Origin of the sequence: Modestobacter sp. VKM Ac-2978, assembly GCF_026968025.1 — a bacterium.
GTDB lineage: Bacteria > Actinomycetota > Actinomycetes > Mycobacteriales > Geodermatophilaceae > Modestobacter.
This window is the reverse complement of record NZ_JAPVBP010000001.1, coordinates 285,239-513,391: the sequence shown is the minus strand read 5'-3', so window position 1 is coordinate 513,391 and position 228,153 is coordinate 285,239. Positions and strand designations below refer to the sequence as shown.

At 74.8% G+C, this 228,153-nt stretch carries 212 protein-coding genes, 4 tRNA genes, 1 other RNA gene, 3 pseudogenes and 2 riboswitches (2 of these 222 only partly in view); of the genes and pseudogenes, 99 read left to right on the top strand and 121 right to left on the bottom strand.

Annotated features, from left to right (window positions below):
* A protein-coding gene (locus O2W53_RS02400) for a Rossmann-like and DUF2520 domain-containing protein (protein ID WP_269161444.1) crosses the window boundary here: on the bottom strand, nt 1-933 show its 5' portion. It extends 24 nt beyond the left edge of the window; the window shows 933 of its 957 coding nt (coding positions 1-933); its start codon is at nt 931-933; the stop codon falls past the left edge of the window.
* 325 nt (nt 934-1,258) lie between these two features.
* Here O2W53_RS02400 and O2W53_RS02395 point away from each other — a divergent pair, with 325 nt between their 5' ends.
* Nucleotides 1,259-2,011, top strand: a complete 753-nt coding sequence (locus O2W53_RS02395; RefSeq protein ID WP_036334588.1) for an SDR family oxidoreductase — start codon at nt 1,259-1,261, stop codon at nt 2,009-2,011.
* Here O2W53_RS02395 and O2W53_RS02390 read toward each other — a convergent pair.
* A complete protein-coding gene (locus O2W53_RS02390) occupies nt 2,008-3,552 on the bottom strand; it encodes a DUF6779 domain-containing protein (RefSeq protein ID WP_269161443.1) in 1,545 nt (514 codons plus the stop codon). The two genes, O2W53_RS02395 and O2W53_RS02390, sit on opposite strands and share 4 nt — an antisense overlap.
* Nucleotides 3,553-3,888: 336 nt before the next feature.
* Here O2W53_RS02390 and O2W53_RS02385 point away from each other — a divergent pair, with 336 nt between their 5' ends.
* The 4 genes from O2W53_RS02385 to O2W53_RS02370 all read left to right on the top strand — a co-directional run bounded on the left by O2W53_RS02385 (nt 3,889) and on the right by O2W53_RS02370 (nt 7,599).
* Nucleotides 3,889-5,025: an ABC transporter ATP-binding protein gene (locus tag O2W53_RS02385; protein ID WP_269161442.1), complete on the top strand. Its 1,137-nt coding sequence runs from the start codon at nt 3,889-3,891 to the stop codon at nt 5,023-5,025.
* Nucleotides 5,022-5,714 carry an ABC transporter permease gene (locus tag O2W53_RS02380; RefSeq protein WP_269161441.1) on the top strand — a complete coding sequence of 231 codons (693 nt, stop codon included), beginning with the start codon at nt 5,022-5,024 and terminating at the stop codon, nt 5,712-5,714. Before O2W53_RS02385 ends, O2W53_RS02380 begins: the two co-directional genes overlap by 4 nt.
* The gene (locus O2W53_RS02375) at nt 5,711-6,553 is read left to right on the top strand and encodes an ABC transporter permease (protein WP_269161440.1); all 843 of its coding nucleotides are present in this window, start codon (nt 5,711-5,713) and stop codon (nt 6,551-6,553) included. The genes O2W53_RS02380 and O2W53_RS02375 overlap by 4 nt, the downstream gene beginning before the upstream one ends.
* Before the next feature lie 86 nt (nt 6,554-6,639).
* Nucleotides 6,640-7,599, top strand: coding sequence for a glycine betaine ABC transporter substrate-binding protein (locus tag O2W53_RS02370; RefSeq protein WP_269161439.1), 960 nt, complete (start codon nt 6,640-6,642; stop codon nt 7,597-7,599).
* A 48-nt stretch (nt 7,600-7,647) separates the two neighbouring features.
* On the opposite strand, the gene O2W53_RS02365 is transcribed toward O2W53_RS02370, so the two are convergent.
* The 10 genes from O2W53_RS02365 to dacB form a co-directional block, all read right to left on the bottom strand.
* A complete protein-coding gene (locus tag O2W53_RS02365) occupies nt 7,648-8,151 on the bottom strand; it encodes a DUF3180 domain-containing protein (protein ID WP_269161438.1) in 504 nt (167 codons plus the stop codon).
* Nucleotides 8,148-8,651 carry a 2-amino-4-hydroxy-6-hydroxymethyldihydropteridine diphosphokinase gene (folK, locus tag O2W53_RS02360; protein ID WP_269161437.1) on the bottom strand — a complete coding sequence of 168 codons (504 nt, stop codon included), beginning with the start codon at nt 8,649-8,651 and terminating at the stop codon, nt 8,148-8,150. Before folK ends, O2W53_RS02365 begins: the two co-directional genes overlap by 4 nt.
* The gene (folB, locus tag O2W53_RS02355; RefSeq protein ID WP_036334581.1) at nt 8,648-9,010 is read right to left on the bottom strand and encodes a dihydroneopterin aldolase; all 363 of its coding nucleotides are present in this window, start codon (nt 9,008-9,010) and stop codon (nt 8,648-8,650) included. The genes folK and folB overlap by 4 nt, the downstream gene beginning before the upstream one ends.
* Nucleotides 9,003-9,860, bottom strand: coding sequence for a dihydropteroate synthase (gene folP, locus O2W53_RS02350; RefSeq protein WP_269161436.1), 858 nt, complete (start codon nt 9,858-9,860; stop codon nt 9,003-9,005). Before folP ends, folB begins: the two co-directional genes overlap by 8 nt.
* Entirely contained in the window at nt 9,857-10,444 is a 588-nt protein-coding gene (gene folE / locus O2W53_RS02345) for a GTP cyclohydrolase I FolE (protein ID WP_269161435.1), read from the bottom strand. Before folE ends, folP begins: the two co-directional genes overlap by 4 nt.
* A 107-nt stretch (nt 10,445-10,551) precedes the next feature.
* On the bottom strand, nt 10,552-12,552 hold the full coding sequence (gene ftsH / locus O2W53_RS02340; protein WP_269161434.1) for an ATP-dependent zinc metalloprotease FtsH: 2,001 nt from the start codon (nt 12,550-12,552) through the stop codon (nt 10,552-10,554).
* 181 nt (nt 12,553-12,733) lie between these two features.
* A complete protein-coding gene (hpt, locus tag O2W53_RS02335; protein ID WP_331253759.1) occupies nt 12,734-13,324 on the bottom strand; it encodes a hypoxanthine phosphoribosyltransferase in 591 nt (196 codons plus the stop codon).
* 5 nt (nt 13,325-13,329) lie between these two features.
* Nucleotides 13,330-14,355, bottom strand: coding sequence for a tRNA lysidine(34) synthetase TilS (tilS, locus tag O2W53_RS02330; RefSeq protein WP_269161433.1), 1,026 nt, complete (start codon nt 14,353-14,355; stop codon nt 13,330-13,332).
* 16 nt (nt 14,356-14,371) lie between these two features.
* Complete coding sequence (locus O2W53_RS02325) at nt 14,372-15,466, bottom strand: zinc-dependent metalloprotease (RefSeq protein WP_269161432.1); 1,095 nt, start codon at nt 15,464-15,466, stop codon at nt 14,372-14,374.
* Between the two features lie 39 nt (nt 15,467-15,505).
* Nucleotides 15,506-18,037, bottom strand: coding sequence for a D-alanyl-D-alanine carboxypeptidase/D-alanyl-D-alanine endopeptidase (gene dacB, locus O2W53_RS02320; protein WP_269161431.1), 2,532 nt, complete (start codon nt 18,035-18,037; stop codon nt 15,506-15,508).
* Nucleotides 18,038-18,091: 54 nt separating this feature from the next.
* Here dacB and O2W53_RS02315 point away from each other — a divergent pair, with 54 nt between their 5' ends.
* Nucleotides 18,092-18,586 carry an inorganic diphosphatase gene (locus tag O2W53_RS02315; RefSeq protein ID WP_036334013.1) on the top strand — a complete coding sequence of 165 codons (495 nt, stop codon included), beginning with the start codon at nt 18,092-18,094 and terminating at the stop codon, nt 18,584-18,586.
* 158 nt (nt 18,587-18,744) lie between these two features.
* Here the strand turns inward: O2W53_RS02315 and O2W53_RS02310 are convergent.
* The 3 genes from O2W53_RS02310 to tmk all read right to left on the bottom strand — a co-directional run bounded on the left by O2W53_RS02310 (nt 18,745) and on the right by tmk (nt 22,345).
* Nucleotides 18,745-18,817, bottom strand: a tRNA-Thr gene (locus O2W53_RS02310).
* Nucleotides 18,818-18,888: 71 nt separating this feature from the next.
* The gene (locus O2W53_RS02305; RefSeq protein WP_269161430.1) at nt 18,889-20,067 is read right to left on the bottom strand and encodes a DNA polymerase III subunit delta'; all 1,179 of its coding nucleotides are present in this window, start codon (nt 20,065-20,067) and stop codon (nt 18,889-18,891) included.
* 55 nt (nt 20,068-20,122) lie between these two features.
* Nucleotides 20,123-22,345: a dTMP kinase gene (tmk, locus tag O2W53_RS02300; RefSeq protein ID WP_269161429.1), complete on the bottom strand. Its 2,223-nt coding sequence runs from the start codon at nt 22,343-22,345 to the stop codon at nt 20,123-20,125.
* 292 nt (nt 22,346-22,637) lie between these two features.
* Between tmk and O2W53_RS02295 the strand changes: the two genes are divergently transcribed.
* Complete coding sequence (locus O2W53_RS02295) at nt 22,638-23,456, top strand: trans-aconitate 2-methyltransferase (RefSeq protein WP_269161428.1); 819 nt, start codon at nt 22,638-22,640, stop codon at nt 23,454-23,456.
* On the opposite strand, the gene O2W53_RS02290 is transcribed toward O2W53_RS02295, so the two are convergent.
* The 5 genes from O2W53_RS02290 to O2W53_RS02270 all read right to left on the bottom strand — a co-directional run bounded on the left by O2W53_RS02290 (nt 23,443) and on the right by O2W53_RS02270 (nt 31,498).
* A complete protein-coding gene (locus O2W53_RS02290) occupies nt 23,443-24,186 on the bottom strand; it encodes a class I SAM-dependent methyltransferase (protein WP_269161427.1) in 744 nt (247 codons plus the stop codon). The genes O2W53_RS02295 and O2W53_RS02290 overlap by 14 nt on opposite strands.
* A gap of 27 nt (nt 24,187-24,213) precedes the next feature.
* Nucleotides 24,214-27,168, bottom strand: a complete 2,955-nt coding sequence (topA, locus tag O2W53_RS02285) for a type I DNA topoisomerase (protein WP_269161426.1) — start codon at nt 27,166-27,168, stop codon at nt 24,214-24,216.
* A gap of 106 nt (nt 27,169-27,274) precedes the next feature.
* On the bottom strand, nt 27,275-28,804 hold the full coding sequence (locus O2W53_RS02280) for an alpha/beta hydrolase (RefSeq protein WP_269161425.1): 1,530 nt from the start codon (nt 28,802-28,804) through the stop codon (nt 27,275-27,277).
* Nucleotides 28,801-29,115, bottom strand: coding sequence for a hypothetical protein (locus O2W53_RS02275; RefSeq protein ID WP_269161424.1), 315 nt, complete (start codon nt 29,113-29,115; stop codon nt 28,801-28,803). Before O2W53_RS02275 ends, O2W53_RS02280 begins: the two co-directional genes overlap by 4 nt.
* 121 nt (nt 29,116-29,236) lie before the next feature.
* Nucleotides 29,237-31,498 (bottom strand): sodium-translocating pyrophosphatase, encoded by a 2,262-nt coding sequence (locus O2W53_RS02270; protein ID WP_269161423.1) that lies wholly within the window; start codon nt 31,496-31,498, stop codon nt 29,237-29,239.
* A gap of 196 nt (nt 31,499-31,694) precedes the next feature.
* On the opposite strand from O2W53_RS02270, the gene O2W53_RS02265 reads away from it, so the two are divergent.
* Complete coding sequence (locus O2W53_RS02265; protein ID WP_269161422.1) at nt 31,695-34,208, top strand: DEAD/DEAH box helicase; 2,514 nt, start codon at nt 31,695-31,697, stop codon at nt 34,206-34,208.
* A 30-nt stretch (nt 34,209-34,238) separates the two neighbouring features.
* On the opposite strand, the pseudogene O2W53_RS23860 reads toward O2W53_RS02265, so the two are convergent.
* The 7 genes and pseudogenes from O2W53_RS23860 to ssd form a co-directional block, all read right to left on the bottom strand.
* Nucleotides 34,239-34,574: pseudogene (locus tag O2W53_RS23860) on the bottom strand (Rv3654c family TadE-like protein); the annotation flags it as partial.
* A gap of 8 nt (nt 34,575-34,582) precedes the next feature.
* Nucleotides 34,583-34,969: a TadE family type IV pilus minor pilin gene (locus O2W53_RS02260; protein ID WP_269161421.1), complete on the bottom strand. Its 387-nt coding sequence runs from the start codon at nt 34,967-34,969 to the stop codon at nt 34,583-34,585.
* 6 nt (nt 34,970-34,975) lie between these two features.
* Nucleotides 34,976-35,212, bottom strand: coding sequence for a DUF4244 domain-containing protein (locus O2W53_RS02255; protein WP_269161420.1), 237 nt, complete (start codon nt 35,210-35,212; stop codon nt 34,976-34,978).
* Nucleotides 35,213-35,353: 141 nt separating this feature from the next.
* Nucleotides 35,354-36,088 (bottom strand): type II secretion system F family protein, encoded by a 735-nt coding sequence (locus O2W53_RS02250; RefSeq protein ID WP_269161419.1) that lies wholly within the window; start codon nt 36,086-36,088, stop codon nt 35,354-35,356.
* Complete coding sequence (locus O2W53_RS02245; RefSeq protein WP_269161418.1) at nt 36,085-36,882, bottom strand: type II secretion system F family protein; 798 nt, start codon at nt 36,880-36,882, stop codon at nt 36,085-36,087. The genes O2W53_RS02250 and O2W53_RS02245 overlap by 4 nt, the downstream gene beginning before the upstream one ends.
* Nucleotides 36,879-38,033: a TadA family conjugal transfer-associated ATPase gene (locus tag O2W53_RS02240; RefSeq protein ID WP_269161417.1), complete on the bottom strand. Its 1,155-nt coding sequence runs from the start codon at nt 38,031-38,033 to the stop codon at nt 36,879-36,881. The genes O2W53_RS02245 and O2W53_RS02240 overlap by 4 nt, the downstream gene beginning before the upstream one ends.
* A complete protein-coding gene (gene ssd, locus O2W53_RS02235) occupies nt 38,030-39,124 on the bottom strand; it encodes a septum site-determining protein Ssd (protein ID WP_269161416.1) in 1,095 nt (364 codons plus the stop codon). Before ssd ends, O2W53_RS02240 begins: the two co-directional genes overlap by 4 nt.
* Before the next feature lie 125 nt (nt 39,125-39,249).
* Here ssd and O2W53_RS02230 point away from each other — a divergent pair, with 125 nt between their 5' ends.
* A complete protein-coding gene (locus O2W53_RS02230) occupies nt 39,250-40,107 on the top strand; it encodes an HAD family hydrolase (protein ID WP_269161415.1) in 858 nt (285 codons plus the stop codon).
* Between the two features lie 20 nt (nt 40,108-40,127).
* On the opposite strand, the gene O2W53_RS02225 is transcribed toward O2W53_RS02230, so the two are convergent.
* The gene (locus O2W53_RS02225; protein WP_269161414.1) at nt 40,128-41,117 is read right to left on the bottom strand and encodes an aldo/keto reductase; all 990 of its coding nucleotides are present in this window, start codon (nt 41,115-41,117) and stop codon (nt 40,128-40,130) included.
* A 51-nt stretch (nt 41,118-41,168) separates the two neighbouring features.
* Nucleotides 41,169-41,966, bottom strand: coding sequence for an oxidoreductase (locus O2W53_RS02220; protein ID WP_269161413.1), 798 nt, complete (start codon nt 41,964-41,966; stop codon nt 41,169-41,171).
* A gap of 76 nt (nt 41,967-42,042) precedes the next feature.
* On the opposite strand from O2W53_RS02220, the gene O2W53_RS02215 reads away from it, so the two are divergent.
* From O2W53_RS02215 to O2W53_RS02205, 3 genes are read left to right on the top strand one after another with little or no spacing between them, the layout of a single operon-like run.
* Entirely contained in the window at nt 42,043-42,606 is a 564-nt protein-coding gene (locus tag O2W53_RS02215) for a histidine phosphatase family protein (RefSeq protein ID WP_269161412.1), read from the top strand.
* A complete protein-coding gene (cobU, locus tag O2W53_RS02210) occupies nt 42,603-43,166 on the top strand; it encodes a bifunctional adenosylcobinamide kinase/adenosylcobinamide-phosphate guanylyltransferase (RefSeq protein WP_269161411.1) in 564 nt (187 codons plus the stop codon). The genes O2W53_RS02215 and cobU overlap by 4 nt, the downstream gene beginning before the upstream one ends.
* Nucleotides 43,163-43,957, top strand: coding sequence for an adenosylcobinamide-GDP ribazoletransferase (locus O2W53_RS02205; RefSeq protein WP_269161410.1), 795 nt, complete (start codon nt 43,163-43,165; stop codon nt 43,955-43,957). Before cobU ends, O2W53_RS02205 begins: the two co-directional genes overlap by 4 nt.
* A gap of 273 nt (nt 43,958-44,230) precedes the next feature.
* Here O2W53_RS02205 and O2W53_RS02200 read toward each other — a convergent pair whose 3' ends face one another.
* The 7 genes from O2W53_RS02200 to O2W53_RS02170 form a co-directional block, all read right to left on the bottom strand.
* Nucleotides 44,231-44,515, bottom strand: a complete 285-nt coding sequence (locus O2W53_RS02200) for a MoaD/ThiS family protein (RefSeq protein ID WP_269161409.1) — start codon at nt 44,513-44,515, stop codon at nt 44,231-44,233.
* Nucleotides 44,512-45,591: a WD40/YVTN/BNR-like repeat-containing protein gene (locus tag O2W53_RS02195; RefSeq protein WP_269161408.1), complete on the bottom strand. Its 1,080-nt coding sequence runs from the start codon at nt 45,589-45,591 to the stop codon at nt 44,512-44,514. Before O2W53_RS02195 ends, O2W53_RS02200 begins: the two co-directional genes overlap by 4 nt.
* Before the next feature lie 146 nt (nt 45,592-45,737).
* Nucleotides 45,738-46,493, bottom strand: coding sequence for a 3-hydroxybutyrate dehydrogenase (locus O2W53_RS02190; protein ID WP_269161407.1), 756 nt, complete (start codon nt 46,491-46,493; stop codon nt 45,738-45,740).
* Nucleotides 46,494-46,527: 34 nt separating this feature from the next.
* Complete coding sequence (cobN, locus tag O2W53_RS02185) at nt 46,528-50,145, bottom strand: cobaltochelatase subunit CobN (RefSeq protein WP_269161406.1); 3,618 nt, start codon at nt 50,143-50,145, stop codon at nt 46,528-46,530.
* A gap of 51 nt (nt 50,146-50,196) precedes the next feature.
* A riboswitch (cobalamin riboswitch) is annotated at nt 50,197-50,277 on the bottom strand.
* 27 nt (nt 50,278-50,304) lie between these two features.
* Nucleotides 50,305-51,669: an MFS transporter gene (locus O2W53_RS02180; RefSeq protein ID WP_269161405.1), complete on the bottom strand. Its 1,365-nt coding sequence runs from the start codon at nt 51,667-51,669 to the stop codon at nt 50,305-50,307.
* On the bottom strand, nt 51,642-52,886 hold the full coding sequence (locus O2W53_RS02175; protein WP_269161404.1) for an MFS transporter: 1,245 nt from the start codon (nt 52,884-52,886) through the stop codon (nt 51,642-51,644). Before O2W53_RS02175 ends, O2W53_RS02180 begins: the two co-directional genes overlap by 28 nt.
* Nucleotides 52,883-53,614: a siderophore-interacting protein gene (locus O2W53_RS02170; RefSeq protein WP_269161403.1), complete on the bottom strand. Its 732-nt coding sequence runs from the start codon at nt 53,612-53,614 to the stop codon at nt 52,883-52,885. Before O2W53_RS02170 ends, O2W53_RS02175 begins: the two co-directional genes overlap by 4 nt.
* Before the next feature lie 108 nt (nt 53,615-53,722).
* Here O2W53_RS02170 and O2W53_RS02165 point away from each other — a divergent pair, with 108 nt between their 5' ends.
* Genes O2W53_RS02165 through O2W53_RS02140 form a run of 6 tightly spaced genes read left to right on the top strand, consistent with a single transcriptional unit; the run spans nt 53,723 to nt 61,745 of the window.
* Complete coding sequence (locus O2W53_RS02165) at nt 53,723-55,234, top strand: pyridoxal phosphate-dependent decarboxylase family protein (RefSeq protein WP_269161402.1); 1,512 nt, start codon at nt 53,723-53,725, stop codon at nt 55,232-55,234.
* Nucleotides 55,231-56,592, top strand: a complete 1,362-nt coding sequence (locus tag O2W53_RS02160) for a lysine N(6)-hydroxylase/L-ornithine N(5)-oxygenase family protein (RefSeq protein WP_269161401.1) — start codon at nt 55,231-55,233, stop codon at nt 56,590-56,592. Before O2W53_RS02165 ends, O2W53_RS02160 begins: the two co-directional genes overlap by 4 nt.
* Complete coding sequence (locus tag O2W53_RS02155) at nt 56,589-57,182, top strand: GNAT family N-acetyltransferase (RefSeq protein WP_269161400.1); 594 nt, start codon at nt 56,589-56,591, stop codon at nt 57,180-57,182. The genes O2W53_RS02160 and O2W53_RS02155 overlap by 4 nt, the downstream gene beginning before the upstream one ends.
* Entirely contained in the window at nt 57,179-59,029 is a 1,851-nt protein-coding gene (locus tag O2W53_RS02150) for an IucA/IucC family protein (protein WP_269161399.1), read from the top strand. Before O2W53_RS02155 ends, O2W53_RS02150 begins: the two co-directional genes overlap by 4 nt.
* On the top strand, nt 59,026-61,149 hold the full coding sequence (locus tag O2W53_RS02145) for a penicillin acylase family protein (protein ID WP_269161398.1): 2,124 nt from the start codon (nt 59,026-59,028) through the stop codon (nt 61,147-61,149). The genes O2W53_RS02150 and O2W53_RS02145 overlap by 4 nt, the downstream gene beginning before the upstream one ends.
* A complete protein-coding gene (locus O2W53_RS02140; protein ID WP_269161397.1) occupies nt 61,146-61,745 on the top strand; it encodes a GNAT family N-acetyltransferase in 600 nt (199 codons plus the stop codon). Before O2W53_RS02145 ends, O2W53_RS02140 begins: the two co-directional genes overlap by 4 nt.
* 10 nt (nt 61,746-61,755) lie before the next feature.
* Here the strand turns inward: O2W53_RS02140 and O2W53_RS02135 are convergent, their stop codons facing one another.
* Together O2W53_RS02135 and O2W53_RS02130 are read right to left on the bottom strand one after the other, a co-directional pair.
* The gene (locus O2W53_RS02135) at nt 61,756-62,181 is read right to left on the bottom strand and encodes a VanZ family protein (RefSeq protein ID WP_269161396.1); all 426 of its coding nucleotides are present in this window, start codon (nt 62,179-62,181) and stop codon (nt 61,756-61,758) included.
* Nucleotides 62,182-62,192: 11 nt separating this feature from the next.
* On the bottom strand, nt 62,193-62,714 hold the full coding sequence (locus tag O2W53_RS02130; RefSeq protein WP_269161395.1) for an FKBP-type peptidyl-prolyl cis-trans isomerase: 522 nt from the start codon (nt 62,712-62,714) through the stop codon (nt 62,193-62,195).
* A 188-nt stretch (nt 62,715-62,902) separates the two neighbouring features.
* Between O2W53_RS02130 and O2W53_RS02125 the strand changes: the two genes are divergently transcribed.
* Entirely contained in the window at nt 62,903-63,340 is a 438-nt protein-coding gene (locus O2W53_RS02125; protein ID WP_269161394.1) for a universal stress protein, read from the top strand.
* Nucleotides 63,340-64,950 (top strand): alanine/glycine:cation symporter family protein, encoded by a 1,611-nt coding sequence (locus tag O2W53_RS02120; RefSeq protein WP_269161393.1) that lies wholly within the window; start codon nt 63,340-63,342, stop codon nt 64,948-64,950. Before O2W53_RS02125 ends, O2W53_RS02120 begins: the two co-directional genes overlap by 1 nt.
* Here the strand turns inward: O2W53_RS02120 and O2W53_RS02115 are convergent, their stop codons facing one another.
* Together O2W53_RS02115 and O2W53_RS23855 are read right to left on the bottom strand one after the other, a co-directional pair.
* Nucleotides 64,951-65,151 (bottom strand): alpha/beta fold hydrolase, encoded by a 201-nt coding sequence (locus tag O2W53_RS02115; RefSeq protein ID WP_269161392.1) that lies wholly within the window; start codon nt 65,149-65,151, stop codon nt 64,951-64,953.
* A 226-nt stretch (nt 65,152-65,377) separates the two neighbouring features.
* Nucleotides 65,378-65,836 (bottom strand): annotated as a pseudogene (locus tag O2W53_RS23855) (alpha/beta fold hydrolase); the annotation flags it as partial.
* Nucleotides 65,837-65,928: 92 nt separating this feature from the next.
* Between O2W53_RS23855 and O2W53_RS02110 the strand changes: the two are divergent.
* The 3 genes from O2W53_RS02110 to O2W53_RS02100 all read left to right on the top strand — a co-directional run bounded on the left by O2W53_RS02110 (nt 65,929) and on the right by O2W53_RS02100 (nt 69,666).
* Complete coding sequence (locus tag O2W53_RS02110) at nt 65,929-66,534, top strand: TetR/AcrR family transcriptional regulator (protein WP_269161391.1); 606 nt, start codon at nt 65,929-65,931, stop codon at nt 66,532-66,534.
* Nucleotides 66,531-67,892 (top strand): MFS transporter, encoded by a 1,362-nt coding sequence (locus O2W53_RS02105; RefSeq protein WP_269161390.1) that lies wholly within the window; start codon nt 66,531-66,533, stop codon nt 67,890-67,892. The genes O2W53_RS02110 and O2W53_RS02105 overlap by 4 nt, the downstream gene beginning before the upstream one ends.
* A gap of 250 nt (nt 67,893-68,142) precedes the next feature.
* The gene (locus tag O2W53_RS02100; protein WP_269161389.1) at nt 68,143-69,666 is read left to right on the top strand and encodes an alkaline phosphatase D family protein; all 1,524 of its coding nucleotides are present in this window, start codon (nt 68,143-68,145) and stop codon (nt 69,664-69,666) included.
* Nucleotides 69,667-69,729: 63 nt separating this feature from the next.
* Here O2W53_RS02100 and O2W53_RS02095 read toward each other — a convergent pair whose 3' ends face one another.
* Complete coding sequence (locus O2W53_RS02095; protein WP_269161388.1) at nt 69,730-70,059, bottom strand: tetratricopeptide repeat protein; 330 nt, start codon at nt 70,057-70,059, stop codon at nt 69,730-69,732.
* Between the two features lie 133 nt (nt 70,060-70,192).
* On the opposite strand from O2W53_RS02095, the gene O2W53_RS02090 reads away from it, so the two are divergent.
* The 6 genes from O2W53_RS02090 to O2W53_RS02065 all read left to right on the top strand — a co-directional run bounded on the left by O2W53_RS02090 (nt 70,193) and on the right by O2W53_RS02065 (nt 76,145).
* The gene (locus O2W53_RS02090; RefSeq protein WP_269161387.1) at nt 70,193-70,906 is read left to right on the top strand and encodes a DUF4383 domain-containing protein; all 714 of its coding nucleotides are present in this window, start codon (nt 70,193-70,195) and stop codon (nt 70,904-70,906) included.
* 65 nt (nt 70,907-70,971) lie between these two features.
* Nucleotides 70,972-72,192 (top strand): precorrin-3B synthase, encoded by a 1,221-nt coding sequence (gene cobG / locus O2W53_RS02085; RefSeq protein WP_269161386.1) that lies wholly within the window; start codon nt 70,972-70,974, stop codon nt 72,190-72,192.
* Nucleotides 72,192-72,812, top strand: coding sequence for a precorrin-8X methylmutase (locus O2W53_RS02080; protein ID WP_036333987.1), 621 nt, complete (start codon nt 72,192-72,194; stop codon nt 72,810-72,812). The genes cobG and O2W53_RS02080 overlap by 1 nt, the downstream gene beginning before the upstream one ends.
* A gap of 37 nt (nt 72,813-72,849) precedes the next feature.
* A complete protein-coding gene (locus O2W53_RS02075) occupies nt 72,850-74,343 on the top strand; it encodes a precorrin-2 C(20)-methyltransferase (protein ID WP_269161385.1) in 1,494 nt (497 codons plus the stop codon).
* Nucleotides 74,344-74,386: 43 nt separating this feature from the next.
* Nucleotides 74,387-74,791 (top strand): VOC family protein, encoded by a 405-nt coding sequence (locus tag O2W53_RS02070; RefSeq protein ID WP_269161384.1) that lies wholly within the window; start codon nt 74,387-74,389, stop codon nt 74,789-74,791.
* Nucleotides 74,792-74,906: 115 nt separating this feature from the next.
* Entirely contained in the window at nt 74,907-76,145 is a 1,239-nt protein-coding gene (locus O2W53_RS02065) for an MFS transporter (protein ID WP_269161383.1), read from the top strand.
* Here O2W53_RS02065 and O2W53_RS02060 read toward each other — a convergent pair.
* From O2W53_RS02060 to O2W53_RS02020, 9 genes are all read right to left on the bottom strand, one after another.
* Nucleotides 76,142-77,734, bottom strand: a complete 1,593-nt coding sequence (locus tag O2W53_RS02060; protein WP_269161382.1) for a YfjP family GTPase — start codon at nt 77,732-77,734, stop codon at nt 76,142-76,144. The genes O2W53_RS02065 and O2W53_RS02060 overlap by 4 nt on opposite strands.
* Nucleotides 77,731-79,431 (bottom strand): ABC transporter, encoded by a 1,701-nt coding sequence (locus O2W53_RS02055; protein ID WP_269161381.1) that lies wholly within the window; start codon nt 79,429-79,431, stop codon nt 77,731-77,733. The genes O2W53_RS02060 and O2W53_RS02055 overlap by 4 nt, the downstream gene beginning before the upstream one ends.
* Before the next feature lie 57 nt (nt 79,432-79,488).
* A complete protein-coding gene (locus tag O2W53_RS02050) occupies nt 79,489-80,979 on the bottom strand; it encodes an FtsX-like permease family protein (protein ID WP_269161380.1) in 1,491 nt (496 codons plus the stop codon).
* Nucleotides 80,976-81,722: an ABC transporter ATP-binding protein gene (locus tag O2W53_RS02045; RefSeq protein ID WP_269161379.1), complete on the bottom strand. Its 747-nt coding sequence runs from the start codon at nt 81,720-81,722 to the stop codon at nt 80,976-80,978. The genes O2W53_RS02050 and O2W53_RS02045 overlap by 4 nt, the downstream gene beginning before the upstream one ends.
* Nucleotides 81,719-82,255, bottom strand: coding sequence for a PadR family transcriptional regulator (locus tag O2W53_RS02040; protein ID WP_269161378.1), 537 nt, complete (start codon nt 82,253-82,255; stop codon nt 81,719-81,721). Before O2W53_RS02040 ends, O2W53_RS02045 begins: the two co-directional genes overlap by 4 nt.
* 59 nt (nt 82,256-82,314) lie before the next feature.
* Nucleotides 82,315-82,776, bottom strand: coding sequence for a hypothetical protein (locus O2W53_RS02035; protein WP_269161377.1), 462 nt, complete (start codon nt 82,774-82,776; stop codon nt 82,315-82,317).
* A gap of 80 nt (nt 82,777-82,856) precedes the next feature.
* Nucleotides 82,857-83,177, bottom strand: coding sequence for a hypothetical protein (locus O2W53_RS02030; protein ID WP_269161376.1), 321 nt, complete (start codon nt 83,175-83,177; stop codon nt 82,857-82,859).
* 250 nt (nt 83,178-83,427) lie between these two features.
* Nucleotides 83,428-85,380 carry a family 43 glycosylhydrolase gene (locus O2W53_RS02025; RefSeq protein ID WP_269161375.1) on the bottom strand — a complete coding sequence of 651 codons (1,953 nt, stop codon included), beginning with the start codon at nt 85,378-85,380 and terminating at the stop codon, nt 83,428-83,430.
* Nucleotides 85,381-85,563: 183 nt separating this feature from the next.
* Nucleotides 85,564-86,301 (bottom strand): cobalt-precorrin-6A reductase, encoded by a 738-nt coding sequence (locus O2W53_RS02020; protein ID WP_269161374.1) that lies wholly within the window; start codon nt 86,299-86,301, stop codon nt 85,564-85,566.
* 128 nt (nt 86,302-86,429) lie between these two features.
* Between O2W53_RS02020 and O2W53_RS02015 the strand changes: the two genes are divergently transcribed.
* On the top strand, nt 86,430-87,512 hold the full coding sequence (locus O2W53_RS02015; RefSeq protein ID WP_269161373.1) for a cobalt-precorrin-5B (C(1))-methyltransferase: 1,083 nt from the start codon (nt 86,430-86,432) through the stop codon (nt 87,510-87,512).
* On the opposite strand, the gene cobM is transcribed toward O2W53_RS02015, so the two are convergent.
* The 3 genes from cobM to def are packed head-to-tail and all read right to left on the bottom strand — an operon-like array spanning nt 87,509 to nt 90,011.
* Nucleotides 87,509-88,249 carry a precorrin-4 C(11)-methyltransferase gene (gene cobM / locus O2W53_RS02010; RefSeq protein ID WP_269161372.1) on the bottom strand — a complete coding sequence of 247 codons (741 nt, stop codon included), beginning with the start codon at nt 88,247-88,249 and terminating at the stop codon, nt 87,509-87,511. The two genes, O2W53_RS02015 and cobM, sit on opposite strands and share 4 nt — an antisense overlap.
* A complete protein-coding gene (cbiE, locus tag O2W53_RS02005; protein ID WP_269161371.1) occupies nt 88,246-89,457 on the bottom strand; it encodes a precorrin-6y C5,15-methyltransferase (decarboxylating) subunit CbiE in 1,212 nt (403 codons plus the stop codon). Before cbiE ends, cobM begins: the two co-directional genes overlap by 4 nt.
* Nucleotides 89,454-90,011 carry a peptide deformylase gene (gene def / locus O2W53_RS02000; protein WP_269161370.1) on the bottom strand — a complete coding sequence of 186 codons (558 nt, stop codon included), beginning with the start codon at nt 90,009-90,011 and terminating at the stop codon, nt 89,454-89,456. Before def ends, cbiE begins: the two co-directional genes overlap by 4 nt.
* 45 nt (nt 90,012-90,056) lie before the next feature.
* On the opposite strand from def, the gene O2W53_RS01995 reads away from it, so the two are divergent.
* The 5 genes from O2W53_RS01995 to O2W53_RS01975 all read left to right on the top strand — a co-directional run bounded on the left by O2W53_RS01995 (nt 90,057) and on the right by O2W53_RS01975 (nt 96,036).
* Nucleotides 90,057-91,010 carry a cobalamin biosynthesis protein gene (locus tag O2W53_RS01995; RefSeq protein WP_269161369.1) on the top strand — a complete coding sequence of 318 codons (954 nt, stop codon included), beginning with the start codon at nt 90,057-90,059 and terminating at the stop codon, nt 91,008-91,010.
* 263 nt (nt 91,011-91,273) lie between these two features.
* Entirely contained in the window at nt 91,274-92,737 is a 1,464-nt protein-coding gene (yczR, locus tag O2W53_RS01990) for a MocR-like transcription factor YczR (protein ID WP_269161368.1), read from the top strand.
* Nucleotides 92,738-92,943: 206 nt separating this feature from the next.
* Entirely contained in the window at nt 92,944-93,666 is a 723-nt protein-coding gene (locus tag O2W53_RS01985) for a PAS and ANTAR domain-containing protein (RefSeq protein WP_269161367.1), read from the top strand.
* A gap of 89 nt (nt 93,667-93,755) precedes the next feature.
* A complete protein-coding gene (locus O2W53_RS01980; RefSeq protein ID WP_269161366.1) occupies nt 93,756-94,400 on the top strand; it encodes a lysophospholipid acyltransferase family protein in 645 nt (214 codons plus the stop codon).
* 136 nt (nt 94,401-94,536) lie between these two features.
* On the top strand, nt 94,537-96,036 hold the full coding sequence (locus O2W53_RS01975; RefSeq protein ID WP_269161365.1) for a cobyric acid synthase: 1,500 nt from the start codon (nt 94,537-94,539) through the stop codon (nt 96,034-96,036).
* Here the strand turns inward: O2W53_RS01975 and O2W53_RS01970 are convergent.
* Nucleotides 96,023-96,412, bottom strand: coding sequence for an acyl-CoA thioesterase (locus O2W53_RS01970; protein WP_269161364.1), 390 nt, complete (start codon nt 96,410-96,412; stop codon nt 96,023-96,025). The two genes, O2W53_RS01975 and O2W53_RS01970, sit on opposite strands and share 14 nt — an antisense overlap.
* 53 nt (nt 96,413-96,465) lie before the next feature.
* Here O2W53_RS01970 and O2W53_RS01965 point away from each other — a divergent pair, with 53 nt between their 5' ends.
* Together O2W53_RS01965 and O2W53_RS01960 are read left to right on the top strand one after the other, a co-directional pair.
* Nucleotides 96,466-97,086: an MSMEG_1061 family FMN-dependent PPOX-type flavoprotein gene (locus tag O2W53_RS01965; protein ID WP_269161363.1), complete on the top strand. Its 621-nt coding sequence runs from the start codon at nt 96,466-96,468 to the stop codon at nt 97,084-97,086.
* 33 nt (nt 97,087-97,119) lie between these two features.
* Nucleotides 97,120-97,545, top strand: a complete 426-nt coding sequence (locus O2W53_RS01960; RefSeq protein WP_269161362.1) for a VOC family protein — start codon at nt 97,120-97,122, stop codon at nt 97,543-97,545.
* Nucleotides 97,546-97,593: 48 nt separating this feature from the next.
* On the opposite strand, the gene O2W53_RS01955 is transcribed toward O2W53_RS01960, so the two are convergent.
* Nucleotides 97,594-97,794 carry a hypothetical protein gene (locus tag O2W53_RS01955; protein WP_052090506.1) on the bottom strand — a complete coding sequence of 67 codons (201 nt, stop codon included), beginning with the start codon at nt 97,792-97,794 and terminating at the stop codon, nt 97,594-97,596.
* Nucleotides 97,795-98,024: 230 nt separating this feature from the next.
* Here O2W53_RS01955 and O2W53_RS01950 point away from each other — a divergent pair, with 230 nt between their 5' ends.
* The gene (locus tag O2W53_RS01950; protein ID WP_269161361.1) at nt 98,025-98,630 is read left to right on the top strand and encodes a type II toxin-antitoxin system PemK/MazF family toxin; all 606 of its coding nucleotides are present in this window, start codon (nt 98,025-98,027) and stop codon (nt 98,628-98,630) included.
* A gap of 12 nt (nt 98,631-98,642) precedes the next feature.
* On the opposite strand, the gene O2W53_RS01945 is transcribed toward O2W53_RS01950, so the two are convergent.
* The 7 genes from O2W53_RS01945 to O2W53_RS01915 form a co-directional block, all read right to left on the bottom strand.
* The gene (locus O2W53_RS01945; protein WP_269161360.1) at nt 98,643-98,846 is read right to left on the bottom strand and encodes a hypothetical protein; all 204 of its coding nucleotides are present in this window, start codon (nt 98,844-98,846) and stop codon (nt 98,643-98,645) included.
* Nucleotides 98,847-98,990: 144 nt separating this feature from the next.
* Nucleotides 98,991-100,055, bottom strand: a complete 1,065-nt coding sequence (locus O2W53_RS01940) for an AI-2E family transporter (RefSeq protein WP_269161359.1) — start codon at nt 100,053-100,055, stop codon at nt 98,991-98,993.
* A gap of 66 nt (nt 100,056-100,121) precedes the next feature.
* The gene (locus O2W53_RS01935; RefSeq protein ID WP_269161358.1) at nt 100,122-101,183 is read right to left on the bottom strand and encodes an AbrB family transcriptional regulator; all 1,062 of its coding nucleotides are present in this window, start codon (nt 101,181-101,183) and stop codon (nt 100,122-100,124) included.
* Nucleotides 101,184-101,267: 84 nt separating this feature from the next.
* Nucleotides 101,268-101,561 (bottom strand): transcriptional regulator, encoded by a 294-nt coding sequence (locus tag O2W53_RS01930; protein WP_269161357.1) that lies wholly within the window; start codon nt 101,559-101,561, stop codon nt 101,268-101,270.
* Nucleotides 101,558-102,058: a hypothetical protein gene (locus O2W53_RS01925; RefSeq protein WP_269161356.1), complete on the bottom strand. Its 501-nt coding sequence runs from the start codon at nt 102,056-102,058 to the stop codon at nt 101,558-101,560. The genes O2W53_RS01930 and O2W53_RS01925 overlap by 4 nt, the downstream gene beginning before the upstream one ends.
* Entirely contained in the window at nt 102,058-102,507 is a 450-nt protein-coding gene (locus O2W53_RS01920; RefSeq protein WP_269161355.1) for a hypothetical protein, read from the bottom strand. The genes O2W53_RS01925 and O2W53_RS01920 overlap by 1 nt, the downstream gene beginning before the upstream one ends.
* A 29-nt stretch (nt 102,508-102,536) precedes the next feature.
* Nucleotides 102,537-102,983, bottom strand: coding sequence for a hypothetical protein (locus O2W53_RS01915; RefSeq protein ID WP_269161354.1), 447 nt, complete (start codon nt 102,981-102,983; stop codon nt 102,537-102,539).
* Between the two features lie 78 nt (nt 102,984-103,061).
* A riboswitch (adenosylcobalamin (AdoCbl) riboswitch) is annotated at nt 103,062-103,173 on the top strand.
* 46 nt (nt 103,174-103,219) lie between these two features.
* Here O2W53_RS01915 and O2W53_RS01910 point away from each other — a divergent pair.
* The 14 genes from O2W53_RS01910 to O2W53_RS01845 all read left to right on the top strand — a co-directional run bounded on the left by O2W53_RS01910 (nt 103,220) and on the right by O2W53_RS01845 (nt 116,864).
* On the top strand, nt 103,220-105,289 hold the full coding sequence (locus O2W53_RS01910) for a putative cobaltochelatase (RefSeq protein ID WP_269161353.1): 2,070 nt from the start codon (nt 103,220-103,222) through the stop codon (nt 105,287-105,289).
* Nucleotides 105,290-105,362: 73 nt separating this feature from the next.
* Nucleotides 105,363-105,977 (top strand): cob(I)yrinic acid a,c-diamide adenosyltransferase, encoded by a 615-nt coding sequence (cobO, locus tag O2W53_RS01905; protein WP_269161352.1) that lies wholly within the window; start codon nt 105,363-105,365, stop codon nt 105,975-105,977.
* Between the two features lie 109 nt (nt 105,978-106,086).
* Complete coding sequence (locus O2W53_RS01900; RefSeq protein WP_269161351.1) at nt 106,087-107,469, top strand: cobyrinate a,c-diamide synthase; 1,383 nt, start codon at nt 106,087-106,089, stop codon at nt 107,467-107,469.
* A complete protein-coding gene (locus tag O2W53_RS01895) occupies nt 107,456-108,172 on the top strand; it encodes an energy-coupling factor ABC transporter permease (protein ID WP_269161350.1) in 717 nt (238 codons plus the stop codon). The genes O2W53_RS01900 and O2W53_RS01895 overlap by 14 nt, the downstream gene beginning before the upstream one ends.
* Nucleotides 108,169-108,498, top strand: coding sequence for an energy-coupling factor ABC transporter substrate-binding protein (locus O2W53_RS01890; RefSeq protein WP_269161349.1), 330 nt, complete (start codon nt 108,169-108,171; stop codon nt 108,496-108,498). Before O2W53_RS01895 ends, O2W53_RS01890 begins: the two co-directional genes overlap by 4 nt.
* Complete coding sequence (gene cbiQ / locus O2W53_RS01885) at nt 108,495-109,229, top strand: cobalt ECF transporter T component CbiQ (protein ID WP_269161348.1); 735 nt, start codon at nt 108,495-108,497, stop codon at nt 109,227-109,229. The genes O2W53_RS01890 and cbiQ overlap by 4 nt, the downstream gene beginning before the upstream one ends.
* Nucleotides 109,226-110,071 carry an energy-coupling factor ABC transporter ATP-binding protein gene (locus O2W53_RS01880; RefSeq protein WP_269161347.1) on the top strand — a complete coding sequence of 282 codons (846 nt, stop codon included), beginning with the start codon at nt 109,226-109,228 and terminating at the stop codon, nt 110,069-110,071. Before cbiQ ends, O2W53_RS01880 begins: the two co-directional genes overlap by 4 nt.
* Nucleotides 110,068-111,471 (top strand): Rv2231c family pyridoxal phosphate-dependent protein CobC, encoded by a 1,404-nt coding sequence (gene cobC, locus O2W53_RS01875; RefSeq protein ID WP_269161346.1) that lies wholly within the window; start codon nt 110,068-110,070, stop codon nt 111,469-111,471. Before O2W53_RS01880 ends, cobC begins: the two co-directional genes overlap by 4 nt.
* Nucleotides 111,468-112,556, top strand: a complete 1,089-nt coding sequence (gene cobT / locus O2W53_RS01870) for a nicotinate-nucleotide--dimethylbenzimidazole phosphoribosyltransferase (RefSeq protein WP_269161698.1) — start codon at nt 111,468-111,470, stop codon at nt 112,554-112,556. Before cobC ends, cobT begins: the two co-directional genes overlap by 4 nt.
* Entirely contained in the window at nt 112,553-113,785 is a 1,233-nt protein-coding gene (cobA, locus tag O2W53_RS01865; RefSeq protein WP_269161345.1) for a uroporphyrinogen-III C-methyltransferase, read from the top strand. The genes cobT and cobA overlap by 4 nt, the downstream gene beginning before the upstream one ends.
* A gap of 40 nt (nt 113,786-113,825) precedes the next feature.
* Nucleotides 113,826-114,695 carry an alpha/beta fold hydrolase gene (locus O2W53_RS01860; protein ID WP_269161344.1) on the top strand — a complete coding sequence of 290 codons (870 nt, stop codon included), beginning with the start codon at nt 113,826-113,828 and terminating at the stop codon, nt 114,693-114,695.
* Nucleotides 114,696-114,791: 96 nt separating this feature from the next.
* Nucleotides 114,792-115,757 (top strand): ABC transporter ATP-binding protein, encoded by a 966-nt coding sequence (locus O2W53_RS01855; RefSeq protein WP_269161343.1) that lies wholly within the window; start codon nt 114,792-114,794, stop codon nt 115,755-115,757.
* A complete protein-coding gene (locus tag O2W53_RS01850; RefSeq protein WP_269161342.1) occupies nt 115,754-116,608 on the top strand; it encodes an ABC transporter permease in 855 nt (284 codons plus the stop codon). Before O2W53_RS01855 ends, O2W53_RS01850 begins: the two co-directional genes overlap by 4 nt.
* A 4-nt stretch (nt 116,609-116,612) precedes the next feature.
* Entirely contained in the window at nt 116,613-116,864 is a 252-nt protein-coding gene (locus O2W53_RS01845; RefSeq protein ID WP_036335176.1) for a helix-turn-helix transcriptional regulator, read from the top strand.
* Between the two features lie 19 nt (nt 116,865-116,883).
* Here O2W53_RS01845 and O2W53_RS01840 read toward each other — a convergent pair whose 3' ends face one another.
* Nucleotides 116,884-117,891 (bottom strand): EamA family transporter, encoded by a 1,008-nt coding sequence (locus tag O2W53_RS01840; protein ID WP_269161341.1) that lies wholly within the window; start codon nt 117,889-117,891, stop codon nt 116,884-116,886.
* Between the two features lie 78 nt (nt 117,892-117,969).
* Between O2W53_RS01840 and O2W53_RS01835 the strand changes: the two genes are divergently transcribed.
* Both O2W53_RS01835 and O2W53_RS01830 read left to right on the top strand, forming a co-directional pair.
* Nucleotides 117,970-118,518 (top strand): CGNR zinc finger domain-containing protein, encoded by a 549-nt coding sequence (locus O2W53_RS01835; protein WP_269161340.1) that lies wholly within the window; start codon nt 117,970-117,972, stop codon nt 118,516-118,518.
* Between the two features lie 60 nt (nt 118,519-118,578).
* Nucleotides 118,579-119,910 (top strand): esterase, encoded by a 1,332-nt coding sequence (locus O2W53_RS01830; protein ID WP_269161339.1) that lies wholly within the window; start codon nt 118,579-118,581, stop codon nt 119,908-119,910.
* A 39-nt stretch (nt 119,911-119,949) separates the two neighbouring features.
* Here the strand turns inward: O2W53_RS01830 and O2W53_RS01825 are convergent, their stop codons facing one another.
* Entirely contained in the window at nt 119,950-120,675 is a 726-nt protein-coding gene (locus O2W53_RS01825; RefSeq protein WP_269161338.1) for a (2Fe-2S)-binding protein, read from the bottom strand.
* 128 nt (nt 120,676-120,803) lie between these two features.
* On the opposite strand from O2W53_RS01825, the gene acs reads away from it, so the two are divergent.
* The 3 genes from acs (at nt 120,804) to O2W53_RS01810 (ending at nt 124,467) form a co-directional block, all read left to right on the top strand.
* On the top strand, nt 120,804-122,771 hold the full coding sequence (gene acs / locus O2W53_RS01820) for an acetate--CoA ligase (protein WP_269161336.1): 1,968 nt from the start codon (nt 120,804-120,806) through the stop codon (nt 122,769-122,771).
* 158 nt (nt 122,772-122,929) lie between these two features.
* The gene (locus O2W53_RS01815; RefSeq protein ID WP_269161335.1) at nt 122,930-123,460 is read left to right on the top strand and encodes a phage holin family protein; all 531 of its coding nucleotides are present in this window, start codon (nt 122,930-122,932) and stop codon (nt 123,458-123,460) included.
* 47 nt (nt 123,461-123,507) lie between these two features.
* Nucleotides 123,508-124,467: an alpha/beta fold hydrolase gene (locus O2W53_RS01810; RefSeq protein ID WP_269161334.1), complete on the top strand. Its 960-nt coding sequence runs from the start codon at nt 123,508-123,510 to the stop codon at nt 124,465-124,467.
* Nucleotides 124,468-124,581: 114 nt separating this feature from the next.
* Here O2W53_RS01810 and O2W53_RS01805 read toward each other — a convergent pair whose 3' ends face one another.
* Genes O2W53_RS01805 through nth form a run of 5 tightly spaced genes read right to left on the bottom strand, consistent with a single transcriptional unit; the run spans nt 124,582 to nt 128,465 of the window.
* Nucleotides 124,582-125,763: a MarP family serine protease gene (locus O2W53_RS01805; RefSeq protein ID WP_269161333.1), complete on the bottom strand. Its 1,182-nt coding sequence runs from the start codon at nt 125,761-125,763 to the stop codon at nt 124,582-124,584.
* Nucleotides 125,764-125,810: 47 nt separating this feature from the next.
* On the bottom strand, nt 125,811-126,302 hold the full coding sequence (locus tag O2W53_RS01800) for a plastocyanin/azurin family copper-binding protein (RefSeq protein WP_269161332.1): 492 nt from the start codon (nt 126,300-126,302) through the stop codon (nt 125,811-125,813).
* The gene (locus O2W53_RS01795) at nt 126,299-127,063 is read right to left on the bottom strand and encodes an NUDIX hydrolase (protein ID WP_269161331.1); all 765 of its coding nucleotides are present in this window, start codon (nt 127,061-127,063) and stop codon (nt 126,299-126,301) included. Before O2W53_RS01795 ends, O2W53_RS01800 begins: the two co-directional genes overlap by 4 nt.
* A complete protein-coding gene (locus O2W53_RS01790; protein WP_269161330.1) occupies nt 127,060-127,656 on the bottom strand; it encodes a TlpA family protein disulfide reductase in 597 nt (198 codons plus the stop codon). The genes O2W53_RS01795 and O2W53_RS01790 overlap by 4 nt, the downstream gene beginning before the upstream one ends.
* Complete coding sequence (gene nth / locus O2W53_RS01785; protein WP_269161329.1) at nt 127,653-128,465, bottom strand: endonuclease III; 813 nt, start codon at nt 128,463-128,465, stop codon at nt 127,653-127,655. The genes O2W53_RS01790 and nth overlap by 4 nt, the downstream gene beginning before the upstream one ends.
* Before the next feature lie 155 nt (nt 128,466-128,620).
* Here nth and O2W53_RS01780 point away from each other — a divergent pair, with 155 nt between their 5' ends.
* Together O2W53_RS01780 and O2W53_RS01775 are read left to right on the top strand one after the other, a co-directional pair.
* Complete coding sequence (locus O2W53_RS01780; protein ID WP_269161328.1) at nt 128,621-128,914, top strand: hypothetical protein; 294 nt, start codon at nt 128,621-128,623, stop codon at nt 128,912-128,914.
* A gap of 150 nt (nt 128,915-129,064) precedes the next feature.
* Complete coding sequence (locus O2W53_RS01775; protein ID WP_036335203.1) at nt 129,065-129,739, top strand: Crp/Fnr family transcriptional regulator; 675 nt, start codon at nt 129,065-129,067, stop codon at nt 129,737-129,739.
* A 327-nt stretch (nt 129,740-130,066) separates the two neighbouring features.
* Here O2W53_RS01775 and O2W53_RS01770 read toward each other — a convergent pair whose 3' ends face one another.
* The 3 genes from O2W53_RS01770 to O2W53_RS01760 are packed head-to-tail and all read right to left on the bottom strand — an operon-like array spanning nt 130,067 to nt 131,515.
* The gene (locus O2W53_RS01770) at nt 130,067-130,870 is read right to left on the bottom strand and encodes an NUDIX hydrolase (protein ID WP_269161327.1); all 804 of its coding nucleotides are present in this window, start codon (nt 130,868-130,870) and stop codon (nt 130,067-130,069) included.
* Nucleotides 130,867-131,334, bottom strand: a complete 468-nt coding sequence (locus O2W53_RS01765; protein ID WP_269161326.1) for a RidA family protein — start codon at nt 131,332-131,334, stop codon at nt 130,867-130,869. Before O2W53_RS01765 ends, O2W53_RS01770 begins: the two co-directional genes overlap by 4 nt.
* 7 nt (nt 131,335-131,341) lie before the next feature.
* Nucleotides 131,342-131,515, bottom strand: a complete 174-nt coding sequence (locus tag O2W53_RS01760; RefSeq protein WP_269159666.1) for a hypothetical protein — start codon at nt 131,513-131,515, stop codon at nt 131,342-131,344.
* Nucleotides 131,516-131,627: 112 nt separating this feature from the next.
* On the opposite strand from O2W53_RS01760, the gene O2W53_RS01755 reads away from it, so the two are divergent.
* From O2W53_RS01755 to O2W53_RS01740, 4 genes are all read left to right on the top strand, one after another.
* Nucleotides 131,628-132,599, top strand: a complete 972-nt coding sequence (locus O2W53_RS01755) for an ArsA-related P-loop ATPase (RefSeq protein ID WP_269161325.1) — start codon at nt 131,628-131,630, stop codon at nt 132,597-132,599.
* Nucleotides 132,596-133,819, top strand: a complete 1,224-nt coding sequence (locus O2W53_RS01750; protein WP_269161324.1) for an ArsA family ATPase — start codon at nt 132,596-132,598, stop codon at nt 133,817-133,819. The genes O2W53_RS01755 and O2W53_RS01750 overlap by 4 nt, the downstream gene beginning before the upstream one ends.
* A 143-nt stretch (nt 133,820-133,962) precedes the next feature.
* Nucleotides 133,963-135,081 (top strand): fatty acid desaturase, encoded by a 1,119-nt coding sequence (locus O2W53_RS01745; RefSeq protein ID WP_269161323.1) that lies wholly within the window; start codon nt 133,963-133,965, stop codon nt 135,079-135,081.
* A 100-nt stretch (nt 135,082-135,181) separates the two neighbouring features.
* Nucleotides 135,182-137,434, top strand: coding sequence for a transglycosylase domain-containing protein (locus O2W53_RS01740; protein ID WP_269161322.1), 2,253 nt, complete (start codon nt 135,182-135,184; stop codon nt 137,432-137,434).
* 128 nt (nt 137,435-137,562) lie between these two features.
* Here O2W53_RS01740 and O2W53_RS01735 read toward each other — a convergent pair whose 3' ends face one another.
* Nucleotides 137,563-138,015, bottom strand: a complete 453-nt coding sequence (locus O2W53_RS01735) for a GatB/YqeY domain-containing protein (RefSeq protein ID WP_269161321.1) — start codon at nt 138,013-138,015, stop codon at nt 137,563-137,565.
* A gap of 66 nt (nt 138,016-138,081) precedes the next feature.
* On the opposite strand from O2W53_RS01735, the gene O2W53_RS01730 reads away from it, so the two are divergent.
* Nucleotides 138,082-138,987 carry a metallophosphoesterase gene (locus O2W53_RS01730; RefSeq protein WP_269161320.1) on the top strand — a complete coding sequence of 302 codons (906 nt, stop codon included), beginning with the start codon at nt 138,082-138,084 and terminating at the stop codon, nt 138,985-138,987.
* Nucleotides 138,988-139,075: 88 nt separating this feature from the next.
* Nucleotides 139,076-139,152: transfer RNA gene (locus O2W53_RS01725), tRNA-Pro, on the top strand.
* 105 nt (nt 139,153-139,257) lie between these two features.
* Here the strand turns inward: O2W53_RS01725 and O2W53_RS01720 are convergent.
* Nucleotides 139,258-140,532: an MFS transporter gene (locus O2W53_RS01720; RefSeq protein ID WP_269161319.1), complete on the bottom strand. Its 1,275-nt coding sequence runs from the start codon at nt 140,530-140,532 to the stop codon at nt 139,258-139,260.
* A 168-nt stretch (nt 140,533-140,700) separates the two neighbouring features.
* On the opposite strand from O2W53_RS01720, the gene O2W53_RS01715 reads away from it, so the two are divergent.
* The gene (locus tag O2W53_RS01715) at nt 140,701-142,506 is read left to right on the top strand and encodes a S9 family peptidase (RefSeq protein WP_269161318.1); all 1,806 of its coding nucleotides are present in this window, start codon (nt 140,701-140,703) and stop codon (nt 142,504-142,506) included.
* 234 nt (nt 142,507-142,740) lie between these two features.
* On the opposite strand, the gene O2W53_RS01710 is transcribed toward O2W53_RS01715, so the two are convergent.
* Together O2W53_RS01710 and O2W53_RS01705 are read right to left on the bottom strand one after the other, a co-directional pair.
* The gene (locus tag O2W53_RS01710; protein ID WP_269161317.1) at nt 142,741-143,793 is read right to left on the bottom strand and encodes an aspartate-semialdehyde dehydrogenase; all 1,053 of its coding nucleotides are present in this window, start codon (nt 143,791-143,793) and stop codon (nt 142,741-142,743) included.
* Entirely contained in the window at nt 143,790-145,055 is a 1,266-nt protein-coding gene (locus O2W53_RS01705) for an aspartate kinase (protein WP_269161316.1), read from the bottom strand. Before O2W53_RS01705 ends, O2W53_RS01710 begins: the two co-directional genes overlap by 4 nt.
* A gap of 322 nt (nt 145,056-145,377) precedes the next feature.
* Between O2W53_RS01705 and O2W53_RS01700 the strand changes: the two genes are divergently transcribed.
* Complete coding sequence (locus O2W53_RS01700; RefSeq protein WP_269161315.1) at nt 145,378-146,106, top strand: helix-turn-helix domain-containing protein; 729 nt, start codon at nt 145,378-145,380, stop codon at nt 146,104-146,106.
* A 156-nt stretch (nt 146,107-146,262) separates the two neighbouring features.
* Nucleotides 146,263-147,996, top strand: a complete 1,734-nt coding sequence (gene leuA, locus O2W53_RS01695) for a 2-isopropylmalate synthase (protein WP_269161314.1) — start codon at nt 146,263-146,265, stop codon at nt 147,994-147,996.
* Nucleotides 147,997-148,040: 44 nt separating this feature from the next.
* Here the strand turns inward: leuA and mnhG are convergent, their stop codons facing one another.
* The 12 genes from mnhG to O2W53_RS01635 form a co-directional block, all read right to left on the bottom strand.
* The gene (mnhG, locus tag O2W53_RS01690) at nt 148,041-148,532 is read right to left on the bottom strand and encodes a monovalent cation/H(+) antiporter subunit G (RefSeq protein ID WP_269161313.1); all 492 of its coding nucleotides are present in this window, start codon (nt 148,530-148,532) and stop codon (nt 148,041-148,043) included.
* Nucleotides 148,529-148,870 carry a monovalent cation/H+ antiporter complex subunit F gene (locus tag O2W53_RS01685; RefSeq protein WP_269161312.1) on the bottom strand — a complete coding sequence of 114 codons (342 nt, stop codon included), beginning with the start codon at nt 148,868-148,870 and terminating at the stop codon, nt 148,529-148,531. The genes mnhG and O2W53_RS01685 overlap by 4 nt, the downstream gene beginning before the upstream one ends.
* Nucleotides 148,867-149,460: a Na+/H+ antiporter subunit E gene (locus O2W53_RS01680; RefSeq protein WP_269161311.1), complete on the bottom strand. Its 594-nt coding sequence runs from the start codon at nt 149,458-149,460 to the stop codon at nt 148,867-148,869. Before O2W53_RS01680 ends, O2W53_RS01685 begins: the two co-directional genes overlap by 4 nt.
* Nucleotides 149,457-151,208 carry a Na+/H+ antiporter subunit D gene (locus O2W53_RS01675; RefSeq protein WP_269161310.1) on the bottom strand — a complete coding sequence of 584 codons (1,752 nt, stop codon included), beginning with the start codon at nt 151,206-151,208 and terminating at the stop codon, nt 149,457-149,459. The genes O2W53_RS01680 and O2W53_RS01675 overlap by 4 nt, the downstream gene beginning before the upstream one ends.
* The gene (locus O2W53_RS01670) at nt 151,205-151,747 is read right to left on the bottom strand and encodes a Na(+)/H(+) antiporter subunit C (protein ID WP_269161309.1); all 543 of its coding nucleotides are present in this window, start codon (nt 151,745-151,747) and stop codon (nt 151,205-151,207) included. Before O2W53_RS01670 ends, O2W53_RS01675 begins: the two co-directional genes overlap by 4 nt.
* A complete protein-coding gene (locus O2W53_RS01665) occupies nt 151,744-154,632 on the bottom strand; it encodes a Na+/H+ antiporter subunit A (RefSeq protein ID WP_269161308.1) in 2,889 nt (962 codons plus the stop codon). The genes O2W53_RS01670 and O2W53_RS01665 overlap by 4 nt, the downstream gene beginning before the upstream one ends.
* A gap of 129 nt (nt 154,633-154,761) precedes the next feature.
* Complete coding sequence (locus tag O2W53_RS01660; protein ID WP_269161307.1) at nt 154,762-156,579, bottom strand: ABC-F family ATP-binding cassette domain-containing protein; 1,818 nt, start codon at nt 156,577-156,579, stop codon at nt 154,762-154,764.
* 60 nt (nt 156,580-156,639) lie between these two features.
* A complete protein-coding gene (locus tag O2W53_RS01655) occupies nt 156,640-157,284 on the bottom strand; it encodes a dihydrofolate reductase family protein (RefSeq protein ID WP_269161306.1) in 645 nt (214 codons plus the stop codon).
* Nucleotides 157,285-157,353: 69 nt separating this feature from the next.
* Nucleotides 157,354-158,268 carry a transglutaminase family protein gene (locus tag O2W53_RS01650; RefSeq protein WP_269161305.1) on the bottom strand — a complete coding sequence of 305 codons (915 nt, stop codon included), beginning with the start codon at nt 158,266-158,268 and terminating at the stop codon, nt 157,354-157,356.
* A 5-nt stretch (nt 158,269-158,273) separates the two neighbouring features.
* Complete coding sequence (locus tag O2W53_RS01645) at nt 158,274-159,224, bottom strand: alpha-E domain-containing protein (protein WP_269161304.1); 951 nt, start codon at nt 159,222-159,224, stop codon at nt 158,274-158,276.
* Complete coding sequence (locus tag O2W53_RS01640; protein WP_269161303.1) at nt 159,218-160,882, bottom strand: circularly permuted type 2 ATP-grasp protein; 1,665 nt, start codon at nt 160,880-160,882, stop codon at nt 159,218-159,220. Before O2W53_RS01640 ends, O2W53_RS01645 begins: the two co-directional genes overlap by 7 nt.
* 84 nt (nt 160,883-160,966) lie before the next feature.
* Nucleotides 160,967-161,995, bottom strand: coding sequence for a LacI family DNA-binding transcriptional regulator (locus tag O2W53_RS01635; protein WP_269161302.1), 1,029 nt, complete (start codon nt 161,993-161,995; stop codon nt 160,967-160,969).
* 199 nt (nt 161,996-162,194) lie between these two features.
* Between O2W53_RS01635 and O2W53_RS01630 the strand changes: the two genes are divergently transcribed.
* The 10 genes from O2W53_RS01630 (at nt 162,195) to O2W53_RS01585 (ending at nt 172,700) form a co-directional block, all read left to right on the top strand.
* On the top strand, nt 162,195-163,526 hold the full coding sequence (locus O2W53_RS01630) for an ABC transporter substrate-binding protein (protein ID WP_269161301.1): 1,332 nt from the start codon (nt 162,195-162,197) through the stop codon (nt 163,524-163,526).
* 156 nt (nt 163,527-163,682) lie between these two features.
* Nucleotides 163,683-164,669, top strand: coding sequence for a carbohydrate ABC transporter permease (locus tag O2W53_RS01625; protein WP_269161300.1), 987 nt, complete (start codon nt 163,683-163,685; stop codon nt 164,667-164,669).
* Nucleotides 164,670-164,678: 9 nt separating this feature from the next.
* Nucleotides 164,679-165,590 carry a carbohydrate ABC transporter permease gene (locus O2W53_RS01620; protein ID WP_269161299.1) on the top strand — a complete coding sequence of 304 codons (912 nt, stop codon included), beginning with the start codon at nt 164,679-164,681 and terminating at the stop codon, nt 165,588-165,590.
* Between the two features lie 52 nt (nt 165,591-165,642).
* A complete protein-coding gene (locus O2W53_RS01615; RefSeq protein ID WP_269161298.1) occupies nt 165,643-166,740 on the top strand; it encodes an ABC transporter ATP-binding protein in 1,098 nt (365 codons plus the stop codon).
* A 124-nt stretch (nt 166,741-166,864) separates the two neighbouring features.
* Nucleotides 166,865-168,262 (top strand): GH1 family beta-glucosidase, encoded by a 1,398-nt coding sequence (locus tag O2W53_RS01610; RefSeq protein WP_269161297.1) that lies wholly within the window; start codon nt 166,865-166,867, stop codon nt 168,260-168,262.
* Nucleotides 168,259-168,981, top strand: a complete 723-nt coding sequence (locus O2W53_RS01605) for an SDR family NAD(P)-dependent oxidoreductase (protein ID WP_269161296.1) — start codon at nt 168,259-168,261, stop codon at nt 168,979-168,981. The genes O2W53_RS01610 and O2W53_RS01605 overlap by 4 nt, the downstream gene beginning before the upstream one ends.
* 20 nt (nt 168,982-169,001) lie before the next feature.
* A complete protein-coding gene (locus O2W53_RS01600; RefSeq protein WP_269161295.1) occupies nt 169,002-169,952 on the top strand; it encodes a glycoside hydrolase family 88 protein in 951 nt (316 codons plus the stop codon).
* A gap of 73 nt (nt 169,953-170,025) precedes the next feature.
* On the top strand, nt 170,026-170,655 hold the full coding sequence (locus tag O2W53_RS01595) for a maleylpyruvate isomerase family mycothiol-dependent enzyme (RefSeq protein ID WP_269161294.1): 630 nt from the start codon (nt 170,026-170,028) through the stop codon (nt 170,653-170,655).
* A 70-nt stretch (nt 170,656-170,725) separates the two neighbouring features.
* Nucleotides 170,726-171,724, top strand: coding sequence for a pirin family protein (locus tag O2W53_RS01590; protein WP_269161293.1), 999 nt, complete (start codon nt 170,726-170,728; stop codon nt 171,722-171,724).
* Between the two features lie 10 nt (nt 171,725-171,734).
* Complete coding sequence (locus O2W53_RS01585; RefSeq protein ID WP_269161292.1) at nt 171,735-172,700, top strand: pirin family protein; 966 nt, start codon at nt 171,735-171,737, stop codon at nt 172,698-172,700.
* A 41-nt stretch (nt 172,701-172,741) separates the two neighbouring features.
* Here O2W53_RS01585 and O2W53_RS01580 read toward each other — a convergent pair whose 3' ends face one another.
* The 8 genes from O2W53_RS01580 to O2W53_RS01545 form a co-directional block, all read right to left on the bottom strand.
* Nucleotides 172,742-173,818, bottom strand: coding sequence for a calcium/sodium antiporter (locus O2W53_RS01580; RefSeq protein WP_269161291.1), 1,077 nt, complete (start codon nt 173,816-173,818; stop codon nt 172,742-172,744).
* 95 nt (nt 173,819-173,913) lie between these two features.
* Complete coding sequence (locus tag O2W53_RS01575) at nt 173,914-175,602, bottom strand: dipeptide ABC transporter ATP-binding protein (protein ID WP_269161290.1); 1,689 nt, start codon at nt 175,600-175,602, stop codon at nt 173,914-173,916.
* Nucleotides 175,599-176,795, bottom strand: a complete 1,197-nt coding sequence (locus O2W53_RS01570) for an ABC transporter permease (RefSeq protein ID WP_269161289.1) — start codon at nt 176,793-176,795, stop codon at nt 175,599-175,601. The genes O2W53_RS01575 and O2W53_RS01570 overlap by 4 nt, the downstream gene beginning before the upstream one ends.
* A 1-nt stretch (nt 176,796) precedes the next feature.
* The gene (locus tag O2W53_RS01565) at nt 176,797-177,906 is read right to left on the bottom strand and encodes an ABC transporter permease (RefSeq protein ID WP_269161288.1); all 1,110 of its coding nucleotides are present in this window, start codon (nt 177,904-177,906) and stop codon (nt 176,797-176,799) included.
* An 89-nt stretch (nt 177,907-177,995) separates the two neighbouring features.
* Nucleotides 177,996-179,633, bottom strand: coding sequence for an ABC transporter substrate-binding protein (locus tag O2W53_RS01560; RefSeq protein WP_269161287.1), 1,638 nt, complete (start codon nt 179,631-179,633; stop codon nt 177,996-177,998).
* 183 nt (nt 179,634-179,816) lie between these two features.
* The gene (locus O2W53_RS01555) at nt 179,817-181,901 is read right to left on the bottom strand and encodes a TPM domain-containing protein (protein ID WP_269161285.1); all 2,085 of its coding nucleotides are present in this window, start codon (nt 181,899-181,901) and stop codon (nt 179,817-179,819) included.
* A gap of 65 nt (nt 181,902-181,966) precedes the next feature.
* Nucleotides 181,967-182,416 (bottom strand): hypothetical protein, encoded by a 450-nt coding sequence (locus O2W53_RS01550; RefSeq protein WP_269161284.1) that lies wholly within the window; start codon nt 182,414-182,416, stop codon nt 181,967-181,969.
* A gap of 132 nt (nt 182,417-182,548) precedes the next feature.
* Nucleotides 182,549-183,307, bottom strand: coding sequence for a VOC family protein (locus O2W53_RS01545; protein ID WP_269161283.1), 759 nt, complete (start codon nt 183,305-183,307; stop codon nt 182,549-182,551).
* Nucleotides 183,308-183,450: 143 nt separating this feature from the next.
* Between O2W53_RS01545 and O2W53_RS01540 the strand changes: the two genes are divergently transcribed.
* Nucleotides 183,451-183,804, top strand: coding sequence for a Rieske (2Fe-2S) protein (locus O2W53_RS01540; RefSeq protein ID WP_269161282.1), 354 nt, complete (start codon nt 183,451-183,453; stop codon nt 183,802-183,804).
* A 30-nt stretch (nt 183,805-183,834) separates the two neighbouring features.
* Here the strand turns inward: O2W53_RS01540 and O2W53_RS01535 are convergent, their stop codons facing one another.
* The 5 genes from O2W53_RS01535 to O2W53_RS01515 form a co-directional block, all read right to left on the bottom strand.
* A complete protein-coding gene (locus tag O2W53_RS01535) occupies nt 183,835-184,656 on the bottom strand; it encodes a MetQ/NlpA family ABC transporter substrate-binding protein (RefSeq protein ID WP_269161281.1) in 822 nt (273 codons plus the stop codon).
* A 35-nt stretch (nt 184,657-184,691) separates the two neighbouring features.
* Nucleotides 184,692-185,351 (bottom strand): methionine ABC transporter permease, encoded by a 660-nt coding sequence (locus tag O2W53_RS01530; RefSeq protein WP_269161280.1) that lies wholly within the window; start codon nt 185,349-185,351, stop codon nt 184,692-184,694.
* Nucleotides 185,348-186,442, bottom strand: coding sequence for a methionine ABC transporter ATP-binding protein (locus O2W53_RS01525; RefSeq protein ID WP_269161279.1), 1,095 nt, complete (start codon nt 186,440-186,442; stop codon nt 185,348-185,350). The genes O2W53_RS01530 and O2W53_RS01525 overlap by 4 nt, the downstream gene beginning before the upstream one ends.
* A 315-nt stretch (nt 186,443-186,757) precedes the next feature.
* Nucleotides 186,758-187,357, bottom strand: coding sequence for a recombination mediator RecR (gene recR, locus O2W53_RS01520; RefSeq protein ID WP_269159620.1), 600 nt, complete (start codon nt 187,355-187,357; stop codon nt 186,758-186,760).
* A 43-nt stretch (nt 187,358-187,400) separates the two neighbouring features.
* Nucleotides 187,401-187,736 (bottom strand): YbaB/EbfC family nucleoid-associated protein, encoded by a 336-nt coding sequence (locus O2W53_RS01515; RefSeq protein WP_269161278.1) that lies wholly within the window; start codon nt 187,734-187,736, stop codon nt 187,401-187,403.
* A 96-nt stretch (nt 187,737-187,832) separates the two neighbouring features.
* Here O2W53_RS01515 and O2W53_RS01510 point away from each other — a divergent pair, with 96 nt between their 5' ends.
* From O2W53_RS01510 to O2W53_RS01500, 3 genes are all read left to right on the top strand, one after another.
* Nucleotides 187,833-189,083 carry an MFS transporter gene (locus O2W53_RS01510; protein WP_269161277.1) on the top strand — a complete coding sequence of 417 codons (1,251 nt, stop codon included), beginning with the start codon at nt 187,833-187,835 and terminating at the stop codon, nt 189,081-189,083.
* A gap of 65 nt (nt 189,084-189,148) precedes the next feature.
* Nucleotides 189,149-189,631 carry a cation:proton antiporter regulatory subunit gene (locus O2W53_RS01505; protein ID WP_269161276.1) on the top strand — a complete coding sequence of 161 codons (483 nt, stop codon included), beginning with the start codon at nt 189,149-189,151 and terminating at the stop codon, nt 189,629-189,631.
* Entirely contained in the window at nt 189,631-190,815 is a 1,185-nt protein-coding gene (locus O2W53_RS01500; RefSeq protein WP_269161275.1) for a cation:proton antiporter, read from the top strand. Before O2W53_RS01505 ends, O2W53_RS01500 begins: the two co-directional genes overlap by 1 nt.
* Nucleotides 190,816-190,830: 15 nt before the next feature.
* Here O2W53_RS01500 and O2W53_RS01495 read toward each other — a convergent pair whose 3' ends face one another.
* The 3 genes from O2W53_RS01495 to ffs form a co-directional block, all read right to left on the bottom strand.
* Entirely contained in the window at nt 190,831-193,086 is a 2,256-nt protein-coding gene (locus O2W53_RS01495) for a DNA polymerase III subunit gamma and tau (RefSeq protein WP_269161273.1), read from the bottom strand.
* Nucleotides 193,087-193,135: 49 nt separating this feature from the next.
* Complete coding sequence (locus O2W53_RS01490) at nt 193,136-193,804, bottom strand: YceI family protein (protein WP_269161272.1); 669 nt, start codon at nt 193,802-193,804, stop codon at nt 193,136-193,138.
* Between the two features lie 75 nt (nt 193,805-193,879).
* An RNA gene (gene ffs / locus O2W53_RS01485) (signal recognition particle sRNA small type) lies at nt 193,880-193,975 on the bottom strand.
* A gap of 72 nt (nt 193,976-194,047) precedes the next feature.
* Between ffs and O2W53_RS01480 the strand changes: the two are divergent.
* Nucleotides 194,048-194,893 (top strand): annotated as a pseudogene (locus O2W53_RS01480) (DMT family transporter); the annotation flags it as partial.
* A 66-nt stretch (nt 194,894-194,959) separates the two neighbouring features.
* Here O2W53_RS01480 and O2W53_RS01475 read toward each other — a convergent pair.
* Nucleotides 194,960-195,044, bottom strand: a tRNA-Ser gene (locus tag O2W53_RS01475).
* Between the two features lie 139 nt (nt 195,045-195,183).
* On the opposite strand from O2W53_RS01475, the gene O2W53_RS01470 reads away from it, so the two are divergent.
* Together O2W53_RS01470 and O2W53_RS01465 are read left to right on the top strand one after the other, a co-directional pair.
* Nucleotides 195,184-195,531 (top strand): hypothetical protein, encoded by a 348-nt coding sequence (locus O2W53_RS01470; protein ID WP_269161271.1) that lies wholly within the window; start codon nt 195,184-195,186, stop codon nt 195,529-195,531.
* A gap of 31 nt (nt 195,532-195,562) precedes the next feature.
* Nucleotides 195,563-197,434, top strand: coding sequence for a serine/threonine-protein kinase (locus O2W53_RS01465; RefSeq protein ID WP_269161270.1), 1,872 nt, complete (start codon nt 195,563-195,565; stop codon nt 197,432-197,434).
* Nucleotides 197,435-197,490: 56 nt separating this feature from the next.
* Here the strand turns inward: O2W53_RS01465 and O2W53_RS01460 are convergent.
* The 4 genes from O2W53_RS01460 to O2W53_RS01445 form a co-directional block, all read right to left on the bottom strand.
* Nucleotides 197,491-197,578 (bottom strand) — tRNA-Ser (locus O2W53_RS01460).
* 10 nt (nt 197,579-197,588) lie between these two features.
* Nucleotides 197,589-198,047 carry a nucleoside deaminase gene (locus tag O2W53_RS01455; protein ID WP_269161269.1) on the bottom strand — a complete coding sequence of 153 codons (459 nt, stop codon included), beginning with the start codon at nt 198,045-198,047 and terminating at the stop codon, nt 197,589-197,591.
* A 94-nt stretch (nt 198,048-198,141) separates the two neighbouring features.
* Nucleotides 198,142-198,792, bottom strand: a complete 651-nt coding sequence (locus O2W53_RS01450) for an HAD-IA family hydrolase (protein WP_269161268.1) — start codon at nt 198,790-198,792, stop codon at nt 198,142-198,144.
* Nucleotides 198,789-199,313 (bottom strand): tRNA adenosine deaminase-associated protein, encoded by a 525-nt coding sequence (locus O2W53_RS01445; RefSeq protein ID WP_269161267.1) that lies wholly within the window; start codon nt 199,311-199,313, stop codon nt 198,789-198,791. The genes O2W53_RS01450 and O2W53_RS01445 overlap by 4 nt, the downstream gene beginning before the upstream one ends.
* Before the next feature lie 12 nt (nt 199,314-199,325).
* Between O2W53_RS01445 and O2W53_RS01440 the strand changes: the two genes are divergently transcribed.
* From O2W53_RS01440 to O2W53_RS01430, 3 genes are read left to right on the top strand one after another with little or no spacing between them, the layout of a single operon-like run.
* On the top strand, nt 199,326-199,793 hold the full coding sequence (locus tag O2W53_RS01440; RefSeq protein WP_269161266.1) for a PaaI family thioesterase: 468 nt from the start codon (nt 199,326-199,328) through the stop codon (nt 199,791-199,793).
* A complete protein-coding gene (locus O2W53_RS01435) occupies nt 199,790-200,710 on the top strand; it encodes a prephenate dehydrogenase (protein ID WP_269161265.1) in 921 nt (306 codons plus the stop codon). Before O2W53_RS01440 ends, O2W53_RS01435 begins: the two co-directional genes overlap by 4 nt.
* A 43-nt stretch (nt 200,711-200,753) precedes the next feature.
* Nucleotides 200,754-200,987, top strand: coding sequence for a DUF2630 family protein (locus O2W53_RS01430; protein WP_269161264.1), 234 nt, complete (start codon nt 200,754-200,756; stop codon nt 200,985-200,987).
* 57 nt (nt 200,988-201,044) lie between these two features.
* Here the strand turns inward: O2W53_RS01430 and O2W53_RS01425 are convergent, their stop codons facing one another.
* The gene (locus tag O2W53_RS01425) at nt 201,045-202,250 is read right to left on the bottom strand and encodes a helix-turn-helix domain-containing protein (protein ID WP_269161262.1); all 1,206 of its coding nucleotides are present in this window, start codon (nt 202,248-202,250) and stop codon (nt 201,045-201,047) included.
* 171 nt (nt 202,251-202,421) lie between these two features.
* On the opposite strand from O2W53_RS01425, the gene O2W53_RS01420 reads away from it, so the two are divergent.
* From O2W53_RS01420 to O2W53_RS01395, 6 genes are all read left to right on the top strand, one after another.
* Nucleotides 202,422-203,321: an ABC transporter ATP-binding protein gene (locus tag O2W53_RS01420; protein WP_269161261.1), complete on the top strand. Its 900-nt coding sequence runs from the start codon at nt 202,422-202,424 to the stop codon at nt 203,319-203,321.
* Entirely contained in the window at nt 203,314-204,084 is a 771-nt protein-coding gene (locus tag O2W53_RS01415; protein WP_269161260.1) for an ABC transporter ATP-binding protein, read from the top strand. Before O2W53_RS01420 ends, O2W53_RS01415 begins: the two co-directional genes overlap by 8 nt.
* A 46-nt stretch (nt 204,085-204,130) precedes the next feature.
* Nucleotides 204,131-205,015, top strand: a complete 885-nt coding sequence (locus tag O2W53_RS01410; protein WP_269161259.1) for a branched-chain amino acid ABC transporter permease — start codon at nt 204,131-204,133, stop codon at nt 205,013-205,015.
* 1 nt (nt 205,016) lies between these two features.
* Nucleotides 205,017-206,195, top strand: coding sequence for a branched-chain amino acid ABC transporter permease (locus O2W53_RS01405; RefSeq protein WP_269161258.1), 1,179 nt, complete (start codon nt 205,017-205,019; stop codon nt 206,193-206,195).
* A gap of 113 nt (nt 206,196-206,308) precedes the next feature.
* Nucleotides 206,309-207,643, top strand: coding sequence for an ABC transporter substrate-binding protein (locus O2W53_RS01400; protein ID WP_269161257.1), 1,335 nt, complete (start codon nt 206,309-206,311; stop codon nt 207,641-207,643).
* Nucleotides 207,644-207,988: 345 nt separating this feature from the next.
* Entirely contained in the window at nt 207,989-209,650 is a 1,662-nt protein-coding gene (locus tag O2W53_RS01395; RefSeq protein ID WP_269161256.1) for a VWA domain-containing protein, read from the top strand.
* A gap of 42 nt (nt 209,651-209,692) precedes the next feature.
* On the opposite strand, the gene O2W53_RS01390 is transcribed toward O2W53_RS01395, so the two are convergent.
* From O2W53_RS01390 to O2W53_RS01350, 9 genes are all read right to left on the bottom strand, one after another.
* Entirely contained in the window at nt 209,693-210,637 is a 945-nt protein-coding gene (locus O2W53_RS01390; RefSeq protein WP_269161255.1) for a glycosyltransferase family 9 protein, read from the bottom strand.
* A 20-nt stretch (nt 210,638-210,657) separates the two neighbouring features.
* Entirely contained in the window at nt 210,658-212,064 is a 1,407-nt protein-coding gene (gene rfaE2 / locus O2W53_RS01385) for a D-glycero-beta-D-manno-heptose 1-phosphate adenylyltransferase (RefSeq protein ID WP_269161254.1), read from the bottom strand.
* The gene (locus O2W53_RS01380) at nt 212,061-212,729 is read right to left on the bottom strand and encodes a D-sedoheptulose-7-phosphate isomerase (RefSeq protein ID WP_269161253.1); all 669 of its coding nucleotides are present in this window, start codon (nt 212,727-212,729) and stop codon (nt 212,061-212,063) included. The genes rfaE2 and O2W53_RS01380 overlap by 4 nt, the downstream gene beginning before the upstream one ends.
* A gap of 23 nt (nt 212,730-212,752) precedes the next feature.
* Nucleotides 212,753-213,961: a glycosyltransferase gene (locus O2W53_RS01375; RefSeq protein WP_269161252.1), complete on the bottom strand. Its 1,209-nt coding sequence runs from the start codon at nt 213,959-213,961 to the stop codon at nt 212,753-212,755.
* Nucleotides 213,958-214,923, bottom strand: coding sequence for a glycosyltransferase (locus O2W53_RS01370; protein WP_269161251.1), 966 nt, complete (start codon nt 214,921-214,923; stop codon nt 213,958-213,960). The genes O2W53_RS01375 and O2W53_RS01370 overlap by 4 nt, the downstream gene beginning before the upstream one ends.
* Complete coding sequence (locus tag O2W53_RS01365; protein ID WP_269161249.1) at nt 214,920-215,921, bottom strand: glycosyltransferase family 9 protein; 1,002 nt, start codon at nt 215,919-215,921, stop codon at nt 214,920-214,922. Before O2W53_RS01365 ends, O2W53_RS01370 begins: the two co-directional genes overlap by 4 nt.
* Entirely contained in the window at nt 215,918-217,417 is a 1,500-nt protein-coding gene (locus O2W53_RS01360) for an HAD-IIIA family hydrolase (protein WP_269161248.1), read from the bottom strand. The genes O2W53_RS01365 and O2W53_RS01360 overlap by 4 nt, the downstream gene beginning before the upstream one ends.
* 131 nt (nt 217,418-217,548) lie before the next feature.
* On the bottom strand, nt 217,549-218,064 hold the full coding sequence (locus tag O2W53_RS01355) for a MarR family winged helix-turn-helix transcriptional regulator (RefSeq protein ID WP_164701407.1): 516 nt from the start codon (nt 218,062-218,064) through the stop codon (nt 217,549-217,551).
* 59 nt (nt 218,065-218,123) lie between these two features.
* Entirely contained in the window at nt 218,124-219,308 is a 1,185-nt protein-coding gene (locus O2W53_RS01350) for a hypothetical protein (RefSeq protein WP_269161247.1), read from the bottom strand.
* A gap of 278 nt (nt 219,309-219,586) precedes the next feature.
* Between O2W53_RS01350 and O2W53_RS01345 the strand changes: the two genes are divergently transcribed.
* On the top strand, nt 219,587-220,873 hold the full coding sequence (locus O2W53_RS01345) for an alpha-hydroxy-acid oxidizing protein (protein WP_269161246.1): 1,287 nt from the start codon (nt 219,587-219,589) through the stop codon (nt 220,871-220,873).
* A 39-nt stretch (nt 220,874-220,912) separates the two neighbouring features.
* Here O2W53_RS01345 and O2W53_RS01340 read toward each other — a convergent pair whose 3' ends face one another.
* The gene (locus O2W53_RS01340; RefSeq protein WP_269161245.1) at nt 220,913-221,554 is read right to left on the bottom strand and encodes a class I SAM-dependent methyltransferase; all 642 of its coding nucleotides are present in this window, start codon (nt 221,552-221,554) and stop codon (nt 220,913-220,915) included.
* A gap of 110 nt (nt 221,555-221,664) precedes the next feature.
* Here O2W53_RS01340 and O2W53_RS01335 point away from each other — a divergent pair, with 110 nt between their 5' ends.
* Both O2W53_RS01335 and O2W53_RS01330 read left to right on the top strand, forming a co-directional pair.
* Complete coding sequence (locus O2W53_RS01335; protein WP_269161244.1) at nt 221,665-223,116, top strand: dihydrolipoyl dehydrogenase family protein; 1,452 nt, start codon at nt 221,665-221,667, stop codon at nt 223,114-223,116.
* Nucleotides 223,113-224,024, top strand: coding sequence for a universal stress protein (locus tag O2W53_RS01330; protein ID WP_269161243.1), 912 nt, complete (start codon nt 223,113-223,115; stop codon nt 224,022-224,024). The genes O2W53_RS01335 and O2W53_RS01330 overlap by 4 nt, the downstream gene beginning before the upstream one ends.
* 350 nt (nt 224,025-224,374) lie before the next feature.
* Here the strand turns inward: O2W53_RS01330 and O2W53_RS01325 are convergent, their stop codons facing one another.
* A complete protein-coding gene (locus O2W53_RS01325) occupies nt 224,375-227,173 on the bottom strand; it encodes a penicillin-binding protein (RefSeq protein ID WP_269161242.1) in 2,799 nt (932 codons plus the stop codon).
* A gap of 175 nt (nt 227,174-227,348) precedes the next feature.
* Here O2W53_RS01325 and O2W53_RS01320 point away from each other — a divergent pair, with 175 nt between their 5' ends.
* Nucleotides 227,349-227,768: a PaaI family thioesterase gene (locus O2W53_RS01320; RefSeq protein ID WP_269161241.1), complete on the top strand. Its 420-nt coding sequence runs from the start codon at nt 227,349-227,351 to the stop codon at nt 227,766-227,768.
* Nucleotides 227,769-227,826: 58 nt separating this feature from the next.
* Nucleotides 227,827-228,153, top strand: the start of a protein-coding gene (locus tag O2W53_RS01315; protein WP_269161240.1) for a biliverdin-producing heme oxygenase. 345 nt of this gene lie beyond the right edge of the window; 327 of the gene's 672 nt are visible here — the first part of the coding sequence; it begins with the start codon at nt 227,827-227,829; the stop codon falls past the right edge of the window.

Here is a 228,153-nt window from a genome sequence, read left to right as displayed (position 1 = left end):
GTCGAGCAGCTCCAGCAGCGGCGCACCCTCGTGCCGCTTGAGCCGGCCGGCGGCCAGCGCGCGCTCGGTGGTGCGGCGGGCCAGGGCCACGTAGGCGTCGACCGCCGCGGGCGCCCGATCGGTCAGCGTGTCCAGGTGCCCGGCCACGGTGCCGACGTCGCCGCGGCTGACCGGGCCGGTGAGCCCGCGGTCGCCGTGGCGGAGCCCGTTGTCCAGCGCGGCGGTCAGCAGCGGGGTGAGCAGCCGGGCCGGCTGGTCGACGCCGGCCGCCCGGAGCAGGTCGGCGGCCTCGGCGACCAGCGTGACCAGGTGGTTCGCGCCGGTGACCAGGGCTGCGTGGTAGAGCCCGCGGTCGGCCTCGGCGATCCAGCAGGGCTCGCCGCCCATCTCCAGCACCAGGGTCTCGGCGACCGGGCGGTGCTCGGGGCGGCTGGTGACCCCGAACGGGGCGGCCACCAGCCGGGCGGCGTCCTCGGGGGCGCCGGAGAAGGTCATCGCCGGGTGCAGCGCCAGCGTCAGGACACCGCTGCGCTCGGCCGGCAGCAGGACGGCCAGGCCGTGCGCACCGGAGGTGTGGAAGAGCAGCTGGCCGCGCCGCCAGGCGCCGGTCTCCGCCAGGCCGGCGACCAGGCCGGCGAGGGTGTCGTCGGGCACGGCGAGCACCACCAGGTCACTGGCGGCGACGACCTCGTCGGCGGGCAGCAGCGGGACGCCGGGCAGCAGGCGGGCCGCCCGTTCGGCGGAAGCGGCGGACACCCCGGAGGCGGCGACCACCTCGTGGCCGCCGGCGGCGAGCGCAGCACCGAGCACGGCGCCGACCCGGCCGGCGCCGACGATCCCGACCCGCAGGCGGGCGGGCGCCTCGGTCGCGGCGGGCAGACCCGCAGGCAGGACAGCAGGGCGCGCAGACAGCGCGCGGGGACGGTTGGGCATCCCGGTGCACCTCTCGTTCCAGTCCCTCGCGGGTACCGGACTCAGGTCGCGTCGTCCCACGTCGTCGTGGGCCGTGTGGTGGTGCTGTGGTGCATGGAGCTGTGGTGCACGGAGCGGTGGATCGCGGCGGGCCGCCTGCTGCAACCACCCCGGAGGACGTGTCACGCAGGTGTACCGCCAGGAACGAGTCTGTCATCCACAGCATCCCGGGCAACGCCGGCGAGGTGTGTCCTGACTCACCCGGGCGACCTCCGGGGCCGGGTCTGCCCGTGATTGGGTGGGTCGGCCGGCAGCGGAGCCGGCACTGGTGAGCAGGAGGAGCACAGTGAGCAGCTTCGAAGGACGCACTGCCCTGGTGACGGGCGCGAGCCGGGGCATCGGCCTGGCGATCGCGCAGAGCCTGGTGGAGCGAGGCGCCCGGGTGGTGGTCACCGCGCGCAAGCCCGACGCGCTCGCCGAGGCGGTGGAGGCGCTCGGCGGCCCGGAGAAGGCGGTCGCCGTGGCGGGGAACGTCGGCGACCCGGAGCACCGCGCCGAGGCCGTCCGCACCGCGATCGACACGTTCGGCAGCCTGGACGTGCTGGTCGGCAACGTCGGCATCAACCCGGTGTTCGGCCCGTTGATGGACGCCCCGCTGGACGCCTTCCGCAAGATCCTGGACACCAACGTCGTCGCCAGCCTCGGCCTGGTCCAAGAGGCCTGGAAGGCGTGGATGTCCGAGCACGGCGGCTCGGTGCTGATCGTGGCGTCGGTCGCCGGGCTGAAGTCCAGCGAGGGGATCGCCGCCTACGGCGTCAGCAAGGCCGCGCTGATCAACCTGACCACGCAGCTGGCCGTGGAGATGGGGCCCAAGGTGCGGGTCAACGCCGTCGCCCCGGCCGTGGTGAAGACCCGGTTCGCCGAGGCACTGTTCACCGGGCGCGAGGACGAGCTGGGCGGCCAGTACCCGGTCGGCCGTCTCGGGGTGCCCGAGGACATCGGTGAGGCGGCCGCCTACCTGCTCAGCGACCAGGCCGGCTGGGTGACCGGTCAGACCCTGGTGCTCGACGGCGGCGCGCTGTCCCGCGGCCCGATCTAGCGGCCGAGAACCCGGGCGAGGACGTCGTCGCCGGCGTCCTCGCCCTCGTCGCGGTAGCGGCGCCGCTGGGACCGGCCACCACTGGGTGCGGAGACCCCGCTCTCGGCGAGGATCTGCTCCAGCCGGGCGTGCCCCTGCGCCGGGGGTGCCGCCCGGGGCGCGGGGTCCGGGGTCGGGGTGTCCGACCAGCTCCGGGGCACCGCGTCGTCCGTCGGGGCCGGCTCGGCCGGCGGCTCCCACGACGCCCACGGCGGGAGGTTCACGGCCGGCGTGTCCGGCACGGGGCCGACGGACGCGGACGCCTCGCCGGCGCTCGTGACCAGCTGCTCCTCCGGCACGGCGTGGCTGCGCCGGCGGCCGGCCGAGGGCGCGGCAGTCTCCTCGTCGGGCTCGGCGGCCCGGCGGTGACGATGCCGCGACGGCTCCACCGGCTCCGCCATCGCGGCCACCACGTCGGACACGCGGAGCGCCGGCCCGGGCAGCGGCGGCCGGGAGGGCATCGGCACCACCGGCGGCTCAGCGGGAGGCCTGTCGGCTGTACCGAGCAGCGCCTCGTCCTCCAGCCACGCCCGCGGCGACCTCGGGCTCGGCTCGACCCAGGGCTCGGGCACCGCTTCCTTGAGCACCCCCGTCGCCTGCACCGCCTCCTCGAGCACGGCCGGCTCGAGCACCGCCTCCCCGACCAGCCACTCCAGCGGCGAGGGCGGCCGGTCCCGGGAGGGCTCGTCCTCGGCGGGCGCGGACGGAGAGGTCTCGGTGGCCGACGGGCGTGCCGTGCTGGGCGACGACGCGGGCTCGTCGCGGGGTCCGGCGGCGGCCGTGGGGAGGGGCCGGCCGGCCTCACTGCGAGGATCCCGCCCGGCCGGGGACGACATCCACCCGGAGGACTCCCACACCGGCGCCGCGCCCTCCACCGTGCGGCCGGCGTCGGCGGGCTGCGCCGGACCGCGGACGGACTGCGCCCGCATCACCATGCGCTCGATCAGCAGCTCACCGGACAGCTGCTCGGTCAGCTCGCTGCGCATCCGGCCGAGGTCGCTGCGCAGCTCGGCCAACCCGGCCAGCTCGGCGCGCAGCTCGCTCAGCGCGGTCAGCTCACCGCGCAGCTCGGTCAGGGCAGTGAGCTCGGCGCGCAGCTGACCGAGCTGGTCACGCATGGCCTGCTCGGCCTCGCGCCGGAGTCGGTTCTCCAGGTCGGCCTCGTGCTCGTGCCGGGCGGCGACCTCCCGTGCCAGCTCCACGTCGTAGGCGTGCCGGAGCTCGGCCTCCCGGGCGGCTGCGGCCACCTGGTCGGCGCGCCGACTGCCGGCGAGGAAGGCGGCGATCACGAACGCCCAGCAGACCGCCAGCAGCGCCACCCGCAGGTACAGGGCGTTGTCGGTGAGCAGGGCCGCGGCCGTGGCCGGCACGGCCAGCGCCAGACCGGCCGCCAGCCAGACCCGCTGCGCCGTGAGCCCGGCCGACGGTGTCACCGGCACGGCGACCCGCTGGGGTGGGAGGGGACTCCGGGTGGGGACCCCGTCGTCGCGGCGACCTCCCATGTCCGCAGCGTACGGGCGGCCGCCGCCGGCACCGGTCAACTCCGCTGCGTACGCGCCGAGTGTCTCTCCGCACAGCCCGCGGGCTGGGGCCACTGACCCGAGACGCCCACGTCGCGCCGAGGGAATGATCGTGCACGACGCGATGTGTTTCGATGGTGCCCGCGCTGTGGCCCCCGGGGGGCAGCACCGGTCGAACGTGCCGCAACCGCCAGTCGATCGAGGAGAGCCGGTGGCCACACCCACCTCCGTGACGCCAGCGGAAACCGAGAGCAGCGCACCGCCCACCCACCACCGTCGACTCCGGCCCAGTGCACACCAGCCGCAGGGAGGACCCCGATGATCCGTTTCGACGCGGTGTCGAAGGCGTACCCCGACGGGACGGTCGCGGTCGACGAACTCAGCCTCACCGCCCCCTCGGGCCAGATCACCGTGCTGGTCGGTCCGTCCGGCTGCGGCAAGACCACCAGCCTGCGGATGGTCAACCGGATGATCGAGCCCACCTCCGGCACGATCACGATCGACGACCGCGACGTCACCTCCGTGTCCGCCACCGACCTGCGACGGGGCATCGGGTACGTCATCCAGCACGCCGGGCTGTTCCCGCACCGCACCGTCGTGGACAACGTGGCCACCGTGCCCATGCTCACCGGGACCGGCCGCCGGCAGGCACGCAGCCGGGCGATCGAGCTGATGGAGCTGGTCGGGCTGCCGGCGTCCTTCGCCGACCGCTATCCGGCCCAGCTCTCCGGTGGTCAGCAGCAGCGGGTGGGCGTGGCCCGGGCGTTGGCCGCCGACCCGCCGGTCATGCTGATGGACGAGCCGTTCAGCGCCGTCGACCCGGTGGTCCGTGACCAGCTGCAGCAGGAGTTCCTGCGGCTGCAGGGCGAGCTGGGCAAGACGATCCTGTTCGTCACCCACGACATCGACGAGGCGATCCGGCTCGGCGACCGGGTGGCCGTCCTGGCCGTGGGCGGGAGACTGGCCCAGCTGGCCACCCCTGCCGACCTGCTGGCCACCCCGGCGGACCCCTTCGTGGCCGGCTTCGTCGGTCGTGACCGCGGCTACCGGGCGCTGGGCTTCGTCTCCGCCGAGGTGGCCGTGGCAACCGAGCCGACCGTGACCCTCGGTTCGCCGGTGGCCCGGGCGCACGACGTCGCCGTCGACGACTGGGTGCTCGTGGTCGACGACGGCGATCAGCCGCAGGGCTGGCTGCACCTCCGGGCCCATCCCGACGGCGGGCCCGGACCCGCACCGGGCGACCCCGTCACCCCCGACCTGCTCAACCTGGGCGGCACCCTCTCCCCCCTCGGCGGCACCCTGCGCGAGGCACTGGACGCCGCGCTCTCCTCGCCCAGCGGTCGCGGTGTGGTGGTGGACGAGGACGGGCGGCTCATCGGCTCGGTCCGGGCCGGCACCGTGCTGGAACACCTGCACGCCGCGACCGCGGACCCCTCCGCCCGGGTCAGGCCATGAACTCGGCCGACGGCTCGGCGCCCTGGGACCTGTTCGGCTACTTCGCCGACCACCGGGCCGAGGTGCTGGACCTGCTGTGGGCGCACACCTGGCTGTCGGTCCTGCCCGTCGTCATCGGCCTGCTGGTGGCCTTCCCGATCGGTTGGCTGGCCCGCCGGTACCGGTGGGCCTACCCGCCGGTCGTCTCGGTGTCCGGCCTGCTCTACACGATCCCGTCGCTGGCGTTGTTCGTCGTCATGCCGACCCTGCTGGGCACGCAGATCCTCGACCCGCTCAACGTGGTCGTTGCGTTGACGATCTACACCGTGGCGCTGCTGGTGCGGGTGGTCGCCGACGGTCTGGCCGCCGTCCCCGAGGACGCTGTGCAGGCGGCCACCGCGATGGGCTTCACCCGCTTCCAGCGGCTGCGGACCGTGGAGCTCCCGCTGGCCGTCCCGGTCATCGCCGCGGGCCTGCGGGTGGCCATGGTGGCCAACGTCAGCCTGGTCGCCATCGCGGCGACCATCGGCATCCCCCAGCTCGGCCAGCTCTTCATCACCGGGTTCCAGCTGTCGGTGACCGGTCCCTACTACCCGCCGATCGTGCTGGGCATCGTGCTGTCCGTCGCGCTGGCGCTGCTGCTCGACCGGTTGATCGTCCTCGGGGCCCACCTGGTCACCCCGTGGCAGCGGGTGTCGGCAGCCCGATGAACGACATGCTCCTGTGGCTCAACGACCCGCAGAACTGGACCGGGACCCGGGTCAGGCCCGGCATCGTCGAGCAGGCCTCCGCCCACCTGGCGTACACCGCGATCGCCCTGTCGATCGCCGGGGTGATCGCCTTCCCGCTGGGGCTCGTCCTCGGCCACACCGGCCGGGCGTCCTGGCTGGTCTCGATGGCCAACGGGCTGCGGGCGCTGCCGACGGTCGGCCTGCTGATCCTCCTGTACGTCATGGTCTCGCCGTTGATCAGCGGCCGCGGGAACGCCGTCTACCTGGTGCCCACGGAGATCGCCCTGGTCCTGCTGGCCCTGCCGGCGATCCTGGCCAACACCTACGCCGGGGTGCGCAACGTGTCACCGGCCGTCCGCGACGCCGCCCGCGGCATGGGGATGACCGGCCGGCAGGTGCTGTTCCGGGTGGAGCTGCCCAACGCGCTGCCGTTGGTGTTCTCCGGCTTCCGGAGCGCAGCGTTGCAGGTCATCGCCACCGCGACGATCGCGGCCTACGTCGGCCTGGGGGGCCTGGGGCGCTACGTCTACGACGGGCTGGCCAGCCGGGACTTCGGCCAGATGGCCGGCGGCGCGGTCCTGGTCGCCGCGCTGGCCCTGCTTGTCGACCTGGCGCTCTCGCTGGCGCAGCGCGCCACCGTGTCCCGCGGCGTCTCCGGCCGGTTCTCCCGCCGGTCGACCCGGGACAGCCGCGCCGCAGCGGTCACCGTGGTCCGGCCCGAGCCACCGCGCGGCGGGCCCGACGGTGACCGGCGCGCCGGGCAACCGGCCACGCCGGCGGCTGCCCTGACGCCCTCCGGCGACCACCCCTCCGGGTGACCCGGTCCCCTTCCACGGGTGGCACCCGCCACCCGGCACCCAGCGACCCGGCGCGCCGCGCCGCGGCTGACCTCAGGAGAGACCACATGAACCGCAGGATCGCCACGACGCTGGCCGGCGGGACCGTCCTGCTCACGGCACTGACCGCGTGCGGGGAGTCGGGCAGCAGCAGCGCCGGCGGGAGCGGGAGCACCCCCGCCGGCGGCGGCGACACCATCGCCGCCGACCTGGTCCTCGGCGGGCCGCCGGAGTTCCAGACCCGGCCCGACGGCGTCCCCGGCCTGGAGGACGTCTACGGCGTCACCTTCGGTGAGTTCCGCAGCCTCGACGCCGGCGGCCCGCTGACCGTCAACGCGCTGGCCAACGGCCAGATCGACGCAGCGGACATCTTCACCACCGACCCGAACATCGCGGCCAACGACTGGGTGGTCCTCGAGGACCCGGAGAACCTGTTCGCCGCGCAGAACGTGGTCCCGCTGATCAGCACCGAGGAGGCCACCGACGGCGTCGCCGCCGTGTTGAACGCGGTGTCCGCGGAGCTCACCACCGAGGACCTGATCGCACTCAACGAGCAGGTGATCATCGACCGGCAGGACCCGGCCGCGGTCGCCGGGCAGTGGCTGGCGGAGCGCGGGCTGGACGCGACCGGCACCCAGGCCGCCGGGACGGACCTCACCATCGGTTCGGCCAACTTCCCGGAGAACATCACCCTGGCCAACATCTACGCGCAGGCACTGCAGGCCCAGGGTGCGACGGTGGAGACGCAGCTCAACATCGGCAGCCGGGAGGTCTACATGCCCGGGCTGCAGGACGGGTCGATCGACCTGATCCCGGAGTACACCGGCGTGCTGCTGGAGTACTTCGACGAGGAGGCGACCGCGGTGAGCTCCGAGGAGGTCTACGCCGCGCTCCCCGAGGCCCTGCCCGAGAACCTGACCGTGCTCGAGCAGTCCGAGGCCCAGGACAAGGACGCCATCGTCGTGACCAGGGAGACCGCGGAGGAGTACGGCCTCACCTCGATCGCCGACCTGGCCGAGCAGCCCTGACCCACCGCGGTCCGGCCGGGCGGGTTCCTCCCGCCCAGCCGGACCGCCTCAGGCCCGGGCGGTCGGCGCCGCGTCGTCGTCCTCGCCGGGCGGGATCTTGCAGACGTGCTCCAGCCACAGCGCCGCAACGGTGAGCCCGGCGGCGAACACGACACCGAGGACGCCGGTGACGGTGTCGGCGTTGGCCGCGGACAGCCGGCCCAGCTGCGGCACCGTGTGCAGCAGCAGCCCCGCCCAGCAGCCGGTGAGCACCGCGCCGACGTAGGCGCTGGCCTGGGCGAGCACCGCCACCCGGGCCACCAGCATCGGCTCGACCGGCCGGGTGGCGCCCGGGGTCCGGCCCGGCGACGGGCGGCGGTCGCGCTGCGCGGACAACCGGGCCGCCAGCGCCCGGGCGCCGAGCAGCTCGGCGACGGCCAGCACGCCGAGCGGCACCGGCAGCCACCACTGCAGCTGCGGCAGCGAGCCGTAGCCGGCCCGGACCAGCAGCCAGCTGGCCAGCGCCAGCCCGACCGCGAGGGCCAGCAGGTCCTGTCGGCGGACCGAGGTCATGCCAGCTGCTCCCAGCGGACGACCGCGGCCACCTCGTCGGCCGGGAGCGCCGCCACCAGGTCGGCGACCCGGCCGTGCCCCGGCAGGGTGGCCGTGGGGTCCAGCGCCAGCCACGGGACGAGCACGAAGGCCCGCTCGGCGGCCCGCGGGTGCGGCAGGGTCAGCGCTGGGTCGGCCGAGATCACCGGCGTCCCGTCGTCGGCGGCAACCGTGACGACGTCGACGTCCAACGTCCGGGCGCCCCAGCGGACCTCCCGGGTGCGCCCGGCGGCCTGCTCGAGCTCCTGCGCCAGGGCGAGCCAGCCGGCGGCGTCCCGCTCACCCCGGACGACGGCGACCGCGTTGAGGTAGGGCGGCTGCTCGACCGGCCCCCACGGCGGCGTCTCGTACAGCGTCGACCGGGCCACCAGCCCGTGCTCCGTGAGCGCCACCAGCGCGCGCCGCAGCGTGCCGGCCCGGTCGCCCAGGTTCCCGCCGAGGGAGAGCACCGCCCGGCTCATGAGCGGGTGCGGCGGATCGCAACGGTCACGTCGTCGGCCGGCACGCCCAGGTCGACCTCCGGCTTGTGCACGGTGATCTCCACCGCGTCCACCACCGGGTAGGCCAGGCACAGGTCGGCCAGCCGCTGGGCCAGCGTCTCCAGCAGGTCGACCGGCTCGCCGACGAGCACGGCGTGCAGCTGCTGGGCCAGCTCGCCGTAGTGGACGGTCTTGGTCAGGTCGTCGTCCGCGGCGGCCGGGGCGGTGTCCAGCTCGAGCACCGCGTCGACCCGGAAGGTCTGGCCGTGCTCGCGCTCGGGGGGGTACACGCCGTGGAAGCCGTGCCCGGTGAGGCCGTGCACGGTGATCCGGTCAGCCACGTGCTCCTCCTGTGCCGGCGGCCCCGCGCACGGCGGCCAGGGTGGCGATCGCGTCCAGCGACTGCACCGGGTCGTGCACCCGCACGCCCCAGGCGCCGGCCTGCGCAGCCAGCACCGAGATCGCCAGGGTCGCCGCCTCCCGGCCCTCGACCGGCCGCAGCTCCCCGCCTCGCCCGGCCAGCAGCCGGCCCAGGAAGGTCTTGCGCGAGGCGCCGACCAGCACCGGGAGCCCGAGGGCGACCAGCCGGTCCAGCCCGGCCAGCAGCGCCCAGTTGTGCTCGGCGTTCTTGGCGAACCCCAGCCCCGGGTCGAGCACCAGTTGGGCGGGGTCGACGCCGGCGGCCACGACGTCCTCGACCCGGGCGGTGAGCTCCGCGCCGACCTCGGTGACCACGTCGCCGTAGCGCGCGGCCGCGTACATCTCCCGGCTGTGCCCGCGCCAGTGCATCAGCACCCAGGGCACCCCGGTCTCGGCCACCAGCCGGGCCATGCCCTCGTCGGCCAGGCCGCCGCTGACGTCGTTGACCAGCACCGCCCCGGCCTCCAGGGCGGCGGCGGCGACCTCCGCGCGAGTGGTGTCCACGCTGACCCGCACGCCGGCGTCGGCCAGCTCCCGGACCACCGGCACCACCCGCCGGCACTCCTCGGCCGCGTCCACCCGGTCCGCGCCCGGCCGGGTCGACTCACCGCCGACGTCGACGTAGTCCGCGCCGGCGGCGTGCATCTGCAGCCCGTGGGTGATCGCGGCGCCCGCGTCGGCGTAGCAGCCGCCGTCGGAGAAGGAGTCCGGCGTGACGTTGAGGACGCCCATCACCAGGCACCGCCCCGGCCGCGGCAGGGAACTGCTCACCTGCCCAGGATGAGGCTCATCGCCTCGCTGCGGGTGGCCGGGCTCTCCCGGAAGATGCCCCGCACCGCCGAGGTGATCGTGGTGGCGCCGGGCTTGCGGACGCCCCGCATCGCCATGCACAGGTGCTCGGCCTCGACCACGACGATGACGCCCTGGGGCTTGAGCACCTCGAACAGCGAGTCGGCGATCTGCCGGGTCATCCGCTCCTGCACCTGCGGCCGCCGGGCGTAGACCTCCACCAGGCGGGCCAGCTTGGACAGCCCGGTGACCCGCCCATCGGCGCCGGGGATGTAGCCGACGTGCGCCCGACCGTGGAAGGGCACCAGGTGGTGCTCGCAGGTCGAGTACATCGGGATGTCCTTGACCAGGACCAGCTCGTCGTGGTCCTCGTCGAACGTCGTCGCCAGGACATCGTACGGGTCCTGGCTCAGGCCGGCGAAGGTCTCCCCGTAGGCCCGGGCGACCCGCGCCGGGGTGTCGACGAGGCCGGGCCGCTCCGGGTCCTCCCCGATCGCCAGCAAGATCTCCCGGACGGCGGCCTCGATCCGGGCTGCGTCGACCCGGCCCTCGGCCAGGTCGGCCACCGGGTCACCGGTCCGCGGGTCCTGACCGACGCCATCGACCGGCCCCCGACGGGTGTCGCCCCGACCGTCCGCGCCTCCCCCGAGTGCCGCTCCCCCAGGTGCGTTGGTCACCGGCCCTGGGCCGGTGCGCCGACGTCGCCGACCGGCGCCTGCGTGGCGCCGTTGGCCGAGCCGTGCACCGCACCGTTGGCAGCGGCGACCTCGGCCGGGGTCAGCACCGGCGGACGCTCCGAGGGGGTCCGCTTGCCGAAGCCGTTGTACGGCGCCATCGACGGGCGCTTGACCACCCCGGCACAGATGCGGTCCATGTCCTCGCGGGACAGGGTCTCCCGCTCGAGCAGCTCGAGCACCAGGCGGTCCAGGACGTCCCGGTACTCGACGAGGATCTCCCACGCCTCGTCGTGCGCGGCCTCGATCAGCGCGCGCACCTCGCCGTCGATGTCGGCGGCGACGGCGTCGGAGTAGTCCGGCCGCGAGCCCATGTCCCGGCCCAGGAACGGCTCGGAGTCGGTGCTGCCGTACTTGACGGCCCCGAGCTTCGCGCTCATCCCGTACTGGGTGACCATCGACTTGGCCAGCGAGGTGGCCTTCTCGATGTCGTTGCCGGCGCCGGTGGTGGGCTCGTGGAAGACCAGCTCCTCGGCCGCCCGGCCGCCCAGCGCGTAGGCCAGCGTGTCGATCATCTCCGAGCGGGTCTGGGTGTACCGGTCCTCGGTGGGCAGCACGAGGGTGTGGCCCAGCGAGCGGCCCCGCGGCAGGATCGTCACCTTGTGCACCGGGTCGGTGTTCGGCAGTGCGTGCGCCACCAGGGCGTGGCCGCCCTCGTGGTACGCGGTGACCTTCTTCTCCTTCTCGCTCATCGCCCGGGTCTTGCGCTCCGGACCGGCCAGCACGCGGTCGATCGCCTCCTCGAGGGTGGCGTCGGTGATGATCGTGCCGTCCTGGCGGGCGGTGAGCAGGGCGGCCTCGTTGAGCACGTTGGCCAGGTCGGCCCCGGTGAAGCCGGGCGTACGCCGGGCCACGGTCGCCAGGTCGACGTCGTCAGCCAGCGGCTTCCCGGTGGCGTGCACCTTGAGCACCGCCGTCCGGCCCTGCAGGTCGGGGCGGTCGACCGGGATCTGCCGGTCGAACCGGCCGGGGCGCAGCAGCGCGGGGTCCAGGACGTCCGGCCGGTTGGTGGCGGCGATCATGATGACCCCGCCCTTGACGTCGAAGCCGTCCATCTCGACGAGCATCTGGTTCAGCGTCTGCTCGCGCTCGTCGTGCCCGCCGCCCATACCGGCACCGCGCTGCCGGCCGACGGCGTCGATCTCGTCGATGAAGATGATCGCCGGGGCGTTCTCCTTGGCCTGGGTGAACAGGTCGCGGACCCGGCTGGCGCCGACGCCGACGAACATCTCCACGAAGTCCGACCCGGAGATCGAGTAGAACGGCACGCCGGCCTCACCGGCGACGGCGCGGGCCAGCAGCGTCTTGCCGGTGCCGGGCGGGCCGAACAGCAGCACGCCCTTGGGGATCTTCGCGCCGATCGCCTGGTACTTGACCGGGTTCTGCAGGAAGTCCTTGATCTCGTGCAGCTCCTGGATCGCCTCGTCGGCGCCGGCGACGTCGCCGAACGTCGTCTTCGGGCTGTCCTTGCTGACGATCTTGGCCTTGGACTTGCCGAAGGCCATCACGCCCCGGCCGCCGCCCTGCATGGAGCTGAACAGCCAGAAGAGCAGCAGCAGCAGGAGCACGAAGGGCAGGAAGCTGACCAGGATGCTGACCAGCAGGTTGTCCTGGGAGACGTTGGTGTCGAAGTCGACGCCCTCGCCCTCACCCAGGCCGCTGACCAGGTCGAAGACGTCCTCCTCGGCGCCGACCGGGTAGAAGGCGGTGACCTGGTCACTGCCCTCGACCGGGTCGATCAGATCGAGGTCGACCGTCTGCTCGCGGTCGTTGATGGTGGCGGCGTCGACGTTGCCCTCGGCGAACTGGGCGAGCGCCGTGGAGGTCGAGACCTCCTGGTACTCGGGGTCACCACGGAAGAAGCTGGAGCCGACGAAGGCCAGCAGGACGACGATGGCGATCCAGAACCAGACGCTCCGGAAGATCTTCTTACGTTCCATACACCGTGGCCGGGCGCCGGGGTGAGCCCGGCCTGCCCGTCGACCCTCCTGATCGTCGCTGGACGCCGCTCGCGACCCTGGGGGACGCCCCGCGCGGGGCGACGTCGTTGGTGCCGAAGGTACACCGCAGGACCTGTGTCCCTGCTGGGGAAGGAGGCGCTGGCCTCGCGGTTGTCCCCCGTCAGGAGGAGTAGACCTCGGGCTTGAGCGTGGCGATGTAGGGCAGGTCGCGGTACCGCTCGGCGTAGTCGAGCCCGTAGCCGACGACGAACTCGTTGGGGATGTCGAAGCCGATGTAGCGCACCGGGACGTCGACCTTCACCGCGTCCGGCTTGCGCAGCAGCGTGCACACCTCCAGGGACGCCGGCCGCCGGCTGCCCAGGTTCTTCAGCAGCCAGGAGAGCGTGAGCCCGGAGTCGATGATGTCCTCGAGCACCAGCACGTGCTTGTCGGCGATGTCGCGGTCCAGGTCCTTCAGGATCCGCACCACGCCGGAGGAGCTGGTGGCGCTGCCGTAGGAGGAGACCGCCATGAACTCCATCTGGGTCGGCAGCTGCAGCGCCCGGGCGAAGTCGGACATGAACAGCACCGCGCCCTTGAGGACGCCGACCAGCAGCACCTCGCGACCGGCGTAGTCGTGGGCGATCTGCGCGGCGAGCTCCGCGATCTTCCCCTGGATCTGCTCCTCGGACAGCAGCACGTGGTCGATGTCCGGGCCGTAGCCGTGGTCCGGGCCCAACGGGCCGGCTGCGGGGATGGCGGGCTCGCTCACGACTGTCAGGGCTCCTCTGGGGGGACGGCATCAGGTGCAGCGGGGCGCGGACCGGTCCCGCGACCGGGAGGAGCGCCGAGCTGCACGGTCAGCCTGCCAGACGCACGCCGCACCCCCGCACCGCCGGGGAGGTCCGCCCGTCCCTGTCCCCTCCACCGGGTGAGGAGGGCGTCCACCGCCGACAGGTGCACGCCCTGCAGGTCGGGCACCCCCGCCCGGCGGAGCCAGCCGCGCAGCACCCGGCGCCGCAGCGCCGGAGGCAGCTCGGCCAGCGGGGCGGCGGGCAGGTCGCCGTCCGGCCCGGTCAGCGCCGCCAGCTCGGTGTCGGCCAGTGCGTCGAGGGTGTCCAGGTCCTCCCGGGTCATCGCCGCGGTCCGACCGAGGGCCGCCGCCACCCCGCCGCCGAGCACCTCCTCCAGCAGCGGCAGCACCTCGGTGCGCAGCCGGACGCGGGTGTAGGCGGGGTCGCTGTTCCACGGGTCGTCCCACACCGTCAGCTGCTGCGCCGCGCAGGCGGCCCGGGTGGTCTCCCGCCGGACGCCGAGCAACGGGCGCCAGAACGGCGGGCGGTGCTCGACCATGCCGGCGACCGAGCGGGGGCCGGAACCGCGGGCCAGCCCCAGCAGGACGGTCTCGGCCTGGTCGTCCAGGGTGTGGCCCAGGGCGATCGTCGCCCCGTGCTCCGCCGCCGCCCCGGCCAGCGCCGCCGCGCGGGCCGCCCGGGCTGCCCCCTCCGGCCCGCCCGTGTCGCCGACGTCGACCGTGAGCACCAGCACCGGGGAGAGCCCGAGGGAACGGAGCAGGCCGGCGGTGCGCTCGGCCTGCTCGGCCGAGCCGGGCTGCAGTCCGTGGTCGACGGTGACCCCGCCGACCGGCCGGCCCGCGCGCGGCGCCTCGAAGGCCAGCGCGGCGGCCAGGGCCACGGAGTCCGCTCCCCCACTGCAGGCGGCCAGCACCGGTCCCGTGCCCGAAACGAGGCCCGGGCGCACCGCGGTGCGCAGCGCCGCGACGGCGGGGGCGGGTCCGGCCATCTGGAGGGAACCCCGGTCAGGCGGGGAAGGCCGGCCGCGTCTCCAGCACCCGCTGCACCCAGCGGGCGGGCTCGGTCAGCTCCTCCTTGTACGGCAGGTTCTCCGGCCCGGCCCACACCTGGTTGAACCCGTCCATGCCGGCCAGCTCGACCACCCCGGCGACGAAGACCCGGCCGTCGGCGTACTGCTGCATCTTCTGCTCCAGGCCGAGCAGCCGGCGCAGCACCCGGTCGATGGGTCCGCGGCCCTTGCGGCGCTGCGCGAAGCGCTTGCGCAGCGTGCGCACGGACGGGACGACGTCGGGGCCGACGCCGTCCATCACGAACTCGGCGTGCCCCTCGACCAGGCTCATCACCGCGGTGACCCGGTCGAGGACGGCGCGCTGCTCGGGGTCCCGGATCAGCGCCATCAGCCCCTGCGGGGCGTCGTCGTCGGCGCCGGTGCCGCGGACGACGTCGGTGAGGCTGCGCAGCACGTCGCTGAGCCGCTCGCGCAGCACGTCGGGGGTGAGGTCGGTCGCCTCGGCGAAGGCGGCGATCTGCTCCTCGAGGTAGCCGCGCAACCAGGGGACGGCGGTGAACTGCAGCTGGTGGGTGGCCTCGTGCAGGCAGACCCACAGCCGGAAGTCGCTGGGGTCGACGCCGAGCCGGCGTTCGGTCTCGACGATGTTGGGCGCCACCAGCAACAGCCGGCCACCGCTGCCGAAGACCTCGTACTGGCCCAGCACGCGGGTGCACAGGAAGGCCAGCACGCCACCGGCCTGCACGCCGGTCGCCCGGGAGCCGATCGCGGTGGCCAGCGGCCCCGGCGTCGTGCCCGACGCCGCCTGCAGCCCGTCGGCCAGCGGGTCCAGCAGGGCCGCCATGCCCGTGGTGTTCGAGTCGATCCAGCCCGGCCGGTCGACGACCGCCACGGTGGGCACCGGGCCGCCGGGGACGGGGCGCAGACGGGTCAGCTCCTCGACGTGCGCGACGGCGATCGCGGCCGCGCTGTGCAGCTCCGCGACGACGGCCGCCGCCTCCTCCCGGGTGGTCTCCGGACCGGCGCCGGTCAAGCGACGGGCGGTGCGGCCGGCGAGGTCCCAGTCGACCAGTGACGACGAGCGGCTCATCGCCTCACCGTACGCGGGGGCTCCTCTGGCCGGCCGCCGTCAGCGGCAGCCGCAGCCGGCCAGCGCGGCCGCCACGACGTCCAGTGCGGTCTCGGTGGCCGCGATGCTCCCGGTGGCCCCGTCGGCGAGCACCGCGAACGCGAGCAGCCGACCGTCGGCGGTCTGCACCGTGCCGGCCAGGTCGTTGACGCCCAGCAGCGTGCCGGTCTTGGCCCGCACCGACCCCGGGCTGCCCGGGCCGGCCGCAGCGCGGTCGGTCAGGGTGCCGTCGTACCCGGCGACCGGTAGTCCGGAGAGCAGCAGGTCGGCGTCGGGGATGCTGCCGTCGGCGGCGGCCTGGACGACGTCGACCAGCAGCCCGGCGGGCACCCGGTCGTCGCGGGAGAGGCCGCTGGCGTCGGAGAGGGCGAGCCCGGTCGTGTCCAGCCCGGCCTCCGCCAGCGCTGCGGCGATCGCCTGCCCGGCGCCGTCGAAGGTGGCCGGCAGTCCCCGGGCGATGGCGACGTGCCGGGCCAGCGACTCGGTCAGCAGGTTGTCCGAGGTGGTGAGCGCCTGCTCGACCAGACGGGCGACGGGCGCGGACTCGACGCTGCCCAGCGTGCGGGCACCTGCCGGTGCCGTACCGAGGCTGACCGCGGCGTCCGGGGCGCCCAGCGCCGCGGCCAGGGCCGCACCGGCGTCGGTGCCCGGCGACCCGCTGCGGGGGGTGTTGCCGGGGACCTGCCGGGCGCCGTCGACGGCGGTGGCGGTCACCGGGGCGGCGTAGGTCGACGGCGCGTCGCTCGCACCCCAGCCCTGGGCGGTGAGCGGGCCGCTGAACAACGAGTTGTCGACGACGACGCTGGTGACCGGCTGACCGCCGAGGGCCTGCTGGACCTGGGCGGCCAGGTCGGCGACGGTCGCCGCGCCCGGGTAGTCGACCGACGGGGCGGTCGTCGACAGGGTCGGGTCGCCGCCGCCGACCAGGACGACCTCGCCGGGGGCACTGCCGGCGACCACGGTCGTCGACAGGGTGGCGGTGGGCTCCAGGGTGGTGACCGCGGCGAGGGCGGTGAGCAGCTTGGTGGTGGAGGCCGGGGTGCTCGGGTCGGTCGCGTCGCGGTCGAAGAGCACCTGGCCGGTGGCCACGTCGACCACCTGGGCGGAGAGGTCGGTGCCGAACACCGGGTCCGCGAGCAGCGGGGTCAGCACGGCCGCGAGTGCTGTCGGGTCGGGCACCGGGGCCTCCGCGGACAGCGGGGCGAGCACCGGGCTCGGATCGGTGAGCTCGGGCAGGACGGCGTCCGGCACCTGCTCGGCGTCCTCGGCCACGGTGGAGTCGCCTCCTCCGGTCAGGTCGAGGGCCAACACCACGCCGGCCGCCACCAGCACGACGGCGAGGACGGCGGCGGCCAGGACCTTCACCAGCCGGCCGCCCCCGCGACCGGGCTCCGCCCGCCGCCGACCCGAGGCGGCAGCGGTGGCCCCCACCGCTCCGGGACCAGCCGCAGCGCGCTCGGGGACGCCGTGGCGACCTGCCGCGCGCCCGGCCTGCGCCCGTTCCCGTTCCTCGCGCTCGGCCCGCTCCCCGGCGGCACGGTCGGCCTCAGCACGGTCGGCCTCAGCACGGTCGGCCTCAGCACGGTCGGCCTCAGCACGGTCGGCCTCAGCACGGTCGGCCGCGGCCCTGCGCTCCGCCGCGGCTCGCTCAGCGGCCGCCCGGCGCTCGGCCGCCGCGCGGTCGGCTGCCGCGGCGCGGTCGGCCGCGGCTCGCTCGGCGGTCTCCTGCTCGATGGCGGCGCGCTCGGCGGCCATCGCCGCGGCCGCGGCGGCCCGCTGCCCCGCGGCCTCCTCCTCGGCCGCCCGCTCCGCCGCCACCCGGTCGGCCTCTGCCCGTTCGGCCGCCGCACGCTCGGCCTGCGCCTGCTCGACGGCCGCCCGCTCGGCCGCGACGCGCGCCGCCTCGGCCTCCTCGACCGCGGCTCGCTCGGCAGCGGCCTGCTCCTCGGCGGCTCGCTCCGCGGCGGCCTGCTGGGCCGCCCACTCCCGGACGGCCGCGAGGTCGGCGGCGGCCTGCTCGGCCCGGGCACGTTCGACGTCGGCCTCGTCGAGCTCGGCCTGGGCGGCGGCAGCACGCTCGGCGTCCTCGGCCGCCGCGCGCTCCGCGGCGGCCCGCTCGGCCGCCCATCGCTTCACCGCGGCCAGGTCGGCGGCCGCCTGCTCCGCGGCGGCGCGGCGCGCCTCGGCAGCCTCGTCGGTCACCTGCGGGGCCGGCTGCTCCGTGGACTGCGCGGGCGTCGACTGCTCAGACACCGGCTGCTCGGCTGCCTGCTCCGGCGTGGCCGCAGCCGTGATCTCCGGGTGTGCCGGCTCGGCGTCCGGCTCGACGGGCTCCGGCTCGGCCGTCGCCTCGTCCGCCTCCGCACCCGTAGGTGCAGCCGGACCCTCGACGTCGTCCGCGGTGCTCGCGGCCGGGACCGACGGATCGGACGTCGTCGCGTCGCCGTCGGCAGCCGCCGAGGACGGCACCGCCGGGCCGTCCGCCGGCTCCCCCGACTGCTCGTCACGCGGACTCGACGAGATCTCTCCCACCCCCTGGAGTGACCTCCGCCGACGGGGCGGACAGTCGTACGACACACTATCGGCGTGCAGTTCGACGTGACGGTAGAGATCCCCAAGGGCCAGCGGAACAAGTACGAGCTGGACCACGCCACCGGACGCATCCGCCTGGACCGGATGCTGTTCACCTCGACCCGGTACCCCGCCGACTACGGGTACATCGAGGAGACGCTCGGAATGGACGGTGACCCACTCGATGCCCTCGTGCTCCTGGAGGAACCGACCTTCCCCGGGTGCCTCATCACCTGCCGGGCCATCGGGATGTTCCGGATGACCGACGAGGCCGGCGGGGACGACAAGGTCCTCACCGTCCCGGCGACCGACCCCCGGATGGCCCACCTGCAGGACATCAACGACGTGTCGGAGTTCGACCGGCTGGAGATCCAGCACTTCTTCGAGACCTACAAGGACCTCGAGCCGGGCAAGTCGGTCGAGGGCGCCGAGTGGGTCGGGCGCGCCGAGGCCGAGGCCGAGATCGAGGCCTCCCGGCAGCGCGCCATCGACACCCCCCGACAGCACTGACCCCACCGGCGGACCTCGCCGGACACGCACCGACCAGACGGCGGCGCACCCACCCGGGTGCGCCGCCGTTCCGCATCCGGGGACCGCTGTCGACGCCGGTCTCCTGCGGCACACCGATGAGGCGCGCCCGCCTGGGTGGGAGACGGAGGGGGAAGGGGAGCCGCCTGTCGGAATCGAACCGACGACCTTCTCATTACGAGTGAGACGCTCTACCGACTGAGCTAAGGCGGCGGACTGCGCGAGTGAGCTTACGGCACCGCCACCCCCCTCCTGCGACACCCCCGCCGGGGTGGCGGGGCGGCTCAGGCGGGCAGGCGGAGGGCGACGGTCAGTGCCTCGACGGCAATCTGCGGCTTCACGTTCTGCTCCAGGGCGGTGCGCGCGGCCAGCACCGCGTCGATCCGGCGCAGCGCCCCCTCGGCGCCGATCCGGCGGGCCAGCTCCACCGCGTCGGCCCGGCGGTCCGGGTGGGCCAGCGGCAACGTCAGCTCCCCGGCCGCGCCACTCGTCGAGCTGATCACCAGCGCGTCCCGGTAGAGCGCCGCCAGGTCGACCAGCGCCCGGTCCAGGGAGTCCCGGCCGATCCGGGTGGCCCGCCGCTTCTGCCGTGTCTCCAGCTCCTTGAGCTGACCGGCCCCGCGACTGGCGGCAGCGACCCCCGGTCCGCGCGCGCCCACACCCAGGCTGGCCTTGACGGCGTCGGTCTCGACCGCGTCGACCTCGGCGACGGTCTTGTCCGACTCGTCCTTGGCCGTCCCGACCAGGTCGTCGGCGGCGTGCAGGCAGGCCGCGAGCGAGACCAGCGACAGTGGGATGTCCAGCACCGCCTTGCGCGCCAGCCGGGCCGACTCGTCCTGGGCGAGGTGCCGGGCCCGCCCGACGTGCCCGCCGGCGGCCGCCGCGGACCAGGCGGCCAGGGCGGGGTCGATGCCGTCCCGGCGGACCAGCACCTCGGTGACCGCGTCGATCCGCGGGGTGCGCAGCGCCACCACCCGGCAGCGGGAGCGGATGGTGACCGGCACGTCGTCGGGGTGCAGCGAGGGCGCGCACAGCAGGAAGACCGTCCGCGGCGGGGGCTCCTCCAGCATCTTCAGCACGGTGTTGGAGGCCTGCTCGGTCATCCGGTCGGCGTCCTCGACCACCACGATCTGCCAGCGGCCCTGGGACGGCGCCCGGCCTGCGGTCCGGACGATCTGCCGCACCTCGGCGACCCCGATGGACAGCCCCTCGGGGACGACGCGGTGCACGTCGGCATGGCTGCCGGCCAGCACGGTCCGGCAGGCGTGGCAGGTGCCGTCACCCCCGGCCGGGCACTGCAGGGCAGCGGCGAAGGCACGGGCGGCGACCGAGCGCCCGGAGCCGGGCGGCCCGGTGAAGAGCCAGGCGTGGGTCATCGCCCCCGGCTGGGCCACCGCGGCCTGCAGCTCGGCCACCACCGTCGGCTGGCCCACCACGTCGGCCCACACCCCAGCGACCGTCACGTGGTCATCCTCCCTCACTCACTCCCGGCCCTGCCCCGTGCGTCGGACGGGTCCTTCAGGGGTGCAGGTCCGGCGTCGACCCCGTCTGGACGACGTGGTCGCCGCCCCGGCGGCTGTGCGGCACCGCGACGTCGGCCGTGAGCTGCTGCAGCGGCAGGCCCTCCAGCAGCACGCTCACCCGGGTGCGGACGGCGGCGGCGATCTCCTCCGGTGGCCGGCGGGCGTCGAGCACCAGGTAGCGGTCGGGCTCGGCCTCGGCCAGGGCGAGGAAGGTGCGGCGGACCCGCTGGTGGAAGTCCAGCGACTCCGACTCCAGCCGGTCCGCTGCGGCCCGCCCCCGGGCCCGGGCCAGGCCGACCTCCGGTGGCAGGTCCAGGAGCAGGGTGAGTTCCGGCCGCAGCCCCTGGGTGGCCCAGCGGGAGATCGAGCGGACATCGTCCATCGGGATCGTGCGGCCGGCGCCCTGGTAGGCCAGCGAGCTGTCCACGAACCGGTCGGTGATCACCACCTCCCCGGCGTCCAGCGCCGGGCGGAGGACGTCGTGCACGTGCTGCGCGCGGTCGGCGGCGTACATCAGGGCCTCGGCCCGCGGCGACAGCCCGGCACTGGCCGGGTCCAGCAGGAGCGCCCGGACCTTCCCGCCCAGCGCCGTCCCGCCCGGTTCGCGGGTGGTCCGGGCGACCAGGCCCTCCCCGGTCAGCCACTCCTGCAGGCGGCGCACCTGCGTCGACTTGCCCGCCCCCTCGCCGCCCTCGAAGGCGATGAACACGCCGCCTCCGGCCAGCCGTCGCCGCGCGGTGGTGTCCCGGCGCAGCGCGGTGACGACGTCGGCCAGCAGCGGCACCGGCCGGCCGTCGTCCATCTGCCGGTAGGCGACCACGCCGACGCCGACGGCCAGCAGGCCGGCGACGAACAGCATGACCCGCTCCCCGGTGACCGCCAGCGTCAGGACGCCGACGTCGACCTGGTTCTGGCCGATCACGCCCACGCCGATCGGCACCGTCGCGAGGGAGAGGATCAGCGAGGCGCGGACGAGGGACTGGACGATGGCGAACGTGCGGCCGCGGATCGCGTCGTCGACCTCCGTGCCGAGCAGGGTGAAGCCGGCCAGGTAGGCGATGCCGGCGAAGAAGCCCATCAGCACGACCAGCAGCAGCGCCACCCACAACGTGGCGATCCACGACATGAACAGCACGGCGATCCCGGCGCCGACGATGGCCACCCCGAAGATCCGCTCCCGGGCGAGGTCGTGGGCGATGCTGGGGCCCAGGCCGATGCCCAGGCCGAGGCCGACGAAGACCGCCCCGAACAGCAGCCCGTAGGCCGCCTGCCCCCCACCGAGGTCGTTCACGTAGAACTGCCCGGTCGCGATGATCGCGCCGGCAGCGGCGAAGGCCCCGGTGATCCCGAGGATCAGCCCGCGGACCAGGCGGGTGTGGCCGGCGAAGGAGAAACCCGCCTTCAGCGAGCCGAGGAAGCTCTCCTGCGGCGCCTCGGGCCGGGCAGCCCGGCGACCGCTGATCGAGGGCAGGTTCCAGATGACGACGGCCGCGACCAGGAAGGTCAGCGCGTTCAGGTAGAGCGCGAGGGCGATCTGGTCGAGCCCGGGGAGCAGCTGGCTCAGGCGGCCCCCGGAGGTGTTGAGCACCGCGTAGACGCCACCGGCGAGCACCGGGGTGATGCCGTAGGTGGTGATCAGGGACAGCTGGTTGGCCGGCTCCAACTGGTCCTTGCGGAGCATGTTCGGGACGGCGGCGTCCTTGGCCGGGGTCCAGAAGAGGCTGACCACCTCGATGAGGAACTGCGCGATGAACAGCCAGATCAGGTTGTCGACCAGCGGGATGGAGGCGAAGAGGCCGAACCGGAAGAGGTCGGTGAGCACCATCGTCTTGCGTCGGTCGAACCGGTCGGCGAAGACCCCGGCCAGCGGCCCGAGCACGAGCGCCGGCAGCAGCCGGAAGAGCAGGACGCCGCTGAGGGCCAGGTTGCTGGCCATGTAGCCGTCGACCAGCGTGGTGGCGGTCGCGGTGATCGCCAGCAGCCCGAGCCAGTCGCCGAAGCTGGACAGCGACATGGACAGCCACAGCTTGCGGAAGTCGCGCACCCGCAGCACCGCGCGGATCTTCGCGACCTGACCGACCGCTCCGGCGCCGGGGTGCTCCTCGTCGTCCGCACCGGACCGGTCGTCACCCGGGGCGTCGTCCTGCGGCTCGAGCAGCGGCACGCCGGCGCTGTCCGGGGTGGGTGCGCCGGCCGCCGGGAGCCCGTCCGGGGGCACTGCAGCCGGTGCCCTCCCGGGACCGCCGTCCTCGACACCACCCGAGCCGGGCACGGCGCCGGACGGCGTGCGGCTCCCGTCGGCCGCCGGCGTCGCAGCGGACGAGCCGCCCGGGGACGGGCGGTCCGTCGGGTCGGAGCTGATCGAAGACCCCCGGGGTGTGGCGGCACCGGAGCGCCGCGGGACGTGGCCGTGTCGTGGCCTCGGCTCGGTCACCGTACCGGTCGGGACCGACGAGTCCGGTCGATTTCCACTCCTCCGGGCCAGGCGCCTCCGGCGCTAGCCTGCGGCCGTGGACGACCGCGGCAGCTGGGACCCGGATACCTACCTGCGCTTCGCCGGCGAGCGGGTCCGACCCTTCGCGGAGCTGCTGGCCCGGGTCGGTGCGGACGCCCCGGAGGTGGTGGTGGACCTCGGTTGCGGCGACGGTTCGGCCACCGCCACGCTGGCCCGGCGCTGGCCCGGCGCCCGGGTCGTCGGCGTGGACAGCTCACCGGCGATGCTCGCGGCCGCTGCGGACCACGCCGTCCCGGGCAGGCTGACGTTCCTCCAGCGCGACCTGCGGGACTGGCGGCCGGACGGGCCGGTCGACGTGCTGATCAGCAACGCCGCACTGCACTGGGTGCCCGGGCACGCCGACCTGCTCCCGGGCTGGGCGGACGCACTGGCCCCCGGCGGATGGCTCGCGGTGCAGGTGCCCGGCAACCAGCGGGCACCCACCCACGCACTGCTGGCCGAGCTGATCACCGGTCCGCGGTGGGCCGGTCGGCTCTCCCCCGGTGCGGACGTCACGCTGGACCCGCGTGCGGTGCTGGACCCGGCGGGCTACCTGGAGGTGCTCACCGCGGCGGGACTGGCCGTCGATGCCTGGGAGACCACCTACCTGCACGTGCTGACCGGGGAGGACCCGGTGCTGCACTGGGTGTCCGGCACCGTCCTCCGCCCGGTGCTGGCGCGCCTCGCCCCGGCCGACGCCGCCGAGTTCACCGCCGAGTACGCCGCCGCGCTGCGTCGGGCCCACCCACCACGCCCCGACGGGACGACGGTGCTCCCCTTCCGCCGGGTGTTCGTCGTCGGGCACCGACCGGCTGGTGGGCTCAGCGGGGCGTGAGCCGGTACGCCCGGGTGGTGTACGGCAGCTCGAGCTGCGCGGCTCCCCGGGTGTCGGGGTGGGTGGCCAGCAACTCCCGCACCTGGCCGAGGAACTCCGCCCGCCGGGCGTCGGCCATCATCGCCACGTAGCTGCGGGTGCCGATGCCGGCGACGACCTGCTCGGGGGTCACCCGCTGCGCGACGGCGGAGTCGGCCACCGCCACCTCGGCGGGCAGCTCGGCAGCGAACCGGTCCACCACCGTCTGGTCGGCCTCGTGGTCCCGGGCCTCGTCGGCGAGCAGCTCACCGAGGGCGCGCACCCACGGGACCCGCTCGTCCCGGGTGTTCCAGACCAGGCCGACCACCCCACCCGGCCGGAGCACCCGGCGCAGCTCGGCGGCCGCGGGGACGACGTCGAACCAGTGCGCGGCCTGCCCGGCGACGACGGCGTCCACGTCGGAGTCGGGCAGGGGGATCGACTCCGCTCCCCCGGTGGCCGCACGCACCTGGGGCAGTCGCTCCCGCAGCTGCGCCAGCATCTCCCCGGACAGGTCGACGGCGACCACCTCGTGCCCGGCGGCCACCAGGCGGTCGGTGAGCAGGCCGGTGCCCGCACCGAGGTCGAGCACCCGGCGCGGGGCGTCGCCGAGCAGGAACCCGACCACGTCGGCCGGGTAGGTCGGCCGGAGGGCGGCGTAGTCGGCCGCGACCGCGCCGAACGACGTCCGCCGCTGCTCCCAGCCGTCCACCCGCGCCCTCCGTCCGACCTCGGCCCCTCAGCTGCCGGCCGGCACCTTGTCCTCGACGTCGGCCGCAGCCGGTGCCGACTTCGCCGCCGTCGACTTCGCCGTCGTCTTCTTCGCCGTGGCCTTCTTGGCGGCCGCCTTCTTCGCCGGCGCCTTCTTGGCGGCGGTCTTCTTGGCCGCCTTCTTCTTCAACGGCGCGCGCTCACGGCGGTCGGCGAGCAGCTCGGCCGCCCGCTCCAGGGTGATCGTCTCGACCTCGTCGCCCTTGCGGAGGCTGGCGTTGTGCTCGCCGTCGGTGACGTAGGGGCCGAAGCGGCCCTCGCGCACCGTGACCTGGCCCTGGCTGACCGGGTCGGCGCCCAGCTCCTTGAGCGGTGCCTTGGCCGCGGCCCGGCCCCGCTGCTTGGGCTGGGCGAAGATCGCCAGCGCCTCGTCGAGGGTGATGGTGAACAGCGCGTCCTCGCTCTCCAGCGAGCGCGAGTCGGTGCCCTTCTTGATGTAGGGCCCGTACCGGCCGTTGAGCGCCTGGATCTCCTCGCCCTCGGCGTCCTTGCCGATCGAGCGCGGCAGGGTGAGCAGCTGCAGTGCCTGCTCCAGGGTCACCGTCTCCGGCGTCATGGTCTTGAACAGGCTGGCCGTCCGCGGGGTCTCCTTGCTGCCCTCGGGCACCAGCGTGGTGACGTAGGGGCCGTAGCGGCCGGCCTTCACCGCCACCGGGAAGCCGGTCTCCGGGTCGGTGCCCAGCTCACGGTCCGAACTCGGCGCGTTCAGCAGCTCCTCGACCCGCTCGGTCGTCAGCTCGTCCGGCGCGATGTCCTCGGGGATGCTCACCCGGGCGCCGTCCTCGCCGCCCGCCTGCAGGTAGGGGCCGTACCGGCCGACCCGCACGACGACCGGCTCACCGCTGGGCGACAGCGCCCGCAGCGGGATGGAGTTGACGCCGCGGGCGTCGATCTCCTCCAGCCGCTGGCCGATGACGGACTTCAGCCCACCGGAGGCGCCGATGCCGCCGGCGTGCCGGCCCTCACCCCCGAAGTAGAACTCGGTGAGCCAGTCGACCCGACCGAGCTGACCGGCGGCGATCTCGTCGAGCTCCTCCTCCAGCAGGGCGGTGAAGTCGTAGTCGACGAGCTGGCCGAAGTGCTGCTCGAGCAGGTTCACCACCGCGAAGGCGATGAAGGTCGGCACCAGCGCCGAGCCCTTCTTCCACACGTACCCGCGGTCCTGGATGGTCTGCATGATCGACGCGTAGGTCGACGGCCGGCCGATCCGCAGCTCCTGCAGGCGGGCGGTGAGACTGGGCTCGGTGTAGCGCGCCGGCGGGCTGGTGGTGTGCCCCTTGGGGTCCAGCTCGCGGGTGTCCAGCTGCTGACCGCGCTCCACCCGGGGCAGCCGGCGCTCGCTGTCGTCGGCCTCGTCGTCGTTGCCGGACCCCTCGTCCTTGCCCTCGACGTAGGCCCGCAGGAACCCCGGGAAGGTGATCGTGCGGCCCGACGCGGTGAACTCGACGGCCTCACCGGTGCTGGAGCTGCCGGCGAGCCGGATGCTCAGCGTCTTGCCCACGGCGTTGGCCATCTGGGAGGCGACGGTGCGCTGCCAGATGAGCTCGTAGAGCCGGAACTCGTCGCGGGCCAGCTGCCCGGCCAGCTGGCCGGGCGTGCGGAAGGAGTCACCGGCGGGGCGGATGGCCTCGTGCGCCTCCTGGGCGCCCTTGTCCTTCGTCGCATAGCGGCGCGGCTCGGCCGGCACGTAGGCGTCGCCGTACAGCTCAGCGGCCTGCCGGCGGGCGGCGCTGATCGCCTCGCCGGACAGGTTGGTCGAGTCGGTCCGCATGTAGGTGATGTGGCCGTTCTCGTACAGCCGCTGGGCCACCCGCATCACCTGGGCCGACGACCAGCCGAACTTGCGGCCGGCCTCCATCTGCAGGCTGGAGGTGATGAAGGGGGCGTAGGGCTTGCGGGTGTAGTCCCGCTCGTCGACCCGGCTGACCGTGACCGCGCGCCCCTCCAGCCGGGCTGCCAGGCCGCGGGCGCCGGCCTCGTCGAGGTGGACGACGTTGCTGGTGACCGAGCCGGTGTCGGCGTCGAAGTCCTTGCCGGTGGCCACCCGGCTGTCGTCCACGGTCACCAGCCGTGCCCGCAGGGTCGTCGGCTCACCGGCGTCGGCGCCGGCACGCTCCTGGGCGACCTCGAACAGGCCGTCGAGGCTCCAGTAGTCCGCCGCGGTGAACCGCATCCGGGCGCGCTCGCGCTCCACCACGATCCGGGTGGCGACCGACTGCACGCGGCCGGCCGACAGCTTCGGCAGCACCTTCTTCCACAGCACCGGCGAGACCTCGTAGCCGTAGAGCCGGTCGAGGATGCGACGGGTCTCCTGGGCGTCGACCAGCGCGGTGTCCAGCTCGCGCGGGTTCGCCACGGCGCGGGCGATCGCCTCGCGGGTGATCTCGTGGAACACCATCCGGCGGACGGGCACGGTGGGCTTGAGCGTGTCGATCAGGTGCCAGGCGATGGCCTCGCCCTCGCGGTCCTCATCGGTGGCGAGGTAGATCTCGCTCGCTTCCTTGACCAGCTGCTTCAGCCGGGTCACCTGCTGCCTGCGGTCGGGGCTGACCACGTAGAGCGGGGCGAAGCCGTTGTCGACGTCGACGCCCAGCCGGGCCCAGGACTCGCCCTTGTGCGCAGCCGGCACGTCGGCGGCGTTGCGCGGCAGGTCGCGGATGTGCCCGACGCTGGCCTCGACGACGTAGTCGCTGCCGAGGTAGCCCGCGATCTTGTTCGCCTTGGTCGGCGACTCCACGATGACCAGCGGCTTGCCTCCGGCCGCGGCGGCACGCTTGCGCGGCGCGCGGTCGCCGGTGCTGGGGGCTGACTTCGTGGTCTTGGTGGGCGGCACGGTGCTCCTGTCGGGGGTGCTGGTGCAGGCGCCGGGGAGGGCCCGGTCGCGCACGGGGCAGAACGGGCTGTACCCGCTCGGCGACGCCACGGTAGGCCACCGCGCGACCGGGAGGCCGATCGGTGAACCGGAACGCACCCGCCGTCCCCCCTCCAACGGATGACGGCGGTCACTGTTCCCGGCGCCGATCCGCAGGTCATCGCGGCTCCCGGGTACCGGCGACGACCTCGCCGATCGCGGCCAGCGTCGGGCGGTCGCGGTCGTAGTACTGCGTGTGCCACTGGGTCGGCTCGGTGGGCAGGGGGACGTCGCCGAACCCGATGTCGAACGGGCCGGCTCCGTACCAGCCGGACCAGGCGATCGGGTCGGCCGGCGACCAGGCCCCGTAGACCTCCGCCGCCTCCAGCCCCTCCGCCCTGCCCGTGCCGGTGCCGGGGCTGCCCAGCAGGACGACGGCGTCAGCGGCCAGCCGGCCCGGTGCGCGCGCGGCCTCGCCGGTGACGACGGTCCCGTAGCTGTGCGCCAGCACGGTCGTCCGCGGCGCCGGCCCGGCGCCCCGGGCACCACGACTGCCGGCCAGCCCGTCGAGCGCACGGTCCAGATCACGCCCCCCGCGCTGGGAGGCGTGCTCGGAGACCGAGGTGAACCACCGGGGTGTCCGGTAGCCCAGCCAGGCGACCGTCGCCACGGCCAGACCCGGGGCAGCCACCGCAGCGGCCGCCGCGACGTCCCGGGCGTCGCCGACCACCTCGGCCAGGTCGTCGACGACCGTGGTCTCGACCCCGGGGACCAGCACACCCACTGCGGCGGCCGTGTCCAGGTCGCCGACGGTCAGGGCCACCAGGCCGGCCGCCGGGTCGAACTGCAGCAGCTGGGCCACGGCGCCGGCGGCAACCAGCTCCGTCAGGGTGTGCTGCACGGCGCGGGCGGTGTCGTGACCGACCGAGCCCGGCGGGAGGTGCTGCAGGGCCGCGGTCAGGTTGGCCCGGTTCGCCCGGTCCCGCGCCCAGGCCGGCAGCCCGTCCAGGGCGCCGACGGCCCCCGGCTGCGCGTCGATCGCCAGCAGCTGCCCGGCCGCCGTCAGGCCCGCCCACCAGACCGCCGCGTCCTGGGGGCCGGCCGTGGCCGGCACCTGCGGCGTCCACACCGGCAGCAACCGGCCCGCCAGGTCGGCGAAGCGGTCCGGCACCGGGACGGCGACCGCACCGAGCCGCGTCAGGGGCTCCAGGGCGGCCCGGGCACACGCCGCCGCCCGGGCGGCGGCGAGCCCGGCCTCCTCGGCCCGGGCCTCGGCGAGCACCGCGGCGCTCCGGGCGGCCTCGACGTCGGCCAGCTGGTCCGGTGCCATCGCCGGGGCGGGTGGCGCGGGCACCCCGACCGCGCGGCCGGCACCGTCCAGGCCGACGCCACCGGCGGCCGCGACCGCCAGGGCCTCGGCGGCGAGCTCCTGCGCCTCGTCCGCGGCGGCGCTCAGCCCGGTCAGGTCGGTCAGCGAGGCCGCCAGCGCCCCACCGACGCCCGAGGCGACCGTGGACAGCTCGACGAGGGCGGCAGCGGCCACGTGCCCGGCCGGGCCGGACCAGGACCCCGCGGCCCCCAGCTCACGGCCCAGCTGGTCCAGCCGCCCCCGCCAGGGCGCCAACCGGTCGACCACGACGCCGAGGGTGACCACCGCTCCCCGCAGCTGCGGGACGTCCCAGCCGGCGAGGTCGACCGTCGTCGTCACTGCGGCACCGGGCCCCGGCCACCGCCGAGCTGCCCGGCGATGCTGCCGTCGACGGCCCGGTAGGACTCCAGCGCCGCCGCCAGGGTGGCGGCGACGGCCAGGGTGCGCGCCGCGAGCGTGGTGACCAGGTCGGTCCACGCCGCACCGGTCGCCGTCGCCGACTCCCCCACCGCGCCCTCCAGCGCGGTGCCCAGCGCCCGCCCCGCGGAGGCGCACAGCCGCTCTTCCTCCTCCAGCTCGGCGCCGAGCGCGGCGAGCTCGCCCAGCAGCTCCCCGAGCGCGTCGAGCTGGACGTCGATCAGATCGGACACACGTGCCTCCCGGCGGCGGACCACGGCCCCGGGCGGGACCGGCGCGAGGGACGCTAGGGAGCCCGGCGTCCCCTCCGGGGCCCGTCGTCCACACCCGGCACCGCTCTCCACAACCCGCCGGTCAGTACGCCTTCTCGGTGAGCGTCTCGGCCGGGGTGTCGGCCTCACCGCCCACGACGCTGGACCGCCGCTTGCTGACCACGACGGCCACCACGATCACCAGGGTCGCGCCGATGGCGATCGCCAGCCGCAGCACGGTGTTGGCGTCCTCGCCGACGGACAGACCGACGACGGCCGGGGCGATCAGCAGCGCGACCAGGTTCATCACCTTGATGAGCGGGTTGATGGCCGGACCGGCGGTGTCCTTGAACGGGTCGCCGACGGTGTCGCCGATGATGGTCGCCTCGTGGGCCTTGCTGCCCTTCCCGCCGTGGGCGCCGTCCTCGACCATCTTCTTGGCGTTGTCCCAGGCGCCTCCGGAGTTGGACAGGAAGACCGCCATGAGCGTGCCGGTCGCGATCGCGCCGACCAGGTAGGCGGCCAGCGGGCCGAAGCCGAGACCGAAGCCGACCGCCACCGGGGCCAGGACGGCCAGCAGACCCGGGGTGGCCAGTTCACGCAGCGAGTCGCGGGTGCAGATGTCGACCACGCGGCTGTAGTCGGGGCGCTCGGTGTAGTCCATGATCCCGGGGTGCATGCGGAACTGTTCGCGCACCTCGAACACCACCCGGCCGGCGGCCCGCGACACCGCGCTGATCGCCAACCCGGAGAAGAGGAACACGACGGCCGCGCCGATCACGGCGCCGACGACGTTGTTCGGTGAGACCAGGGTGAGCGCGTCGCCGAGCTCAGCCCCGGCGTCGTCCAGCGCGTCGATGAGGCTGGCGTTGTAGGAGCCGAACAGCGCCGTGGCCGCCAGCACGGCGGTGGCGATCGCGATGCCCTTGGTGATGGCCTTGGTGGTGTTGCCGACGGCGTCGAGGTCGGTGAGGACCTGGGCACCCTCCTCGTCGATGTCCCCGGACATCTCCGCGATGCCCTGCGCGTTGTCGCTCACCGGCCCGAAGGTGTCCATCGAGACGATGACCCCGGCGGTGGTGAGCAGCCCACAGCCGGCCAGGGCGACCGCGTACAGCGCCGCGGCGCCGCCGATGAGGAAGGCGCCGTAGACGGCGGTGCCGATGAGCAGCGCGGCGTAGACGGCCGACTCCAGGCCGAGGGAGATGCCGGAGAGGATCACCGTGGCCGGGCCGGTGAGCGAGCTGCGGCCGACGTCGCGGACGGGGCGGCGGGAGGTCTCGGTGAAGTAGCCGGTGAGCTGCTGGATCGCCGCGGCCAGCACGATGCCGATCAGGACGGAGAGGAAGCCGAGCACCTGCGGGCTGACCGCGATGTCCAGGCCGTCGGAGATCGTGGGCAGGACGGTGAAGGACGCGGCGGCGACCAGCACCAGGGAGACGGCGGCGGAGACGAAGAAGCCGCGGTTGATCGGGGACATCCAGTTCCGGTCGTTGCTGCCGGGGTTGCTGGCCAGGATGCCGACCACCGAGGCGATCACCCCGATCGCGGCGACCACCAGCGGGAAGACCATGCCCACCGGCCCGAAGAACACCTGGCCGAGGATGAGCGCGGCCACCAGCGTCACCGCATAGGACTCGAAGAGGTCGGCGGCCATTCCCGCGCAGTCGCCGACGTTGTCCCCGACGTTGTCCGCGATCGTCGCCGCGTTGCGTGGGTCGTCCTCCGGGATGCCGGCCTCGACCTTGCCGACCAGGTCCGCGCCGACGTCGGCGGCCTTGGTGAAGATGCCGCCGCCGACGCGCATGAACATCGCCAGCAGCGCACCGCCGAAGGCGAAGCCCTCCAGCACGATCGGTGCGGTCTCCCGGAAGAGCAGCAGCACCAACGAGGCCCCGAACAACCCCAGGCCCACGGTGATCATCCCGCAGACCCCGCCGGTGCGGAACGCGATGCGGAAGGCCGGCCGGTGCCCACCGGCGGCTGCCGCGGCCGCCACCCGGACGTTGCCGCGGGTCGCCAGGGTCATCCCGATGAAGCCGACCGCGGCGGAGAACGCAGCCCCGACCAGGAAGAAGGCCGCGCGGCCCAGCCGGGTGCCCAGGCCGCCGTCGGCCACCGGGAGCAGGAGCAGCAACCCGAAGACGATGGCGGCGAAGACGGCGAGCGTGCGGTACTGCCGTCTCAGGTAGGCCCCGGCGCCTTCTTGGATCGCCTTCGCGATCTCCTGCATCGACGCCGTGCCCTGGTCGGCGGCCAGGACGGCGCGGACCAGCCAGGCGGCGAAGCCGAGGGCGGCGAGGGAGATGAGGAGCGCGATCGCCACCAGGGCGAGGTCTCCTCCGGACAGATCGGCGTCGGGCATGGCTTCCTCCGAGGCGAGGCGGGGCGCGCACCGGCCAGCCGCCCCCGGGCTCTCGCTCGGGAGGGCCCGGCGTGGGACGCACTGTGCCGCAGGAGGCAGGCCCGCCGCCAGACCCTGGTGTGATCCCGTTCACACCGAACGTCATCTGAGCTGGTGGTCGGGGCAGTGGCTTGCGCACCGGTGTGACAGTGGGGTGGTGACGTCCCTGCGCTCCGTCCGGCCACCCGCGGACGCATCGCCGGAGTCGGTGCCCGACCCGGCCGGTGGCGCGCTGCCGGGCACCGAGCTGCTCGAGGCCCTGCTGTCCGGCACCGATGCCGACGACGACCCCGTGACCCACGTCCACCGACTCCCGGCCCGCCCCAGCCGGCTGGCGGAGTGGCCGGAGTGGGTCGGGACGCCGCTGCGGGACCGGCTGGCCGAGCGCGGCGTGCCGGCGCCCTTCAGCCACCAGGTCGAGGCGGCCGAGCTGGCGCGAGCCGGCAGCCACGTCGTCGTCGCCACCGGGACGGCGTCGGGCAAGTCCCTGGCCTACCAGCTGCCCGCGCTGACCGCGCTGGCCGAGGACCCGCGCGCCTGCGTGCTCTACCTCGCCCCCACCAAGGCCCTGGCCCGGGACCAGCTGGCCTCCGTCGCCGAGCTGGCCGACTCCTCGGTGCGGCCGGCGGCCTACGACGGCGACACCCCGATGGAGGAGCGCGAGTGGGTGCGGCGGCACTCGCGCTGGATCGTGACCAACCCCGACATGCTGCACCGGGGCGTGCTCCCGGCCCACCAGAAGTGGTCGAGCACGCTGCGTCGGGTCGCCTACGTGGTCGTGGACGAGTGCCACGCCTACCGGGGCGTGTTCGGCTCGCACGTCGGGCACGTGCTGCGCCGGTTGCGGCGGATCTGCCGCCGTTACGGCGCCGACCCGGTGTTCGTCCTGGCGTCGGCGACCGTGGCCGACCCCGCGCTGGCCGCCGGCCGGCTGGTCGGTGCCCCGGTCACGGCGGTCACCGAGGACGGCTCGCCTCGTCCGGGGGCGACCTTCGCGCTGTGGGAGCCGCCGCTGACGGAGCGGACCGGCGAGCACGGTGCACCGCTGCGCCGGTCGGCGGCCGCTGACGCGGCCGGGCTGCTGGCCGACCTGGTCGAGCAGAACGCCCGCACGCTGGCGTTCGTGCGGTCCCGCCGCGGCGCGGAGTCCGTCGCCGAGCAGGCGCGGGCGATCCTGCGCTCCCGCGGCCGGTCGGACCTGGTCTCCCGGGTCGACTCCTACCGCGGCGGCTACCTGCCCGAGGAGCGGCGGGAGCTGGAGCGGGCGCTGTCGACCGGGGTGCTGCTGGGGGTGGCGACCACCAACGCCCTGGAACTGGGGATCGACATCGCCGGGCTCGACGCCGTCGTGCTCGCCGGCTACCCGGGCACGCTGGCCTCGATGTGGCAGCAGGCCGGCCGCGCCGGGCGGGCCCAGCGCGAGTCGCTCGTCGTGTTCGTCGCCCGGGACGACCCGCTGGACCACTACCTGGCCCACCACCCGCGGGCGGTGTTCGGCCGGCCCGTCGAGGCGACCGTCACCGACCCGACCAACCCCTACGTGCTCGGTCCGCAGCTGTGCTGTGCCGCCGCAGAACTGCCGCTCACCCACGCCGACCTGGCGGACTTCGGCGGCGAGGTGGCCGAGGCGCAGGTGGCGGAGCTGGTCGCCGAGGGGCTGCTGCGCACCCGCCCCACCGGCTGGTACTGGGCCGGGCGGGGCCGACCCGACGTGGACATCCGCGGCAGCGGTGCCGCGCCGGTGTCGATCATCGAGGGCGCGACCGGCCGGCTGCTGGGCACGGTCGACGGCGACGCCTCGCACGCGACCGTGCACACCGGCGCGCTCTACGTGCACCGCGGCGAGACCTACGTGGTCGACGAGCTCGACGTGGAGGACGCCTGCGCGGTGGTGCACCCGGAGAGCCCGGAGTGGACGACGGTGGCCCGCGACACCGTCGACCTGTCGATCGTCGCCACCGACCGCACCCGCCGGCTGGGCACGGTCACCGCACACACCGGCGTCGTGGACGTGACCAACCAGGTCGTCGCGTACCAGCGGCGGCGGCTGGGCACCGGCGAGGTGCTCGCCGAGTTCCCGCTGGACCTGCCGCCCCGCCAGCTGCGCACCCGGGCGGTGTGGCTGACGCTGGACGAGCCGGCCATCGCCCGCGCCGACGTCGACGACGCGGCACTGCCCGGCTCGCTGCACGCGGCCGAGCACGCCGCGATCGGGCTGCTGCCGCTGCTGGCGACCTGCGACCGCTGGGACCTCGGCGGGGTCTCCACCGCCCTGCACCCGGACACGGGCGCGGCCACGATCGTGGTCTACGACGGCCACCCGGGCGGGGCCGGTTTCGCCGAACGCGGGTACGCGGTGCTGCGGGACTGGTTGCAGGCGACCCGGGCCACGGTGGCCAGCTGCGAGTGCGAGTCCGGCTGTCCCTCGTGCGTGCAGTCGCCCAAGTGCGGCAACGGCAACGACCCGCTGGACAAGGCCGGCGCGGTGCGGGTGCTCGACGTGGTGCTGGACGAGCTGGCCGGAGCGCCCGAGCTGACGGCAGAGGAGGCGGAGGTGACCCGCCGGCCGGCGCCGCGGTCGGGCCTGTTCGGCACCAGTGCCCCGGCCGTGACCGACCCCGCCGCCGACACCGGTGCGACCGGCTCCGACCCCGAGGACCTCGTCTTCTGAACCGGCTTCCGGCGGTGCCGGGCCGGCCCGGGCCCGGGCCGGGGCGTCGACGACGCCGAGCGGACCCAGCCGGACGGGGACGTGCACCCGCACCTCGACGACCGCGCCGGCGGTGACGGCGCACGAGTCCACGACGGCCTCGTTGGCCGCGGCGACCTCCTCGGCGACCGCGCAGGCGGCCGGGTCGCCCAGCACGGCCCGGCCGGCGGCGGCCAGAGCCGCGAGGTCGGCCGCCGAGGTGGCGCGGTGCCGGGCCACGACCGCGGCGCCGACGAGCACCGTGGCGACGCCGACCAGGGCGAGCAGCCCGGCCAGCGCGACCATCCACACGGTGGCCGAGCCGCGCTCCCCGTCGTCGGCCGGCACGCGCCCGGTCACGGCGAACCGCCTGCCGCCGGTTCGCGGACGCCTGTCGCCGTCGCCGTGACCTCCACCCGCCAGGGCAGCGGGCCGAGCGGGGCGACCGTGGCCGCGACGGTGACCCGCACCGTCTCCCCCACGCCCAGGTCCGTGGTCGCCCCGTCGGGGGCGGCCTGCGCCGCCAGCTCGTGCACCACGGCCGCCGGCTCCCCGCGCGCCGCCGCCCGGGCCCCCTCCCGGGCGGCGTCCACGCAGCGCAGCTGGGCACCGACCACGACGACCGCCGCCACCGCCCCGGCCAGCACCAACAGGAGCACGGGCAGCACCACGGCGGTCTCCGCGGTCACCATCCCGGCCTCCCGGGAGCCGCCGGGCCGGCCGGCGCGGTCGGGTGTCGACACGTCGACTCAGGCGAGCGTGGCGAGCGCGGTCTGCACGAGCTCGCCCAGCGCCGCGACCACCGATCCGCCGGTGACCACCTGGTAGAGCACGGCGGCGAAGGCGCAGGCGGCCACCGTGCCGACGGCGTACTCGGCGGTGCTCATCCCCTCCTCGCCGGCCACGCGGGCCTCCGACCAGCGCTGGGCGAGCGCCGAGCGCCGGCGTCCGGTGGGCCGTTCCTCGTTCTCCGGCTGGATCTCCATGTGTCCTCCTCCGCCGGACCGCCTGCCGGTCCGTCGACCCGAGCCTGGCGCCGGCGAGGGCGCGCCCCGGTGGCTGCGGCCGGGTTGTGGAGGGCGCCCGCGGTTGTGGACGCCGACCGGCACGCCGGCGGTGACCGTGACTCAGCCGAAGACGTCGCCGCCGATGCCCAGCACCATCGGGACGACGCCCAGGCACAGGAACGCGGGCAGGAAGCACAGCCCGAGCGGCGCCAGCACCCACACCCCCGCCCGCTGGACCGCGGCCTCGGTCTGACTGCGGCCGGCGCTGCGCAGGTCGGCGGCGAGCCGCTGCAGGGCCGGGACGACCGCCGAGCCCGACTCCCCGGCCCGCACCACCGTGCGGGCGAGCGCGTCGACCGGCGGTGGCGCTCCCGCCCAGGCCCGGCGTGGGGCGGCGCCCAACCGGTACAGCGCCCCCGCCTCGACCAATCGGTCGCCGAGCGGACCGGGCACCGCCTCCCCGACCGCCGCGACGGCCGACCCGACCGGGGTGCCGGCCGCCAGACAGACGGCGAGCAGGTCGCAGGCCACCGGCAGGTCCCGGGCGAGGGCTCCGGCGACGGCCGGTGGTGCACCGGACCGCCGGAGCAGCCGGTCCAGCCCCGCGGCCACGCCCAGCCCGACCAGAACGGCCGGCAGCCCGGCACCGAGCACCAGGAAGGCCGCCAGCCCGCCCAGGCCCGCCTCCACCCGGCGTCGAGCCGCCCCGGGTGGGCCGCTCGTCGACCGCCAGGGCCGACCGCCGTCTCCGGGGACGGCGAGCAGGAACCGCACCCGGTCCCGGCGGCCGGCCCCGGGGGGCACCCACAGCAGCACCGCGCCGGCCAGGACGAGGACGGCCCAGACACCGTTCACTGCGCCACCGCCCGCCGGACCAGCCGGGCCGACCAGGTCAGCCCGGCCAGTTCCAGGGCCACGCCGAGCACCAGCAGCGCCGTCCCCGCGCCTGTGGTGGTGAGCACCCGCCACGGGTCGGCGCCCACCCCGCTCCCCATCAGCAGGCCGAGCAGCGGGAGACCGGCGAGCACGGTGGCGCTGGCCCGCGGCCCGGCGACCGCAGAGCGCAGCTCCTCCCCGGCCCGCAGCCGGGCTCGCAGGTCGTCCTCGACGGCGGTGACCACCCCGGCCAGCGAGCAGCCGGTACGGGTGCTCAACCGCACCGCGGCCGCGATCCGCACGAGCGCCCGGGCCGACTCGTCCGTCGCCGGCCCCGTCGGCGGGTCGCCCAGTCGCAGGACCGGCTCGAGCGCCCGCGCCATGCCGGCGTCCGGGCAGCCGTCGACCGCGGTGGTGGCCGCCTCCGGGAGTGGTCGCCCGGCCCGCACCTCCGCGGCCAGCACGCCGAGCGCCTCCACCAGGGCCCGGGTGCGCCGCTCCCCGGCGGCTGCCCGGCCACGCGCCTGCAGGGCCCGGCCGGCGACGACACCGCAGCCGGCCGCCAGCCCGGCCACGACCGGGGTGGACAGCAACGCCCCGGCTCCCCCGCTCACCAGCGCGAACACCCACGGTCCCGCCGGGCCGCCGGCCAGGGCGCGGAGGTCCGGACGCACCCCGCCCCACCCCGGCTCGGTGAGCCGTCGCGGCCGGGCGCCGGCGCCCGACGGCCAGGCCAGCAGCGCGGCCCCGAGGACCAGCAGGGCCGGGCTCATCCGGGCACCCGGACACCGAGCAGGTCGGCGAGCTCGCCGCGCGCCGGGGTGGGGCTGCCGTCGGCCCGCCAGCCCGCGGCCACCTCGATCAGCTCCCCCTGCCGGCGGACCACCCCCAGCTCGGCCACGCCCCGTCCCGCCGGGCTTCGCCGCAGGTGCACGACGAGCGCGAGCGCGGCCGCCGCCTGGCTGTGCACCGCGGCCCGGCCCAGGCCGGCCGCACCGCCGAGGGCCTCGAGCCGGGCCGGCAGGTCCGCGGCCCGGTTGACGTGCACCGTGCCGCAGCCGCCGTCGTGCCCGGTGTTCAGGGCGGCGAGCAGGTCGACCACCTCGGCGCCGCGGACCTCGCCGACGACCAGCCGGTCCGGGCGCATCCGCAGGGCCTGCCGCACCAGGTCCCGCAGCGTGACCGCGCCGGCGGCCTCGACGTTGGCCGGCCGGGTGAGCAGCCGGACGACGTGCGGGTGCCGTGGGGTCAGCTCGGGTGCGTCCTCGCAGAGCACCAGCCGTTCCCCCGGATCGACCAGCCCGAGAAGTGCGGAGAGGACCGTCGTCTTCCCGGTGCCCGTGCCGCCGGTGACCAGGAACGCCAACCGCGCCCGGACGGCGGCCGCCAGCAGCTCGGCGCTGGCGCCGGGCAGGGCACCCCGGTCGGAGAGGTCGGCGAAGGAGAGCGCCGCCCGGCGCAGCACCCGCAGGGACAGGCAGGTGCCCGCCCCGGACACCGGCGGCAGCACGGCGTGCAGCCGGGTGCCGTCGGGCAGGCCGGCGTCGACCCACGGCGCCGCGTCGTCGAGCCGGCGGCCGGCAGCGGCGGCCAGCCGCACCGCCAGGCGGCGGACGGCGGCCTCGTCGGGGAACCGGACGTCGACCGGCTCCAGGCCCTCGCCCCGGTCGATCCAGACCTCGCCCGGCCCGTTGACCAGCACGTCGGTGACGCCGGGCGTGCGCAGCAGCGGCTCCAGGACGCCGGCCCCGGCGAGCTCGTCGGTGGCGGCCCGGACGGCGTCGAGCACCCCGCGGTCGCCCAGCAGGCCGCCGGACTCCTCCCGGACCAGGGCCGCCACGGCCACCGGGCTGGGGGCGCCCACACCGGTGGCGAGCCGGGCGCGCACCCGCTCCACCAGCGGTGGCGCCGACTCTCCGGTCACGCCGCGCGCCCGGCCAGCTCGGCGAGGAGCAGCCGGCTGAGCCCACCGAGCGGGGACCGGGCGGCAACGGACGGTGGTTCGCCCCGCTCGCTGCGCGGTGCCGCCGACCGGTCGGCGGCGAGCTCGGCGAAGACCGGCCGGCCGACCACGTCGGCCACCTCGGCGCGGCTCAGCCCCCCGGGGACCGGCCGGCTCACCACGAGCGCCGCCGACCAGGGCCGCTGGTCACCCTCCAGCAGGGCGCGGGCGGCGGCTCCGGCCCGCAGCCGGGCCGGGACGAGCAGGACGCTGAGATCGGCCTCGGCGAGGAGCGCCTCGGCGGCGGGGCTGCGGACGGGCAGGTCGAGCACGACACCGCACCCACTGGCCCGGGCACCTGCGCAGACGGCCAGCAGGGCCTCGGCCGGCAGCTCCTGGGGGTGTTCCCGGGAGGCGGAGAGCACCGCGACCCCGGCGACCTCGGGCAGGGCGGCGGCGAGCGCCGGGCCGGCCACCCGTCCACTCACCCCGGCCAGCTCCGGCCAGCGCAGCCCGGGCTCCCGCTCCGCCCCGAGCAGCAGGTCCAGGCCGGCGGCCCAGCCGTCGCCGTCGACCAGCAGCACGCCGCCGTCGCCCGCGCTGCCCGCGGCGACCGCGAGCGCCGTCGCCAGGGTGCTCGCGCCGGCGCCACCGCAGGCGCCGCCGACCACGGTCAGCCAGCCCGGCCGGGCGGGGACCTGCACCGCCGCGGCCACCCGCTCCACCAGCCACGCCTCGTCGCGGGGCAGCACCACCACCCGTTCGGCGCCGAGCTCGACGGCCGCCGGCCACACCTCGGCCGCGGGTTCACCGGCGGCGACCACCAGCACCCCGGGGCGCCGCGGCAGCGCCCGCACCGGCGCACTGCCCAGCACCTCGGCACCGAGCAGCACCAGCGGCGCGTCCCGGTGGGCGCGGCGGAGCGCACCGCCTCCCGTGGTCAGCTCAGCGGTGGCACCGGCGGCGGCGAGGAGCCGGAGCAGGTCGTCGAGCAGGCCGGAGTCGGTGCTCAGGACCAGCGGGTGGGCGGGGACGGCAGGCGCGGAGCCGGGGGCTCGCGAGGCAGCGGACACCCACCCAGCGCAGCGCGCCGGTCGGCGCCGGCCCAGCTCTGGACGGCATCTGTGGACAACCCCTCCGGGTGTGGACGACGGTGTGCCCGACCCCCTGGACTGCCGATCCCCTTACCGTGTGCGATGTGACCCGCGCTGCGGCGTTCTTCGACCTGGACAAGACGGTCATCGCGAAGTCCAGCACGTTGGCCTTCGGACGACCGTTCTTCCAGGGTGGGCTGATCAACCGGCGAGCCGTCCTCAAGGGCGCCTACGCGCAGTTCGTCTTCTCCCTGGCCGGCGCGGACGCCGACCAGATGGAGCGGATGCGGCGACAGATCACCGCGATGACCACGGGCTGGGACGTCGCCGTCGTGCACGAGATCGTGCGGGAGACGCTGCACGGCATCGTCGACCCGCTCGTCTACGCGGAGGCCGCCGACCTCATCGAGGAACACCAGGCGGCCGGCCGGGAGATCGTCATCGTCTCCAGCAGCGGGGCGGAGATGGTGGAGCCGATCGGCGAGATGCTCGGGGTCGACCGCGTCGTCGCCACCCGGATGGTCACCGTCGACGGGAAGTACACCGGCGAGATCGACTACTACGCCTACGGCGACAACAAGGCCGCCGCGATGCGCGAGGTGGCCGCCGAGAAGGGCTGGGACCTGGCCGACTGCTGGGCCTACAGCGACTCGATCACCGACCTGCCGATGCTCGAGGCGGTCGGCCACCCCACCGCCGTCAACCCCGACCGGGGGCTGCGCAAGGCCGCCGCGGAACGGGGCTGGCCGGTGCTCGAGTTCACCCGCCCGGTCACCCTGCGCTCCCGCTTCTCCGGCGCCCGGACGCCGGTCGTCACCAGTGCCGCGGTCGGCGTCGGGGCCGCCGTGGCCGGGCTGGCCTGGTTCGCCCGGCGGCGCACGCTGCGGGCGCTCCCGGCCGTCGCGCTCGCCGCCCCCGTCGTGGTGCCCCCGACCGGTCGTCGTCGGCGCCGCGGCGCCTGACCGGACCGACCGGCATCGACTCAGCCGCCGATGCGGCCGCGGACCTCCGCAACCTTCTCCCGCACCTGGTCCGAGACCGTGCGGGCGGTGGAGACCGGCTGGAAGTCCTGCGCCGCGGTGGTCAGCGCCTGCTGCTCCGCCGGCGTCAGCTCCAGCTCGGCGGCCGCCACGTTGGACTCCAGCTGCTCGACGCTGGACGCCCCCGGGATCACGACCACCTGCGGCAGGCCGAGGAGCCAGGCCAGGGCCACCTGGGCCGGCTTCGCCTGGTGCGCAGCGGCCACGTCCCGGAGCAGCTGGAGGAGCGGCTCGGCCCGGCTCAGGTTCTCGGTGCCGAACAGCGGGTTCATCGCCCGGACGCCCCCGGGGCGGTGGTCGGCGGAGTAGCGGCCTCCCAGCAGGCCCTGGGCGAGCGGGCTGTAGGCGATGACCACCCGGTTCTCGCGCTCGGCGAAGGGCACCAGGTCGGCCAGGGGGCCGGCGTGCGCCAGGGAGAACTGGACCTGGTTGCTCACCACCGGGCTGCCCAGGGCGCGGTCGGCCGCCTGCCAGCGCTCCAGCGAGTAGTTGGAGACCCCGACGGCACCGATCACGCCGTCGTCGAGGAGGGCGCGCATGCCCGGCATGATCACCGAGTCCGGGACCAGTGGGTTGGCCTGGTGCACCTGGTAGAGCGGGATCCGGTCGAGCTGCAGCCGGCGGGCGCTCCCGGCCGCGCGGTTGCGGACGACCGCCGGGAACGGCGCCACCGGGAAGACCTTGCTGGCGACGACCACCTCGGCCCGGTCGGCGCCGAGCGCCTCGGCCAGGATCTTCTCGCTGCGGCCGAAGCCGTACACCTCGGCGGTGTCGAACAGCGTGACGCCCAGTTCGCGGGCCCGCCGGACGATGTCGCGCGCCGCCCCCACGGCGTAGTCGTCGCCGTAACCCCATTCCCGGGAGCCGAACTGCCAGGTGCCCAGTCCGACCCGGCTGACCTGTCCCAGACCGTCGACCTCGAGGAAGCGCATCCGCCCAGTCTGGTCGCGCTGCAGCGGAGTCGCAGGACGGCGCTGTCGCGCTCAGCCGCGGAGCAGGCTCTCGCAGATCGCCAGGCCCTCGGTGGCGCCGTGCTCGGTGGCGCGGCAGCAGTGCACGAGCCAGCCGGCCACCCCGGCCGGGCCACCGGTCCGGTAGCCCGCCAGCGCGGCCTCGTAGGCGTCCCGGCCGAGCTCGGCGAACCCGACCTCCGGCACAGAGACCGCCTTGCGGTCCAGGCCCCGGCTGATGATGACCAGCCGGGCGGCGGCGCGGGCGACCACGCCGTCCTGCACCCCGAAGGGCGCCAGCGCGGCCAGCTCACCGTGCACCACCCCGGCCACCACCACGGCCGGGACCGTGGTCGCGCCGGTGATCAGGGAGAAGAGCCCACCCAACCGCGCACCGGCCGCGCCGCTGGGCCGACCCAGGTCGGCCGGCTCGGCGAGGTCGGTGGCGGCCAGGACGTGCAGCCGGGCGAGCACCTGACCGGGCGCCCGCTCCCAGGTCTCCACCATCGAGCCGAGGCCCACCGAGACCCGCAGTGCACCCTGGACGACCGGGTCGGTCACCTCACCGGCGCGCAGGTCCGCCAGCGGCCGGTCCACGCCCTGCAGCGCAGCCGACGCCCGGGCACCGCGCAGCGCCGACTCCGCGCTGACCCCGGCCGACTCGCGGCGGAGCACCTTGTGGCCGAGCAGCAGATCCACCGCGGCGCGTGCGTCCTCGGCCGCCGCGGCGACGCCGGGCAGCTCCAGCAGCGGGGCGAGCGGGTCGGGGCCGGTCGGGCGCGCGGCGGGCCGGGGGGCCCGGCCGGCGCCGGGGCGCAGCGGGATCGTCACGGCTGCGACGGTACGAGTCCGGGGCGGCAGGTCTCCCGCCGCCCTCCGCGACCCGGCGCCTACGCTCCCAACCACCATGGCCGCTCCCCTGACCCTGCTCCTCGTCCGGCACGGTCAGAGCGAGTGGAACGCCGCCGGGCTGATGCAGGGGCAGACCGCGCACGTGCCGCTGACCGAGCTCGGCCACCAGCAGGCGGCGCAGGCCGCCACCGAGCTCGCCGCGCTCACCCGGGACGGCGGTGGTCCCGGCGCCCTCGTCTCCAGCGACCTGCACCGCGCCGTACAGACCGCCGAGCACTGCGCCGCGGCCACCGGGCTCCCCCTCAGCACCACCCCGGCGCTGCGCGAGCAGGGCTACGGCGTGCTCGAGGGGCGACCCTCCCGCGAGCTGTGGGACGTCGTCGACTGGACCGATCCGCACTGGTCGGCCGAGGGCGGGGAGAGCCTCGCCCAACTGCACTCCCGGGTCGCCGGCTACCTCGACCGGCTGCGCACCGACCCGCCGGCCGCGGTCGTCGCCCTGGTCACCCACGGCGACACCATCCGGGCCGCCCAGGCGGTGGTCGCCGGGCTGGGGTCCGACCAGCTGCCGGGGATCACCCCGCACAACGGCACGGTCACGACGCTGGTGCTGACGTGACCAGGGTGCTCGTGCTCGGCGGCTCCCGGTCGGGCAAGTCCGCGCACGCCGAGCAGCTGCTGGCCGGCTGGGACGAGGTCACCTACCTCGCCACCTCCGTCGTCGACGAGGCCGACGCCGAGTGGTCGGCCCGGGTCGCCGCCCACCGCGCCCGCCGCCCGGCCGGGTGGACGACGGTGGAGACGACCGCGCCCTCGGAGCTGCTGCGCCAAGGTGCGGTGCTGGTCGACAGCGTCACCACCTGGGTGGCCGCGCTGATGGACGAGACCGGCATCTGGGACGCCGTCGACGCGACCGGGGCGCACGCCGCAGGCTCCCCCACGGACGCCGCCGCGGCCCGCGACCGGCTGGACCAGCGCTGCGATGCACTGGTCGACAACTGGGTGATGACGCCGGCGCACGTGGTGGCGGTCAGCGACGAGGTGGGGCTGGGCGTGGTGCCCGAGACCCGCGCCGGTCGGCTCTTCCGGGACACGCTGGGCACGGTCAACCAGCGGCTGGCCTCGACCGCCGACGAGGTGTGGTTCGTGGTCGCCGGGCTGCCCCAGCGGTTGCGATGAGCTCCCCGGACCAGCCGGCGACCCGCCGCCCCTGGACCGGGCCGGCGGAGTCGTTCGCGCTGCTGACCAGCCTGCGGGTGCCGGCCGCCGCCTCGGCCCGCGGGGTGCTGCCCTGGGCGCCGCTGGTCGGCCTGGTGCTGGGGGGCGTGGCGGCCGCGGTCGCCTGGGCCGCCGACCGCACGGTCAGCCCGCTGGTCGGTGCGGTGCTCGCGATCGCCTCGCTGGCCGCGCTCACCCGCGGGCTGCACCTGGACGGGCTGGCGGACACCGCCGACGGACTGGGTCCGCTGCGCGGCCGGGAGAAGGCGCTGGCGGTGATGCGCGCCGGGGACGTCGGCCCCTTCGGCGTCGTCACCCTGGTGCTCACCCTGCTCCTGCAGGTCGCCTGCCTGGCGCACCTGCTCACCGTGGACGGCGGCTGGCTCGCCCTGCCGGCCGCCACTGTCGCCGCCCGGGTGGCGATGGCCCGCACCGGCCTGCCGGGGGTGCCGATCGCCGCGGGCTCGTCCCTGGGCCAGGCGGTCGCGGGCACCGTCTCCCGGGGCTGGCTGGCCGGGGCCGCGCTGGCCACCGCTGCGGTGGCCGCCGGGGGTGCGCTGCTCGTCGGCGCCGACGGCCCGGTCGCCGCGCTCGGGCTGGTCGCTGCCGTCGCCGCCGGGCTGGGGTCCTCCGAGGCGCTCTTCACCCGGTCCCGTACCCGGCTCGGCGGGGTGAACGGCGACGTCATGGGCGCCATGGGCGAGGTGACGACGGCGGTCGTCCTGCTCGCCGCCGCCGTCCTGCTCAGCTGAGCGCCGTCACCGGCGACGGGTGAGCGACCCGATGACCCGGCTCAGACCTCCGGAGGAAGCCGGCGAGCCCGCCCGGCCGCTCCGCCCCCCGCCCCCGGCCCGGCGCCGGCCCGCGGTGCCCCGGGTGGTGGCCGAACGTCCACCACGCGCGCCCCGTCCAGCGGCGTTCCCTGCGGTTCCCATCAGCTTCCCGAGGATGCTCATGGAGGGGGTGTGACCGCCGTCATCGACTCGTAACCTGCCGGCCAGCCAGATCGCGGCGCGTCGTCGCGGTCAGCCACCAGCCACGGACTGGACGACCATCACCTCCGCGCCGGCCGGCACCGGGGTGACCAGACCGGCGAGCCGCCGGACCTCCTCTCCGTCGACGTAGACGTTGACGTGCCGGCGCAGCGCCCCGGTCTCGTCCCGCACCCGCCGGTCGAACACCGGGTGCTCGGTGGCCAGCGCATCGAGCAGGGCGCGGACGGTCGCGGGCTCGGGCAGGTCCAGCGACATCGACGTCCGGCCGCCGGTCGTGTCGGCCAGCAGCCGCGGCAGCAGCACCCGCACGGTCACGGCAGCACCGCCGCCCGCACGCACAGCACGTCGGGCAGGTGGGAGGTGACCGTGCTGAAGGACTCCCCCTCGTCGGCGCTGGCGTACACCTCGCCGCCGCGGGTGCCGACGTAGACGCCCACCGGGTCACCGGCGTCCACGCAGGCGGCGTCCCGCAGCACCGCGTTGTACTCGTGCGTGGGCAGCCCGGCGTCGAGCCGGCGCCAGGTGGAGCCGGCGTCGTCGCTGCGGTGCACGGCCAGCTCGCCGTCCGGCGGGATCCGCTCGCCGTCGGCGACCAACGGGACCACCCAGATGCGCTCGCCGCGGCGCGGGTCGGCCAGCATCACGAAGCCGAAGTCCGACGGCAGTCCGTCGGCGATCGACGTCCACGAGTCGCCGTCGTCGTCGGAGCGGTAGACGCCGTGGTGGTTCTGCGCGTACAGCCGCCGTGGGTCGGCCGCGTCCCGGGCGATCTTGTGCACGCACTGTCCGAACTCCGGCGCCGGACCGGGCATGAAGTACGCCGAGATGCCGGAGTTGCGCGGCTGCCAGGAGGCCCCGCCGTCCCGCGTCCGGTAGACGCCGCCGGTGCTCATCGCCACGTGCACCGTGCCGTCGGGCCCGGGGACGACGGAGTGCGCCGCCGCCCCGCCGTAGCCCGCGCCCCACTCGCTGCGGTGCGGGTGGTCCCAGAGCCCGCGGCACAGCTCGAAGTGCTCGCCACCGTCGTCCGAGCGCCAGACCGAGATCGGCTCGCAGCCGGCCCAGACCACGCCCGGCCGGTCGGCGGAGTCCGGGCGCAGCTGCCAGATCCGCTCGACGGCGGCCCCGGTGTCGGCCGGGAACCGGATCGCCCCACCGGCCGGTTCGTCCCAGGTCGCGCCCAGGTCGTCGGAGTGCAGGACCGTCGGGCCGAAGTGCTCCGACCGGACCCCGACCATCAGCCGGGTGCGCCCGGCGCGGGTGTCGATGCCGATGCTCGGCACCTCGGTCATCAGGAAGTGCGGCGCGGAGAGCGACCAGCTGCGCCGGTCCTCACTCGTCGCGAGCCAGAGCCCCTTGCGCGTGCCGATCGCCAGCAGAGTCGTCGCCATGCAGCAGAGGACTCCGCGACCCGGCGCAACTCATCGGTCACTCGCTCAGCGGGGAGCCCAGGTCGAACCCACCGTGTCCGGTTCGAGCCACCGCCGCAGCGGGGGCGGCCCTCCCCCGGCATCACCACCCCGGCGCCGCCTCCCGGTCAGCGGGCGCTCCACCCGCCGTCCAAGACCAGGGAGCTGCCGGTCACCGACATGGCCATCGGCGAGCACAGGTAGGCCACGGCCTCGGCCACCTCCTCCGGCTCGATCAGTCGCTTGATCGCCGCCGGGGCGAGCATCACCTGGGTGACGACGTCGTCCTCGGACATCCCGTGCGTCCGCGCCTGGTCGGCCAGCTGCCCGGTCACCAGCGGTGTGCGCACGTACGCCGGGTTGACGCAGTTCGAGGTGACCCCGTGCTCCGCCCCCTCCAGCGCGATCACCTTGGACAGCCCTTCCAGCCCGTGCTTGGCCGTCACGTAGGCGGACTTGTAGGGCGAGGCCCGCAGGCCGTGGACCGAACTGATGTTGACCACCCGCCCCCACCCCTGGGCGTACATGTGCGGCAGTGCACCCCGGACCAGGCGGAACGGCGACTCCAGCATCAGCCGGAGGATGAGGGAGAACCGGTCGACCGGGAACTCGTGCAGCGGAGCCACGTGCTGCAGCCCGGCGTTGTTGACCAGCACATCGACGGCCAAGTCGAGGTCGTCCACCGCTGACAGGTCTGCCAGGTCCACCACCACCGCCGTCCCTCCCACCATGTCGGCGACGCGTTCGGCCGACTCGGCGTCGCGGTCGACGACCACCACCTGCGCGCCGGCCTCGGCCAGTCGCAGCGCGCAGGCCCGGCCGATGCCGGAGCCTCCGCCGGTGACCAGCGCCCGCCGTCCGGCGAGGTGTGCATCTGAGGGCATGCCGGCACCCTAGGCCGTGCCGGGCCCAGCCAGCTCAGACCGGCTGCTGGGCCGGGGTCTCGCCCCCTTCGAGGTCGCCCTCGGTGTCCAGGTAGGCCTGCTGGAGTTCGGCCAGCAGCGCCGGGTCGGGCTCGGCCCACATCTTGCGGTCGACCGCCTCCAGCAGCCGCTCGGCGATGCCGTGCAGCGCCCAGGGGTTCGACTGCTCCATGAACTCCCGGTTCTCCGGGTCGAGCACGTAGCTCTGCGCGAGCTTCTCGTACATCCAGTCGGCGACGACGCCGGTGGTGGCGTCGTAGCCGAACAGGTAGTCGACCGTGGCCGCCATCTCGAACGCGCCCTTGTAGCCGTGCCGGCGCATCGCGGCCAGCCACTTCGGGTTGACCACCCGGGCCCGGAACACCCGCGAGGTCTCCTCGACCAGCGAGCGGGTGCGCACGTGCTCGGGGCGGGTCGAGTCGCCGATGTAGGCCTTCGGTGAGCTGCCGGTCAGCGCGCGCACCGTGGCGACCATCCCGCCGTGGTATTGGAAGTAGTCGTCGGAGTCGGCGATGTCGTGCTCGCGGGTGTCGATGTTCTTCGCCGCCACCGCGATCCGCCGGTAGGAGGTCTCCATGTCCGCCCGGGCCGCGACGCCGTCCAGGTCGCGGCCGTAGGCGTAGCCGCCCCACACCGCGTACACCTCGGCCAGGTCGGCGTCGGTGCGCCAGTCCCGGCTGTCGATCAGCGACAGCAGCCCGGCCCCGTAGGCACCGGGCTTGGAGCCGAACACCCGGGTGGTGGCCCGCCGGCGGTCGCCGTGCTCGGCGACGTCGGCGTCCACGTGCGCCTTCACGTAGTTCTGCTCCGGTGTCTCATCGAGCCCCGCGGCCAGGGTGACGGCGTCGTCGAGCATGGTCACCACGTGCGGGAAGGCGTCCCGGAAGAACCCGGAGATGCGCACCGTGACGTCGATCCGCGGCCGGCCCAGCTCCCCCAGCGGGATCGGCTCCAGCGTCGTCACCCGGCGGGACGCCTCGTCCCAGACCGGTCGGACGCCGAGCAGCGCCAGCACCTGCGCGACGTCGTCCCCGGAGGTGCGCATCGCGGAGGTGCCCCACACCGAGAGCCCCACCGAGCGCGGGTGCGCCCCGGTCTCGGCGACGTACCGCTCGACCAGCGACTCGGCCAGGCCCTGCCCGGTCTCCCAGGCCAGCCGGGAGGGCACCGCGCGCGGGTCGACGGAGTAGAAGTTGCGCCCGGTCGGCAGCACGTTGACCAGCCCGCGCAGCGGCGAGCCCGACGGGCCGGCCGGCACGTAGCCGCCGTCCAGGGCGTGCAGGGCCATGTCGATCTCGTCGGTCGTCTTCGCCAGCCGCGGCACGACCTCGGCGACCGCGAAGTCCAGCACCCGGCTGACCTCGGCGTGCGGCCCGCCCAGCACCTCGGCGACGGTGGGCTCGACGGCGTCGGCGGTCCAACCGGCCGCCTCCATCGCGGTGACCAGGGCGAGCGCCCGGGCCTCGACCTCGTCGGTCTCGTGCAGCCCGGCCGAGCCGTCCTCCACCAGGCCGAGCGCCTCGCGCAGGCCGGGCATGGCGACCGAGCCGCCCCAGATCTGCCGGGCCCGCAGGATCGCCAGCACCAGGCCCACGCGGGCGTCGCCCTCCGGCGGGGAGCCGAAGACGTGCAGCCCGTCGCGGATCTGGCTGTCCTTGATGGCACACAGCCAGCCGTCGACGTGCAGGATCATCTCGTCGAACTCGGCGTCGTGCGGCCGGTCGTCCAGGCCGAGGTCGTGGTCGAGCTTGGCGGCCTGGATGAGCGTCCAGATCTGCTGCCGGACGGCGGGCAGCTTGGGCGGGTCCATCGCGGCGATGTTGGCGTGCTCGTCGAGCAGCTGCTCCAGCCGGGCGATGTCGCCGTAGGTCTCGGCGCGGGCCATCGGCGGCACCATGTGGTCGACCAGCACCGCGTGCGCGCGCCGCTTGGCCTGCGAGCCCTCGCCCGGGTCGTTGACCAGGAACGGGTAGACCATCGGCAGGTCGCCCAGCGCGGCGTCCGGCGCGCAGGACGCCGACAGCCCGACGGTCTTGCCCGGCATCCACTCCAGGTTGCCGTGCTTGCCCACGTGCACGACCGCGTGCGCGCCGAACGACGAGCGCAGCCAGTGGTAGGCGGCCAGGTAGTGGTGCGACGGCGGCAGGTCGGGGTCGTGGTAGATCGCGATCGGGTTCTCCCCGAAGCCGCGCGGCGGCTGGACCATCACCACGACGTTGCCGGCGCGGAGCGCGGCGAACACGATGCAGTCGTCGGTCGGGTCCACGAACAGCTCACCGGGCGGCGGCCCCCAGTGCTCCACCATCCGGTCGGTCAGCTCGGCGGGGAGCGTGTCGAAGAACCGGCGGTACTCCGCGGCCGGGATGCGCACCGGGTTGCCGGACAGCTGCTCGGCGGTCAGCCAGTCCGGGTCCTGGCCGCCGGCCTCGATGAGGGCGTGCACCAGCCGGTCGCCGTCCAGGTCCGCGACGCCGGGCAGCGAGCCCGCGCCGTCGAACGGGCCGATGTCGTAGCCCTGCCCGGCCATCGCGGCCAGCAGCCGGACCACCGAGGCGGGGGTGTCCAGGCCGACCGCGTTGCCGATCCGGGCGTGCTTGGTCGGGTACGCCGACAGCATCACCACGACCTTGCGGTCGGCCGGGGCGGTGTGCCGCAGCCGGGCGTGCGCGACGGCGGTGCCGGCCACCCGGGCGGCCCGCTCCGGGTCGGGCACGTAGGAGGTCAGGCCCTCCTCGTCGACCTCCTTGAAGGAGAACGGCACGCTGATGATCCGGCCGTCGAACTCGGGGATGGCGACCTGGTTGCCCACGTCCAGCGGGGAGAGCCCGTCGTCGTTGGCCGCCCAGGTCGCCCGCGGGGTGCCGAGCACCAGGCCCTGGATCACCGGCACGTCGAGGCGGGCCAGCTCGCCGACGTCCCAGGCGCCGTCGTCCCCACCGGCGGAGGCGGTGGCGGGCTTGGAGCCGCCGGCCGCCAGCACCGTGACGACCATGGCGTCGACCGTGCGCAGCACGTCGAGCATCTCCGGCTCCACCGACCGCAGCGACGCGGTGTAGACCGGCACCGGCACCCCGCCGGCGTTCTCGATCGCCTCGCACAGCGTGTGCACGAACGCGGTGTTCCCGGCCAGGTGGTGCGCCCGGTAGTAGAGGACGGCGACCCGCGGACCGGTGGCGCTGGTCGGGCGGTCCAGCAGGCCCCAGTCCGGTGCGACGGCCGGGGCCTCGAAGCCCTCGCCGTCCAGCAGCACCGTGTCGGCCAGGAAGCGGTGCAGCTGCACCATGTTGTCCGGGCCGCCCTGGGCCAGGTAGGCGTGCGCCTCGGTGGCCACGCCCATCGGGACGGTGGAGAGCTCCATCAGCTCGGCGTCGGGCAGCTGCTCACCACCCAGCACGACCACCGGGACGCCCAGGCCCAACAGGGGCGCGACCATGTCCTCGTACTTCCGGCGGGACCCCAGGATGCGGACCACGACGAGATCGGTACCGGCGGCGAACTCGGCGAGGTCGCCGGCGCGGTAGGGGTTGCCCAGCCGCCACGACGAGTCGCTGGCTCGGGCGGAGAGCAGGTCGGTGTCGGAGGTGGAGAGCAGGGTGAAGGTGCGTGAGCTCACGTCGGTGCCTCCCTCGGGGTCCGCGCCCCGGGTCGTCGAGCACGGCAGCCGGAGTGTCTGGCTCGCCCCCGCATCTGGACGACGCCGGGGCTCACAGTGGCGGGACCGCGCCGGGTTCGCACCGGCTTCCTCGCGCACTGCCGTGATGTGCCGGAGACGCTACCGGGCTGCCGATGCCCGGGGCTCGGGCAGCACCGGCCCGGCCGCGGCCGGCGGACCCGGCGGAGCCCCCTCCCCGTCCGGCAGGTCGTCGAGCTCCCGGAGCGGGCGCATCACCAGCACGGAGAGGCCGGCGAGGACGACGGCGCCGACGAACACGGCGAAGGCCGCGCGCAGCCCGGTGGTGTCGACGAGCACGCCGGCCGCCAGGTAGCCGGCCGGCCCTGCGGCGTACGCGCCGGAGGCGACGATCCCGAGCACCCGCCCGCGCAGGTGCGTGGGCACCCGCCGCTGGAAGGCCAGGTTGACCAGCGGGTTGATCGGGCCGAACAGCAGGCCGGCGAGCGCACCGCAGCCGAGCAGGACGGGGTAGGGCGGCAGGGCCACGAACGGGACCAGCGCGACCGACGCCCCCACGGTGGCGACCCGGAGCACGAGGCTGCGGGGCAGCCGGTGGCCCAGCGCACCCTGCAGCAGGCTCCCGAGCACCCAGCCGCCGCTCATCACCAGGAGCAGCAGGCCGAGCCGGCCGGGGGCGCCCTGCTCCTCGAACAGCACCGGCAGCAGCACCGCCGAGATCGGCAGGTACGTCGCCGAGACGAGGACGGCGACCAGGGCGGCGCACCGCACGAGGCGGTCGCGGCGGAGCACGGCGATCCCCTCGGCGGTGTCGGCCAGGACGCGCCGGACCGCGCTGCCGGAGGACTCCGCGCGGGGCTCCGGCCGCCCGCCGCCGGGGATCCGGACGAGGGCCATGACGACGACCGACAGCGCGAAGGCGGCCGCCGTCGCCCACAGCGCCGGGACCGCGCCGACCAGCCCGATCAGCACGGCACCGACCGCCGGCCCGATGAAGAACGCCGATCCCCACACCGCCTCGTGGACGCCGTTGACCCGGGAGAGCGGGAGCCGGGCGGCCGCGGCGGCCTCGGGGAGCATCGCCTCGCGCGCGGTGACACCGGCCGGGTCGAGCAGGGCACCGAGGGCGGCCAGCGCGACCACCGCACCCAGCCCCAGCCCGCCCGTCGCGAGCTCCAGCAACGGGATCGCGGCGACCGCGGCCGCGGAGACGACGTCGGAGACGATCGAGACCCGCCGCCGGCCCACCCGGTCGACGACGACACCGGCGAGCACCGCGGTGAGCACCAGCGGCAGCGCCGTCCCCGCGGCGACGAGGCCGGCGCCGGCCGCGCCGCCGCCCCGCTCGAGGACGAGCCACGGCAGGACGACGGAGGTGACCCCGTTGGCCGTGCCGGAGAGCAGGGTCGCCGCCTCGACCGCGAGCAGCGGAAGCCGCCGGGGCGGGTCCACCGCCGTCCGGCCGGCCGGGACCGTGGTCACCGGAGCGGCGCGGCTCGCAGCCACCGCACGCCGAGCACCACCCCGACCAGGGTGACGCCGCACCACAGGGCCGCCGAGGCGACGTACCCGACGAGCGCCGCCGTGGCGAGCGCGGCGGAGGCGGTGAGGAAGGAGGCGAGCAGCGGGACCGTGGTGAGCGTCGTGAAGTCGGTGCCCGCCGTGGCCGGGCGGGAGAGGTCCATGCTCACCGTGTAGACCACCACGTTCAGCGCGGTGTAGGCGACGAGGAAGCCGCTGAGCGCGACCACCGTGCCGGTGAGCGGCGCCGACCCGAGGAGCAGCGGGACCAGCCCGGCCGTCGACAGCGCCAGGGCGACGCCGCCGCCCACGAGCACCGCGGCCCGGCCCCAGCGGCGGACCAGCCAGCCCGCGAGCGGGCCGGCCAGCGCCGCGGGCACGCTGACGACGACGCCGGTGACCACGCCGATCCGGGTCAGGGACCACCCGGCGTCCACGAGCGCCGCGCTGGGCAGGGCGTACACCCCGGCCGCTCCCCCGTAGACGAGCGGCACGACGCCCAGCGCCCAGACCGGCACGCCAGGACGGCGGAACACCCCGATCAGCGCACCCCAGGCGGCGCTCCCGGGCACCCGGGGGTCGCGCTCGGGCTCACGGAACCGGAGCACGACCACGAGCGCGACCAGGGTGAGGGCGGCGAGCAGCAGCACGGCCGCGGTCCACCCGGCGCGGTCGTACACCAGGACGCAGAGACCACCGCCGAGCACGGTGCCGACGTAGCTGGCCCCCACCTGGACCCCGTTGCCGAGGCCGCGGTCCTCCGGGCGCAGCAGCCGGACGGCGAGGGCGTCGGCGGCCACGTCCTGGGTCGCCGACAGCAGCACGTACACGGCGCAGACGACGACGAGCGGGCCGAGCGAGGCGGCCGGGTCGTCGAAGGGCAGCAGCGCCAGCAGCGCCAGGACCATCGCGCTCTGCAGGGCGAGCAGCCAGGAGCGGTGGTGGCCGAGCCGGCGGGACCCGTACCGGTCCAGCAACGGTGCCCAGAGCAGCTTGAGCGGCCAGGCGAGGCCCAGCAGCGAGACGAGCGAGAGGTCGGCGAGGGAGACGCCGTCGGCGCGCAGGATCGCCACCAGCCCCACGGTGAGGAAGCCGATGCCGACGTACTGGGTGACCCAGAGGGTGGTGAGCAGAGCCCACGGCGGCCGGCCCACCGCCACCGGGGACGTCTCGGCGACGGCGGGTGCGGACGGCGCGGTCACGTCGCGCGCCAGTAGGCGAGGGAGGACACGCGGTCCTTGCCCACGCCGAGCTCGCGACGCAGGTGCTTGGTCAGCGCCCGGGCGGCGGCGGCCTCGCAGGCCACCCAGAACCAGTCCTGCGCCGGGTCGGCTGCCGCGTCCCCCGCCCAGGCACCCGTCACCGCGGCCTGCAGCGCCTGCCCGGGGGCGGCGCCGTCGCGGTCGACCCACACCACCTCGTGCCCGGCCCGGGCGCGCACGGGGAGGTCGCGGTCGGCCGGGTGCCCGGCCTCCAGCCAGACCCGCGCGGGCGTCGTCGGGTGGGCGTCGAGCAGCGAGTTGACCGCGGGCAGGGACGCCGGGTCACCGACCAGGTGCACCGTCCGGGTCCCCGGCGGGAGCTGGTCCTCACGGGTGCCCTGCACCGTCGCCTCGATGGTGTCGCCGGGCTGCGCCGCGATGGACCAGTGCGCGGCCGGACCGTCGTGCAGGGCGAACTCCAGGTCGAAGGTGCCCGCGACCGGGTCCGGGTCGACGAGCGTGTAGGCCCGCTGGTGGGGGCGCCCGTCGTGTTCGAACCACAGCCGGACCCACATCGCCGGGTGCGGCGGGCACGCGGCGAGCAGCCCGCCGTCGGCGACCCGGACCCGTTGGTACTGCTCGCCGACCTGCTCGCTCCCGCGCACGGTGAGGACGAAGTCCCGACCGCGCAGCGCCTTGAGGACCACGCCTTCCCAGCCGTGCTGCACCCGTTCGCCCCTCTCGCCGTGACCTCGGCGGGACCCCGCGCACCGGGTGTCAGCCCCGTGTACCGTCCGCCGTGTTTAGGGGAGGCTAACCTACGGAAGGGCTCGTTCGTGACGGAGCACACGCCGACCGCACACCTGTTCTCGGGCGAGACGGTCGACCACTACGCCGCGGTCGTCACCGCGGCGCTCGGCGCGCTGACCGACCGCGTGCGGGTGGTCCGCCGCCCCCGCTCGGGCGTGCCGCAGCAGGACCTCGAGGAGCTCGTGGCCGGGGTCGACCTCGAGGCCCCGCTCGGCGACACGTTCTCCGCCCTCAAGGAGACCTCCCGGCTCTACCTCGAGCACGCGGTGTGGTTCCACGAGCCCGGCTACGTGGCCCACCTCAACTGCCCGGTCGCGATCCCGGCCCTGGCGGCGGACCTGCTCGCCTCCGCGGTCAACACCTCGGTCGACACCTACGACCAGTCGACGACGGCCACCCTGATGGAGCGCCGGCTCGTCGCCTGGGCCGCCGGCCGCGCCGGCCTGGGCCCCGCTGCGGACGGCGTGTTCACCAGCGGCGGCACCCAGTCCAACCTGCACGCCCTGCTGCTGGCCCGCGACGAGGCGCTCGCCGCGCTGCCGGGCGGCGTGCTGCCCCCGGGTGCGCGGCTGCGGGTGCTGGCCACCGACCAGGCCCACTTCAGCGTCGGCAAGGCCGCACGCCTGCTCGGGCTCGGCACCGACGCGGTGGTCACGGTGCCGACCGACGAGCGGCACCGGATGGACCCCGCCGCGCTGCGTCAGGTCGCCGCCCGGGTCCGCGACGCCGGTGACGTCGTCATGGCGGTGTCCGTCACCGCCGGCACCACCGACCTCGGCCGGATCGACCCGCTCCCCGCGGTGGCCGACGTCTGCGCGGAGGTCGGCGCGTGGCTGCACGTCGACGCCGCGTACGGCGGCGGGCTGCTGGTGTCCCGCCGCCGCCGGCACCTGCTCGACGGCATCGAACGCGCCGACTCGGTGACCGTGGACTTCCACAAGACCTTCTTCCAGCCGGTGGCGTCCTCAGCGGTGCTGGTCCGCGACGGCGCGACGCTGCGGCACGTCACCCACCACGCGGCCTACCTCAACCCGCGCGGTGAGCGGGCGCCGAACCAGGTCGACCGGAGCCTGCAGACCACCCGGCGCTTCGACGCGCTCAAGCTGTGGGTGACGCTGCGCGCCATGGGGGCCGACGCGATCGGCGAGGCCTTCGACACCTGCCTGGACCTCGCCGTGCAGGTCCACGAGGACCTCTGCGCCGCCCCGGACATCGAGGTGCACAGCGCACCGTCGCTGAGCACCGTCCTGTTCCGGCACCGGCCCATCGGCCCCGACGGCCCGCTCGACCCGGCCGCCGCCGACCTGCTCGTCGCCGGCATCCGCGAGCGGTTGTTCGCCGAGGGGGAGGCGGTCGTCGCCCGCACCGTCGTCGACGGGCGACCGTGGCTGAAGCTGACCCTGCTGAACCCGGCGACCACCCGGGCGGACGTCCGCGCGGTGGTCGACCTGGTCCGGGCGGCCGGTGAGGACCTGGTCGCGGAGTCCGCGGTGGCGCCTGCGGCGCTGGTGCTGGCCGGCGGGCAGGCCCCGGCATGAGCACCGACCGCGTGCACGACTTCGTCGCCGTCGGCATCGGGCCGTTCAACCTCGGCCTGGCCGCGCTCACCGCCCCGGTGCCCGACCTGTCCGGCGTCTTCCTCGACGAGCACGAGGAGTTCTCCTGGCACCCCGGGATGATGATCGAGGGCACCACCCTCCAGGTCCCGTTCCTCGCCGACCTGGTGACCATGGCCGACCCGACGTCGCCGTACTCGTTCCTGGCCCACCTCAAGGCGACCGGCCGGCTCTACCCCTTCTACATCCGCGAGGACTTCCACCCGCTGCGCGCGGAGTACGACGCCTACTGCCGCTGGGTCGCCGAGCGGGTGCCCGGGCTGCAGTGGGGCCGGCGCGTCGAGCGGGTCGAGCACGACGCCGCCGCGGGGGTCTACCGGGTGCACGCCCGCGACGTCCGCTCCGGGGAGCCGGAGGTGCACCTGGGCCGGCGGCTGGTCCTCGGGGTCGGGACGGCGCCGTGGGTCCCGGAGCCGGTGCGGGAGCTCCCCGGCCCGGCCTGGCACAGCTCGGCCTACCTGGAGCACAAGGAGGAACTGCAGACGCTCGGGCACGTGACCGTCGTGGGCAGCGGGCAGAGCGCCGCGGAGGTGTACCTCGACCTGCTCACCGACGCCGACCGGCTCGGGTACCGCGTCGACTGGCTCACCCGCTCGCCCCGGTTCTTCCCCATGGAGTACACGAAGCTGACCCTGGAGATGACCTCGCCGGAGTACGCCCGCTACCACCACGCCCTGCCGATGGGGCGCCGCGACGCCCTCGCCCGCGAGCAGCGCCACCTCTACAAGGGCATCAGCGGCACGCTCGTGGACGCCATCTACGACACCCTCTACCGCACCGGACGACGCGGCGCGGTGCCCTCGTCGCTGCACACCGGCGTCGAGGTGGTCGGCGCCCGCTGGGACGCCGAGCAGCGGCGCTACGAGCTGCGGCTGCACCACGCCGAGCAGGAGCGCACGGTCAGCCGGACGACGCAGGGGCTCGTCCTCGCCACCGGCTACCGGTCCCGGGTGCCGGCGTTCCTGGACCCGGTCCGCGACCGGATCCGGTGGGACGCGCGTGGCCGGTACGACGTGGCGCTGGACTACGCGGTGGACACGACCGGCCGGGAGGTCTTCGTGCAGAACGCCGAGGAGCACACCCACAGCCTCACCGCGCCGGACCTCGGCATGGGCCCCTACCGGAACTCGGTGATCCTCAACGCCATGTGCGGCCGGGAGGTCTACCCGGTCGAGCAGCACATCGCCTACCAGGAGTTCGGGGTCGAGCTCGAGGACGCCGAGGACGCCGACGCACTGCCCGACGAGGCGGGGCTGACGACGACGGGGGCCGCCCGGTGAGCACCGCCCCGGCCGCACCCCCCTGGTCGGTCCGCACGCCGATCGGGGTGCTGACGCTGGACCCGCTGGACCTCGACCGCGACCTGGACCTGCTGCACTCCTGGGTCACCCACCCGCGCTCGGTCTACTGGCTGATGCAGGACGCCGGACCGGCCGCGGTGCACACCGCCTACGCCGCGATCACCGCCGACCCGCACCACGACGCGTGGCTGGGCCGGGTCGACGGGACCCCGGCGTTCCTCGCCGAGACCTACGACCCCCGCCACCGGGAGCTCGTCGGCGTGTGGGCGGCCGAGCCCGGCGACGTCGGGATGCACGTCCTCGTCGCGCCGCTCGCCGAGGGCGCCCCACCCGTCCGCGGGCTGACCTCGGCGGTGATGGCGGCGGTCGTGCGCTTCGCCCTGGACCGCCCGGGCGCGCGCCGGGTGGTCGTGGAGCCGGACGCGCGCAACGCGGCGATCCGGGCGAAGAACCAGGCGGCGGGCTTCGTCGAGCACGGCCTGGTCGACCTGGGGCACAAGACGGCTGCCTTGAGCACGTGCACCCCGGCGTCCTTCGCGGCGAGCGAGCTGGGCCGGGTGCTGGCATGAGCGCGTCGACGACCGAGCGGACCGGGCCGGTGGCGGACGAGACCGACCCGGCCGCCCTGGGCGCCGCCCACCTCGAGCCGGTGGCGATGGCCCGGGCGCACCGGCACGTGGTCACCAAGGCGCTGTCGGAGTTCGGCCACGAGCGGCTCGTCACCCCCGAGGCGGACGGCGGGCCGGCCGACACCCTGGGGCGGACCTGGTGGTCGCTGCGCACCGCCGCGGGCGTCCGGTACCGGTTCGCCGCGCGGGTGCTGCCGCTGGAGCACTGGGACGTGGACCCGGCGTCGGTGTCCCGCACCGTGGACGGCGCCGACGCACCGCTGGACGCGCTGGCGCTGGTCGACGAGCTGCAGCACGACCTCGGCATCCCCGACCAGCTGCTGGGCACCTACCTGGAGGAGGTCAGCGCGACCCTCGCCGGTGCGGCGTGGAAGCTGCACCACCGCCGCACCGACGCCCGTGAGCTGGCCCGCGCCGACCTGCAGACCGTCGAGCGGTCGATGACCGAGGGTCACCCGGCGTTCGTGGCCAACAACGGGCGCATCGGCTTCGGGCTGGCCGACGCCGCCGCCTACGCCCCGGAGGCGGGGGCACCGGTCCGGCTGGTCTGGCTGGCGGCGCGCCGGGAGCACACCCACCTCGCCTGCGGCGAGGGCGTCGACGAGGAGCAGCTCTACGCCGGCCAGCTCGGCGAGGAGCTGCTCGCCCGCTTCGCCGGCCGGCTGCGGTCGCTGGGGCTGGACCCGGCCGACTACTCGTACCTGCCCGTGCACCCGTGGCAGTGGGACCACCGGCTGGCGGTCACCTTCGCCGCGGACGTCGGCCGGCGCGACCTCGTGCCGGTGGGGCACAGCGAGGACCGCTACCAGGCTCAGCAGTCGATCCGGACGTTCTTCGACCTCGACCGCCCCGACCGGCACTACGTCAAGACGGCGCTGGCGATCCAGAACATGGGCTTCCTGCGCGGGCTCTCGCCGGCCTACATGCGGGCGACCCCGGCGATCAACGACTGGGTCGCCGACGTCGTCACCGGTGACCCCGAGCTGGTGGCCAGCGGGTTCGGCGTGCTGCGGGAGCTGGCCTCGGTCGGCTACACCGGCGACGCCTACCACCGGATGGCCGCGCGGGGGCTGCGCTCGCCGTACCAGCGGATGGTCGCGGCGCTGTGGCGGGAGAGCCCGGTGCCGCGGCTGGCACCGGACGAGCGGGCGATGACCATGGCGGCGCTGCTGCACCGGGACGCCGAGGGCCGCTCGCTGGTGGGCGGTCTCGTCGCCGACTCGGGCCTGGACCCGCGCAGCTGGCTGCGGCGCTACCTCGACGCCTACCTCCGCCCCGTCGTGCACTGCCTGCTCGCCCAGGACCTCGCCTTCATGCCGCACGGGGAGAACGTCATCCTCGTGCTGCGCGACTCGGTGCCGACCGGGGTCCTGATGAAGGACGTCGGGGAGGAGGTCGCCGTCTTCGGTGACCGGCCGCTGCCCCCGGGCGTCGAGCGGGTGCGCGTCGCCTACGACGACGACGTCCGCCTGCTGTCGGTCTTCACCGACGTCTTCGACGGGTTCCTGCGCTACCTCGCCGGCGTGCTGGACGCCGACGGGCTGCTGCCCGCCGAGGAGGTCTGGCGCTGCGTCGCCGACTGCCTGCTGGCGCACCGGGACGCCCACCCCGACCTGCACCGGCGCTTCGACCTCTTCACCCCGGAGTTCCAGCACTCCTGCCTGAACCGGCTACAGCTGTGGAACACGCTCCAGATGGTCGACCTGGCCGATCAGGCGTCCTCCCTGCAGTACGCCGGCACGCTGGCCAACCCGGTGGCGCCGCACGCACCGGCCGCGCACCGGTGACCGCCCCGGCCGGGGTGACCCGCGGCCCGTGGGGCGTGCCGACGGTGCGGGCCGGGTCGCTCGACGACCTCGCCTGGGCGCAGGGGCGGGTCACCGCCGTCGACCGGGCGTGGCAGCTGGAGGTGGAGCGCTGGCGCAGCGAGGCGACGCTGGCCGCGCACGTCGGGGCGGCCGGGCTGTCCTGGGACACCTTCGCGGCCCGGGCCCGGCTGGACGACACCGCCCGCCGCTGCCACGACGCCCTCGACCCGGCGACCCGGCGCTGGGTCGCCGCCTACGTGGCGGGCGTGCGCGAGGGCCTGGCCGAGGGCGCCGCGCGGTCACCCGAGCTGCAGGCGCTCGGCCTGCCCCGGGGCGGGCACGGCGGCTGGCAGCCGTGGACCCCGCTGGGGGTCTTCCTGGTCCACCACGTCCTGTTCGGGTCCCTGGGGACGACGGTCTGGCGGGGCCACCTGCTGCGGTCGTTCGGGCCCCGGCTCGGGCCCGACCTCGCCACCGCGCTCGGCCTGGGCCCACCCGACGGCAGCAACGCGGTGGCGGTGACCGGGTCCCGGACGGCGTCCGGGCTGCCCCTGGTCGCCGGCGACCCGCACCGGGTGCTGGAGCGACCCGGCGTGTACCAGCAGGTGCACCTGGTGGTGGACGGGCCCGCGGCCCTCGACGTGGTCGGGCTCGCCTTCCCCGGTGTCCCGGGCGTCGCCCACTTCGGCCACACCGGCACGGTGGCCTGGGCGGTGACCAACGCGATGGCCGTCCACCAGGACCTCTACCGGGAGCGGCTGCGCCGGGACGGCGACCGGCTGCTGGCCCTCGGGCCGGACGGCTGGGAGCCGGCCGAGGCCGGGACCGTCCAGCTGGCCGTCCGGGACGGCGAGCCGGTGGCCGTGGAGGTCGTGGAGACCGCGCGGGGGCCGGTCGTCATCCCGTCCTGGGCTGCCGACGGCGCCGAGGAACCCGAGGCGCTGAGCCTGCGCGCACCCAGCCGGGTGGACGCCACGCTGGGGTTCGAGGCGCTGCCGCTGCTGCTGCGCGCCCGGACCGCCGGGGACGTCGAGGCCGCGCTCGCGTCGTGGGTCGAGCCGGTGAACAGCGTCCTGGTCGCCGACACCGCCGGTGACGTGCGCCAACTGGTCGCCGGCCGGGTTCCCGACCGGGCGGCCGCCAACCGCTGGCACCCCGTGCCGGCCTGGGACCGCGCGCACGCGTGGCGCGGGACCCACCCGTCCGCGCCCGCTCTCCGCGTCTCCGACGCCGCGCCCTGGGACGGCGTCGCGGTGACCGCCAACGACGCCCGCCCGGACGTCGCCCCGTACGGCACGGTCTTCGCTCCACCGCACCGCGCCGCCCGCCTCCGCGCGCTCATCGGCGACCGCACCGGCCTGCGCGCCGCCGACCTCGCCGAACTGCTCGTCGACACCGCCTCCTCCCCCGCCACCGGGCTGCTCGACGTCCTCCAGCTGGCGCCCGCCCCGGAGCCCGGCACCCCCGCCGCCCGGCTGCGCGCGGAACTGCTGTCCTGGGACCGCCGGATGGCCGCCGACAGTCACGGGGCCGGGGCCTTCGCCGCCTGGCGGAGCGCCCTGGTGCGGCGCGTCCTGGCCCTCCCGCTGCTCACGCCGTTGCACCGCCCGGCCGGTGTGCCCGAGGTGCTGGCCCCGTGGCTGTCCCCCGTGGAGCGGGTCGGGTCGGCGCTGGCGCGACTGCTCGACGTCCTCCCCCGCCACGGCGTCGACGTCGCCGCGCTCGTCCACGGCGCACTCGCCGACGCCGCGGCCGCGCCCGCGCCGGACTGGGGGGCGACGCACCGGCTGCGGACCGTGCACTCCCTCGACGGCACGCCCTGGGCGGAGGCCGTCGTCCGGCCCGCCGACGGGCTGCCGCTGGACGGCGACACCGACTGCGTCCTCGCGACCGCGAGCCTGCCCGGGCTCACCGACCTGTGCCTGCGTGGACCGGTGGCCCGCTACGTGTGGGACCTCGCCGACCGCGACGCCAGCCGCTGGGTGGTCCCGCTGGGCGCCGACGGTGTGCCCGGCCCGCACGCCGAGGACCAGACCCCGCTCTGGGCCCGCGGCTCCCTCGTCCCCGTCCCATCCGCCCGACCTGAGGAGATCCCGTGACCGATGCCCGCCTCGCCGAGGGCACCCACCCCTTCGAGGACGGCCGCACCCTCGAGGTGCGCCGGCTCGACCCCGACCGCGACGCCCCGCTCGTGCACTCGTGGGTGCGGCAGGAGCGCGCCCGGTTCTGGGGGATGACCGACCACACCGAGGAGCAGGTGCGCGACATCTACGCCTTCGTCGACTCGCTGGACACCCACCACGCCTGGCTGGTGTCGGTCGAGGGCCGCCCCGTCGGGCTGCTGCAGACCTACCAGCCGGCCGCCGACCCGGTGAGCGAGGTGTACACCGTGGAACCCGGCGACCTCGGGATCCACGTGCTGCTGGCCCCCGCGGAGTCCCCGGAGCCGGGCTTCACCCTCCGGCTCGCCGCCGCACTCGGTGCGATCGCGCTCGCCGACCCGACCGTGCGGCGCGTCGTCGTCGAGCCCGACGCGGCGAACGAGGGCGCCCTGGAACGGCTGCGCCGGACGGGCTTCGAGCTCGGCCCCGAGGTGGAGCTGCCGACCAAGCGCGCACGGCTGGCGTTCCTGCGCCGGGAGGTCCTCGAGGCGATGCTGGCCGCGGTCGCGCCCGGGCACCAGCCGACGTCCTGACGGCCAGGGGTCAGCGGCGGCGGGTGAGCAGCCAGTGCAGCCCGACGCCGATCGCGGCGCCGGTGCTGTTGGTGACGACGTCGACCAGGGACGGGTAGCGCGCCGGCAGGAACAGCGCCTGGACGAGCTCGACGCCCACCGAGCCGGCCACGCACGCCAGCCAGACCGCCCACCGCGGCCATCGAGGCAGCGACCAGCACAGCAAGAGCGCGAGCGGGACGAACAGCAGCACGTTGCTGCCCCGCTCGACCAGCGGGAAGACCACCGACCAGGAGAGGCCGGTGGCCTGCAGCACGGCGCGGGCGATCGGGCCGGAGAACCCGCCCACCGGGGTGGGCCACAACGTCACGACGGCACCGAGGGCCAGGTAGCCGGCGAGCAGCCCGCGGGCCCACCACCGCCCCGGGCCGGGACGGTGGTCGCGATCGGCGACCACCGGGGCTCGGGTCAGTCCACCGAGACGAGGTCGAGGACGAAGACCAGGGTGGAGCCGGCGGGGATCGGCCCTCGGGCCTGGTCGCCGTAGCCGAGCTCGCTGGGGATGGTGACGACCCGGCGGCCACCGACCTGCATGCCCTCGATGCCCTGCTCGAAGCCGGGGATGACCTGGCCGGCCCCGAGGGTGACCGGCAGGGTCTCCTCCTCGCCCCGGTCCCAGGAGGCGTCGAACTCCTCGCCGGACTCGTAGAAGCCGCCGACGTACTTGACCTCCGCGGTGGTGCCCCCGGTGGCCTCGGCGCCGTCCCCGACGACGACGTCCTCGACGACGAGCTCGGTGGGCGCCGGCGCGTCCGACGCCGGCACCTCGGGGCGCACGCCGAGGTCGGTGGAGACCTCGGCCGCCACCTCTTCGACCGCTGACCCGGCCGACCCGGCCGGCTCGTCGCTCCCGCAGGCGGCGAGCGGCAGTGACAGGGCGATCGACAGCGGGAGGGCGAGCAGCGTGCGGCGGACGGTGCGGCGGTTCATGACGGTTCTCCTGGCCGAGCGGTGCTCGAGTCGGGGCGGGCATTCGGTACGGCCGGCCGGTCGAGGACCCCGGCCGCACGGTCACCAGGACACCACAGCTCGGACGGCGAGGTCCCGGCCCGTCTGGCGCTGGGCCGTTGCTTGCCACTAGCTTTCCGGCAACGTCCGCGACGGCTGGGGGTCACCCAATGTCCGCATCGATCATCGTGGGGCTCGACGGGAGCGAGGCGAGCGGACGTGCAGCGGACGCTGCTGCCGACGCCGCGCGGAGACACGACCTGCGCCTGGTGCTGGCCTGCGTCGTCCCCTGGTCGCCCTACTCGTTCTCCACGGCGGAGGAGAACGAACGCCGCACGATCGACAAGGAACGCGAGGCGAAGTCGGCCCGCGAGCGGGTCCTCGACCCGGCGCTCGCGCGGCTGTCCGCCGCCGGTGACCTGCAGATCGACGGCGTCGTCCGGCACGGGCACCCCGCCGAGACGCTGGTCTCCCTGGCCCGGGAGCACGACGCCGCGTGGATCACCGTCGGTCGGATCGGGCAGAGCCGGGTCCGCACGCTGCTGTTCGGGTCCACCCCGAGCAGCCTCATCCAGCTCTCCCCCGTCCCCGTCCTGGTGGTGCCGTGATGACCCAGCTCGCCCTCTCCGACGTCCCTGCCCGCGAGGTGCTGGCCGCCACGTTCGACGAGCAGGTCAACGACGTCTTCGCACCGATCTCGGACGTCATCACCGGCATCGTCTTCGCCGCCGTCCCGCTGGACTTCATCGACGAGGGCGTCGAGCTGCCGCTCATCGTCGTCTGGCTGGTCGTCGCCGGGATCTTCTTCACCATCTACCTGAAGGGCTTCCAGTTCCGGGCCTTCGGCCATGCGATCCAGCTGATCAAGGGCAAGTACGACGACCCCGAGGACGCCGGTGAGGTGACCCACTTCCAGGCGCTGGCGACCGCCGTCTCCGGGACGGTGGGCCTCGGGAACATCGCCGGCGTCGCGGTGGCCATCTCCCTCGGGGGACCGGGGGCGACGTTCTGGATGATCATCGCCGGCCTGGTCGGCATGTGCACCAAGGGCGTGGAGTGCACCCTCGGCGTCAAGTACCGCAGGGTCTACGACGACGGCCGGGTCTCCGGTGGCCCCATGTACTACCTGAGCCAGGGGCTGAAGGAGAAGGGCAAGGGCACGCTGGGCAAGGTCCTGGCGGTCCTGTTCTGCATCTTCACCCTGGGTGGCGCCGTCGGTGGCGGGAACATGTTCCAGGCCAACCAGGCCTTCGCCCAGGCCCAGTCGGTGACCGGCGGCGCGGACGGCTGGCTCGGGTTCGGGGCTGCCGGCGCCGTCTTCGGCCTGGTGCTCGCGATCCTGGTCGGGGCGGTGATCATCGGCGGGATCCGGAGCATCGCCCGGGTCACCGACAAGCTCGTCCCGTTCATGGCCGTCTTCTACGTGCTGGCCTGCCTCGCCGTCCTGTTCTCGAACTTCACCGAGATCCCGAGCGCCCTGTGGGAGATCCTCCGGACGGCGTTCAGCCCCGAGGCCGGGTTCGGCGGCGTCGTCGGCGTGCTCATCCAGGGCTTCCGGCGGGCGGCGTTCAGCAACGAGGCCGGGCTGGGGTCGGCCGCGATCGCCCACTCCGCGGTGAAGACCAACGAGCCGGCGACCGAGGGGCACGTCGCCGTCCTCGAGCCCTTCGTCGACACCGTCGTCATCTGCACGATGACCGCGCTGGCCATCGTGATCACCGGCACCTGGGCGGACGAGACCAGCGCCCCGGGGGTGGAGACCACCTCGGCCGCCTTCGAGACGGTCGCGGGCTGGTTCCCGATCGTGCTGGCGGTCGCGGTCATCCTGTTCGCCTACTCCACGATGCTCGCCTGGAGCTACTACGGGCTGAAGGCGTCGACCTACCTGTTCGGCGAGTCGATGGTCGTGGACCGGACCTGGAAGCTGATCTTCTGCATCTTCGTCGTCATCGGGGCCTCCTCCACCCTCGACGCGGTGATCGGCTTCTCCGACAGCATGATCTTCCTGATGTCGCTGCCGAACATCATCGGGCTCTACATCCTGAGCCGGGTGGTGAAGCGGGAGCTGTTCGGCTACCGCGAGCGGCTGGCCCATGGGGCGCTCCTGCCGGTCGCCGAGCGGGGCATCACGCCCTCCCCGACGGGCGGCAGCACCGCCGCCACCACGGGCGTCGACGGCACCACCCCGAACCCGCCGCCCTCGGTCGAGGACCGCTGATCAGTCGCTCCGGCGGGTGCTCCCGAACTCGAGCACCCGCCGGACGACGAGCTCCGGCGCCTCGATCGACAGGGCATGACCGGTGCCGGGCACGAGCTCGACCCGCCACCCGGGGACGACGGTGCGCACCCGCTCGGCCACGGCCGCCGAGTCGTGCAGGGCACTGCGCTGGCCGAGCAGGAGCTGCACCGGTGCTGGCACGGCGGTGAACTCGGCGTCGGTCAGCGGAGGCGGGGGGGGGCAGCCGGCGGCGGAACGACGTGCTCGCGCGGACCAGCCGCATCAGCCCGTCCTCGGCCAGGGTGCCGTTGACCAGCCGGCGCGCTGCGGCCCGACGCAGCGGGGCGGGGAGCAGCCCGGCCAGGCCACCGAGGACCACCCAGCGGTAGAACCTCCCGGTCACGGTCCCGAACCCGGCCGGGTCGACCAGCGTCACGGCCGCCACCCGGCCGGGCTCGTGCACCTGCTGGGTCAGCGCTGTCCACCCGCCGAACGACGTCCCGACCAGGTGCGCACGCTCGGCGCCGACGCCGGCCAGGAACTCCCCGAGCCAGCGCGCGCCGTCGGCGAGCGGCGCAGTCTGAGCCGAACGGCCCGGCTCACCGGGCGGGTCGACCGCCAGCACCGGGCGGGTGCGACCGAGCTCGGCGACGTGGCGGTACCAACTGAGTGCGTTGCCGCCCGCGCCGGGCAGCAGCACGACCGGGTCGTCGCCCTCGGGGCCGTGCCGGAGGGCGTGCACCGTGCCAGCCGCCGTCTCCACCTCGACCCACCGCACCGGCACCGGCCAGAGCTCGGTGAGCGCGCGGTCGTAGGCGGTCAGGAACCGGTCCCGGGACCGCGGTGAGGTGAAGGAGCTGATCCGGGCGGGGGTGGTCGTGGTCATCGGCGTCCCGTCGCTGGCGTATCGTGATACGACCGTATCAAGACCGCCTGGTGCGCCACAATGCCCGGCAGCGCCAGTCGGAGGAGGAGCCCGTGCCCACCCGCGTCGACCACGAGCAGCGCCGTCGGCAGATCGCCGAGGCGCTGCTGCGGATCGCTGCCACCCGCGGCCTGCAGGCGGCCAGCATGCGGGAGGTGGCGGCCGAGGCCGGAGTGTCGCTGCGCCTGGTCCAGTACTACTTCTCCACCAAGGACGAACTGCTCCTCGGCTCGCTCCCCTACCTCGGCGAACGGCTGACGGCACGCGTGCAAGCGCGACTCGAGGGGCTGGGGAAGCCGCCGTCCCCGCGTCAGGTGATCGAGGCAGTCCTGTTCGGAGTGCTGCCGACCGACGAGGAGAGCCGGGCGATCCGGACGACCTACGACGCGTTCTACGCCCTCGTGCTCACCGATCCGGGCCTCGCCGCGCGGCACGAGGCGCACGACCCGGCTGCGCTGGAACGCCTGCTCGCCCGGCAGGTCGAGTTGTCGCAGCAGGCCGGGGAGATCGCCGCCGGCGAGGACGCCGGGTACGTGGCCGCTGTCCTGCTCGCGCTCACCAATGGTCTGGGCGCCAGCGTCATCGGCGGTCAGCGGGGTGGGGACGCCGCATCCGCCGTCCTCCGCCACCACCTCGACCAACTCTTCGACGGCCGATGACCGACGCCGAGACCCCGGTCGACACCTCGCTGCGGGCGGTCTTCGCCGGCCGCCGCGGGCGGCTGCTGTTCGCCCTGCTGCTGGCCGAGTTCGCCGCCGCCGTGCAGGGGATCGCCTACGCCACCGTGCTCCCGCTCGCCGCGCGGGAACTGGACGGCAGCCGGCTCTACGGCGCGACCCTCGCGGCCGGCACGCTGGTCTCCGTGCTGGTGCTCGCCACCGGCTCCGGGCTGACCGCCCGGCTCAGCCCACGGACCACGCTGCTGGTGGCGACCCTGCTCTACGTCGTCGGCGTCATCATGTCGGCCACCGCACCGGCGATGGGCTGGCTGCTGGCCGGCAGCGCCGTCCGCGGGCTGGCCGCCGGACTGCTGGCCGCGTTCGGGCTCAGCGCCCTCGGCGGCCTGTTCGACGACGCGCTGCGACCCCGGGTCATGGGGCTGTTCTCGCTGGTCTGGCTGCTGCCCTCGCTGGTGGGCCCACCGCTGAACGCGGCGATCGCCGTCTGGACCGACTGGCGCTGGGCGATGGCCTGGCCGGCGGCGGTCGTCATCGTCGCCCGCGCGCTGATGGGCCGGGACGTCGACCTCATCCCGTGGCGCACCGGACGCCGCACGGTCGCGGTCGGCGTCGGGCTGCTCGTCGTCGCCGGCCTGGTGCTGGCCACCCTGGCCAGCGGGAGCGGCCGCTGGGGCATCCCGCTGCTGGCCGGTGGCCTCCTGTTGGCCGCCGCCGGGAGCATCCGGGTGTTCGACCAGGCGACCGCTGGTGACCGCCCGCGCACCTGGGTGCTGATCTGCTTCACCGGCCTGGTGGTCGCCTTCTTCACCGCCGACGGGCTGGTACCGCTCGCGGTCGTCGAGGGGCTGGACCGGAGTGTGGTCGCGGGAGCCGTGGCGATCGCGGCCGGGCTGGTCACGTGGTCCGTGGCCGGTGCACGACCACCGCGCCCGGGACGCCGTCCGGACCCGGCCACCCTCGGGATCGCCGCCCTCTGCCCGGCACTGGCCGCCGTCGGCCTCACCCAGAGCGGACTGCTCTCCCCCGCCCCTGCGCTGGCCCTGCTCATCGCTGCCTGGGCAGTGGCGGGCCTCGGCATGGGGCTGGCCTACCCACGGTTGACCGCGCAGGCCTTCGACGACCTGGCGCCCGACCGGGTGGCCGCGGTCGCCACCGCAGTCGCCTTCGCCGAGACCACCGCCGTGGTGATGGGTTCGTTGCTCGGTGCGGGCACCTACTCGCTGGGCACCAGCCTGGGCGCGGGGGTGCGGCCGTCGATCGGGGCGGCGCTGGCGCTGGCGGTCGTCGTCGCGGTGCTCACCCTGGCCGCGTCCCGGCGGCGTTCCGCCCGGACCTGAGCCGCAGCGGGGCGCGTCCCCCGATCGGGAGAACACGGGCACGGGCGAGCACGACGCGCCGCCGTGTCGTGGCCCGCCACGGCCGGTTCACGCGGTCCTCGCCTGCCGGTCGCCGACCCGTGGTCCGGCCGCCTCCTCGACGGCCCACGGTTCCACCACCAGCGCGGAACCCAGGGGGCCACCGATGTCCGATCAGCCACGCACCTCGCCCGCTCCACCTCCGGCACGACCGCTCTCCCGACGGCAGCTCATGCAGGCCGCCGCCGTCGTCGGCGGTGCTGCCGGCGCCGGCGCACTGCTCGGTCCGGCACCGCGGGCGTTCGCCGCGCCGGCTCAGCGGTTCGACCGGCCCGCCACGTCGTGGGGTGTGCAGAGCGGCGACGTCACCGCGACGTCCGGGATCATCTGGTCGAAGACCGACCGGCCGGCCCGGATGCTCGTCGAGGTCGCCGGGACCGAGGACTTCCGCGGCCGGCGCGGCCGCTGGCGGGTCGACGTCGGCCCGGACACCGACTTCACCGGCAAGGTGGCGCTCAGTGGCCTGCCGGCCGGCACCGAGCTGTTCTACCGCGTCCGGTTCGTCGGGGAGCACGGCCCGGCCTGCGAGCCCCTGCTGGGCACGCTGCGCACCGCCCCGGCCGACCGCCGGGACGTCAGCTTCTCGTGGTCCGGCGACGTCGCCGGGCAGGGCTGGGGCATCAACCCCGACCTCGGGGGCATGACCGGCTTCGAGTCCGTCCGCCTCCTCGACCCGGACTTCTTCATCCACTCCGGCGACAGCGTCTACGCCGACGGGCCGCTGGAGGAGCGGGTCGAGCTCCCCGACGGCACGGTGTGGCGCAACGTGGTCACCCCGGCGAAGAGCAAGGTCGCCGAGACCCTGGACGAGTACCGCGGTCAGTACCGCTACAACCTGATCGACGACAACGTGCGCCGGTTCGCCGCCCAGGTGCCGCAGTTCGTCCAGTGGGACGACCACGAGGTGACCAACAACTGGTACCCCGGCGAGGTCCTCGGGACGACGGGCCCCGACGCGAGGTACACGGTCAAGGACGTCGACACCCTCGCCGCCCGCGCCCGCCAGGCGTTCGGCGAGTACATGCCGCTCTCCGGCAGCCGGATCGACCGGGTCCTCCCCTACGGCCCGCTGGTCGACGTCTTCGCGCTCGACCTGCGTTCGTTCCGCGGACCCAACTCCGCCAACCTGGCGACGGAGGGGCCGGAGACCCGGATCTTCGGCGCCGACCAGCTCACCCGGCTCGCCGACCAGCTGGCCGCCTCCTGCGCGTTGTGGAAGGTGGTGGCCTCCGACATGCCGCTGGGCGTGGTGGTGCCCGACGGCGAGGTCGCGCAGGAGGCCATCGCCAACCACGCTCCCGGCGGGCCGGCAGGACGGGAGCTCGAGGTGGCGTGGTTGCTGTCGGAGCTGAAGCGCCGCGGGGTCCGCAACGTGGTGTGGCTGACCGCCGACGTCCACTACACCGCGGCCCACTTCTACGACCCGGAGAAGGCCTCGTTCTCCGACTTCGACCCGTTCTGGGAGTTCGTCAGCGGCCCGCTGCACGCCGGCACGTTCGGACCCAACGACCTCGACGGCACCTTCGGCCCCCAGGTGGTCTGGTCCCGCGCCGCGGACACCCCGAACCAGCCGCCGAGCGCCGGCCTCCAGTTCCTCGGCCACGTACGGATCGACGGGCACAGCGGGGTCATGACGGTCCAGTTGCGCGACGTCGCCGGAGCGGTGCTGCACTCGACCGACCTGACGCCGGCCTGACGGAGGACCCCCGTCCCGAGGCTCACCCCGCGCGAGCTGGGGGCGAGCCTCGGGACGGGGCCGTCAGGCGGCGCCGAGCGCGTCGGCGACCCGGTGGTGGACGGCGGCGTCGGCACCGCGGCTCTGCCGCTCCAGGGTGCGGGCCAGCGCGCGGCGGGCCCACCCGTTGGCCGGGGCCAGTTCCACCAGCCGGGCCAGCGCGTCCTCGGCGCGGCCGAGCTGGGCGGAACCGAAGCAACTGCGGGCCAGCAGCTCCAGGGCGGCCTGGTTGTCCGGCTCGGCAGCGACCACCGCCTCCAGGACGCGGGCGGCCTCCGCGGGCTGCCCCATCGCGAGGAACAGGTCCGCGCGCAGGTACTCCGAGTGCAGGTCGATCTCGTACGGCTGGGTCATGACGCTCCTTCCACCGGCCCGTAACAGCGCCGTCCCCACGGCTCTTCCCGGCGTGTCGCGCACAGGGCGCATCCGTCCGAGCCGTCACCGACGAAGCCCCGGTGTCTGGTCATCCACACGACGGAGGCAACCCATGGGCGTGCGCGAGAACCTGCGAGACCGTCGGCCGAACCGGTCGGACGATGCGAACCAGACCGACGAGGGCGGCGGGTCGGTGGTCTACACCGTGCAGCGCGTCGGCGCGGTGGTCGTGGCCCTGGTCCTGCTCGCCTTCGGCATCCTCGGCTTCGCCGACGGGCTGGCCTACTTCTCCACCGACGGCGGCGAGGTGGCCGGCCTCTCCTCCAACGGCCTGCTCTCCACGATCTCTGTGGTCACCGCGCTGGTGCTGGTGGTCACCGCGTTCCTCGGGCCCCGCCCGGCCTCGAACACGATGCTGGTGATCGGCACGCTCTTCCTCGTCTCGGCGCTGGCCAACCTGGCCGTCCTGGAGAGCGACCTCAACCTGCTGGCGTTCTCGATGGCCAACGTCATCTTCTCCATCGGCGCCGGGCTGGTGCTGCTGATCCTGGGCGCCTACGGCCGGGTGAGCGGCAACCTGCCGGCCGACAGCCCCTACCGGGAGGACACCGGCCCAGAGGTGTCCTCCGAGGACACCGACCCGCAGCTGCCGCAGACCCCGGCGGAGGAGGCGGCCGAGCGGGACATGCGACAGGCCGAGCTCGCCGTCGTCGAGCACCGCGCCACCGCCGAGCAGCAGCAGCGGGTCGACGCCATGGCGAAGGTGCGCACCCGGGCCGACCGGCGGCGGGTCTGGATGTCCTTCGACCGGACGTCGCTGACCTGATCCAGCAGGACCGGTCCGATGGCCCCGGTGCACCGGGGCCATCGGGAAGTAGCCTCGCGAGCGCCATGTCCTCATCCGGTGCCTCCGTCTCCCCTCCGCGCGACCGCGCCGACGCCTGCCCCGGCGCCCTGCAGACCCATGCCGCCGCCGACGGCGGGTTGGCCCGGGTCCGGGTGCCGGGCGGGGCGATCAGCGCGGCGCAGCTGCGGGCGCTGGCGGCGGCTGCCCGGGAGCTCGGCGACGGGCACCTGGAGCTGACCAGCCGGGGCAACCTGCAGCTGCGCGGCCTCCCGTCCGGCGCGGAGGTCGAGCTGGGCGACCGGCTGGCCGCCGTGGGGCTGCTGCCCAGTGCCACGCACGAGCGGGTGCGCAACGTGCTGGCCAGCACGCTCTCCGGGCGCACCGAGGACGGGCACGTCGACGTCCGGCCGTGGATCGCCGCCTTCGACGCCGGCCTCTGCGCCGACCCGGCCCTGGCCGAACTGCCCGGCCGCTTCCTGCTCACCCTGGACGACGGCCGGGGCGACGTCGCCGGTCACGGTGGGGACGTCGGCCTGCTGGCCCTCTCCGCCGACTCGGTGGCCCTGCTCCTCGGCGGCGTCGACTCCGGCCTGCGCTGCTCCCCGGCCGACGCGGTGCCGCTCGCCCTCGACGCCGCCCGCGCCTTCCTCGCCGAGCGCACGGCCCAGGGCTCGACCGCCTGGCGCCTGACCGAGCTCGCCGACGGCCCCACCCGCGTCGCCACCCGCCTCGACCACCCCGACCACCCCGACCACCCCGACCACCAAAATGGCCATTTCGGTGGTCCGGTGGAGGTGCCGGGGGCGGCGGTGGTGGGGCCGGTCGGGGCCGCGACGCAGGTCGACGGCCGGACGGCGCTGATCGGCGTCGTCCCGCTGGGCCGGCTCAGCGCCGACCAGGCCGACCTGCTCGCCCGGCTGGCCGACGAGGTGCAGCTGACCCCCTGGCGCAGCGTCGTCGTGCCCGACCTGGCCGAGGACGCCGTGGATGACGCCGCCGTCGACCTGTTCCGCACCGGCATGGTGTTCGACGAGGCGAGTCCCTGGCTGCAGGTGACCACCTGCGCCGGCCGCCCGGGCTGCGCGAAGTCGTTGGCCGACGTCCGCGCCGACGCGGTCACCGCCGTCTCCACCCGGACGCTGCCCGCCGGCGGCGCCCGACAGCACTGGGCCGGCTGCGAGCGTCGCTGCGGCCGACCGCAGGGTGGGGTCGTCGACGTCGTCGCGACGCCGTCCGGCTACGAACTCTGGATCGATGAGGACTGATGTACTCCTACGAGCACGACGGCGCCGAGATCTACCGGCAGTCCTTCGCCACCATCCGCGCCGAGGCCGACCTGTCGGGCCTGCCCGAGGACGTCGCCCAGGTCGCCGTCCGGATGATCCACGCCTGCGGGCAGGTCGACCTGGTGGCCGACGTGGCCTTCTCCCCCGACGTCGTCCTGGCCGGCCGCAAGGCGCTGGAGTCCGGCGCCCCGGTGCTGTGCGACGCCCAGATGGTCGCCTCCGGCGTGACCCGCAAGCGGCTGCCGGCGTTCAACGAGGTCGTCTGCACCCTGAACGACCCGCGCACCCCCGACCTGGCCCGGGAGATGGGCACCACCCGCACCGCGGCGGCGATGCACCTGTGGGGCGACCGGCTGGACGGCGCCGTCGTCGCGATCGGCAACGCCCCCACCGCGCTGTTCCACCTGCTGGAGATGGTCCGCGACGGGGCCCCGCGCCCGGCCGCGGTCATCGGCATCCCGGTGGGCTTCATCGGTGCGGTCGAGTCCAAGGAGGCGCTGGCCGCCTCGGACCTGGAGTTCCTCGCCGTCCGCGGCCGGCGCGGCGGCAGCGCCATCACCGCCGCCGCCGTCAACGCGATCGCGAGCACCGCCGAATGACCACCAAAATGGCCATTGTGGTGGACGGGGGGCACCGGTGACGGGGCGGCTGTACGGGGTCGGGCTGGGGCCGGGCGACCCGGAGCTGGTGACCGTCAAGGCGGCCCGGCTGATCGGCGCGGCGGACGTCGTCGCCTTCCACGCCGCCCAGCACGGCCGCTCGGTCGCCCGGGCCCTGGCCGCGCCGTACCTGCGCGAGGGGCAGGTCGAGGAGCTGCTGGTCTACCCGGTGACCACCGAGACCACCGCCCACCCCGGCGGCTACCAGGGCGCGATCGACGAGTTCTACGAGGCCGCCGCCGCCCGGCTGGCCGCGCACCTGGACGCCGGCCGGGACGTCGTCGTCCTCGCCGAGGGCGACCCGTTCTTCTACGGCTCGTACATGCACATGCACAAGCGGCTGGCGCACCGCTACCCGACCGAGGTGGTCCCGGGGGTCACCAGTGTCAGCGGCGCGGCCGCGGTGCTCGGCCGGCCGCTGGTGGAGCGGGACGAGGTGCTCACCGTGCTGCCCGGCACGCTGCCGTCCGACGAGCTCGCCGAGTGGCTGTCGACCACCGACTCCGCCGCGGTGATGAAGCTCGGCCGCACGTTCCGCAACGTCCGAGACGCCTTCGAGGCCGCCGGGGTGCTCGACCGCGCCTACTACGTGGAGCGGGCGACGACCGCCCAGCAACGCACCATGCCGCTGGCCGAGGTGGACCCCGACACCGTCCCCTACTTCTCCCTCGCGCTGCTGCCCAGCGAGCTGACCGGGCCGGTCCCGGGCCCGGAACAGGCCAGTGAGACCGAGGTGCGCACCGGCGAGGTGGTGGTGGTCGGCCTCGGCCCCGGGCAGCGCAGCTGGACGACGCCCGAGGCCGCCGAGGCGCTGGCCCGCGCCGACGACCTGGTCGGCTACGGCCCCTACCTGGACCGGGTGCCGGCGAACCCGCGGCAGACCCGGCACCCCAGCGACAACCGGGTGGAGGCCGAGCGCGCCGCACACGCCCTCGAGCTGGCCCGGTCCGGACGGCGCGTGGCCGTCGTCTCCAGCGGCGACCCCGGCGTGTTCGCGATGGCCGCCGCGGTGCTCGAGGTGGCGGCGGAGGACTTCCCCGACGTGGAGGTCCGGGTGCTGCCCGGGCTCACCGCGGCGCAGGCGGTCGCGTCGCGGGTGGGGGCGCCGCTCGGGCACGACTTCGCGATCATCTCGCTGTCCGACGTCCTCAAGCCCTGGGACGTCGTGCTCGACCGGCTGCGCCACGCGGCCGCCGCCGACCTGGTGATCGCGCTGTACAACCCGCGCTCCAAGGCCCGGCCGCACCAGCTGGGCGAGGCACACCAGGCGCTGCTGGAGGTCAGGAAGCCGGAGACCGTGGTCGTCATCGGCCGGGACGTCGGCGGCGCGGCGGAGTCGGTCACCGTGACCACCCTCGGTGAGTTCGACCCCGAGTCCGTCGACATGCGCTGCCTGGTGATGATCGGCTCCACCCAGACCCGGGTGACGCCGTCCGGCCAGGTCTTCACCAGCCGCCGCTACCCGGGTTGACGGAGGACCGACGAGTTCCGCCCACTGGGGAGGTCCTCACGGCATGGACGATCAACGCGACGTGGGCGAGGTCCGGGACGACTCGATCCGGCTGAACTCGGTCACCCTCGACTGCCCGGACGCCGGCGCACTGGCCGCGTTCTACGCCGAGATCACCGGCGGTGCGGTGGTCGTGCGGCACGAGGGGTGGGCGCGGGTCGACGGTCCGGGCGGACGGATCGACTTCCAGACCGTGCCCGCGCACACCCCGCCGACCTGGCCGACCGGTCCGGTGCCGATGCAGTCGCACCTGGACCTCCTGGTCACGGACCGGGACGCGGCCGAGGTCCGGGTGCTGGCGGCCGGTGCGAAGAAGTACGAGTTCCAGCCCAACGACGACCACTGCTCCGTGTACGCCGACCCGGCCGGTCACCCGTTCTGCCTGACCACCTGGGACAGCCCGACGTGACGGGTCGGCCCGCCACCCCGGACGGCGAGCGCGTCGCGTGACGATGGAGGGGCCGAAGTCGCGACTCCGGCCCCTCCGTGGAACAGCAGGGCTTCGTTGGTGCTTGCATCGGTTCGTGCCCCGTCGTGAGCTCAGCCGGCCCGCCGCCTTCTGGTCGGTGGCGGTGCTGCTGACCCTGATGCTCGCCGCCTCCGGGGTGCCCTCGCCGCTGTACCGGGTCTACGCGGAGGAGTTCGGCTTCGGCTCCGGCCTGATCACCGTCGTCTTCGGCGTCTACGCCTTCGCGCTGCTGCTGTCGCTGCTGGTGGTCGGGGCGCTCTCGGACCACGTGGGACGCCGCCCGGTGCTCGCCGTCGCGCTGCTGCTCGAGGCCGTCTCGATGGTGCTGTTCCTGACCGCCGACGGGGTGGAGTGGCTGCTGCTGGCCCGCATCGTCCAGGGGCTGGCCACCGGGGCCCTGACCGGCGCGTTCGGTGCCGCGCTGCTGGACCTGCAGCGCCCGGACCGCCCGCTGGGCGCGCTGGTCAACTCGGCGTCCCCCGCGGTGGGGCTCTCGGTCGGTGCGGTGAGCGCCGGGCTGGCGGTCGAGTTCCTGCCCGCGCCGACCAGCTGGGTCTTCGGCGCCCTCACCGTGCTCTGCCTGGCCGCCGCCGCCGGGGTGTGGGTCTTCCTGCCCGAGTCCTCCCCCCGGCTGCCCGGCGCCGCGCGGTCGCTGCGGCCCAGCGTGCAGGTGCCCGCCTCGCAGCGCCGGGCGTTCGTCGTCGTCCTGCCCTGCCTGGTCGCCACCTGGGCGCTGGGCGGGCTCTACGCCTCGCTCGGCCCGTCGCTGGTGGCCGGCGTCTTCGAGGTGCAGGACCACGTCGTGGGCAGCCTGGTCATCCTCGCGCTCAACGGCACCGGCCTGGTCGGCTCGCTCTCCATGCGGACCGTGGCGCCGGCCCGGTCGATGGTCGTCGGTGCCCTGGTCTTCGCCGTCGGGGTGGCGGGCACCGTGGCCGCGCTGACCACCGGCTCGCTCCCGCTGTTCTTCGTCGCCGCGGTGGTCTCCGGCTTCGGCTTCGGGGCGGCGTTCCTCGGCGCGATGGCGACCGTCACCCAGGGCGTCGCCCCCGGGCAGCGGGCCGCCCTGCTGTCCGCGGTCTTCACCGCCAGCTACCTGGCCTTCAGCGTGCCGGCGATCGCCGCGGGGGTGGCGGCCGGGCGCATCGGCCTGGAGCGGACGGCGCAGGTGTACGGCGTCGTCGTCATCGTGCTGGCCCTGCTGGCGGTGGGCGGCCTGGCCCTGCACGCCCGGCGGCCGGCCACCCCGGTCGTGGAGCCCGCGCACCGGGCTCCCGCCGCCGCCCTCGACTAGCTGCCGGCGCGGGTCACCGCCGCGCAGAACCGGGTGTGGTCCTCGCGGGCCTCGGTGAGCGGCTCGACCACCTCCGTGTCGGCCACCTCACCGACCCGGTCCAGCAACCGCCGCCGCACCTGTCTGGCCCGTCTCCGGGCGCCGACGTGCACCAGTGGCCGGGTCAGCAGCGCCAGCAGCAACCCGGCGAGCAGCCCCCCGGCCAGCAGCAACGTCGGCAGCGGGATGCCCTCGACCCGGGGCAGCGGGACGACGTCGTCCAGCTGGAGCAACCCCAGGCCGACCAGCCCGAGCAGCCACAACGCGCCGACCAGCGCGGTCAGCACGAGCAGCCACTGCAGCCCGCCGACCGCCCGCTGCCACAGCGGCGTCCGGTCCGGGCCGAGGTCGGTGCCGGTGACCGCGCGGTCCAGCCGGTCGGCGAGGCGGTCCTCGGAGAACTCGGCGGTGCGGCGCAGCTCGTCCCGCCAGGCCTGCGGCAGCCCGTGGCCGGCGGAGTCCCGCGCCCGGCGCAGCGCCGCCCCCACGCCCGCCTGCTGCACGGCCCCGGCCTGGGGCAGTGAGCTGCGGGCCGCCTCGTTGCCCAGGTGCAGCCGGCCCAGCGGGTCGGCCCGGAGCTTGCCCGTCCAGCGCAGCAACGGCCACCCGGTGTGCGCGGCGCCGCGACGGCGGGCCGAGCGCTCCACCGCGGTGACCACGGCCGGCACCCCGGCGGCGTCGGCGAGCGCCTCGGTCAGCCCTGCCCACTCGTCGGAGTCACGGCTGCGGTCCGGGCCGGCGTCGGGTGCGCAGTGCTCGGCGAGCGCACCGGCAGCGGCCCGGGCGTCGGCGGCCAGCCGGTCGGTGGCCGCCCGGCGGGCGGCGACCCGGCGGGCCAGCTCGGTGCGCAGCTCCGGCAGCCCCGCGCCGGTGCGGGCCGCGGTGGGCAGCACCGGGGTCGCCCCGAGACCCTCCCGGTCCAGCAGCCCGCGCAGGTCGGCCAGGCAGGCGCGGGCGGCCGGCTCGTCCAGCCGGTCGACCTGGTTGAGGACGACGACCAGCACCCCCGCGTGCCCGGCCAGCGGCGCCAGGTACTGCGAGTGCACCGCGGCGTCGGCGTACTTCTGCGGGTCGAGCACCCACACCAGCACGTCCACCAGCTCCACCAGCCGGTCGACCTCCAGCCGGTTCTCCAGCCGGACGCTGTCGTGGTCGGGCAGGTCGAGCAGCACCAGCCCGTCCAGCGCCGGGTCACCCGACTCGACCCGGTGCCGGCGGGGCACCTGGAGCCAGTCCAGCAGCCGGTCGGACCCGTGCTCCCCCCACACGCTGGCGTGGGCGACGCCGGTGGTCGGCCGGCGCACGCCCGGCGTGCTCACCTCGCTGCCGCTGAGCGCGTTGAACAGGGTGGACTTCCCGCTCCCGGTCGCCCCGGCCAGCGCGACCACGGTGGCGTCGCCGAGCGCCTCCCGGGCACCGGCCTTGGCCAGCAGGGCACGGGCGCTGGCGACCTCCGGCACCTCCAGCCGCCCCTCGGCGACCTCCACCGCCTCGCGCAGGGCGGCCAGCCGGTCGGTCAGGGACAGCTCGCCACGCCTCCCGAGCCTCACGCGCGGGCCCCGTGGGCAGCAGCCAGCGCCTGCGCCGCCGACCGCAGCTCGACGTCCGCGCCCGGCGCCGGGGCGACGTCCTCCAGCAGCACGTCGAAGCGGTGCTGCTCGGCGCGCAGCAGCCGCGCGGCGCGGGCGTCCAGGTCGGCCCGCGCCCGGGCGGCCAGCTCGCGCACCGCGGCGTCCCCGAACACCGCCTCCAGCACCCGCTGACCGACCGCGGTGGTGCCGCCGGCGATGGCCACCTCGGCGCCGGACAGCCCGGCGGTGGAGGCGAAGACGGCGACCATCACCACCGCACCCGCGCCGTTGACCCCCCAGGACATCAGCCGGGCCCGCGACCGCTTGCCCGCGCCCTCGCTGCGCACCAGCTCCAGCACCGTGCCCTGCCAGTCCCGCACCTCGTCGGCGGAGGCGCCGGCGAACGACGGCGAGACGCCGTCCAGCTCGGTCTCCCGGCCGTCGAGCAGGGCGATCCCGCCGGGCAGGGTCCGCCAGCTGGTGACGGTCTTCTCCGCGGCCCGGTCGGCCTCGGCCCGCAGCAGCAGCTCGACCCCGGACTCCAGGGCACCGGCCAGGTCGTCGGCGGGGTTGCTGCGGCCGGTGAACGCGGCGGTGACCCGATCCCGCAACCGGCCGACATGGCCCTGCAGGCTGCGCATCCACTCGCCGGTGCCGACGAACTCCTGCCAGCGGGCGAGCACCTCCCCGCGCAGCAGGCTGCCGTTGCCGACGCCCTCGTCGATCGCCGCCCGTGCCCGGGCGTACGCGGCGTCCGCGGCGGTCTGCAGCGCCTCGGCGGCGGCCGCCTGCTCGGCGACGCCGGCGACGACGACGTCGACCCGGTCGTGCAGGCTGCCCAGCGCCCCGGCCAGGGTCTGCCGGACGACGGCGGCACGCTGCTCCTGGTCGGCGGCGAGCGCGTGCAGCCAGCCCCGCAGCGGGGCGACCTGCTCGTCGGGCAGGAAGCCGTCGACCAGCGGCCGCTCCTCGATCACGAACAGCCGGGCGCTGTCCAGCTGTGCTCGGCGCAGCATCCCGGCCAGGTCGTCGGCCACCTCCGCCACCGCCTCGGGCGGCACCCGGTCCAGCACGACGGCCAGCGCGGTCCCCCGTTCCTGGGCCGTGCGCAGCAGGTCCCACGGGACGGCGTCGGCGTAGCGGGCCGCCGTCGTCACGAACACCCACAGGTCGGCGGCGGCCAGCAGCTGACCGGCCAGGTCGCGGTTGGCCTCGACCACCGAGTCGACGTCCGGGGCGTCGATGAGCGCGAGCCCGGGCGGCAACGCATCGGTGGCCACGAGCTTGATGCCGCTGGTGGCGTCTCCCTCGCCGGTGGTGCGGGCGAGCCCGGGCAGCACCCGGTCGCCGGCGAACGCGGCCCGGTCGGCGGGAGCGCAGACCAGCACCGGGGCGCGGGTCGTCGGGCGGAGCACGCCCGGAGTGGTGACCCGGGCGCCCAGCACGCTGTTGACCAACGTGGACTTGCCGGCGCCGGTCGAGCCGCCGACCACGGTGAGCAGGGGTGCGTCCAGGTCGCGCAGCCGGGGCAGCAGGTAGTCGTCGACCTGGTCGACGACCGAGCGGGCGGTGCGGGCGGCGGTGTCCCGGCCGGGGGTGGCCAGGCCGAGCGGTGCCGAGGCGACCCGATCGCGCAGTTGCTGCAGGGCGTCGGGCAGCCCGGACGGGGTGGTCATGCCCGGATCTTGCCCGGGACGCCGACCGCGAACCCCTCACCTGTCCCCGGCCCCCGCTCAGGCGGTGCGCAGCTCCCCCGGGTCGGCGCTGCGGTGCAGGATCGGCAGGGCGATCAGCGTGAGGGCGGCCGTGGCCAGCGTCGTCCCGCCGACGATGACCGCCAGCGCCGTCCAGGGCACGGGCACGGCGGTCTCCACCACCCGGAGCACCCGCCCGGTGGCGGAGTACATGCTCTCCTGCACGGTGGTGCCCATCACGCCACGGGCGGCGAGGATGCCGGCGGCGGTGGCCAGCAACGTGGCCGGCACGACCGGCACCAGCACCTCCAGCAACAGCGCCCGCCCGAGGACGCCCCGCGGCACCCCGGCGGCGACGAGCGCGGCCGCCGCTCGCCGCCGGCTCAGCACGCCCTCGATGGTGCCGACCAGCAGGCCGGCCACGGCGATGGCGCCGGCGACGACCAGGGCCAGGTCCACCGTGTCCAGGGCCCGGGCGTAGAACTCGTTGCCGCTCTGCCGCTGGGACAGCAGGGTGTGCGACCGGAAGCCCTGGATGGCCGCGGCGAGCAGGACGACGACCAGCAGGGCCGCGTGGCTCCGGCTGGCGGCGAAGGGCGCGGCGACCAACCGCCGCCCGGCGATGAGCAGGGCGGGTCGCCCGGTGCGCCGGGCCAGGAACTCCCCCACCCGCGCGGAGACGGCCGCCGTCCCGAGCACGATGCCGATCGCGGTGCAGAGGAACAACAGCAGGAACACCAGGGCGGGTACCCGGCCCACACCCCCGTCGATGCCGGCCACCCGGACCAGCCCTGCGAACAGCGCCATGCCGCCGGCCCCGAGGACGAACAGGGCCGCCGGGACCACCTGGACCGGCCGCACCCGCTGGCTGCGCACCACCCCGAACGGCGTCGTGGTCACCCGGCGCAGCGCGGCCAGCGCGAAGACCGTGGCCGCGACCGGCACGGCGAGGACCAGGAGGGCGATCAGCCAGACCGGCGGGAGGACGTCGGTCGGCAGCCGCAGTGCCGGGCCGGTGACGTCCTCGATGAGGTAGCCGTTCGACGAGATCTCGGTGCTGCGCTCGTAGGTGGCCGTCACCGGGTTCCCCAGCAGCACCCGTCCGACCAGGTACACCCCCAGGCCGATCAGTGACCCCAGGGCCGCCGCCAACCCGGTCTCGACGGCGGCCACCCGGGCGACGTCCGAGGGGGTCGCGCCGGTGAGCCGGAGGGCGGCCAGCCGCCGGTCGCGCGCCGGCGCACCGATCCGGGCGCACTGGCCGGTGAACGCCAGCACCGGCACGCAGAGCAGCACCAGGGCGATCACGATGCCGATGTGCAGCCCGGTCTCGTTGAGCAGTTGGCTGGTGTAGGGCCCGTCGCCCTCGCCGGTGGCCGCGACCGTGGCGGCGGCGAGCAGCGCCAGCACCCCCGCGGCGGCGCCGACCGCGGTCAGCGCGATCCGGGTGCGGTCGGCCCGGCCACCGGCGGTGGCCAGCCACAGCAGGGTCGACCAGCGCATCGCCCCGGCGTCCTCCGAGCTGCTCATCGGGCGCCTGCCCGGCCCAGCGCGCCCCGCAGGGCCGAGGTCGGGGCGCCCTCGTCGGCCATGCCGTCCCGGATGACGATCTCCCGGTCGGCGTACGCGGCGACCTTCGCGTCATGGGTGACCATCAGCACGGTCGTGCCGGCCTGCCGGGTGACCCGGACCAGCTCGGTGAGCACCTGCTCCCCGGCCAGGGTGTCCAGCGCGCCGGTCGGCTCGTCGGCGAACAGCACCTCGGGCTCGGTCACCAGCGCACGGGCCATCGCCACCCGCTGGGCCTGGCCGCCGGACATCTCGGTCGACCGGTGCGTCGCCAGGTCGGCCACCCCGAAGCGCTCGAGCCAGGTGCCGGCGGCGGTCAGGGCGGGACGTCGCTTGACGCCGCCCAGCAGCAGCGGCATCGCCACGTTCTCCGCCGCCGTCAGCTCGGGCACCAGCTGGCCGAACTGGAAGAGCACGCCGAACCGGGTGCGCCGCAGCCGGGACCGCTCGGCCTCGCTGTCGGTGTCGATCCGGCGCCCGTCGAACCAGACCTCGCCGGCGTCCGGGCGCAGGATGCCCGCCAGGCACAGCAGCAGCGTCGACTTGCCCGACCCGGACGGGCCGGTGATCGCCAGGATCTCCCCGCGTGCGGTGCCCACGCTGATCCCGCGCAGCGCCGGGGAGTGGCCGTAGGAGCGCACCAGCGCACGGCCGGCGAGCAGCAGGCCCTCGTCGGTGCTGGTGTCCTCGGGTGTGGAGGTCATGGTCGGAGCTCCTCGGAGAGGGAGGCGACGCGGGCCAGGGCGGTGTCGATCCACCGCAGGTCGGCATCGAGGTGGTTGAGGGCGTAGTCGGCCGCGAGCACACCGGCCAGGGAGGTGTCGGGGTCGGTCTTGACGCGGGTGTACTCGCGCATCCGCTCCCGGTGGGCCGCGCGCTGCCGTTGCAGGTAGTCAGCCGCGGCGTCGTCCCCGGCGACCAGCAGCGCGAGGGTCACCTTCACCGCCAGCGGGTTGCTGACGAAGGGGGTCGGCGCCTCGACCTCGGCCAGCCAGGCGTCGAGCTCCTGCCGCCCGGCCGGGGTCATCTCGTACGACGTGCGGTCGGGCCCGCCGCCCCGGTCGGTGCTCCCGGGGGCGACCAGTCCGTCCCGCAGCAGCCGCTCCAACGTGGCGTACACCTGCGCGGGAGCGATCGGCTTGGCCATCGGGAACCGTGCGTCGTACTGCCGCTTGAGGTCGTACCCGTGCCGTCCGCCCCGCGCGAGGAGGCCGAGGAGGACGTGCCCGAGCGCCATGGGCAGACTATGCACTCAGTTACTAGTCGCTGTCCAGACGTCGGACGCGCGTGTCTGCCTCAGTCGCGCCGTGGCCAGGCCACGACCGGGCCGCCCGACGCCCCGGCGCCGTCGTCGTGCTCGTGACTGCCGGCCGCATGGGCCACCGCGGCCAGCAGCAGGACCAGCTCGTCGCGGTCCAGCCCCGCGGTCAGGTCGGCCAGGTCGACCGGCTGCCCCTCGGCCAGGCTCGCTGCCGCCCGCAACAGCCGCAGCTGCCCGCCGCTGCCGCCGATCACCCCGGTGCGGAGCGCGCCGTCCAGGTCGGCCCACTGGACCGCGGCCCACGGCCCGCCGTCGATCGCGTCGGCGTCGAGTGCGATGGCGATCAGCCCGGCGGCCTGCAGCCGGGGCAGCCAGTGGCCGGACTCGGCCAGCAGCAGCACCGCCGCCTCGGCCGCGTAGTCACCGACCGCCGCCCGCAGCAGGGCGCTCTCCAGGCTCAGTGGGTCGAGATCGACCGCCTGCGGTTCTCCCAGCACTGCGCACCACCTCCGTCGCTCCCACTGTGCACCGCGGGTACGACAGTCCGCGGCGGGCGACGCCCGGAGCGCACCACCCGTCAGCCCGGGGTGCCGCCGTGGCCACGGGCCGGGGCCACCAGCCGGAGGACCACTGCCTGCACGACCAGGGTGAGCACGGCGACCCCCACCACGACGACGTAGAAGACCCACCTCGGCTGCCCGTGCCCGAGCAGCAGGGTGCCGGAGACCAGCGCTGCCGCGATGGCGACGCTGGACCACCGGCGGTACCCCTCCGGCAGTGCCGCCGAGGCCTCGCCCAGCCGGAGCGGCCGCCCCGCCGCGCTCGTCGCCCGGTGCGCCTGGTGCACCGCGACCGCCATGCCGACCAGCACGAGCACACACCCGAGGAGGACCGCCATGCGCGGACCGTAGCCCCGCCACCGGGGCTCCGGTACCCCACCGGAAACGGGGTCGATCGCCCTTCGTGCTCACCCCGGGGACGAGCCGGCTCCTGGCGTTCCCTCGGCCCTCGGTCACCGGTGCAGGTCCGCCAGCCAGGCCAGCGTCCTCGACCGTCGGCACCAGCACGACGCCGTCCGGAGGCCGGGGACGACGACGGCCGGCGCCCCGCGAGGGGACGCCGGCCGCCGGACGGTGGTGCGGGATCGGTCAGGGGATGAGCAGCCGGACCTCCTGGGTGGTGCCGGCGGTGGCCAGCGACCACGTGCCGTCGTCGCCCGGGACGAGCGTCCAGGTGCTGCACTCGCCCGCCTTGCCCGCCTTGCCCGCCTTGCCCGCCTTGCCCGCCTTGCCCGCCGGGAGCAGGCGCAGCCGGGCCGGGGCACTGCCGGTGGTGCAGGACGTCGAGGCGAGCACCGAGCCGGTGGCGGCGTTGGTGACCGTGTAGCCGGCGCCGCCGGTGGAGGTCACCGTCCAGGTCTGGCAGGAGCCGGCGACCCGGGTCTCCATCCGCACCTTGTTGCCGTTGCCCTTGGCCGCCGTGCACCCGGCCACACCCAGGGTCCGGGTCTGGTCGGTGGCACTGCCCAGCAGGACGTCACCGACCGGCTGGAACCGGAACTGCTGGTCCGCCGCACCCGTCGGCGTCGCCACGCCGAGGTTGGCGCCCGGCGTCTGCCCCTCGGCCGTCCACACGAGGTTGCGCCCCGCGATGGAGGAGATCGTCGTGTAGCCGTCGGGCGCAGGCGAGAACAGCCAGCGCTGGCAGACGTTGTAGAAGAAGTTGCCCAGCCAGTCGAACTGGCCGACGTTGCCGCTGCTCTGCGCCTCCGCGCAGCCGGGGAAGTCGGCGGCCATGTTGCTCTTCCGATTCTGGAACCGCGAACCCGTCTCGCTGCCGTCGGTGACCTGCGCGGCGTCCCGGGCGTCGATCTGCCACTGCTGGCAGGGGTCGGTCGGCGAGGCGGCGGCCAGGGCCAGGTTGGCCCCGGCGTAGCCGCAGGTCGCGTTGGACACGACCGCGGCACCGTCCCGCGGGACCACCTGCACGTAGGCCGAGCCGTGACCGGCCGAGCGGCTGGGGTTGACCGGGTCACTGACCGTCGGCCAGCCGTCGGACCAGGACAACGTGCGCACGTTGAGCCGCGGCGTGCCGTCGGACAGGGCGTCGTAGTAGTGGTTGACGAAGTAGTCGACCCCGTCGGCGGAGTACACGTCCGGGTGTCCGGTGCCCTGGAACTCGTTGTAGCCGCGCAGCACCTCGGTACCGCCGCCCTCCAGCAGGGAGACACCGTCCCGGTCCAGGTACGGGCCGGTGATGGACGTCGACCGCCCGACGACCACCCGGTAGTCGCTCTCCTCGCCACGGCAGCAGTAGTCGAAGGCCGCGAACAGGTAGTAGTGGTCGCCGTTGCGGATGATCGAGGGCCCCTCGACGGGGTTGTACTGGATCTGCCGGTCGACCAGCGGCAACACCGGGGCGCCGGGGGCGAGCTTCCCGGTCGCCGGGTCCAGCGCGACGATCTTCAGGCCGCCGAAGAAGGAGCCGAAGGTCAGCCACTCCCCGCCCTCGGCGTCGGTGACCTGGTTGGCGTCGATCGCGTTGTAGTCGGTGCTGCCGGCCTCGCTCTCCAGCACCGGGCCGCGGTCGACCCAGCCGTAGTCGGGGTCGGCCGGGTCCAGCGACGCCGTCGTCGCCAGTGCCGTGACGGAGTTGGTCGTGCCGAAGCGGGAGGCCGAGTAGTAGAGCCGCCACTCGCTGCCGGTCCAGCTGAGGTCCGGGGCCCAGGCGTCCTGCGGGGCGTCGGCCGGGGTCGCGCCGATGGCGGCCAGGACATCGGCGGGCAGTTCGGTGAAGACCGGCGGCAGGTCCTCCCAGGTGATCAGGTCCTTCGACCGCTTCATCGGGATGTAGTCGCTGCCGGTGGCGGCGTCGCCGGTGATGGCGAGGTAGAACCAGTCCCCCTCCTTGACCAGCGTCGGGTCGTGCGCGACCGGGTCTGCGGGCCGGTCGGCTCCGGCGACGAGCGGTGGGGCGGCGGGTGCCGGTGCGGCGGCGGGTGCCGGTGCGGCGGCGGCCGGAGCGGTGAGCGCTGCTGAGCCGACCAGCAAGGCTGCCGTGAGCGCGGGCACCCACGCCCGGCGGAGGAGGGAACGGGTCATGGGGCGACTCTCTTCAGGCGGGCGTCCACCCCGTCGGGGACGCTGGGGCACCAGGGCTGCGCGGTGCGAGAGTGAGTCTGGTCACTCATTTACAACGATGCAAGTTGCTGTCCGTGTAACGCTCGATGGCCCTACGTGCTCATCGTGGGACGAACCGGCTCCTGGCGTTCCCACGGCTCTCGGTCACCGGCGCAGGTCCGCCAGCCAGGCCAGCGCGTCCTCGACCGTCGGCACCAGCGCGACGCCGTCCGGCAGCGGCGGCCGGCGGACGAGCACGACCGGCACCCCCAGTTCCCGGGCGGCGATCAGCTTCGCCTCGGTCATGTGCCCGCCGGAGTCCTTGGTGACCACGACGTCCACCGCGTGCTCACGGAGCAACGCCAGCTCGTCGGCGAGGCTGAACGGCCCGCGGTCCAGCAGCAGGGTCGCCCCGGCCGGCAGCGGCTCGTCGGGCGGGTCGACCGAACGCACCAGCACCCGCCCCGGCAACGACGCGAAGGCACCGACGCCCTGCCGGCCGGTGGTGAGGAAGACGCTGCGGTACCCGGCCACCACCTCGGCCGCCGCGGCCAGCGAGTCGACATGTCGCCAGGTGTCCCCCGGTTGCGGTGTCCAGCCGGGACGCTGCAACCGCAGCAGCGGCGTGCCCTGCGCGGCCGCGGCGGTGGCCGCCGCGGCGGTGATCTGCGCGGCGAAGGGATGGGTGGCGTCGACGACCGCCTGCGGCCGGTGCTCGGCCAGCCACGCGGCGAGCCCGTCCGCGCCGCCGAAGCCGCCGATCCGCACCTCCCCCGCGGGCAGCACCGGGTCGGCCACCCGCCCGGCCAGCGAGGAGAGGACGTCGACGCCCGCGGCGACCAGCTCGGCAGCCAGCCGCCGGGCCTCGCCGGTACCGCCGAGCACCAGCACCTGACCGGTCATCCCGCGCCTCCGTGACCCTCGAGTGCCGGGTCGTCCACGTCTCCCGGCCGGTGAGGCGTCGACAGCCCGCCACTCGATGTGATCGACGTCCGCACCGGCGTTCGGCCCGGGCCAGGCACGATGGTCCCGTGAGCAGGGACGGCAGCGGCGGGCTGCGACACGGCTGGACGACGGGCGCCTGCGCGACCGCGGCCACCACCGCCGCCTACACCGCGCTGCTGACCGGCGAGTTCCCCGACCCGGTCTCGATCGACCTGCCCAACGACAAGCACCCGTCCTTCGCCCTGGCGCGTGAGTCCCTGGACCGGGACGGCGCCTCGGCGGGCATCGTCAAGGACGCCGGCGACGACCCCGACGTCACCCACGGCGCGCTGGTCTCCGCCCGCGTGACCCGCGGCAACCCGGGCAGCGGTGTGGTCTTCCGCGCCGGCGAGGGCGTGGGCACGGTGACCAAGCCCGGCCTGCCGCTCGCGGTGGGCGAGCCGGCGATCAACCCGGTGCCGCGCCGGCTGATGACCGAGCACGTGACCGCCGTCGCCCAGCGGCACGGCGGCAGCGGGGACGTCGTCGTCGAGGTGTCCGTGGCCGGTGGCGCGGAGCTGGCCCGGAAGACCTGGAACCCGCGGCTGGGCATCCTCGGCGGCCTGTCGATCCTCGGGACGACGGGCGTCGTCGTCCCCTACTCGTGCTCCTCCTGGATCGACTCGATCCGCCGCGGCATCGACGTGGCCCGCGCCGCCGGGCGGGAGCACGTCGCCGGGTGCACCGGCTCGACCAGCGAGCGGGTGGCCCAGGAGCTGTACGGCCTGCCCGAGGACGCGCTGCTGGACATGGGCGACTTCGCCGGCGCGGTGCTCAAGTACCTGCGCCGGCACCCGGTGCCGCGACTGACGGTGGCCGGCGGCATCGGCAAGCTGGCCAAGCTCGCCGAGGGGCACCTGGACCTGCACTCGGCCCGCTCGCAGGTGTCGTTCGCCGCGCTCGCCCAGCTCGTGGCCGAGGCCGGCGGCGCCCCGGCACTGGTCGAGGGCGTGCGGCAGGCGAACACCGCGCTGGACGCCCTGCAGCAGTGCGCCGCCGCCGGCCTCCCGCTGGGCGACCTGGTCGCCGCCGGCGCCCGCCGCACCGCCGAGGGGGTGCTGCTCGGCGCCCCGGTCGAGGTCGACGTCGTGGTGATCGACCGCGCCGGCACCATCGTCGGCCGCAGCTAACGGCATCGCGTCGTCGAGTAGAGGTGGCTGTCCAGGAACTGCTCGGCGGCCAGCACCCGGCCGACGATCACCACCGCCGTCCGCCGCACCCCGGCGTCGCTGACCTGCTGGGCGATGTCGGCGAGCGTGCCGCGCAGCACGAGCTCGTCGTCCCGGCTGGCCTTGGCGACCACCGCCACCGGGCAGTCGGCGCCGTAGTGCGCGGCCAGCTCCGGGGCCAGGGCGTCCATCCGCTGCACGGCCAGGTGCAGCACCAGCGTCGCGCCGGTCGCCGCGTAGGCCGCGAGCGTCTCCCCCGGCGGCATCGGCGTCGACCGCGCCGACGTCCGGGTCAGGACGACGGTCTGCGCCACCCCCGGCACGGTCAGCTCACGCTTCAGCGACGCGGCCGCCGCGGCGAACGCCGGCACGCCGGGGACGACGTCGTAGGGCACGCCCGCCGCGTCCAGCCGGCGCATCTGCTCGGCCATCGCGCTGTAGACCGACGGGTCACCCGAGTGCAGCCGGGCAACGTCCAGCCCGGCCTCGTGCGCGGCGACCAACTCCGCGGTGATCAGGTCCAGATCGAGGTCGGCGGTGTCCACCAGCCGGGCGCCCGCCGGCGCGGTGTCCAGCAGCTCGCGGGGCACCAGCGCACCGGCGTAGAGGCAGACCGGGGACGACGCGATCAGCCGCGCGGCCCGCACGGTGACCAGGTCGGCGGCCCCCGGCCCTGCCCCGATGAAGTGGACGGTCATCGGGTCACGCTCCAGATCGTCACGGGCATGGCGGGCTTCCAGCCGGTGAAGCCGCCGACCGGCTGGGCCTGCGCGACCGACAGCCGGGTCAGCGAGCCGCCGCAGCGGCCGTGCCACTCGGCGAGCACCGCCTCGCTCTCCACCGTCACCGCGTTGACCACCAGCCGGCCGCCCGGGGCGAGCACCTCCCAGACGGTGTCCAGCAGCAGCGGCGTCGTCGCGCCGCCCCCGACGAAGACGGCGTCCGGCTGGGGCAGCCCGAGCAGCGCGGCTGGCGCCTCTCCCTCGACCACCTGCAGGTCGGGGACGCCGAGCCGCTCGGCGTTCCGGCCGATCCGCTGGGCGCGGACCGGGTCGGACTCCACCGCGACCGCCCGGCACGAGGGGTGCACCCGCATCCACTCGATGCCGATCGAGCCGGCCCCCGCCCCGACGTCCCAGAGCAGCTGGCCGGGCAGCGGGGCGAGCCGGGAGAGCGTCACCGCCCGGACGTCGCGCTTGGTCAGCTGCCCGTCGGAGGAGTAGGCGTCGTCGGGCAGGCCCGGGACGGTCGGCAGCGGCACGGCGCCCGGGTCGGCGACCACCTCGACGGCGGTGAGCACCAGCGGGTCGGTCTCCGGGTGCGGCCACCCGGCGGCGGTGCCGGTGAACCGGCGCTCGGCGGGGCCGCCGAGCTGGGCCAGCGCGGTGAGCCGGCTGGCGCCGGAGCCCGACCCGGCGAGCAGGGCGGCGAGCTCCGCCGGCGTCCGGGTGTCCGAACCCAGCACCAGCAGCCGCCGGCCAGGAGTGGCGTGCGGCAGGACCAGCGAGACCGGCCGGCCGACGACGGAGACCACCGTCGTCTCCTCCACCGCCCAGCCCAGCCGGGCGCAGGCCAGCGTCACCGACGACGGGTGCGGCACCACCTCGACGGCGTCGGCGCCGAACAGCCGGACCAGCGAGGTGCCGACGCCGGAGAGCATCGGGTCACCGCTGGCGAGCACGACGACGCGGCGCCCCGGGTGGGCCGCGGGCAGGTCGGCCAGGGCGGGACCCATCGGCGAGGGCCAGGGCACCCGCTCGGCGACGACGTCCGGAGGCACCAGCCCCAGCTGCCGGGCGCTCCCCCGCAGCACCGCCGCCCCCGAGATCGCCTGTCGGGCGGCCGGGGAGAGCCCGTCCCAGCCGTCTGCCCCCACGCCGACGACGGTGACGGAGAGACCGCTCATGCGGGCAGGTCACCCTCGGGGCCGGCGGCCTCGGCCAGCAGCCGCTCGCGCAGGTCGGCGGGCAGCCGGTCGACGTAGACGGTGCCGTCGAGGTGGTCGACCTCGTGCTGGAGGCAGCGCGCGGCCATGCCGGTCGCCTCGATCGCGGTCGGCTGACCGTGCACGTCGACACCGTCGACCCGGGCGCGGAAGGCACGCTCCAGTTCGGCGTACGGGCCCGGCACCGAGAGGCAGCCCTCCTCGGTCAGCTCGACCGGCGGCTCGTCCCCGACCGGGTCGAGCACGGTGAGCACCGGGTTGACGACGTAGCCGATGACGTCCTCGCCGTCGGCGTCCGGGCAGTCGATGACGAACACCCGCGCGTCGACGCCGATCTGGTTGGCCGCCAGCCCGACCCCGTCGGCGGCGGTCATGCTGGCGAACATGTCCAGGACCAGGTGCCGCAGCCCCCGGTCGAACTCGGTCACCGGGGCACACGGCCGGTGCAGCACCGGGTTGCTGCCGTAGGTGACGATCGGCCGGGCGACGCCGTCGTAACGGCCGGGCAGGCGCATGACCGTCGATCCTAGGGAGTGCCCCCGCTGCCTACAGTGACCGCGATGCGCACCCGGCCCGCTCCGACCGCCGCCGGGCTCGCCCTCGGCGCCCTCGCCGACCTGCTGCTCGCCGACCCGCGCCGCGGGCACCCGGTGGCCGGTTTCGGCCGGGCGGCCGCCGCGCTGGAGCGCCGGGTCTGGCGCGACTCGCGCGCCGCAGGGGCCGGCTACACCACCGTCTGCGTCGGGACGGCGACCGCGCTGGGCGCCGTGCTGCACCGGGCGACCGCCGACCGGCCGGTCGCCCGGACCCTGGTGACCGCCGGAGCCACCTGGGCCGTGCTCGGCGGCACCTCGCTGGGCCGGGCGGCGGACACCATGGCGGGGCACCTGGCCACCGGGGACCTGCCGGCCGCCCGGGCGCACCTGTCCACCCTGGCCGGCCGCGACCCCCGCGGTCTCGGTGAGGCGGAGCTGGTGCGGGCCACCGTGGAGTCGGTCGCGGAGAACACCTCGGACGCCGCCGTCGCCCCGCTCTTCTGGGGTGCGGTCGCCGGCCTGCCCGGGCTGCTCGGCTACCGCGCGGCCAACACCCTGGACGCGATGGTCGGGTACCGGTCGGCGCGGTACGCCCGCTTCGGCTGGGCCGCGGCGCACTTCGACGACGTCCTGAACTGGCTGCCGGCCCGGCTGACCGCCCTGCTGACCGTGGCCGTCGCGCCGCTGGCCGGGGGATCGCCCGCCGGCGCCTGGCGGGCCTGGCACCGGGACGGCGCCGCCCACCCGAGCCCGAACGCCGGCCGGTGCGAGGCCGCGCTGGCCGGCGCCCTGGGGTTGCGACTGGGCGGCCGCAACGTCTACGGCACCCGCGTGGAGGAGCGGCCCACACTGGGCGACGGTCAGCCCCCCGTGCGCGGGGACATCCGCCGGGCCGTCCGGCTCTCCCGAGCGGTGTGGACGGCGGCCGCCATCCTCGCGGGGCTGAGCCGAGCGCGCCGTCGGGGCCGCTCCGCCTGACGGGGCACCCCCGGGCGGCGACGCAGCGCACCCCGGGGCTCGGAGGGCGTGGGGAAGCCAGCCGGGTCGGTGCGCGCGTGACTGGCCGGCGGGTCGGCCGGGCCCAGGCCGCCGCGCAGGGTCACCAGCAGCGTGGCGCCGGCCAGGACACCCAGCGCCACGAGCAGGCCGATCAGGACGACGAGACCAGTTCCGGGGTTCATGCCGCGACACTGGCATCGGTCAAGGTCCCGTAAAGCGGGCCAATCCGGCACAGTGGTCCCATGCCAGTCGACGTCCAGCAGGCCAGTTCGACGCACGAGGTCGCGGCGCTCATCGGGCCGGTCGCGGCCCTGCCGGGTCCCCGGTACGCCGGGCTGGCCCGGCGGGTCCGCGAGCTGGTGCTGACCGGCCAGCTGCCCGCGGGCACCCGGCTGCCTGCCGAGCGCGACCTCGCCGCGGCCCTGGACACCAGCCGGGTCACCATCGCCTCGGCCTACCGGGTGCTGCGGGAGGACGGCTGGGCGCGCACCCGGCAGGGCTCGGGCACGGTCGTCGAGGTGCCCAGCGGCGCCTCCTCCTCGGCAGGCTGGCTGCCCCGGGACGTCCCCGGACTGGTCGACCTGGCGCACGCTGCACCATCGGCCGCACCCCAGCTGGAGCCGGCCTACCAGCAGGCGTTGCGCCGGCTCCCGACCTACACCGCCGGCCACGGGTACGCCCCCGGTGGCCTGCCGGAGCTGCGCGCCGCGATCGCCGACCGGTTCACCGCGCGCGGCCTGCCGACCGACCCCGACCAGGTCGTCGTCACCTCCGGCGTCGGCGACGCCTCCGCGGTGGTCGCCGAGGCCCTGCTCGAGCCGGGCGACCGGGTGCTGGTGGAACACCCCAGCTACCCCGGCGCCCTGCGTCTGGTGGAGAGCGTGGGCGCGCGGCTGGTGCCGGTACCGGTCGACGAGCGCCGTCCCGACGACCTCGTGGAGGCGGCGCACCTCGCCGCCCGGCAGAGCGGCCCACGGATGGCCGTGCTCATCCCCGACTTCACCAACCCGACCGGCGCCCGGCTGACCGCCGCCGGGCGCCGCCGGCTGGCCGCGACCCTCTGGCAGCAGGGCGTGCTGACGCTGGTGGACGAGTCGTGCGCCGAGCTGTACCTGGACGAGGGCCCGGACGGCGGCCCGCTGCCGCCGTACGCCGCCGGGCTGCCCGACACCGCGACGGTGACCGTCGGCGGGCTGGCCAAGCCGGTCTGGGGCGGGTTGCGGATCGGCTGGCTGCGCGCCGACGCCGCGCTGGCCGCTCGGCTGAGCGCGGTGCTGGGGCGGCGTCAGCTCTCCGTCGGCCTGCTGGACCAGCTCGCGGCGACGACCCTCGTGCAGGACCTGGACGCCGTGCTGACCTGGCGGCGCGACCAGCTGCGCACCCAGCGGGACGCCCTGCTGGCCGCGCTGGCCGCCCGGCTGCCCCAGTGGCGGGTGCACCCGCCGGCGGGCGGGCTCTCCCTGTGGTGCGCCCTGCCGCCGGGGCTGAGCTCCGCCGCGCTCACCGCGGGAGCGGCCCCGCGGGGCGTCCTGCTGGCCGAGGGGCGGGTCTTCGGCACCGGGCACGCCTTCGACGACCACCTACGGCTCCCGTTCACCCGACCGGCCGACGAGCTGTGCGCCGCGGTCGACGTGCTCGCGTCCCTCGCCGGGACCCTCAGCCTGGCAGGCCGTCACCCGACGACTCCGGCGCCCACCGTCATCTGAGTGATCGGGCCGTCACCCCAGGTCAGACCCGCCCGTGGCTCTTTCGATGGGCTGGGGCAGGAGTGCGCGGCGTGCACACGAGCGGTAACTTCTCGGGCACTGGAGCGGTCGGGCCTGCGGGCTCGATGGGTCGCCCGGGTCAAGCCAACGGCTCGACGACCTCCACCGGAGCAACCGGTGCGCCAGCAGAGAAACCGGCTGATGCCATGTCGCCCTCCGCCCTCCACCGCCACCCCGCAGCCCCGACCCCGAGCGGGGCGACCGGCCGGGTCCACCGCGCGCTCCACGCGGTCGACTCCGACGTCGCCCGACTGACCGGCCGCTTCCATGGTGACCTGGCCACCGAGCAGTGGTGGTGGTCCCCGGAGCTGCACGCCCTCTACGGCATGCCGGACGGCTCGACCCTGCCCGGTGCCCAGCTCCTCCTCGCCCACGTGCACCCGGCCGACCGCCCCGGCGTCCAGGAGGCCCTCGCCGTCGCCTGCACCACCGGCGCCGCCGTCACCCGCGAGCACCGCGTGGTGCGCGCCGACGGCGAGCAGCGGACGGTCGTGCTCGCCTGCGAGCCGGAGACCGACGCGTCCGGCGCGGTGGTCGCCCTGGCCGGCCTCGTCGTCGACATCACCGAGGGCCGCCCGCCCCAGCCCGCCGACGAGCACGTGCACCAACTGGAGACCGAGGTCGAGCAGCTGCGCAGCGCGATGGCCAGCCGAGCGGCCATCGAGCAGGCCAAGGGCGTCCTGATGCTGCTCATGAGCTGCGGTGACCAGGTCGCGTTCGACCTGCTGGCGCACATCTCCAGCCACACCCACCGCAAGGTGCGCGACGTGGCCGTCGCGATCGTCGACTCGGCCAGCGGCCGCCACCCGCTGCCCGACGACGTCCGCGAGATCCTGCACGACGCGTCCCCGCCCGGCCGCTCCGTCTGAGCGCACCCGCTCGTCCCCGGCCGGCGGTCGTCGGAGAAGATGCCGGGACCCGCGTCACGCAGGCCGGGACGAGGAAGGGGGACTGCGGCGTGTTCTACCTGCTCGTCCGGTTCGTGCTCCGGCCGCTGTTCGTCCTCGCCTTCCGGCCCAAGGTCACCGGCCGGGCCAACGTCCCCCTCACCGGCCCGGTCATCCTGGCCAGCAACCACCTCTCCTTCATCGACAGCTTCGCCATCCCGTTGATGGCGCCGCGCAAGGTCGGCTACCTGGCCAAGTCCGAGTACTGGCACGGCCCGGGCATCGGTGGCTGGCTCACGCGCACGCTGTTCACCGCACTGGGCGCGCTGCCGGTCGAGCGACAGGAGGCCCGGGCCGCCCAGGCGACGCTGGACACCGCGCTCGGGGTGCTGCAGGCCGGGGAGGGGTTCGGCGTCTACCCCGAGGGCACCCGGTCCCGCGACGGCCGGCTCGGCCGCGGCAAGACCGGCGTGGCCTGGCTGGCGCTGACCGCCGACTGCCCCGTGGTGCCGGTGGCGGTGCACGGCACCGACAAGGTCCAGCCGATCGGCGCGAAGTGGCCGCGCCCGCACCGGGTGCGGGTCACCTTCGGGGAGCCGCTGACCTTCCCCGAGCACCGGGGCCTGGCGGGCAAGGGCAGGGCGCGGCGCGAGGTCACCGACCGCGTGATGGAGGCGATCGCGGACCTCTCCGGCCAGGAGAAGGCCGGCTGGTGAGCCCCCACCGCACCACCCCCCGTGATGATCATCGGCATCCGGTGGCGCCCCACCGGCGTGTCGGCGACCGTTCGCCGATGATCGACGCGAGCCGTCCGTGACGGTCGGCCGGGACGGCTGGTCGCGGAGCGACCCCATGGGTGGTGCGCTGCTCGTCGCGGGCACGACCTCCGACGCCGGCAAGTCCGTGGTCACCGCCGGCATCTGCCGCTGGCTGGTGCGCCAGGGCGTGTCGGTCGCGCCGTTCAAGGCGCAGAACATGAGCAACAACTCGATGGTCACCGCCGACGGCTCCGAGATCGGCCGCGCCCAGGTGATGCAGGCCGCCGCCGCCCGGGTGGAACCCGAGGCCGCGATGAACCCGGTGCTGCTCAAGCCGGGCGGGGAGAACGCCAGCCAGGTCGTCGTCCTCGGCAAGCCCGTCGCCGACGTGACCGCGCTGTCCTACCGGCCGATGAAGGCAGCGTTGCTGGAGCAGGCGCTGGCCTGCCTGGCCGACCTGCGCTCCCGCTTCGACGTGGTGGTCTGCGAGGGCGCCGGCTCCCCCACCGAGATCAACCTGCGCGCCGACGACATCGCCAACATGGGCCTGGCCACCGCCGCCGGGCTGCCCGTGGTGGTGGTCGGCGACATCGACCGGGGCGGGGTGTTCGCCGCCCTCTACGGCACCGTGGCGCTGATGCCCCCGGCCGACCAGGCGCTGGTCGCCGGGTTCCTGGTCAACAAGTTCCGCGGCGACGTCCGACTGCTGGCCCCGGGTCTGGACCAGCTCGCCGCGCTCACCGGCCGGCCGACGCTGGGGGTGCTCCCCTGGCGCAGCGGCCTGGAGATGGACGTCGAGGACTCCCTGGGCGTCGACGCCGTCCGCGCCCCCGCCGGCCCGCCGCACGGGGAGGACGTGCTGCGGGTGTCGGTCGCCCGGCTGCCCCGGCTGTCCAACTTCACCGACCTGGACGCGCTGTCCACCGAACCCGGCGTGCTGCTGCGCTACGCCACCCGTCCCGAGGAGCTCGCCGACGCCGACCTGGTGGTGCTGCCCGGGACCCGGTCCACCGTCGCCGACCTGCAGTGGCTGCGGGAGACCGGGCTGGCCGACGCCGTCGCCCGGCGGGCCGCCGAGGGCCGCCCGGTGCTCGGCATCTGCGGCGGCCACCAGATGCTGGCCCGCACGATCAGCGACGACGTCGAGTCCCGGGCCGGCGTCGTCCCCGGGCTCGGGCTGCTGCCGGCCGACGTGACCTTCGCCCGGGAGAAGACCCTGGGCCGGCCGACCGGTTCCGCCCTGGGCCAGCCGGTCCGCGGGTACGAGATCCACCACGGCGTGGTGCGCCTGGACGACGGCGCCGAGCCGTTCCTGGACGGCGCCCGCGCCGGCTCGGTCTTCGGGACGACGTGGCACGGGGCCCTGGAGTCCGACGGCTTCCGCCGGGCCTTCCTCACCGAGGTCGCCCGGATCGCCGGCCGGCGGTTCACCGTGGCCCCCGACACGGACTTCGCGCACCAACGCGAGGCCCGGCTCGACGCACTCGGCGACCTGATCGCCGAGCACGCGGACACCGACGCGCTGTGGCGGCTGGTCGAGTCCGGGCCACCGGCGGGGCTCCCGGTGCTGGCCAGCGGGCTCAGCCCGCGCTGACCCGGGCCCGCACCTCGTCGGGCCACGGCACCGGCCGACCGTCGGTGGTCGCCACGTACGTGGTCTGCACGGTGCAGCAGACCCGCTCGCCCACCCGCACGGTGAGCAGGAGCGTCAGGCTGGTGCGGCCCAGCTTCGTCAGCTCGGCGTCGACCGCGACCGTGTCGCCGTACCGGGCCGAGGAGCTCCAGTCCAGCGCGGTGGCCTTGACGAGGTACTCGACGCCCCAGGCGTCCAGCGCCCCGTGCGGGACCCCGACCGTGCCCCACCAGGCGGTGACCGCCTCGTCGGCCCAGGTCAGGTAGTGGGCGTTGAAGACGACGCCCTGCTGGTCGCACTCGACGAACCGGACCGGAGCACTCCACACCGCAGGCACGAGGGGGCAGGTTACCGACCACCTCCGGCGGCCCGGCCGTTACCGTCGGGGCCGTGACTGCCGCCCCCGACACCACCGCTGCCGACCTCGAGGTGCTGGCCGGCTACCGGGCCCCGTCCCAGCTGGTGCTCGACAAGGTCATCGACCGGGTCGACGAGCACTGCCGGGCCTTCATCAGCCGGTCGCCGTTCGCCACGCTGGCGACCGCCGACGCCGAGGGGTGGCCGGACGTCTCCCCGCGCGGCGGTGAGCCTGGCTTCGTGCACGTGCTCGACGAGCACCGCCTGGCGCTGCCCGACCGGCAGGGCAACAACCGGGTCGACGGCCTGCGCAACCTGGCCGCCAACCCGCGGGCGGCGCTGCTGTTCTTCGTGCCCGGCTGCGAGGAGACGCTGAAGGTCTACGGGACGACGTCGCTGGCCGGCGCCGGCGACCTGGGCATCGACTTCACCGAGTTCGGCCGCGAGCCCCGCTCCGTGCTGGTCGTGCAGGTGGAGCGCGCCTACTTCCAGTGCGGCAAGGCCGTGATGCGCTCGCGGCTGTGGGACCCCTCGGCCCAGGTCGACCGCTCGACGATGACGCCGTTCGGCCAGGTGCTGAAGGACCACTGCGCGCTGGAGACCCCGCTGCCCGACGACGCGACGATCCGCGCGGACCTCGCCCGGGAGCTCTAGCTCCTGTCGGTGGCCGGGTGCAGCATGCCCGGCATGGCACACACCTTCCAGGTCACCGTCGACTCGGTCGCGCCCCACCCGCTCGCCGACTGGTGGGCCGAGGCCCTGGGCTGGGATCGAGAACCCACCGACGAGGCCTTCATCCGCCGCATGGTCGACGCCGGCCTCGCGACCGAGGCCGACACCATGCAGTACGACGGCCAGCTCGTCTGGACGGCCGGCGCGGCGATCAACCACCCCACGGGCGGGGCGCCGCGGGTGCTGTTCCAGCTGGTCCCCGAACCGAAGACGGTGAAGAACCGGGTGCACCTGGACGTGGCGGTGGGCGCGGAGGCCGTGGACGCCGAGGTGGCGCGACTGACCGCGCGTGGGGCCACCGTGCTGCACGAGGGGCAGCAGGGTCCGCACCGCTGGGTGACGATCGCCGACCCGGAGGGCAACGAGTTCTGCCTCACCTGACCGCGGGCCCCTGCTGAGCCCGCGGAACCAGGAGCACGGGGTCGTCCGTCAGTCGGTACGGTGTTCCCGCTCGGCCTTGCGGTCGGCCACGGCGCGCTGGGCCAGCAGGCGCCGCCGCTCGTTGCGGCGCTGTCGGTCCGGCGTCCGGTAACGGGCGTCCTCGACCAGCTGCCAGGCGGCGAGGGCGCTCGCGCGCACCGCCGGTGGCACGAGCATCTCCGCCGGGTGCACCGGCTCGACCATGGCCATCTCTCGACCCTCTTCCCCCATGGCGACCGGATCGTGTCGCCGTCAGGAGTGTGACCCGGCAGCCCGCGAGTGAAGCGTTGTCGTGACCACTTCGCAGCATTCTCGGCACCATCTGTCACAGAAGTCACACGCGTGTCGTCTGCACGGCGGTGCGCGCGGCCGAACCGCCGACGGGCTCCGGCGTGTCCTCGCCCGGCGCGTCGCGGTAGCCATCGCCTACCGTGCCGAGGGTGGCGGGCAGCAACTGGCGGAGAACACTCGAGCGACTGGTGGGCGTCGTCGTCCAGGAGGGTGCGCGGAGTCTCCGGCGGGGCGACCGGGCGCGCAGGCGTCCCGACGACCACTCCCCGGCTCGCCCCGAGTGGGCCACACCGGGCGCCGAGCTCCCCGCCCGGGCACCGCTCCCCCCGGCGGGGCCGCCCCGGCGCGTGCACCTGGCGACCGACTACACCGGACCGCTGGAACTGGACTACGCGCCGCGGGCCGACGGCCGTCCCGACCCGGGCGAGGTCATCTGGACCTGGGTGCCCTTCGACGAGGGCGACGGCCGCGGCAAGGACCGGCCGGTGCTGGTCGTCGGTCGCGACGGCGACGCGCTCCTGGGTCTCATGCTGACCAGCAAGGACCACGACCGGGACGCCGCCGACGAGGCCCGGCACGGCCGGCACTGGGTCGACGTGGGCAGCGGCGCGTGGGACCGGCAGGGCCGGCCCAGCGAGGCGCGGATCGACCGGGTCCTGCGGATCGACCCCAGCGACGTCCGGCGCGAGGGCGCGGCGCTGGGCCGTGCCCAGTTCGACCAGGTCGCCGTCGCGGTGCGCCGGCTGCGCGGCTGACGGCGGGACCCGTCAGCCGGCGTCGTCGTCCGGCTGGGTGCGGGACCGCAGGTGGTAGACCCCTGCGGAGTCGGTCAGCGACCGCAGGTCGTACCGGTGCACCACCTTCGGCCCGCCGTGCAGGTGGGTGTGGGTGATCGTCGGCAGCGGCTCACCGTGCCGGGCCTCGCGGACCTCGACCCGACCGTCGAGCGGGCCGCCGACGAACAACAGCACGGCGCCCTCGTCCTCGGGGGTGCCGGTCGCGGCCGTGTCGTTCTCGGACAGCGCGGTCCTCCTCGCTCGGTGCCAGTGCCCCGCCGGGTGGCGGCCCCGACCAGGGTAGGCACCGAGGAGCCGCTCGTCCCGTAGCGCTGGCGGTCAACCGCCGGCGATCGGGCGTGATCCGTGCCGCGTCCAGACCTCGTGACCGGCCGCCGACGCCGCCGCGACCAGGGGCACGAACAACAGCGCGCCCGCCAGTCCCCACAGCAGTCCACCGGCCGTCACCGCGATCAGGACCATGGCCGCGTTGATCGGCAGCCGGCTCTTCATCACGTAGGGCTCGACGACGTCGTTGCCGAGCTGCTGGACGAGCACGACCAGGCCCAGCACGAGCGCGGCGGTGCCGAGGCCCTCGGCGCCGTAGGCGACCAGGACGGCCACCGCCCCGGCGACGAAGGCGCCGATGGTGGGGATGTAGGAGGCGACGAACTGCAGCGCGGCCAGGGTGAGCGCCAGCGGGATGCCGAGCAGCAGCAGACCGAGCCCGATGCCGACCGCGTCGAACAGGGCCACGATGGTCAGCCCGCGCACGTAGGCACCCACCGTCCCCCACGCCGCCCGGCCGCCCGCGTCGACGTCCTCCCGGACCCGGCCGCCGAACTTGCCGAGCAGCCACTGCCACATGCCCGGGCCGCTGGTCAGGAACAGGAACGCCAGTGCCAGGGCGAGGAAGACGCCGAGGAGGGCCTCGAGGAGCGTCTGCGCCGGCCCGACCAGCGCGCCGACGGCGGAGCCGCCCTGCCCTCCGCCGCCCACCAGGTCACCGATCGAGGGCATCGACATGCCGAAGCGTTCCGAGAACTGGGTGGACACCCGGTCCAGGGCGTCGCGGAGCTGGGGCAGCTGCGAGGCGACCCGGGCGCTGAGGCCGAGCAGCGCGCCGACCAGCACCACCAGGAGCAGCAGCACGGCCGCACCGGCGGAGACCCACCGCGGCACGCCTCGCCTGCCGGCCCACTGCACCGCAGGTGCGGCCACCCCGGCGAGCAGCAGCGCGGTCAGCACGGCGACGAGCACCAGGGTGAGCTTCACGGCCAGCCCGGCGAGCAGCCAGACCAGGACCGCGAGCACGAGCAGCCGCCCGCCCACGGCGGCGGTGCGCACCAGCCAGGCGGGGGCGGCCCGGTCATCGAGGTGGGATCGGGGTTCCTCAGCTGCCATGCACCAGGACATGCCACGTCTGCGCCGCCTGACACATGGCGACCGCGGATCGTTGCCGAGCAGCGGCTACCCCGGTCGCTGTCCCCGACCCAGCCAGCGAGCGAGCAGCGGTGCGGAGAAGAGCATCACGAACAGCCGCAGCACCTGGACCGCGAGCACGAACGTCGCGTCGGCGCCGCTGCCGGTCGCCGTGGCGAGCACCGCGTAGAGCCCGCCCGGCGTGGTGGCCAAGTACCCGTCGAGCGCACTCACCCCGGCGGTGCGGGACAGCAGCACCCCCAGCCCGGCACAGGCGACGACCGCGCCGACGATGAGCACGATCGCCAGGGGCAGCGTCCGGCGGACCAGCCGCAGGCTCGCCCGGGTGAACCCCAGCCCCACCTGCAGTCCGATCGCCAGGAAGCCGGCCGCCTCCACCAGCGGCGGCACGGTGGCCCCCTGCGACAGCCCGGTCACGTCGAGGACGGCGGCCACCGTCAGCGGCCCCAGCAACGCGCCCACCGGCAACCGGCTCACCCGGCCCAGCAGCACCCCGACGACCACGCAGACCACGGTGAACAGCAGCCCGGCCGGCCAGCCGGGGCCCTCGTCGGCCCTCGTCGCCGCACCGCCCGAGGCACCGTAGACCGTGGTGGCCACGATCGGCATCGCGGTCACGATGAGCAGCACCCGCAGGTACTGCAGGACGGCGACCACCTGCGCGTCGGCGCCCAGGTCCCGGGCCATCGCGGTGATCCCGGAGGCGCCGCCGGCGATCATCGCGAACGCGCCGGTGACCGGGCTGATCCCGGGCTGCAGCCGCATCAGCTGCCCGGCGACCAGGCTGACGGCGAGCGTGGCGACGGTGATCAGCAGCACCGGCAGCCAGTGGTCGGCGACCGTGCGCAGCGTGTCGGCCTGGATCAGCGCGCCGATCGAGACCCCGATGACCGCCTGCGCGCCGGTGCCGGCCGGGCGCGGGAGCGCCAGCGGTGTCGAGCCGAGCAGCGCCCGCCCCAGCCCGGCCACCAGGCCGCCGAACAACGCGGCGGAGGGCACGGCGAGGAGGTCGAGTGCCAGGGTGGCGCCGATCCCGACGAGGAGGACCACGGTCCAGTCGAGCACCCGCCGCCATCGCCCCCGTGCCACGCCGGGCACTCTGCCCGACCCCCTCGGCTCCCTTTCCGGGACCCGCCCTGAGCTGGCGAAGGGCAGAGGGAAGGCGGTCTTTCTTCAGACGCCGGCGATGCGGCGGAGTTCGGCGACGTGGGCGTCGAACGCCGCCCGGCCCGCCTTGGTGAGCGCCAGGCTGGTGCGCTGGCGGGAGGCGATGGTCGCCTTGCGCACCTGCACGTAGCCCGCCTCCTCCAGCTGTTTGACGTGCTTGGAGAGCACCGAGTCGCTGACCTGCACCGCATCCCGGACGGCGGCGAACTCCATCGTGTCGACGGCGGCCAGCAGCCCGCAGATCTGCAGCCGGGGCGGTGCGTGGACGACGGCGTCGAACCGCGGCTCGACGGCGGTCACCGCCCGGCCCGCAGGCCTGCGACGTAGATCCGGGTCACCCAGCGCGAGCTCAGGGCGACCCCGATGCCGAGCGCCACGCCGGCGACGACCATCGCGCCGCGTACGTCGAGCAGGAACTCAGCAGCGGCGCCGATGGCCATGGCACCGAGGCAGCCGACCAGCCACCAGCGTGTCGCCCGGCGGACCCGGTCCTGGACCGGGCCGACCTCGCGCGCGTCCCACCAGACCCCGGTGATCCGCCGGTACGTGGCCTCTAGAGCGCGCACCCCGGCCAGGAAGACCAGCAGCGCCGCGCCGATCACCAAGCCGCTGTGGGTGGAGTAGCTGCTGATGAACCCCGCGAAGAGGAGTCCCAGTGCGCCGTCCCACCACCACGGCTGGACGATCCGCTCGGCGAGCGCCACCTGGTCGGCCTCGAGCGCGGCGAGCTGGGCCGTGGCGGCGTCCCGCTCGGTGGCCGACGGGATGGGGTCCGCCCGGGCGCCGTCCTCACCCATCACAGCTCGCCCCGGAGCTCGGCGATGTAGATCCGGGACCACCACCGGCTGATGAACGCGATGCCGACCCCGAGGACCACGCCGGCCACCGCCATCGCGCCGCGGACGTCCAGGAGCAGTTCCAGCACCATGGCCGGCGCCAGGACCGCCAGGCTGCAGACGATCCACACCCGCCACGCACGCCGGGTCGGACCGGGCCGGTCGCCGCTGACCCACGTGCCGGTGAGGCGCCGGTACACCGACATCAGCCAGCGCGTGCCCGCGCCGAAGAGGGGGATGGCCACCAGCGGACCCCAGGGGAACCACAGCGAGTAGGACGCGAAGAAGGCGAAGGTCATCAGCCCCAGCAGCGCGTCGTACCACCAGGGCTGCATCGCCCGGTCGGCCAGCGCAGCCCGGTCCGACTGCAGCGCCGCGAGCTGCGCGGCCGCCGCCTTTGGGCCGGTCACCGGCCCATCCGCCTGGGACTCGCCGCCGTTCACAGCTCGCCCCGGAGCTCGGCGATCCAGCGACGGGTCCACCAGCGGCTCAGCAGGGCGAGCGCGAGGCCGAGGACGGCGCCGGCGACGGGCATGGCCCACAGCTGGCCGTGGTCCTCCGCCAGCACCATCGCCGGTACCGACACGACCAGGGCCAGCGGCACCCAGGTGAGCCAGGCCTTGCTGTCCGGGTACACCCAGACGCCGGTGCGCCGCTGGTAGCTCCACGCCAACGCGCAGAGGCCCAGCGCGAAGACGAGCACCGCCATCGCGCGCACCCAGGAGGTCTCGATCACGTAGGAGGCGAGGAAGCCGAAGAGCAACAGCCCCGACGCCACGTCGTGCCACCAGGGCTGCATCACGCGATCAGCCAGCGCCGCCCGGTCGGCCTGCAGGGCGACCAGCTGGGCGGCGGCGTCCCCCCGGTCGATCCCGTCTCTTTCCATGCCGGAAAGACTGCCGCATCACTTTCCACTTCGTCAAGAGACACGCCCCTGTCCTCACCCGGGGTGCGCGTGGTCGAATGACGCTCCAACTGCGACGGCAGTGGAGGAAGCCCGGTGCAACTCCGGCGCGGTCCCGCCACTGTGACCCGGTCCCGACCGGGGAGTCAGGAACTCCCGCCGTCGCTTCCTGCCACCTCCGGGCGTGGACACCCGGGGAGAGGACCTGTGGTCTGCTGATGACCTATCCCTTCGGCGCCGTCGTCGGCATGGACGACATGCGACTGGCGCTGCTGCTCAACGCCGTCTCCCCCGCCGTGGGTGGAGTGCTGGTGCGCGGCGAGAAGGGCACGGCGAAGTCCACGACGGTGCGCGCCCTGGCCGCCGTCCTGCCCCCGGTCGACGTCGTCGCCGGCTGCCGCTTCGCCTGCGACCCCGCCGCCCCCGACCCGGAGTGCCCGGACGGCCCGCACTCCGCCGACGACCGCCCCGTCACCCGCCCCGCCCGCCTCGTCGAGCTGCCGGTCGGCGCCTCGGAGGACCGGCTGGTCGGCTCGCTGGACCTGGAGCGTGCGCTCACCGAGGGCGTGAAGTCCTTCGAGCCCGGGCTGCTGGCCGGTGCGCACCGCGGCGTCCTGTACGTCGACGAGGTCAACCTGCTGCACGACCACCTGGTCGACCTGCTGCTGGACGCCGCCGCCCTGGGCCGGGCCTACGTCGAGCGCGAGGGCGTCTCGGTGCGGCACGCCGCCCGCTTCCTGCTGGTCGGGACCATGAACCCGGAGGAGGGCGAGCTCCGCCCCCAGCTGCTGGACCGGTTCGGGCTCACCGTCGAGGTGGCCGCCCCCCGGGACGCCGACCTGCGCGCCGAGGTGGTCCGCCGCCGGTTCGGCTACGACGCCGACCCGGCCGCCTTCGCCGCCGCCTGGGCCGTCTCCGAGCGTGAGCTGGCGGACCAGATCGCCGCGGCCCGCGCCCTGCTGCCCAGCGTGGTGCTGAGCGACGCCGCGCTCCGCCAGGTCACCAGCGTCTGCGCCGCCTTCGACGTCGACGGCCTGCGCGCCGACCTGGTCACCGCCCGCGCCGCGATCGCGCACGCCGCCTGGTGCGGCCGCACCGACGTCACCGAGGACGACGTCCGGGTCGCCGCCCGGCTCGCCCTCCCGCACCGCCGCCGGCGCAACCCCTTCGACGCCCCCGGCCTCGACGACGACACCCTGGACCAGGCCCTCACCGACTCCCGCCCCGACGACGACCCGGACGACGACCCCACCCCACCCGAGGGCACCGACCCCACCGACGGCCCAGACGACGGCAGCCCTCCCCCGGGCGACGGCTCCCCCGACCACCAGGATGGCCATTCCGGTGGTGCTGAGGGTGAGTCGGCGCCGGCTCCGGAGGACGGCGGGGCTGCGGACGAGCAGCCGCCGACGACGGCGCCGCGGGGTGAGGGCGGCGGGCACACCGACGCCGCGCCCGCCCCGGAGAAGGCCGCCGTCGCCCCGGACGCCGCGTTCCGGGTGCAGCGGCTGGAGGTCCCCGGCATCGGTGCGGGCGCGGCGGGCCGGCGATCGAAGGCGCGCAGCGAGCGCGGCCGGGTGGTCGGCTCCCGCCGTCCCGAGGGCAGCGTCACCAAGTTGCACCTGGTCGACACCGTGCTGGCCGCGGCACCGCACCAGCGGGCCCGTGGCCGCACGGGCGCCGGGCTGCGCCTGCAGCACGAGGACCTGCGCCAGGCGACGCTGGAGGGCCGGGAGGGCAACCTGGTCCTCTTCGTGGTCGACGCCAGCGGCTCGATGGGCGCCCGATCCCGGATGGCCGCGGTGAAGGGCGCCGTCCTCTCGCTGCTGATGGACGCCTACCAGCGCCGGGACAAGGTCGGGCTGATCACCTTCCGCGGCGGGGACGCCGAGCTGACCCTGCCGCCGACCTGGTCGGTGGAGGCCGCGGCCGCCCGGCTGACCAGCCTGCCCACCGGCGGGCGCACGCCGCTCGCCGCGGGGCTGCTGCGAGCGCACGAGACGCTGCGGCTGGAGCGGGTCCGTGACCCGCAGCGCCGTCCGCTGCTCGTCGTCGTCACCGACGGCCGGGCGACCGGGCCGCGCGGCGGTGACCACCTCTCCGACGCCCGCCGGGCCGCCGGCCTGCTGGCCGCGGCCGGGACGGCGAGCGTCGTCGTCGACTGCGAGTCCGGGCCGGTGCGGCTGGGACTGGCCGCGTCGCTGGGCACGGCGCTGGGCGCACAGACGATGCGGCTCGAGGAGCTCGGCGCGGAGTCGCTGGTCCGCACGGTGCGAGAGGCGGCCTAGTGAGCGAGCTCGCGAGCTCACCGATGAGCACAGTGCCAGGCAGTCGGCCGACGAGCGCCAGCGAGGAGGACTAGTGCCGCAGGGACAGGTCACCGCGGTCCCGGTCGACGGGCTGACCACCCGGCAGCGCCGCAACCGGCCGCTGCTCGCAGTGCACACGGGCGAGATGAAGGGCAAGTCCACCGCCGCCTTCGGGATGGCGATGCGGGCGTGGAACCAGGGCTGGTCGATCGCGGTCTACCAGTTCGTCAAGAGCGCCAAGTGGAAGGTCGGCGAGGAGAACGCGCTGACCGCACTGGGCCGGGTGCACGAGACCACCGGCGAGGGCGGCCCGGTGGTCTGGCACAAGATGGGCTCGGGCTGGTCGTGGTCCCGCAAGCACGGCGACGAGACCGACCACGCCGGTGACGCCGCCGAGGGCTGGGCGCAGATCAAGCGCGACCTGGCCGCCGAGGCGCACCGCTTCTACGTGCTCGACGAGTTCACCTACCCGCTGAAGTGGGGCTGGGTCGACATCGACGACGTCGTCGAGACCCTGACGAACCGGCCGGGCAGCCAGCACGTCGTCATCACCGGGCGCAACGCCCCGCCGGCGCTGATCGAGGCCGCCGACCTGGTCGTGGAGATGACCAAGGTCAAGCACCCGATGGACGCCGGCCAGAAGGGCCAACGGGGGATCGAGTGGTGACCCGCCCGTCCTGTCCGACAGAAATGGCCATTTCTGTCGCTCCTTGTCGACCGTCACGTCCCCACCCGGGGACAGAGATGGCCATTTCTGTCGCGGCGGGGGTCGGGCGATGACCACCATCCCGCGGATCGTGGTGGCGGCGCCGTCGTCGAACGCCGGCAAGACGTCGATCACGACCGGGCTGATCGCTGCGCTCACCAACCGTGGGCTCTCCGTGAGCCCGCACAAGGTCGGCCCCGACTACATCGACCCGGGCTACCACGGTCTCGCCGCCGGCCGCCCGGGTCGCAACCTGGACAAGTGGCTGGTCGGCGACGACCGGATCACCCCGCTGTTCCTGCACGGCTCGCGGGGCGCCGACGTCGCGGTGGTCGAGGGCGTGATGGGGCTGTTCGACGGCGCCGCACACGCCAGCGTCGAGCCCGGCTACGGCTCCACCGCCCAGGTCGCCGCGCACCTGCAGGCCCCGGTGGTGCTGGTCGTCGACGCGGCGTCCCAGGCCCGCAGCGTGGCCGCGCTGGTGCACGGGTTCGCCACCTTCGACCCGACGGTGCGGATCGGCGGCGTCGTCCTCAACCGGGTCGGCAGCGACCGGCACGAGGCGATCCTGCGCGAGGCGCTGGGCACGGCCGGGGTGCCGGTGCTCGGTGCGGTCCGCCGGATCGCGGAGCTGCAGACGCCGTCCCGGCACCTGGGCCTGGTGCCGGCCGCCGAGCGGTCGGCGGAGGCGGTGCGCACCGTGCGCGCGCTGGGCGCGGTCGTCGAGTCCAGCATCGACCTGGACGCCGTCCTGCGGCTGGCCCGCACCGCGCCGGACCTCACCGGCGAGCCGTGGGACCCGGCCGCCGAGGTGACCCCGGTCGAGGGCCGCCCGGTCGTTGCGGTGGCCGGCGGCCCGGCGTTCACCTTCGGCTACGCCGAGACCGCCGAGCTGCTCACCGCGGCCGGCGCCGAGGTGGTGACCGTCGACCCGCTGCGGGACGGCGCTCTCCCCGAGGGCACCCGGGCGCTGGTCGTCGGCGGCGGCTTCCCCGAGGTGCACGCCAGCGCGCTCAGCGCAAACGTCGGCCTGCGGACGGCGATCGCCGACCTCGCCGCCCGCGGCGGCCCGATCGCCGCGGAGTGCGCCGGGCTGTTGTACCTCTCCCAGGAGCTGGACGGCGAGCCGATGTGCGGTGTGCTGCCGACGACGACGGCGATGCACCCCCGGCTCACGCTGGGCTACCGCGCGGCGGTGGCGCTCACCGACAGCGTGCTTGCCCCGGCCGGCACCCGGGTGCGCGGCCACGAGTTCCACCGCACCACCGCCGGTCCGGCCGCCGGGGCGACCCCCGCCTGGCAGTGGAACGCCGACGGGCCGGAGGGCTTCGTGACCGGCAACGTGCACGCGTCCTACCTGCACCTGAACTGGGCCGGGTCCCCCGGGATGGCCACCCGCTTCGTCGCCGCCGCCGCGCGGGTCCCCCAGGAGGTCGGGCATGCACATCGCTGAGGGGTTCCTGCCACCCGCGCACGCGATCGGCTGGACGATCGCCGCCGCCCCGTTCGTCGTCCACGGTGCCCGGGCCGTGGCCAAGGAGGTGCGCGAGAACCCGGAGTCGACCCTGCTGCTCGGCGCTGCCGGGGCGTTCACCTTCGTGCTGAGCGCGATCAAGCTGCCCTCGATCACCGGCAGCTCCAGCCACCCGACCGGCACCGGGCTGGGCGCCGTCCTGTTCCGACCACCGGTGATGGCCCTGCTCGGCACGGTGGTGCTGCTGTTCCAGGCACTGCTGCTGGCGCACGGCGGGCTGACCACCCTGGGCGCCAACGCGTTCTCGATGGCGGTGGTCGGTCCCTGGGCCGGCTACGCCGCCTACCGGCTGGTCCGGCACAGCGGGGGCGGCCTGCTCCCCGGGGTCTTCGCCGCGATGGCCGTGGCCGACCTGGCCACCTACGTGACGACGGCGCTGCAGCTGGCCTGGGCGCACCCCGACGCAGCCAGTGGCTTCGCCGGGGCGGCGGCGAAGTTCCTGTCCGTCTTCGCGTTCACCCAGGTACCGCTGGCGATCGGCGAGGGCCTGCTCGGCGTCCTGCTGTTCCGGGTGCTGGTGGTCAACGCCCGGCCCGAGCTGGAGCGCCTCGGCGTCCTCCGCCGCACGCCGGAACCCGATCAGCCCCCGGTGGCCGAGGCCACCCCGGGTGGTGAGCGATGAGGCGGCACCTGGTCACCGCGCTGCTGGTGCTGGCCGTGATCGCCCTGTTCGCCACCCCGCTGCTGCTCGACGGCGGCAGCGAGTACGCCGGCACGGACAGTCAGGCCACCGAGCTGATCGAGGAGTCCGACGCCGGCTACGAGCCGTGGTTCGAGTCGGTCTTCTCCCCGGGCTCCTCGGAGATCGAGTCCGGCCTGTTCGCGATGCAGGCGGCGCTGGGTGGCGGCGTGCTGGGCTACGTGCTCGGCCGGCTGAAGGGCAGGCGGACGGCGGAGCGACAGCGCCGGACGGCGGAGGAGGCAGCCACGCCCCCCGCGACACCGTGACCGGGCTGGCGATCGACGACGCCGCCTGGGCCAGTGCCTGGCGGCTGCGCTCCCCCGCCGACAAGCTGCTGCTCAGCGGAGGGCTGGTGCTCGCCGCGCTGGTGCTGCCGGCCTGGCCGGGGAGCCTGCTGGTCGGGCTGGCCGCCGTCGTCCTGGCGCTGGGCCCGGCCCGGGTGCCGGCGCGCACGTTCGCCCGCGCGGTGCGGCTGCCGCTGGCGTTCATCCTGATCGGGGCGGTGACCGCCGTGGTCCAGGTCGGGGACGGCGGCCTCGGCTGGGCACCGGACGCCGCCGCCCGGGCGGGCGGGCTGGTCGGGCACGCGGTGGCCGGCAGCGCGGCGGTGCTGCTGCTGGCGACGACGACGCCGATGTCGGACCTGCTGCCGGCGCTGCACCGGATGCGGGTGCCCGACGCCGTGGTCGAGGTGGCCTCGGTGACCTACCGGATGCTGTTCGTGCTGCTCACCAGCCTGTCCACCATCCGCGAGGCGCAGGCCGCCCGGATGGGGCACGCGGGCTTCCGGAACTCCTACCGCTCCTCGGGGATGCTGGCCGCCGCGGTGCTGACCCGCTCCTGGGACCGGGCCCGCCGGCTGTCCGACGGGCTGGCCGGGCGCGGCATGGAGACCGGGTTGCGGGTGCTGCCGGAGGTGCTGCCCTCCTCCCGCCGGTTCGTCGCGAGCACCGTCGTCGGGCTGGCCGCCCTGGTCACCGTGAGCGTGCTGGCATGAGCCACCTGACGCTGGCGGCCGAGGGCCTGGTCGCCGGGTACGAGCGCGGCGCCCGGGTGCTGGACGGGGCCTCGCTGACCGTGCCGCCCGGCCGCCGGCTCGCGTTGCTGGGCGCGAACGGGTCGGGCAAGACGACGCTGCTGCGCTGTCTGTCCGGTGCGCTGGCACCGGTGCGCGGCCGCATCACCCTGGACGGCGCCGAGCTGAACGCCACCCGGAAGGGCCTGCGGGCGCACCGGCAGGCGGTGCAGTTGGTGCTGCAGGACCCCGACGACCAGCTGTTCAGCGCCTCGGTCGCCCAGGACGTCTCCTTCGGGCCGGTGAACCTCGGCCTGCTCGAGGACGAGGTGCGGGCGCGGGTCACCGAGGCCCTGGAGCTGCTCGCCGTGGCGCACCTGGCCGGCCGCCCGACGCACCAGCTCTCCTACGGCGAACGGAAGCGGGTCGCCATCGCCGGCGCGGTCGCCATGCGGCCCTGCGTGCTGATGCTCGACGAGCCGACCGCCGGGCTCGACCCGACCGCGGTCGGCGAGGCACTGGCCGCCCTCACCCGGCTGCAGGAGGCCGACTCGACGATCGTGATGAGCACCCACGACGTCGACCTGGCGCTGCGCTGGGCCGACGAGGTCGCCGTGGTGGTGGACGGCGGGGTGGTGCAGGGCGCACCGGACGTCGTCCTGGGCGACGACGCGCTGCTGGCCCGCGCCCGGCTGGACCGCCCGTGGGCGCTCAGCGTCGGCGCCCGGCTGCAGGCCCTCGGGCTGCTGCCCGACGGCGCCCTCCCCCGGGACGCCGACGCGCTGATCGCCGCGCTCCCCGACCGCCCCGGGGTGACGGCGTGATCGTGGTGGGCATCGGCGCACGCTCCGGGGCGACCGCCGACGAGCTGCTGGCCGCCGTCGATGCGGTGCTGCCGGCGCCGGAGGGCCCCGTCCGGCTGGCCACGCTGGACAGCCGGGCCGCCGAGCCGGGGCTGCGCGAGGCCGCCGCCCGCCGCGGCTGGCCGCTGACCGGGCACCCTGCGGCCGCCCTGGCCGCCGTCCCGGTGCCGGCCCCGTCGGGGCGGGTCGCCGCCGCCGTCGGCACGGCGTCGGTGGCCGAGGCCGCGGCGCTGCTCGAGGGTGGGCGGCTCGTCGTCGGCAAGACGGTGCTCGGCCGGGTGACCGTCGCGGTGGCCCTCGACCCCGACCTCCGGCACGGTGACATCGACCTCCGGCACCATGGCGACGCCGAGGTCGGTCCCGGCCTGGTGGACCTGGCGGTGAACGTCCGCGCCGACGCTCCCCCGCCCTGGCTGCGCACCGTGCTGCACGAGGCGGTCGAGGCCAGCGCCGCGTACCCCGACCTGCGCCCCGCCCGCGCCGCCGTCGCCGCCGCGCACCGCCGCGACCCGGCCGAGGTGCTGCTGACCGCGGGGGCGGCCGAGACGTTCACGCTGGTCGCCCGGGCGCTGCGCCCCCGCCGGGCGGTCGTCGTCCACCCGTCCTTCACCGAGCCCGAGGCCGCCCTGCGCGCCGCGGGCCACCCGGTGGAGCGGCTGCTGCTGACCGCGCCGGGGTACCGGCTGGACCCGGCGACGGTCCCGGCCGACGCCGACCTCGTCGTCGTCGGCAACCCGACCAACCCGACGTCGGTGCTGCACCCGGCCGCCGACCTCGCCGCGCTGGCCCGCCCCGGCCGGGTGCTGCTGGTCGACGAGGCGTTCGCCGACACCGTGCCCGGCGAGCCGGAGTCGCTGACCGGCCGCAGCGACCTGCCCGGCTTGCTCGTGGTGCGCAGCCTGACGAAGACCTGGGGCCTGGCCGGGCTGCGGGTCGGCTACGCCCTGGGCCCGGCCGACCTGGTCGCCGCGCTGGCCGCCCAGCAACCGCACTGGCCGGTCTCGACCCCCGCGCTGGCCGCCCTGACCGCCTGCACCACCCCGGCCGCCCGCGCCGAGGCCGAGGAGGTGGCGCACCAGCTGACCGCACACCGGGCCGCGCTGCTGGCGGCGCTGCCACCCGCGGTCGAGGTGGTCGCCGACCCGCGCTCGTCCTTCGTGCTGCTGCGGCTGCGGGAGGGCGCCCGGGTGCGCGAACGGCTCCGGGAACGGGGCTGGGCGGTGCGCCGGGGCGACACGTTCCCCGGCCTGAGCAGCGACCACCTGCGGATCGCCGTCCGCGACCCGGAGACCTCCCGTGCGTTCGCGTCGGCGCTGGCTGAGACCCTTGACCCGATCATCACGACCGAGGAGGTCCGCTGAGCACCGACCCGACCCCCTTCGCCGGCACGCTGCTGGGCGCGACCATCGCGTCCATCGCCCCACGGGACGCCGCCGCCGAGCGGGCCGCCCGGGAGCGGCTGGACCGGATGACCAAGCCCCCCGGCTCCCTCGGGGTGCTCGAGGACGTCGCCGCGCAGCTGGCCGGCACCGCCGGGGCGTGCCCGCCCCCGCTGCCCGAGCCGGCCGCGGTCGCGGTCTTCGCCGGCGACCACGGGGTGCACGCCCAGGGGGTCACCCCGTGGCCGCAGGAGGTCACCGCGCAGATGGTGGCGAACCTCGCCGCCGGCGGTGCGGTGGTCAACGCCTTCGCCGCACAGCTGGGCGCCGACGTCGTCGTGGTCGACGTCGGGGTCGCTTCCCCGGTCGGCCCCGCCGCGGGCCTGCTGGAGCGCAACGTCCGCCGCGGCACCGCCGACCTCTCCCGCGGCCCGGCGATGACCCTCACCGAGGCCCGGCCGGCGGTCGAGGTCGGCATCGAGGTGGCGACGACGCTCGCCGCCGACCACGGCTGCCTGGTCACCGGCGACATGGGGATCGGCAACACCACCGCCTCCGCGGCCCTGGTCTGCGTGTTCACCGGCGCCGCCCCGGTCGAGGCGACCGGTCGCGGCACCGGCATCGACGACCCCACGCTGGCCCGCAAGATCGAGGTGGTCACCCGCGCGGTCGCCCGCGTGCCGGCCCGCCCGGCCACCCCCGAGGCGGCGCTCGCCGCGCTGGCCGAGCTCGGCGGGCTCGAGCACGCGGCGCTGGCCGGCTTCGTGCTGGGCGCCGCCGCTGCCCGGGTGCCGGTGCTGCTGGACGGCGTGATCGCCGGCTCGGCCGCCCTCGTCGCCGCAGCCCTGTGCCCGGCTGCCCTGGAACACGCGTTTGCCGGTCACACCTCCGCCGAGCCCGGCTCCGGTCAGGCCCTGCGTGCGCTGGGACTGCGCCCGCTGCTCGGGCTCGACCTGCGCCTCGGCGAGGGCACCGGAGCACTGCTGAGCCTGCCCCTGGTGGCCAGCGCGGCCCGCGCGCTGCGCGACGTCGCCACCTTCGACTCGGCAGGGGTCACCGAGAAGTGAGCGCCTCTCCCGATCCGGGCACCGTCTACCCGGTGGGTCTGCGGCTGGCCGGTCGCCGCGTCGTCGTCGTCGGCGGGGGCCAGGTCGCGCACCGCCGGGTCGCCGGCCTGCTCGAGGCCCGCGCGCAGGTCACCGTGGTCAGCCCCGAGCTCACCCCGGCCCTCGAGGCGCTGGTCGCGCCCGGTTCGGTCACCTGGCACCCGCGGCGCTGGGTCCAGGGCGACCTGTCCGGCGCCTGGTACGCCGTGGCCGCCACCGACGACCCAGCCGTGAACGCCGCCGTCGCCGCCGAGGCCGAGCGCGACCGGGTGTTCTGCGCCCGCGCCGACGACCGCGGCGCCTCCAGCGTCTGGACCCCGGCGGTCGGCCGGCAGGGCGACCTCGTCATCGGCGTGCACGGCGGCGGTGACCCGCAGCGGGCCATCGGCGTCCGGGACGCGGTGCTGACCGGGCTGACCGACGGCTCCATCGCCGACCGCGCCTCCCGCACGCCCTCGGTGGCCGCCGGCAGCGTCGTCCTGGTGGGCGGCGGGCCGGGCGACCCCGGACTGGTGACGGTGCGCGGCCGACAGGCGGTCGCCACGGCAGACGTCGTCGTCGCCGACCACCTGGCGCCGCAGGGGCTGCTGGCCTCCCTGCCGGCCGACGTGCTGGTCATCGACGCCTCCAAGCTGCCGCGCGGTCGCTCGATGGCGCAGGAGCAGATCAACGAACTGCTGGTCTCCCACGCGCTGGCCGGCCGCCGGGTGGTGCGGCTCAAGGGCGGTGACCCGTTCGTCTTCGGCCGGGGCTACGAGGAGCTGGAGGCGTGCGCGGCCGCCGGCGTGCCGGTCGAGGTCGTGCCGGGCGTGACCAGTGCCATCGCCGTCCCCGGCCTGGCCGGCGTCCCGGTCACCCACCGCGGGCTGACGCACGAGTTCGTCGTCGTCTCCGGGCACGTGCCGCCGGGGCACCCGGCGTCGCTGGTCGACTGGGCGGCGCTGGGCCGGCTGCGCGGCACCGTCGTGGTGCTGATGGGGGTGGACACCGCCCCGGCGATCTCCGCCGCCCTGGTCGAGCACGGCCGGGCCCCGGACACGCCGGTCGCCGTGGTCAGCGACGGCGCCACCCCGGCACAGCGGACCCTGCGCACCACCCTCGCCGGGCTGGGGAAGACCATCGCCGACGAGGGCGTCCGCCCGCCCGCCGTGTGGGTGGTCGGCGACGTGGTGGCCCTCGGCGCCGGCTGATCGTCGAGCGGGCGGCACGCGGCCGACATACCGTTCCTCGGTGTCCTACGTCGTCTCCTTCGATGCCACCGTCCTGACCCTGCAGACCCAGGGCCCGGCCGACGGCCCGGTCGTCGTGCTCGTCAACGGCCTGGGCATGACCACCGACTCGTGGGGCCGCGTACCCGAGCTGCTCGCCGACCGACACCGCGTGGTCCGGTACGACCTGCGGGGACACGGTCGCAGCGGCAACGCCCCCGCCGACGACTACAGCCTCGAGGCGCACGCCCAGGACCTGGCCACCGTGCTCGCCGAGGTGGTGCCCGATGGTCAGCAGGCGGTCGTGGTCGGCAACAGCCTCGGCGGCGGCATCATCATCGTGCACGCCCGCGACCTCGGGCTGGACCGCATCGCCGGGGTGGTGTTCGCCGGGTCGGGCGGCTCGGGGGTGACGTTCGCCGGGTTCCCGGCCGACGGGCTGCCGCCGATGGCGCGCCGGATCGTGCGTCGCAGCTGGTTGAAGGCGCTGCGCCTGGTGGCGGTCGTCGCGAACCGGGTGCGGCCCTTCGAGCCGCTGGCCGACCGGCTGGTGCGGAAGTTCGCCTTCGAGCCGGGTGCACCGGAGGCCGCGGTCGCCCAGGTCCGGGAGGACTTCATGGGCAGCCGGCGGGTGCCGCTGGCCCGGACGACGCTGGCCAGCGTCAGCACCAACGGCGTCCGGTACGCCTCGGCGCTGACCGTCCCCACCCTGGTGCTGCACGGAGAGCACGACCCGGAGGTGCCGCAGCAGGAGATCGACGAGCTGATGCCGGAGCTCGCCGACGGCGAGCTGGTCCAGCTGCCCGGCGCCGGGCACATGGTGGCCCTGACCCGCACCGAGGAGACCGCCGAGCAGATCGCCCGCTGGGTCCGCCGGGTGCGGGCCGGCTGACGGGACGACGACCGGCGAGCAGAGTACTGGTGCTCTGGATGTAGCAGTCCTACTATCACGGCCGTCAGCTCCTCCCTGTCCCAGGAGTGGTGTGCCATGGCCGCAGTCCCCGAGTCCCCCGACTCCGCCGAGCCTCCTCAGCTGGGTCCGCCGGGCGCCCGACCCGCCGTCCGGGTCCGGGGCCTGCGGATGGCCTACGGGAACCACGAGGTGCTGAGCGGGGTCGACTTCGACGTCCACCAGGGCGAGGTGGTCTGCCTGCTGGGCCCCAACGGCGCGGGGAAGACCACCACGATCGAGGTGCTGGAGGGCTTCCGGCTGCCCTCGGCCGGCACCGTGGAGGTGCTCGGCGCCGACCCGGCCCGCGGCGACGACGCCTGGCGCGCCCGGATCGGGGTGGTCCTGCAGTCCTGGCGCGACCACCCACGCTGGACGCCCCGCCGGCTGCTCGGCTACCTGGGCGGCTACTACGAGCCCTACTCGACGGCCGAGCGCACACGCCCCTGGGAGGTCGAGGACCTGCTGTCCACGGTCGGGCTGACCGAGGAGGCCGACCGGAAGATCGCCACCCTCTCCGGCGGGCGCCGCCGACGGCTGGACGTCGCCGTCGGGCTGATCGGGCGGCCGGAGCTGCTGTTCCTGGACGAGCCGACCGCCGGGTTCGACCCGCAGGCCCGCCGCGACTTCCACGACCTGGTGCACCGGCTCTCCGACCTCGAGGGCACCTCCATCCTGCTCACCACCCATGACCTGGGTGAGGCCGAACGGCTCGCCGACCGGATCCTCATCCTCACCGACGGGCGGATCGTCGCCGACGGCAGCGCGGCGGCGCTGACCCGGCAGGTGGCCGGCACCAGCGAGGTCCGGTGGGTCCGGGACGGCGAGCAGTTCGTGCACGCCACCGACGAGATCGTCCCCTTCGTCCGCCGGCTGCTCGACCAGCACGGCGACGAGCTCACCGACCTGGAGGTGCGGCGGGCCGACCTGGAGGACACGTACATCGCCATGGTCCAGCGCTTCGAGTCCCGGCCGCAGCGGCACCTCGCGGAGGTGGCCCGGTGAGCGCCTCCCGCCAGGCCGTGCGTCAGGGCCTGCGCCGCGGCTGGACGGAGTTCGCGCAGAGCCTGCGCAGCGCGCAGGACCAGGGCTTCTACCTCTTCATCGGCGTGGTCACCCTCGCCGTCCTGTGGTTCAACCGGGACAACGAGGTGGGCGACACCGGCCTGCTCTACCCGACGTTCGCGCTGCCCAGCATCCTGGGCGGGCTGCTCACCTTCGGCCTCGTGATCGGGCCGGGGTACTCGCTGGCGATGGAGCGGGAGGACGGCACGCTGCTGCGGCACAAGGCGCTGCCGCACGGGATGGAGGGCTACGTCACCGGGCAGCTGACGCTGCAGTCGCTGACCCTGCTGCCCAGCCTGCTCGTCGTCCTCGTCCCGAGCCTGCTGCTCTTCGACGACGTGATGCCCGGCGGCGTGGGCAGCTGGCTCGCCGTCCTGGGCCTGATCGTGCTCGGAGTGCTGGCCACGATGCCCTGGGGCATGGTGCTGGGCTCGGTGGTGCCCGGCGTCCAGAAGATGGGCACCTGGGGGATGGTGCCGGTCCTGCTCATCACCGCGATCTCCGGCATCTTCGTCCCGATCCAGGCGATGTGGGGCTGGGTGCAGGCCGTCGCCCAGGTCTTCCCGGTCTACTGGATCGGGCTCGGGCTGCGCTCGGCCTTCCTCCCCCCGGAGGCGGTCGTCGGCGAGCTGGGAGACTCCTGGCGGACCGCCCCGATGCTGCTGGTCCTCGGCGCCTGGACGGTGGCCGGCCTGGTGGTGGCACCTCGAGTGCTGCGCCGGATGGCCCGGCGGCAGTCGGGGTCGACGGTCGAGGCGGCACGGGAGACGGCTCTGCAGTGGGTGCGGTGAGCGGGTGAACGAGGGCGTCTTCAACCGGATCGCCCTGCTCCGGGCCGAGCAGGGGGTCAGCCGGCGCGAGCTCGCCGACGCCCTCGGCGTGCACTACCAGACGATCGGCTACCTGGAGCGGGGCGAGTACAACCCCAGCCTGAACCTGGCGCTGCGCATCGCCGAGTTCTTCCAGCTGCCGGTCGAGACGGTCTTCTCCACCACGCCCTTCCCCCGGATCAGCGACACCACCGCCCCCCGGTCCGCCTCGGGCTGACCCGGGGGCCGTCGTCGGTTCAGGTCCCGGGCGTCGTCGGCGCCGGCGGCCGGGAGGCCGGCGCCGCGGGCTCCGCACCGGCCGGCACCGGGTCGACGTCGGCCGTGTCGGCCGGCGGGCGGTCCTCGCCCAGCCGGACCAGCACGATCCCCACCAGGACGACGACCCCGCCGACCAGCTGCACGACGCCCGGCTGCTGCCCCAGCGCCAGCCAGGCCGCCACCACCGCGAACAGCACCTCGCCGAGACCGACGAACGAGGCGAGCCGCGAGCCCAGCCGCCGGACGGCCGCGATCCCGGTGGCGTAGGCGAGCGCCGCCGACACCAGTGCCACGCCGAGCACCGGGACCAGCCAGCTGGTCGACCGGCCGGCCAGCTCGACGTCCACGGCGGCGGTGCGCCACGGGAGGACGCCGACCAGGGCGGCTGCCCCGAGCAGCAGCGCACCCACCGCGAGCCCGGCCCAGGCGCTGACCAGCGGCGGCAGCGCGTCGTCGGAGTGTGCGGAGAGGACGAAGTAGGAGGCGAGCCCCACCGCTGCGATCAGCCCCCACATCACGCCCACCGGGTCGATCCGGGCGCCGCTGAGGACGTCGAGGACCAGCACCAGGCCGCCGACGGCCACCACGACCCCGGCGCCGGTGACCCGGCTGGGCCGCTGCCCGAGCCGCGCCCAGGTCCACAGCACGACCAGCAGCACCCCGGAGTACTCCAGCAGCAGCGCCACGCCCACCGACAGCCGGGAGACGGCGTAGAAGTAGGCCAGCTGGGGCAGCGCGACGGCGAGCGCGCCGAAGGCCAGGACGGCGCCGGCGTTGGCCCGCAGCAGCGACCACCTGCCGCGCAGCTGGACCAGGGCCGGGACGGCGAGCGCCAGCGAGGCCACCCCGATCCGCACGGTCACGGCGGAGCCGGCGGTCCAGCCGGCGTCCAGCAGCGCGGTGGCGAACACCCCCGAGGTGCCGAACGCGGCCGCGGAGACCACGGCCAGCAGCAGTCCGATCAGCCCGGTCCGGCGGTCCACCACGGCAGACACCTCCTCGTCAGGAGTCAACCGACGTACGCTCCTGTACAGCGGACGCTAGCAGAGGAGTACAGGAGTCACATGCTCTTTGCCCATGACACGGAGATGGGGCTCGCCAGCGCCGCCGCGCTGGTGAACACCACCGGGGACGGCGAGGAGCGGCTGCCCGACCCGGCGGCGCTGGCCGCGTTCCTGGACGACTGGCAGTTCACCGGCAGCCGGGCCGGCGACGCCGCCGAGCTGGCCGCGGTGCACGAGCTGCGGTCGGTGCTGGCCCGGGTCTGGGACGCCGACGAGGACGGCGTGGTGACCATCGTCAACCGGCTGCTGCGCGAGGGGAACGCCCTGCCGCAGCTGGTCCGGCACGACGACTGGGGCTACCACGTGCACGCCACCGAGTCGGCGGCCCCGGTCGCCGACCGGTGGGGCGTGGAGGCCGCCATGGCGCTGGCCGACGTGGTGCGCGCCGGCGCGCTCGACCGCTTGCGCCGGTGTGCTGCCTCCGGCTGCGACGACGTCCTGGTCGACCTCACCAAGAACGCCGGCCGACGGTTCTGCGACAGCACGTGCGCCAATCGCGAGCACGTGGCCGCCTACCGGGCCCGCCGCGCGGCCGACCCGCCCATGTGATCCACAACACGCAGGGCTAGCGTCCGGTCACCGTCAACGACGACGTCCCCGGAGGCCCCCATGCACCGCCCCACCCGACTGCTGCTCGCGCCGATGGCACTGGCCCTGGTCAGCACCGTGTTCACCGGCCCGGCCGCGGCCCAGCCGGCGCACCAGCCCGCCCCCCAGTACCCGCAGTCGCCCGAGGTCGAGTACCTCGTCGACGAGGCGGCGCTGCCGTTCGAGGCGCTGCCGGGCAGCACCACCACCCGCAGCTGGGGCGTGCTGAAGGGCGCCGGCTACCGGATCGAGGTGCCGGCGGACTGGAACGGCGACCTGGTGATGTGGGCGCACGGGTACCGCGGCACCGGCCCCACCCTGACCGTCGACTCCCCACCCGACGGGCTCCGGCAGCACCTGGTCGACGAGGGCTACGCCTGGGCCGCCTCCAGCTACACCGAGAACGGGTACGACGTCGTCTCCGGGGTGAAGAGCACCCACCGGCTGCTCACGTACTTCGAGAAGACCGTGGGCAAGGCCGACCTCACCTACCTGTCCGGGGTCTCGATGGGCGGGCACGTGACCGGGGTGAGCATCGAGCAGTACCCGAACGCCTACGACGGCGCGCTGCCGGCCTGCGGTGTCATGGGCGACCGGCGGCTGTTCGACACGTTCCTGGACTACAACGCCGCCGCCCAGGCGCTCACCGACACCCCGCCGGTCTACCCGGCGCCGGCCGACTACCTGACCACCACCGTGCCGGAGATGAAGGCCGAGCTGGGCACCCCCTACCCGTACGTGCTCACCGAGGCCGGCGAGGACCTGCGCGCCCTGACCGAGCAGCGGACCGGTGGGGACCGGCCGCTGTTCGAGCTGGGCTTCAGCGCCTTCGCCGACTTCCTGTTCACCGTGTACCCGGTCTTCCCGGGCCTCGGGGAGGAGCGCGGCGCGGTCGGCGGCAACGCCGACACGGTCTACCAGCTGGACGCCGACCCGCAGCTGACGGCCGAGGAGCGGGCGCTCAACGAGGAGGTCCTGCGGGTGCGGGCCGACCGCGGCAGCAACGGCCTGTCCGGGGTGCCCACCATCGACGGGCGCTTCGACGTGCCGGTGCTGTCGCTGCACGGCCTGGGCGACCTTTTCGTGCCGTTCAGCATGGAGCAGGAGTACGCCCGCGACGCCGCGGCCCGGGGGAACAGCGACCTGCTCGTGCAGCGGGCCATCCGCTCCGTCGCGCACTGCGACTTCAGCGCGCAGGAGTACCAGCAGGCGTTCACCGACCTGGTCGCCTGGGTCGAGGACGGCGTGCGGCCGGCCGGTGACGACGTGCTCGACGCCGAGGTGGTCGCCGACCCGCAGTACGGCTGCCGCTTCACGGTGCCGCTGCGGGCCTACGACGTCGGCGCCTGCTGATCGTCGGCACGGGGGCGCCGCGTGGCGCCCCCGTGCCGGTCACATCCGTTCGGCGAGGTCCTCGAGCAGCACCTGACGCTCCGCCGGGTCCCGGCGCGGGCACGAGGTGCAGAGCACCTCGTGCGGCACCCGGTAGAGCAGGCAGCAGGAGGCACGCCGGGTGAACCGGGCCGTGCTGCCGTCGGGCCGGCCGACGTCGACGTAGCGCGGCACCGGCAGCGGCGCCCCGATCGCGGCGGCCAGCGGCCCGGCCAGCGCGGTCACCGCGGCGACGTCGCCGACAGCGCGGCCCAGGGCGAGCAGCCGGTTGGCCAGCGAGTCGGTCGCGATCGCCCACAGCGGCCGCTCCCGGGCCCCGCCGGCCTCGGCCACCGCGGCCACGACCGCGCCGATCGTCGTCCGCAGGTCCCCGGCCAGGTCCGGGTCACGGACCCCGCGGGTGGTCGCCGCGACCGGCACCCCACCGGCGAGCGCGTGCACCGTGGTGTCCGCCAGCCGCGCCGACAGCCCCACCCCGGTCACCAGCCCGGCCAGCACGGGGGTGAGGAGCACGCTGGACAGCGAGTACCACCACACGGTGGACAGCACCCGCCGGTCATCGGTCCGCTGCCGGACGGCGCGGGCGGTGAGCAGCTGCGCCGTCCATGCCGGGTCGGCCAGCAGCGGCCCCGGGACGACGGCCGCCGACGGCGGGGCGAGCAGCCCGAGGGCGGCGGCCCCGGGCAGCCGGGACACCACCAGCGCCTGGGCACCGTCGTCGCTCACCCGCCCAGTCTGCCCACCTCGTGCCGACCGCGTGCGGCATTGACCTGACGACAGGGTGACGGGGGCCATAGGTTGTGCACTGAGGCAGCGCCGCTGAGTCCAGGCGGCGCCCGACCACGGAGGTGCGCATGAGCGAGACGACTGATCAGGCCCTGTCCGACCAGCTGCCCGAGGGCGGCTTCCCGCCCCCGCCGGAGCTGGCCGCGTCCGCCAACGCGGGACCCGACGTCCACGAGCGCGCTGCCGCCGACCGGATCGGCTTCTGGGAGGACGCCGCCCGTCGACTGGACTGGGCGGAGCCCTGGGAGCAGGCGCTGGACTGGAGCAACCCGCCGTTCGCAAAGTGGTTCGTCGGCGGGAAGCTCAACGTCGCGGTCAACTGCGTCGACCGGCACGTCGACGCCGGCCACGGCGACCAGGTGGCCTACCACTGGGTCGGCGAGCCCGGCGACACCCGCACGCTGACCTACGCCCAGCTCAAGGACGAGGTCTGCCGCACGGCCAACGCGCTCACCGAGCTCGGGGTGACCGCCGGGGACCGCGTGGCGATCTACCTGCCGATGATCCCGGAGGCGGTGATCTCCATGCTGGCCTGCGCCCGCATCGGCGCCGTCCACATGGTGGTCTTCGGCGGCTTCTCCCCCGACGCGCTGGCCAGCCGGATCACCGACGCCGACGCGAAGGTGGTCATCACCGCCGACGGCGGGTACCGGCGGGGTGCGCCCAGCCCGCTCAAGCCGAACGTCGACGAGGCGCTGACCAAGACCGAGGGCGTGCGCAGCGTGCTCGTGGTCAAGCGCACCGAGACCGACGTCGAGTGGACCGAGGGCCGCGACGTCTGGTGGCACGAGCTGGTCGCCGGTCAGTCGGCCGAGCACGAGGCGGAGGCCTTCGACGCCGAGCACCCGCTCTACATCATGTACACCTCGGGCACGACGGCGAAGCCCAAGGGGATCCTGCACACCTCCGGCGGCTACCTCACCCAGGTCTCCTACACCCACTGGGCGACCTTCGACCTCAAGCCCGACACCGACGTCTTCTGGACGGCGGCCGACGTCGGCTGGGTCACCGGGCACAGCTACATCGTCTACGGACCGCTGGCCAACCGGGCGACCTCGGTGATGTACGAGGGCACCCCGGAGACCCCGCACCGGGGCCGCTGGTGGGAGATCGTGCAGCAGTACGGGGTCACGATCCTGTACACCGCCCCGACCACGATCCGCACGTTCATGAAGTGGGGCGACGACGTCCCGGCCGGGTTCGACCTCTCCTCGCTGCGGCTGCTCGGCTCGGTCGGCGAGCCGATCAACCCCGAGGCCTGGCTCTGGTACCACAAGAACATCGGCGGCAGCCGCTGCCCGATCGTGGACACCTGGTGGCAGACCGAGACGGGCGGCCACATGATCACCCCGCTGCCGGGCACCACCACCCTGAAGCCGGGTTCCGCCCAGCGCCCCTTCCCGGGCATCGCGGCCAGCGTGGTCGACGAGGAGGGCAAGCCGATCGAGCCCGGCGCCACCGGCTACCTGGTGCTCACCGAGCCCTGGCCGGCGATGCTGCGCACGATCTGGGGCGACGACGAGCGGTACAAGGACACCTACTGGAGCCGGTACGGCCAGGGGGTCTACTTCGCCGGCGACGGCGCCAAGCTCGACGACGACGGTGACATCTGGCTGCTCGGCCGGGTCGACGACGTCATGAACGTCTCCGGGCACCGCATCTCCACCACCGAGGTGGAGTCCGCGCTGGTCAGCCACCCGACGGTGGCCGAGGCAGCGGTCGTCGGCGCGACCGATCCCACCACCGGGCAGGGCATCGTGGCGTTCGTCATCCTGCGCGGGGACGCCGTCGACTCCGGCGAGGACCTGGTGAAGGTGCTGCGCCAGCACGTCCGCAAGGAGATCGGGCCGATCGCCAGCCCGCGCCAGATCATGGTCGTCGCCGAGCTGCCCAAGACCCGCTCGGGGAAGATCATGCGCCGGCTGCTCCGGGACATCGCGGAGAACCGCGAGCTGGGCGACGTCAGCACCCTGACGGACTCCTCGGTGATGGACCTGATCAGCTCCAAGCTCCCCGCCGCCCCCAGCGAGGACTGACGAAGGACCCCGAGGACGGGTCCCCGGGGGGGCGCAACGCACCCGCGGGGACCCCTTCGGGGCATCCGGGACGGCGGCCGGAACGCGCATGCGGCACGATCACCGGGACAGCACCGTGCCGCGTCGTCCGATCGGCACCGACCAGGGAGGAGCCATCCGTGGCCCACAGTGTCTCGACGACTCCGCCGGCGGGTCGTCCCGCCGGGGCCACTCCGCTGGCGGGTCGTCCCGCCGGGCCAACCGAGCCCTCGGTCGGCACGCTCGCCAAGAGCGCCATGGCCGACGTGTCCACCCTCGTGCGCAGCGAGATCGAGCTCGCCAAGGCCGAGATCGGCACCTCGGTCAAGCGGGGTGGGGCCGGCGCCGCCGCGTTCGCCGCAGCCGGCGTGATGCTGGCCTTCGCCGGTTTCTTCTTCTTCTTCTTCCTCGCCGAACTGCTCGCCGTCTGGCTCCCCCGGTGGGCGGCGTTCCTCATCGTCTTCGCCCTGCTGGTCCTGGTGGCGGCGATCGTCGGCTTCGTCGGCTGGCGACTGGTGAAGAAGATCAAGAAGCCCGAGCGCACCATCGAGACGCTGCAGGACCTGCCTGACGTGATGCGTCGCGAGGCCCCCGGCCGGCGGACCCACGACCTGCCGACCGTGCGGAACGGCCAGGTCGTCCGCCAGGACGCGCACGCCCCCCTGCGCTGAACCCGCGAGAGCGGGCCCGCCGGCTCACCGGGCGCGGCGACCGTGGGGTGCCCGCAGCCGAGGAACGCCGCCCGGCGGCGGCCGTGACGGTGCCCGAGGAGCAGCCCGACGCCACCAGCGTCCTGCTCCCGGGGCCGTGGTCGCACCGGGACGTCTCGGCCAACGGCGTCCGGCTGCACGCCGCCGAGGCCGGCAGCGGCCCGCTGGTGCTGTTGCTGCACGGGTTCCCCCAGTTCTGGTGGTCCTGGCGGCACCAGCTGACCGGGCTGGCCGCCGCCGGGCTCCGGGTGGTCGCCCCCGACCTGCGGGGTTACGGGGCCAGCGACAAGCCGCCCCGCGGGTACGACCTGCCGACCGCAGCCGCCGACGCCGCCGCGGTGGTGCGCGCGCTCGGCGAGGAGGAGGCGGTGGTCGTCGGCGCCGACTGGGGCGGCCTGGTGGCGTGGACCATGGCCGCGCTGCACCCCCGGAGCGTGCGCAGTCTCGTCGTCGTCTCAGCCGCGCACCCCCGTCGGCTGCGCAGCTCGGTCGCCGACCCCAGGCAGCGGCGGGCCATGGCCTACGCGCTGCCCTTCCAGCTCCCCCGGCTGCCCGAGCGGCGCCTGACCCGGCCCGACGACGACCCGGTGGCCGAGTTGATGCGCCGCTGGGCCGGCCCCTCCTGGGTGCACACCGCCGACTTCGCCGAGGCCGTGAGCCGGTACCGGTCGGCCAGCCGCATCCCCCAGGCGGCCTACGGGGCGATGGAGTACTACCGCTGGGCCGGTCGCTCGCAGCTGCGCCCGGACGGGTGGCGCTTCGCCCGGCGGATGGCCGCACCCGTCACCGCACCCACCCTCCAACTGCACGGGGCACTCGACCGCGCGGTGCTGCCCTCGACCGCGCGCGGGTCGGGCCGCTACGTGGCCGGCGCCTACGAGTGGCGGGAGCTCCCCGGCGTGGGGCACTTCCCCCACGAGGAGGCCCCCGACGAGGTCACCGCCGCCATCGCCGCCTGGGCGACGTAGCCCGATGGAACGCCCCCCTGCAGGGTCCCGCCGCGAGCTGGTGAGGTGCTGGAGCGGCCCTCGTGCAGGGGCCCGGCCTGAGCGCAGCGAAGGCCGGGGGGCACGAGGGTCCTTCTACTCGCAGGCGCCGGTGTCGACCTCGGCGACCGCCGCCCCACCGACCGTCACGGCCTCGGACACCTCCTCGGCGGTCAGCGCGTAGCCGGTCTCGGGGTCGTCGATCGCCGAGGCGAAGACCACGCCGAGCACCGACCCGTCGGCCGCCAGCAGCGGGCCACCGGAGTTGCCCGCCCGCACCTGCCCGTAGAGGGCGTAGACGTCGCGCTGCACGGTGCGGGTGGCCCGGAAGTCGGGGCCGCTGATGTCCCCGCGGTCGCGCACCCGTGCCGGTCCGACGTAGAAGGGCCCACCGCCGGGGTAGCCCATGACGATCGCGTCCGCGCCGGTGTCGACGGGTACGTCGGCGAAGTCCAGCGGCTCCTGCGGGAGGCCGGGGACGGCCAGCACGGCGACGTCGGTGGGCTCGTCGACGTACACCGTGACGGCGTCGTAGGACTCGCCCTCCGCGATGACCTTCGGGTCCGTGACCCCGGCCAGCACGTGGGCGTTGGTCATCACCCGGTCCTCGGCGAAGACGAAGCCGGAGCCGTCGATCTGCCGGGAGCAGGAGGCCGCGATCCCCCGGATCTGCACCACCGAGCCCCGCACCTGGTCGACCACCGGGCTGGCCAGCAGGGCCTGGTCCGGTGCCGGGACGTCGCGTGCCTGGGTGGGGGTCAGCGGGTCCAGGACGTCGGGCAGGCCCTGCCGGTCGATCGCCTCGCGCAGCGAGTCGTAGAGCGTGCGCACCTGGTCGGGCACGGTGCGGTCGACGACCTGGACGAGTGACGACTGGCGCACCTGGCCGGCCACGCCGGGGAACGGGGAGCTGGCCAGCGGGATGGCCACCATCCACGCGACGAGCAGGACGGCGAGGGCGGAGACCACCGCCCCGGCCACCGAGTCGACGACCTTGGCCGGCTCCCAGGTGACCCACCTGCGCACGGCTCGGCCGATCAGCCCGGCCAGCAGCTGGCCGAGCAGCGCGCCGGCCAGGACGACGACGAGGGCGACGAACACCCGGGTCACCGAGGAGTTGGCCAGGTCGTCGGCGATCGGACCGGAGAGTTGGGCGCCGATCACGGCACCGCCGAAGAACCCCACGAACGAGGTGGCGGAGATGATCAGGCCCTGCCGGAAGCCGGACAGCGCGAAGACGAGCGCGAGCACGATGAGGGTCAGGTCGACCAGGGACATCGCTCAGCGCCCCGGGTCGATGGCGAGCCCGCCCGCTCCCGGCACCGTCATCCCGGGGAGCTCACCGTCATCGTGCCGACCTGCCCCAGGGCCAGGTGGAAGCTGCACTCGAAGAGGTACTCGCCGGGCTCGGTGACGGTGAACTCGATCGTCTCGCTCAGCCCCGGGCCGAGCACCGGGATCTGCTCGGTGATCTCCGTCGGGCCCGCCCCCTCGGAGAAGAGGAGGTTGTGGGTCATCTGCTCCCCCGAGTTGAGCAGGGTCAGCCGCACCTCGCCGGGGGCCACGGTGAAGGTGTCGGGGGTGAACTCGTAGTCGTCGCCGGTCTCCACGGTGATCTCCTGGACGCCGTCGGCGGCGGTGCGCACCGTCCCGGCCTCCGCGCTGGCGACGCGGGTCACCTCCGGTTGCACCGGCTCGGAGTTGCTGCACCCCGCGAGCAGGGCCGAGGCGAGGGCGAGAGCCAGCAGCGGGCCGGGCAGCGGGCGGGTGGGCCGGTGGCGTCGTACGCCTCCGGCGCCCGAGGGGGCCGTGGTCATCGCCCAGGAACGGTACGCGCGGAGCTGCTCTGCCCGGCGTCCTCGGCCACCGTCGGCGCGGCGCGGTCGGCGACATCGGAGTCGACGGGCTCCACCGGCACGTCGCCGGGCCGCACCGGCGGGACGGCGAGGGGGCGCACGTCACCGTCGTCCCACGGCTGGTGCAGCCCGGCGGCCTCCAGGACGGCGTCCAGCAGGGCCGCCGTGAAGCCCCAGACGACCATGTCGGCCACCCCGAACGCCGGGCCGACGTAGCCGGCGGGGTGCCGGACGCGGAAGCGGTTCGCCGGGTCGACCAGCTCGCTCAGTGGCACCCGGGCCACCCGCGCCACCTCCCGCGGGTCGCCGGTGGTGACGTCGCGGGGGTCGTCCCACCAGCCCAGCACCGGGACGACGAGGTTGTCCGACGGGCCGAGGAACAGCGCGGGCAGCGTGGCCAGCACGCGCACGCCGGCCGGGTCGACGCCGGCCTCCTCGTGGGTCTCGCGCAGCGCCGTCCCCACCGGGTAGTCGTCGCCCGGGTCGGCGCCGCCCCCGGGGAAGGCCGGCTGGCCGGCGTGACTCCGCAGGTGCGCCGACTTCTCGATCAGCAGCACGTCGGGCCCGGCCGGGCCCTCGCCGAACAGGATGAGCACCGCCGAGCGTCGCGCGCTGTCGGAGGCCTGGCCGTGCCGGTGCCACAGCGGCAGCTGCCCGGCGTTGGCCACCAGCCGCTGCAGGTGTTCGGGGAGCTCCTCGAGCTCTGCGGCGGAGACCGTCACAGCTGCACCCCGAGGTGCTCGGCCACGAGCCCCTCGAACTCCTCCAGGGAGTGCACCGGGCCGACCTGGACGTACGCGACCGACCCGTCGGCGGCCAGGAAGAGGGTGTACGGGAGGTTGTTGACCCCCATGCCGGCCATCACCTCGCCGTCGGCGTCGAACGCGCTGGGGAAGGTCACTGCGGCGTCGTCGGCGAAGGCGGCCGCCGCGGGCACCCGGTCCACGGAGACCACGCCCAGCACCCGCACCTGGTCACCGGCGGCGTCGGCGAGCTGCTGGACCAGCGGCAGCTCCTCCCGGCAGGGGCCGCACCAGCTGGCCCACAGGTTGAGCACCGTGGGCACGCCGGGAGCGCGGCTGAGGTCGAGGGTGCCGCCGCCGAAGCAGTCGAAGACGGTGGCCGGCAGGTCACTGTCGGCGGCCGGGACGTCGGCCTGCTCCGGGCACGGCTCGAGGTCGGTCTCCACCGTGCCCACGTCGCTGCCGGCCGGGGACGCGACGGTCTCCTCGGGCGCGGCGTCCTCGGACGTGCACCCGGTGAGCACGCCCACCAGCAGGCCGAGTGCGCCGAGGGCGCGCAGTGCCCGGCTCACTCGGTGTCCGAGGCGGCCGGGGTCTTGACCAGCTTGGCCGCAACCTCGGGGTCGAGCGGGCCGACCCCGTAGGACGGGCACCAGGCCGCCAGACCGCAGGCGCCGCAGGCCGGCTTCTTGGCGTGACAGACCCGCCGGCCGTGGAAGATCACCCGGTGGGAGAACATCGTCCACTCCTTCTTCGGGATCACCTCCGCGATCTCGGCCTCGACCTTGACCGGGTCCTCCTCCGCGGTCCAGCCGAACCGGCGGACCAGCCGGCCGAAGTGGGTGTCGACGGTGAGGCCCGGCACGCCGAAGGCGTTGCCGAGGACCACGTTGGCGGTCTTGCGGCCGACCCCGGGCAGGGTCACCAGGTCGGCCAGCCGGCCGGGCACCTCGCCGTCGAAGCGCTCGACCAGCGCCTGACCCAGACCGATCACCGAGTTGGCCTTGGCCCGGAAGAAGCCGGTGGGCTTCAGCACCTCCTCGAGCTCGGCCCGGTCGGCCCCCGCGTAGGCAGCGGCGTCGGGGTACCGGGCGAACAGCACCGGGGTGACCTTGTTGACCGTCTTGTCGGTGGTCTGCGCCGACAGGACGGTGGCGACCAGCAGCTCCAGCGGCGTGGTGAAGTCCAGCTCGCAGTGCGCGTCGGGGTGGATGACCGCCAGCTCGCGGGCCATCCGCCGAGCCCGGCGGGTGCGGGCCAGCGGACTCTCCTCGGGGTCGAACGGGGACACGCCCAGCCGGGCGGCGCGTGCGGGGCGGCGGGCGCGCGCCGGCCGCGTGTAGGCCGGCGGGGCGTCGGGTGAGGTGGCGGGCCGGGACACGCGTGTGAGGGTAGGCGTCTCCGCTGACAGCCACCGCCCGTCATACTCGATGGCGGTGCACACCCGGTCGGTGACCGGGAGCGTGCCCCGACCGCTCGACGACCTGGTCCCCACCCGGCCTCCCCGCCGGGGGTCGTCCTCCCGAGGAGGTGCTCGTGGTCGCCCTCATCGTCATCCTGTTCCCTCCGCTGCTGATCGCGTTCCTGCTGGTCATGGAGCGGGTGGAGGAGCCGTTGCGACGCCCGACCTCGCAGCGGGAGGTCGAGGACTTCCTCGGCTCCGCCACCCCGGGCGAGGTGGGCACGCTGGCCAGCTCGGGCATCCGTCGCGCGATGAGCCGCTGGCGGGCCCGCCGCCGCGGCCGGGCCCGCAGCGCCCCCCGTCCGGTGCTGACCGAGTCGGCCCACGGGCAGGCCGACGACGACATCGACCCGGTCGACGAGGACTGACCTCCAGGTCAGGAAGCCGTCACGACCCCGCAACCACTCAGAGTGGGCAGGTCCCTGACTGAGTGCACTGGTGAGGCGGGCCACAGGCCCTAGACTCTCCGAGTAACGCGGGTCGCCATCGCACCCGTGAGGACGTTGCGAGAGGTGCACGTGGACGAGGTCCTTGCCCAGTCCGGTCTCTTCCAGGGGCTGTCGGAGGATGCTGCCGAGCCGGTGGCCAGCGCACTGGAGACGGTGGTGCTGCCCCGCGGCCGGGTCGTCTTCAACGAGGGCGAGTCGGGCGACAGCCTCTACGTCGTCCTGTCCGGCAAGGTGAAGATCTCCCGCCGCGCGCCTGACGGCCGGGAGAACGTCCTCGCCGTGATGGGGCCCTCCGACCAGTTCGGCGAGCTGTCGGTGTTCGACCCGGGGCCGCGCACCGCGACCGCCACCGCCGTCACCGACGTGCGCCTGGCCAAGATGCCCAACACCATGCTCCGGCCGTGGATCACCGCGCACCCGGAGATCGGTGAGCAGCTGCTGCGGGTGCTGGCCCGGCGGTTGCGGCGCACCAACGACTCGGTCGCCGACCTCATCTTCACCGACGTCCCCGGCCGGGTGGCCAAGGCGCTGCTGCAGATGGCCGACCGCTTCGGCAGCCGGGAGACCGACGGCCTCCGCGTCAAGCACGACCTGACCCAGGAGGAGCTGGCCCAGCTGGTGGGCGCCTCCCGCGAGACGGTGAACAAGGCGCTGGCCGACTTCGTGCACCGCGGCTGGATCCAGCTGCAGGGCAAGTCGGTGGTCGTCCTCGACGAGGAACGCCTCCGCCGCCGCGCCCGCTGATCCCCCAGCACTGACGAGGGCCCCGTCCGGTTCACCGGACGGGGCCCTCGCGCGTCAAGGCCAGGGCGAGCGACCACCGGTACGGACCCGAGCGAAGCGAGGGGTGGCCCGGGGACGGGGCCCGCAGGGTCCCTCACCGGGCCACGGCCAACGGCCCAACGCAGCCGGTGTGGGCACCTGGCCGCGGTACGACACCCGAGCGCAGCTCGGGGTGGACCGGGGACGGGGCCCGCAGGGTCCCTCGCCGGGACACGGCCAACGGCTCAGCGCAGCCGGCCCCACTACCTGGCCGCGCTGCGGCCCGTCAGGGTCGCAATGTGCACAGCGTCACGAAGGCAGCCTCGCGACCATCCGGATCCGGGTGCCGTCGGGCAGCACCGCGTAGTTCCCGTCCGGCCCCTGTTCGAAGGTGGGACTGATCGGCTCCAGCGGCGCCGGTGGCGAGCCGGCCAGGGTCGCCGCGGCGTCGGGGAAGGGAGCCAGCTGGCCGAGCGTATGGATCGTGGGCGGCAGCATCGGCCGGGTGCCCGCGGCGTGTTCGGCGAGTGCGGCGGCCGGCGTCGTCCACACCGCCTCGTCCGCCTCGCCGGAGACGTCCCGCGCCTCCTGCCCGACCGGCAGCAGCGCTGCGAAGAACTTGGTGTCGTACCGCCGTCGTTCCGGTGGCGGGGTGATCCAGTGCGCGAACGGCCGCAACAGGTCGGCCCGCAGCGCCAGCCCGCGACCGGCCAGCAGCTCGGCGAGGGAGAGGTCGTGGGCCATCAGGGCCTGCCGCTGCGCCTCCCAGTCGTCGCCGGAGACGTCGGGCACGACGTCCCCGGAGCCGTCCGCCGGACCGGCCAGCAGGACACCGGCCTCCTCGAACGTCTCCCGGACGGCGGCGCACACCAGCTCGCGGGCCAGTCGTTCGTCGCAGCCGAAGGCGCTCGCCCAGTGGGCCGGGGGCGGCCCCACCCAGGCCAGCTCGGTGTCGCCGTCCCGGTCGTCGACCCCACCGCCGGGGTAGGCGGTCATCCCACCGGCGAACGGCATGCCCCGCGTGCGCCGGAGCAGGTAGACCTCCGGTCCCCCGGCGCCGTCCCGCAACAGCAACACCGTCGCCGCCTGCCGGATCGGCGCCGGCCCGGTCATCTCAGCTCGACGGTGAGCTCGACCTCGACGGGGGCGTTCATCGGGAGCTCGGCGACGCCGACGGCGCTGCGGGCGTGCTGCCCTGCCTCACCGAAGACGCGGCCGAGGAACTCGCTGGCGCCGTTGACGACCCGCGGCTGGCCGGAGAAGCCCTCGGCGCTGGCCACGTAGCCGACGACCCGCACGATCCGGGCCACGGAGTCCAGGCCGACCAGGTCGTCGATCGCGGCCAGCGCGTTGAGCGCACACACCTTCGCGTCGGCTGCGGCGTCCTCGATGTCGACGGCACCGCCGACCTTGCCGGTGCGGCGCAGCCCGCCGTCGACGAACGGCAGCTGGCCGGAGGTGAAGACCAGCTGGCCGGTGCGGATGGCCGGCACGTAGGCGGCGACCGGCGCGGCCACCGGGGGGAGCCGGACACCGAGCTCGGCGAGCCGGGCGTGCCAGGAGACGGGGGTGGTCATCGTGGCCTCAGCTGGTCGGGCGCTTGAGGTAGGCCACCAGCTGGTCGCCGCCGCCCGGGCCGGGGACGACGGTCACCAGCTCCCAGCCGTCGACGCCCCAGGAGTCCAGGATCGCCTTGGTGTTGTGGGTGAGCAGCGGGATGGTCGCGTACTCCCAGGTCCGACGGGCCGAATCACTCATGCCGCGACGCTAGCGCAGCCGGGACGCGCCGGAGTCGGTCACCGCTCGTAGGCTGGTGCGGGTGAGCTCAGAGCCGGTGCACCGGGAACCGTCGCGCGCAGGAACGGTGCCCGTGCGGTGCCATGTCGTCACCGGGAAGGGCGGCACCGGGAAGACGACGGTCGCCGCGGCCCTCGCCCTGTCGCTGGCCGCCGACGGCGGCCACGTGCTGCTGGTGGAGACCGAGGGGCGGCAGGGCATCGCCCAGCTCTTCGACACCCCGCCCCTTCCCTACGAGGAGCGGCGGGTCGCCGTGGCCCGCGGGGGCGGTGAGGTGAAGGCGCTGGCGATCGACGTGGAGGCGGCCTTCCTCGAGTACCTCGACATGTTCTACAACCTGAAGCGGGCCGGCCGGGCGCTGCGCAAGATGGGCGCGATCGACTTCGCCACCGCGATCGCGCCCGGGCTCCGCGACGTGCTGCTCACCGGGAAGATCAAGGAGGCGGTGACCCGGCGGGAGAACGGTCGGCTGGTCTACGACGCCGTCGTCGTCGACGCGCCGCCGACCGGCCGGATCACCCGGTTCCTCAACGTGACCAACGAGGTGGCCGGGCTGGCCCGGTCGGGCCCGATCCGGGCACAGAGCGACGGGGTGATGGCGGTGTTCCGCTCGCCGCAGACGGCGGTGCACGTGGTGACCCTGCTGGAGGACATGCCGGTGCAGGAGACCGCTGACGCGATCAGCGAGCTGACCGCGGCCGGGCTGCCGGTCGGGTCGGTGATCGTCAACATGGCGACCGAACCGCTCCTCCCGGCCGCCAGCCTGGCCCGCACCGCCGAGGGCCGGCTCACCGGCGCCGACCTGGTGCCCGCGCTGACCGCGGCCCAGTTGTCCGGGGTCGACGGGCTGGCGGACGGCCTGGTCGCCGAAGCGGTCGAGCACGCCCGCCGCTGGATCGCCCAGGACGCACTGCGCGGGGACGTCGAGGCGCTGGGCCGCCCACTGGTGGAGCTGCCGCTGTCGTCGTCCCCGATCGACCTGGGTTGCCTGTTCGAGCTGGCCGACCGGCTCGACGGGCACCTGCGCGACGAGGTCGCGGCGTGACCGCCGCCCAGCCGCCGCGGCGGCCCACCCCGGCACCGCCGCTGGACCTGGCCGCGCTGGTCAGCGACCGGAGCACGCGGATCATCGTGTGCTGCGGTTCCGGCGGCGTGGGCAAGACGACCACCTCGGCGGCGCTCGCGCTGGCCGCGGCAGAGGCCGGTCGGGAGGTCGTGGTCCTGACCATCGACCCGGCCCGCCGGCTGGCCCAGTCGCTGGGCCTGGTCGAGCTGGACAACGAGCCGCGGCTGGTCGAGACGCCCGGTGCCCCGGGTGAGCTGCACGCGATGATGCTGGACATGAAGCGGACGTTCGACGACGTCGTCTCTGCGCACTCGACGCCCGAGCGGGCGCAGGTGATCTTCGAGAACCCCTTCTACCAGGCGCTCTCCTCCTCCTTCGCCGGGACGCAGGAGTACATGGCGATGGAGAAGCTCGGGCAGCTGCGGGCCAGCGACCGCTGGGACCTCGTCATCGTCGACACCCCGCCGTCCCGGTCGGCGCTGGACTTCCTGGACGCCCCGAACCGGATGAGCCGCTTCCTCGACGGCACGATGATCCGGCTGCTCACCGCCCCCGCGCGGGCCGGCGGCCGGGCCGGGGTCCGATTCGTGGGAGCCGGCTTCCTGCTGTTCAGCCGGATCATCAGCAAGATCCTGGGCGGCCAGCTGCTCAACGACATCTCGGCGTTCGTCTCCGCGCTGGACACCATGTTCGGCGGCTTCCGGGAGCGGGCCAACGCGACCTACGAGCTGCTCCGCCAGCCGGGGACGTCGTTCGTCGTCGTCGCCGCCCCGGAGCCCGATGCGCTGCGCGAGGCCTCGTACTTCGTCGACCGGCTCTCCACCGAGGGCATGCCGCTGGCCGGGCTGGTGCTCAACCGCACCCACCCGCCGGCCACCACCGCCCTGTCCGCCACCCGCGCCGAGGGTGCCGCCGAGGCCGTGGCCGAGGCAGGAGGCCCGGGCTCGAAGCTGGCCGCGGGGGCGCTGCGGGTGCACGCCGAGCGGATGACCGTCGCGACCCGCGAGCAGCGGCTGGCCGACCGGTTCACCAGCGCCCACCCGGAGGTGCCGGTGCGGACGGTGCCGGCCGCCGCCGGGGACGTGCACGACCTGGACGGGCTGCGGGTGATGGGCGAGGCGTTGCTCGCCGCGGAGGACGACACCGGGACGGGCACGCCGCGCAGCCGGGTGCTGCCGGTGCGCTCCCAGGCCGGCTGACCCCACCCCTCCGTGGGGCTCGAGGGGCAGAAGGGTCAGGCCGGTCACCCGTTCGTGTCCACGTCATCCCGGGGCCTGGTCGTGGTCGTGACGCTCCGTTAGCGTCCGCCCGACCGTTCCGTCGGAGGGATGACACACCAGGCATGAGCACCGCACCCGAGCTCGACCGCACCACCGCGACGACGTCGCCGGAGCCGGCCGGCCTCTTCGGCACCGGCATCGCCGTCCCCGCCGCCGCCGACCTCCCCGTCGAGATCCCGGTCGACACCGTCGGGCTCTCCCCCGACGACAAGGCCCGCACCAAGGTCATCACCAGCGCGATCCGCCGTCGGTCTCAGGAGCTGCGGCGCGACCACCCGGTGCTGCGGCACCAGGACGCCCTCGGGCTGACCGCCTTCTCCGTCGCCGTCCTCGGCTTCGTCGGCAGCGGCGCGCTCTACCTGACCGGCGTGCTGCCCTGGTACGTGACCCTGCTGCTGTCGGCGGCCTTCGCCGCGGTCGGGCACGAGGTGGAGCACGACCTGATCCACGCCCTCTACTTCCGCCGCCGCAAGGCCGTGCGGTACGCGCTGCTGTTCGGCGTCTGGGCGATCCGGCCGTACACGATCAACCCGGTCTACCGGATCCGGCTGCACCTCCGGCACCACGCCTACTCGGGGCTGCCCGACGACATCGAGGAGGTGTCGATCACCAACGGCAAGCCGTGGGGCGCCGTCCGGCTCTACAGCCTGCTCGACCCGTACGTGCCCGCCCTGATCCGGATCGTCACCACCCGGCCGAAGGACGCCGAGGACGCGCTCTGGCGGCGCACCATCCTCAAGGCGAGCATCGGGCTGACGCCGGTGGCGATCACCATCTGGTACGCGTTCCTGGGCCTGCACGTGGCGAGCTGGCTGGGCGCCGCCGTGCCGACGTCCTGGCTGCAGGTGCTCACCGTGCTGACCGTCGTCTGGGTCGGCCCGAACGTGTGGCGGGGCTTCTGCCTGCACTTCATCAGCAGCAACATGCACTACCAGGGGGACGTCGAGCAGGGCAACGTCCTGCAGCAGACCCAGGTGTTCAACCGCTGGTACCTGGCGCCCTTCCAGGTCTTCTGCCTGAACTTCGGCAGCACCCACCCGATCCACCACTTCTACGTGGCCGACCCGTTCTACGTGCGGCAGCTGATGGAGCGGGACATCCACCCGGTGCTGGCCGCCAACGGAGTGCGCTTCAACGACATGGGCACCTTCAAGCGGGCGAACCGCTACCAGATGTCCTGACGGCCGTGCGGAGCGGCTCGCCGACGTCGTCGGGGGCCGCTCCGCGCGTTGCGTCCGAGGCACCCCACGCAGGCCCGATGGGCAGGTACCTTGGCCTGCGATGTCCGACTCTGCGCGTTCTCCGCTCGGTGCCCTGGTCAAGCTGGCCGTCACGATCGTCGTGGCCGGCGCCCTGGTCGCTGCCATGTTGCTGCCCTTGGTCGGGGGGACCGGGCTCGTCGCCCGCAACTCCGCCAGCCTGCTCGACGCCCTCCCGGTCGAGCTCACCGACGAGACGCCGAACGGCAACGCCACCATGGTGGCCGCCGACGGGGCGCCGATCACGCAGTTCTACGACAACAACCGCACGCCGGTGACGCACGACCAGATCTCCGACGTGATGAAGCAGGCGATCGTCGACATCGAGGACTCGCGCTTCTACCAGCACAACGGGCTGGACGTCGAGGGCACGACGCGAGCGCTGGCGAAGAACCTCGCCGCCGGGGAGGTGCTCGAGGGTGGGTCGACGCTGACCCAGCAGCTGGTCAAGCAGACCCTGCTGCAGACCGCGGACAACGCGGAGGAGCGGGCCGCTGCCGAGGAGGAGTCGGTCGGCCGCAAGCTCAAGGAGGCCCGCCTCGCCCTCGCGCTGGAGGAGGAGTACTCCAAGGACGAGATCCTCACCCGCTACCTGAACATCGCCTACTTCGGCCAGGGCGCCTACGGCATCCAGTCGGCAGCGCAGAAGTACTTCAGCGTGAACGCCGTCGACCTGACGCTGCCGCAGGCATCGGTGCTCGCCGGGCTGGTGCAGAGCCCCAAGTTCGACCCGATCGCCTACCCGGCGGAGGCGACGACCCGGCGTGACCAGGTGCTGAACCGGATGCACCAGCTCGAGCACATCTCCGACCAGGAGCTCGCCGAGGTCACCGCCGCGCCGATCCCGCTGGCCCCCGGCGGCAACGCACCCAACGGCTGCATCGACGCCGCGATCGGCGGCTTCTTCTGCGACTACGTCATGAGCTACCTGACCGGCACCCTGGGTCTGAGCCCGGACGACATCAAGAACAACGGCTGGACGATCCAGACCACCCTCCGCCCGGACATGCAGGTCGCCGGCGACCAGGCCGTGCTGAACACCGTGGGCATGGGCGACCCGGTCGTCGGGGTCTACGACGCGATCGAGCCGGGCACCGGGCACGTGCTGGCGATGAGCGTGAACCGGCGGTTCGGCTGCGGTGACCCGGCAGCGGGCTGCGAGTCGGTCAACTTCGCCACCATCCCGACCAAGGGCTCGGGGTCGACGTTCAAGACCTTCGTCGCCGCGGCCGCGCTGGAGCAGGGGCTGCCGGCCAGCCACACGATCACCACCAGCGAGCCCTACACCAGCCGGGTCTACCAGGACTTCGACACCGACACCGGGAAGTACAAGCCCTACTCACTCGGCAACGTGGGCAACAACTACCCGAACACGCTGACCATGACCCAGGCGCTGTACATGTCCTCCAACACCTACTTCCTGGCGCTGGAGGACGCGCTGGGCCGCATCGAGCCGGCCGTCCGGATGGCCGAGCGGCTGGGCATGACCTTCGACTACCCGGTGACCCAGACCCCGGCCGACAAGATCATCGCCGAGAACCGCCCCTCGTTCGCCTTCGGCACCGACGGGGTGAGCCCACTGGACCTGGCCAACGCCTACGCCACGATCGCAGCCGGCGGCGTGAAGTGCGCCCCGCTGCCCGTGCTGGGCATCACCGACCGCAACGGCGAGCCGGTCACCGACGAGGACGGCCAGCCGGTGGTCCCGGGCACCCAGTGCGAGCAGGTCGTCGAGCCCGGTCTCGCGAACACGATGAACCAGATGATGCGCAAGGACGTCGAGCCGGGCAATCGGATGCAGACCGGCGCGAACGCCTACATCCCCGGCCACCAGATCGCCGGCAAGACCGGCACCGTGAACCGGAACGACTCGGTCACCTTCGTCGGGTCCACCCCGGAGTACACCGCCACCGTCATGGTGTTCCGCCCGACCGGCATCGAGAGCGTCGGCGGCTACGGTGGTGGCAAGCCGGCCACGATCTGGCACGACGCGATGCTGCCGATCCTGTCCGGGCAGCCCACCGCGGAGTTCCCGGCGGCCGACCCGAAGTTCGCCGGGCGCGGGGTGGACGCACCACCGACGAGCACCCGGTCGTCTTCCAACGACCGGGACGACCGGGACGACCGGGGAGACCGGCGCCGGAACCAGACGTCGAGCCGCAGCAGCGCCGACACCGTGACCGAGTCGGCGCCGACGACCGAGGCCGCACCGGTGACCGAGCCGGCCGCTCCGGCAGATCCCGCGGCTCCGCAGCCGGAGTCGAACGGCGGCTGATCGACGGCGAAGGGGCCGGGCCTGTGGGCCCGGCCCCTTCGTCGTCCCCGGGCAACGGAGGAGCGCAGCCCCGCTCAGCCGAGCCGGCCCAGCCCTCTCGCTCAGCCGAGCCGGCCCAGCCCCCTCGCTCAGCCGAGCTGTCTACGCACCTCTGCGGCCACCCGGCCGCCGTCGGCCCGACCGGCCACCCGGCCCTGCACGGCGCCCATGACCTTGCCCATGTCCTTCATCCCGGCTGCACCGGTCGTGGTGATCACGTCGGCGACGAGCGCGGTCAGGTCGGCGTCCTCGAGCTGGGCGGGCAGGTAGGTGGCCAGCACGCCTTCCTCGGCCTTCTCCCGCTCGGCCTGGTCGGTGCGGCCGGCACCGGCGAAGGCGTCGGCCGCCTCACGGCGCTTCTTCGCCTCCCGGCGCAGCACCGCCTGCACCTCCTCGTCGCTCAGCTCACGGGCCTCCTTGCCGGAGACCTCCTCGGCGGTCACGGCGGAGAGCACCATGCGCAGCGTCGCGGTGCGCAGCTCGTCGCGGCCCTTCATGGCGGTGGTCAGGTCGGCACGCAGTCGGTCCTTCAGCTCAGGCACGGTGCAGAGCCTGCCACCTCCGCCCGGACCAGGACGACGCAGTTCCCCTCCCCCTAGGCTCAGGGGATGCGCGCGACCACCGCCGTCCCTGCCGCCCTGCTGGCCACCGGCGCCGCCACCGTCGGCTACGCCGGCCTCGTCGAGCGCACCCACTGGACCCTGCGGCGCTTCGACGTCCCGGTGCTGCCACCGGGTTCCCGGCCGCTCACCGTCCTGCAGCTGTCGGACCTGCACATGACCGCCGGCCAGCACAGCAAGCAGGCCTGGGTCGCCGGGCTCGCCGGCCTGCACCCGGACGTCGTCATCACCACCGGGGACAACCTGGCCGGGATGGACGCCGTCCCCGCGACGCTGCGGGCCCTGGAGCCGCTGATGGAGCTCCCCGGCGCCTTCGTGCTGGCGAGCAACGACTACTACGCGCCCCGGCCGAAGAACCCGCTCAAGTACTTCAAGACCGAGCACAAGCGGGTGCACGGTGACGAGCTCCCGTGGCGGGATCTCCGCGACGGCATGACCGGGCGGGGCTGGCTGGACCTCACCAACCACACCGGCACGCTGACCGTGCGCGGCGTCCGGATCGCCCTCGCCGGCGTCGACGACCCACACCTCAAGCTGGACCGGTACGACGACGTCGCCGGCCCGGCCGACCCCACGGCCGACGTGCGGATCGGGCTGGTGCACTCCCCCGAGCCGCGGGTGCTCGACCGGTTCACCGCCGACGGGTACGACCTGCTGCTGTGCGGGCACACGCACGGCGGGCAGCTGCGGGTGCCCTTCTACGGCGCCCTGGTCACCAACTGCGGCATCGACCGCGAGCACGTGCGCTGGCTCCACCAGTGGGCAGAGCCCTCCGACGCCGTCCCGAACGGCACCTGGCTGCACGTCTCGGCCGGGCTGGGCACCAGTCCGTACGCGCCCCTGCGGTTCGCCTGCCCCCCGGAGGCGACGCTGCTGACCCTCACCGCACGGTAGGAGGGCCCTCGCCTACCCCCGCTGTGGAACAGGGCCACAGGGGGTCGCAGCGCCGACGAGTGCGTCGGTTACAGTTGTCGACGCACCACGGGGTGTGGCGCAGCTTGGTAGCGCGCGTCGTTCGGGACGACGAGGCCGCAGGTTCAAATCCTGTCACCCCGACCAGCCACTCAGGGACCGCCGATCCGGCGGTCCCTGAGTGCGTTCGGGCCCCAGTGTCGGCGCCGGCGGGAGACACCCCCACCGACGCCGACCCTCGCGCCGGGCCGGTCAGCGGCGCGGCGGGACCACCATCCGGCGGACGTCGACCAGGGCCAGTGCGGCCAGCCCGACGATCGGCAGCAGGGTGACCTGCACCAGGCCGGCCCCGGACCAGTCGAAGGCGGCGACGAGCCGGGCGAACAGCAGGCCGGAGAACGCCGCCGCCACGTAGTACGTGAACATGAACAGCCCGGCGCCCCGGCCAACGTGCTCCGGGCGCACCGCACGCTGCATGCCCGTCGTGCAGTTGGTGAAGAGCACGCCGCTGGCGAAGGCGCCCATCAGGAACGCCAGCACGTACTGCGCGGACGCACCCTCGGCGAAGCGGTAGACCGCCAGACCGGTGAGCGAGGAGCCCACGAAGCCGATGGCGAGCAGCATCCGCTGGTCGTAGCGGTCGGCCAGCCAGCCGACCGGCAGCGCCATCATGGCGCCGAAGCCGACCAGCGAGGCCGCCCAGGCCGCCTGCGCGGGGGCCAGCCCCAGCTCCTCCCGCAGGAAGGTCGGGTAGAGGCCGAGGAAGCCGTAGAAGACCAGGCCGGAGATCGCCGAGGCGAGCCCCATGCCCAGGGTGCCGCGGTTGTACGGGCTCGCCGGCACGTGCGTGTAGTCGGCGGTGTCAGCAGTCCCGGCCCGTCCGGCCAGCGCCTCGCTCATCGCCTTTGGCACGGTGAACAGCAGGACGACCGCCATGACCAGGCCGGCGACGCCGAAGACGACGAACGGCGCCCGCCAGCTGTCCACGGCGAGGGCGAGCTGCTGGCCGAGGATCGGTCCGAGGAACACGCCCAGGCCGAAGGCGACGCCGATGAACCCGGCGGCGACGGCCCGCCGGTGGAAGAAGTAAGCGCCCACGATGGCGTAGATGGCAGTGGCCTGCACGCCCTCCCCCACGCCGGAGATCAGCCGGTAGACAGCCATGTCGCCGAAGCCGGTGGCCAGCGGGATGGCGAGCGTGCCGAGGGAGTAGACGACCACGCTGACGACGACGATCAGCTTCCGCGACAGCCGATCCAGCAGGTAGCCCGCCGGGACGCCGGTGAGAGCGATGCCCAGCGTGAAGCCCGTGGCCAGGAGGCCGGTCTGGTCGAGGGAGAACCCGTACTCCTCACGGATCTGCGGCAGCAGCGGGTAGAAGACCTGCCGGTCCATCGCGTTGAGCATGTAGGAGAGGCAGAGGGCCGCGAAGCCGACCGCCACCGCCACGGTCGTCGCGGGGCCGCCCGTCCTGGCGGCCGCCGGCGCACCGGCATCGGGCACCGGCGGGAGGGTCGAGTGGGACATGAGCGCTCCTGGGTCGTCGACGATGACGCGTCCGTTGTGCGGACGAGCGTCCGCTGTGCGGTAGCGTGAGGCTCGTCACGCCGTCCGTCAAGCCCGGCGCGGGTGGCCGCCGCGCGGGCCCGGGACGCGCCGGAGAGAGCCGGACACCGACAGGAGGAAGATGACCCGGTGACCGCCGAGCCTCCGCAGAGCCCACCCGCACCCGCCCTCCCCGAGGAGGTCACCGCGCGCTGGCAGGCCCGCTTCCGTGCCCCGCGGGTCAGCCTGCCCGACTGGGCCGAGGACGCGCCGCAGCGCAGCCTGTACGCCTCCGACGTCAGTGGTGTCGTCGAGCAGTACGCCTGGGACCGCGACACGGACACCCACCGACAGATCACCGACCGGGCCAACGGCACCCTGGCCGCGACGCTGACCCCCGACGGCGAGACGATCTGGTGGTTCGCCGACACCGACGGCGACGAGTTCGGCATCTGGATGACCCAGCCCTTCACCGGCGGACCGGACGTCGTCGCCCTGCCGGAGGTGGGCTCGGCCTACCCCGCCGGCCTGGAACTCGGGCACACGGTCACCGCGGTGGGTCGCTCCACCGACGACGGCAGCGAGCTGTGGATCGCCCCCGCCGGCGGCACGCCGTCGGTGTTCTACTCCTCGCCGGACACCGCAGGGGTGGACGCGCTCTCCCGTGACGACTCGCTGCTGGTCTTCTCGCACTCCGAGCACGGCGACCCGCGGTACCCGGCGCTGCGCGTGCTGCGCACCGCCGACCTCTCCCTCGTCGCCGACAAGTGGGACGGCGAGGGCCGCGGCCTGCACGCGCTGAGCTTCTCCCCCTCCTCCGGCGACCAGCGGCTGCTGGTGGGCCACGAGCGCCGTGGCCGCGAGGAGCTGCTGATCTGGGACGTCGCCGCCGGCACCGAGACCGAGCTGGTGCTCGACCTGCCCGGTGACGTCACCGCCGGCTGGTACCCGGACGGCTCCGCCCTGCTGGTCGGGCACGACCACGCCGCACGCAGCGAGCTGTACCGCTATGACCTGGCCTCCGGGTCGCTGGAGCAGCTGGACACCCCCCGTGGCGTGGTCCGGGGCGCGACCGCCCGCCCGGACGGCACCGTGGAGCTGGCCTGGTCGTCGGCCGAGCTGCCGCCGGTCATCCGCCGGGCCGACGGCCCCGTCGTGCTCGCCGCGCCGGGTGAGGCACCGCCGGCCGCCTACCCCGTGAAGGACCGCTGGGTGCCCGGCCCGGGCGGCGACGTGCACGCGCTGCTGGTCCGGCCCGCCGGCGAGGGACCGTTCGCCACCGCCTTCCTGGTGCACGGCGGCCCCGAGTCGCAGGACGACGACTCCTACCGCGCGCGCCGGGCGGCCTACGTCGACGCCGGGTACGCCGTCGTGCACGTCAACTACCGGGGCTCGACCGGCTACGGCAGCGAGTGGCGCGACGCGCTCACCGGGCGACCGGGGCTGACGGAGCTGGAGGACGTCGGCGCCGTCTACGACGCCCTGGTCGCCGAGGGCGTGGTCGACCCGACCAGGACGATCCTCTCGGGCGGCTCGTGGGGCGGCTTCCTCACCCTGCTGGGCCTGGGCACCCAGCCCGAGCGCTGGTCGGCCGGGATCGCCGAGGTGCCGGTCGCTGACTACCTGGCTGCCTACGAGGACGAGATGGAGGGCCTGCGCGCCTACGACCGCGCGCTGTTCGGCGGTTCACCGGAGGAGGTGCGCGACGTGTACGTGCGCTCCTCGCCGATCACCTACGTCGACGCGGTGGCCGCCCCGGTGCTCGTGGTCGCCGGCGCCAACGACCCGCGCTGCCCCATCCGCCAGATCGACAACTACCTGGCTGCACTGACCGAGCGCGGCAAGGACCACGAGGTCTACCGCTTCGACGCCGGCCACGGCTCCCTGGTGATCGAGGAGACCATCCGCCAGGTCGAGGTCGCCCTCAGCTTCGCCCTCCGCCACGTGAAGCCGTAGGAGCAGAGCGCTCAGCGCAAGGCCCGGGTCACCAACGCGGGTACGAGTACGGACCGCGGCACCGCAGCGAAGCTGCTGGTGCTCGCCCGGCGCGGGGCCGGAGGCTCCCGCCGGGCGAGCACCGCGTGCCGCAGCCGTCCTCGGTCGCGGCGGCCGGAGGCTGCCCGACGGAGGACGGCGAAACGGCTCAGCGCAGCCCGGGCACGGCTCCTGGCCGCGGTGTGACCCGGAGGGTCACCGTGAAGCAGCAATGAGCTCCGCGATCTGCACGGTGTTGAGCGCCGCGCCCTTGCGCAGGTTGTCGTTGCTGATGAACAGCGCCAGCCCGCGGCCGTCGTCGACGCCGGGGTCCTGCCGGATCCGGCCCACGTAGCTCGGGTCGTTGCCCGCCGCCTGCAGCGGGGTCGGGACGTCGACCAGCTGGACGCCCGGCGCACCCGACAGCAGCTCGGTCGCCCGGGCCACCGACAGCGGCTGGGCGAACTCGACGTTCAGTGACAGCGAGTGCCCGGTGAAGACCGGCACCCGGACGCACGTGCCGGACACCCGCAGGTCGGGGATGCCGAGGATCTTGCGGCTCTCGTTGCGGAGCTTCTGCTCCTCGTCGGTCTCGAAGCTGCCGTCGTCGACGATCGACCCGGCCAGCGGCAGCACGTTGAACGCGATCGGCGCCACGTACTTCACCGGCTCGGGGAAGGTGACCGCGGAGCCGTCGTGAGCGAGGGCGTCGGCCTTGTCCACGACCGCCTTCGCCTGCCCGTGCAGCTCCTCGACGCCGGCGACGCCGCTGCCGGAGACCGCCTGGTAGGTGCTCGCGATCAGCCGGACCAGGCCGGCCTCGTCGTGCAGCGGGCGCAGCACCGGCATCGCGGCCATGGTGGTGCAGTTCGGGTTGGCGATGATCCCCTTGCGGATCTCGTTCAGCGCGTGCGGGTTGACCTCGCTGACGATGAGCGGGACGTCCGGGTCCCGCCGCCAGGCGGAGCTGTTGTCGATCACGGTGACCCCGGCGGCGGCGTACCGCGGCGCCTGCTCCCGCGAGGTGGTGGCGCCGGCGGAGAAGATCGCGATGTCCAGGCCGGTCGGGTCGGCGGTCGCGGCGTCCTCGACGGTGATCTCGCCGTCGCCCCAGGGCAGCGTGCTGCCGGCCGACCGGGCCGAGGCGAAGAACCGCAGTTCGCTGAGCGGGAAGCGGCGTGCGGCCAGGAGCTCGCGCATCACGCCGCCCACCTGGCCGGTGGCGCCGACGATGCCGACCCGCAGGCCGTCGGTGGAGAAGGTGCTCATCGTCCGGTCCCTCCGTAGACCACTGCCTCGGCCGCGTCGGAGCCGAGGTCGAAGGCGTCGTGCACCGCGCGGACGGCGAGGTCGACGTCGGCGTCCCGGCAGACCACCGAGATCCGGATCTCGGAGGTGCTGATCAGCTCGAGGTTCACCCCGGCGTCGGCGAGCGCGCCGAAGAACTTGGCCGAGACGCCCGGGTGCGAGCGCATGCCCGCGCCCACCAGGGACACCTTGCCGATGTGCTGGTCGAAGCTGATGTCGGTGTAGCCGACCGTGTGCTTGACCCGCTCGAGGGCGGCGATGGCGGTGGGGCCGTCGCTGACCGGCAGGGTGAAGGAGATGTCGGTCAGCTTCGCCTCGCTGGAGACGTTCTGCACGATCATGTCGATGTTGACCTCGGCGTCGGCCAGCACGCGGAAGATCTGCGCTGCCTCGCCCGGGCGGTCGGGCACCCCGGAGACGGTGATCTTGCCCTCGCTCCGGTCGTGCGCGACGCCGGTGATGATCGCCTGTTCCACGGTGAGGTCCTCCATCGAGCCGGCCACGATCGTGCCGGGGAGCTGTGAGTAGGAGCTGCGGACGTGCACCGGGATGCCGTACCGGCGGGCGTACTCGACGCAGCGGAGCATGAGCACCTTCGCCCCGGAGGCGGCCAGCTCGAGCATCTCCTCGTAGGTGATGGTCTCCAGCCGCTTGGCGTTCGGCACGATCCGCGGGTCGGCGGTGAAGACGCCGTCGACGTCGGTGTAGATCTCGCAGACGTCGGCGCGCAGCGCGGCGGCGACGGCCACGGCGGTGGTGTCCGAGCCGCCGCGACCGAGGGTGGTGACGTCCTTGGTGTCCTGGCTGACGCCCTGGAAGCCGGCGACGATGACGATCGACCCGTCGTCCAGCGCGTCCCGCAGCCGGCCCGGCGTGACGTCGATGATCCGCGCCTTGCCGTGGCTGGAGGTGGTGATCACCCCGGCCTGCGAGCCGGTGAACGACCGCGCCTCGTACCCGTGGGTCGAGATCGCGATGGCCAGCAGCGCCATGGAGATGCGCTCACCGGCGGTCAGCAGCATGTCCAGCTCGCGACCCGGTGGGTTCGCGGTGATCTGGCTCGCCTGGTCGAGCAGCTCGTCGGTCGTGTCGCCCATGGCGGAGACGACGACGACCACGTCGTCGCCGTTCTTCTTCGCCTCGACGATGCGCTCGGCCACACGCTTGACGCGCTCGGCATTCGCGACGGAGGAACCGCCGTACTTCTGTACCACCAAGGCCACGGGGCCAGGCTACCGGCGCGGCGCGGCCGGCCCGACGTCCGCACGGCGCGCCGCCTCCCTCTCGCCCACCGCGCCCGCAAGCTCTGCGCAGACTGCGGCCGCTCACCGGAAGACGGGGCTCCTCCGCACGGTCGCGCCGCAGGTCCTCCGCGAGCCGCTCCCCCCGTGCGACAGGAGCCCGGGCGAGTTGTGCTCTGGCGCAGCAGTGCAGCCAGAGCACAACTGCCCGCGACGTGCCTCCCCCCGCCCACACGGTGGGCGCCGTCCACAGCTCGCGCCCGGGGTGGCGTCACCGGGCGGTTGAGCCGACACGCTCGGCAGCGTGTCCGCGCCCCAGCCCGGGTCCGAGTCCGAGTCCGAGTCCGAGCCCGAGCCCCAGCCCGTGGCCGAGACCGTGCCGGTGGCTCCGGGGGTCGACGTGGCGGGGACGCTGCGGCGGCTGCGCCGGCTGGCTGACATGTCGCAGCGTGAGCTGGCCGAGGCGAGCGACGTCTCCCGGGGCCGCCTGGGGCGCGCGGAGACCGGACGTGGCGATCTGCGCGTGGGCGAGTTCGCCCGCCTCGTGTCACTGGCCGGGCTGCGCCTGGTCCTGCTGGACGCCCAGGGGCAGGAGGTCGCACCGATGTCCGCTTCCGCCGTCCGGGACCGGGCCGGACGGCGCTTCCCCGCGCACCTGGACACCCGGCACGGGGACGAGGACTGGTGGTCCGGCCCGCACCGGCACACCCGCACCCAGCCGGAGGTCACCTTCGACCGGGACCGCCGCAGCCGGGACTCCTGGCGCCGGCAGCTGGGCACCCCGGACGACCACCACGTGCCCCGCCCCGGCGACTCCCTGGCGGAGCGGGCCGCCGCGCGGGGGTGGGCGGCACTCCTCCGCCAGCGGGAACAGCGGGAGGCCGCCTGGCGAGCGTGGCTCGCGGCCGGCGGTCTCGGCGGCCCCGACTGGGGCACCGGCTGCACCTGCCCGCCCGGCTGCGAGTACGCCGAGGGGTCCAACGCCGACCTCGGGCACGCACCAGCCTGCGCCTGCGGCTGCGACGTCGGCTGACCCGCTGCTACGGTTGCCCCGTGCGCGGCAGCCTCCTTCTTATCAGCCGCGGCGAGGCCCTCTCCTAGGTCGGCTCCCTCGCCGCGGTGATCGCGCGTCCCCGGGCGCCAGCTGACCGCATCCCGGAGCTGTCCGCAGCCCGCCAGAGGAGCCCCCGTGAACGAGAACCACCCGCACGCCCGCAACCCCCAGCGCCCCTCGCCGATGCCGATCGGCAAGTACGCGCCCTTCGCCCCCGTTCCGCTGCCCGACCGCACGTGGCCGGAGACGACCACGACGGCCGCCCCCCGCTGGTGCGCGGTCGACCTGCGGGACGGCAACCAGGCGCTGATCGACCCGATGACCCCCGAGCGCAAGCGGCGGATGTTCGAGCTGCTGGTGCGGATGGGCTACAAGGAGATCGAGGTCGGCTTCCCGGCGGCCAGCCAGACCGACTTCGACTTCATCCGTGAGCTGGTCGAGGAGGACCTGGTCCCCGACGACGTCACCGTCCAGGTGCTCACCCAGGCCCGGGACGAGCTGATCGAGCGGACCTTCGAGTCCCTGCGCGGCGCCAAGCAGGCGATCGTGCACCTCTACAACTCGACCTCCACGCTGCAGCGCCGGGTCGTGTTCGGCCAGGACCGCGCGGGCATCACCGACATCGCCGTCCACGGCGCGCAGCTGGTGCGCAAGCTGGCCGAGCAGGCCGGGGACACCGAGATCCGGTTCCAGTACTCCCCCGAGTCGTTCACCGGCACCGAGCTCGACTTCGCCGTCGAGGTCTGCAACGCCGTCACCGACGTCTGGGAGCCGACCCCCGACCGGCCGACCATCCTGAACCTGCCGGCGACCGTGGAGATGGCCGAGCCCACCGTCTACGCCGACCAGATCGAGTGGATGCACCGCAACCTGGGCCGCCGCGACTCCGTCGTGCTGAGCCTGCACCCGCACAACGACCGGGGCACCGCAGTGGCCGCCGCCGAGCTGGGCCACCGCGCCGGCGCGGACCGGATCGAGGGCTGCCTGTTCGGCAACGGCGAGCGCACCGGGAACGTCGACCTGGTGACCCTGGGCCTGAACCTGTTCAGCCAGGGCATCGACCCGCAGATCGACTTCTCCGACATCGACGAGATCCGGCGCACCGTCGAGTTCTGCAACCAGCTGGGCGTGCACGAGCGGCACCCCTACGGCGGCGACCTGGTCTACACCGCGTTCTCCGGGTCGCACCAGGACGCGATCAACAAGGGGTTCGCCGTCATGAAGGCCGACGCCGAGGCGGCCGGGACGAGCGTCGACGAGATCCCGTGGGCGGTCCCCTACCTGCCGATCGACCCCAAGGACGTCGGCCGCAGCTACGAGGCCGTGATCCGGGTGAACAGCCAGTCCGGCAAGGGCGGCGTCGCCTACATCATGAAGACCGAGAACCAGCTGGACCTGCCGCGCCGGCTGCAGATCGAGTTCAGCGCCGTCGTCCAGCGGCACACCGAGGACGAGGGCGGCGAGGTGACCGCCGAGCAGATGTGGACCGCCTTCTCCAGCGAGTACCTGCCCGACGCCGACGCCCCCTGGGGCCGGTTCGCCCTCAGCGGGCACGAGCACACCGCCTCCGGCGCCGGCCCCGACGAGCTCACCGCCCAGCTCGTCGACTCCGGCGTGCCCACCACGGTCCAGGGCCGCGGCAACGGCCCGATCGCCGCGTTCGTCGACGCGCTGGCCAGCATGGACGTCGACGTCCGGGTGCTCGACTACGCCGAGCACGCGCTCTCCTCCGGCGGCGACGCGCGGGCGGCCGCCTACGTCGAGTGCGCCGTCGGCGAGCGGGTGCTGTGGGGCGTCGGGATCGACGCCAACATCGTCACCGCGTCACTGCGGGCGGTCGTCTCCGCGGTGAACCGGGCCCAGCGGTAGGACCGTCGCCGTCCGGGTGTGGCAGGACGCCGCACCCGGACGGCTCAGCCGCGCGGTCCTCGGGCCGGCTCGTCCGCAGCCTGGTCGCCGGCTCCGTCGTCCTCGTCGACCTGCGGTTCCGTCTCGTCGCCGATCGGTGCGTCCGCCGGCTGGTCGCCGCGTCGGCCCTCCTCGCCCGCGGTCACCTCCGCGCCGCGGGCGGCGACGCCCAGCTCGTCGACGAACAGGCTCTCCCGCCCGACGTGCCCACGCCGGTAGGCGATCCGGCTGACCATGTGCGCGTTGACCGGCGCGGTGATCAGCTGGAACACCGCGACCAGCAGCAGCATCCAGGTGGCCGACCAGCCGGAGAGCCGGATCGCGCCGCCGACCATGATCAGCAGCACCCCCATGACCTGGGGCTTGGTGCCGGCGTGCATCCGGGACAGGACGTCGGGGAAGCGCAACAGCCCGACACCGGCGGTGAGACAGAGGAACGCCCCCGTCAGCAGGCAGGCCAGGGCGATCCAGTCGGCCACCGACTCGATGTCGTTCACGATCTCTCCGTCCCCTCGGGGCCCTGGACTTGCTCGGCCGCCGGTGAGACCCCCAGGTCCTCGACGTCCGCGCCGGTGCGCAGCAGCATGCCGCCGACGTAGCGGGCGACGGAGATGGCACCGACGAAGACCAGCAGGGCGACGACCACCAGCACCGGGACGACGGTGGGGTCCCGGTTCACGGTCGCGTGCACGGCGAGGCCGGCCGTGACGATGACCAGGATGGTGTCCGTGGCCACCACCCGGTCCAGCAGGGAGGGCCCCAGCGCCAGTCGGACCATCGCCAGCACCGCGCCCAGCCCGAGCATCCCGTAGATCAGGACCACCACCGGGGTCATCGGGTGGGCTCCGCGGTGGCAGGGGCAGCGGGGTCCCCGCGGGGTGGTTCCTGGTCCAGCCGGGCGATGTCCTCCGCGGACCCGAAGGCGTGCACCACCCGCCGCTCGGTCGCCAGCACGTCCGCGCGCTGGCGTTCGACGTCGGCCTCGTCGCCGACGTCCAGCACGTGCACTCCCAGGGTCATCCGCCGTCGGTCCAGGTCCATCACCATCGAGCCGGGCACCAGCGTGAGGGTCTGGGCGATGATGCTGAGCAGCAGGTCCGAGTCGGTGCGCAGCTGCACCAGGAGCACGGCGCTCTGCCGGATCCCGCTGGGCCGCAGCGTCTGCCAGGCGACCTGCGCACTGGAGACGATGAGGTTCACCAGGAAGTACCCGAGGAAGTACAGCGCCGCCACCGGGTGGAGCCGGCCGCCACCGGTGACCGCGGGCAGCGGGAGGACCACGGTCACCGTCAGGGCGACCAGCAGCCCGGTGATGAGGTTCGCCCAGGACCAGGTGCCCCACAGCAGGTTCCAGATCAGCACCAGCCAGACGATCAGCGGCAGCCGGAGCCGCAACCGGCGGACGGGCGAGTCGACGACGGTCACCGGCCCACCTCCGCGCCGTAGACGGCCTCGATGTAGGGCGTCCGCTCCCGCAGGTCACCGGCGGACCGTGTGGTCATCCCGTACAACGGCCCGGCGATCACCGTGAGGCCGACGGTCAGCAGCACCATCGTGGTGGTGGCCGCCATCATCACCGCCGGCAACGGACGCGTCGACGGCCGGGAGCCGTCCGCACCGCCACTCGGCTGTCCCTCGCCCCCGGCCGGCGCCGCCGTCGCCACCGCGACGTGCCGCTGCCAGGCTCCCCGGCGTCCGGTCCGGCGGGCCGTGATGGTCGAGGTCGCCCCGCCGGCCAGCCCCTCGGGCAGGGGTTCCTCAGCCGGCTCGTCGCCCCCTGCCGGGTCGTCGTCGCCGTCGTCCGGTCCGGCGTCGTGCGCCGCGGCGGCTGCCGTGTCGGCGGACGCAGCCTGGGTCGGCGGCCGCCAGAACGACCGGGTCCAGACCCGCGACATGGCCAGCAGGGTGAGCAGGCTGGTCACCACCGCGCCGCCCACCAGCACGTACACCTGCCAGCCACCGACGGCGATCCCGGCGTCCAGCAGGCCCACCTTGCCGATGAAGCCGGAGAACGGCGGGATGCCGGCCAGGTTCATCGCCGGCACGAAGAAGAGCACCGCCAGCACGGGCGACGCGGTGGCGAGCCCGCCGAGGCGCGCCGTCGACGTCGAGCCACCCCGCCGCTCGATGAGCCCGGCGACCAGGAAGAGGGTCGTCTGGATGGCGATGTGGTGGACGACGTAGAAGATCGCGCCGGCGAGGCCGGCCGTGGTCGCCAGCGCGATCCCGAAGACCATGTAGCCGATGTGGCTGACCAGGGTGAAGGACAGGATGCGCCGGATGTCGCTCTGGGCGACCGCGCCGAGGATGCCGACCAGCATGGTGGCCAGGGCGGCCCACATGAGCACGTCGTCGAGCGCACCGCCGGGGAACAGCAGCGTCTGGGTGCGGATGATCGCGTAGACGCCGACCTTGGTGAGCAGACCGGCGAACACGGCGGTCACCGGGGCCGGGGCGGTCGGGTAGCTGTCGGGCAACCACGCCGACAGCGGGAACACCGCCGCCTTGATGCCGAAGGCGATCAGCAGCATCGCCTGCAGCATCAGCTGGGTCCCGTCGGGCAGCTCCGGGAGCCGGATGGCCAGCTGGGCCAGGTTGACCGTGCCGGTCGCCGCGTAGACCAGGGCGATCGAGGCGAGGAAGAGCAAGGAGCTGAGCAGGCTCACCACGACGTAGGTGATGCCGGCCCGGATCCGCGGCGCCGAGCCGCCCAGGGTGAGGAGCACGTAGCTGGAGGTCAGCAGGACCTCGAAACCGACGTAGAGGTTGAACAGGTCCCCGGCCAGGAAGGCGTAGCTCACACCGGCCATCAGGACCAGGAACGTCGGGTGGAAGATCGACAGCGGCGTCTCCTCGTCGCCGTCGGCCGTGCCCTGGCCCACGGCGAACACGAGGACGCCCAGCCCCACCGTGCTGGCCACCACCAGCATCAGCGCGGAGAGCCGGTCGACCACGAGCATGATCGCCACCGGGACCGGCCAGTCGCCCACGGCGACCGCAGCCGCCCCCTCGGCGTCGGCGATGAGCAGCAGGGCGACCGACACCCCGACCACCCCGGCCAGCACCGCCATGCTGAGCGTCCGCTGCACCCGCGGGTGGCGACCGACCAGCAGTGCTGCGGCGGCCCCGAGCAACGGCAGCAGCACCGGCAACGGCGCGAGGGCGCCGATCACTGCTCGCCCCGCCGGGTCGGTGGGAGCGTGACGTCGTCGGAGGCGAACTCGCCGTAGCGGTGCGCCAGCTGCTCCTCGACGTCGACGTCGGAGTGCAGGGCGTTGCCCTTCCCGGCCGGACGGTCCTGCGGAGCGAGCCGACCGGGGTCGATGTCGTCGGGGTCCACGTCGTCGGCGTCCGTGCTCTGCCGGGCAGCGACCCGCCGGTCCTCCTCGTCGATCTCGATGACCTCCTGCCGGACCAGCCGCCAGGACCGGTGCACCATCGCCAGCAGGAACGCGGTGACGCCGAAGGTGATCACGATCGCGGTGAGCACCAGGGCCTGCGGCAGCGGATCGCTCATCTCCTCGGCCTCGGCGTAGCCGAAGATCGGCGACAGCCCGGCCGGGCCGCTGGCGGACAGCAACAGCAGGTTCGTCGCGTTGCCGAGCAGGATGAAGCCCAGGATCACCCGGGTGAGGCTGCGGTCCAGCAGCAGGTAGACGCCTGCCGCGTAGAGGCCACCGATCACGATCGGGAGCACGATGGTGGGGGTCATCGGGCGATCACCTCCTCAGGAGCGGTCTCGATCGGGTCCTGCTCGTCCTCCTGCCGGTCCTGCTCGGCGCCCAGGCTGCGCAGCACGTCCAGGACCAGGCCGACGACGATGAGGTAGACGCCGATGTCGAAGAACAGCGCGGTGGGCAGGCTCACGTGGCCGAGCACCGCCACGTCGGTCTCCAGGTAGGCGGACTCCAGCACCGCGTCACCCAGCAGCAGGCCGGCCAGCCCGGTGCCGCCGGCCACCAGCAGACCGCCGCCGAGCAGCAGGCCCGGCGACACCCGGGCCGCCTCGCCGAGCTCGTAGCGCCCACCGGCCAGGTAGCGGAGCACCAGGGCCAGCCCGGCCACCAGCCCTCCGGCGAACCCACCGCCGGGCTGGTTGTGCCCGGAGAACAGCAGGAAGAGCGAGAACACCACGATCGGGTGGAACAGGAAACGGGTGGCCACCTCGAGCACCACCGAACGCCGCTGGGGCGCGAGGGTGGAGGACGCCGCGAGCCACCGGCTCTTCGGCGCCCGCCGGGCCGCGGTCGGGTCGTCGCCGGCCGTGTGCTCGTCCCCCGGCCGGTCGACCGAGCCGGTCCGGCTGCGGAGGAAGACCAGGCTGGCCACGCCGGTGGCCGCCACGACCAGCACCGAGAGCTCGCCGAGGGTGTCCCAGGCGCGGATGTCGACCAGGATGACGTTGACGACGTTCTGCCCGTGTCCCTCCTCCAGCGCGAGCTCCGGGATGTCGGTGGAGGCCGGGGTTGCCGTGCGCGCGCTCAGCGCCGCGGCGCCGACACCGGCCATCAGCACACCGACACAGACCGCCAGCAGGGCCCGGCCGGTGCGCTCGGCGGGGCGGTGTCGCTCGCTGATGTCCTCGGGGAGCCGGCGGAGCACGAGCACGAAGACCACCAGGCTCAGCGTCTCGACCAGGAACTGGGTCAGCGCCAGGTCCGGGGCACCGTGCAGGACGAAGAGCAGGGCCAGGCCGTAGCCGGTCACGCCCACCACCAGCACCGCGGACAGCCGCTGCCGGATCGGCACCGCGACGGCTGCGGCGATCACCACCACCGCACCGACCAGCGCCTGCAGGGGCGTGTCCCAGGCGCGCCACTCCTGCGGCCAGGGCGCCTGGAAGAGCAGGATCGAGCCCGGCAGCGCCAGGACGACGACGAGGATGGTGCCCAGGTAGGCCGGCAGCGACCCGCGCTGCGTCGTGCCGGTCACCAGGACGGCGATCTTGTCCAGGGCCTGCAGGACGTTCCAGTAGCCCTCGTCGGCGGAGGCGCCCACGGCCAACCGGCGCTGCAGCCGGTGGAACGGTGACCGGAGGGCGAACAGCGCGGCGCCACCGAGCAGGGTGACCGCCGACAGTGCGAGGGCCGGCTGCAGGCCGTGCCACAGCGCGAGGTGCTCGGCCTCCGGGGCGATCAACGGCAGCGTCTCGGCGTACACGACCACCAGGTGGTCCAGCAGCGGGCTGGCCGGACCGGCGACGAGGCCGGCGAGCGCGAGCACGGCCGGCGCGGCGAGGAACAGCGGCCCGGGGTGGTGCTCCAGCTCCTCCGGGGCGGAGTCCGGCAGACCCGGCTTCCGGGCAAACGCGCCCCACAGGTACCGGGCGCAGTAGGCGGCGGTGAACACCGACCCCAGCACCAGACCGACCAGGACGACGACGGCGGTGAGCCGGTCGGGCAGTCCGCCGTCCCACAGCGCGGTGAACGCCGCCTCCTTGCCCACGAACCCGAGGAACGGGGGCAGCCCGACCAGGCTGGCGGCGGCCAGCGTGCTGATGACGGCGAGGACGGGCAGGCGCCGGCCGAGGCCGGACAGCAACCGCAGGTCACGCACCCCGGTGGCGTGGTCGATGACCCCGACGGAGAGGAACAGCGTCGACTTGCTGAGCGCGTGCGCGATGGTCATCGCCAGCCCGGCTGCGGCCAGCTCCTGGCTGCCGGCGCCGACCATGGTGATCAGGAAGCCCAGCTGGCTGACCGTGCTGAAGGCCAGCAGGAGCTTGAGGTCGTTCTGACGCAGCGAGCGCCAGCCGCCGATCAGCATGGTGGCCACACCGAGCCCCAGCACCACCGGCCGCCAGCCGGGGACGTCGGCGAAGCCGGGAGCCAGCCGGGCGACCAGGTAGATGCCGGCCTTCACCATCGCCGCGGCGTGCAAGTAGGCGCTGACCGGGGTCGGGGCCTCCATCGCAGCCGGGAGCCAGAAGTGGAAGGGCACCATCGCGGACTTGGTCACCGCACCGGCCAGCACGAGCATCGTGCCGGCCACCAGCACCGGGCCGCTGCCCGGGTCGGCGACGATCTCCGACAGCAGCCGGCTGCCGCTGGCCGCGGAGATCATCAGCAGCCCGACGAGCATCGCCAGGCCGCCCGCGGTGGTGAGCAGCAGCGCCTGGCTGGCCGCCCGCCGTCCGGCCAGCTTGGCCCCCGAGCCGCCGATCAGCAGGAACGAGAAGACGGTGGTGAGCTCCCAGAAGACGTAGAGCACCAGCACGTCGTCGGCCAGCACCAGCCCGAGCATCGACCCGGCGAAGGCGGTCATGACGGCCGCGAACCGACCGACCCCCTCGTCGTTGGGTTCGAAGTAGCGCGCGCAGTACACCAGCACCAGCGCACCGACCCCGGTGACCAGCGCAGCGAAGGTCAGCGCCAGCGCGTCCAGCCGCAGGGCGATCTGCAGGTCCAGCGCCGGGATCCAGGAGAGCGTCTCGCGGACCTCTCCCCCACCGACGACGGTGCCCAGCCGGGTCATCGCCCACCCGAAGGCGGTCGCCGGCACCAGGGCGAGTGCGAGGAAGGCCTGCCTGCCCCACCAGCGGACCAGCAGCGGAGCTGCGATCCCGGCGACGAGGTGGAGCAGGAGCAGCAGGCCCAACGGGTCCCTTCCGGTCGCTTCTCAGGCGGACGTGCGGCGGCGCACCACCGTTCGGTGCGTTCGAGCGTTGTGCCCCATCCTCCTGGGCGCTGCCGGTCCCGGCGACTCGAGGAGCGCGCCGGTCACCGCTCAGGCGTCGGCGATCTCCGTCGCGGCCAGCCAGTCGGTCTCGACCTGCTCCTTCTCCGCCTGCAGCGCCTTCAGCTGGGCGTCGAGCTCGGCCGCGCGGGCGTAGTCGGCCGCCGCCGCGGCCAGCTGCTCGTGCAGCTTCTTCTCGTCGGCGTCCAGCTTGAGCATCCGGCGCTCCAGCTTGGACGCCTCCTTGCGCGCGGCGCGGGAGTCCGCCGCCGACACGACCGGGGACGACGTCGCCCCACCCGTCGTCCCGCCCGGGGACCCGCCGGACGCGGTGGTCAGCGGGGCGCCACCGGCCGCCCGGCGGGCCAGGTACTCCTCCACGCCACCGGGCAGCTCGGCCAGCGAGCCGTCGCCCAGCAGCGCGACCACCTTGTCGCAGACCCGGTCGACGAAGTACCGGTCGTGGCTGACCACCAGCACCGTGCCGGGGAAGCTGTCGAGCAGGTCCTCCAGCGCGGTCAGCGTGTCGATGTCGAGGTCGTTGGTGGGCTCGTCGAGCAGCAGCACGTTCGGCTCGCCCATCAGCAGGCGCAGCAACTGCAGCCGCCGGCGCTCGCCGCCGGAGAGGTCACCGACCGGCGTCCACTGGCGGTTGGCGGCGAAGCCGAACCGCTCGGCCAGCGAGGACGCGGAGATCTCCTGGTTGCCGATCTTGGCGATCCGGGCGACGTCCTGCACCGCCTCGAGCACCCGTTGCCGCGGGTCCAGCTCGGTGACGTGCTGGGACAGGTACGCCGGTGCGACCGTCTGCCCCACCGCGACCGTGCCGGAGTCGGCCTCGTTCTCCCCGACCAGCAGCTTGAGCAGCGAGGTCTTGCCCGCGCCGTTGACCCCGACGATGCCGATCCGGTCGCCCGGCCCGACGTGCCAGGTGAGGTCGCGGAACAGCGTGCGCGGACCGTCGTCGGTCGGCACGGCGTAGTCGACGTCCTCGACGTCGTAGACGCTCTTGCCCAGTCGCCGGGCGGCGAAGCCGGCCAGCGCCATCGTGTCCCGGGCCGGGGGCTCGTCGGCGATCAGCGCCTGCGCGGCCTCGATCCGGAACTTGGGCTTGCTGGTGCGGGCCGGCGGGCCCCGGCGCAGCCAGGCCAGCTCCTTGCGCACCAGGTTGAGCCGGCGGTCCTCGGTCACCGCGGAGATCCGTGCCCGCTCGGCCCGGGCCAGCGTGTAGGCGGAGTAGCCGCCCTCGTAGGCGTGCACGTCGCCGTCGGCGACCTCCCAGGTCGTCGTGCACACCTCGTCCAGGAACCACCGGTCGTGGGTGACGACCAGCAGGCCGCCGGCGCGGGCCTTGACGTACTCGGCCAGCCAGGCGACGCCCTCGACGTCGAGGTGGTTGGTCGGCTCGTCGAGCACCAGCAGGTCCAGCGGCCGGATCAGCTGGGCGGCCAGCGCGACCCGGCGCCGCTCGCCACCGGACATCGGCGCCACCGGGGCGTCCAGGCCCATCCGGTCCAGCTCCAGCCCGGTCAGCACCGACCGGACGGCGGGGTCGCCGGCCCACTCGTGCTCCTCGGCGAACCGGGACGTCGGCAGGACGACGTCGCGCACCGTCGTCCCGGCCGGGAGGGTGCCGGTCTGGTCCAGCACCCCCATGGCCAGGTCGCCGCGGCGGGTGACCCGGCCGGAGTCGGGCTCGTCGGTGCCGGTGAGCACGCTCAGCAGGGTGGACTTGCCGCCCCCGTTGCGGCCGACGATGCCGATCCGCTCACCGGCCGCGACCCCGAGGGAGACGTCGTCGAGGATGACCGTCGTGCCGTGTGCCTTGTGCACCCGTTCGAGGTTGACCAGGTTCAGGGGTGCGCTCATCACCACCCAGCATCCCAGGTCCGCCGGACCGGCTCCCGCCAGCCCGCGGCGGCCGGGGCGTCAGCGCCGCCAGAACAGGTGGTGGGTCACCCCGCTCGGGCTGGGGACGACCTCGTGGTGGAACCGGTCGAGCAGCTCGTCGGGCGACGTCCACAGCCGCGACCCGGCGCCGAGCTCGACCGGCGCCACTGCCACGTGCACGGTGTCGACCAGGTCGGCGTCCAGGAACTGCCGGATGGTGGTGGCTCCCCCGCCCAGCCGGACGTCGCGACCGTCGGCCGCCTCCTTTGCCTGCTCGAGGACCGTGGCCGGCGCACCGCTGACGAAGTGGAACGTCGTGTCCGACAGCGAGAACGAGGGCCGCTCGTGGTGGGTCAGCACGAACACCGGCGTGTGGAACGGGGGCTCGTCCCCCCACCAGCCCCGCCACTCGTGGTCGCGCCACGGTCCGCGCTGGGGCCCGAACTTGTTCCGGCCCATGATCTCGGCGCCGATGTTGCGCCCGAACTCCCGCATGAAGTGGTCGTCCAGGCCCCGGGTGCCGCCGGGCTCGGTGCGGTTGGGCCAGCTCGCGGTGGCGAACGCCCAGGCGCCCAGCACCGCCGGGTCGGCGTGGCCGAACGGCCGCTCCAGGCTCTGGCCCTCCCCCGCACCGAAACCGTCGCTGGACAGCATGACGTTGTGGACCCTGAGCAGTTGCTGCACGGGAACCTCCTCTGACGTGGTCGCTGTCAGGAGGGACCGCCGCCGACCGCAGAAGTCATCGCCGCCCGCTCAGGCGAGGCGGGTGACCTCCACCGTCACGCTCGAGCCCTCGCTCCGCGGGCCGGAGAAGATGCCCTTCAGCGGCGGGACGTCGGAGTAGTCGCGCCCCCGGGCCAGCGTCACGTGCCGGGGTCCGATCTCCACCGAGTTCGTCGGGTCGAAGCCGGACCACCCGCCGTCCCACCACTCCACCCAGGCGTGGCTCTCGCCGGTGACCGTCTGCCCGATCGCCGCCGCGGGCTCGGGGTGCAGGTACCCGGAGACGTACCGGGCGGGCAGGCCCAGGGCGCGGAGCAGACCGACGGAGACGTGCGAGATGTCCTGGCAGACGCCCTTGCGGTGCGTCCACGCCTGCATCGCGTTCGTCTTCACGTTGGTCGAACCGGCCAGGTACGCCATGTGCTCGTACACGAAGCCGCAGACCAGGTGCCCGGCCTGCCGCGGGCCGGCGTCCCCGACGACGGCCCGCACCTCGGCGACCACCGGGTCGTCCATCGCGGTCAGCGGCGTCGGACGCAGCATCTCCCCGAACCTGTCCTGCAGGTCGGGGACGGCCAGGTCGGCCCAGTCGACCGGCTCCGGGACGTGCGGCTCCGGGCCGGCCTCCACCTCCGAGGTGGCCTGCACGACGAGCTCGGTGTGCGGGCCGTGGGTGTCGAAGGCGGTGACCGTCGACCCCCAGTAGTCGCGGTAGGCGTGCACCGTGGCGGTCGGCTCGATCTCCACCCGGGAGCGCAGCGTGGTCTGCCGGCTGCTGTTCTCCGGGGTCATCCGGGCCTCGTTGTAGGAGGAGCGGACCGGCCCGCCGTAGCGGAAGGCGCTGCGGTGCACGACCTGCAGCCGCCAGCGGTCGCTGGGCACCCGCACCGGGCCGGACTGGACCTGCGACTGGCTCTGGCCCCCCTGCGACTGGGACTGCGGCACCGCGCTCACCCCACGCCTTCCGGCACCCAGACCTGGGGTGCCTGCTCGGTGAAGAACCGGTTGGTGACCGCCTCGCTGGCGGCCGAGCAGGTGCGCTGCAGCTCGTCGAGCCGGGCCGGCAGCCGAGCCAGGATCTCGTCGGTCTGCATGAACTCCAGCATCGTCCGGGCCCGGCCCACGATCCGGTGCGCCTCGCCGGCGACGCCGATCCGGTGACCCTCGCGCACGTTGGCCCGCTCCAGCTCGGCCAGGCACCCCTCCGCCCGCTCCAGCGAGGCGAACACCGAGCGCGGGAACAACCGGTCCAGCAGCAGGAACTCCGCGGCCCGGCTGGAGTTGACCGCGCCGCGGTAGGTGCGCAGGTAGGGCTCGTAGGCGCCGGTCGAGCGCAGCACGAGGGTCCAGGACGGCGCGGCGTCACCGGCCAGCACCCGGGTGGACAGCATCCGGGCGGTCATGTCGACCCGCTCCAGCGACCGCCCCAGGATCAGGAACAGCCAGCCCTCGTCGCGGCTCATCGTGGCGTCGGCCAGGCCGAAGACCATCGCCGACCGCTCCCGGACGAACCGGAACAGCGAGTGCGGGCCGTACCGGCGGGCCATCGTGCGCTGCTGCGGCAGCGCGTTGTGGGTGACGTTGAGCGACTCCCAGATCTCCGCCGACAGCACCTCACGCGCGCCGCGGGCGTTCTCCCGGGCGGCCGACAGCGCTCCGGTGATGGAGCTCGGGCTGGCCCGGTCGAAGGCCAGGGTGGCCAGCACCCGCTCGGTGTCGGCCTCCTCGGGCGGGCAGGGCGCACCCATCAGCGCCAGCAGGTTCGCGCAGGCCCGCTGCTCGTCGATCCACGGGTCCTCGACCAGCCGCTGGGTGTGCACGTCGAGGATCCGGGCGGTGTCGTCGGCGCGCTCGACGTAGCGCCCGATCCAGAACAGCGACTCCGCGATCCGACTCAGCACCGCGCACCTCCGCCATCGACGTCCGTCGGCCCCGTCCAGAGGCTCGCCCCGAGCTTGCGAGGGGTGAGGAGGACGGGGTCCTTCAACTGTTGTTGTTGCTGGGACTGGGCGAGGGCGTTGTCGTTGGGTGGGCCCGGGTCCTGGGCCGGCGGCTCGACGGGCAGGTCTTCGGTGGTGAACTCGATCCGGGTCACGTCGTGCTCGGGGGCCGGTTCGACCGCGGGGCGCGGCGGGCTGATCACCCAGGTGTCCTTCGAGCCGCCGCCCTGGCTGGAGTTGACCACCAGCTCCCCCTCGGGCAGCGCCACCCGGGTCAGCCCACCGGGCAGCACCCAGACGTCGGTGCCGTCGTTGACCGCGAACGGCCGCAGGTCGACGTGCCGCGGGGCGATCCGGCCGTTGATCAGCGTCGGGGACGTCGAGAGGCCGATCGGCGCCTGCGCGATCCAGTCCCGCGGGCTGCTGCGCACCTTGACCGCCAGCTCCTCCAGCGTCCGCTCGTCCGCCCGCGGCCCGATCACGATGCCCTTGCCGCCCGAGCCGTCGACCGGCTTGAGCACCAGCTGGTCGAGCGAGGCGAGCACCCACTCGACGGTGTCGGGCTCGTCGAGCCGGTGGGTCTCGGCGTTGGCGAGCACCGGCTCCTCGCCCAGGTAGTACCGGATGAGGTCGGGCACCCAGGTGTAGAGCAGCTTGTCGTCGGCGACGCCGTTGCCCACCGCGTTGGCGATGGTCACCCGGCCGGCGCGGGCGGCGTTGAGCACGCCGGCGCAGCCGATCACCGAGTCGGAGCGGAAGTGGACCGGGTCGAGGAACTCGTCGTCGATCCGGCGGTAGATGACGTCGACCCGCTGCTGGCCGTCCGTCGTCCGCATGCTGACCTGGCCGCCGGAGCACACCAGGTCCCGGCCCTCGACCAGCTCCACGCCCATCTGCCGGGCCAGCAGCGCGTGCTCGAAGTAGGCGGAGTTGTAGACGCCGGGGGTGAGCAGCACGACCGTGGGGTCGCTGACGCCGGCCGGTGCCGAGGCCTTCAACGCGGCGAGCAGCCGGCCCGGGTACTCGGCGACCGGCTGCACCCGGTGGTCACCGAACAGCTCCGGGAGCACGGAGGTCATCGCCGCCCGGTTGGTGATCACGTAGCTGACGCCCGACGGCGAGCGGAGGTTGTCCTCCAGCACCCGGAAGTCGCCGGCCTCGTCGCGCACCAGGTCGATGCCGCTGACGTGCACCCGGACGCCGTTGGGCGGCACCAGCCCGTGCGCGGCCCGGTGGAAGTGCGCGCTGGTGGTGACCACGCTGCGCGGCACGATCCGGTCGGCGAAGACCTCGCCGGCGCCGTAGACGTCGGCCAGGAACGCCTCCAGGGCCCACACCCGCTGGGCCACCCCGCGCTCGATCACCGACCACTCCTGGTGGCCGATCACCCGGGGCACGATGTCCAGCGGGAAGGGCTGCTCCTCGCCGGCGTGCGCGAAGGTCACCCCGGCGTCGCGGTAGGTCTGCGAGAGGACGTCGGCCCGGGCGGCCAGCTCCTCCCCCGACATCGGCTGCAGCGAGCTGAACAGGCCGGTGTAGGGGGCGCGGGGCCGGCCGGGGGCCGCGAACATCTCGTCCCACTGCTGCCCGAGCGGGTAGCCGTCGAAGAGGTCCGCCATGCGACGAACCTAGACAGGGCCTGTGTCCCGCGCGTTTCGACGGTGACCCGGCCGACACCTCGACCGGTGGGGCGGCGCCCGCTGCTACGCCGAGGCGCGCCGGACGAGCGAGGTGCGGCACACCCGGGACTCCACCGCCTCCCCCACGCCCTCGATCTGGCGCAGCAGCAGTTCGGTGAGCAGCGGGGTCATGTCGGCCAGCGGCTGGGCGATCGTGGTCAGCGGCGGGTCGCACCGGGTGGCGACGGCGGCGTCGTCGAAGCCGACCACGGCGACGTCCTCGGGCACCCGCCGCCCGGCGCGGCGCAGCGCACTCAGCGCCCCCACCGCCATCGGGTCCGAGGCCACGAACACCGCGTCCAGCTCGGGGTCGCGACCCAGCAGCGACTCCATCGCCCGGGCGCCGCCGGCCTCGGTGAAGTCGCCCTCCGCCTCCAGCTGCGGGAACGACTGCAGCCCGGCCGCGGCCAGCGCCGCCCGGTGGCCGGCGAGCCGGTCGACCCCGGCGATCATGTCCAGCGGCCCGGTGATGGTGGCGATCCGGCGGCGTCCGGTGGCGACCAGGTGCGCCGTGGCGACCTCGGCACCGCCGCGGTTGTCGGCGTCGACGTAGGCCACCGCCCGGTCGTCGAAGGGCCGCCCGCACATGACCAGGGGCACCCCGGCCTCGGCGAGGATGTCGGGCAGCGGGTCGTCGCTGTGCACCGACATCAGGATGACGCCGTCGACGTGGCCCTGGCGGGCGTACCGGCCGATCTTCTGCTGCTCGCGTTCGTCCTGTGCGGTCAGCAGCACCAGGTTCAGGTCGGTGTCGGCCAGGGTGGCGGAGACACCACGCACGATGCTGGCGAAGAAGGGGTCGGAGAACACCTGGGTGTTGGGCTCGTTGAGCACCAGCGCGATGGTGTCCGTGCGCCGGGTGACCAGGCTGCGGGCCATCCGGTTGGGCACGTAGCGCAGCTCGGCGATCGCCGACCGCACCGCCTCCCGGGCCTCCGGGCTCACCCGCGGTGAGTCGTTGACGACCCGGGACACCGTGGCGCGGGACACGCCGGCGAGGACGGCGACCTCGTCCAGCGTCGGCACCGCGGCGCGCGGGGTCGTGTCGGTCAATGTGTCTCCAGTGCTCGGGCCAGTGTGCTCATGGTGCACCGTGAGAGCGCTCTCCGACAGTCCTAGGGCGTTACCCAGCTGTTACTTGACAGCCGGATGTGGCCCAGACCACTCTGTGCGCCACGGCCGTGAGAGCGTTCTCACGCCCCCGGTGGACGATGCAGTGGAGCACGCGTCCCGGGACGACCCAGGAGGTCAGATGTTCCATTCCTCGAAGAGCAGGGCGGCGTGGGGTGCGGCACTGGCCGCGGTCCTGCTGACCGCCGGCTGTGGCGGTTCGGACGACGCGAGCGCCGACGCCGCCGACTACGACCCGGACGCCCCGGTCACCTTGACCGTCGGCACGTTCGGCACGATGGACCTGGACAACGCGGGGCTCTACGACGAGTACATGGAGCTCCACCCGAACGTCACGATCAAGCAGAACAACGTCGCCCAGTCCGCCGCGTACTACAAGTCGCTGCAGACCCGGCTGGCCGCCAACTCCGGCCTCGACGACGTCCAGGCCCTGGAGATCGGCTTCATCGCCGACGTGGTGCGCAACCACGCCGACGCCTTCGTCGACTTCGCCGCCGAGGAGAACGCCGACGAGCTGGAGGGCAACTTCTACGACTGGAAGTGGGGCCAGGCCTCCACCTCCGACGGTGAGACGATCGCCCTCGGCACCGACACCGGCCCGCAGGCCATGTGCTACCGCAAGGACCTCTTCGAGCAGGCCGGCCTGCCCACCGACCGGGCCGAGGTCGCCGAGCTCTGGCCGACCTGGGAGGCGTACCTCGAGGTCGCGGAGCAGTACATGGCCTCGCCGACCAAGCCCGCCGACAGCGCTTTCGTCGACAGCCCGGCGAGCATCTTCTCCTCCTCGGTGTACCAGGGCGACCTGGCCTACAACGACGAGGAGGGCAACCCGATCCCGGCCGAGAGCGACGGCGTGCAGCAGGCGTGGGACTACGCCAGCCAGGCCGCCGACGAGGGGCTGACCGCCAACCTCAGCCAGTTCGGTGACGAATGGAACGCCGCCTTCTCCAACGGTGCGTTCGCCACGATCGCCTGCCCGGCGTGGATGCTCGGGTACATCAACTCCCAGATGGGTGAGACCGGGGCCGGCCTCTGGGACATCGCCCCGCTGCCCGGCTCCGACGAGAGCGCCAGCAACTGGGGCGGCTCCTTCCTCGGCGTCCCGGCCGACGGCCCGAACGCCGAGGCGGCCAAGGACCTCGTCGAGTGGCTGACCGCACCGGAGCAGCAGGTGAAGATGTTCACCCGCGCGGCGCACTTCCCCTCCAGCCCGCAGGCAGCGGAGGACCCCGAGGTCGTCGGCGCGACCAACGAGTACTTCGGCAGCGCCCCGACCGGCGAGATCTTCGGTGAGTCGGCGGCGAACATCCAGCGCACCCCGATCGGCCCGTACGACACCCAGATCCAGGAGGCGTTCACCACGGCGCTGACCGACATCGCCTCCGGCGGTGCGGACCCCGCCGAGGGCTGGGACAACGCACTGAAGGCCGCGCAGCAGGCAACCGGCGGCTGAGCCCGGCTCAGCACAGCGCACCGCCGACCGGACGCGGTGCCCGGGAGCGTCACCCGCTCCCGGGCACCTGCACCGGCCCCCGCCGTCCCGGCCCGCTCGCGCCCCCGGGACCCGCCCGGCCCGATCCGCGCCCACCGACACCGTCGAGGACCCTGCATGACCATCGCGAGTGGCACCGTCCGGGAAGCGGCGATCGCCGCACCACCACCGGCCTCCGTCGCCACCTCCCCCGCCCGCCCGCGCAAGCGTCGGCAGCTGACCCGCAACCGCTGGGGCTACGCCTACGTCGCACCGTTCTTCCTGGTGTTCGCGGCGTTCAGCCTCTACCCGTTCATGTACACCGCCTGGGTCTCACTGCACGAGACCAGCCTGTCGAACATCAACGGCGGCACCTGGGTCGGGCTGGACAACTACCGCAGCCTGCTGCAGAGCGAGTTCTTCTGGAACGCCGCCCGCAACACCCTCACCATCGGCATCCTGGCCACGGTGCCCCAGCTCTGCATGGCCCTGGGGCTGGCCCACCTGCTGAACTACAAGCTCCGCGGCCGCACCTTCTTCCGCACCGTGATGCTGATGCCCTACGCGACGTCCATCGCCGCGGCGACGCTGGTCTTCTCCCAGCTCTTCGGCCGCGACTACGGCCTGATCAACACCATGCTGGAAGCCGTCGGCCTGCAGGCGATCGACTGGGAGGCCGGGACGGTCAGCAGCCAGGTCGCCATCGCGGTGATCGTCACCTGGCGCTGGACCGGTTACAACGCACTGATCTACCTGGCCGCGATGCAGTCGATCCCCGGTGAGCTGTACGAGGCCGCCGAGATCGACGGCGCGAGCAAGTGGAAGCAGTTCCTGCACGTGACGATCCCGTCGCTGCGCCCGACGATCCTGTTCACCATCGTCGTGTCGACCATCGGCGCCGTGCAGCTGTTCGGTGAGCCGCTGCTGTTCGCCGGCAACGGCACCACCTCCGGCGGCGCCTCGGGGCAGTACCAGACGCTCGGCCTGCTGATGTACCAGCAGGGCTGGAGCAACTTCCACATCGGTCAGGCAGCCACCACGGCCTGGGCCATGTTCATGATCATCCTGGTGATCGTGGGGGTCAACGCCGTCATCGGCCGCCTCCGCACCCGGGCAGACCGGTAGGAGACCGGCATGGCGACCCTCGCTCCCCCCGTCACCGAGACCGGCCGGCACGCGTCCCCGGCGGCCCCCGCGGCCCGCCGCCGCGGCCACCGCGGCGGCAGCAAGGCCGGCAAGCCCGGCCCGGTCACCTACACGCTGCTGACCCTGGTGGCGCTGGTGTCGATCTTCCCGCTCTACTGGACCCTGGTGGCGGGCTCGCACACCAACGCCGAGATCGCCGCGACCCCGCCGCCGTTCCTGCCCAACGCCAGCCTGTTCGACAACTTCCAGGCAGCCCTCGAGCAGGCACCGATCGGCAAGGCGATCCTCAACTCGGTCCTGGTCGCCGGCAGCATCACCGTCGGCACCGTGCTCTTCTGCACGCTGGCCGGTTTCGCCTTCGCCAAGCTCCAGTTCCGCGGCAAGGGCGTGCTGCTGGGCCTGGTGATCGGCACGATGATGGTGCCGACCCAGCTGGCGGTGATCCCGCTGTTCATGATGATCGCCGAGCTGCAGTGGGTGAACCAGCTGCAGGCGGTCATCCTGCCCACGCTGGTCAGCGCCTTCGGCGTCTTCTTCATGCGGCAGTACCTGATCTCCGCGCTGCCCAACGAGCTGCTGGAGGCCGGCCGGGTCGACGGCGCCTCGACGTTCCGGATCTTCTGGTCGATCGTCGTCCCGGTCGCCCGGCCGGCGATGGCCGTGCTGGCGATGCTCACGTTCCTCACCGCCTGGAACGAGTTCTTCTGGCCGCTCATCGCGCTGACCACCGCCAACCCGACGGTCCAGGTGGCGCTGGCCGGGCTGGGCTCGGGCTACGTGCCCCAGCGCTCGGTGATCATGGCCGGCACGCTGCTCGGCACCCTGCCCGTCCTGATCGTCTTCACGATCCTGGGCAAGCAGATCGTCGGCGGCATCATGCAGGGCGCGGTGAAGGGATGACCCACTGCGCGACCCCGTCCTCCCCCTCCCTCCTCCCGAGAGGTGCCTGACCATGGCCACCGTTTCGTTCCAGCAGGCCAGCCGGATCTACCCCAAGTCCGAGCGGCCTGCGGTCGACTCCCTGGACCTGCAGATCGCCGACGGCGAGTTCCTCGTCCTGGTCGGGCCCTCCGGGTGCGGCAAGTCCACGTCGCTGCGGATGCTCGCCGGGCTGGAGGAGGTCGACACCGGGTCGATCGTGATCGGCGACCGGGACGTCACCGACTCCCCGCCCAAGGAGCGGGACATCGCGATGGTGTTCCAGAACTACGCCCTGTACCCGCACATGACGGTCGAGGAGAACATGGGCTTCGCGCTCAAGCTCGCCGGCATCTCCAAGGACGAGCGCGCCACGCGGGTCCGCGAGGCGGCGAAGATCCTGGACCTGGAGCCGTACCTGTCCCGCCGGCCCAAGGCCCTCTCCGGTGGCCAGCGCCAGCGCGTGGCCATGGGCCGGGCGATCGTGCGCAACCCGCAGGTCTTCCTGATGGACGAGCCGCTGTCCAACCTGGACGCCAAGCTGCGCGTGCAGACCCGCACCCAGATCGCGGCCCTGCAGCGCCGGCTGGGCACCACGACCGTCTACGTCACCCACGACCAGGTCGAGGCGATGACGATGGGCGACCGGGTCGCGGTGCTCAAGGACGGCGTCCTGCAGCAGTGCGACACCCCCGGCGTCCTCTACGACCGGCCGGCCAACGTCTTCGTCGCCGGCTTCATCGGCTCCCCGGCGATGAACCTGGTCACCGGCGACGCGGTGGACGGCGGCGTGCAGGTCGGCAGCGCGGTGCTGCCGGTCCCCCGGGACCAGCTGACCCGGGCCGCGGCCAGCAACGGGAAGGTGACCGTCGGGTTCCGCCCCGAGTCCGTGCGCCTGGCCGGCCCCGGTGAGGGCCTGCCGGTCCGGGTCAACGTGGTGGAGCAGCTGGGCTCGGACGCCTTCCTCTACACCTCGCTCGCCGACGCCCCCGACGACGTCCTGCACTCCGCGGACCTCGTGGTCCGCACCGAGCCCCGCACCCCGGTCACCGCCGGGCAGCAGCTCTGGCTGGGCGCGGACCGAGGTGCCCTGCACGTGTTCGACGCCCACACTCAGCAGCGGGTCGACTGAAGGCCCCTGCCCCCTCGCACGCTCGCGGCGGGCCCCTGCGGGGGCCCGCTCCCCCTCCCCCGCCCGGCCTGACCTCGCCGCGCGGTCCCCCCACGCCCTCGCCCTCGCAAGGAGCACTTCTGTCATGACCTCCACCGACGTGCGCCCGCAGACCGCTGCCGGGTTGACCTTCCCGCCGGGCTTCGTCTTCGGCGCCGCCACCGCGGCCTACCAGATCGAGGGCGCGGTCGACGTCGACGGCCGCGGGCCGTCGATCTGGGACACCTTCAGCCACACCCCCGGCAAGACCTTCCAGGGCGACACCGGCGACGTCGCCGTCGAGCACTACGTCCGCTACCCCCAGGACGTCGCGCTGATGAAGGACCTGGGCCTGGACGCCTACCGGTTCTCCGTCTCCTGGCCCCGGGTGCTCCCGGCCGGCACCGGCGCGGTCGAGCAGCGTGGCCTGGACTTCTACCGCCGGCTGGTCGACGAGCTCCTCGGGGCCGGCATCGCCCCCTGGCTGACGCTGTACCACTGGGACCTGCCGCAGGCGCTGCAGGACAAGGGCGGCTGGACCGACCGGGACACCGCGTACCGGTTCGCCGAGTACGCCGGCGTCGTCTACGACGCCCTCGGCGACCGGGTGCCGCACTGGTCGACGCTGAACGAGCCGATGTGCAGCTCGCTGCTGGGCTACATGGCCGGCCAGCACGCCCCCGGCCACCAGGACCCGGTCGAGGCCTCCCGTGCGGTGCACCACCTGCTGCTCGGGCACGGCCTGGCCACCCAGGTGATGCGGGACAAGGGCGCCGACCACCTCGGCATCACGCTGAACTTCACGCCGATGTCGCCGGCCACCGACTCGCCCGCCGACGTCGACGCCGCCCGCCGGCTCGACGGTCAGCAGAACCGGATGTTCCTGGTGCCGATCGCCACCGGGGAGTACCCGGCCGACGTCGTCGCCGACCTGGCGGACGCCGGTGCCCCGCTGCCGATCGAGGACGGCGACCTGGAGGTCATCTCCACCCCGCTGGACTGGCTGGGCGTGAACTACTACTTCGAGTCGACGGTCCGCGGGCTCAGCGAGCCCAGCGGCAAGCACCCGACCTTCATCGGCGCCGAGCGCGTGGAGGACCTGGAGCCCGAGGGCCCGACCACCACGATGGGCTGGGGCATCTCCCCGGAGGCGTTCACCGCGCTGCTCACCCGGATCTCCGGTATCGCGCCCGGACTGCCGCTGTTCATCACCGAGAACGGCTCGGCCTGGCCGGACGAGGTCGCCGCGGACGGTCAGGTGCACGACCCCGAGCGGGTCGACTACCTGCTGCGCCACCTCGCCGCGATGACCGAGGCGATCGACGCCGGTGCCGACGTCCGCGGCTACTTCGCCTGGTCGCTGCTGGACAACTACGAGTGGGCCCGCGGATACGCGCAGCGCTTCGGGCTGGTGCACGTCGACTACGCCACCCAGGTCCGGACGCCGAAGGACAGCGCCCGCACCTACGCCGACGTGATCCGCCACGCCAAGGACGGCGCGTGACCGACGCCTCCACCGCCGACCTCGCGGGACGCCGGGTGCTGCTCACCGGTGCCTCCCGCGGGGTCGGCGCGGCCGTCGCCCGGCGGCTGGTCGCGGCCGGTGCCGACGTGCTGGGCACCGCCCGGGACGAGCGGCGGCTGGACGAGCTCACCCGGGACCTGGCCGACGGCCCCGGCTCCTTCACCGCCGTGGCCGCCGACCTGACCGACGAGGCCACGCCGCACCGGCTGGCCGAGGCGGTCGGGCAGCGGTGGGGCGCGCTGGACGTGCTGCTGAACAACGCCGGGGTGATGCTCGCCCGCGAGGCCCGCTTCGAGGACGAGCCGGCCGGCACGCTCGAGGAGAGCCTGCTGGTCAACTGCGTGGTCCCACACCGGTTGGTGCTCGCGCTGCTGCCCACCCTGCGCAAGGGCACCGACCCCCGGGTGGTGCACGTCAGCTCCGGGGCGGGCACCACCGAGCTCATCGGTGACGCCGGGATCGGCAGCTACCGGGTGAGCAAGTGGGCGCTGAACGGGCTGGTGCTCATGCAGGCCGCACAACTGGCCGGGGAGGTGGCGGTCAACGCCCTGGACCCCGGCTGGGTGCGCACCGACCTGGGCGGTCAGGAGGCGCCGGGCACTCCGGAGGAGAGCGCGGCGGGCGCCCTGGCGCTGCTGCGCGAGCCACCGGCGGTGACCGGCCGGATCTTCAAGGACGGCGCCGAGATCGCCTTCTGAGTTCGTCGGCTGGAGGAACCGTGCTGGACGACGACGTCCGCCGCCGGGTGCTGGACTGCCTCCTGGTCTCCCAGCGGCACTCCTGGGACCAGGGGCTCACGGCCGCCGTGCTCGAGGACTCGGGTGCGGCGGCCGCGCTGCGTGCGCTGGTCGACGACGCGGTGGCCCGCCAGTTGCCCGACGGCCGGCTGGCCGAGCTGGACCCGGCCTGCGCGGTGAACGGCGCGGCGCTCGGTGAGTTCGTCGACTCCCTGGCGCACCGGCTCGGCGACCCGGCGCTGGCCGCGGCCGCCGCCCGCCAGCACGGCTGGGTGTCCTCCGGTGCGCCGCGGGCTGCGGACGGGACGCTGTTCCACCTGCTGGGCAGCCGCCAGGTGTGGGTCGACACCGTCTACATGGTCGTGCCCTTCCTGGCCTGCCGCGGCGACGGCGCCGGGGCGGTCGCCCAGCTGACCGGTCACCGCAGCCGGTTGCGCGACCCGGCGAGCGGGCTGTGGGCCGCCCGCTGGGACGAGGACGCCGGGGCGCTCGCCGACCCGCGGGCCTGGGGCACCGGCAACGGCTGGGTCGCCGCCGGTGCGGCCCGGGCGGTGTGCTGGCTGCCCGGAGCCGCCGGCACCGCGGTCGCCGCGGAGGTGCGCGCCCTGCTGGACGCCGTCCTGCCCCTGCGCCGTCCCGACGGTCTGTTCGGCGACGTGCTCGACGACCCGGCGACGCCGGCGGACACCAACGTCGCGGCGATGCTCGGCGTCGCGGCGCTGACCGGGGCGGCAGAGGGCTGGCTCCCGCACCGGTACGGGAACGTCGGGGAGTCGCTGCTCGCCGCCGTGGTCGACCGGGTCGACGACCTCGGCCGGGTCACCGGCGCGAGCGCGGCGCCGCACTTCGACCGGCCCGGCCACTCCCCCGAGGCCCAGGCGTTCCTGCTGCTGGCCGATGCGGCTTCCCGGCGCTGGCGCGCCGGACGCTGAACCGGCGCTCCGGCTCCGGGGCGCGTGCGGCAGACCCTTGCCCGGGGACACCCGGGGGGACGACGGTCGCGCCATGGACCGCGAACGGGTGTGGGGTCAGGTCACCGACGAGCGCAGGGCGGTGCTCGACCTGCTGGAGGAGCTGGCCCCGGCCGAGTGGGACGCGCCCACGCTGTGCGCCGGATGGCGGGTCCGGGAGCTGGTCGCCCACCTGACCATGCCCACCCGGACCGGCCCGCTCGCCGCCACGGTCGGGCTGGCGCGGGCCCGGCTCGACGTCGACCGGTACTTCAACCAGTGGGCGACCGAGCACGGCCGGGCTCCGGTCCCCGACCTGGTGCGGCAGTGGCGGGACGTCGTCGAGTCCGGCCGCCGGCCCCGGGACGGCACGCCCGGCGGGGTGCTGGTGGAGACGGTCGCGCACGCACAGGACCTCCGGCGCCCGCTCCGACGCCCGGCCGCCACCCCACCGGACCGGCTGCGCACCGCACTGCAGGCCGCGGTACGGCTCGGGCGGCCGTTCCGCAGCCGGCAGCGGGCCACCGGGCTGCACTGGGTGGCCAGCGACGTCGACTGGTCGTGGGGCACCCCGGGTGACCCGGAGGTGCGCGGCCACGGGGACGACCTCCTGCTGGCGATGCTCGGCCGCCCGGCGGTGCTGCGGGACCTGAGCGGGACGGGCGTCGTCCGGCTGGTCGGCTGAGGAGGAGACAGCCCGGCCGCTGCGGCCTACAGTGGCATCTAGTTGAGCCCTCAACAGAAGTGAGGCCGCCATGCCCGCCGTGACCGTCGAGGACACCACCACGCTCGCCCGGGTCCCACTCCCCGCGCCCCGCACGGTCCGCCGCCGGGTGCGCTCGGTGACGACTGCGCCGTCCGGCTTCGAGGGCGAGGGCTTCCCGGTCCGGCGCGCCTTCGCCGGCGTCGACCTGCGTGCCCTCGACCCGTTCCTGCACATGGACCAGATGGGCGAGGTCGAGTACGCCCCCGGTGAGCCCAAGGGCACCTCGTGGCACCCGCACCGCGGCTTCGAGACCGTCACCTACCTCCTCGACGGCACCTTCGAGCACGCCGACAGCCACGGGGGCGGCGGCACCATCAGCGACGGCGACACCCAGTGGATGACCGCCGGCGGCGGCGTCCTGCACATCGAGCGGCCGCCGGAGTCGCTGGTGCTCAGCGGCGGGCTGTTCCACGGCCTGCAGCTGTGGGTGAACCTGCCCGCGGCGCAGAAGTGGGTGGAGCCGCGCTACCAGGACCTGCGGGCGCGCCAGTCGGTGTTGCTGGCCAGCCCGGACGGCGGGGCGCTGCTGCGGGTGATCGCCGGCGACGTCGGCGGGCACCGCGGCCCGGGCAGCACGTACACCCCGATGGCGATGGTGCACGCGACCGTCTCCCCCGGGGCGTCGCTGGACCTGCCCTGGCGGCCGGACTTCAACGCGCTCGTCTACGTGCTCTCCGGGTCCGGCGCGGTCGGCATCGACGCCGCTCCGGTGCACACCGGGCAGCTCGCCGTCCTCGGCCCCGGCGACACGGTGACCGTGCACGGCACCCGGCCCGGCGACCGGCACGCCGAGGCCCGCACACCGGACCTCGACGTCGTCGTCCTCGGCGGCCTGCCGATCCGGGAGCCGATCGCGATGTACGGGCCGTTCGTCATGAACACCCGGCAGGAGGTGCTGGACGCGATGACCGACGCCTCCGCCGGCCGGCTCGGCACCATCCCGGCTGCCCGGGTCGCGCACGGTGACGTGCACGGTCTGAGCGAGTAGGAAGGCGGCCATGAGCAACCTCGAGCCACGGCCGGCGCCGCACGAGCTGGGCGGGCGCGCCCAGGCGTCGGCCGGACCGGCGCTGGACCTGCTGCCGGGCAAGGAGGTGCTGCTCGGCGCGGCCACGCACGTCCGCCGGCTGCTGCCCACCCTCGGCCGGCGGCTGGTGGGCGCGTGGGCCTTCGTCGACCACTACGGGCCGGACGACGTGTTCGGCTCCGAGGGCATGCAGGTGCTGCCGCACCCGCACACCGGGCTGCAGACGGTCTCCTGGCTGCTGGACGGCGAGGTGCACCACCGCGACTCCCTCGGCAGCGACGTGGTGATCCGGCCGCGCGAGCTGGCGCTGATGACCGCCGGCCACGCGATCGCGCACGCCGAGCAGTCGCCGGCGGTGCACCCGCGGTACCTGCACGGCGCGCAGCTGTGGGTGGCGCTGCCCGACGGCGTCCGGGACGTCGCCCCGGCCTTCGAGCACCACACCGCGCTGCCGGGCTTCGACTCCGACGGGGTGCAGGCGACCGTGCTGATGGGCGCGATGGCCGGCGCCACCTCACCGGGGACGGCGCACACCCCGCTGGTCGGCGTGGACCTGGCGCTCTCCGCCGGCGCCGACGTGGAGCTGCCGCTGGAACCGGACTTCGAGTACGCGGTGCTCACCGCCTCCGGGTCCGCCGACGTCGAGGGCGTGCCGCTCACCCCCGGGGCGATGCTCTACCTGGGCTCGGGCCGGCGGACCGTCCGGCTGCACGCGGACGACGCCGCCCAGCTCCTGCTGCTGGGCGGCGAGCCGTTCGAGGAGCGAATCGTCATGTGGTGGAACTTCGTCGGCCGGACGGGTGAGGAGATCGCCGAGTACGCCGAGCAGTGGGCCGAGGGCGACCGGTTCACCGACGTCCCCGGCTTCGACGGCCACCGGCTCGGCGCCCCCGCCCTGCCCCCGCTCCCCCTCAAGCCCCGCGGCCGCACCCGCTGACGGCCTAGAGGGGCCAAAGTCGCGATCCTGGCCCCTCCAGGTCAGCGCGCGGCGGCGGCCCGGCGCCGCCGCCCGATCTCGCGGGCCGTGAGCACCGCCAGGCCCACGACGGTGAGCGGCAGCAGTCCCCACAGCGCCACCGCGGTGACCGCGGGCGCGGCGCTCGAGCCGATCGCGGTGAGCACCAGCACGGTGACGTAGACCGCGTACCAGGCCAGCAGCAGCCCGCCCTCCCAGCGCGCCAACGTGGCGTGGGTGAGCAGCAGCGGCACGAGCGCCAACGCCACGACGATCATCACCGGCACGTCGAAGCGCAGGGCGGAGGGGTCGACCGGGAGGCCGCCCGGGGCGACGACGGCGGTGAGCCCGAGCACCATCCCGATGTTGAGCACGTTGCTGCCCACGATGTTCCCCAGCGCCATCTCCCGCTGGCCGCGCACGGCGGCCACCACCGAGGTGGCCAGCTCCGGCAGCGAGGTGCCGATGGCGACCACGGTCAGCCCGATGACCAGGTCGGAGAGCCCCAGCGCCGAGGCGATCGTGGTGGCGGCGTCGACCAGCAGCCGGGCGCCGACGACCAGCAGGGCGAGGCCGGCCAGCAGGGAGCCGGCGGGGGGCAGGAACGAGCGCGGCCGGACGGGCGGCCGGGCGGCACCGGTCTCCTCCGGGGCCCCCTCGCGCCGGCCGGCCCGCACCTTCCAGCCGAGGTACCCCGCTGCCAGGGCCACCAGCAGGAACCCCTCCCACAGTGCGACGGTGCCGTCGGCGGCGAGCACGAGCAGCAGGACCGACAGCGCGAGCAGCGCCGGCACGTCGCCGCGCAGCAGCCCCCGGTCGACGGCCAGTGGTGCGGCGAGCGCGGTGAGCCCGCCGACCAGCAGCACGTTGGCGATGTTGCTGCCGACCACGTTGCCGACCGCGAGCCCGGCCACGCCGGTCAGCGCGGCGTCCAGCGAGACGGCCAGCTCGGGCGCGGCCGTGGCGAACGCGACCACGGTGAGCCCGATGACCAGCGGGGAGATGCCGGCCGCGCGACCCAGGGCCGAGCCCCCGCGCACCAGGAACTCCCCACCGACGGTGAGCAGGGCGAGTCCGGCCAGCAGCTCGATCACCGTCACGTCGGAGCCGCTACCCAGCCGACTCCGGGATCAGCCGTCACCCCCGAGACCGACGACCCGAGAGGGGCCAAGGTCGCGATCTTGGCCCCTCCCGGTCAGCTGTCCGCGGCGCGGAGGGTGTTCCAGTGGGTGCGGCGGCGGGCCTGCTCGTCGGGGTCGGGCACTGGCAGGGAGGCGATCAGCCGCTGGGTGTACGGGTGCTTCGGCGCGCCCAGCACCTCGGCCCCCGTGCCCTCCTCCACCAGTTGGCCGCGGTAGAGCACCGCGATCCGGTCGGCGAGCAGGTCGACCACGGCCAGGTCGTGGCTGATGAACAGCGCGGCGAACCCGAGCTCCCGCTGCAGCTCGTCGAAGAGCTCCAGCACCCGGGCCTGCACCGACACGTCCAGCGCAGAGGTCGGCTCGTCGGCGATGAGCAGCTCCGGCTGCAGCGCCAGGCTCCGGGCCAGGCTGGCCCGCTGCCGCTGCCCACCGGAGAGCTCGTGCGGGTACCGGTCGCCGAACGCCTTCGGCAGCTGCACCGCCTCCAGCAGCTCGTCGACCCGCGGGCGGGCCGCACGCGGGTCCTTGGCGCGCTTGTGCACCACGAGCGGCTCGGCCACCGCCTCGGCGATGGTGAGCAGCGGGTTGAAGCTGGACGCCGGGTCCTGGAAGACGAACCCGATCCGCTCGCGCACCGGCCGGAACGCGCGCTCCTTCATCCCGTTCATCTCGGTGCCCAGCACCGTCAGCGAGCCGTGGCTGACCTTGGTCAGGCCGGCGATCGCCCGTCCGATGGTGGTCTTCCCGCTGCCGGACTCCCCGACCAGGCCGAGCACCTCGCCGGGGCGGATGCTGAAGCTGACGCCGTCCACGGCGACGAAGTCCGGTCGGCGCATCCGGCCGGGGTAGACGATCCGCAGGTCCTTCGCCTCGACGACCGGGGCGGCGTCCGCCCAGCCGGCCTCGCGCCGGGCGGCCCGCGCCCGGGTGTGCTCGACGCCCTGCCCGATCCGTGGGACGGCGGCCAGCAGCTGCTGGGTGTACCGGTCCTTCGGTGCACTGAACAGCGTTCGGACGTCGGCCTGCTCGACGATCCGGCCCTGGTACATGACGGCGACCCGGTCGGCCAGGTCGGCGACCACGCCCATGTTGTGCGTGATCAGCACGATGGCGGCACCGAAGTCGTCCCGGCAGCGGCGCAGCAGCTCCAGGATCTCCGCCTGCACCGTGACGTCGAGCGCCGTCGTCGGCTCGTCGGCGATGATCACGCCGGGGTCGAGCACCAGGGCCTGGGCGATGACGATCCGCTGCTTCTGCCCGCCGGAGAACTGGTGCGGGTAGTGGTCGACCCGGTGCTCGGGATCGGGGATGCCGACCAGGCGCAGCACGTCGATCGCCTTGGCCCGGGCCTCCTTCTTGCTGTACTTCCCGTGCGCCCGCAGCCCCTCGGCGATCTGCCAGCCGATCGGGTAGACCGGGTTCAGCGAGGTCGAGGGCTCCTGGAACACCATCGCGGCGTCCTGCCCGCGCACCTCGCGCAGCTGCGCACCGGACAGTGGGACGACGTCCTGCTCGGCGGTGCCGTCCTTGCTGCTCAGCACCACCGCACCGCGCACCCGCGCGGTCTCCGGCAACAGCCCCAGGATGCTGCGCGCGGTGACGGTCTTGCCGCTGCCGCTCTCCCCCACGATGGCCAGCACCTCACCGGCCTGGACGGCGAGGGTGACGTCCTGCACCGCGGTGACGGCACCGGCGTCGGTGGCGAAGGAGATCTGCAGGTCCTTGATGTCGACGACGCTCATGAGCGGGTCCCTCCTCCGTCCCGGCCGGTCACGTCCGGCCCGGCCACCTGCCCGTCAGCGGGCTCGGCACCGGTGGCACCGGCCGGGGCCGGCGTCCCGGGTCGTTCGCCGGCCACCGTGACCCCCAGGCCACCAACGCCCGCCGGTCCGCTGGTCAGCGCACCGCCGGGGACGGCGGCGACCTCGCCCTCCTCCGCCGGCTCCTGGTCGGCCACCCGGCGGCGGGTGCGCAGCCGGGGGTCGGCGAGGTCGTTGAGGCTCTCGCCGACCAGCGTCAGCCCGAGCACCACCAGCACGATCGCCAGGCCGGGGAACAGCGAGGTCCACCAGATCCCGCTGGTCACGTCGGACAGCGACTGCTGCAGGTCGTAGCCCCACTCCGCGGCGGCGGTGGGCTGGATGCCGAAGCCGAGGAAGCCCAGGCCGGCCAGGGTGAGGATCGCCTCTGAGGCGTTCAGCGTGAGGATCAGCGGCAGCGTGCGGGTGGCGTTGCGCAGCACGTGCCGGAGCATGATCCGGCGGTTGCTCGCCCCGATGACCCGGGCGGACTCGACGAAGGCCTCCGCCTTGATCCGCACCGTCTCGGCCCGGACCACCCGGAAGTACTGCGGGATGAACACCACGGTGATGGAGATGGCGGCGGCCATGATGCCGCCCCACAGGCTGGACTGCCCCCCGCTGATGACGATCGCCACGATGATCGCCAGCAGCAGCGCCGGGAAGGCGTAGATCGCGTCGGCGATGACGACGAGCACCCGGTCCAGCCAGCCGCCGAAGTAGCCGGAGACCAGGCCGAGCAGCACGCCGGCGACGATCGACAGCAGGACGGCGACGACGATCACGTAGAGCGCCGTCCGTGAGCCCCAGATCACCCGGGACAGCACGTCGTACCCGCCCACGGTCGTGCCGAGCAGGTGGTCGCCGGACGGTGGCCGCTGGGCGCCGAACAGCCCCTCGGCGTCGCGCAGCTGGCCGTACTCGTAGGGCGCCAGCAGCGGCGCGAACAGCGCGGTGAGCAGGAAGACGCCCATCAGCACCAGCCCGGCCACGAGCATGCCGCGCTGCAGGCCGACGCTCTGCCGCAGCTGGTGGACGATCGGCAGCGAGCGCCAGGACCGGCGCCGGCGGGACGGTGCCGTACCGGGCTCGCCGGCCGGGCCGGCCGCGGTGGGCACGGAGGTCGCCGTGGCCATGTCAGTACCTCACCCGGGGGTCGATGAGCGCGGCGATGATGTCGACGATGAAGTTGGTGACGGCCACGATGACCGCCAGCAGCACGACGATGCCCTGCACGGCCACGAAGTCGCGGGCCTGCAGGTACTGGGCCAGCTGGAAGCCCAGGCCCTTCCACTCGAACGTCGTCTCGGTGAGCACGGCGCCGACGAGCAGGATGGCGATCTGCAGGCCGATGACGGTGATGATCGGGATCAGCGCCGGGCGGTAGGCGTGCTTGCGCAGCAGCCGGGACTCCGCGACGCCCCGCGAGCGGGCGGCCTCCACGTAGCCGGTGCCCAGCGTGCCGATCACGTTGGTCCGGACCAGCCGCAGGAAGATGCCGGCGGTCAGCAGGCCCAGCGCGATGGCGGGCAGGACGGCGTGCGCCAGGACGTCGCTGATGATCTCCCAGTCGCCGGTCTGGAGCGCGTCGATCAGGTAGAAGCCGGTCGGGCTCTCCAGGAACTGCAGCTCGATCTCCGTGCCGGTGGAGGCCCGGCCGGCGACCGGCAGCCAGCCCAGCCCGGAGGCGAAGACGAGCTTGAGCAGCAGGCCGGCGAAGAAGACCGGCGTGGCGTAGCAGAGGATCGCGAAGACCCGCAGGACCGCGTCGGGGAAGCGGTCGCGGAAGTAGGCGGCCAGCATGCCCAGCGGGATGCCGACGATGAACGCCACGATCAGCGCGTAGACGGTCAGCTCGAGCGTGGCGATGCCGAAGGTGGTCAGCACCTCGAGGACCGGACGCCGGTCGCTGAGCGTGGTGCCGAAGTCGCCCTGCACCAGGTTGCCCAGGTACTCGAGGTACTGGGTCATCAGCGGCCGGTCGTACCCGGCCTCCCGGACCCGCTCGGCCAGCTGGTCGGCCGGCAGCCGCCCACCGAGTGCGGCGGTGATCGGGTCACCGGTGGCCCGCATCAGGAAGAAGACGGTCGTGACCAGGATGAAGATGGTCGGGAAGATCAGCAGGAAGCGGACGAGCAGGTAGCTGCCCAGCCCCCCGCTGCCCTTCCGCCGGCGCCGGGGCGCGGGGTCGGGGGCGCCGGCGGGGTCGGCGGTGCTCCCGGTGGGCTCGGTCGTGGTGGTGGTCATCTCTCCCAGCCTGCGGTGGCGGCGGACATGCCGGTGCCCCGGGCGACCCACGGAGGGCGGGTCGCCCGGGGCGGTCTGCTCCGGCTCGATCAGCCCTTGCTGATGGCCCCGAAGCGGAACTTGAAGGACGCGTCGAGGGTGTCCTCGACGCCTTCCACGTCGGTCCCGGTGACGGCGACCTGGGCACCCTGCAGGTAGGGCAGCGTCGACAGGTCGTCGGCGACCTCGCCCTGGATCTGCTCGATCAGCGCCTGCCGCTCGGCCGGGTCGGTGGTGGTGGCCTGCTGCAGGATCAGGTCGTTCACCGCCTGGTCCGAGTAGTGGTTGCCCAGGAAGTTCTCCGTGAGGAAGAACGGCGTCAGGTAGTTGTCGGCGTCGGAGTAGTCCGGGAACCAGCCGAGCTGGTAGGCCGGGTACACGTCGGAGGTGCGGTCCTCGGAGTACTGCACCCACTCGGTGGTCTGCAGGTTCACCGTGAACAGGCCGCTGGACTCCAGCTGGTCCTTGATCAGCGCGTACTCGTCACCCGAGGACGGGCCGTAGTGGTCGTTGGAGTACTGGAGGTTGAGCTCCACCGGCGTCTGCACGCCGGCCGCCTGCAGCACCTGCGCAGCCGCCTCGGCGTCCGGGGCGCCCGAGCCGTCGCCGTACTTCTCCAGCAGCGGCTCGACGGCGCCGGTGAGGCCCTCGGGCACGTAGGAGTACAGCGGGGTGTAGGTGCCCTTGTAGACCTGGTCGGCCAGCTCCTCGCGGTCGATCAGGTGCGCAGCGGCCTGCCGGACGGCGAGGGCCTTGGCCGGGTCGGCCTCGGGGGTGGTCGCGCCGTAGGGCTGGGTGTTGAAGTTGAACGTGATGTAGCGGATCTCCCCGCCCGGGCCGTCGACGACGTTGACGGAGTCGTCGCCGCGCAGGTCCTCCACGTCGGTCGCGGTCAGGCTGCGGAAGGCGACGTCGACGTTGCCCTCCTGGACGTCGAGCTTCAGGTTCGACGCGTCCGCGTAGTACCGGACGTTGACCGTCTCGGTCTCCGGTGCGCCGAGCAGGCCCTGGTAGCCCTCGAACGCCTCGTAGGACACGAGGTTGTTCTGGTCGTAGTTGGTGATCGCGTACGGGCCGGCGAAGGCGTTGCCGTCCACGATCTCCTGGTCGGTGGTCAGCGCGTCAGCGGCGAAGACGTCCTCGTCGACGATCGGGCCGGCCGGGCTGGAGAGGATCTGCGGGAACACCTGGTCGTCGGGCGACTTCAGGTTGAACACCACGGTGGTGTCGTCGACGACCTCGGTGCTGTCGAGGTTGTAGAGCAGCGACGACGGGCCGCTCTCGTCGTTGATCGCGACCATGCGGTCGAAGGAGAACTTCACGTCCGAGGCGGTGAGCTCGTTGCCGTTGGCGAACGTCAGCCCGTCCTTCAGCGTCACCGTGTACTCGGTGGGCGAGGTGAACTCGGCCGACTCGGCGATGTCCGGCTCGACGTCAGGGCTGCCCAGCGGGGTGTTCATCAGGAACGGGTAGACCTGGTTCATCACGGCGAAGGAGCCGTTGTCGTACGAACCGGCCGGGTCGATCGTGGTGATCTTGTCGGTGGTGCCGATGATCAGCGAGTCGCCGCCACCGGAGCCGCCGCCGTCCCCGTCGTCGCCGCCACACGCCGACAGCGCCAGCGCCGTCGCCGTGATGCCCGCTGTGGCGACCAGCGCACGCCGGCCACTCCTGGACACGGAGTTCATCCGCTACCTCGTTCTCATGGGCGGCGGCCCGCAGGCGCGACGAGGCGCCACCGCAGCCGCCGGTGGCTTGTGGAGATGCATGACTAACACACCTTTCCCACGACGTGGGACGCCGGGGGTCGGGGCGTGACCGTGTTGTGACCGGATCCTGACGCCGTGGTGAACAGACAAGTGGCCCGACGGTCAGAAGCTCCCGCCACCGCCGAAGTCGCCGCCGCCGAAGTCCCCGCCGCCGCCGAAGCCCCCGCCACCACCGCCGCCTCCGAAACCGCCGCCGTAGCCGCCACCGAGCCCGCCCAGCAGGATGCTGCCGAGCAGGCCGCCGGCCACACCGCCGGCCACACCACCGGCGATGCCACCCCCGCCGTACCCCCGCCGTGGGCCCACGCCGTAGCCCGGACGTCCGCCGTACCCACCGCCGTAGCCGCCGGCCATGTACTCCTCGACGTCCTGCTGGGCCGCGGTCAGCGCCTGCCGGGCCAGGCCGTCGGCACGCTGGGCCGCCCGCAGGGCGGCGATCGGGTCTGCCGCGGCGGACCGGGACGCCTCGTCCAGGTGCCGCTCGGCCTCGGCCAGCCGGGTGCGCGCGGGGCTGCCGACGGCGCCGCGCCGGGTGGAGATGAAGTCACCAGCGACGGTGACCGACGAGTCGGCGGCGCGGATGGCCTGCTGCAGGTGGGCCGTGGCCCGCTCCTGCTGCTGCCGGACGTCGCGCGCCGGCTCCAGGGCCGCCTCCAGGGCCAGGTCCGCCTCGTCCAGCCGCCGGACCACGGCCAGCGGGTCGGGCAGTTCACCGTCGCGCGGCTGGAGTTCCGCCGCACTGCTGGCCAGCGCGCGCTCGGCCCGGGCGAGCTGCTCCCGCAGCCCCGGGGTGTCGACGCCGCGGGACAGCATCGCCTGGGCCTCGGCGATGTCCCGCTCCGTCTCCGCCCGCACCTCGTCGAACCGCGCGCCGCTGTCCGCCAGCTCCTCGGCCAGCCGGCCCACCGCGTCCAGCAGCGTGCGGCTCTGCGCGAGTGCGTCCTCGGCCGCCCGGATCGCCGGGACCGCCCCGGCGGGCCGACCCTGGTCGAGCTCGGTCTGCCCGGAGGCGACCGCCTGCTCAGCGAAGTCGGTGCGGGTGCGCGCCTCGGTCACGTTGTCGGCGACCGGCGCCCAGGCCGAGCGGGCGTACCGCCGCTGCAGGTCTCCCAGGGTCGCCTCGGTCGCCGGGATCCGCGCCCGGACCCCCTGGATCACCGGGGTCAGCGCGGCCAGTGTCTCGGGTGCGGACTCCTGCAGGTGGCGCAGCTTCGCGTACGCCTCGGCCTGCTCGGCCAGCCGGGCGTCGGCGGCCGCGGTGAGCTGCAACAGCTGGGTGAGCATGCGGCGCTGGGTGGGCTCGTCCTCGGGGAACTCGTCGTCCAGTTCCTGCCGCAGGGCGAACGCCTGGGAGAGCTCGGCCTTGGACCGGTTCAGCGCGTCCTGGAAGCCGGCGACCGACTGCTCGCCGTACTGCGAGCGGGCGTAGGCGAGGTCGAGCTCGGAGGTCTTGACCGCCTCGTCGAGGTCGAGCAGCTCCTGGCTGGCCCGGAAGGTCAGCTGCTCGGTGGAGGTGCCGTGGTGCGGGTCGCGGGCGGCGGCCTCGGCGGCGGCGCGCTCCTCCGCCGCCCGGGCGGCGATGGCCTGCTGCTTCTTGCGCCGCCGGCTCTTCATCAACGCGTACCCGCCACCACCGACGACGGCGATCCCGACGAGCACGGCGAGGGCTCCCCCGCCCCCGTCACCGCCAGAACCGGACGCGCTGCCGGCCGACGCGCCGTCGCCGGACTGGATGCCCTCCGCCAGTGTCACCGCGGCACCGGACCAGTCTCCCTCGACCAAGTACGGCTCGACCTCGGTGCTCACGAAGGAGTCGAGCCCGCTCTGCGTCACAGGGGAGCTCTGCCCGACGTAGTAGCCGACGCGTTCCTGCTCCGTGGCAACGGCGAAGAGCACCTCGTTCGTGCCCAGCCCGGCGACGTCGAAGGCCTCCGTCGCCCACTCCCGGCCGTTCAGCTCACCGAAGTCGTCGACGTAGACGACGTAGAGCTGGGTGCCGTCCTCGGTCTGCAGCTCCTGCAGGGCCGACTCGACCTCCGCCTCCTCACCGCTGTCCAGCACGTCGGCCTGGTCGACGAGCTGCTCGGTCGGTGCGAACGGCTCGACAGCGAGGGCCGGACCGGCGCCCAGGAGAACGGCGGGCACACCGACGGCCAGCGGGACGAGCAGCCGGGAGAGAAGACGCATGGGCCCATCGTCCCCCACCGCCCTGCAAGTGGGCTGCGTGACGGCCGGGCACGGGCCCACCCTGGTCACGCGCCCTGGGCCAGCGGTTCTGCGGGCACCCCGGCGAGCCGGTGCTTGGCGACGGCGATCGGCAGCTGCCCGATCAGCGCAGGCAGCAGCCAGAACCCCGGGTTGCCCGTCTCCGCGATCAGCACGCCGGTGACCAGCGCGATGTAGGAGCCGCCCAGCAGGTGTGGCTGCCAGCTGCGCCACCCGGACCACCGGCGGCGCCGGGCCAGCGCCCCGGTGACCGCCAGCACCTCGGTGCCGACGGCCACCGGCAGCAGCCACACCAGGCTCGGGTCGGTGACCGCCAGCAGGCCGGCCGTCACCGCCACCACGCCGACCGCGACCTGGTAGCCGGCCGCCGGCCCCCGGCCCGGCCTCCCGCGCTGCCGGGCCAGCAGCCAGGCCGGCCCGAGCAGCAGACCGGCGGCGCCCGCCACGACGTGCAGGTACAGGACGACGTCGCGCACGCCGACCACTCCCCTCGGCTGGGTCAGTGAGTCGACCCGGTGCTGCCCCGTCGTCCGCTCGGCGGGGCAGGACCCAGCCTCTGCCCTGCCGGCCGCCGGGCACAGGTGCCAGATGTCAGGTCCTGTCCGGGCTCAGCCGGCCGGCTCCTGCATGACCGAGAACGCTGCTCTCCACGGGTCGGTGACGACGGCGACCCGGCCGTACGGGGTGTCCTCGGCCGGCATCAGCACCTTGCCGCCGCCGGTCTCGACCGCCCGGACCGCCGCGTCGGTGTCGGCGACCGAGAACGCGTTGCTCCAGCCGCGGGGCAGCCCTTCGACCACGCCCCCCAGCCCGCCCAGTGGGCGGTCACCGGTGGCGAAGGTGCTGTAGCCGCCGGCGTCCGGGATCTCCTCCCAGGCGAAGCCGAACACGGCGGTGTAGAACTCCTGCGCCGCCGCCGGGTCGTCGACGGCGGCCTCGTTCCAGGCCAGCGCGCCGGGTTCGTTGAAGACCTGCACGCCGGTGGTGGTGCCGGCCTGCCAGAGCCCGAACGGGCTGCCCTGCGGGTCGGCGACGATCGCCATCCGGCCGGCCGGGCCGACGTCCATCGGCGGGGCCAGGACCGTGCCGCCGGCCTCCGTCACCCGGGCGGCCGTCGCATCGGCGTCGTCGGTGGCGAAGTACGTCGTCCAGCGGGGTGGGTCGGCGGGGTCCTGCTGCGGGCCGAGCCCGGCCGCCTCGTGCCCGTCCTTCAGGCAGAACAGGTACCCGCCGGAGTCGGGACCGGTGTCGCGGTAGGTCCAGTCGAGGACCGCTGCGTAGAAGGACCGGGCGGCGTCCGGGTCGGGGGTGCCGAGGTCGATCCAGCACGGTGTGCCGGCCGGCCAGGGTGTCGTACGAGTGGGCATCGCTCCTCCTCGTGTCGGGAGGCCGACCGTCCCACCGCGCACCGACAGTTCGACCGGCGCGGCGCGCCACGTCTGCCCGCCGCTGCACGGGGTAGGGGGCTGACCACCGCCCGAGACCAGACCGCCCCAGATCAGGAGGCCTCGTGCCCGACCGCGTCCCCGCCGCCGACCTGCCCCCGGGCGCCGTGCGCCCCGCCGGACGGTGGGCGGTGGCCAACACCGGCGACCGGCTGGCCGCGGTCTCCCGCCGGTGCCGGCACCAGCTCGCCGACCTCGCCGACGGCCACGTCGATGCCGAGGGCTGCCTCGTCTGCCCGTGGCACCAGGCCCGCTACGACCTGTCCACCGGCGAGATGGTCTCCGGCCCGCGCGGGTTCCTCGGCTACCACGGGCCCACCCCGGGCTACTCCGGGCTGGTCAAGCGGTTCGGCCAGGTGCTGCGGCTGCGGGTGCGCCGGGCGGTCCGGCGGGGCCCGGACGTCGTCGTCGAGCCCTGACCCCGCCGGTCCTGCTCCGGTCGGTACGGCTCAGAAGGCGGGGATGACCGCGCCCCCGTAGTTCTCCTCGATGAAGGTCCGCACCTCGTCGGAGTGCAGCAGCTCCTCCAGCTGGCCGATCCGCTCGTCGTCCTCGGTGCCGGCCCGCACGACGACCAGGTTGGCGTTGGGGTTGCCCTCGGCCTCCTCCAGCGCGAGGGCGTCCTCGGCCGGCGAGAGGTCGGCGTCGATCGCGTAGTTGCCGTTGATCACCGCGGCGTCGACGTCGACGAGTGACCGGGGCAGCTGGGCCGCCTCGATCTCCTGGATCTGCAGGTTCTTGGGGTTGCCCTCGACGTCGAGCGCGGTGGGCGCCGCGTCACCGGTGTCGGCCAGCGTGATCAGGTCGTTGGCGGCCAGCAGCCGCAGCGCCCGACCGGCGTTGGTCGGGTCGTTGGGGATCGCCACCGTCGCGCCGTCGGGCAGCGCGGCGAGGTCGGTCAGCGAGTCGGAGTAGATGCCCAGCGGCTCGATGTGCACCGGCTCGAGCGCGGTGAAGTCGTAGCCGGCGTTGGCCTCCTGCTCCTCCAGGTAGGGGACCGTCTGGAAGTAGTTGGCGTCGATCGAGCCGTCGTCCAGGGCGACGTTGGGCTGGACGTAGTCGGTGAACTCGACGATCTCCAGGTCCAGTCCGGCCTCGTCGGCGAGCTCGTCGTCGACGAAACGGAGGATCTCCGCGTGCGGGACCGGCGACGCCCCGACCTGCAGGGGCTCGTCCTCGGCCGACAGCTCGGCGGTGCCCCCACCGCAGGCGCTCAGCGCCAGGGCGGTCGCGACGGCGGCCGCAGCGGCCAGGGGGTTCTTCGTGCGCATGATCGGTTCTCTCCTCGGTGGAACGGGACGGACGGTCAGGAGGTGGCGAGCCGGCGGGCCCAGCGGTCGCCGGCCCACTGGAGGAGCTGCACCACCACGAGCAGCAGGACGACGGTCGCCAACGTGATGTCGGTGCGGAACTGCTGGTAGCCGTAGCGGATGGCGAAGTCGCCGAGCCCGCCGCCACCGATCGCGCCGGCCATGGCCGAGTAGCTGATCAGCGCCACGACGGTGACGGTGACCCCGGCGACCAGCGAGGGCAGCGCCTCGGGCAGCAGCACGGTGCGGACGACGTCGCGGCGCCGCGCGCCCATGGCCAGCGTCGCCTCGACCTTGCCGTGCGCCACCTCGCGCAGGCTGGTCTCGACCAACCGGGCCAGGAACGGGACGGCGCCGATGGTCAGCGGCACGATCGTCGCCGTCGAGCCGATGGTCGTGCCGACGATGCCGCGGGTGACCGGGGCGACCAGGACCAGCAGGATGATGAAGGGAAGCGAGCGGCCGAGGTTGACGACCAGGCCGAGCACCCGGTTCAGCAGTGGGTGCGGGGCGAGCGCCCCGGGCGCGGTGATGGTGAGCAGCACGCCCAGCGGCACGCCGAGCAGCACGGTCAGCGCAGTGGCGACGCCGACCATGTAGAGCGTCTCGCCGGTGGCGTCCAGCAGCTGCGGGGCGATCCGGGACCAGTCGTTCATCGCTGCACGTCCGGGGCGTCGGCGAGCCGCTGCACGTCGGGCTCGCGGGGTGGTCGGGGTGCGTCGTCGGCGTCCGGCTGGGGTCGGGGGTCACCGGCGGCGGCCCGCTCCACCAGCGCTCCGCCGGCCCGCAGCCGCGCCAGCGCCGGGTCCAGCCGGCCGTCGTCGCCCTCGACCCGCAGCAGCAGCCGGCCGAAGCGCCGGCCGGCGACGGTCTCCACCGAGCCGCCGACCACCTCGACCGACAGGCCGAGCTCGGCGGTCAGGGTCTGCAGGACGGCGCCGTGCGGGGTCGCGTCGGTGACCGTGACCAGCACCAGCGCACCTGCGGCCTCCCCCGCGGCGGGCGTCGCCGGGGCCGGGACCAGCTGGGCGGCCAGCGCAGAGCCCGGGCGGGCGAGCACCTCGGCCAGCGGACCACCGTCGACCACCCGGCCGTCGCTCATCAGCACCGCGCTGTCGCAGACCGCACGGACGACCGACATCTCGTGGGTGATGAGCAGCACGGTCAGCCCCAGCTCGGCGCGCACCTGGCGCAGCAGCTCCAGCACGCCGGTGGTGCTGGCGGGGTCCAGGGCCGAGGTCGCCTCGTCGCAGAGCAGCACGGAGGGGCGGGCGGCCAGGGCGCGGGCGATCGCGACCCGCTGCTTCTGCCCGCCGGAGAGCTGAGCCGGCCGGGAGGCGTGCCGGTCGGCGAGGCCGACCAAGTCCAGCAGGTCCGCGACCCGGCGGCGGCGTTCGGTGCGGCCGACCCCGGCCAGCTCCAGCGGGTGCTCGACGTTGCCGGCCGCGGTGCGGGAGTCGAGCAGGTTGAAGTGCTGGAAGATCATGCCGATGCTGCGGCGGGCCTCCCGGACCCCGGCGGCGTCGAGGTCGGTGAGCACCCGGCCGTCCACGGTGACCGTCCCCGAGGTCGGCCGCTCGAGCAGGTTCACCAGCCGGGCCAGGGTGCTCTTCCCCGAGCCGCTGGGGCCCACCACACCCGCGAACTCACCGCGGGCGACGGACAGGCTCACGCCGTCGAGGGCGACCACCTCGCCGGCGGTGCGGCGGGCGGGGAAGACCTTGCGGACGTCGGACAGCTCGATCACGGGGGTCCTCGCAGGTGGAGCGGACGGCGGGCACAGCTCTCCACTGCCGGGGTCCAGCTGGCTCGGCGCCGAACGGCGCGGCGCGGACCTCCGGTCAGGGGTGTCGGCTCACCGACAGAGCGTGCCGGCCAGGCGCATGAGGTCGATGGCGCGACGACGCGTCAACGAACCTGGCCCGACCACCCGTCCAGAGTGCCCCGCAGCCGCCGCACCCGCCAGTTCCTGCGGCCGGCTGTGATCGAACGCTCAACCAGTACGGCCCCCTTGCAGGGCCCGCGCCGAGCTCGCGAGGCGTGGGGGGCAAGGGGGTCCTCCTCAGGCGTCGATGCGGCGGCGGCCCTCGAACGCCCGGCCCAGGGTGACCTCGTCGGCGTACTCCAGGTCACCGCCCACCGGCAGCCCACTGGCCAGCCGGGAGACCGCCAGCCCCAGCGGGCCGACCAGCCGGGCCAGGTAGGCGGCGGTCGCCTCGCCCTCCAGGTTCGGGTCGGTGGCGATGATCAGCTCGGTGACCTGGCCGTCCATCAGCCGGGTCATCAGCTCCTTGACCTTCAGGTCGTCGGGGCCGATCCCCTCGATCGGGCTGATCGCCCCGCCGAGCACGTGGTAGCGGCCCTTGAACTCCCGGGTCCGCTCGATCGCCACGACGTCCTTGGGCTCCTCGACGACGCAGATGACGTCGAGCGTGCGCCGCGGGTCACGGCAGATCCGGCACTGCTCGGCCTCGGCGACGTTGTGGCAGGTCACGCAGAAGCGGACCTCGGCCTGCACCCGCTGCAGCGCGGCGACGAGTCGGCCGACGTCGGTCGACTCGGCGGCCAGCAGGTGGAAGGCGATGCGCTGCGCGCTCTTGGGACCGACGCCGGGCAGCCGCCCGAGCTCGTCGATGAGGTCCTGGACAGCGCCCTCGTACACGGTTCTCCTTCGATGCGGGTGGCGGTGTGCGCACCCGGGTGGATCAGAGGCCGGGGAGACCCAGCCCGCCACCGAGACCGCCGGTCAGCGGGCCCATCGTGGAGGCGGTGAGCTCGCCGACGGCGCGCTGGGCGTCACGGACGGCCGCGACCACCAGGTCCTGCAGGCTCTCGACGTCGTCGGGGTCGACGGCGGCCGGGGCGATCGTGACGGCGGTGACCTCACCGCTGCCGGTCATGGTCACGGTGACCAGCTCGCCACCGGCCGAACCGGTCACCTCGGCGCGGGCCAGCTCCTCCTGCGCAGCAGCCAACTGCTGCTGCATCTGCTGTGCCTGCTTCATGATCTGCTGCATGTCGGGCTGGCCACCGGGTCGCATGGTCCGAGCGTAGGTGCTGGCACCGACAGCCCGCCGCACGCGCTCCCGCGCCGGGCCGACGTGAGGTGCGGCCCGGGTCGGTGGCAGGGTCGTCCCGTGGCCAACGACGGCGTACCGGTCCGCAGCCCCGTGGGCGGGGCACGCACCGGGCCGTGGTCGCAGCTGGCGCTCATCGCGCTGACCCAGGTGCTGGCGCTGGCGGTGTGGTTCTCCGCGTCCGCGGTGCTCCCGGTGCTGCGCCGCGACTGGGAGCTGGGCACGGCCGGTGGGGTCGGCCTCACCGTCGCCGTGCAGCTGGGCTTCGTGGTGGGCGCGCTGGCCTCGGCGACGACCGGGCTGGCCGACCGGGTGCGCCCCGAGCGGCTGCTGGCGACCGGGGCCGGCGCCGCCGCCGCGTGCACCCTCGGCGTCGCCGTCCTGGCCGACGGGCCGCTGGTCGGCATCGCGCTGCGCTTCCTCACCGGGACGGGCCTGGCGCTGGTCTACCCGATCGGCATGAAGCTGATGGCCTCCTGGTTCGGCGCCCGCGGCCGGGGGCTGGCGCTCGGCGTGCTGATCGGTGCGCTCACCCTGGGCTCGCTGCTGCCGCAACTGCTGGTCGGCGTCCTCGGCGACTCGTGGCGGACCGTGCTGGTCGCTGCCGCGGCCAGCGGCGCGGTCGCTGCCCTGCTGGCGCTGGGGCTGCTGCGCGCCGGACCGCACCTGGCGGTCGGCGCCCGCCCCCGCGCCGCGCAGGCCTTCGACGGCTTCCGGTCGGCCCGCCCGCGGCTGGTGAACCTCGCCTACCTCGGGCACATGTGGGAGCTCTACGCCCTCTGGACCTGGGCCGCGGTGTGGATGACCGCCTCGCGGGACGTGCACGACCCCGCCCTGCCGGCCGCCCGGATCGCCCTGCTGACCCTGACCGCGTTCGGGATCTGCGGCGCCGCGGGCTGCGTGCTGGCCGGCTGGCTCGCCGGCCGGTGGGGCCGGGCGACGGTCGCCACCGTCGCGGTGGCCACCAGCGGCGTGTGCTGTCTGCTCTCGCCGTGGGCCTGGTCGTGGCCGACGGGGGTGTTCGCCGTCTTCGTCTGCGTCTGGGGAGCCAGCGTCATCGCCGACTCGGCGATGTTCTCCACCCTGCTCAGCGAGGTGTCCGACCGGCGCTGGGTCGGCACCGCCCTGACCGTGCAGACCGCGACGGGCTTCCTGCTCACCACCGTGACGATCAGCGCGCTGCCCTACCTGGCCGACGCGGTCTCCTGGCGGTGGACGCTGGTGCTGCTCGCCGCCGGCCCGGTGCTGTCGGTCGCCGCGCTGACCCGCTTCCGGGCCCTGGACCGGACGCCGGGGGTCGCTGCCCACTGAGAGCACCGCGGCCCGGCACGATGGGCGGGACGGCGCAGGCACGGAGCAGGAGGAGGGGACGCCGGATGGACGTCGAGGAGACGCGGCTGCCGGGCATCGGCCTGCGGCACGACCTGGTGACCGCGCAGGGACGGCGGGTGGGGGTCATCTCCCAGCGCAACGGGGCCCGGCACGTCGTCCTCTACGACGAGCAGGACCCAGACGCCACCGCGGCCACGATCGAGCTGACCGCCGAGGAGAGCGAGGTCGTCGCCGAGCTGCTGGGCGCGCCCCGGATCACCGAGCGGTTGTCCCGGCTGCGCGAGCAGGTGGAGAGCCTGGCCACCGAGGGCGTGCCGATCGAGCCCGGCTCCCCCTACGTCGCCGCCACCCTGGGCGATGCGGCCATCCGGACCCGCACCGGCGCCTCCGTGGTCGCGGTGGTCCGCGGCGAGGAGATGATCGCCTCCCCCACCCCGGACTTCCGGTTCCAGGTCGAGGACCGGCTGGTCGTGGTCGGGACGTCGGACGGTGTCGCAGCGGTCGGTGACCTGCTCAAGCCCCGCTGATGGAGGTCGGGCACACCGCGGTCCTGCTGCTCGAGCTCGGCGCGGTCGTCTTCGGGCTGGGGCTGCTCGGCTCGCTGGCCGGCCGGATCGGCCTGTCCCCCATCCCGCTGTACCTGCTGGCCGGGCTGGCGTTCGGCACCGGCGGACTGCTGCCGCTGGACGCGCCGGAGGGCTTCTTCTCCACCGGCGCCGAGGTCGGCGTCGTGCTGCTGCTGCTCGTCCTCGGGCTGGAGTACACCGCCGGCGACCTGGTCGAGAACCTGCGCCGCCAAGCGCCGGTCGGCGTCGCCGACCTGCTGCTCAACGGCCTGCCCGGCGCCGCGCTGGCGTTGTTCCTGGGCTGGGGCCCGACGGCCGCGCTGGCCCTGTTCGGTGTCACCGCGATCAGCTCCTCGGGGATCATCTCGAAGCTCCTCACCGACCTCGGCCGGCTCGGCAACCGGGAGACCCCGGCCGTGCTCGGCGTGCTGGTCATCGAGGACCTGGCGATGGCCGCCTACCTCCCGATCCTCACCGGCGTCGTGGCGGCCAGCAGCACCGGTGACGCGGTGCTGTCGGTCACGGTCGCGCTGACCACTCTCGCGGTCGTGCTGGCCGTCGCGGTGCGCCACGGCCACTCCGTGACCCGATTCGTGGGGGCGCGGTCCAACGAGATCCTGCTGCTCCGGGTGCTCGGGCTGGCGCTGCTCGTCGCCGGCGCCGCCGAGGCGGTGCACGTGTCGGCCGCGGTCGGCGCGTTCCTGCTCGGCATCGCCCTCTCCGGCGAGGTCGCCGAGCGGATCGGGGACGTGCTCTCGCCGCTGCGGGACCTGTTCGCCGCCGTCTTCTTCGTCTTCTTCGGGCTCTCGACGGACCCGACCCAGCTGCCGGCCGCCCTGCTGCCCGCGGCCGCGCTCGCCGCCGTCGGCATCGTCACCAAGTTCGGCACCGGCTGGATCGCCGGGCGCCGGGCCGGGGTCGGGCCACCCGCACGGGTGCGCGCCGGTGCCGCGCTGGTGGCCCGCGGCGAGTTCTCGATCATCATCGCCGGGCTGGTGCTCGGCAGCGTCCCGGCGGCCTTCGGCTCGACGGTCGCCGCCTACGTGCTGATCCTCGCCGTGCTGGGACCGCTGACCCCACGGCTGGTCGACCCCTGGGTGCGCCGGCTCGCCCAGCGGTCCGCGCCGCCACGGTCCACGCCGTAGGAGCCGGTGCGCCGGTCAGCTGTCGATCGGCCGCGCGCCGAGCTGGGTGCGCAGCAGCTGCAGCGCGGCGGCCTCGGGGTCCAGCGCCGGCGCGTTGTCCGCGGTGCCGCCGGAGTCCGCGTCGGCGGCCCGTTCGGCCATCAGCTCGTCGGCCTCGGCGGACTCCGCGGCCTGCACGGCGGCCCGCGCGGCCTCCGGTGACACCGGCGCCCCACCCGGGCCACGCCCCGCGCCGCCGGGCTGACCCGGGCCACCCTCGACGACGGCCTGCACCTTCCAGCGGACGCCCAGCAGCTCCTCCAGCGACTGCCGGATCACGTCCTTGTTCAGGTCGTCGCCCAGCATCTTGGCCAGCGCCGGCGAGGTGGCCGCCAGGGTGAGCACCCCGTTGGTCAGGTCGTGCACCTGGGCGCTCTTGAGCAGCGCCTCGGTGGTGCGCTTGTGCCCGCGCACCACCTTGAGCAGCTCCGGCCAGATCCGCCGGACGTCGGCCGTGGTCAGCGCGCCGTCGTCACCGGCGGGCTCCTCCGGGGTGGCCGACACCAGCGGAGTCGGCTCGCCGCCGCGTGGCGCAGGTGCCGACTCCGCCGCGGCCCCGGGCGCCGGAGCGGGCGCGAGGGCAGGAGCGGCGTCGGCGGCCGGTGCGGTGGCCCGGCGCGGTTCCGGAGCGGCGGGGCGGGACGGCTGCGGCCAGTCCTCGTCGTCGGTGGGCTCGGGCGGCAGCGGGACCTCGGACGCCGAGGACCCCTCCGGCCGCGGCCGCGGGGGCTCGGCGGCCGGCGGCCGGGAGGACGACGGCGCCGGGGCCGGGGCGCCCGGGCGGGCGGTCACCGGCCAGCCGTCGTCCCCCTCCGGGGCCGGCGGGGACGCCGGGGCGGGCGTCGGGGTGGCCGGCGCGGAGCGGGCCTGCGAGGGACGCACGTAGGCCGGCCGGCTGGGCTGCGCGGCGGCGGGGGGCGCTGCCGGCTCGGCGGCCGGGGGCTGGGCCGGAGCCTGCGTCGGAGCGGCCTGAGCCGGGGCCGGCGGGGCCTGCGCCGGAGCCGGCCGGGCGGGCTCGCGCACCGGCGCCGGCACGGCCGCCGCCTCCGGGCGACCGGCGTGCTCGCCGGCGATCGACATCCGCCGCTCCAGGCGCTCCAGGCGCTGCAGGGTGGCCGTGGCCGAGCCGTCGACCCCGGGCAGCAGCATCCGGGCGCAGACCAGCTCCAGCAGCAGCCGGGGGGCCGTCGTCCCGCGCATCTCGGTGAGGCCCTCGTGCACGGTGTCGGCCAGCCGGGACAACGTGGCGGAACCCAGCGCCTGGGCCTGCCGGCTCATCACGTCGAGCCGGTCGGGCGGGCTGTCGAGCAGGCCGTTGCCGCCGGCCTCGGGCACGGCGTCCAGCACGATGAGGTCGCGCAGCCGGTCCAGCAGGTCGGTGGCGAAGCGGCGGGGGTCGTGCCCGGCCTCGACCACCCGGTCGACGGCCTGGAAGACGCCCGGCGCGTCGGAGGCGGCCAAGGCGTCGACGGCCTCGTCGAGCAGCGCCTCGTCGGTGACACCGAGCAGGCCCACGGCCGACCGGTAGGTGACCCCCTCGGGGCCGGCGCCGGCCAGCAGCTGGTCGAGGATCGACAGCGAGTCGCGCACCGAGCCGCCGCCGGCCCGGACCACCAGCGGGAACACCGTCGGCTCCACGGTGACGCCCTCGGCCTCGCACGTCCTCTCCAGCAGGCCGCGCAGCGTGCTGGGCGGCACCAGCCGGAACGGGTAGTGGTGGGTGCGCGAGCGGATGGTCGGGAGGACCTTCTCCGGCTCGGTGGTGGCGAAGACGAAGACCAGGAACTCCGGCGGCTCCTCGACCACCTTGAGCAGGGCGTTGAAGCCCTGCGAGCTCACCATGTGCGCCTCGTCGACGATGTAGACCTTGTAGCGGCTGTGCACCGGGGCGAAGAACGCCTTCTCGCGCAGGTCGCGGGCGTCGTCGACACCACCGTGGCTGGCCGCGTCGATCTCCATGACGTCGATCGAGCCGGGGCCGTCGGGGGCCAGCGCGATGCACGAGCCGCACACGCCGCAGGGGGTCGAGGTGGGCCCCTGCTCACAGTTGAGCGAGCGCGCCAGGATCCGTGCCGACGAGGTCTTCCCGCAGCCCCGCGGCCCGCTGAACAGGTAGGCGTGGTTGATCCGCCCGCCGTCCACGGCGTTCATCAGGGGTGCGGTGACGTGCTCCTGCCCGACCACCTCGGCGAAGGTCGCCGGACGGTACTTGCGGTAGAGCGCCAGAGCCACGCCGCGAGGCTACGTGGCCGCACCGACACTCCGGTGCAGCGCGGCCCGCTCAGAGGGTGAGGTGCAGCAGGAACTCGACGGAACCGGAGTCCTCGACCCGGACGAAGCCCAGGTTCGGGGGGTCGATCCCGTAGTCGTCGAAGGTCACCGGCACGGAGCCGGAGACGTCGATGCCCCCGGCGGTGCGGACCACGGAGATCTCGGTCTGCACCTGCTGGGTCACGCCGGCCAGGGTCAGCTCGCCGGTGACCGGCACGGTGACCGGGGTGCCGGTGACCTCGGGGAGGTCGGCCACCTCGACGACGGAGAACGTCGCGGTGGGGTTCGCGTCGACGTCCATCACGTTGTCCCGGAAGTAGGAGTCGCGGCGGCCGCTGTCGGTGGTGATCGAGGCGACGTCCACGGTCACGTCGGCGTCGGCGAGGTCCCCGTCGGAGACGACGACGGAGCCGGTGACCTGGTCGGTCACGCCGGCCACGGTGACGTCGGCGCCGTTGAGCACCTCGTCCACGCGGTAGCCCGCGGTGGAGCTCGGGGCGATGGTCCAGGTGCCGTCGGTGTCCGGCGTGAGGGCGACCTCCTCCGGCTGCGCCTGGACGGTTGGCGCCGGGGGTGCGTCCTCCTCGAGGGCGGCGTAGACCAGCGGCCCACCGATCGCGCCTGCGGCGACGACCGCCACGGCCCCGCCGGTGATCCACCAGGTGCGACGACTGGGCACGGCCACTCCCCCGCTCGAAGGTGGGTGCATTGCAGCGCACCAACCTGGGAGGAGGCTGGGAACCGTCGGGAGAAGAGAAAGGACCCCCCGCACACCCGCCAGAGCCCGCTTATCCTTGCTGCCTTCCGGCCCTGGGGAGGTTCACAGGGTGACGCCGCACGAGGGGTCGACGTCCACTGTAGAGGACGCAGCCGCGACGGACGCCGCACCCGCCCGCCGGCACCCCCCGTACGCTCCCGCCGCATGACCGGGCGCACCCCTCAGCCCGGCCCGACCTCCCCGTCCGCCCGGGGCTTCGTGCTCGTCGTCCTCGCCGCACTGTGCTGGGGGACCGCGGGCATCAGCGGTGACCTGGTCGCCGACCGCACCGACCTCGACCCGCTGGACGTCGCGTGGCACCGGATGGCCGTCGGCGCCGTGGCCCTGCTCGCCGTCCACCTGCTCGGACGGCGCCGCGCGGCGCGGTCCGCCGTCCAGCCCGTCGCCTCGTCGCGGTCGCTGCGCTGGCGGCTGGCCGGCGTCGGCGCGGGGCTGGCGGCCTACCAGGCCGCCTACTTCGCCGCCGTGGCCACGGCGGGGGTGAGCATCGCGACGCTGGTCGCGTTGGGCCTGGCGCCGCTGCTGGTCGCCGTGGGCGCCGCCGCGCTCGGGCACGGCCGCCCCGACCGGGCGACGGGGGCCGCCCTGGTCGTCGCGCTGGCCGGGCTCGTGCTGCTCGTGGGGGTCTCCGCGGGCGGCGACGGCGGGGACGCGGTGGTGCTGGGCGCGCTGGCCGCGGTCGGCTGCGCGGTCGCCTACGCCGCCGTCGTGCTGCTGTCGGCCGGGGCCCCGGCCGGGGTGCCGACGACGACGGTGGGCTTCACGGTGGGCGCCGTGCTGCTGACGCCGGTGGCGCTGGCCGCCGGGCTCGACCTCACCACCGACCCGCTGGGGCTGGCGCTGCTGGTCTACCTCGGGCTGGTGCCGACCGCGCTGGCGTACGGGCTGTTCTTCACCGGGGTGCGGGCCGTGCCGGCCGCGGTCGCCTCGATCGTGACGCTGCTGGAGCCGCTGACCGCGACCGCGCTGGCGACCGTGGTGCTCGGGGAGCGGCTCGCCCCGACCGCACTGGTCGGAGGTGTGCTCATGCTCGGCGCCGTGACGGCGCTCTACCTGCGGAGGATGGGAGATTCGAACTCCCGAGGGCTTGCACCCAACCCGCTTTCCAAGCGAGCGCCATAGGCCACTAGGCGAATCCTCCAGTGCGCGGGCCACTGTACCGGTCGGGTCCGCGGCGGTCAGCCGCTCCCCTCCACCCGAGCGGCCAGCGGGGCCGGAGAGTGGTTGAGTGATCTACGGGACGGCGACCGCCGCACGGACCGGACACCGGGAGGACCGACATGAGCAACGCTGAGCAGGTACGCCCCGACGTGGTCGCGGCGATCGTCACCGCACTTGAGGAGACCGACCCCAGCAACCTCCCGCCCGACGCCACCCGCGCCGAGAAGGACGCCGCCAAGGACCAGTACCTCTCCGGCCTGGTCGCCGGACGCGCACAGCGCGAGCGGCAGACCCGGGCGTGGGAGCTGCTGCTGACCCGCAGCCACGACGAGCCGCCGAGCTGGCAGCAGCTGTTCGACGAGCTGCCGCAGAGCTCGGTCGACCAGCTCGCCGACCTCTACGACGCGCTGCCCGAGGGCGCCCAGACCGAGTACGCCCGCCGGTACGGGGCCCCGGTCTCCGCCTGACGCCGGCGGGCCGGGTGCGAGCAGAGCTGAGGTGACGGCGCCGGGCGCCCGGGTGGCCGGGCGCTACCTGCTGCGCTCCCGGCTCGGTGGCGGGGCGATGGGTGCGGTCTGGCTGGCCCGTGACGAGCTGCTGGGCCGCGACGTCGCGGTCAAGCAGGTGCTCATCCCGCTCGGCAGCGACCCGGAGACGACCGCCGGGCACCGCGACGCGGCGATGCGTGAGGGCCGGATCGCCGCCCGGCTGACCCATCCGCACGCCGTCGCGGTCTACGACATGGTCGACGACGGCGGGACGCCGTGGCTGATCATGGAGTACCTGCCCTCCCAGAGCCTGGCGATCGTGCTGGCCCAGCGGGGCACGCTGCCGGTGCAGCAGGTGGCCCAGATCGGCGCCCAGGTCGCCGATGCGCTGGTGGCCACGCATGCCGTCGGCGTGGTCCACCGGGACGTGAAGCCGGGCAACATCCTGATCGGCGAGGGGCCGCGCAGCGCCGGCCTGGTGAAGATCACCGACTTCGGCATCTCCCGGGCCCGTGGCGACGTCTCGCTCACCCAGACCGGCGTGGTCAAGGGGACGCCGGCCTACCTGGCTCCCGAGGTCGCCCGCGGGCAGGAGCCCGGGGAGGCCAGTGACGTCTTCTCCCTGGGTGCGACGCTGCACGCCTGCCTGGAGGGGACCCCGCCGTTCGGGATGACGGAGAACCCGCTGGAGATGCTCCACCGGGTCGCCGGCGGGAACGTGAACCGCCCGCGGAACGCCGGGGCGCTCACCCGGCCGCTCCGGCGGATGTTGGACAACGACCCGGCGAAGCGGCCGACGATGTCGCAGGTCCGCGACCAGCTGGCGAAGCTGGCCGCCGGCCGGGACGGCGACGTCACCGAGGTGCTCACCGCGCGCACGCCGCTGCTGCCGACGCTCGCCGACCTGCGCCCGGTCTCCGACGCGGAGCCGACCGGGGCGACGGACGGGCCGGCCGTCACCGACTCCCCCACCACCGGGTCCCCCGGCCCCGACTCCCCCACCACCGGGTCCGCCGACTCCGACTCCCTCGCCACCGGGCACGCCGACGCCGACTCCGCATCCGCCGCGTCCGCCGCAGGGGCGCCCGCCGCCCGGTCGGCGGTGCCGGCCGACCCGGCGCCGTCCCCGGAGACCGGCGGTCAGCCCGAGGCCACCGCCGGCCCGGGGACCGGCAGTGCCACACCGGTGGCCGGTGCGGTGCCTGCGGCCGGCCGGCCCACCTCGCCCGCCCCCGCGCCGCGCCGCGGTCGCCGCCGGTCCCGCCTGCTCGCCGCCGTCGCGGTGGTGCTCCTCGCCCTGTCCGGCACGCTGGGCGCGGTCTGGCTCAACACCCGGCCGGACGACGGCGGGGCGCCGTCGGCAGCGGCCAGCACCCCACCGCCGGCACCGTCGTCCTCCGAGCCCGCGCCGGCGACCGAGGAGGAGCCGGTGATCCCGTCGGTCCCCCCGGAGACCCCGACCGCCGCAGCGACCCCGGCCCCGACGGCGACCTCGAGCCCCACGCCCACGACATCACCGCCGTCCCCAGCCCCGAGCTCGCCCCCGCCGCCCGCAGGCCCGGCCCCGGGCTCCGCCGCCGAGGTGAGCCAGGCGATCACCAGCTACTACGCACTGCTGCCCGGCGACCCCGAGTCGGCCTGGGAGCGCACCGGGCCCCGGCTGCGCGCGGAGATCGGCAGCAGGTCGGCCTACCTCACCTTCTGGAACCGCTTCCAGAGCGTCACCCGCGGGCCGGTGTCGGCGCAGGACGGGTCGCTCGTCGCCTCGATGCCGGTGACCTTCACCGAGCGCGACGGCACCGTCAGACCCGAGCAGCACCAGATCACCCTGGTCCGCGGCGACGACGGCCAACTGCTCATCGACTACGACGTCCCGGTCTGACGGGCCCCGGGACGCCAGAACGGCGGCGCCCCCAGGAGGGCGCCGCCGTTCTCGACTGGCGGTGGCGGTGGGATTTGAACCCACGGAGGCTTGCACCTCACACGCTTTCGAGGCGTGCTCCTTCGGCCGCTCGGACACGCCACCGCCGGAAAGACTACAGGCCCCGCTTCGCGCGGAAGAACGCACGTAGCAGCGCGCCGGACTCCTCGGCTCGGACACCGCCGGTGACCTCGGGCCGGTGGTTCAGCCGCCGGTCCCGGACGACGTCCCACAGCGAACCGGCCGCCCCGGCCTTCGGGTCGTCGGCGGCGTAGACCACCCGCGCCACCCGGGCCAGCACGCTCGCGCCGGCGCACATCGTGCAGGGCTCGAGCGTGACCACCAGGCTCGCCCCGGTCAGCCGCCAGCCGTCACCGTGCACCGCCGCGGCCGCCCGCAGGGCCAGGACCTCGGCGTGCGCCGTCGGGTCGCCCCGCTTCTCCCGCTCGTTGGCCGCCTCGGCCAGCACCGTCCCGTCGCGCCCGAGGACGACGGCGCCGATCGGCGTGTCACCCCACTCCTGCGCGGCGGCCGCGAGCTCCAGCGCCCGCAGCATCGCCTCGTCGTCGGTCACCACCGGCCCACCCACGGACGGGCAGACAGGTGTGCCTCGCCGTGAGTTGTGCTCTGGCGCACTGGTGCAGCCAGAGCACTACTGCGCCACGAGGTCACGTCAGGTCCAGGCCGGTGAGCGCGGACAGCTCGGCGAGCGCGGTGCCGGGGTCGACGACCTTGATCGTGTGCATGCCCAGTGCGCGGGCCGGCTTGAGGTTGATGCCCAGGTCGTCCAGGTAGGCGCAGTCCGACGGCGCGATCTCCCGCCCGACCGCCTCCCCCAGGCGCTGCAGCGCGAGCGGGTAGATCGCCGGTTCGGGCTTGCGCACGCCCTCGACCGAGGACTCGACGACGACGTCGAACAGCGCCAGCAGCTCGCCCAGCCGGCCGGTGCGCTGCATCGGGGCCACGTTGTTCGACAGCAGCGCCAGCGGCAGCCCCGCCGTCCGCAGCCGCTGCACCGCCGCCACCATCGCCGGGCGCAGCTCCCCCGCCAGCGCTTCGAGCACCCGCGCGGCGTCCAGCGGGTGCCCGGCGGCGGCGGCCTCGGCCTCGAAGGCGCGCCGGAACCCCGGCTCGTCGAGTTCCCGGCGCTCGTAGCGGGCCCAGGCGTTCGTGTCCGGGTCCGTGCTGTTCAGCCCCACGATGAACCCGGCGGGCAGCGCCGCCTCCTCCTCGTAGGCGGCGAAGGCGGTCAGCGGGCTCTCGGTGAGCACGCCGCCCAGGTCGAAGACGACGGCGCTGACGTGGCCGGGGACGCTCACGGGGTCGCCACCGCCGTCAGCTCGTCGGCGAAGCCCAGCCGTTCGGCGATGGCCAGCACCATCTCGTCGGCCCACAGCTCGTCGGAGTCCAGCAGCCGGGCCAGCTCCTCGGCCGGCAGCCCGGCGTCGGCGAAGACGTCGAGGTCACCGCCGGGCCAACCCTGACCGTCCTCGTCGAAGGCGTCGTCGATCGTGGCGCCGGTCTCGACCGGGATGCCGTAGCGCTCCACCGCCTCGGCCGCGAGCAGGTGCTCCTGGAACGTGGCGTCGGACACCAGCGCCCGGACCATGCCGCCCGGTCCGTGTCGCAGCACGACGAAGTAGAGGCGGCTGTCGACGACGACCACGAACGGGCCCGGCCAGCCGGCGGTGCCCGGCTCGCCGAGCGCGCGTTCCAGGGCCGGGAGCTCGTCGTCGGCGCCGGCGGCGAGCAGCTCGCACTGCCAGCGACCGGCGGCCGAGCTGACCCGGACGGCGAAGCTCTGCCGCAGCGTGGTGCCGGAGTCGGAGGAGGGGGCCATAGCCTGTAGATCATGGCCGACGCCCTCCCCGACGACAGCGCGCCGGTCGACGTCCCCGCCGTCGCCCCGGCACTGTTCGCCGCCCTCGCCGCCGATCCGCTCGCCGCTCACCTGGGCATCGAGCTGGAGGAGGTCCGGCCCGGCTACGCCCGCGCGTCGATGACCGTCGGCCCGACCCTGCTCAACGCGGTCGGCACGGCGCACGGCGGCGCCACGATGGCGCTGCTGGACGTGGTGCACGCCGCGGTGAGCAACAGCCACGGCACGGTCGCCGTCGCCCAGGACGTGCACACCGAGTTCCTCTCCGCCGGCCGGCCCGGCGACCACCTGGTCGCGGAGGGCGTCGAGCTGCACCGCACCGGCCGCACCGCCGTCTACCGGATCGAGGCGGCCACCGCGAACGGCCGGCCGGTCGCCACCGCCCTGGCCCGGGTCTTCCGGCTGGACACCCCGTGGGAGACCGGCGAGGCGACGCCGTGACCGGCTCCTTCCCCGTCCCGACGATGCCGGCACCGCCGGTGTCCGTCGTCGGCCTCGGACAGCTGGGCGGGTCGCTGGCGGCCGCGCTGGCCGCGGCTGGGCGCCCGGTCTCCGGCTGGGACGTCGACCCGGCCGCCCGCGACGCAGCGGAGGACGCCGGCGTGGCGATCCGCCGGGAGCTGACCGGGGTGGTCGTGCTCGCCGTCCCGCTCCCCGCGATGGCCACGGCGCTGGACGGGCTGCGGATCGACCCCGGCGCCACGGTCACCGACCTGGGCTCGGTGAAGGCGCCGGTGCTCGCCGAGCTGGGGGCCGCCCACGGGGACCGGTACGTCGGCGGGCACCCGATGTGCGGCACCGAACGCTCCGGGCACGCCGCCGTCGACCCCACCCTGTTCGCCGGTGCCCGCTGGGCGCTGTGCCTGGAGGCCGACACCGACCTGCGGCGCTGGCTGCGGGTCGCCGAGATCGCGCTGGCCGTCGGCGCCGAGGTGGTGCCGGTGACCGCCGCCGAGCACGACGACGCGGTGGCGGCGATCAGCGCCGTCCCGCACCTGCTGGCCGCCGCGGTGGCAGCCGCCGCCGGGCAGGCCGGCCCGCTCGCGCTCTCCCTCGCCGCCGGCAGCTTCCGGGACGCCACCCGGGTGATCGGCAGCGACCCGGCGTTCGTGACCGCGCTGGTCACCGGCAACGCCGGCCCGGCGGCCGCGGCGCTGGACCGGGTCCGCGCCCAGTTGGACCGCCCCTGGCCGGAGCTGGTCGCCGACGGGCACGCGGTGCGGGTGGCCGACGCCGGACGGCGGACGGTCCGAGTCCCGCTGGACCGGGCGGCCCTGCTCTCGCTGGGCCGGGCCGGCGGCGCGGTCACCCGGCGGCTGGCTGCGTTCGTCGAGGGCTGGGTGCCGGATCGGCCGTGACCGGCAGGCGTGGGAGGCGCCCGGACCGGGCAAGGTGACCGCCATGGACGACAAGGAGATCCGCAGCAAGATCGACGCGCTGGTCGAGGAGGAGCACGCGCTCCGCGACTCCAGCGAGCACACCGACGAGCAGCGCGCCCGGCTCCGGCAGATCGAGGAGGAGCGCGACCAGCTGTGGGACCTGATCCGCCAGCGGGACGCCAAGCGGCAGTACGGCGAGGACCCCGACGAGGCCCAGCCGCGCCCGGAGCCGCAGGTCGAGAACTACCTGCAGTGATGGGAGGGCCCCCTTGCCCTCCTGCAAGGGGGCCGAACCGCGCCTCGGAGACCCGGGTCAGCGGTGGTGGTCGGCCCCCAGCAGGGCGAGCTGCCAGAGCAGCCGGGACCGGGGGTCGGCCACCGAGCGGCCGGTGACCTGCTCGATCCGGCGCAACCGGTGCATGACCGTGTTGCGGTGGCAGTAGAGCTGGTCGGCGGCCCGCGTCGGTGACCCGTCCGCGGCCAGCACGGCGGTCAGCGTGTCCAGCAGCACGTCGCGCTCGTCGACGGGCAGGTCGAGCAGCCGGCCCAACGACTGCTCCACGAGCCGGCGGGTGATCTCCGGGGAGCTGCTCAGCAGCGCCTCGGGCAACCGGTCGTCGATCGTGACCACCCGGGGCTGGCCGGGGGGCAGGGTGCGGGCCGCGGTGTCGGCCAGCCGCCAGGCGGAGGCGACCGCCGCGGCGCCGTCCACCACGGCCGAGACGCCCACCGGGCCCCCGGCCAGCTCGGCCAGCCAGCTGAGCACGTCGCCGACCTGGCGGGTGCCCAGCGCCACCACCCCGACCTGGGCACCGGAGCGCCAGCCCCACACCGAGCGCACGCCCCGCTTCAGCAGCCGGGCGCCGGGGTCGTCGAGGTTCGGCCCCCCGGACTCGTCCGGGGGCGCGACGGCACAGACCAACCGCCCGTCCAGCGGCAGCGCCAGCAGCTCCGACGCCGTCCGGACGAACACCGGGTCACCCCCGCGGCCACCCAGCAGCCCGTCCAGCACCTGCTGGCGCGCCTGGTCGTCGATGCCGGCCAGCCGCCGCTCCTCGGTCCGGTACGCCTCGGCCAGGGCCGCGCACTGCACGTCGTTGACGTGCCACACCGAGCCCGCCACCTCGAGCAGGACGTCGCTGTCGCCCGGCGCCTCGGCCGCCCGCGCCGTCGCGCGCAGCGCCTCCCAGGTGACCTGCCCGCCCAGCCGGTAGGCGCGCAGCACCGTCTCCAGCGGCACCCCCTGGATCGCCCGGCGGCTCCCGACCTCCCGGGCCGCGGCGAGCGCCGCGCGGCCACCGTCGTCGGAGTCGCCCATCAGGGTGCGCACCGCCCGCTCGAGGTTGGCCCGGCTGGACTCGAACAACTCGGCCCGGACGACGGGGCCCTGCTCGGTGTAGGCGCCCTCGGTGCGCTCCAGGATGCTGATCATCCGGGAGGTCATCTCGTCGAGCTGGCTCAGCAGCGGCGGAGCGAGCTGGGCCAGGCGCGCGGAGACCTCGGGTCGGAACGGTTGCACCTCGCCCCCCATCTGTGACACACGGCACACTGCACAAGCAATCAGAGCGATCGCTGTGCTCCGCGCCCATTGTGACGGCACTCACCGCACCGCACCCTCGGGGAGTCGGATCATCCGGCACTCGTCCGCCGCGCCATGCCCGGCGGACGGGGTACCCGAGGCAAAGGAGCCGTGGGCCCGTTGGCGCAGCCGACCCCGACTGCAGGCAGCACTGCGGTCCACCGCACAGCTGCCCCGGACACCGACCGCGCCCCGTCTGCCAGCCTGGAGATGACCGGGATCACCGTCGCCTTCGGCGGCGTGATCGCCCTCTCCGAGGTCTCGCTGGTGGTCGAGCCCGGCCAGGTGCACGGGCTGATCGGCCCGAACGGCGCGGGCAAGACGACGCTGTTCAACGTCGCCTGCGGGATCGTGCGCCCCACGGCCGGTGAGATGACCTGGCGTGGCCAGCCGCTCCGCCGGCTGAAGCCGCACCAGCTGGCCGGCCTGGGCATCTCCCGCACCCTGCAGGGCGTGGGCCTCTTCCCCGGCATGACCGTGCTGGAGAACGTCATGATCGGCGCCCACCGGCACGCCCGGGCCGGCTTCGGTTCCGCACTGTTCGCCCTGCCGCGCTCCGACCGCGACGAGCGGGAGCTGCGCGCCCGGGCCCTGGCCGCGCTGAGCGACCTGGGCGCCCAGAAGTACGCCGGCCGTTACCCCGGCGGCCTCCCCTACCCGGTGCAGAAGCGGGTCGCGCTGGCCCGGGCACTGGTCTCCGCCCCCGACCTGCTGCTGCTCGACGAGCCCGCCAGCGGTCTCGCCGAGGACGAGATGCACGAGCTCGGCGAGCTCATCCGCACCCTGTCCGGTCGGATGAGCGTGCTGCTGGTCGAGCACCACATGGACCTGGTCATGCGGGTCTGCGACCGGATCACCGTCCTGGACTCCGGGCGGCAGATCGCCGCCGGCACCCCGGCCGAGGTGCAGGCCGACCCCGCCGTCACCGAGGCCTACCTCGGCGACGAGGTCACCGCCGAGGAGGACGCGGCCGGCACGACCCGCACCGACGGAGGGCGCCACCATGGCTGACACCCGCGCACACGGCAGCACGGCGGTCGCGACCGACGGGGGCACCGCCGCCGGCCCGGCGCTGCTGGAGGTCGAGGACCTCACCTCCTCCTACGGCGCGGTCCGGGCGCTGGACGGGGTCTCGCTGCGCGCGGACACCGGCCGGATCACCGCCGTCCTCGGGGCCAACGGCGCCGGCAAGACCACCCTGCTGCGCACCATCAGCGGGCTGGTCCGGAGCTCCTCGGGCCGGGTCGTCCTGGACGGGGAGGACATCACCTCCGCCTCCGTCGAGTCGATGGTCGGCCGGGGCATGGCCCACGTGCCCGAGGGACGCGGCGTCATCGCCGAGCTCACCGTGCACGAGAACCTGCGGGTCGGGGCGCTGTTCCGGGGCAAGGTCGAGAAGAGCGAGTACGACCGCATCTACGACCTGTTCCCCCGGATCGCCGAGCGCCGCGACCAGCCGGCACACGTCCTCTCCGGCGGCGAGCGGCAGATGCTCGTGATCGGGCGGGCACTGCTGGCCCAGCCGCGGATCCTGCTGCTCGACGAGCCGTCGCTGGGCCTGGCCCCCCGGATCGTGGCGCAGATCTTCGGTCTGCTCCGCCGCCTGGTCGACAGCGAGGGGCTGTCGGTCCTGCTGGTCGAGCAGAACGCGCGGAGCGCCCTGTCGGTGGCCGACGTCGGCGTCGTCCTCAACCTCGGCCGGGTGGTCGTCACCGACTCCGCCCGCACGTTGATGGCCGACGAGGACCTCCGGCACGCCTACCTGGGCTTCTGACCCACTTCCCGAGTCCCCTCCGCACCGCCAGGAAGGCACCTCCTCCGTGCAGTACTTCGTGAACGTCACCCTCACCGGGTTGACCGAGGGCATGGTCTACTCGGCCTTCGCCCTCGCCCTGGTGCTGATCTGGCGGTCCACCCGGATCGTGAACTTCGCCCAGGGCTCGATGGCGGCGGCGACGACCTTCATCGCCCTCGCGCTCATCCAGGCCGGGCAGTCCTACTGGGTGGCCCTGGTGGTCGCCCTGCTCTCCGGGCTGGTGCTGGGCGCCCTCGTGGAACGGGTCGTCATCCGGCCCGTCGAGGGCGGCCCGGAGCTCAACGCGGTCATCGTGACCCTCGGCCTCTTCGTCGCCATCCAGGCCGCGATCGCGATCGTCTTCGGCTCGGCGTTCCAGTCGTTCCCGACGCCGTTCGGGCTGGAGGGCTTCCAGGTCGGCGACAACCGGATCGCGCTCACCCCGAACAGCGTCTGGGTGATCGCCGCGGTGCTGGTCACCATGGCGCTGCTGGTGGTGCTGTTCCGGTTCACCCGGATCGGCCTGGCGATGCGCGCCTCGGCGTTCGGCCAGGAGGTCGCCAGGCTGCTCGGCGTGCGGGTCGGCCGGATGCTCACCCTCGGCTGGGCGCTCGCCGCCGTCGTCGGCTCGCTGGCCGGGCTGCTCATCGCCGGCGGGGAGTTCGTCTACCCCGCCTACATGGACAGCCTGATCGTCTTCGGCTTCGTCGCCGCCGTGCTCGGCGGCCTGGACTCCCCCATCGGCGCCATCGTCGGCGGGCTGATCCTGGGCCTGGCCCTCAGCTACGTCAGCGGCTACGTGGAGCGGGGCAGTGCCCTGGTCAACGTCGCCGCCCTGGTCATCCTGATGGTCGTGCTGCTCGTGCGCCCCGGTGGCCTGTTCGCCAGCAGCACGGCTCGGAGGGCATGACATGAGCGACCTGCAGAGCCCCACCACGGGCAAGAACGGCGCAGGCACGGCCACCGCCGGCAAGGCCTCCGAGGAGGCCCCCACGGAGGCGACCGCCGGCGCCGACGAGCCCACCGCCACCCGGCGCCGCAGCCTGCTCCCCCAGTCGACGCTGCTGCGGCACCTGGTGGTGCTGCTGATCGCGGCCGTCGGAGCCGTGGTGCTGCTGGAGATCACCGACCCGTTCACCAACTCCCAGCTGGCCACGCTGACCTACTACGCCATCGCGGCCGGCGGCCTCACCGTGCTGACCGGGATGAACGGCCAGATCTCGCTGGGCCACGGCGCACTGATGGCGGTGGGCGCCTACACCACCGCGCTGTTCCTCTCCGCCGACGAGCCACTGCCGCTGCCGCTCATCCTGCTGGCCGCGATCGTCACCGCCACCGCCGTCGGCGCCCTGGTCGGGGTGGCCGCCGCCCGGCTGCACGGCCCCTACCTCGCCGGCGCCACGCTGGCCCTCGCCGTCGGCCTGCCGGGCCTGGCGATCTACTTCCACGACGTCCTCGGCGGCGAACAGGGCATGCGGGTGCGGGCCCCCCGGGCCCCGGAGGCCTTCGAGTCCTTCATCAGCGCCGTCTCGGGCAACTCGGCGACCAACACGAAGTGGCTCGCCTACCTCGGCGCCATCTGCCTGCTGATCACCTACTTCCTGCTCGCCAACCTGATCCGCAGCCGGATCGGCCGCACCTGGCGCGCGGTGCGCGACCAGGAGGTCGCCGCCGAGCTGGCCGGGATCAACCTCGGCGCGTGGCGGGTGCTCGCCTTCGTGGTGAGCGCCGCGGCGGCCGGGCTGGCCGGCGGGGTGCTGGCCCTCGTCGTCCGGCTGGCCGCCCCCAGCGGGTTCACGCTGGTGCTCTCGCTGGCCCTGCTCACCGCGATCGTGATCGGCGGGCTGGGCAGCCTGCTCGGCGCCCTGCTCGGCTCGGCGCTGCTGGTCTTCCTGCCGCCGTTCGTCACCGACCTGGGTGCCGGGTGGGGCCTGAACAACACCGAGGCCGCCCAGCTGGCCCCCTTCGTCTACGGCGTGGTCCTCATCCTCGCGATGATCTTCGCCCCCGCCGGCTTCGTCGGCACCCTCCGCATGCGCTGGCTCACCCGCCAGGCGAAGCGGTCGGCCGCCCAGCCGAGCAGGGGGTGAGGGCGACCAGACCGAACCGCCGCTCCCGGCCCCACGACCCCCCACACACCCCCGGGCAACGAAGCCCGGACCGCACCAGAGGAGAACCGTTGTCCAGATCCTCTCGACGTCTCATGACCGCCATCGCCGCAGCCACCGCCGCCTCCACCCTCGCCGCCTGTGGCGGGAGCGATGACGGCGGCGGGGACGGCGGCGGTGGCGGTGGCGACGCCAGCGCCAACGAGGCCTCCGACATCGGCATCACCGAGGACTCGATCAAGCTCGGCGCCCACTTCCCCCTCACCGGCGTGGCCGCCCCCGGCTACAGCGAGATCCCGACCGGCTCGCAGGCGTACTACGAGTGCCTCAACAACGAGGGCGGGGTGAACGGCCGGACGATCGACTACATCTACCGGGACGACGCCTACAACCCGACGAACACCAGCCAGGTGGTCAACCAGCTGGTGCTCGAGGACGAGGTCTTCGCCATCGTCGGCGGCCTCGGCACCCCGACCCACAGCGCCGTCCTGGACTTCCTGAACAGCGAGGGCGTGCCCGACCTGTTCGTCTCGTCCGGCTCGCTGCTGTGGGGCGAGGACCCGGAGACCAACCCGTACACGTTCGGCTGGCAGACCGACTACGAGAGCGAGGGGAAGATCATCGGCCAGTACATCGCCGACAACTTCCCGGACGCGAAGGTCGGGCTCTTCCTCCAGGACGACGACTTCGGCGAGGACGGCGAGGCCGGCATCCGCGAGTACATCGACGACCAGATCGTGGCCGCCGAGCGCTACACGCCGGGCAACACCAACGTCGGGCCGCAGATCGCCGCCCTGCAGGCCGCCGGGGCCGACTTCGTCGTCGGCTTCAACGTGCCCAGCTACACGGCGCTGTCCCAGCTGACCGCGCTGCAGCTGGGCTACGACCCGCAGTGGTTCTACTCCAACGTGGGGTCGGACCCGACGCTGGTCGGCAGCCTGCTGAACAACTTCTCGCAGGGCCAGGTGAGCGACGCCAGCCTGCTCGACGGCGCGCTGACCACCGACTACCTGCCGACGGTCGACGAGCCGGACAACCCGTGGGTGCAGGAGTTCCAGCGCATCTGGGACGAGTGCGGCGGCGAGGGCGAGCTGACCAACTACCGGATCTACGGCATGGCGCAGGCCTACACCACCGTGCAGGCCCTGCAGGCGGCCGGTCAGAACCCGACGCGCGACGGCCTGGTCGAGGCCATCGAGACCGCGGGCGGCGACTGGGAGGGTCCGGTGCTCGCACCGTTCCGCTACTCCGAGGACAGCCACATGGGCACCGCCGGCATGTCGATCAGCCGGGTCACCGGTGACACCACCGAGGAGGTCGAGCCCGTGCAGCTGACCGACATCGGCGGTGCGGAGATCGAGCCCTTCGACGGTGAGATGGCCGAGGTCCCGGAGAACGGCATCCCGAACGAGGAGTCGGTCATCGACTGAGGAAGGACCCCGCTGCCCCCCACGCCTCGCCAGCTCGGCGCGGGCCCCTGCAGCGGGGCCGTACGGGCCGTCGGTCTCCCTCAGGGGAGGCCGGCGGCCCGTCGGTCGTCGTGCGCCTCAGCAGAGTCCAGCGAGGCGCTGACCGGAGCCGGCCGGTGCTCGCCGCCAGGCCGCTGAGCCGCCCACCATGTTCGTCACGGAGGGTGATCGACCGCACGCAGCGGGCATGATCGCCGACCGTCGGTCGCCCAGAACTGGGTAGAGTGCCGAACCGACGCGACAGCACGTGTCGCCCCGCGACGTCCGCTCGACACCTGCACGGACCAGACACGACGGAGAACCCAGATGGGGCGGCACGCCCGTACTCCCGCCCGGCCCGGGACGGCCAGCCGACCGGCGCTGCTCGCCGGGCTCGCCGTCGTGGTCGCCGCGGCGCTCGTCGCCGGCGTCGCCTGGTTCGTCTCCGGCCCGGAGGACGGGACGGCGGAGGCCGCCGGTTGCGAGGAGACCGAGACGGTCCGCGTGACGGTGGCCCCCGAGCTCGGCACGCTGGTGCGGGAGCTGCTGGCCGATCCGCTGCCGCTCGGTGGCGACGCGTGCGCCGTGGCGGACGTCGAGGCGACCGAGCCGCTGCAGACGCTGGCCGCGCTGGGCTCCCTCGGCGCCGACTCGCTGCCCCAGGTCTGGGTGCCCGACTCCTCCCTGTGGGCCGCCCGTGCCGGCAGCGCCGACCTCGAGGCGGCCGGGTCGCTGGCCACCTCGCCGCTGGTGCTCGCCACCAGCCGGACCGCCGCCGACGAGCTGGGCTGGACCACCGACCCGCCCACCTGGGGCGAGGCCCTGACCACCGGCCGGCCGCTGGCCGTGCCCGACCTGGCGGCCAGCGCCGAGGGCCTGTCGGTGCTGGCCGCCGTCCGGCAGTCGCTCGGTGGCGGGGACGACGCGGACAACGCCGTCGTCGAGGCGGTGCTGGCCGCCGGGCGCGGTGACGTCCCCAGCGTCGCCGATGCGCTGGCCACCGGGACCGAGGGCGGAGCCGACGCACCGCTGGTGCCGGTCAGCGAGCAGGAGGTGCTGGCCGCCAACCGCGCCGCCGGCTCCGACTCCCTCGTCGCCATCTACCCGAGCGAGGGCTCACCGTCCCTGGACTACCCGGTGCTGCGGCTGCCCACCGCCGAGGAGGACTCCGCCGCCGTGGACGCGGTGGTCGACGCACTGACCTCGGCCTCGGCCGGTGAGCAGGCCCGGACGGCCGGCTTCCGCGACGCCAGCGGGGCCGCCCCCGAGGGCGCCGGCGCCGGCACCGGCGTGCAGGAGCAGGCACCGGAGGCACTGGAGCTGGACGGCGCCGCGGTGCAGGCCCTGCTCGGCCGGCTGTCGAGTCTCGCCACCCCGTCGCGGTTGCTCACCGTCATCGACGTCTCCACCTCGATGGCCGCCCCGGTCGGCGACGGCACCCGCGCCACTCTCGCCCGGGACGCGACCAAGAGCGCGCTCACGCTGCTGCCGGACTCCTACTCCGGCGGGGTCTGGGCCTTCGCCTACCAGCTCGACGGCGAGCGCGACCACGTCGAGCTGGCCCCGCTGCGCACCTTCGGCACCGACGTCGGCGGCCAGACCCACCGTGAGCTGATCGACCAGCAGTTCGACACCCTGCCGAACCTGCTCGCACCCGGCGGCACGGGGCTGTACGACACGACGCTCGCCGCCGTGCGTGCCGCCCAAGAGGCCTACGACCCGAACTCGGTGAACAGCGTCGTGCTGATCACCGACGGGACCGACGACGACGACGCGGCGGGCATCGACCTGCCCGACCTGCTGGACACCCTCCGCGCCGAGGCCGACCCGGATCGACCGGTCAAGGTCATCGGGATCGCGCTCGGCCCGGATGCCGACCTCGACTCGCTGGAGCAGATCGGCGAGGCGACCGGCGGTGCGGCCTACCAGGCACTGGACCCCGAGGACCTGCAGGGCGTGCTGTTCGACGCCATCCGCCGTCGCGGCTGAGGCAGGACCCCGTCCTCCTCGCCGCTGGACGGGGCCCGCGGGTCAGGTGCGGGCGAGGAGGTCGTCGAGGGCTCCGGTGACCTCGGCGACGGTGACCCGGGCGAGGGCTGGGTCGAGCGTCGTCCCCCAGGGGTCGCCGGCGCCGTCCCCGTGCCAGCAGACGACGTGCTGTGGCCGTGCCGGCGGCCCCCACAGCGCGGGTGACACCGGGCCGAAGAGCACCACGGACGGCCGGCGGTAGGCGCTCGCCAGGTGGGCCACCCCGGTGTCGCCGCAGACCACCACCCGGGCGGCAGCGACCACGGCGGCCAGCTCGAGGGACGTCGTCCGGCCGGCCAGCACCGCCTCCGGGCCCAGCCCGGCCTGCTCGGCGACCGCCAGGGCGAGGTCGCGCTCGGCCGGGCCACCGGTGACCACGACCCGGAGCCCGGCCGCGACGAGGTGCCGGGCTACCGCGGCGAACCGCTCGGCCGGCCAGCGCCGGCCGGGGAACGCGGCGCCGGGGTGCAGGACCGCGACGTCGCGCACCGGCGGCTCGACGTCCGGCACGGCGAGGTCGAGGGCGTCCGGGTCGCAGTCGACGCCCAGCCCCTCGGAGACCAGCCGGCACCAGCGGCGCACCTCGTGCTCGTCCGGGTACCAGGTCGGCCCGGGATAGCCGGGGCTGTCGAAGGTGAGCAGCCGCTGCGGGCCCAGGCCGGCGACGACGACGTGCGAGGCCGGGCCCTTGCCGTGCAGGTCCACGGCGAGCTCCGGCGGTGGTCCGGCCCAGTCCAGCGGCTCCAGCTCGACGGCGGGCAGCACCTCGTCGACGGCGTCGATCAGCGCGGCCAGCGGCTCCAGCGCCCGGGTGGTGGCCAGCACCAGCCGGTGCTCGGGCACGGCGGCCCGGATCCCCCGGATCGCCGGCACCCCGGTGAGCAGGTCCCCCAGCCCCAACGGCCGCAACACCACCGCCACCGGCCGCCCGTCGACAGAAATGGCCATTTCTGTCGTCGTGGGGTCGGTCACCAGACGCGGGAGCGTTCGACCAGGGCGGTGGTCGAGTGGCCGTCCAGGTAGGGCAGGACGACGGCCTGACCGCCCCAGCGCTGCAGCACCGCGGCCTCCGGGAGGTCCGCGCCGGCGTAGTCGCCGCCCTTGGCCCAGACGTCCGGTCGTACCTGCTCGAGCACCTCCGCCGGGGTGTCCTCGTCGAAGACGACGACGGCGTCCACGAACTCCAGGGCCTCCAGCACCCGGGCCCGGTCCGCCGCGGTGACCAGCGGGCGCGTCGGGCCCTTGAGCCGGCGCACCGAGTCGTCGGAGTTGATGCAGACGACCAGGCAGTCCCCCAGCCCGCGAGCGGCCTGCAATGTGGCGACGTGCCCGGCGTGCAGCAGGTCGAAGCAGCCGCCGGTGGCCACGACGGTGCCCCCGGCCGCCCGCACCCGGTCCAGCAGTGCCGCGAGCCGGGGCGCCGGGCCCTGCGCGTCGACGCCGGCTGCGGGGGCCGGCCCCACGGCCGGCTCCGTGTCCCAGGCGGTGGCCCCGCCGCGGGCGACGAACGCCCCGGCCGCGGCAACCGCGGACGTCACCGCCTCGCCGGTGACCGCACCACCGGCGAGCGCCACGGTGACCGCGGCGGCGAAGGAGTCACCGGCACCGCACGGGTCGCCGCCGGTGACCGGGGTGGCGGGCACGACCATCGGTGCGCCCTCGCCGTAGGAGAGCAGGGCACCACGGGCACCGAGGGTGATGGCGACGGCCCCCACCCCCCAGTGCGCGATGAGCGCCTGCGCCCGGGCGCCGACCGCGGCGAGCCCGTCGCCGGTCACGTCCAGCCCGGCGACCCGGGCGGCCTCCGACCCGTTGGGGGTCACCAGCCGGGCCGAGGGCACCGGGTCCGCACCGCGGGGGTGCGGGTCCCAGACCACCGGCCCCGAGGCGGCGGAGAGCGCGGCGCGCACGTCGGGGGCCGACGTCGTCCCGCGGCCGTAGTCGGCGACCAGCACGGCGACCGCGTCCCGGATCGCCTCGGCCGCGGCGGCCGGGAGCGCGCCGAAGGTCGAGACCGCTCCCCCACTGTCCAGCCGGGCCACGGAGTGATCGCCGACCCGGATCCGCTGCTTGACCGGCGTGGCGCTGCTGGCCGGGATCTCGACCAGCCGGACCCGGCCGTCGAGCAGGGCGCGCAGCCGGGCGGCGCCCTCGTCGTCGCTGAGCGGGGTGACCAGCACGACCTCCCGGCCGCCGGCGTTCCGCGCGGCCAGCACGGCGGCCAGCGCGGCCCCGCCCGGACGCTCGCGGGTCTCGACGTCCTCGACCACCGGCACCGGGGCATCGGGGGTCAGCCGGGACGCCGTCCCGACCAGGTCGACGTCCAGCAGCGCGTCACCGACCACGACGATCGGCCGGGACGCCGCGCGGGTCACGGGACCACCTCGACGTGGTTGCTGGTGGAGATCCGGGGCGAGTCGGCGAGCACGGCGGCGTCGAAGGCGGCGCACAGCAGGTGCAGCGCGACGAGGTGGCACTCCTGCACCGTCGCCGTCCACGGCGAGTCGATGGCGACCGTCTCGTCGGCCACGGCGGCCAGCGGGTTGGGCGCCGGCCCGGTCATCGCCAGCACGGTGATGCCGCACTCGCGGGCCCGACGGGCGGCGGCGACCGCGTTGGGGCTGCGGCCGCTGGTGGACAGCAGGACCAGCACGTCGCCGTCCCGGCCGTGCGCCTCGACCTGCCGGGCGAACAGCTCGTCGGCCGGGTAGTCGTTGGCGATGGCCGTGAGCGAGGAGGTCTCGGCGGTCAGGCAGATCGCGGAGAACGGCGGGCGGTCGGCGCGGTAGCGGCCCACCAGCTCGGCGGTGAGGTGCTGCGCCTGGGCCGCGCTGCCACCGTTGCCGGCGGCGAGCAGCCGGCCGCGGGAGGGCCCGGTCAGCACGTCGGCGAGCAGCCGGCCCCAGCGGTCCAGCGTCTCGACCTGCTCGGTCAGCCCGCGGAGCGCGGCGCTCAGCGACGCCACGTGGTCGTGCCCGGTGAGGTGCGTGCAGGTGTCGGGCGAGACGACCTCGAGGTCCGAGGACGGGGCGGTGCTCATGACGGTCCTTCCAGCGAGGGGGTTCATCGGGTGGCCTCCACCGGGCTCCGGGCGGCGAGCACCTGGCGGTAGACGGCGTCGGTGTCGGCGACGACCCGGGACCAGCGGTAGCGGGTCCGGGCGCGGGTGACGCCGGCGGCGCCGTAGGCGGTCCGCCGCTCGTCGTCGGCGAGCAGGGTGGCCAGTGCCTGCCCGAGGGCAGCGGGGTCGCGTGGCGGGACGAGGTCACCGGTCACGCCGTCGGCGACGGTGTCGACCAGCCCGCCGACGGCGGTGGCCACGACCGGGCGGCCGCAGGCCATCGCCTCCAGCGGGGTGATCCCGAACGGCTCGTACCAGGGCACGGCCAGGACGACGTCGGCCGAGCGGATCCAGCCCGGGACGTCGGCCCGGGACACCGCGCCGGTGAAGACCAGCCGGTCGGCGACCCCCAGCTCCGCGGCGACGGCCCGCAGCCGGCAGACCTCCGGGTCGGTGTCCAGCTCGTCGGTCGGCGGGCCGCCGACGACGACCAGCTCGGCGTCGGGGACGGCGGCCAGCGCCCGGACGGCGTCCTCCTGGCCCTTCCGCTCGACCAGCCGGCCCAGCACCAGCAGCCGCGGACGGCCGGAGTGCGGCGCGGCCGGCCCGTCCGGGGTGAACTCGCCGGTGTCCACGCCGCACGGCACGATCGACACCCGGTCGCTGGGGAGCCCGAGCCGACGCAGCTCGAACACCTCGTCGCTGCAGGTGGCGACCACGTGGTCGACGTCGCCGCACAGGTCGCGTTCCAGGTCGATCCGCTGCTCGGGCGAGGTGTCGGCGTCGCCCTGGTGCCGGCGCTTGACCGAGCCGAGGGCGTGGAAGGTCTGCAGCACCGGGATGCCCAGCCGGGAGGCGGCCTGCACCGAGGCCAGGCCGCTCATCCAGAAGTGCGCGTGCACGACGTCCGGCCGGGTCGCCGACCACTCGGCGCGCAGCACGTCGGCGAAGGTGCCCATGTGCTGGAGCAGCTCGTCCTTGGGCACCACCCGGGCCGGCCCGGCGGCGACGTGCGCGACGTCGTAGCCGTCGGCCGTGGTCACCCGGTCCGGCAGCGCGGCGTCGTCCCGGCGGGTGTGCACCGTCACCTGGTGGCCGCGCTGGGCCAGGCCGGCGGCGAGCGCGGCCACGTGCACGTTCTGCCCACCGGCGTCGACACCGCCGATGGCGGCCAGCGGTGAGGCGTGCTCGCTCACCAGGTCGATCCTCATCTCGTCACCTCCGCCAGGAGAGCGTCCCAGTCGGCGAGGAACCGGCCCAGGCCGTACCGCTCCAGCGCCGCGGCGCGGGCCGCCTTGCCGGCCAGCCGGGCGGCGTCCGGCTCGGCGACGAAGTGCCGCACCGCCTGGGCCAGCCGCTCGGGCCGGGTGGAGAGCACCCCCGCCTCGGCCGGCACCGCCTCGACCGCCTCGGTGGTGGCCAGCCCGACGACCGGCATGCCCAGGTGCATCGCCTCCAGCAGCGACAGTCCCAGCGACGTCCAGCGCACCGGGTGCACGTAGACCCGGCGGCGGGCGAGCTCGTCGTGCATCGCGGCCTGCGGCGGGTCGTCGTGCAGGCCCACCCGGTCGGGGTCGAGCCCGTAGCGCTCGTGCAGCCCGGCCAGGCCCATCCCGAACACGTCGAGCGGCGCGGCGGCGGACAGCAGCGGCAGCAGGTCGCCGCCGGTGTACCGGCCCCGGCGCACGGGCTCGTTGACCACCACGCCGGCCCGGGCCAGCTCGCCGGTGTAGCGCTCGCCCGGGTCGACGATGCCGTGCTCGATGACGGTCGTCGGCGCGCTGCCGTTGTCGTAGAAGAGCTGGTTGAAGTACGTGACGTGCGCGATCGGGATCACCGACTGCTCGGCCAGCGGGTGCCGGGTGTTCGGCACCGACCCGTCCGGGGCGTTGTGCTCCAGGAAGACGGCCGGGAGGTCGCGGCCGGGCTCGCGGCCGAGCCACTCGCGCACCAGCTCGAGGTCGCGGGTGCGCTGCAGCACCACGACGTCGACGTCCTCGGTGCGGAGCTGGTCGGGGGTGACCTCGCGGGCCGACGCCGGCCACTCCCAGGTGCGGGCGCGGCCCAGGCCGTCGGGCCCGCGATCGGGGGTCACCGGGAGCAGGTAGTCGTGCGCGCCCTGGACGAAGGACGTCGTCCAGGAGCCGTGCACGTGCCAGAGCAGGACCTTCATGGTGCGACCACCTTGTCGACGGCGGCGAGGACGTCGGCTGGGCTCACCGACGTCAGACAGGGATGACCGGGCACCGGGCACTCGCGGGCCCGGGTGTCGCGGCAGGGGGCGGACTGGTCGCCGAGGAGCACAGTGGGCACGCCGTAGGGCGCCCACCGCACGGCCGGCACGACCGGGGAGAAGAGGGAGACGACGGGGGTCCCGACCGCGGCAGCCAGGTGCGCCGGGCCGGTGTTGCCGACGACGACGGCGGCCGCACCGTCGAGCAGCGCGGCCATCTCGGCCAGCGTGGTGGCCCCACCGAGGTCGGTGCCGCGGCGGCCGGCGACGGCCGCGGTCAGCGCCCGCTCCCCCGGCCCGCCGGTGACCAGCACCCGCCAGCCGGCGTCGGTGAGCGCCTCGACCGCCTCCGCGCAGCGCTCGGCCGGCCAGGCCCGCGCCGGCACGGAGGCACCGGGGTGCAGGACGACGTAGCCCGGTTCGTGCGCGGTGGCCGGGAGCGGACGGCGCACGGCGAGCAGCCCGTCGTCCCCGGCGGGCAGCTCGAAGCCGGCGGCGCGGGCCAGTGAGAGCGCCCGCTCCGGCTCGGGCAGGTCGTCGTCCACCCGGTGCCGGACGTCGAGCAGCGAGCCGGGGTAGTCGACGCTGATCGCCGAGATCCGCGCCACCCCGGCGGTGCGCAGCAGCAGCGCCAGCGGCAGCGGCGACTGGTGGAAGCTCGTGCTGACCACCGCCTCGTCGACGCCCAGCGCCCGCACCCGGTCGACGAGTGCAGCGAGGTCGTCGGCGTCCACCGGCTGCGGCGAGCCGTCGATCCACGGGCAGTGCCAGGTCAGCACCTCGTCGACGCCGGGCAGCAGCTCGGCGGCCGCCGTGCCCTGCGGGCTGGCCAGGAGGACGACCCGGTCGGCGGCGGCAGCCACCGCCCGCACGAGCGGGCCCTGCAGCAGCACGTCGCCGGCGTTGTCCAGCCGGGCGACGAGGACGGTGCGGGTCACCAGGCGCCTGCCAGCACGTCCTCGACCGCGTCGACCAGGGTGGGCGCTCGGTGTGCCGCGGCGGTGACCTCGGCGGGGCGGGTGACCATCGTGGGCACCAGGATCGCTGCGGCGCCGGCCGCGGTGGCGGCCCCGACGTCGGCACCGATGTCACCGATGACGACGACACGGGACGGGTCGACGTCGAGCTCGGCGCAGGCGGCCTTCACCATGCCGGGGGCCGGCTTGCGGCAGTCGCAGCCGTCCTCGGGGGCATGCGGGCAGACCTGCACGGTGTCGAAGGGGCCCAGCAGCTCGGCGACGCGCGCGTTGACCGCGTCGGCCTGCGCCCGGGTGATCAGGCCGCGGCCCACCCCGGACTGGTTGGTCACCAGGCCGATCCGCACCCCGCGCGCGCGGAGGGAGTCCAGCGCCGCGCGGGCGCCGTCGACCGGCCGGACCTGCGCCGGGTCGCCGTTGTAGGGAACGTCGTGCACCAGCGTGCCGTCGCGGTCGAAGAGGACCAGGTCGGGCAGGCCGCGCCACGGCGTCACGGTGCGGTGCTGCACGGCACCGCGCAGGAAGTGCCAGCTGGCCAGCGGCGGGATGAGCGCACTGGTGGCGAGCATGGTGGTCACCTCGGCGCGGTCCCGCGGACCGGGGGCGATCCGCGCCCAGGCGAACTCGGCCGTGCCGGCGGCCCAGCCCAGGGCGGCCAGCGCCGCGGCCCGCGGCCGGCCTGCGGCGGCCAGCCCGAGCGCGGCCAGGGCCGCACACGTGACGGCGAGGTGCCGGGGACGGCGGCCGACGGCGGCGTCGGCACGCTCGCGCCAGGTCGGCCCGTGCAGCCGGCGCATGAGGACGTCGTCGGCGTTGCCGGCCTGCACCCGGGCGGACACCCAGCGGTCGGCCGGCCGGACCGGGTGGGTGATCCACCGCTCGCCGCGGGTCAGCGTCGAGCCGGTGTCCATGACCCGCAGGGCGAGGTCGGAGTCCTCGCGGAAGGCCCGGGGGAAGCGCTCGTCGAAGCCGCCGACCGCGGCCAGCGCGGACCGGCGGTAGGCGAGGTCGGCGGTGATCCAGCTGCTCGTGGCCAGCCCCGCGGTGCCGCGCTCCCAGTCGGTGGGCCGGCGATCGGCCGGCAGCGGCACCCGGACCCGGCCCTGGGTGCCGGCCGCGTCGGCGGGCAGGGCGGCGAGGTCCTCGGCGAGCCGGGCGTACCAGTCAGGGTCGGGGACGACGTCGTCGTCCAGGAAGGCGATCCACTCCGTGCCCGCGGTGCGCCAGCCGAGGTTGCGGGCCACCGCCGGCCCTCCGCCGCCGGTGCGCACCACCCGGACCGGGGGCAGGCCGGGGCGCTCCGGGCGCAGCGGCTCACCGGTGGGCCGGTCGTCGACCAGCACGATCTCCGCCGGCCGCGGACCGGCGGCGTCGGCCAGGGCATCGAGGAGCGCGTCCAGCGACGGCCGTCCGATCGTCGGCACGACGACCGTGCAGTTGCGCAAGACACCCGTCATGCCCCGAATCGTGCCCGGAAGATCGTTCCCGAAACACTACGGGCTTTAAGTTTCCCCGCCGTTGGCCGTCCGTCACCCGATCGGGGGCACGCGCCGGTCCGGCTCAGCCGCCCGGTGGCGGGCCGCCGGGATCAGCGGGGACGGCGGGTGGCGGACGACACCCGAGCGAGCGCGTCGGTGACCACGGCGGCGTCGTCCCCGAGCATCGTGAGCAGGTGCGCCACCAGGTCGTCGTGGGTGGACATCGCCGCGCGGACCCGGTCCCGGCCGGTGTCGGTCAGCCGGGCGTGCAGCAGCCGCCGGTCGCCGTCCAGTCGCTCACGGGTGACCAGTCCGTCGTCCACGAGCCGGTTGACCGTGCTGGTGATCCCCGGCCGGGAGAGGCCGACCGCATCGGCGAGGTCGCCCATGGAGGCGTGCTCCTGCGGGGACTCGGCCACCCGGCGCAGCACCTCGAAGCCGGTGAGCGACACCCCGTGCTGCCGGTGCAGCGCCGAGTCGACCCGCCGGGTGATCCGGTCGTGGACCTGGACGATGCGCAGCCAGGTCTCCGGTGCGCTCGGCCCCGCGGCCGCCAGACCCCGTACGTCACGGGGGACGCCTCGGGGTGGTGCGCCGTCGTGCAGCCGGTCCCTGGGCTGGTCCATCGGTGGGTCCACGTCTCCTTCGCAGTGCTCGTGCCGGTGTCGTCCGCCGTGCTGCTCGCTCAGCGTCGTCCTCCGGGGTGCCCGTTCCGCGACCGGCGCACGCCCACCAGCCCGAGTGAACCGGCTGCGGTGAGCAGGACCAGCCCGGCGGCGAGCACCGCCGGCGAACCGGTCCGCTCGGTCACCGGTGCGGCGCGGGCGGCGACCTGGAGGCCGATCTCGGCGGTCGCCGCGGACTCGCTGCCGACGAGTTCCAACGTGGCCGCCCCCAGCGCCACACCGCGCGGGATCTGGACGACCGCCTCGACGCTGCCGTCGGCCGCCGCGGTGACGGTGCTGAGCAGCTCGGTGCCGCCGGCCATCCGGACGTCGACCGGTTCACCCGGTTCGAAGCCGCTGGCCCGCACGGTCACCACCCCGCCCGGCGACACGGTGACCGCCGGGGTCGAGGCCGTGGCGTCGCTCGGGCTGGACGGGGCGCCGGCTCCGACGTCGGTCTCCGTGGCGGTGGCGGACGGCGCACCGGCCGCTGCGCCGCTGGGGCCGCTGGACCGCGGCCCGGACGTGCTCGACGGCGTGCCGGTGGTCGTCGTGGGGGACGGCGTGACGGGCGGGGGCGTCGCGCTGGACGGCGCAGGTGTCGGCGTCGGGCTCGACGGCACAGGGGTCGACGGGGGTGGTGCGACCGGCGGCGGGACGGCAGGCGGCGTCGTCGGCGTCGGGTCCGGTACGGGGGTCGACGGGTCCGGGGAGCCGGACGGGTCCGGGGGCGGCTCGGGAGTCGGGGTCGGCTCCGGAGTCGGGGTCGGCTCCGGGGTCGGCGTCGGCGTGGCGGGCGGGGTCGGGCTCGGCCGGACCGCCTCGCAGTCCTCCTCGCTCGGCCGGGTGTAGGTCTGGAACTGCAGCGGCTGCTCCGGCGTCCCGTCCGGGTCCGCGACCGTCACCCACACGTCGACGGTGACGCCCCAGTCGACGTCCTCGCTGGTCAGCTCCACCTGCTCGCCGGGGGCGAGGTCGGCGGCGTCCTGCTCCTCGACGCCGTCGAAGACCAGGGCGACGCGGTGCGGCTCGGTGCCGTTGGTGACCTGGACGCGGACGACGCCCGGACCGCAGCTGGGGCCGTGGGTGACCGTCCCGATCGGGCGACGCCGGTCCTCGAGGGCGTCGGCGGGACCGGCCACGGCGACCCCGGTGACCAGGAGCGCACCGAGGGCGAGGCCGACGGTCAGGCGAGCGGGCAGCACCGGGCGGGCGGACGAGCACGTCAGCGGCACTGCGGTCCCCCGTTCTCCAGCGCTCGACGGACGACTGCTGCGCGGCGCACCGTCGTCCTGCCCAGGAACTCCCTCCACCATGCCCGGTGGCCTCGATCAGCGGGGACCGCCACTCCCGTCACGTCCGTCCCACAGGCGTGTCACGACTGGCGTGTCGCCCAGGTCGGTCGACCGGGCGGACGGCCGCGCCCCCCGCCGGGGCCGGTCCACGGAGCGGCGCGCGAGACCCAGGTCACTACGGTGACCCGATGACCTCAGCGGCAGGGACCGGGCGGCGGCGGCAGGACGTGGTCTACCGGGCGGGGGTCTACGGCAGGCACCCCCGCGTGCCCACCGTGTACCGGGCGCTGGCCCGGGAGGCCAAGCGCCGGCTGGACGCCCGGGCCTACGGCTACGTCGCCGGCGGCGCCGGTGACGAGGCCACCCAGCGGGCCGACCGGACGGCGTTCGACCGCTGGTCCGTCGTGCCCCGGGTGCTGCGCGACGTCAGCCGCCGTGACACCTCGGTCGAGCTGTTCGGACGCCGGCTCCCGGCACCCGTGCTGCTCGGGCCGGTGGGCGCGCTGGAGCTGGTGCACCCCGAGGGCGACCTCGCCGTCGCCCGCGCCGCGGCGGCGGTCGGGGTGCCGATGGTCTTCTCCAACCAGGCGTCGGTGCCGATGGAGACCACCGCGGCGGCGATGGGCGACAGCCCGCGGTGGATGCAGCTGTACTGGTCGACCTCCGACGAGCTGGTGGAGAGCCTGCTGGGCCGCGCGGAGGCGACCGGTTGCGATGCCGTCGTCGTCACCCTGGACACCACGATGCTCGGCTGGCGCCCCCGGGACCTGGACCTCGGGCACCTGCCGTTCGCGCTGGGCAAGGGCATCGCGCAGTACACCTCCGACCCGGTGTTCCGCCGGCTGGTCGAGGAGCGGGCTGCCGCCGCGGGTGCGCCGCGGGACCCCCAGCCCCGGCCGAACCTCGCCGCGGTGCGGGCCCTGGTGGGGATGGCCCGCGCCTGGCCCGGCCCGCTGGTGGAGAACCTGCGCTCCCCGCTCCCCCGCGCCGCCGTCGAGACCTTCCTGTCCATCTACTCCCGCCCGTCGATCACCTGGGCCGACCTCGCCTGGCTCCGCGAGCGCACCCGGCTGCCAATCGTGCTCAAGGGCGTCCTGCACCCGGACGACGCCCGGCGGGCGGTCGACGAGGGTGTCGACGGGATGGTGGTGAGCACCCACGGCGGGCGGCAGGTCGACCGGTCGATCGCCGCCCTGGACGCGCTGCCCGACGTGGTGGACGCCGTCGCCGACCGGGTGCCGGTGCTGTTCGACAGCGGGGTGCGCAGCGGCGCTGACGTGCTGGTGGCCGTCGCCCTGGGCGCGCGAGCGGTGCTGCTGGGCCGTCCCTACGCCTGGGGCCTGGGGGTGGCCGGCGAGGACGGCGTCCGTCAGGTGGTGGAGGACGTGCTCGGCGAGTTCGACCTCACGCTCGGGCTGACCGGCCACACCGCCGTCGACCAGCTCACCCGCGAGGCCCTCCGCCGCCGCCCCTGATCCACCACCAATATGGCCATTTTGGTGGGTCAGGGCGGGTCAGGTGGGGAGGGTGCCGGCCCGGACCTGGACGTGCCCGCCGCGCAGGTCCGCCCGGTCGACGTCGGTGCACTGCTGCTCGACGGCCTGCCACGGCCGGGCGGCGGGGTCGGCGCCGCCGCTCCACATCGCCACGTCCGCCAGGGCGCGCAGCGGCCGCGGCCCGCGCTGCGCCCGCTGCATGTCGACCACCGCGACCCGGGCACCCGGTCGGGCGAGGGCCACCGCGGCACGCCAGGCGGCCGGCCAGTCGTCCATCAGGGAGAGCGCGTAGGTGAACAGGACGGCGTCGGCACCGTCGTCCCCGAGCGCCTCCGCCAGCCGCTGGGACGGCGGCCGGGTCGCGTCGCCGGCCATGAGTTCCACCCCCGACCAGCCCAGCGAGTCGGCCCGTCGACCCGCCCGGGCGAGCATCGCCCGGCTGGCGTCCAGCCCGACGAAGCGCCCGTCGTCCCCGACCCGGTCGTGGACCGGCCGCAGGTCCAGACCGGTGCCGCAGCCGACGACGAGCACCCGGTCGCCCCTGCTCAGCCGCAGCCCGGACACGCCGGCCAGCCGGCCCGCCCGGTACACCGGCCACTCACCGGAGACGAGGTCGTAGACGGGTGCGATGAGCTCGTACTGCCGGGCACGGCCGACCATCCCTGCTCCCTCCGTCGCTGTGCTCCCGGTTCCCTCCCTGCCGCGGTGCACACCCTCGTCCCGCCGGGCAGACTGGCCCGCACCGCCCTCGACCACCGGAGACGCCCGTCGTGCCCGACCTCGACGTCACCCGCAGGCGGTGGGAGCTGCTGGTCGTGGGCGCCGGCACCGCCGGCCTGCTCGCCGCCCAGACCGCCGCCTCCCTGGGCGCCCGGGTGCTGCTCGTCGACCGCGGCACCTGGGGCGGTGAGTGCCTGTGGACCGGGTGCGTGCCCTCCAAGGCGCTGATCGCGGCCGGCGAGGCCGCGGCGGCCGCACGCGCCGCCGCCGGGTTCGGGGTGCAGGTGGACGGCGTCCGGATAGACGGGGCGGCGGTGCTGGCGTCGGTCCGGGCTGCGGTCCGGGAGATCGAGCCGGTCGACTCGCCCGAGGCGCAGCGGGCCGCGGGCGTCGCCGTGGCCGAGGGGCAACTGGTCTTCACCGGCCCGTCCAGCGCCGTGCTGGACGGCCGCCGGGTCCGGTTCCGCCAGGCAGTCGTGGCCACCGGCTCCGCCCCGGCGCTCCCCGCCGTCCCCGGGCTGGCCGACTCCTCGCCGCTGACCACCGAGACGCTCTGGGACGAACGCGATCTGCCGGAGCGGCTGGTCGTGCTCGGTGGCGGCACCACCGGCTGCGAGCTGGGCCAGGCGATGGTCCGGCTCGGCGTCCGGGTGGACCTCGTGGAGACCGCCGACCGGTTGCTGCCGGCCGAGGACCCGGCTGCGTCGGCGCTGGTCACCGCCGCGCTGCGGGCCGACGGCGTCACCGTCCACCTCTCGACGCAGGTCCAGCGGGTGTCCGGGGCCCCGGGCGACACCCGGGTGACGCTGGCCGACGGCGGCGAGCTCCGCTGCGACCGCCTGCTGGTCACCACCGGGCGACGGGCCGCCGGCGACGGCCTCGGGCTGGACGCGGCCGGCGTGCAGCGGGACGACGACGGCTGGGTCGTCGTCGACGCGCACCTGCGGACCAGCAACCCGCGCATCTGGGCCGCCGGCGACGTCACCGGCCAACCGCAGTACACCCACCTGGCGGGGCTGCACGGCTCGACGGTCGCCACCAACGCCGTGCTGGGGCTGCGCCGCCGGGTCGACCTGACCGCGCTGCCCCGGGTCACCTTCACCCAGCCGGAGGTCGCTGCCGTGGGTGCGCCGACCGGCACGGCCGAGGAGGCCGGCCTGCGGGTGCTGGAACAGGGACACCAGCACAGCGACCGGGCGATCACCGACCGGCGCACGGACGGGGTCACCCGCCTCGCCGTCGACGCCCGGCACCGGGTGCGCGGCGCGACGGTCGTCGGGCCGCGGGCCGGGGAGACCCTCGCCGAGCTGACCCTCGCCGTCACCCAGGGGCTCACCACCAGCGACCTGACCGCCTCGACCCACCCCTACCCGACCCATGCCGACCCGGTGTGGCAGGCGGCCATCAGCGACTACCGGGGCCGGCTGGCCGCGCCGGTTCCCCGGCGGGCGATCGCCGCGCTCCGCCACCTGCACCGCATCCGGACGGCGCTGACCCGATGACCGTCCTGCTGGGCTTGGAGGCCGCGGAGCACAGCGGTGGGGACGACGGCGCCCTCCGGCTGGCCGCTGGGCTGGCCGGTGCGGAGGGCTCCCCGGTCGTCGTGACGACGGTCGTGCCGCTCGACCCGCCGCACGCGACCACCTCCCGGCTCGACCACGAGTACCGGCAGTGGCGGGCCGCGCTGACCGCCACCCGCCACGCGGAGGCGCTCACCGCACTGCGGAGGGCCGGGGTCGAGGACGTCCGCACCGCCGTCGTCCCGGCGTCCTCGGTGCCCGCCGGCCTGGTCGAGTCGGCTCACCGGTACCGGGCGCGGGTGCTCGTGCTCGGCGCCGCGACCGAGGCGCCGGCGGGCCGGTTCGCGGCGGGCTCGGTCGCCGAACCGCTGCTGCACAGCTCGCCGGTGCCGCTGGCGCTGGCCCCGCGGGCGTGGTCGGCGCCGGCGGAGCCCACCCGGCTCACCTGCACCTGGGCGGACGCGGCCCGCTCCGCCGACGCGCTGTCCGCCACCCGCGCGCTCGCCGAGCGCTGGGGTGTGCCGGTCCGGCTGGCGACCTTCGTGCCCGAGCGCGCCGCCCTGCTGCCCTCGGAGACCGGCCTGCCGCTGGAGCACGTGGTCAACGAGGAGTGGGCCGTTCAGGTGCAGGGCTCGCTGGAGCATGCCGTGGCGGACTGGTCCGGCCCGTGGCCCGTCCCGGAGACCGTGCAGGGCCGCGGCGCCGGCTGGGCGGGGGCGGTGGCTGCCGTGCCGTGGATGCCCGGGGACGTGCTGGTGCTCGGGTCGTCACGCCTCGGACCGGAGGGGCGGGTCTTCCTCGGCTCGACGGCGACGAAGATCCTGCGGGCCGCGACCGTCCCGGTGCTGGTCGTCCCGCGCGGCGACGACGCCGCGCCGCGGCTGGCTTGACGACGACTGTGGCCTGAGTCACAGTGAACGCGGGCGGGGGAGCCGGCTAAGAATGGCTCTCCACTGCTGGAGAGACCGACCAACGCGGCCAGACCGTCAGGACCGGCCCCCCGCCCCTCAGGCCCCTCCGCGGCGAGCCGGCTGGCTGCCGTCCGGTTGCCGACTCGGCTTCGGGAGCGGGCTCAGGAAGCCGGAACCGGCTTCGTTGCCGCATCGCGAGCGAGCTCCGGCTCGGGTGCGCAGGAAGCCGGAACCGGCTCCGGTGTCGCGCCGGGACCCAGCTCCGGCTCGGGTGCTGATCCCGGTTCAGGAGCGGGTTCAGGGGGCCTGGATCCGGCTCGGGGGTGGGCTCAGGGGGCCGGTGCGGGCTCAGGGTCCGGCTCGGGAGCCGGAGGGGGAGCCGGCGCAGGCTCCGGTTCAGGAGCGGGAGCAGGCTCGGGTGCCGGCTCCGGCGCGGGCTCCGGGGCAGGCTCCGGCTCCGGGACGGGCTCCGGGACGGGCTCCGGGACGGGCTCCGGGGCAGGCCCCGGCTCCGGCGCGGGCCCAGGTCCCGGCTCGGGTGCCGGCTCCGGTGCAGGAGTCGGGTCCGGTGCGGGAGTCGGGTCTGGTGCGGGAGTCGGCTCCGGTGCGGGAGTCGGCTCCGGCGCGGGAGTCGGCTCCGGCCCGGGAGCCGGGTCCGGCACGGGAGTGGGCGTCGGTTCCGGGGCCGGCTCGGGCGCAGGAGTCGGCTCGGGGGCGGGCTCGGGCGCAGGGGGCGGCACCGGGCTGGGCTCTGGTGCCGGCTCCGGGCTCGGCTCGGGAGCCGGCTCGGGTCGGGGCGCGGGCGTGCGCACCGGCTTCGGGGGCGGCGGGGGCGCGTAGTCGGCCCCGTTGCTGACCAGCATCGTCACCTGGCCACCCGGCGGGACGGAACGACCGCCGGACGGGGCGAGCCCGATCACCCGGCCGGCGGGCCGGGCGCCGTCCACGACCTGCCGGGCGACCTGGAACCCGCGCTCGGCCAGCAGCCCCTGACACCAGTCCGACCAGGCGCCGACGCACCCACCCGGGACGGTGGCGCGCTCACTGCGCAGGTACTTCGGGTCCGGCGGCGCGAAGCCAGCGACGGGTCGGCCGGTGAGCACCGGCGCCATCGCGTCGTGCCAGACGGTGGCCGCCTTGCCACCACCGAAGCCGCCGACGTCCTGGTTGCGGACCGGGTCGTAGACCATGACGCTCGCCGCGAACTGCGGGGTGTAGCCGACGAAGGTGACCGAGTAGTTGCCCTGGGTGGTGCCCGTCTTCCCGGCGATCTGGTGGCCGGGGACGTGCGCCCGGCGACCGGTCTGCCCGGGGGAGCCCGGCTCGACGTCCTTGCGCAGCGCGTGGTTGAGCGTGTCGGCGATGCCCGGCGCGATGACCTCGGGCGTGCACTGCGGGGCGCCGACCAGCGGCTGGCCGTCCGGGCCGGCCAGCGGCTCCCCGGACCGGTCGACGACGGCCTCGACCAGCCGTGGCTCGCAGCGCGTGCCACGGGCGGCGAGGGTGGCGTAGGCGTTGGCCAGGGCCAGCGGGCTGGTCGCCTCGGCCCCGAAGGTGAACGAGCCCCGGTTCTCCGCGACGACCTGGTCGGCGATCGGGTCGAGGCTGGTCAGCCCGAGCCGCTGGGCCACCCGGACCGGCCCCTCGACGCTGCCCAGCGCGTCCTCGAGGGCGAGGAAGTAGGTGTTGGAGGAGCGGTAGAGGGCCTGCTCCATGTCCAGCCGGCGCGGGTAGTTGCCGGCGTTCTCGACGTCGTAGGGGCCGTCCCCGTCGCGGTAGACCTCGGAGACGTAGGGGTCCGGGGTCCGCAGCTCGAAGTCCAGCCCGAAGCCCTGCTCCAGCGCGGCGGCGGCGGTGAAGACCTTGTACGTCGAGCCGGCCCCCTGGCCGGCGGTGGCGGGGAGGTCGACCGTGGTCTGCGCCGGGTCGGCCTCGTCGAGCCCGTACCTCCGGTTGACCGACATGGCCAGCACCCGGCCGGTGCCGGGCTCGACGTTCACGTAGACGGCGGCGCGCGGGTCGTCCATCGCCAGGGTCTGCACCACGGCGGCGTCCCCGGCCAGCTGCACCCCCGGGTCCAGGGTCGTGCGCACGGTCAGCCCACCGGCCTGCAGCTGCTCGTGGGTCACGCCGTACTGCTCGGCGAGCACCTTCAGCAGGTGCCCGCAGAAGAAGGCACCGATGATCGCCTCGGTGCACCCGTTGGGGGCGCTGCCCCCGTCGACGACGCCGAGCGGCTCCGCCCGGGCGGCGTCCGCGGCGGCCTGGTCGAGCAGGCCGACCTCGGCCATGCGGCGCAGGACGAGGTCGCGGCGCTGCTTCGTCGGCTCGGGCGCGGTCACCGGGTCGTAGTAGGCGGGGCTGCGGACCAGCCCGGCCAGCATCGCGGCCTGGGCGGCGGTCAGCTGGTCGGCGGTGGTCCCGAAGTAGCGCTGCGCGGCGGCGGCCACCCCGTAGGCACCGTTCCCGAAGTAGACGGTGTTCAGGTAGCGGGTGAGGATCTCCTCCTTGGTGTACTCCGCCTCCACCGCCAGGGCGATCTGCGCCTCCCGCAGCTTGCGGCCGACGGTGTCGGCCGTCGCCGCAGCCCGCCCGTCGGCGTCCTCGGCCGTCTGCAGCCGCAGCTGCTTGACCAGCTGCTGGGTGATCGTGGAACCGCCCTCGGTGACCTCGCCGGCGGCGATGTTGCGCGCCAGGGCACGCAGCAGCCCGCGGGAGTCCACCCCCGGGTGGTCGCGGAACCGGGCGTCCTCGATCGCGATCAGCGCGTCCTTCATCACCGGGGCGATCTGCTCGCCGGTGAGCGGGTGCCGGTTGCGCGAGTAGATCTCGGTGATCAGTGAGCCGTCCGCGGCGAGGACGCGGGTGTTGCCCGGCAGCCGGGTGTCGACGGCGGCGGTCTCGAGCGGGCGGACGAGGGCGGCACCCTGCTGGGCCAGCGCGCTGGCCCCGCCGAGCCAGGGCGCGACGACCCCGGCGACCAGCCCGCCGGCGACCACGAGGGCGACGACCAGGCGGAGCAGGACGACGCCGCGGCGCCGGGGACGCGGCGCGACCGGTTCTGCAGCCGGCAGCAGCCAGGGTTGTCCGCCCGAGGGCCGACCTCCTCCTCCGGCGATGACCTGCACCTCTTCCGACGCTGGGCAGCCGACGTCCGCCCGCCGGCCACGGTGGGTTGTCCCCCACGGTGCTCCGGGACGCCCGGCCCATGCACGCCGTCGTCACTTCTCAATGTGATCGTCATGTCCACGGTGCCGCCGGATGGGCGCGGCGGCGCGCCCGTCCGGGCCGTACGGTCGCTCGGTGACCGCTGCGCAGGAGCTGCTGACCGAACGGGTCCAGGGCGTGCTCGACGTCCCGTTGCACGCCTGGCTCGGCCTGCGGCTCGCTGATCCGGCCGACCCCGCGGCCGGCCTGGTCCTGCCGGTCGGGCCGCCGACGCTGAACAACGGCGGGGTGCTGCACGGTGGGCTGGTGGCGGCCCTGTTGGACGTCGCCGCCTACGTCCACCTGCTCCCCCACCTGGGTCCGGACGAGAACGCGGTGACGCACGACGCGACCAGCTCACTGCTGCGGGCGGTGCAGCCGGGCGCGGAGCTGCGACTGACCGGCACGCTGCTGCGACTCGGCCGGTCGGTGGCGTTCCTGCGCGCCGAGGCGAGCGCCGACGGGGTGCTGGTCGCCGCCGGCCAGGTGACGAAGACCGTGCTGCGCCCCCGCTGAGCACGGACGCGCACCGCACCCACCCACACTCGAGACGACGAACCGGAGAGCCGCACCGATGACCAGCACCCTCACGCCACCCGGGTTCGCCGCCCGGCTCAAGGAGGCGACCCAGGCCGACCACACCGCGGCGGAGGCCTCGGGGTTCGTCACCGCGCTGCTCGCCGGAGAGCTCCCCCGCACCGCCTACGCCGACCTGCTCACCCAGACGCACGCGGTCTACGCGGTGCTGGAGGAGGCGGCCGTGGCCCAGGCCGACTCCCCCGAGGTGCGCCCCTTCCTGCACCCGGGGCTGGTCCGGCTGCCCGCGCTGGAAGCCGACCTGGCCTTCCTGCTGGGGCCGGGGTGGCGGAGCGAGGGGGTGGTCCTGCCGGCCACGGAGCGG

Coding starts and splice junctions, on each gene's coding strand:
- O2W53_RS01560 (WP_269161287.1), bottom strand. CDS start 179,633: ATGAACTCCGTGTCCAGGAGTGGCCGGCGTGCGCTGGTCGCCACAGCG.
- O2W53_RS02030 (WP_269161376.1), bottom strand. CDS start 83,177: ATGGCGGTCCTCCTCGGGTGTGTGCTCGTGCTGGTCGGCATGGCGGTC.
- O2W53_RS02160 (WP_269161401.1), top strand. CDS start 55,231: ATGAGCACCGACCGCGTGCACGACTTCGTCGCCGTCGGCATCGGGCCG.
- O2W53_RS02045 (WP_269161379.1), bottom strand. CDS start 81,722: ATGACCTCCACACCCGAGGACACCAGCACCGACGAGGGCCTGCTGCTC.
- O2W53_RS02365 (WP_269161438.1), bottom strand. CDS start 8,151: ATGACCTCGGTCCGCCGACAGGACCTGCTGGCCCTCGCGGTCGGGCTG.
- cobM (WP_269161372.1), bottom strand. CDS start 88,249: ATGACCGTCCACTTCATCGGGGCAGGGCCGGGGGCCGCCGACCTGGTC.
- O2W53_RS01545 (WP_269161283.1), bottom strand. CDS start 183,307: ATGCCCACTCGTACGACACCCTGGCCGGCCGGCACACCGTGCTGGATC.
- O2W53_RS01765 (WP_269161326.1), bottom strand. CDS start 131,334: ATGACCACCCCCGTCTCCTGGCACGCCCGGCTCGCCGAGCTCGGTGTC.
- O2W53_RS02070 (WP_269161384.1), top strand. CDS start 74,387: ATGGACGATCAACGCGACGTGGGCGAGGTCCGGGACGACTCGATCCGG.
- O2W53_RS01505 (WP_269161276.1), top strand. CDS start 189,149: ATGGACGTCGAGGAGACGCGGCTGCCGGGCATCGGCCTGCGGCACGAC.
- O2W53_RS01640 (WP_269161303.1), bottom strand. CDS start 160,882: ATGGCGGACCTCTTCGACGGCTACCCGCTCGGGCAGCAGTGGGACGAG.
- O2W53_RS02025 (WP_269161375.1), bottom strand. CDS start 85,380: ATGACCCGTTCCCTCCTCCGCCGGGCGTGGGTGCCCGCGCTCACGGCA.
- O2W53_RS02255 (WP_269161420.1), bottom strand. CDS start 35,212: ATGGAGATCCAGCCGGAGAACGAGGAACGGCCCACCGGACGCCGGCGC.
- O2W53_RS01340 (WP_269161245.1), bottom strand. CDS start 221,554: ATGGTCGGCCGTGCCCGGCAGTACGAGCTCATCGCACCCGTCTACGAC.
- O2W53_RS01415 (WP_269161260.1), top strand. CDS start 203,314: ATGGCTGACACCCGCGCACACGGCAGCACGGCGGTCGCGACCGACGGG.
- O2W53_RS02225 (WP_269161414.1), bottom strand. CDS start 41,117: ATGCGCTTCCTCGAGGTCGACGGTCTGGGACAGGTCAGCCGGGTCGGA.
- O2W53_RS01555 (WP_269161285.1), bottom strand. CDS start 181,901: ATGCGTCTTCTCTCCCGGCTGCTCGTCCCGCTGGCCGTCGGTGTGCCC.
- O2W53_RS01395 (WP_269161256.1), top strand. CDS start 207,989: ATGGGGCGGCACGCCCGTACTCCCGCCCGGCCCGGGACGGCCAGCCGA.
- O2W53_RS01330 (WP_269161243.1), top strand. CDS start 223,113: ATGACCGTCCTGCTGGGCTTGGAGGCCGCGGAGCACAGCGGTGGGGAC.
- O2W53_RS01685 (WP_269161312.1), bottom strand. CDS start 148,870: ATGACCCCGGTGGTGGTCCTGATCTACGGGATGCTCGGGCTGGGCGCG.
- O2W53_RS02095 (WP_269161388.1), bottom strand. CDS start 70,059: ATGACCCAGCCGTACGAGATCGACCTGCACTCGGAGTACCTGCGCGCG.
- O2W53_RS01445 (WP_269161267.1), bottom strand. CDS start 199,313: ATGGCCCCCTCCTCCGACTCCGGCACCACGCTGCGGCAGAGCTTCGCC.
- O2W53_RS01360 (WP_269161248.1), bottom strand. CDS start 217,417: ATGACGGGTGTCTTGCGCAACTGCACGGTCGTCGTGCCGACGATCGGA.
- O2W53_RS01500 (WP_269161275.1), top strand. CDS start 189,631: ATGGAGGTCGGGCACACCGCGGTCCTGCTGCTCGAGCTCGGCGCGGTC.
- O2W53_RS02195 (WP_269161408.1), bottom strand. CDS start 45,591: ATGGCGACGACTCTGCTGGCGATCGGCACGCGCAAGGGGCTCTGGCTC.
- O2W53_RS02125 (WP_269161394.1), top strand. CDS start 62,903: ATGTCCGCATCGATCATCGTGGGGCTCGACGGGAGCGAGGCGAGCGGA.
- O2W53_RS01515 (WP_269161278.1), bottom strand. CDS start 187,736: ATGCGACCCGGTGGCCAGCCCGACATGCAGCAGATCATGAAGCAGGCA.
- O2W53_RS02325 (WP_269161432.1), bottom strand. CDS start 15,466: ATGAGCCGCTCGTCGTCACTGGTCGACTGGGACCTCGCCGGCCGCACC.
- O2W53_RS01995 (WP_269161369.1), top strand. CDS start 90,057: ATGCGCACCCGGCCCGCTCCGACCGCCGCCGGGCTCGCCCTCGGCGCC.
- def (WP_269161370.1), bottom strand. CDS start 90,011: ATGCGCCTGCCCGGCCGTTACGACGGCGTCGCCCGGCCGATCGTCACC.
- O2W53_RS01370 (WP_269161251.1), bottom strand. CDS start 214,923: ATGAAGGTCCTGCTCTGGCACGTGCACGGCTCCTGGACGACGTCCTTC.
- O2W53_RS01890 (WP_269161349.1), top strand. CDS start 108,169: ATGAGGCGGCACCTGGTCACCGCGCTGCTGGTGCTGGCCGTGATCGCC.
- O2W53_RS01610 (WP_269161297.1), top strand. CDS start 166,865: ATGACCTCCACCGACGTGCGCCCGCAGACCGCTGCCGGGTTGACCTTC.
- O2W53_RS01940 (WP_269161359.1), bottom strand. CDS start 100,055: ATGGCAGCTGAGGAACCCCGATCCCACCTCGATGACCGGGCCGCCCCC.
- O2W53_RS01745 (WP_269161323.1), top strand. CDS start 133,963: ATGAGCACCGCACCCGAGCTCGACCGCACCACCGCGACGACGTCGCCG.
- O2W53_RS02380 (WP_269161441.1), top strand. CDS start 5,022: ATGAACTCGGCCGACGGCTCGGCGCCCTGGGACCTGTTCGGCTACTTC.
- yczR (WP_269161368.1), top strand. CDS start 91,274: ATGCCAGTCGACGTCCAGCAGGCCAGTTCGACGCACGAGGTCGCGGCG.
- O2W53_RS02120 (WP_269161393.1), top strand. CDS start 63,340: ATGACCCAGCTCGCCCTCTCCGACGTCCCTGCCCGCGAGGTGCTGGCC.
- O2W53_RS01380 (WP_269161253.1), bottom strand. CDS start 212,729: ATGAGCACCGCCCCGTCCTCGGACCTCGAGGTCGTCTCGCCCGACACC.
- O2W53_RS02245 (WP_269161418.1), bottom strand. CDS start 36,882: ATGAGCCCGGCCCTGCTGGTCCTCGGGGCCGCGCTGCTGGCCTGGCCG.
- O2W53_RS01915 (WP_269161354.1), bottom strand. CDS start 102,983: ATGGAAAGAGACGGGATCGACCGGGGGGACGCCGCCGCCCAGCTGGTC.
- O2W53_RS01585 (WP_269161292.1), top strand. CDS start 171,735: ATGAGCAACCTCGAGCCACGGCCGGCGCCGCACGAGCTGGGCGGGCGC.
- O2W53_RS01405 (WP_269161258.1), top strand. CDS start 205,017: ATGAGCGACCTGCAGAGCCCCACCACGGGCAAGAACGGCGCAGGCACG.
- O2W53_RS01590 (WP_269161293.1), top strand. CDS start 170,726: ATGCCCGCCGTGACCGTCGAGGACACCACCACGCTCGCCCGGGTCCCA.
- O2W53_RS01615 (WP_269161298.1), top strand. CDS start 165,643: ATGGCCACCGTTTCGTTCCAGCAGGCCAGCCGGATCTACCCCAAGTCC.
- O2W53_RS01740 (WP_269161322.1), top strand. CDS start 135,182: ATGTCCGACTCTGCGCGTTCTCCGCTCGGTGCCCTGGTCAAGCTGGCC.
- O2W53_RS01660 (WP_269161307.1), bottom strand. CDS start 156,579: ATGAGCGCACCCCTGAACCTGGTCAACCTCGAACGGGTGCACAAGGCA.
- O2W53_RS01830 (WP_269161339.1), top strand. CDS start 118,579: ATGCACCGCCCCACCCGACTGCTGCTCGCGCCGATGGCACTGGCCCTG.
- O2W53_RS01800 (WP_269161332.1), bottom strand. CDS start 126,302: ATGACCACGGCCCCCTCGGGCGCCGGAGGCGTACGACGCCACCGGCCC.
- O2W53_RS01375 (WP_269161252.1), bottom strand. CDS start 213,961: ATGAGGATCGACCTGGTGAGCGAGCACGCCTCACCGCTGGCCGCCATC.
- tilS (WP_269161433.1), bottom strand. CDS start 14,355: ATGGCCGGACCCGCCCCCGCCGTCGCGGCGCTGCGCACCGCGGTGCGC.
- O2W53_RS02105 (WP_269161390.1), top strand. CDS start 66,531: ATGACCGACGCCGAGACCCCGGTCGACACCTCGCTGCGGGCGGTCTTC.
- O2W53_RS02390 (WP_269161443.1), bottom strand. CDS start 3,552: ATGGGAGGTCGCCGCGACGACGGGGTCCCCACCCGGAGTCCCCTCCCA.
- O2W53_RS01530 (WP_269161280.1), bottom strand. CDS start 185,351: ATGAACGACTGGTCCCGGATCGCCCCGCAGCTGCTGGACGCCACCGGC.
- O2W53_RS02150 (WP_269161399.1), top strand. CDS start 57,179: ATGAGCGCGTCGACGACCGAGCGGACCGGGCCGGTGGCGGACGAGACC.
- O2W53_RS02040 (WP_269161378.1), bottom strand. CDS start 82,255: ATGGCGCTCGGGCACGTCCTCCTCGGCCTCCTCGCGCGGGGCGGACGG.
- O2W53_RS01880 (WP_269161347.1), top strand. CDS start 109,226: ATGAGCCACCTGACGCTGGCGGCCGAGGGCCTGGTCGCCGGGTACGAG.
- O2W53_RS01535 (WP_269161281.1), bottom strand. CDS start 184,656: ATGCGCACGAAGAACCCCCTGGCCGCTGCGGCCGCCGTCGCGACCGCC.
- O2W53_RS02055 (WP_269161381.1), bottom strand. CDS start 79,431: ATGACCACCCCGTCCGGGCTGCCCGACGCCCTGCAGCAACTGCGCGAT.
- O2W53_RS01720 (WP_269161319.1), bottom strand. CDS start 140,532: ATGTCCCACTCGACCCTCCCGCCGGTGCCCGATGCCGGTGCGCCGGCG.
- O2W53_RS02370 (WP_269161439.1), top strand. CDS start 6,640: ATGAACCGCAGGATCGCCACGACGCTGGCCGGCGGGACCGTCCTGCTC.
- O2W53_RS02080 (WP_036333987.1), top strand. CDS start 72,192: ATGTACTCCTACGAGCACGACGGCGCCGAGATCTACCGGCAGTCCTTC.
- O2W53_RS01400 (WP_269161257.1), top strand. CDS start 206,309: ATGACCGCCATCGCCGCAGCCACCGCCGCCTCCACCCTCGCCGCCTGT.
- O2W53_RS02130 (WP_269161395.1), bottom strand. CDS start 62,714: ATGAACCGCCGCACCGTCCGCCGCACGCTGCTCGCCCTCCCGCTGTCG.
- O2W53_RS01730 (WP_269161320.1), top strand. CDS start 138,082: ATGCGCGCGACCACCGCCGTCCCTGCCGCCCTGCTGGCCACCGGCGCC.
- O2W53_RS01895 (WP_269161350.1), top strand. CDS start 107,456: ATGCACATCGCTGAGGGGTTCCTGCCACCCGCGCACGCGATCGGCTGG.
- O2W53_RS01835 (WP_269161340.1), top strand. CDS start 117,970: ATGCTCTTTGCCCATGACACGGAGATGGGGCTCGCCAGCGCCGCCGCG.
- O2W53_RS01960 (WP_269161362.1), top strand. CDS start 97,120: ATGGCACACACCTTCCAGGTCACCGTCGACTCGGTCGCGCCCCACCCG.
- O2W53_RS01625 (WP_269161300.1), top strand. CDS start 163,683: ATGACCATCGCGAGTGGCACCGTCCGGGAAGCGGCGATCGCCGCACCA.
- O2W53_RS01440 (WP_269161266.1), top strand. CDS start 199,326: ATGGCCGACGCCCTCCCCGACGACAGCGCGCCGGTCGACGTCCCCGCC.
- O2W53_RS01925 (WP_269161356.1), bottom strand. CDS start 102,058: ATGGGTGAGGACGGCGCCCGGGCGGACCCCATCCCGTCGGCCACCGAG.
- O2W53_RS01390 (WP_269161255.1), bottom strand. CDS start 210,637: ATGGCCATTTCTGTCGACGGGCGGCCGGTGGCGGTGGTGTTGCGGCCG.
- O2W53_RS02205 (WP_269161410.1), top strand. CDS start 43,163: ATGAGCTCCCCGGACCAGCCGGCGACCCGCCGCCCCTGGACCGGGCCG.
- O2W53_RS01985 (WP_269161367.1), top strand. CDS start 92,944: ATGTCGCCCTCCGCCCTCCACCGCCACCCCGCAGCCCCGACCCCGAGC.
- folK (WP_269161437.1), bottom strand. CDS start 8,651: ATGAGCCGGGCGGTGCTCTCCCTCGGCGGGAACCTGGGCGACCGGGCC.
- O2W53_RS02090 (WP_269161387.1), top strand. CDS start 70,193: ATGGGCGTGCGCGAGAACCTGCGAGACCGTCGGCCGAACCGGTCGGAC.
- O2W53_RS01955 (WP_052090506.1), bottom strand. CDS start 97,794: ATGGCCATGGTCGAGCCGGTGCACCCGGCGGAGATGCTCGTGCCACCG.
- O2W53_RS01975 (WP_269161365.1), top strand. CDS start 94,537: ATGGGTGGTGCGCTGCTCGTCGCGGGCACGACCTCCGACGCCGGCAAG.
- O2W53_RS01855 (WP_269161343.1), top strand. CDS start 114,792: ATGGCCGCAGTCCCCGAGTCCCCCGACTCCGCCGAGCCTCCTCAGCTG.
- O2W53_RS02020 (WP_269161374.1), bottom strand. CDS start 86,301: ATGACCGGTCAGGTGCTGGTGCTCGGCGGTACCGGCGAGGCCCGGCGG.
- O2W53_RS01710 (WP_269161317.1), bottom strand. CDS start 143,793: ATGAGCACCTTCTCCACCGACGGCCTGCGGGTCGGCATCGTCGGCGCC.
- O2W53_RS02050 (WP_269161380.1), bottom strand. CDS start 80,979: ATGAGCAGCTCGGAGGACGCCGGGGCGATGCGCTGGTCGACCCTGCTG.
- O2W53_RS02270 (WP_269161423.1), bottom strand. CDS start 31,498: ATGCCCGACGCCGATCTGTCCGGAGGAGACCTCGCCCTGGTGGCGATC.
- O2W53_RS01630 (WP_269161301.1), top strand. CDS start 162,195: ATGTTCCATTCCTCGAAGAGCAGGGCGGCGTGGGGTGCGGCACTGGCC.
- O2W53_RS01770 (WP_269161327.1), bottom strand. CDS start 130,870: ATGACCGGGCCGGCGCCGATCCGGCAGGCGGCGACGGTGTTGCTGTTG.
- O2W53_RS01910 (WP_269161353.1), top strand. CDS start 103,220: ATGACCTATCCCTTCGGCGCCGTCGTCGGCATGGACGACATGCGACTG.
- ftsH (WP_269161434.1), bottom strand. CDS start 12,552: ATGGAACGTAAGAAGATCTTCCGGAGCGTCTGGTTCTGGATCGCCATC.
- O2W53_RS01900 (WP_269161351.1), top strand. CDS start 106,087: ATGACCACCATCCCGCGGATCGTGGTGGCGGCGCCGTCGTCGAACGCC.
- O2W53_RS01570 (WP_269161289.1), bottom strand. CDS start 176,795: ATGGCCACGGCGACCTCCGTGCCCACCGCGGCCGGCCCGGCCGGCGAG.
- O2W53_RS01355 (WP_164701407.1), bottom strand. CDS start 218,064: ATGGACCAGCCCAGGGACCGGCTGCACGACGGCGCACCACCCCGAGGC.
- O2W53_RS01760 (WP_269159666.1), bottom strand. CDS start 131,515: ATGAGTGATTCGGCCCGTCGGACCTGGGAGTACGCGACCATCCCGCTG.
- O2W53_RS01430 (WP_269161264.1), top strand. CDS start 200,754: ATGGACGACAAGGAGATCCGCAGCAAGATCGACGCGCTGGTCGAGGAG.
- O2W53_RS02100 (WP_269161389.1), top strand. CDS start 68,143: ATGCAGGCCGCCGCCGTCGTCGGCGGTGCTGCCGGCGCCGGCGCACTG.
- O2W53_RS01670 (WP_269161309.1), bottom strand. CDS start 151,747: ATGACCCCCACCATCGTGCTCCCGATCGTGATCGGTGGCCTCTACGCG.
- O2W53_RS02215 (WP_269161412.1), top strand. CDS start 42,043: ATGGCCGCTCCCCTGACCCTGCTCCTCGTCCGGCACGGTCAGAGCGAG.
- O2W53_RS01565 (WP_269161288.1), bottom strand. CDS start 177,906: ATGACCACCACCACGACCGAGCCCACCGGGAGCACCGCCGACCCCGCC.
- O2W53_RS01805 (WP_269161333.1), bottom strand. CDS start 125,763: ATGTCCCTGGTCGACCTGACCCTCATCGTGCTCGCGCTCGTCTTCGCG.
- O2W53_RS01470 (WP_269161271.1), top strand. CDS start 195,184: ATGAGCAACGCTGAGCAGGTACGCCCCGACGTGGTCGCGGCGATCGTC.
- cbiE (WP_269161371.1), bottom strand. CDS start 89,457: ATGAGCGGTCTCTCCGTCACCGTCGTCGGCGTGGGGGCAGACGGCTGG.
- O2W53_RS02375 (WP_269161440.1), top strand. CDS start 5,711: ATGAACGACATGCTCCTGTGGCTCAACGACCCGCAGAACTGGACCGGG.
- O2W53_RS01595 (WP_269161294.1), top strand. CDS start 170,026: ATGGACCGCGAACGGGTGTGGGGTCAGGTCACCGACGAGCGCAGGGCG.
- O2W53_RS01575 (WP_269161290.1), bottom strand. CDS start 175,602: ATGAGCGTCGTCGACATCAAGGACCTGCAGATCTCCTTCGCCACCGAC.
- O2W53_RS02385 (WP_269161442.1), top strand. CDS start 3,889: ATGATCCGTTTCGACGCGGTGTCGAAGGCGTACCCCGACGGGACGGTC.
- O2W53_RS01620 (WP_269161299.1), top strand. CDS start 164,679: ATGGCGACCCTCGCTCCCCCCGTCACCGAGACCGGCCGGCACGCGTCC.
- acs (WP_269161336.1), top strand. CDS start 120,804: ATGAGCGAGACGACTGATCAGGCCCTGTCCGACCAGCTGCCCGAGGGC.
- O2W53_RS02190 (WP_269161407.1), bottom strand. CDS start 46,493: ATGCCCTCAGATGCACACCTCGCCGGACGGCGGGCGCTGGTCACCGGC.
- O2W53_RS01345 (WP_269161246.1), top strand. CDS start 219,587: ATGACCTCAGCGGCAGGGACCGGGCGGCGGCGGCAGGACGTGGTCTAC.
- cobG (WP_269161386.1), top strand. CDS start 70,972: ATGTCCTCATCCGGTGCCTCCGTCTCCCCTCCGCGCGACCGCGCCGAC.